We start from the raw sequence: 195,344 nt of genomic DNA, 5'->3' as shown, positions 1-195,344 counted from the left end.
TGAGTTTCTGTGAATGTGTTTCGTTTCATAGCAGATTAAAATTAGAAAATTTGTCTAATTCATCACCACTCTGTTTTTAGGGAAGCTTACAATCATTGCTAACTTTCCGATCAACTATCTTTGCGTAAATTTGTGTAGTCTTCAAATCTTTATGCCCAAGCATCTTGGAAACAGTCTCGATCGGCACATCGTTTGATAGAGTGATTGTCGTCGCGAAAGTATGCCTGGCCAAATGGAAAGTTATGGGCCGATTAATTTGACAGACGTCTCCAATTTCTTTCAAGTAGGAATTCATCTTCTGGTTAGTAAGTACAGGAAGGAGGCGCGCCTCGTTTACAAACGCAGGATCGTCTTTGTACCTTTCTATTATGTTTGCTGGAACAGCCAAGAGCGGAATTCACGAGGGCGTCCCAGTTTTCTGCCTTTTGATGGACAGCCATTTTTTGCCATCAAAGCCAACGATTATATCCGACTGCCGAAGTTTTTGCACATCCATATATGCCAAACCTGTGTAGCAGCAAAAAAGAAAGATATCCCGTACTCGTTGAAGTCGGAAGTTATCAAAGTTCTTGCTAGAAATACGCGAGAGCTCGTCTTCATCTAGGGGCGATGGTCTACATCCTTAAAGGAAATTTTGTACGCAAAAAAAGGATCTCTACTTAGCCAGCCGAACTTTACGCATAGCAGCACGACCTTCTTTATCTACTTGAGATACCTCATCGCAGTGTTGTGCGAAATATGCCTAGTCACTTTCAGATAAATCGCATAATGGGAAATAAATCCGTAGTCAAGGCGCTCGATCGGCAAATCCTTCACTTTCAACTTATGTAGCAAAAACTTCATCACATTCCCTCGCGCAGCCTCATAGCGATTAAATGTAGTTATAGAGTAATCTTTTCCTACAAGGGCAAGCATCTGGTCATTGTGCTCCCTGAAAACATCCAGAATCATGACAGGTTTTTCTTCAATTCCTAAGAACCTGTCTTTAACCAGCTGCACGGTCGCGACTTTACCACCGTCTAGAAGGGCACATTGAATCTCAAAAATTTTAATCTGGAGGCTATCAAGGTAAGCATTTAGGCTTCTCACTTCCTCCTTTTGGCCAATCTTTCCCGCAAATAGATTGGACAATTACCTGACTTATAACCCTATGGCTTTTTAAGATAGAATAATAAATTAAAACTCTTATTTACCATGACAAATCCTGTTTTAGTGAATAAATATAGGATTTGCAGGCCATCCATGTCAAGATGTTTACCTAGTGAACAAGTTGGCACTCAAAATTTTGAAGCATTTCTGGTGAGTACTTTCATCAAAATAGACTGACTCTCGCTTTACTCACCAAGATTATGCGGAAAATTGAATAATTTCGGTTGATTTTTAAAATGACAAAACCCCACAAATAACTGATTTGCAGGGTTTGTCATTTTTTGATTATCTTACTTGTGCACCCTACGGTACAAAAGTCGAACCTTTTGATCGAAGATTTGAGGAAATTGGCGGCGCTGTTTGAACATAGAAATTGAGGCTAATAATAAAACACTCCTAACAGCCTGTATTTTGAAACAAATTCCACATATTCCTTGCCAAGTTATAACTGTTGGCAAGTGTCTTGAATTGGTTGAAACTTCCCGTTGGGAACGAATAGTTGTAGTTCCTACTGTCATCCGACTGAGAGGAAACACACCACATAGTCGCGCAAGGTGCGTACATAATATCATCTACTTAGCTACAATCGAAAACTTCAAAAGATAATAATACTATTGAGGTTCAGTTTTCGAAATTCCAGCAATACCGCCAAGTCGTAAATGCATTCACTGCACATCTCTCTGTATACTAGCTAAAGATTTCACTGTCCATAGGTACAGCAATCGACGAAATTCAGTTTTTCCACTCACTTCTAACTTGCGGATAATATTCTTCCGGTGCCGTTTAACAGTTTCGAAAGCAATATTTAACGAATCAGCGATTTCCTTACAAGAGTAATCATTGAGAGTCATTAATAGTATCTTGCGTTCTTGCGAAGTTAATTGCGCAAGAGCAGGAACATCGTTGGGTGAAGGTAAATTAAATCGGGGCATTAATGAACTCATAATCATACTCTTAAATATTGAATATCTGTTAATAAAGTGGGACAATACACCTGGATTCGTTCGCTTGAGTGCTATAAAAGAATATTATTTTAAACTTAATGTGTTCTAACGCATATCATTAAAAATAGTTCTACAAAGCAAATTTACAGATGTGCAAATGGCAATTACCCCTAAGGGGCAATTTAGGAGCAGTTTGGGGGCAGCAAAAACCTAAAAATGAATAGTCTGTTCTTTTGTAAAATAGTTAAATACTGCCTTGTTCTATTTTGAAACAACAATTTTCGATTATTCCATCGATACAAATGGGGCCTTTTCCAGGCGCAGCAGACTTGTTACCATTGCTCATTTTAGAGTTTTATCCTTTGTTAATAAGCTGACACATCTCCTGGCAAGTTAAGGCGTTACTTTGCTTCTTATCACTACCCCTAAAACACCCCCAACTTGCCCCTTCCGGGTGATTGAAACCCGACGCGGAGAACCTCAATTTTGTCCTCCATATAGTGCCTGCCAAAGCTTGCACTGAAGACATTTTCCAATTTTTTCCGCGAAGCCTTGAGTATGAATTATCTTTATCGATGGCTGGCCCTGGGTTGGCTAGCTACTACCTCCTATTTTGGCCTGGCACAGACTCCCACGGCCAATTACATCATCAGCCGCACCTATAAGCAGGCTGGCATTACCGAAAACCTGGCTGGTACCAACTTTACTGCTACGGCCAATCAGGCTGCAAGCCAGCTCTCCTACTTCGATGGGCTAGGCAAGCCGACCCAACAAGTAGCTGCCTTTGGAGCCGGCTCCAAGGCCGACATCGTCACACTAATCGAGTATGACGCACTGCAGCGGCCCGTCCGGACATTTTTACCCACAGCGATGAATTCCAACGGTGGACAGCTTCGCGAAAGCAGTGATATTAAAGCCAGAGCCAAAACCTACTACACCGACACTGAAAAGGTGTCAGCTCCAATTGCAGCTAGTGCTGTCCCAGAAACATTTTCAACCCAAACTTTTTACGAAAGTGCGCCGCTCAACCGGATTACCGGCAGTAAAGCACCAGGGGCCACTAACAATTCTACGCAGTTCCATGGTGTAAACGTAGCCAATGAAGTCAAATACTACCGGGCCAATGGCACAGGTCTGGTCGATATTCTGTCGAACAGCACATACGCGGCTGGCGAGTTGACTTACACGCGCACTGTTGACGAGGCAGGTGGCAGGGTGACCCAGTACCTGGACCGGCTTGGCCGGGTCGTTCTCAAGCGGACACTTACCAGCAAAATTGTTCAGGGACTCCCTCAGGATGTTAATCTGGACACATACTACGCCTACGATGAGAAAAATCAGCTTCGGGCAGTACTCCAACCGGGCTATCAAAACGAAGCGGATCTGAGCCGGCATGCATTCCTGTACCGCTACGATGAGTACGGACGGGTGGTTGAAAAAAAACTACCTGGCAGCAATGCCAATCAAATTGATTACATCGGTACCACGGACCTGCCTAAAAGCAGCACCGATGGCCGCGGGCAGAAGTTTTATTATATCTACGACAACCTTAATCGTCAGATCGAGATGGGTCTGTGTAAGACGGGCAATTGCGACACCCCGGAACCGCTGCTGAAGACCTACTACGACAACTATGCATTCACTCCTTTTCGAGCCTATGCCGCCGAGCCTGGCATGACCGGCGTTGCCTTTGCGCAAACCCCGACGGCCAACCGTATAGGTTTGAATACCGGCCAGGATGCCAGGGTATTGCTTCCCAATGGCGGCTATGGAGCGTGGTTGCAGACCGTGATCTATTACGATGACAAGCAGCGGGTTATCCAGACACTACGCCAGTTGTACGGATTTAGCAGTAGTGCTTTTGAGCGTGTGAGCTATAAACTGGCCTTCGATGGCAAGCCCGAGCAGGAATGGACTACACAGGAGACCGGCAGTGTAACCTACAAGGTGGCCAAGACGTTTACTTACGATCATGGCGACCGGCTAAGCAAGACCGATGTGATACTTTATGAAGGAGGTGTTCAGAAAAAAACCTACACCCAGGCGGAACAGCTTTATAATGAAGTGGGTCAGGTGGGGACCAAATCCCTGCACGCAGGAGTGCAAATTCTGGGCTACAAGTACACACCGCGAGGCTGGCTAGGCAATGAGCAAACCAGCACGGGACAGCCTTTTACGTTGGGCTTGAATTACCAGGACAACGGTAATATCAATAGCCTGTCGTGGGCAACCAAAAGCAATAGTGGCGGAATGAGTTTAAGCTACGACAAATCCAGCCGACTGACAGGCGCTACGGGTACCGGCAATTTTGCGAACTACGACGAATCGCCTATCAGCTACGATGCTAACGGAAACCTGGAAAGCCTGACGCGCAAGTACAATACTGCTACCATCGACCAATTAAGCTATTTGTATCGCGGCAACCAATTACACCGTGTGAACGACGCGCAGGATAATCAGAACCAAGCTGTTAAAGGGTTTCTCAATGGAGCCAACGCGGATGACGAGTTTGTCTACGACGGCAATGGAAACCTGGTCCGGGATTTAAACCGGGGCATAGGAACTAATACGACCGACGGGATCAATTATAACTTACTGAACCTGCCCCGGCTTGTCGTGCGTAACGGCCGCACGGTACAGTATACGTATGATGCCAGTGGAGTAAAAATTAAGAGTGAAGCGCCGGATAACGTCAATACATATTATGCGGGAACGTTCGAGTATCGCGCGGAGAACAGCTTGCTGCGCATTGGTGTAGAGGAAGGGCAGATTGTCAAAGACGGGACAAACTTCCTGCCTCAATACTATCTGCGGGATCATCTTGGAAACGTGCGCTCGGTGATGGATGAGACCGGCAATGTGATCCAGGAGACGGAATACTACGCGTTTGGTTTACCGATACAGCGAACAGGGGTTGATAAAAACAAGTATCTTTACAACGGGAAGGAGAAACAGCCTGAGACGGAATGGCTAGATTATGGTGCGAGGATGTATGATCCAAGCATTGGTAGGTGGATGGCGGTCGATCCTCTGAGCGAGCTCGATGAGAATGTGTCACCGTATACTTATGTGTTAAATAACCCGGCAATAATGGTTGATCCATTGGGCATGCACCCTGATTCAGGAGCTAACTACGCGCCGGGCACGAATGTCGAAACCCAATATGGATCATATACGTGGACTGGGGAGAAATGGATAACTCACTGGGAGAAGTCAGAGGATTCAGGTACAACACCTACCCTTTATGTTCCAAAATTTGGCAAAAGTAGCGGGAATAGTCAGCTACGTCCAAATTTTGATTCTGAAGTAATGAAAAGTGCCGCTCCCCTGTCCTGGTCAAATTTGGGAGATGCAAATACAGTGTTTGGAACAGCGGTTGGTTATGCGACAGATATAAAAGGGGTGAAGGCGTATCGCCTTTTGAAAAATATGAAACCAAAATTTTACCTTACAGAATGGAAAACTATAAATGGGATGAAAGTTAGTAGTTTAGCAACACTCGGAAAATGGTCGACAGTCGCTAGTGTAGGGTTTGACGCAATGGCTTGGAGCAACGGTGAACAAAGTGACCTCAAAACTATGACCAATATCGGTGTTACAGCGGCAGCAGTCTTAATTGGCTCAGTGGAAGGCTTTGTTCTGGGTGCCGGCTACACTATTATTGACAAAACTATTGGATGGGAAAATGCGATGGAGCAAGGAGCTAATTATCAAAAACAAGAAAGAGCATTAGGGTTACCCACAAGACCTTACTGACACAAATCTCTATGGAACCTTTCAGATATTTATACTATCAAACTTATCGATTGTTGGTTAGTACAAAGATCAATCCCGATCCCAAGGATAATGCAATATATTTTCTGTTAATTTTTCAGATACTTAACGGGGTTACTGTATACGTTTTCATTCGAGAGCTTTTCGATATTGAAGCACTTAGAAATAGCGTATTCGAAAAGATATTCCCTTTGATACTGGCAGGATTGTTATGGCGTGCAAATGTGACATTGATAAATTTTGAGGAGGTTCATAATAAATACAAGCGAGCTGGAATCGTCGGTTTACTAGTTTTATTTTTGTATTTGACCTTATCCTGCGTGTTGCTCTTTTATGTAAAAAGATTTTAGACACCATTTCAAAAACTGGTAAATAAACAAAAACAGTCTATATCGCGTAAGAGCCTTTCAACTCTTGCCAATATAGACTGTTTTTTATATACAGTCCCCTCCCATTACATTACACTCCCTATCCCCAGGAAGACTATCCCCCCTAAAATACACCCAAACTAACCCCAAGGGAGCATTTTATCCCAGGTCTTGAAGCACCAATTTTGTTGGAGTAGAATCCCTTTTTTCCAACAAACTGCTTTTCCATAATCTTTCTCTAAGTATTTCCGTCTTTTTTATGAAACAGCTGTATTTATTAATCCTGGTTAACCTTTGTCTTGCTACTCAGAATCCTCTGTTTAGCCAAGTGTCAGGCTATGTCCATCGGTATTCATCTCCTCAACTTTCAAGAGACCGACCCATTGGGGGTTTTACGAAAGTGAGTGTCAGAGCCTATGATGCTCAAGGTAAATTTCTTACCTCCGCTTCCTCCGATGCGATGGGGTATTACCAACTCGACGTGCCTGACGGTCAGCGCGTTCGGCTTGAATTCGACCAACTACCACAAGGATTTAGCCCAGCTCCCGGCCAAAGCAGGGTAAAGTTTCTCACAAGTCCTGCGTCGGCCAATCTGGACTTATGGCAACCTGGTCAATTTGTTGGCGGCCATCCCCGGGCCGTCCAATCGCTCTATACAACGAGCAATCCAAAAAAGACTGGGGAACCGCAGGCTGCTTTGGTAAGTTACCAGGCCGGCGATTCGACAACCGGAAAAGCAATAACACTGGCCAATTCCGCCCAGGTAGGTTCTTTATGGGGCATAGCTTACGATCGCACCAGCAGACGACTCTTTGCCACCGCGTTTGCAAAGCGCCACAGCCCGGCAGGTCCCCTGGGGCTTGGCGGCATCTACGTAATTAATCCTGAAAAACAGGATGTAAAGCCATTTGTTGATTTATCAGCGTTAGGAATTCCAGCGGCACCCGCTAATTACCTGCGCGATGTATCCAGCAAAGAAAGCGTGTTCAGTCACGACTCTCTGATGTTTTCGTTCGTCGGTAAAACCGGATTGGGCGGCATTGATGTTTCCGACGATGGGCGGGATCTTTGGGTGATTAATCTATTCGACCGTAAGCTCTATAAAATCGCCCTTTCGTCCACTGAACGAGCACCTACGGCAGCCGACATTGCAGGTTACGCCGTTCCCTCAGTCGGACGTAACGGAGTAACCAGGCCTTTTGCCGTGAAATTTTATGGGGGCAAAGTTTACGTAGGAATTGTCAGCGACGCTACTGGTGAAAAAGCAAAAGATGCCGACCTGAGTGCAACCGTATTGGCTTTCGATCCTGTTCGCCAGAAATTTGAGACGGTCTTCAGTATGCCCCTTAATTACACGAGAGGCACGCTTGACTACGGTGTATCCGGATGGCGTCCCTGGACTGATGATTATCAAAAAGCCGTTTTGGCAAACAACAGCGGGTGGATGATTTATCCTCAACCAATTCTGGCCGACATTGAATTTGATACGGATGGATCTATGATTTTAGGCCTGATGGATCGCTTGGGTCATCAGACGGGTGAGGGGCAACTATACCGGCCCAAAGGTATGCGCCAACTTCAACAGGTCCGTGGCCTGGCGGGCGGCGATGTGCTCCGCGTTGCCTACCGTGGCAACGAGCGGGCAACAAACCGGTATGAATTAGAGCATAATGGTCAGGCTGGCGACCGGATATCTGCCGGCCAGGGTAATGGAGAAGGCCCCCAAGGCGGTGAATTTTACTTCGGCGACGCCTTTAAAGCCAGTGGGATAACCTGGCACCAGGAAACCGCGGCGGGTGGATTGGCACTTCTGCCGGATCAGGACCAACTGCTGGTAGCGGCCAGGGAGCCTGAGCAGGGAGGATATTTGGGTGGAGGAGTCAAATGGTTTGACAATAGTACCGGCGCAGCCGTAAAGGGCCTCTCGCTGCTACCTAAAAACCAAACTAATCCGTTTGGTAAATCCAATAATGTCGGGGACATAGAATTAATCACCGAAGTACCTCCTACCGAAATAGGTGATCGCATCTGGCAGGATTGCGATGAAGATGGCATTCAGGACGCAGATGAAACCGCTTTGGCAAATATAAATGTAGGTTTGTTTCAAGGCGATGCGTTGCTGGCTACTGTCAGGACGGATAGCCTCGGACATTACGCCTTCAACGATACGCTGGTGTTAGGAGGTATTAAACCCAGGACGGCATACGAGCTTCGGGTCGCCATCAGGCAGGCTGCATACGCCGAACTAAAACCAACTAATAGCCTGCAAGGTAGCAATCGCGAGATCGACAGTGACGCCATGTTAATTAACCAATATGCCGTTATCAAATTCACGACAAATGCTCCGGGTGAGAATATTCATGACTTAGACTTTGGTTTTCGCTGCTTAGATAAACCTCAGGTAACCGCCAGATTAACTGCCGAAGAACAGGCTGACACGCTGGATTTGGAGAATCGGGGTCTGGTTGTGTCACCAAATCCTGCATCAGATTACGTACTTATTCGTTACCGCAGTAAAAACAATCAGGGAAGTATTCAACTCGTGCTGACGGACATTAACGGCCGCCCTTTGATGACTCAGCGCGCCGACTTGAATGAAGGGCGCTACCAAAGTAAATTTAACCTGACTCATCAGCCACCCGGCAGTTACATTATCGCGATTCAAGACGGTAACATGAAAGTCTCCGAAACGATTATCAAGCAGTAAACCAATCCCATTCTTATTTAGTCCTCACCGTCTTTTATTTTATCATTATGAAAGCCTTCATTGTGCCTTCTAGGGATTCCTATGTTTTTTCAAAAACCAGGATAAGGCAATTTGTTATTTATCTGAGTATTTTCCTCCTTCTCTGGGTGGGATCCGGCAGCATTTCATTGGCGCAATTTCAAAGACCAGATGTATCACTCCCTAGTCCAAATGCGGCGAGTTTAGGCTTGTATGGGGAAGTACCCGTTTCTTTATACACGGGCATGCCGAATGTGACCATTCCCCTGTACACGCTGCAAGAAGGAAAAATTAATGTTCCCATTACATTAAGTTATCATGCCTCGGGTGTGCGGGTCAATCAACACCCGGGATGGGTGGGATCGAACTGGAATCTAAACGCCGGTGGAGCTATCACCCGCAAGATGAAAGGGATACTGGATGAATTTAATGATAAAGGCGTTTCAGGTTATTATCATAGCCATGGCGTTCTGAATCAGCTAAATTGGGAGACACCTGAATATACAAAACAAATTGTCGCGGCTGCGACAGACACCGACCCGGATGAGTTCAATTTTAACTTCATGGGCATATCGGGAAGCTTTTATCAAAATGCAAAAGGAGATTGGGTTGCTAGGTCGAATTCAAAAATTAAGATTACCGTCGACCCTAATTTTATGGATGTGCCTAATAGTCTTCAAGCAACTTGTGACGGCTCTGTTGGCGTTCTCATCTCAACCACAACAACAGGCAATAATCCAAAAACATTTGGCAAATTCACACTAACTACTGTTGATGGAACCAGGTACGTCTTTGGCGGAACAACTGACGCCATAGAATATTCAACAAGTTTCTTTAACGGGCCGGGCTTTGCACAAAATTACAAGGTAAAGGACATTTGGGTAGCCAATACATGGTATTTAACACAAATAATAACCCCGCAAGGGCAACAGGTTACGTTTAATTACAGTGCAAATGCTTGCAGCGATGGAAAGTTTGTTGCTTCTTTTTATAATTCGCATACTGCGGGATCTTATAACAGTAGTTCAGGTACGTCAGGCGTGATATCCATGGAAATTAAATGCGGTGGTTCTTCAATCGGCTCAACCAGTGGATACGTTGCCGGTGTTCTAACGAGGCCGGTTTATCTTGATGGAATTACCGGTGATCAGCACTCTATCACTTTTACGCGATCCAGCACCAATGAGCTTAAATATGAAACAAGGATATTAAAGCCTTATTTTGATCAACCGGGAGGTAATTTACAAAATGTGCCCACTGACATTTTTCCTTACTTAAATTATAACGGAGTACTGGGGAGTGTTAGTAGCGGGCCTGATCAACGGATAGGGGCACTATTAAACAAACTGGTGTGGAAGCAATTAGATCAGATCAAGGTTGCAAACAAAGACGGTTCAATTGTTAACAATATTAAATTCGGATACAGTAGCGATACCACTAAAAGGCTCACACTTAATAATGTAAAATATCTGTCTAACAGTGACGAAAATTGTCTAAGCAAATATGACTTTGAATATTACACAGATTATGCGCTACCAAAATATCTGGATGCCTTAGATAAAACAGATCACTGGGGTTTCTTCAACGGACTTGAATACGATATCAGTACGCTACCCGCTACCGGATTTTCTACTTATGAAGCTAAAAAAGCTTCTTCCACCAATATTCAAATATTGCGAAGCGGTAGTTTGAAGAAAGTAACGTATCCAACTGGCGGGTATACGGAATTCGACTTTGAGAAACATACTTCCAAAAAGTATCAATCTATAAACAAGGATGCAAGCATCACCCTGGTTACAGATGCTACTCAGGCACTTGGCGGGCTTCGGATTAAAACAATTACCAGTAAGGAAACAAGCAATGCTGTTTTGTCGACCAAGCAGTATGAATACCTGCTTGCAGATGGATCATCGAGCGGTATTTCGTCCGGCAAACCCGTTTATGGGTCAGGTGCATATAAAATATCTGTTTGTAATGCAGAAGGCTCTATTACTCAGGACATTTATTCACTACAAAATCTTTTACCGACCAGTACCAACTCGCATGGCACTCACATTGGATATAGTAGAGTCGTAGAAAAAAATAGCGACAACAGCTACAAAGTATACACCTACACAAACTACGAGTCACCAGACGGTTCATTTCACATGGATCTGCCGGTTCCCAATACACTACGTATTCAGGGCAGCGATGCAAGCAGATATGAGCCTTTTTATGACAAATCCTTCGAGCGCGGCCTGCTTTTGAGTGAAGAATCATATGATGCTTCGAACAAACCGGTGTTAAAGAAAATAAATACATACAAAGCACTATCCAACGACTTTGTCGAAGGCATGTACAGAAATAGTGTTGCAGTATGCCCGGGATCAGGGCGGTACGGATGCTCAGGCTTTCCTTATCGTATTTACACTTATCAATACAAACTAGATAAAGAACAGGTTTTCAATTACACGCAAGGCCAAACCGAAAGTACCGAGGATAAAACAGAATACATATCCTACAACTCGATTGGACTTCCCGTTGAAACAAAAACAACAAGAAATTCAAAAACAACTGTAACAAAGGACCGGTATTCAATTGACTATGTAGTTGTGCCAGGCAGTGTTCTTCTTGACGAACCAAGCAAGGCTATTCGCATAATGCAGGCGAACAATATGGGCGGCCTGTTGGTTGAGCGGCAGATTTGGAATAATGATAATGGAACGCTGGGTATAGCTGATGGTTTCCTGAACCTGTACCGATCATACCCCGCAGCAAGCGGCTTCATCAATATTCAGCCGGAAAAAACATTACAATATTCAGTTACAGCAGCGAAGACTATTGTAGTCAATTCATCAATTCGTGCGAATGGTTCATCCTTTTCTTTTAATTATGATTCTGACTACAAAAAGGTTGTCGTCAAATTTGATGACCCTGCCAATGCTTATACGCTTCGTGGTGAACCGGTCAAATTCACTGATAACGACAATCTCACTACTACTCTGACCTACTATGGAGGATCCAAAACAGGGCTACTGGCTTCTAAAACAATTGGTAACCAGACCACAACTTACGACTACAAGCCTTTGGTAGGGATTACCTCCATTAAGGATCCCGCCAGCTTTAACACGTTCTATGCATATGATGGCTTTAACCGGTTAGTTACGGTAAAAGATCATTGGAACAACTTACTTCAATCCAACTCGTATAACCTGATTAACAGTTCGGGGTGCAGTACACCCAAGTTGGTATCTGAACCGATCGTTACTCCGACACTCTCCGGGTCGGGCAAATATAGCCGGGTAGTTATTATAGGTAACAGCATTACCAAACTAGTAGCTCAGACTGGTTCCGATGGCTGGCAATCGCCTGCGTTGACCGCAGCCGGGGGCTGGGGACGCGCATCATCCACACAGGCAAAAGATTTTGCGCATATCCTGGAAGCCCGTTTCAAACAACTCGATGCCAACGCACAGGTGCTACCCTTGTGGGAGGCACCTTTTGAGCGGGATTATATCAGCAGCCCTGCGGGTTGGGTTACCTACGATTTCACGGCTCTTCAAAACCGTATTAAGAATAGCTTCGGGTCGTCATCATGGAAACCTGACCTGGTCATTATCCGATTGGGGGAAAACGTGCTGAACTCTGAGGTCGAGCTTAACAATTTCAAAGGAGCATATAACACGTTGATCGATAAAGTACTGGCAGTAAGTGCGCCCGGCGCAAAAGTAATCCTGACCAATTCAATGTGGCCGGACCAACCGCTCGCTGATGCCAAAATTCAGCAAGTGGCTACTGAACGTGGATTGCCCTTCGTAAGTCTGAGCGATATGATATCGAACCCTGTTTATCTGGCTGGAAACGACCCGGTATCAATGGCTGCGTTCCCTAACAATACGGGCGACCGGCATCCGGGCGACGCCGGGATGTTGGAGATCGCGGACCGCATCTGGAGTAAAGTCAAAAATGTCGATTTGCCATCGAACATCGGGGGTAATATCACCAAAGTCAGAATATATCCCCGTTCCGAAACTTGCTGTATTGCCCGTATTGCCGGTAGTGTTATTCAAGGATCAAACGATATGTCCAATCCTAATGGCTGGACTACCCTGGCTACTATTACTGAAACTCCGGTTGCAGGATGGAATGAATACACAATCCGGACTACTACGGCCTGGCGGTATGTACGGTTCCTGGCAGGAGCTAATTGCTATGGAGACATAAAAGAACTAGAGTTTTATAATGGAAATGTAAAACTAAACGGATCAAGATTTGGCTCTTCAACCGCTTACAACAACGATCCCGCCACTTACGGCTATAATATGGTTTTTGATGGTCAACTGACAAATGTCTGGAGTGGAAATGCTGCCGGTCCGCAAAACTATGCGGGACTTGATTTGGGTGCAGGCTGCTCTGCCCTGACGGCCAGTGTGACCTCGCCTGCCAATAACGCCAGTGTGGTAGGCACGGCTAGCACCACAACCACCGGACGGGTAACCACTGCCATTAGCGTCACCACATGCGTCCCCACAGGCACCACTATCAGCAGCGTAGAAATCTGGGCGACAACAAGCAGCGGCGGATTCCCTAACCGGATGGGTTATGCGATCGCCGATGCCAGCCAACCAGGTGTTTACAAGCTGTCGTCTGACGAAGGTAGTGCTGCCGGAAAATGGCCAACGCCTTTTCTGGACCCGGGTACCTATCGCTTTTACGCCAAGATAAACACTGCGGGCACAACGCTCACCACCGATTACATTACGGTAACGTTGACAGCTCCTCCTATTACAGGTTGCCCCTCGCTCACAGCCAGTATGCTCTCGCCTGCCAACAATGCCAGCGTAGTGGGTACGGCCAGCACTGTCACCGCCGGCAGGGTAATCACCGCCATTAGTGTCAACACTTGTGTACCCACAGGGACCACGATCACTGGTGTAGAGATCTGGGCATCGACAACTTCCGATACATTCCATAACCTGATGGGCAAGGCAATAGCTGATGGCAGCCAACCAGGTGTTTACAAGCTATCTGCTCAGGAGGGCAGTGCCGATGGGAAGTGGTCCGCAGCCTTACTCGACCCGGGTACCTACCGCTTTTATGCCAAAGTAAAAACTGCGACCACTACGGTCACTACTAATTACAATACCATTACGCTCACGGCCCCGCCTACCACAGGCAATATCACGAAGGTTCGATTATACAACCGTTCCGAAACTTGCTGCATTAGCCGTATTGCCGGCAGTGTTATCCAGGGATCAAATGATATGTCTAATGCCAATGGCTGGACGACACTGGTCACGATTGGTGGAACACCGGTTGCCGGATGGAACGAGTATGCCATTCAAACAACTACGAACTGGCGGTATGTGCGGTTTTTAGCAGATTCCGATTGTTATGGGGACATAAAAGAATTGGAGTTTTATAATGGAAGTGTAAAACTAAACGGATCAAGATTTGGCTCTTCAACTGCCTATAACAACGATCCGACCAACTACGGCTATAATGTAGTTTTTGATGGCCTATTGACAAATACATGGAGTGGGACTGCTGCCGGTCCGCAAAACTATGCAGGACTTGATTTGGGTGCAGGCTGCTCTACCCTGACGGCCAGTATGCTTTCGCCAGCTAACAATGCCAGTGTAGTAGGTACTGCCAGCACAGTCACCGCCGGCAGGGTGATCACCGCTATCAGCGTCACCACTTGTGTCCCCACAGGTACCACGATCACCAGTGTCGAGATTTGGGCGTCAACCACTTCGGATACATTCCATAACCTGATGGGCTATGCAGTTGCCGATGCCAGCCAACCAGGTGTTTACAAGCTGTCGGCCGAGGAGGGCAGCGCCAACGGGAAGTGGCCCGCAGCTTTGCTTGATCCGGGTACCTATCGCTTTTATGCCAAAGTAAAAACTGCGACGGCTACGGTCACAACTAATTACAATACCATTACGCTCACGGCTCCGCCTGTAACAGGTTGCCCCTCGCTGACAGGCAGTGTGATTTCGCCAGCCAACAACGCCAGCGTGGTGGGCACGGCTAGTACGACTACCGCCGGCAGGGTGATCACTGCGATCAGCGTCACCGCTTGCGCACCCACAGGGTCTACCATCACTAGCGTAGAGGTCTGGGCGACAACCAGTACCGGAACCTTCCCCAACCGAATGGGCTATGCAATAGCTGACGCCAGTCAACCGGGTATTTACAAGCTGGCGGCCGAGGAGGGCAGCGCCAATGGTAAATGGCCTGCCGCTTTGCTCGATCCGGGCACTTACCGCTTTTATGCCAAAGTAAACACGGCCACCAATACGTTCACGACCAATTACATTACGGTGACTCTCACTGCTCCGCCTGTCACAGGTTGCCCTACCCTGACGGGCAATGTGATCTCGCCAGCCAACAATGCCAGTGTAGTGGGTACGCCCAGCACGACTACCGCTGGCCGGGTGATTACTGCGATCAGCGTCAGTACTTGTGCCCCAACAGGCTCGACCATCACCGGCGTTGAGATCTGGGCGACAACCAGTACGGGTGGATTCCCCAACCGGATGGGCTATGCAATAGCTGATGGCAGTCAACCAGGTGTTTACAAGCTGTCGGCTGAGGAGGGCAGCGCCAACGGGAAATGGCCCACAGCTTTGCTCGATCCGGGCACTTACCGTTTTTACGCCAAAGTAAACACCGCAACGACTACGTTCGAGACCAATTACATTACCGTTACACTGACCGCGCCTGTCACGGGTTGTGCTGCCCTGACGGCCAGTGTACTATCGCCAGCGAATAACGCAAGTGTGGTGGGTACTGCCAGCACCATTACCGCCGGCAGGGTGATCACCGCCATCAGCGTCACGGCCTGCGTCCCGACAGGCTCTGCTATAACCAGTGTAGAGATATGGGCATCAACCACTTCCGACACATTTCATAACATGATGGGCTATGCGATAGCTGACGGCAGTCAACCAGGTGTTTACAAGCTATCCGCTCAGGAGGGTAGCGCAGCCGGAAAGTGGCCAACCCCTTTTCTCAATCCGGGCACCTATCGCTTTTACGCCAAAGTGAAAACTGCGAGCACTACGTTCACCACGGCCTACAACACCATTACGTTGACGGCCCCTTAGAAGATTATTTAAATAAAGCTGGAAATGAAAAATTATTTTCACTTCCAGCTTTATTTAAATATCGAATTCAGTGATATCTAATGCTTTGAACAAATGAGGAGGTTTCTACTGTTTTAAGAAGGAGATGATATTACCGTTAGGTACAGCAGTATTGGGCACTGGCCTTCCGACCATTTCGAGTAGTGTCGTCTCGATCATTCTGCATAATGCGTTCAATGCAAGATGCGAAGCAAGTATTTCAGGGACTATAATAAAACTCGTAGATTTCTTTACTGTCATAATACAGCTGTTATAAAGGCGGTTCTTTGGTCGGCTAACGAATCGCGCCTCCAATCAGCACACTACCGTCAGTCGCAGGTCGATTCGTTAAAGTAGCGCTATCTGCGGATCGTAACCAGCTGCAATGGTACTTACCAAAGAATGTGGGGTCAATACGTCTACATAGGTATCCAAAAAAAGACTTGCAGGTTCGTAACCAAAGGGCGTCCACAAATGAAGCTTTTCGGCCATTTTTAGATAGGGCTGGCTGCCGTGGCTGATGAACACACCGTCCGGCAACTTATCGAACTCTGCCTGGAACGTTACTTTGGTTTTACCGTTTATCCTCTCTTGATGCAAGACTTGGTCTATTTGGGCAATAGGTGTTTTTAGGTCAAAACCATGCTGCGGATTTCCTTCCGTCCAACATCGTTTAAACCGGTTGAAATCTTCTCTTCGACACTCGGCGCATGGCCGATGCCCGGCGGAAAATGCGGTAGCTTCATCCAAGAAGAACAGTTCTGTCCAGCGGTTTGGAGTCATAACGACACGGTGACGCCCCTTAAACCGAAGCAGACAGGTGATCCACGGCCTTAACCTAAATGCTCGTATTATTTCTTTGCGGTCATTATGAATTACGCCACGATTCCCCGTCCAATGTCCCCGCGCAGCGGTAAAAATTAGTTGTCCGTAAGGGTTCACGCGATTTTGAAGCATATCGCAGTAAGTTTAATGTTTATAAAGGGAACTTCGCTGAATCATCATGACGTAGCAATTCTTCGGATGCAGCAAGCTCGAAGCCACCATTCCAACGAATTCGCCCGCGGAGTCTGAATGCTTTTACCCGATCTTGGTCGCCCTCCCAAAAAGGTGTGGCTAACAAGAAAACTCCTGTGAGCGCTGTGTCTATTTCAAATTCGGAGAGGCAGGCCAGCATGTTAGTCTCCCAGATAATGCGCCAGGTTTGCTAAGATTGAATTTATGCCTTCAAGATCGTCCGTTGGGCTAATTTCTTTCGGTACATTCTCGGCGGTGATCGTCACCAATGTAGCTCCGGAATACACCGGAAAACCGCGTGGCAGAAAGCCTCGAAGTTCTATTTTTTCTCGCTCGCTCTGCAAAAGACGTTCGTATAATTCAATCACCTTGTCCAGTGGATTAAAATTGCATACATTGTATGAGCCTATCGGCCCCTGGTTTATACTGTTGTCGCTGAAATTGTTAAAGTAATTGAAGACTGCTTCTTCACTAAAATTCTTAATTCCTTCTGGGGTCACTCCAAGAATTTTTGCAATCTGCTCCAGTATCTGATCTTCCACCGTTTCGCTCTGCTCGATTTTCGATACGGTTTGCTGGCTGACGTTCAGTTCGTGCGCGACATACTCCTGCTTAAGACCGCGTAATTCACGGATACGTGAGATCTTGTGATCGATATGGTCGGGTTTTGTTGCTGTGCTCCACCTGCAAGTTGTTCCAAGATCAGGATCGTGCCAGCGGTCGCTTTGGGAAGCGTTTTTTTCTTAGGCCTTTTGAACGGTATTCCCAGCGCCAGTGTCAGAAAAAACTGACTGGCCGAAAGCCCGCTTTTCTCGATGAGCCCACTAACCTGTCGTTTCTGATCCATTCCTGCCCAGCTTATTGTGTCACACAATGGAAAAGCCGCCATTATGCCGTAAGCTTTGGGCGGCTTTCAATAGTCATCCATAAGTCGGGCCACTTATTTAGCTGCTGTTATGAACGCACGAGGCGGTGTCTGTTTTCTGTCGTTTTATAGTAATCCAACGACTATTGTCCGTTCCTACTATTACTTCTCTTCGTTTGAGCTTGTGGACATCCGCATATGAAAGACCCGTGTAGCAACAAAACACAAAAATGTCCCGAACCTGATCTAAACGACTGGTCGGCATCTTTTTCACAACTACTTTGTTTAACGCTGCCTCCGTCAGCACCTCGCGATCAACCTCATGCTTGCCCATTTTAAACGACTCAAATGAGTCTTTAAGTAGCCACCCTCGTTTCTCACAGGACAAAACAATCTTCTTGAAATTGGCTAGGTATTTCATGGTCGTGTTGTGGTTGCATTTTCGTTGACTTTTTAGCCAAGACTCATAATCTTCGATAAACTGGAAATCTAGGCGGGTGATTTCAATGTCCTCAAGTTAGTATCTCCAGCGAATAGAATTGCTCACCAGAACTTTGAGATTTTTTGAAAGTTCTGACGAGGCCATAAACGAAAAAAGTCTGCAAATCAATGATTTACAGACTTTTGATAGCTTTTAGGATCGCTTTTCGTGGAGATGCGGGGAGTCGAACCCCGGTCCAGAACAGGGAAACCCTGCGCCTTCTACATGCTTATCCGTGATTAGATTGTCGGGCTTGACAAGGTGCACGGCGGACCCGCGTCAAAGCCTTAGATACTAGGGTCTTGTTGGTTTTACGCATCAATATACCAACCAGCGCTGCGGTTCGACACCCCTGGATCCACCCGGCAGCACGTGGGGTGGAGAGATGATGGCATTTGGTTAATCCTCCGGATTAAGCAGCCATGGCGTAAGTAGATTCGCCAGTTATTGTTTGAGAATATTATTTCCGGGAGGTACTCTCAACTCCCGACATGCTTACACACAGAACCTCAGCCCGCTGTCAATTCCAGTCACCCCCATTTTAGCTTTCAGCTCTAACCCGTTGGCCGTATGCGTTTATAGATTACAAACAGCAACAGCCCCAAATTAAAGTCCAATCGCATTGCTATTTACACATATTAACCCACGAAAGTTCGCCCACCAAGCATTTTTTTGATCTAGAAACCTCTAACTAACTGACTCTAAACTCACTCACTCATTAAAATCTAAAACTCCCACCGACAACCCACCACCGGAATCAGCCCCAGCTGATATTGCGTCACCACATCATCCTTCCGCTTGTCAAAATACCGGTATGCCTCGTTCTTCGTGCCCGACACATTCTGTAAATCAATCGACAGCGTCCTGCTGTAATGCGCCCTGCTCTTCTTCCAGTAGATGCGCAGATCGGGGCGGAAGTAGTCTTTCATCTTTACAAAATAGGCACTATGCTGCTCATAAATGGTGGTTTGCAATGTCCGGGAATATTCCAGATCGATCGGCTTGTCCCTGAACCCGCCCAGCCACAGCACTTTTGTATTAATGCACCACAAGCTCTGGTTACCCGATTTTATTTCCTCCCCTGCCGTGAAACTGAATGTATGCCCGCCGTCAAAACGGCCGTCAGCGCGCTCTTCGACGAGATTGACGGCCGAATAATTGTCGCGCATGTCCCCTCCTACCGGTACATGGAACTGGCGCTGCAAATATGCCTCGATTTCAGGCTGCTCTTTTTATTGAAAAACTGCTGGAAGCCCAACACGAAATGGTGTGCACGCGTTGGCTTTAAATCGAAATTCTGGGCCACATCTGTTATCCCGTAAAGCGACGAATAGACATTGGGCGATTGCATCTGACTGTGCAAACCATAGGAAAAGCTCACTTGCTTGTCGCCAGCGGGCTGCCATTTCAACGCCGCTCTCGAGTCCACACCACAATGCTCCCGGGCTTTATACCTTCCTCCACCTTGCTGATCATCCCGTGCAGGCCAATCTCGCTGGTAAGCGAAGGGGCAAATTGCAAGGACCAGCTGACAAATGGCTGCACCAGCCAGGATTTCACATCGCCACCCGGCCCAACCGGCGGTGTTCGGTATTTCTGGGTCGTCAGGAATACTCCGCTTTTGAACCGCTCCCGGGCGCTCACCCTGTGTGTCAGTGTCGTGTTCAACGAAATTTTACCGGCGACCAGTACCGTCCGGATCGAAGCCTTGCGGCCCAGCGGCTGGTCATATGTGGCTCCCACAGCCCCCATTTTGTTTTTGTAAATGATATTATAGCCCTCTTTTTCAAATTCCCAGGCGGTGGTGTCTTTACCGGGATCCAAAGTATTGCGGCTAATGCCGCCCATTCCAAAAACAGTGAGCCTGGCACCTTTCGATGTCGGAAAATTAAGGTTGAAGGACAGATTCGGGGTACCAAGGAGCTGCGTGCTCAAAATATTGTTGCGGTACTGCGTTCGGGTGCATGTCAGCCCTCCAACGCCTATTTATTTATAATTTTTTTCACAAATGTTTTTACAAATCAAATTTCATTCTACATTTGTAGAGTACATTACCTATTTGTAGAAGAAGCCATGCAACTAAGCAAAACAGAAGAACAGTTAATGGAGTATTTGTGGCAAAAGGAAAAGGTCTTTTTGAAGGATCTCATTGAATGCTTTCCAGACCCTAAGCCGGCGACTACAACCATCGCCACATTGCTGAAACGGATGCAGGACAAGGGTTTTGTAGCGTACAAGCTTTACGGAAATTCGCGGGAATACTATCCGCTGATTAGGAAGTCCCAATACTTTTCAAAACAGGTTAACGGGATCATCAAGACCTTCTTTAACGATTCCGCCTCTCAGTTCGGGTCGTTTTTTGCGAGAGAAACAAGCCTGACCGCACAGGAGTTGGAAGCGCTGCGGGACATTATCGACGAGGAAATTAAACGCAAACAAAATGATTAGCTACCTTATTAAATGCATCATTTGCTCCGGTATTCTGATCGCGATGTACCATTTGGTCCTCGAACGGGAGAAAATGTTCCGGTTCAACCGCGCTTACCTGCTGCTTTCGCTGGCATTTGCATTGACAGTCCCGTTTGTAAGCTTTGAAATACCAGTCGAGCCTGTTAGGGAAGTCTTTCAGGATAATCTGCCCGTATTATCAGGTCAAAATATCCCTGTCACCGAAACAACGCGCAGTTTCACACCACAGCCGCAAAATCAATGGCTCACGCTGTTTCCCTGGCTCTGTTATACGGCGGTCAGCCTGGTACTGCTGCTGCGATTTATGTGGAATATAAGGTCTATTTTAAAATTGAAATCCAAATGCAGGACGGTTCTTATGGGCGAAGCAAATCTGGTGCTCGTCCCAGGCGACATCGTGTCGTACACCTTTTTGAACAATATTTTCATTGCTGAAACTTCATTCGACCGTCGGGATACTCAAAACGAAATCATCGCCCACGAGCTCGCCCATGCCCGGCAAATGCATTCGCTGGATGTTATCGGTATCGAACTGCTCACCGTATTCTTTTGGTTTAACCCGTTCCTCTATTTCTATCAAAGGGCAATCCGGCTGAACCATGAATTCCTGGCCGATGAAACCGTGCTGTCTCAATATGATAATGTAAAAAATTACCAGCTAATGCTATTGAACACAGCCATTAGGGGGAAAGAGGTCAGTCTGTCGAGCAGCTTCAATTATTCTATCACCAAAAAACGACTAGCCATGATGACCAAAATTCAAGATCAGAACAGACAGTATTTCAAACAAGCTGCCGTGGTAGTACTCGCGTTGGGATTAACATTTGTTTTTTCAGAGAAAATCTATTCCCAAGTTCAACCCGAAATCAAAAAAACGCCTAAAACAGCAGCGAACAAGCCAATTGCCAGCAAGAAGCTCACGAACCGTGGCCCCGGCAACGGAATATCCGCTGCCGAATTAGACGAATTTAACACCGCCATTCAAAGCCACACCAGGTACGTGAAGAACAAAAGGGGCCGCACAGACCCGATGGTAACCATGGAGCCGAAACTCGAAGACCGGATGTACGAGCTGTTCGTTAAAATGAGCGCCGAACAACAGAAAGTGCTGATTGACTCCGGTATTACGCTATTCCAAATGGATATTCCCGTGAAACAGGCACCAACGCCGGAACTGTTTGAAAACTGGAAAAAACCAACATTATACGGTGTCTGGATCAACGGTAAACACGTCCCCAACACCGAGCTGAACAAATACAAATACTCGGATATTGCCGAATACTGGCACAGCAAATTATGGGGCGCAGCGAAAAAAGGGCGCATTTACAAATATCAGCTGGAACTGATGACCAACGACTATTTTGATAAAACCTACGAACAACGGATCAATAACCGCGTCATTATCACCCGGGTAGGCTGGGTCGGCACGAAACCGGCAACCTTTAGAAGATAATCGTTGGCACTGTCAGAATTCAAAAAGCAGGAGCCGCGTTCTGGTTTTTTTATGCCTCCTTACTCCATATTGTCGTACTTTTGGGCGTTGGAATAAGCGTTCAAATATGAAAGTTGAAGATATAGAATCGTTTTTTAAAGATTTGCAGGACCGGATCTGCCAGGATATTGAAAAGGAAGATGGTGCCGCGAAGTTCCACGAAGACCTGTGGCAGCACCACTCCGGTGGCGGCGGCAGAACCAGGCTGATCCAAAACGGCAATGTGATCGAAAAAGGCGGGGTCAACTTTTCCAGTGTTACGGGGGAACTTCATCCGAGGCTCCGGCAGCAAATGAACCTGAACGACGACGAAGAGTTTCGCTTCACCGCCACAGGCGTGTCGATCGTCATGCACCCGCGTAACCCGCACGTACCCATTATACACATGAACGTGCGCTACTTTGAGCTCGATAATGGCACCTGCTGGTTCGGCGGCGGCATCGATCTTACCCCGCATTATGTGGTAGAAGAAGATGCCCGTGCATTTCACCAGACGCTCAAAACAGCCTGTGATAAGCACCATACCAATTTTTATCCCAAATTCAAAACGTGGGCGGACGACTATTTTTTCATCCAGCACCGGAACGAAACGCGCGGCGTCGGTGGTATTTTCTTTGATTATCTCAAACCCGATGAACCCGGAAATGGCCAGGGTCTCTCAAAAGAGCAGCTTTTCGAGTTTGTAAAAGATGTAGGTGAAAACTTTGCGCCCGTTTACACGGCCCTGATGCAGAAATATGGCGATAAGCCATTTACCGAGCAGCAAAAACAATGGCAATACCTGCGCCGGGGACGATATGTGGAGTTTAATCTCGTATGGGACCGGGGAACCAAGTTTGGCCTGGAAACCAACGGCCGCACCGAATCCATTCTGATGAGCCTGCCGCCTCAGGCCAACTGGGAATATAACTTTGTTCCGGAGCCCGGTTCTTCGGAAGCCGAAACCTTAGGCTGGCTCCGCAAGGGCGTGGCTTGGTAATGCCCAGGCTATTTCTTTCCGGTAGTATAAATGCCCGTTTTCGACCGTAAGCGGAGAATCAAAGTTATTGGTATAAAGCTGGCCGGTGCCAAGCCCTTGCGGCAGCGGGTTGTTGAACCTGGCCGTATATTGCGCAATAGCATTAAGTCCGATATTAGATTCCAATGCAGAAGTGACCCACCAGCCGATATGCAACCGGTTGGCGATCTCGATCCATTCGCTGGTAGCCGTGAAACCGCCAAGTAACGTAGGTTTCAGGATAATGAAACGAGGCATCAATTTTTTGAGCAATGCAAATTTATCCCGGTAAGCAACAATGCCGATGAGCTCTTCATCCAGGGCAACCGGGACAGGCGACGACGCACAAAGCTCCGCCATTAATTTATATTGCCCCGCTTTTATCGGCTGCTCAATCGAATGCAGGTCAAAGGCGCTCAGGCGTGCCAGCCGCTCTTTTACATGCTCCGCTGCAAATGCCCCATTAGCGTCTACACGAAGGGTGATGGCATCTTTATCAAACCGATTTCGTACGGCTTCCAATATCCGGCATTCCTGATCAAAATCGATCGCACCGACTTTCATTTTCAAGGTCGTAAACCCCTGAGAAAGCTTGTCTTCCACTTGTCCCAGCATGTTATCGTAAGAACCCATCCAGATCAGCCCGTTCATCAGGAGGCCCTCACCATGGTTGGAGAAGCCATTTTTGAAAAGAATGCGTTCACCTCCGTTCATGATATCAAGCAAAGCCATCTCCACGCCCGCACGGACGGAGGGCAGGTTTTCCGGAATAAGCTGTTCGAGGATAATGCCTAGATTGAATGGAAAGACATCAAGGTCGAGGTCGTTAAAAATGCTACAAACGTCCGCTAGTTGGGCCTCGAAATCCGGAATATCGTCGACGCTCAATCCTGGTAACGGCCCGCATTCGCCATATCCGACAACACCTGGCTTTTCGGAGTCGGTAATGATGACGATCCAGGATGTCTTTTGTGTAAGTACCCCGCGAGAGGTGCCTGCTTCCTTGCGAAAATGAAGCGTATGTGGCTTATACACAATTTTTAACGGCATGATTTTGTGGTGTCAGATTTTAAAAGGGGCACAATATTAGACAAAATTTACGTAATTATGCACCAGGATGAAAGAACTGCGCCTGATAAAAAAAGCATTACTGCCCCTCTCATGGATTTACGGTTTTATCACCGATGTGCGCAATATCCTTTTTGACAACGGCATCCTGAGTTCCCAAAAAGTACCGCAAAAAGTCATCGCGGTTGGAAACCTTACCATCGGCGGAACGGGCAAAACGCCGGTCATCGAGTACCTCACGAATTTATATTCAAAGCAAATACCCACGGCAATCCTGAGCCGGGGCTATGGCCGCCAGACCCAAGGATTTGTGGAGGCCGACGCCACCGCCTCCGCCAGTTCGATCGGCGACGAGCCTTTTCAGTTTTATACCAAATTCGGCACGGATGTAAATGTATCGGTTTGTGAAAAACGGGTGGAGGGCGCTTTGCAAATTAACAGACGGCACCCGGACGTGGAACTGCTGCTGCTCGACGACGCATTTCAGCACCGCGCCATTCGCCGCGACGTCAATATCTTGCTGAACGATTATAACCGGCCGTTTTACGAGGACCACCCCTTCCCTGCCGGTCGGCTACGGGAGCGGCGGCATGGCGCATGGCGCGCGGATGCGGTGATCGTTACCAAATGCCCGGCATTTCGCGACGTTTCCGAAAAACAAAATATTTGTAACCATATAAGCCGCTACACGCGGGAGGGTGTTCCGGTTTTCTTTGCCACTACCCGTTATGAAGCACCTTTGTCCTATGAAAGCACGCCTGTTCAGTTAAAGAATGTTAAAATGGTCGCGGGCATCGCAAATCCGACGCCATTCGCCGCATATTTGACCACCCGGTTCATCGTTAGAGACCGACGCGTCTTTGTAGATCATCACAATTACACCGCCAACGACGTCGAAGACCTTATTAAGAACTTAAAAAGCGATACTTTTGTGGTTACGACTGAAAAGGATATGGTCAAATTAAAGCCGTTGGTTGCTTCGAAAGGCTACGCAGCACGATTTGCGTACATTCCCGTTTCCGTGGATTTCGGGGACGACGAGCCAGCCTTTGTCCAATGGATCACTTCACAAATCGGCAACCGGTTTGAAAACGGCAGAATGTAGTTTCCTCTATGAGAATTGTTTTATATAGCATACTGTGTATTTTATGCAGCTTCCTCGTCTCCATACCCATTGCCTATGGACAGGTGAAGCTTCCGGGAAATATACGGATGCCGGGTGGCGGTGGTAGCGGCGGAGGCGGCTCGAAAGGAGGGGGAGGTCAGTCTATTCTGGACGACAGTACTAAGACCATCTATGGCCCGCAAACCACGCTTCATTTTTACGAAAACGATATTTTCAATAACCGCGACTCGGTGCGTTACCGGGTGGACACGGGCCTGACCAACTTCCATCGCTGGATGCCTATAGATAGATCCTGGGGCAAAATAGCCGACCTTGGTAACCACGTTACGGCATCGAGGAACCTGTTTTTCCAGCCTCGCGAAGATATTGGGACACAACTGGGTCTCCGCGCATACGACGCCTATGCGATTAAACAGGAAGATGTGGCTTACATCGATACCAAATCGCAGCATACCGAACTCGACTTTATGTCGGGGCCTAAAAAAGCGTCGCTCGGGACATTTGCCTATACCCAAAATGTGCATCAGCGCCTCAACTTCGGCATGCGCGCTACGCGTTTGACTTCGAATAAAGTTTACGGTTTTGCCAACACCGTTAATTCCGGCGCATTGCTGGGCCAGAACTGGACGTTTCTCGCGCACACCAGCTTTTTCTCTAAAAACAAAAAATACCTGGTACTCGCGCATTACCGGCATATGAACATGAAGGTGCGCGAACAGGGCGGCGTGATCCCGAATGTCGAAGATGGCGTGATCGACCCGTATTCTTATGACGGAGCGGCCAGTATCAGCGACAATGCCAACTCCTGGGAGCGGCGCCATGTGTTCCATGTTTACCAGCAATACCGGCTTGCCAATGGCTTCCAGGTTTTTCAGCAGGTCGATTATCAGGGTGTGATCGACCGCTATACGGATCAGGACATTTCAAGAGGAGTTGAAAAGGACGTCTATCCTACTCCAAAATTTGATACAAAGCTAACGCGGCAGGATCTTTACTATAAGCTTTTTGATAACAAGTTCGGTATCAAAGGATTTTATGAAGGATTCAATTATCGTGCTTATGTCCGGCAGCGGTTCTACGGATTGCGCTCGATCGGCCAGCCTACCAATGAAACCGGAAATCCGTATGTGACATATCGTACCGGCCTTAAATTCGACAATATCATCGGTGCTTGGCTGGGCTATTATTTAAAAGATTCCGTCCAGTATGTCACTGCCGAGGCCGATCTGAACCTGGCTAAAAATGTCGAGTACCGGCTGAAAGGTGAATTAAATACCCGTTGGGGCAAAGCAGGCTTTCAGAGTATTCAAACGGCCCCCGATCTGCTTACGCAGCGTTACCTTGGCAACCATTTCGACTGGCGTACCAATTTTGATCCCACCAAGGTCCAGACCATTTACGCGTCGCTTGCCCTTAAAACGAAAAAGATCGAGTTCGTACCGGAGGCGCAGATCCATCAGATCAACGATTACATTTATTATGATACCGTGGCGGTTCCCCGCCAGCTCAATACCGGGTTCCGGTTGCTTCGGGTGGGTTTCAACTCGGGCATTCATCTGAACCGGTGGAATTTCACAACCATGGCTTACCTCACACTGAACGACAACAAGGACGTGATACGGATTCCCACGGTCTTCGCGAGCGGCGAGGTTACATTCGATTTTGTGTATGCCAAAGTGTTATTCATTCAGCTCGGTCTGGCGGCCCGGTACCGATCCGCATATCTGGCTGACGCCTACATGCCGATCACACAGCAATTTCATTTACAAAACAATACCACCTTAAACCAGAGCACGGTAGTCGACGGCTTTGCCAATGTCCGCATTACACGCGTACGGTTATTCTTTAAAATGTCTTATCTTAACCAGGGCGGTAACTTCGGCCTTTTCCCGAAGGGTTATTACGTCACACCCGGCTACCTGGGCCTTGCGAGAGCATTTTCGTTCGGGATCAACTGGCCGCTTTTCGACTAGCCGACCAAATTCTTTTTCGATGCCATCATTCCTGAACCTCGTCGCCAAACGCATTTTGGCCAACCATACCTCGCTCGACCGCGTGCAAATAGTGGTACCGACGCGACGTGCGGCCTTTTTCCTGATGCAGGAGCTGGCCGGCCAAACGACCGAGGCGATAATGAGTCCTGGCATTATGGCGATCGACGATTTTGTCGAAAGCATTTGCAGCCTCGAAATAGAGGATCCGGTCCATTTGCTTTTCGATCTGTACGAAACTTTCAAGGAAATCGACCCGGATGTCCAATTCGACCGCTTTATGGGTTGGGCTTCGGTATTACTGAGTGATTTGGATAAAATCGATCAGTACCTGGTCAAGACTGATTTTCTTTTTGAATACCTCTCGGAATCTCATGCGCTCTCACGCTGGCAGGGAAGCCTTCCCGAGGGTAAAACCTTGCAAAGTGAAGGCGGATCGAAGCAATATTTCTCCCTTTTTGAGAATATCAATAAGGTTTACCGCTCATTCAGGGAGCGGCTGCTGGCCAAAGGGAAAGCCTATCGCGGAATGGCTTATCGCGAGCTGGCAGAGGACATTGCCGGGCTCACAGATACGCGAACAGAAGCCGAGCGGATCTATTTTGCGGGTTTCAATGCATTTACAACGTCGGAGCGGGTGATCGTATCGGCATTGGTCAAGGCCAAAAAAGCAGAGGTGCTGTGGGATTCGGACCAGTATTACATGTCCGAAAATACCATGGTGGAAGCCGGGAAAAGTCTTCGCGAATACCAGCGCGGCAAGGAGTTCGGAGATTGGAACTGGACAGGCGACGATCTGCTTTCAACTGAAAAACACATTACGATCTACGGCGTACCTAATGCCACCCTGCAAACCAAAGTCGCAGGCGAACTTTACCAGCGCATGAAGCGGTTCGATCCGGACGATGCGCCCATACCCACCGCCATTGTCCTGGCCGACGAAAATTTGCTGTTACCGATGCTCTATTCGCTCGATGAGGCCGTCCGCGACCTGAACGTGACCATGGGGCTTTCGATGCGCAATTCATTGCTATACACGCTTATCGACGGCATTTTCGAACTGCAGCAAAACGTGGTGGAGTTCCGGACCAAAAGCGGCAAAATGATCCGTATCCCAAAATTCGGACACAAATCCATTGACAAAATCCTCAACCACCCATTTATCCGGCATTATGAATACGTAGCGCTAACGCCGCTGGAAGACGGCCAGACTATTATCCAGCGAACTCTGCGCGAGATCACCGAAAGAAACCAGGTATTCCTGAGCTCCGAGGAACTGATCGCATTAGGCGACAACCATCCTTTGTTTCAAATCCTGTTTACCCATTGGCAAAAAAACAATGCACAGCAGGTGATCCGCTCTTTCTATCAGCTAATCGAGTTGCTTCGGGAGGTTTATAAGGATTATAAAAATGCGCTGGAAACCGAGTATCTCTATCTTTTTTACACACTACTCAAACAATTCGAGCAGACGATCGAGGAGCGCGCCGAACTAATAACGCTGCGGACGCTGCGGTCATTTATGTTTGAGCTCATCCGGCAGACGCGCATTCCATTCAGCGGGGAGCCGATCAGCAACCTGCAAATCATGGGAATGCTCGAAACCCGTGCGCTGGATTTTGAGCGCATCATTATTTTGTCCGTCAATGAAGGCATTATCCCGACAGCTAAAAGACAAAATTCACTGATCCCATTTGATGCCGCGCAAGCCGCGGGGCTGCCGACGCATCAGCATCAGGAAGCAGTCATGTCCTATCATTTCTACCGGTTGCTCCAACGCGCTTCGGAAATCCATATACTTTACACGAGCACCAACGATGCACCCGGCGGGGGTGAAAAAAGCAGATTTCTGCGCCAGATCGAATACGAGCTGGCCGGTTATAATCCGCAGATCCATATCGGGAATAAAACGATCATTTTTGAACCGCAGCAACAGCAGGAACTGGAAGAGGTGGTCCATAAAGACGACGCGCTCATTGCTGCCATCCGTGCTTATCTCGATGGAAAGGGCATTTATCCTACCCACCTTAATGAGTTCATCCGCTGCTCCATGCAGTTTTATCTCAAACATATTGCCGGTGTAAAAGAAAAGGAAGAGGTGGAGGAAGAACTCGGGATGGACAAGATCGGTACCTGGCTGCACGCCTCGCTGGAACGCCTGGACCTCGAATTTTTCCTGGTCGACAACGATCCTTCGGAGGGGCAAATTACCACGATCCTTCGCGAGGAATTCGACCGGCTTTTCAAAGGCTACGTGACCGACCTTGGCCTCAACCGCATTTATTACCAAATCGGCGAGCAGCAGATCCTGACCTTCCTGCGCCATCAAATGGCCCAGAAACCGCGTAGAAAGATCCTCGCTGCCGAACAGCCGCTTAACACACGCATACAGCTGGTGTTGCAGGGTGCTTACACGCCCGTGCGCATCGGCGGAAAGATCGACCGTATCGAACTCGCCGAGGAGGGTACTTTGTATGTGATGGATTACAAAACGGGAAGCGTGGAGCTGACCGGCAAACAAAAACTTACCGATCCGGTAAGCCGGGAGGAAGTGATCCGCTTCGATCCCGACCGCAAAATGGGGTATGTGCGGCAACTGTGGGTGTACGAATACCTGATGTACCGCCGGATGAAGGAGGAGAACGGGCTGAAATTGCGCGGCAACAACTATAATTTCGGTGAATATGCGGTAAAATCCGGCTTCTACTCTTTCCGCGATCCTAAAAACCTGATCGCCAATCCACTGGAAATTACAGACCAGCTCGCCCCCGACGAATTCATTGAAAAATCGGAAGTGATCCTGGCAGACATCCTGAACGTAATGCTCGACCCGGATATTCCTTTCCGCAAAACCGACGACCTTACAACCTGCAAATTCTGCGATTTTAAGGGAATCTGTGGTCGGTAATTTGCCGCTTGAAAAATAACAGGGTAAGCTTGCAACCATTACGTAAACAATGCGATCTTTTCTAAAAAAATCGTTTACGGTATGATCGTTATAGCAAAATTGTCCTTCTTCATCATATGGCTGTTGGCCTTTATAATAACTTGCCTCGTCGTAGGTATTACGTTCCCGTTTATTGTCCTTGCGGACAAGTCTCAAATGCTTTTTAAGGAATTGTCCCTTTAATATCAAAAAATCAAAAATGCCTCTTAAGAATAAAGGCGGGTGAGTGATCTCATCCGCGTTTTTTGATGCATTCCAGTACGTTATTTCTTCTTTAATTCCAGGTACACTTCCTCGTCCGGCAAATTGGTGCTGGCTTCGGAGGATTTCAGCGTGATGTTGATTTGCTGCACACCGCTCGTATTCACGATCCTACTCCCTATACCACTGAGGCGCACATTTAATGCGGCCCCTGTACTTTGGGTAACATCCACTTTTTCATTGACTTCGAAGTTATCCTGCGCCGTAGTTTTCACCGCCACCATCGGATATTCCTGGGTTAAAGTAACCTTTGTACCAGATACAATGATTTCGGTGTTCTTGGTATATTTGACGCTTAGCTGGTTCTTCGCTTCCGTAGCAACTTCCCATTTGTAATGACTGGTAAATCCGCCGTCCACTGTAGTGGTTTCATAAGTTCCTACAAAGCTCCCCGCATAATCCACTTCCGGTTCAGGATCCTTTTTGTCGTCCTTGCAAGCGCCCATTAAAACCACCAGACAGCAAAAAATCAACTTTTTCATACTTCAACTTTAAGTGTAAACAATTTTCAAATATAAACACGCATCCTAAATTTCCTACTATAACGGCACCGCCCCGGAATGCGCATATCGGAACGGAAAAATCTTCATTTCAATGCGTTATCAGAATGGCAGCCTCCCCAGGTCTACATTACCGCCGGAAATGATAATACCTACTTTCCTTCCTTCAAAAACAGCCTTATTTTTCAAAACCGCAGCTGTCGAAACGGCTCCTGAGGGCTCCACCACGATTTTCATACGCTCCCACAAATAGCGCATAGCCTGGATGATCTCCTCGTCGGAAACCGTGAATATGTCCGTCACCTCGGATTTGATGATCGGGAACGTCTTATCGCCCAAGTGGGTCAGCAGGCCGTCGGCAATGGTGTTGATGTAAGGCGCTTTTTCGATTTTATCACTTCGGAAAGACAACACCGCATCTGCCGCCCCTTCCGGTTCACCCGCATACACCTTTGTTTCGGGTGAAAAATATTTGGCAGATAACGCCGTTCCGCTGAGCAAACCACCACCACCTACCGGCGCAACGATCGCATCCAATTTGATGCCTGCGTCTTCGATCAATTCCTTGGCAGCGGTTGCCTGGCCTGCGATTACCTCATAATTATTGAATGGGTGCAGAAATGTTGCTCCCGTGCGAGCGACGATCTCGTCAACTGTCCGCTGACGTTCCTCGGGTGTATTCTTGCAAAAGGTGATTTCGGCTCCGTAGCCTTCTACTGCAGCGATTTTGACTTTCGGTGAGTTCTCGGGCATCACGATATAACATTTTGCACCGATCTTCTGCGCCGAAAATGCGATTGACTGTGCATGATTGCCGGAAGAATGCGTGATAACTCCATTTGCCAGCAGCTCAGCCGACAGCGAAAGCACAGCATTGAGACCTCCCCTTGCCTTAAATGCACCGATCTTTTGCAGGTTTTCGCATTTGAAATATAACTCCGCGCCGGACAGGTTATCGAGGAATTGCGATCTCAACACCGGTGTGTGATGAATATAGGGCCTAACGAGCTCATGGGCCGTTTCTATGGTCTCTCTGGTCGGTACAGTTCCTGTCATGTCAATGTGCATTATGAAAATTGTTCCTGCTTAAAAGAAAGGGGTCCGTCATTTGCAGACGGACCCCTTAAATTGTGAAGATTTTTTCAGTTAACCTTATTTACCAGCATTTGGCGTGTAAAGGTTAAAGAACTGATCCAATTTCGGTGTTATGATGATCTCTGTGCGGCGGTTCAGGCTGCGGTTAGGCGCCGAATCGTTTGCCACTTTGGGGAGATATTCGCCACGACCGCCAGCGATCATCCGAACCGGCTCAACACCGTATTTCTTTTGGAGCGTACGTGCCACAGAAGTTGCACGCAGTACCGAAAGGTCCCAGTTATCAGCTACTTTGTCTGTTGCGATAGGTACATTATCCGTGTGACCTTCGATCAGGATTTCGATCTCTTTATAGTCGTTCAGGATTTTCGCCACTTTGGAAAGTACGGTTTCAGCTGCTGTGTTGATGACCGAGCTTCCTGAGCGGAAAAGCATTTTGTCAGATAGTGAAACGTAAACCACGCCTTTTTTCACCTCGATCTGTACGTCCTCGTCGCTTACGTCAGCCAATGAACGTTTCAAGTTCAGTACCAGCGCCATATTCAAAGAATCCTTGTGCTGGATACTTTTGTTCAGGTCGCGGATCTGGCTTCCTTGCTGGTCCATCATCGCAAGTGATTTTTTGATGCTTTCTGAACCTTCTTTCGAGATCACTGAAAGGTCCGACATGCGGTCCAAAAGGTTGTTGTTGTTCTTTTTAAGGAATTCAACCTGTTCTTCCAGCTCCTTCATTTTAGCGTTTTTACTGGTCAACTCGTCATTCTTAGCCTTCAAATCATTATTCAAGCTAGCAGTTCTGCTATCACAATCATTCAGGTCGGCTCTTGCTTTGTCCAGTTGGATTTGGATCTCGTTGGCTTGCTTCTGTGCAGAAAGCAATTTTTTCTTACTAGCACATGAGCCAAGTATAAAGAGCATGGCAACGGCTAAAAGCGTTTGTTTCATAATCGTTTTAGGGTTGTTAAAAATAGATAAACACTGTTAAGTAAAACATTTGATAAACCACACTAAATGCTATCAATAATCGAGCCAACTGACCCGGGGTGCGTTTCAAAAACGCAAAAGTACAAAAAAAAGGGAACAATGTCGCTAAGACACTTTCCCTTTTTCCTTGAAAACAAGCTACTTTAATATCTAATGTTCCAATATGGGTTCCGATGTGACTTCATGCTGTCATTTATGTAGGTTTTCAGCGTTTTGTCGTAGTCCGCAGTTGTAATTTTCTTGCCCTTCATTTTCTTCGGCAGTTTCACTTCTTCGGTGAGTGGCTTCTTCTCAACTTTGATGGCCGTAAAAATCACCTCGCCATCATTCACGTCCAGCTCCATGATCAGGCCGGGAAGGCCGAAGTAGCGTTCCGGGCCGGTATTATAGGCGAGATCATTGGCAAACCAGGCGGTCAGCTTGGCGTCACGCACGGTGTCTTCCGCTACGGCCATCATACACATGTAGCCATTGATCTCCTTGATCTTGTTGAGCACCTTCCAGGACGGCGCTTTCAGGGAATCGTCGATGACGAGCGTTTTGCCTGCAAATTCTTCGATTTCTGTTTTACGCTCCGTGTCCAGATTGCGGTACACCATAAACTCGCTGGTGCGGCCGCGCCATCCTCCGTCGGCCTCCGGCTCCATGTCGTTGTACTTACTTTCTGCGGCGGTCGCAAAAAGCTGACCTTTGGTTTTATACCCTTCATCGTGGCTGCCCCAGGTCGTTTTAATCCGGCTGCGTTCTTCTTCCGAAAGGAAAGTCAGCCGGTCATAGATCTTCGACCAAAAGTGCTCTTTTTCATAAATGACCACAACACCTTCCTGCTGCGCGAATACGGGTAAATTACCCAGCAGCAAACATATCATCCAAATTTTTTTCATATATACCAATCTGATTTTCTGACTATTGATCAATAAAAACCTTTGCGGCGAACCGAGTGCGACATACCACGCATATTATACGCGAAGCTAAGCATAAAGTACCTTGCAAGCGTGCGTACCTGCTCCTGTGAAACAAAGTTCTGGTAAGCCGACTGCGAAATGCCCCTGTTCCGGTTGAAAAGGTCAAATGCCGACAAACGTATCTCCCCTTTTTTGCTTTTCAGCATCGTTTTGTAGATCGACACATTCAGGATCGGCATTTGCTGGTCGAACCCGAAACGATCGTTTACATACCTGTTGTAATTGAACCGGCTGTTGAAATAGATATCCTTCGGCAATTTGACATTCATTTCTGCGCCGTACGACGAATTTACAATTTTCTGGTTCTGAGCGCTCATGAGCGAATAACGGGTATCGTTAATATTCCAGTTGGCATTGGTATAAATCGTGAATTTGTCACTTGGCGTGAAATCTAGTCGCAAGCCTCCATTGTAGCCATTCCCTTTTGTATCATTGAGTTCGCCGTTAATATAGGTGAGGTTTTTGTTGTTGGAATAATTCGCGTTGATACTCAGGTTGCTTTTCGTTTTGACGAGCGGGAATCCATATTGACCATAGACATTAAAGCTGCGGCCGCCGCTGATGTTCGTTGGCATGGTGGTAGTCACCAGGTTTTCGTCGACTGTCTGGCTGTAAATGATCTGATCGCGGTACAAGTTATAATAAGCACCGATAAACATCTGCGTGAACTTAGTGGCATTGAAGTGATTGTAACCAATGTTCAGAGAGTGGTTCCGCGTGGGCGACAGATTGGGGTTACCCATCGTAATGTATAGCGGATTGCTGTTGTCCACAATCGGCTGCAGGTCACGAATGTTAGGTTCCTCTACCGAAAAGTTGTAGCCACCATAGAGGTAGCGGTTGTTTTTCAAGTCGTAGTTCAGCGACACGCTCGGAACCCAGTTCGAAAAACGGCGATCTATACGCGTTCGGATTGGGTCATCCTGATTCACTGCAAACTTTCCGTCCAGGTGGATTTGCTGCCAGCCGATACCGCCAAGGAGATTCAGCCCGTTATAGGAATAGCGAAGTGATGTTCCTGCTCGGTGGAATGTCGTGTTGTTGGTGTAATAGCGGCTCAAATTGAGATTCCTGACCTGGCCACCCTCTTTATTGTCGAATACGTCGCGATCCACCTCGTCGCTTTTCAGACTGAAATTATAGAACGTTTCCAGTACAAACTTTTTGGACAACGGCTCCGTAAAAAGCACGCTGCTCTTCACCTGGTTGCGTAAACTTTTCGTATGGTTCGTCTGATTGATATTCAAGACGCTGTCAGGCAAAGTTTGCGAGGTGCGGTAAAACTGATTGAAAGACTTCTGCCGCACATCCCCCTCCGAATTATTGACATTATACCCTCCACTTATAGCAAAATTCCGTCCCTTCTTCTTGAACTTGTGCCTGAAAATGGCCGTATTGGCGATCGCGAAAGAATTGAAATCCGAAAAGTTGGTAATGTCGCTCATATTCGAAAGCTGCGTCGAATCCTGCACACCACGATAATATTCCTGATGGCTGCGGTAGTCGGCGGTGCCATTTCCAAAACGGAAATTGGAGAGGACAACCAGCGTATTGAGCGAATCCAGGGTCTTCTCGAACCGAACGCTTCCCCGGTGGTTCTGGTTTGCGTTCAACCGACCGTTGGTATCCAGCTTGGTAAATGCCGAATTGGTAAGGAAGTTGGTTTGCCGAGCGGTCGCGTCGAGATCCTGGGTGTTCTTGTTATAATAGTAGCTGGTGTTGAACTTCGTTTTCTTGGTGTCGAAATTGTAGTTCGCCCCGCCAGCCCAGTTTTTGTTGAAACCGCGGTTCTGAGCGCCACTACCTGCCTGGATCGTGAGGCTTTCGTCGTCGCCACCGCCAAAGGAAATGTAACGCCCGCCGTTGAACCCGAAATCGCCGTCGTCGCCCCAGTTGAACGACTGGCTTCCTTTAAAATCCTGGTAATCATCCCAGGACATGCCGCCCTGGTTGGTATTGTTCCCAAGCCCGATCACCGAAAACTGGTTCTTTTCATTGAAACGGTTATAGTTGATTTTCCCTTCCAATCGCTTTTCGGTACCAACGCCCGCCGCTACTTTCCCAAAGCCGCCTTTCTTATGGCTGTCTTTCAATTGCAAGTTCAGCGTTTTCTCATGCTTGCCGTCATCGACACCCGTCAGCCGCGACTGTTCTGTCTTTTCATTAAATACCTGAACTTTTGAAATTGCCTCGGCGGGTAAGTTCTTGGTCGCGGCCTTGGTGTCATCACCAAAAAACCGCTTACCGTCTACCGTTACACGTTTGACGGTTTCGCCCTGCGCTTTAATACTCCCGTCCTGATCGACCTGTAAACCTGGCAGCCGGCGGATCAGGTCCTCCACGGAAGCGCCCGGCGGCACTTTGAACGCCTTGGGATCGTATTCGATCGTATCGCCCCGGATACTCAGCGGAGCCCTGAACGTTTTAATCACCACCTCGTAGAGGTTCTGATCCATAAAAGTCATTTTGATGTTTCCCATGTCGGTCACATCGCCATCATTCGGAACTACGTTGTTCTGGTAAGGCAAATAGCCTACATAGGTGATTTTCAGTAGGTAATTACCTCTTTTAACCCCTTTAAACTCAAAAGTGCCCGCCTTATTGGTCCGCATGAAATTGACAAGGGTGGAATCTTTCGGGGTAAGAAGCATTACTGTCGCTTCGGGAAGGCCTGTGCCGACCGTGTCGGCCACAACTCCTTTCAACGTAAAACGCCCTCCGGTCTGCGCTTGCGCGGCCAGGATAGGAAGGCATAAACATAACAGAAGTAGGATTTTTTTCAAGGCTAGTTGGTGGTTATGTGAATAGAGGTTGTAACTGTTGAATTACATTTTGCAATAATAGATAAAGCCTGACAAGTTTACAACTAAAAATTTAGTTTGAACATGTTTTTATACACATATAAGAAATATTTAACTTTTATTAAGAACAACAACTGTGAAATTACTCAGTTTGGTATATATAAGTTACTTGAATTCAATAAAATTTTCGTTAAATTATTCTTCCACGGATTTCATTAACCATATTTGCCCTTTAGTTGTTATTGTTTTAGTGTTAAAATGAAAAGTATCGGATTATTATCGGACACACACGGATACCTAGATGAACGCGTCTTCGATCATTTTGCCAACTGTGACGAGATATGGCACGCAGGCGACATTGGTTCAGCGGAGATCATCGGGCAATTACAGGCATTTAAGCCCACCCGTATTGTTTTTGGGAATATAGATACCCCCGAGGTACGCGCGTTGACGCACGAGAACCTGTATTTCGAAGTGGAAGGGTTTCGGGTCTGGATTACCCACATCGGCGGAGCCCCGCCGCGCTACAACCCACAGGTAATGCCCGAACTGCGATCGAAAACACCCGACATTTTTGTCTGCGGCCACTCCCACATCCTCCGGGTGATCCGCGACAAGTCGTTAAATAATATGCTATATATCAACCCCGGGGCAGCGGGCCGTGAAGGTTTCCACAAATTCCGAACACTCCTGCGCTTCAATCTCCACGAAGGGCTGATCAGCCAGATGGAAGCCATCGAGCTAGGCAAGCGTGGGGCTATGCTTTAGGAGTTCAGAAGTTTATGAGTTTAGAAGTTTATGAGTCAACAAATTTAAGAATTTACAATCAGTGAGGGCAACTCATTGACTCATTGACTCATTGACTCATTGACTCATTGACTCAAAACGTCACCTTAACCCTCTTCGTTTCCGACCCACGCTGCAATTCGGCTTCCACAGTCTGGCCTTTTTCGTGCTTCCCGAGGATTTCCATATAATCGTATATCGTCCCGATAGGCTCTCCAGCGAGCTTGGTAATGACATCGCCAGCCAGAATTCCGGCCTTTTCAGCCGGACGCGCTTTTGAAACGCCGTCTATTTTTAAGCCTTTTCCCGTGTAGCTGTAATCGGGCATAACACCCAGGGTTACTTTGAAATTGCTGGTCGTGTTCACCGAATGAGGATTACCGGCGGTCAGGAACTCCGGTTCGGCCGTTTCTTTGTCCAGATTTTCCAATAACTCAGCAATCAATGTCAGTATCCGGGCTTCTCCTTCATAGTTGATCTTGTCGGGATCGTCGGATATTTTGTGATAATCGCCATGGCCACCTGTGAAGAATTGTACGACCGGGACATTTTTTAAATAAAACGAAGTGTGATCCGATGCTCCCACCCCTGATGAATCAACGGTGTATTTCAGGTTCTGCTTTTTGGCCAGATCCGGGATCAATTTCCCCCAAACCTTGCTAGTACCCCATCCCGAAACAATAATGCCTTTTTGCTCGTCGAGCCGCCCGATCATGTCCATATTGATCATCGCGGCGAAGCTGTTCAGTGGCAAAGTAGGTTTTTCCACATAATGCTTGGATCCGATAAGCCCCAGCTCTTCGCCGGAGAAAGTGATGAACAAAAAGTTGTGCTTTTCTTTCACATTATTCCCGGCGAGATAGCGCGCCAGTTCCAGGACACCGGTGGTTCCGGAAGCATTGTCATCGGCACCATTGTGGATTTTATTCTTGCTGTCGGGTGAAAGTGAACTTCCCTGGAAACCCTTGCCCAAATGGTCGTAATGGGCACCGATTACTATGGTTTTCGGAGCCCCGTTATCCAGAAAACCCACGACGTTCCGCCCGATCAGATCATGTCCTTCTCCATCAATAGCAAATGAGACCTCGAAAGGCTGAAAATACCCCTTCGTACCGGCTGGCTTCAACCCTATTTCCTTGAATTTAGAAGCAATATAATTGGCGGCCCTCAATTCTCCCAGGCTCGCAGTGCCACGGCCTTCGAGATCGTCGGAAGCCAAAAATTCTATATGTTTACGAATTGACGCCGTTTGAAAACGCTGCGCGAACGTCTGCGAAACAACCACCAGCGCGAGCATTGCCGAAAAGATGTATTTCATTGGATTTGGAATTGAAAATGCCTGGCGTGAAAAAGTAGACCATAGACTGCGGACCATGGACGATGTTTTTGGTTCGAAAAAAAGAAATTGAGCTGCATTGCAAAGGCGATCCATGGTTCATCGTCGATCGTCAGCGGTCAGCCGTCACTAAAGAACCTCCTGAATATCCGTCAAAAATTTTCTGACGCGCATCAGGCGCTGGATCAGCAGCTGCGCTTCTTCCTTGCGGCGCAGTTGTTCGCGAGTCCCTTTAATGGTACGCCCCTGTTTATCACGCTGATGCATGATTTTGCGGATGATCTCGATGTCGCGTTCGGTGTAGCGCCTGCGGTTGCGCGAGTCGCGCTTGGGCGTGAGTTGCGGAAATTTTTTCTCCCAAAAGCGGAGAGCAGACGGCTCACAACCGACCATTTCGGCAACCTCGTTGGTGTCGTAGTATAGTTTTGTGTTGGGTTCCATATCTTCGAAGCGGTTATTACAAAGATAATCGCCCCTGCCGTTAAACCCTGTTTTCCGACAAATTTTTGATTTTCTCGAGTGCCGCTTTTGCAAATTCCTCGGACGATGCGTAGTAATCCCGACCGTCGGGCAGCACCGAAAAATCACCTATTTCCACTTGTAAAAGAGTTCCACCCTGCTGCTCTGCCAGACGATAGCGATAGGCAATATCATAATGCGAGGGCGATTGCTCCCATTTGGAAACATAAAACGAAAAAATCAGTAGTTCGTTGGGCTCGTAACCACTAACCGTTAGCCGGGTCATGCCCGACCAGTCGATGACCTTTCCATATTCCAGGTAATAATCCTCGAAATCCTGCGGGAGGTCATCCCATTGCCTGATATATTTGGGCGCGATCAGTACCTCCCACACCTTCGTCACAGGTGCCTCAATGAATATTTCTTTGCTAACGGTTAACTCCTGTGCCATAAATTTTCGATTGACTTTGTAATATTAATACCTAAAAACTGTGCCGAAATTTGTACTAATTCCTCATTTCAGTTTGTGACCGCCAAACTCTTTTGTTAATTTACGTTTACAATTGCATGCAACTACATGTAATGTTATGACAAAACTCTTACTCAACGTTATGAAAATGAACATCCTACACGCAATCTTCTTACCTGAGCACCCGATATTTTATTCTCTCTGACACGGTTCGACAACTATTTGTGTCAATGTATTAAGTAACGGATAGTCAACTTATCAACTTGATCGGTATGGTACAGGAACATGGCTTGGGTAGTGCCATTCATGAATCCAAACTAAACAGCATACAAGTCCTGAGAGGTATCGCGGCGTTGTACGTGACGATCTACCATTTAAAGGACGTAATCAGGGAGGATGATCCCTTCCGTGCGGAAATCGACTTCCTTTTCGCGTCGGGTCCCGCCGGAGTGAGCCTGTTTTTTGTGATCAGCGGCTTCATTATGGTGTATATAACCCGAAACACCAAGCCATCGTTGCGGAACACCGCGCGGTTTATCGGTAAACGACTTATCCGGATTTGGCCCGCTTACACCGTCATTACATTACTCTACTGCTTCTTGCAGAGCAGGCTAACACTGAATGCAACATGGTTCTCTGATCTTTTTCAGAGCCTGCTCTTTATACCTCTGGCCAACGAGCCGTCCCCATTTTTCGGTTATGCAACGCTCAATGTGGGATGGAGCCTTAACTACGAGGTCTATTTCTACCTCATGATAGCCTTTTCAATGCTGTTCGCCCGCCTCCGCTGGTATGTATTCTTTTTAACCATCGCTGTCACCCTGATCGGTATCCCTTATTACCATGGTGTTTTTACGCTAAAGGCCGACAAGGTGGCCAACCTGGGCACCCCGTACCTCAACATGCTTACCAACCCGATCATCTGGAACTTTGTATTTGGTGTGATTGCCGGTTTGATATACGATTATCGTCCATTGAAAGAGCGCCTGAGCAACTTTCTGTCAATACCAATGATCGCCCCTACCATCCTATGTCTTGCAGTGTGGCAATTTATCTCAGGTTTCCTGGGTGGTTTCGGGCCGTTGGAATGGGGAATGGGCTCGGCAGCGATTTTTACGGTGTTTATATTCTACTATCAGAAACGAATTCAGAAATTCCCTCCCTGGCTGGTAAAGCTTGGTGACATTTCGTTTTCGATATATCTCCTGCACGTACCTGTCGTGGTAGGGCTCGCGTTTGCATTTCGCAAGCTGGGCCTGCCTGTTTTTGGTGAAGGTGTCGCAATGTTCCTGCTATCTCTCGTATTGACATTCGTTGCGTCGAACCTGTCGTATGAATACCTCGAGATAAAATTGTCGTCCTATCTCAGACAATGGTTCCATGCCGGAAAGAGCATGAAACTGGGAGAGGGTATCGGCCAGGAAGCTACCGGAGCTCAATATCCTCAACGGTATCATAAGCATCGTTAGTGACCTGCCGCAGATTTTGCGACCAAAGCCGTTTCATAAACTGGGAATACCGGCCGACCACATATTCTTCCGGATAGCTCAGGTGATGACCCTCCTGATTCTCATAGTTTAGTTCAAAAGGTGTCTCGAATTTCTTCAACTGGTCGGAAGCCAATTTTGCCCCTTCCATGGGCAGGTACGTGGGGCACGACAGGAATGTTCCCTTTTGGTAAGCCAGAACATTGTCTCCCGTCCGCTGGAAAAACACCGTCGGCATGGCATTGGAGGCATTGATATATTCATTTTTAAAAATGCCGTAACCCATTTGCGTGAGCAGTGCACGAATGCGGAACGGACTGTCGTCGGCCTTTGGATCGAGCCGCCCAAGCGCTTGTGTAATCCCCGGCTGTAGCGCTTCAAAGTCGGCTTCGTTCATGTATGCCAGCGCTGTCACGGTAATGGCCCCGGCACTGCTCCCCGCCAGCATAATCTGTCGGCTGTCGATACCAAACTCCTCCGCATGATCGACAAAATAATGGATGGCAGCATAGATATCCTGTACAGCCCGGTAAACGGCCCGCACGACCTCCTGACTATTGCCGCCACACGCATTCTGCTCGCTCGCGCCATCAAATCCCAGCCGGTAGCCGATCGAGGCGGCTGCATAACCCCGTCGCGCCAGCCAGCGAGCTTTCCCCATTTCATTGCCCAGATCACCAAAAAGGAACGCCCCTTCATGCACCATCAGCACAAACGGACGATGCTTCATCGTGTCTGCCGCAGGCGCGATAAACTCATAACGCAAATCCACACCCTGACCACGGTAATTGGCGGCATTGGCGAAAATTCCTTTGGTCAAATTCAAATCAGCATCGTCAAAAAGCTGGTCGGTACCAAATCGGGCTGTCTTGGCTAGCAGGGAATCGGGATTTTTGGCGGGGATCGTGTCGATGATCACCGTATCCGGTTTGTTGGGTACCGTGGTATCGCCCCCGACATCAATCGGATCCGGTTCAGTGGCGGGAAAACGGCAACTGACAGACCACCCGATCAGTACAATAAAACTAAATATCCGGTAAAATTGCTTTAACATGTGTGAGGATTAATAGTGCTATTAATTTTCATACCGACACAGTAAAGCCGGACGTTGATGGCCCGGCTTTACTGTGTCTTTGCGGGGGCTGACTGCGCGAAATTAACCTCTTTTCGCAATACATCTTAGCAAGCGCTTTGCCCGTTGGCTCAATTATCCACCTTTTTTTTGATCTTACTCGAATCGGTACCGGTGCCTTGCTCTGGTTGATGGTAAAAATATCCCTCGGTTTTATTCTTTTGGGCAACGTCTGCACTGTCTGACTTGCGATCCTTCTGATCGCCGGTTTGCGTGCGTTGGCCGCAGGAGATGACAAACACGAACATGACGATGCCTGTTATGATGCCGATAGCTATGCTCTTTTTCATGATGATATCCGTTTGGTCTGTCGATTTCGAAAAAACGATTTATCACAAAAAGAATACCAGCACGGGATCATCCAATGTAAACCGGTAGCTCTGGTACGGTTTTTAAGAAAAATGGTCAGTCACCCACTATTATAAAGTCATGGATATCATCATATTTCTGAAAGCAATCGGCAACCTTTTATTCGCGGCGATACTCTTGCTGGCGGTTGCGTTTTCTACGGCATTTTCGTTATTGACCTACATGTTTCGTGGCTTACGGCCATCGTTTACAGGGATCAAAAGCCTGGTTAGAAGAAACCATCGCCACGTCAGCAGATAGCTACGAGAGCAGGTTTTGACGGAGAAGGAATTCCAATTGCCCGTTCACATCGATCAACTTTTCGATCAGCTCTTTGTTCTCTTCCCGGAGGTGGAAGATTTCGTAGGCATTCTTGATAATAATGCGCAGCTGCTGCTCATCCCAGGGTTTGTTGAGATAGTAATAGATGTGCCCTTTATTTACCGCATCGATCACCGCGGTAATATCTGTGTAACCCGTCAATAGAATGCGGACCGGATCGGAGTAATCCTTCAACACTTCTATCAAAAAATCCACACCGGTCATTTCGGGCATTCGCTGGTCGGTGATAATGACATGCACGACATTATGCTTCAGCAGTTCGAGGCCTTCGCGCCCCGACGTCGCAATTAAGATATTGAAGTCTCTTCTGAAAGCCGCCTTGAATGAGTTAAGGTTGTTGATTTCATCATCGACATACAATACGCTTATTTTTCCTTTTTCCATCCTGGATTCTGGTGCTGGCGGAGCAGCAAAATGCTCCGCTCCGAACTAATTGATAATATTATAATATTAATTCTATATTCGCATCAATAGCAAAGGCACTTTCGGCCAAATTTCACACGATACATCGGCACGGGCTTCTGCTTAGAAAGAGAATTTCGGCACGAACGTCCAAATATTTTATCCCCCATTCAACAGAGGTTAGTTTTACAAAAATAAATTCAGCAATTTGTGTACTTATTGAAGCAAGTAAAAATGCCTGAATATACAAGATTCAGGGGATGAGATAGCCTGTCGGGCAAATTTAATATGAATTTCGGCACAATTTTGTGATTTGTTAAATCAGGCCATAGCCCGTTGATGGACAGGCTTCACAATTATTCTAAAATGCATCATAACACAGAGGTCAACTATATCTACAAACCGGTTTTCATCTCCAAAGAGCGCTACGCAGATAAAGAAAAGTTCCTTTCCTTCATTGAAGATTATCGCGGCAAAACCATCCTGGACCTATTTGCTTCCCAAAAACAAGAACTTGTCAGAATCAGACATCCCAGAAAGCGCCTCACTACACCGGAAATAGAACAAAAATATTTAGAATGGGCGCAGGGAAAGGATGTAGAAACCGAAGGCGTGTGGGTATTCTATCCATGGTCGGGGCGGCTTCTGCACCTGGTTGACGAAGAGGAATTCATCGAACTTCGGACCAGCCGGAACCAATATAAGATCACGCCGGACGAACAACGAAACCTCTCCCGCCGGACCATCGGGATCATTGGCTTGTCGGTCGGGCACTCGGTTGCTTTGAGCATTGCTACTGAACGAACCTGCGGTAAACTGAAACTGGCTGATTTCGACACGATTGAGCTTAATAATCTGAATCGTATACGTACAGGCCTGCACAACATTGGTATCAACAAATGCGTCGTCACAGCCCGCGAAATTGCAGAAATTGACCCTTTCCTAGACATTGAATGCTTCGCGGAAGGTATTACCAAAGATAACCTGGATGATTTTCTTTTGAATGGCGGCAAACTGGACATACTTGTTGATGAATGTGATGACATTGCCCTCAAAATACGCAGCCGGATCCGGGCGGCGCAGTTAGGCATTCCCGTGGTAATGGAAACGAGTGATCGGGGAATGCTGGACGTCGAAAGGTTTGATCATGAGCCGGAACGCCCCATCTTCCATGGTTTCCTTCAAGGCCTGCCGCTGGAAAAATTCGATCAGATTTCCGAAGAAGACCGGCTGCCGCTGGTGCTCCGGATCGTGAATGCGATCAACGGGTCGAAAAGAGGTAAAGTTTCACTCGTGGAAATAGGCCAGAGCATTAGCACCTGGCCACAGCTTGCCAGCGCCGTAACGCTCGGGGGCGGTGTGGTGACAGACGTCTGCCGCCGCATACTGCTCGACCAGTTCCACGAGTCGGGCAGGTATTACATAGATCTGGAAGAGCTGGTGGGAGACAAATCTGTCAAAACAACGACCCCTTCCCGACACAATCCTTATGAGCCATTCAATCTTGCCGAGGCCGTTCGTATAGCCGAGTCGTTACCTGAGCGAAAAAGCCAGGGCATACCAGAGACTGTTCTGTCAGAGAAGATTCTTTCTGAGATTGTCAGAGCTGCTTGCCAGGCCCCGTCAACCGGCAACGATCAGCCCTGGAAATGGCTCTTTCATCAGGGAAGACTGTTCCTTTTTCACGATCGGTTCCGGTCGTTCTCCTTTGGCGATTTCGATCAGATCGCCTCGAATATCTCATTTGGGGCTTCCTATGAGAATATATTGTTGAAAAGCAATGAGGCAGGCCTGGCCGTGAAGATGGACTTGTTCCCATTGGGTGAAGAGGCTACTCTTATTGCTGTGATAGACTTTTACAAACAAGCTTCCGAACACGGCGAGACGGTGTACGCGCCTGAGGCGGTCAAATTCATTTACGACCGTTGCACCAACCGCAACCCATCGACAGCCATACCAATTTCCGACGCTGACTTTCAACAATTGAAAGAAGCCGCCGAAAGCGTTTCCGGTGCAGCATTCCATTATTTTTCCGAAAAGCAGGAAATCATTGCCATCGGCGAAATCATCGGTGAATGCGACCGGGTACGTTTACTTAATCAGGACGGGCACTACGACTTTGTACACAGGGAGATGAAATGGTCTCCTGCAGATGCCGAGCTATCCATGGATGGCATCGACGTCAGGACCCTGGGACTCAACAACGCACAGATAGCAGCGCTTTCGATTATCCGTGACCGTGAAATTTCGCAAACTTTAAAAGGAATACAAGGCGGCGGCGCATTGGTGGATGCAGCACTTAAATCCGTCAGTACAGCCTCTGCGCTAGGGATGATCACCATGCCGCAGTACAGTTATAAGGACTTTTTCATGGGCGGAATGGCCATGCAACGGCTCTGGCTTTGTGCCGAACAATTGCAATTTGCGATTCATCCATTAATTTCCCCGTTTTATTTGTTCCCCCGGATTACGAAAGGGGACAATGCAGGCCTCGACAAGGCCGAAGCTTTGAAGTTGCTCACTTTGAGAAAAAGATTCATGGAACTGGTTCCGTATGAAGAGGATGTAGCAGAGGTGTTTTTATTCAAAATAGCAAAAGCGGAGACGCCCGGGATTAAAAGTTACCGATTGCCGTTAAACGAAACACTTTTTATAGTAAATCCATAACAGTACATGGTAGCACACATTAAAGCATACCGTGCGCCGGATGACGTGGAAACCAGCCTGAGATATGTCGAAGGGCACCGCAAGGTTCTGGAAGCATATGGAGTAAAGCAGGTTACATCCTCCAACCACACATGGCTGGATGACCCGAACACTTACGTGATCATCGTGGAGTCGGAGGACGGGAAGTCCATTTATGGCGGCACACGGGTGCAAGTCCGCTCCCCGAACCTGAAAATGCCCATGGAAGATGCGATCGCGAAAATTGACAAAAGCATTTACGGTTATGTTGATAAAATCGGGGATTACAATGTGGCGGAATTTTGCGGGCTATTCAATTCCAAAGAAGTAGCCGGTTACGGAATTGGCAGCGTATACCTGGGGAGAACGGCGATGGCCATCTCATCCATGGTTGGCATAAAAAACCTGATGGGGCTATGCTCGCCGATCACCCTGGTTATCAGCCAGCGGATCGGCTTTGAAGTATTAACCGATCTGGGTAACAACGGTACTTTTTACTATCCGAAAGAAGGATTGATTGCGACTTCACTCATTGCCAGGGACCTCCATAACCTGCCTTTTGCAACTGACGAAGAGCGTGAGAAAATATTCAGCCTGAGAGCAAATCCTACCCAAACCGTCGTTGAAACCGGCCGTCGAGGGGACTTAACGATAATTTACGATATTAATAAATGGATGTAAAGATTTACCGCGGGATTATTGGAAGCCTTCTGTTGCTCATAAGCACGCTGCCTGTCGTTTATGCAGGAAACGTTGTGTTCAGGGGGGACGACATTACGATCGGCAAGCAAGTCGAGATCATGGAGGATACTACCGCGGCAATGACCATAGAAGAAGTCAAAGCGAAAGGAAAGTTCTTACCCAGCGCCGAAGAAACGCCCAATTTCGGCGTCAGCGCGTCCACATTCTGGGTCCGCCTCAATATTAAGAACAATAGCCCTGAGGACAACCTTTTTCTGGAACTCGCCTATCCCAGGATTGAATCGGCGACATTGTATTCCACGGATCACGGTAAGCCTTCCCACGAAACCATTTCCTGGAACGACGCATTCGACAAGCGGCGGGTCAAGCATCAGAACATTGTTTTCAAACTCAATATTCCCCGGCAAACGGCACAAACCTATTACCTGCGAATCCACGGTAGCGAGCAGATCGTCGTTCCGCTCATTGTCCGCAGTGAAATGGGCTTTATCCAGTTTGAACTAACCAACGAAATCATTTCCGGTATCCACATCGGCGTGCTTTTCGTGATGATGTTGTATAATTTCTTCGTCTACTTTTCGATTCGGGAAAAGAGTTACCTGTATTATGTCCTGTACATTCTGTTTATCGGCCTCACCCAGACTACGATAACAGGCTACACCTTCAAATTTCTGTGGCCCGAAACCCCCGCATTCAACGAGTATTCCATTATTTTGTTCCCTGCGTTGGCGGGAAGCTTTGCGCTGATGTTCTTTCAGAACTTCCTCCATATCCGCGAAAGGTCTACGGTCACATATCGCATTATCACAGTCCTTATCGTCACCTACGGCGTAGCGGTACTTTTCAACCTGATCGGTCTGAACATGGTCAGCTACCGGATCATCGACGTTCTGGCACCGTCTGCTGCACTTTTCGCACTCATTGTGTCATTGATGCTCTCCATGGAAGGTTATCGCCCGGCGAAATTCTTCCTGGTAGCATGGTCGATGTTCCTGATCGGAATCGTGCTTTACTCGTTGCGAAACCTGAACATTCTGCCTTACAATACATTCACTAATTATACCATGCAGGCAGGCACGGCTATAGAAGTCATTTTGCTTTCGTTTGCATTGGCGGATAAGATCAACATCTTCAAAAAAGAAAAGGAAGTTTCGCAGGCACAAGCACTACGGATTTCGATGGAAAACGAGAAAATTATCCTAGAACAAAACGCCTTCCTCGAAAAGAGTGTCAACGAACGCACCGCCGAGTTGCAGTTTGCCAACACCGAGCTGAACCTGACGGTTACGAAACTGAAAGACGCCCAAACCCAATTGATCGATTCCGAAAAAATGGCATCATTGGGTCAGCTGACTGCGGGAATCGCGCACGAGATCAACAACCCGATCAACTTTGTGAGCTCGAACATCCGGCCATTGAGAAGGGATATCGATGACGTGCTGGAAATCCTCGACTCGTACGACGAGATCCGGGGCGTGGATTCAATAGAAGGCCTGCGAAGCAAGGTAAAAGAGATCGAACAGTTGAAAAATGACCTCGACCTCGATTACCTCAAAACCGAGCTAGGTACCTTGCTGAAAGGGATGGAAGACGGTGCGCACCGGACGGTTGAAATCGTCAAAGGATTGAAAATATTCTCACGGGTGGACGAATCCGACCTTAACCTGGTCAATATCAATGAAGGAGTAGAATCGACACTCATTATTCTCAATTACCAGATGGGGAACTCGATCACGCTGGTGAAAGAGCTGGGCAACATTCCAAGTATCGAATGCTACGCTGGTAAGCTCAATCAGGTGTTCATGAACATTCTGACCAACTCGATTTATGCCCTACAAAAAGATAAGCATGAAGGCAAAAGCCCGACTATCTGGGTAAAATCCTGGCTGAAAGACCCCGATAACGTGGCAATCTCGATCCGTGACAATGGCCCCGGGATGACGCCGGAGGTCCGCGCCAAGATTTTTGAGCCTTTCTTTACGACTAAGCAGGTCGGCGACGGCACAGGTCTGGGCCTTTCAATTGTCTTTAAAATTATCGAAGTTCACAGCGGTAATATCCAAGTAAACACGGAGGTGGGAGAAGGAACAGAGTTTCTGATCACGCTCCCTGTCAAAAGAAAAATACGGCCAATCCCTGATTTTCAATGAGCGAAAAAGCGATAACCATTCTGTACATCGACGACGAGGAGCATAATCTGCATTCGTTCAAGGCTTCGTTCCGCAAGCAGTACGATATCACGATTACGTCCTCCGTGGTAGAAGCCGAGCAAATGCTGGAAGAAAAGGATTTCTGCATTATCCTGGCCGACCAACGGATGCCGGTGATGACAGGCGTTCAGTTCTTTGAAAAAATCAGGGTCAACTTTCCCAAACCAATCCGTATCCTCATTACCGGCCATACCGACATTGGCGCGGCAATCGACGCCATTAACAAAGGGGAAGTTTTCAGGTTTATCGACAAACCCTGGGACTATCAATATGTCGAAAATGCCATTTCGAATGCTTACGATATCTATAAGACGCGCGAAGATCTGAAACAACGGAATATCGAACTACAAAAGGCCAATGAAGAACTCGACAAATTCGTATACAGCGCCTCACATGACTTGCGCGCGCCATTGATGTCGGTCCTCGGGATTGTGAACCTGGCATTGCTGGAAGAAGACGTCAAGTCGCAAAACGAATACCTGGAACTGATACGGCAGTCGGTAAAAAAGCTGGACACGTTCATTATCAACATCATAGATTATTATAAGAACGCCCGCGGCGTACCGGTCGTGACCGATATCAGCTTCGAAGAACTGGTGACGGAGGTACAAGCTACTATTCAATACTTACCCGAATATGGCAACCTTGTGATGACCACCGACATCCAGCAGAACGAAGTATTCCGTTCTGACGTGATGAAATTGCGGATCATTTTCAATAACCTGATCAACAACGCGATCAAATTTCAGGACAAGTTCAAGCCAAAACCATTCGTACACCTTACGGTGAAATCAACTGCTTCCGAGGCTAAAATCATCGTAGAGGACAATGGAACGGGCATCAAGGAGTCGGATCAGGACAAAATTTTCAAAATGTTTTACAGGGCAGGCGCCACCAACAGCGGCTCAGGAATAGGGCTTTACATCGTCCACGAGGCAATCTCGAAATTAGGGGGGGAAATCAACGTAACTTCAAAAATCGGCGAAGGTAGTATTTTTGAAATCAATATTCCTTCTATTAACAAATAAACCCGTCATGGAGCCATTGCTTAACTTCTTTTTGATAGATGACAGCGCGTTTGATTTGTTCATCTACGAAAAGCTATTGATCAAAAGCGGGATTACAAATTCGGTTAAAACTTTTAATTCAGCGCGCGACGCTCTGAAACATCTCACCGGCCAGGCCGACAGCCTGCCCGACATCATCATTCTACTCGACCTTCAAATGCCTGATATGAATGGCTTCGAATTCATTGACGAATTCGACCAGCTATCGGAAGACCTTCGGCAGAAGGTCAGAATTTTCATGCTTTCCTCGACGATCGACACCCGTGACATCGAGAAGGCCAAGGCGAGTCCGCACATCATCGACCTGCTGCCCAAGCCGCTCGAAATCCCTTTCCTGAAAAAGAAACTGGCCATCTAAAAGCATTGTAGTATAATTTTTGTACTACATCGTAGTAACTGGACGCTATGGTGAGGATCTTGTTTCGCGTTTGCACCTTCCTGTGACAAGAAACAGTATTTTGTGTACTATTTTAAGAAATCGAGCAGGCGACCTCCCATCTAACTATTGATTGTCAAGTAAATAAGTTTAGGGCGATCGTTAGCACACCTCCACAAAGTGTCCTATAATGTAACAATCCAGACGGACGTCGCGTTAATAATGCGACGGGGGAACTGTATTACCCACCCATTATCTATAATGTTTTAAATCAAAAATATAATTTTTTAAATATTAAAAGAATTTATGAACTGTTGGGTACGTCTTTAATGCAAAATGCCCGACAACCAGTGTAAACCTTAACAACAATATTTAATGAAAACTGATAGCAAAACCCTGGCCGAAATCCTGAAATTGCACGCACAGTATGTTAAAGAGGTAGAATTCAGCGGCATTAAGCCGTTGTCCATGGAAATTTACAAAACCAATTCCCACAATTTTGTACGCTGGATCAAGGACGAATTTCACCCAGGCAAGAAGTTGCGCAAAGAAGTACTTTCGTAGTCAACAAAAAAAGCACTCATTATACTCGACGTTTTAACGTATGCTGCCGGTGAATGGGAACACTGGCAGCTTTTTTTATACGCCGTTCTTTGGTAAGTTTGAATATAAATGGCCGGTTGGCCAAGCTAAGAAAGAACATTATGATTTTCACGATTTTCAACCTGCTGAAAGGCCGTTTTTCCAAAGACGCTATTGAAGAAGCCAAGTCGAACGAAAAGGCAATGACCCGCCAGGAAGCATTACAGCAAATGCGCAATATCGCCAGCCGCCGCTCTTCGAAAAAGAACTGACCAGCAGCCCTGCCTAGCAGCCCTGCCCGTAATAGGCATCCTTGCCGTGCTTGCGAAAATAGTGCTTGTCGATCAGGCTTTGCTTGATGGTCGCAGCCGAAGGATTGATCTGCAAGGTAAGGTACGCCATCTTCGCGATCTCTTCCAGCACAATCGAATTATAGATCGCCTTCGCTGGGTCTTTACCCCATGTAAATGGCCCGTGGCAAGCCACCAGTACCATTTCTACTTCTTCGTAACTCAGCTCTTCCTTTAAAAACAGATCAAGGATCTGGTTACCCGTTTCCAGCTCGTAATCCCGCTGGATCATTTCATCGGACATCACCTCTGTTACTGGTATCGAGGCGGTCAAATGGTCAGCGTGGGTCGTCCCCAGATTCGGAATAGGCCGGATAGCCTGCGCCCACGCCACCGCATAAGTAGAATGCGTATGGCATACGCCGCCGATCGAAGGAAAGTGTTTGTAAAGCAATGTGTGCGTCTTGGTATCGGATGAAGGACGCATATTTCCTTCCACTACTACATTATCCAAATCCAAAACCACTATGTCCTCTACCTTCAACCGGTGATAAGGCACGCCGCTCGGCTTGATCGCAACGACGCCTTCCGCCCTGTCGATTCCGCTCACATTACCAAAAGTCACGATTGCCAGCTCCTCCCGGGGGATTTCCATATTGGCCTCGTAGACCGATTCTTTGAGATATTGATATTTTGACATGCCAGATTATCTGTAATATGCTTCACTCCACCGCAGCTCGTTTTTAAGCTGTCGCAACGTAGTATTTGTATCGATTACCACCAATTCCACACCTACCATCTCCGCAAAGGTTTCGATATGTTCGGTTGTGAGATTCTGGCTGAAAACCGTGTGATGTGCGCCACCGGCGTAAATCCAGGCCGCGCAGCCGGTTTGCATATCAGGCTGGGGCTTCCACAGAACGCGCGCGACGGGTAATTTCGGAAGGCCCTGCGTCACCTCCGTCGCTTCCACTTCATTCACAAGCAGCCGGAAACGGTTGCCCATATCCACGAGTGATACATTGAGCGCCGGACCACCAGAGGCATTGAAAACGAGTCGCACAGGGTCCTCCTTACCTCCTATCCCCAATGCATGTACCTCCGCAGAAGGCTTACCTTTCGCGATGCTGGGACAGATTTCGAGCATGTGCGAGCCCAGCACCAGATTATTGGCCGGATTGAAATGATAAGTATAATCCTCCATAAACGAATTACCACCATTCAGGCCGGAGCCCATCACTTTCAATGCGCGCACCATCGCAGAAGTCTTCCAGTCGCCTTCGCCCGCATAACCGTAACCTGCGGCCATCATCCGTTGCGAACCGATTCCGGGCAGTTGTTTCATGCCGTGCAGGTCCTCGAAAGTATTAGTATAACCCTTAAAATTTCCGTCTTTAAGAAAGTATTTCAAACCCAGCTCTATTCTCGCAGCGTCGCGCAGTGCCTGGTGCCGTTGCCCACCCTGTTCAAGGCCCGAAGCCAGTTGATAAGCATCCTTGTATTCTTCGATTAAACCAGAAATATCCGCGTCGGACACCTGATTGATGACTGCCACCAAATCGCCCACGGCGTAAGTATTGACGGAAAATCCAAAAGTCATCTCAGCAGCAACCTTATCGCCATCGGTAACCGCCACTTCGCGCATATTGTCCCCGAATCGGACGAACTTTGCCCCCTTAAGGTCATGACGCCCGGCTGCTACCCTTGTCCATTGGCCTACCCCCTCTGCTACATGCTCTTGCTGCCAGTGACCAACAATCACCTTTCGGTTCAAACGCATCCGGGTCATCATAAAACCGAACTCCCGGTCGCCATGCGCCGACTGGTTCAGGTTCATGAAGTCCATATCGATCTCAGCCCACGGGATATCGCGGTTGTATTGGGTATGCAAATGCAGCAAGGGTTTTTGCAGGATTTGTAACCCGCGGATCCACATTTTGGCGGGGGAAAAAGTATGCATCCAGGCTACAATGCCGATACAGTTGGGAGCCGTGTTAGCTTCCTGAATAATATTATAAATCTCGTCCGGCGTTTTCACAACCGGTTTAAAAATCACCCGCACGGGAATCTGTGGGGCCTGGTCGAGGTGGCGGCTGATGATCTCGGAATGTTCATCAACCTGGCGGAGTGTTTCCTCGCCGTACAAATGCTGACTTCCGGTGATAAACCAGACTTCAAACTGTTTTAAATCAAGCATCAGGTGAGTTGTAAATATGCTTTTTGTAAAAATTCATTTTCAATAAAGGCACCTGCTTCAAGGTATTTCTGATAAAGCCCCTGATACACTGCCGACTGTGCCTCGCGCGGCTGATACACCGCATCAAAACCGGAATTCATCGCTTCCTGCGCTTCCTGCAAAGTCGGGTATACGCCCGCCGCTACGGCCGCAAACATCGCCGCACCTAATGCACAAGCCTGCTCGGACGCGGCCACTTTAATGGGCATATTCAGCACGTCGGCCAACGTCTGCATCACAAATGCGGACTTCTTGGCCACACCGCCGATCGCGATGACCTGATGAATAGGTACTCCTTCATTTCGGAACCGCTCCACTATCGCTTTGGAACCATAGGCTGTCGCCTCCACCAATGCTTTGAAAATACGGGCGCTGTCGCTGGCCAGGTTCAGGCCCAGCAGCCCGCCTTTGAGCGTATGCTTGGCGTCGGGTGTACGACGGCCATTGAGCCAGTCGATGGCGATGATATCGGATGTGGTAACAGGAAGTTTGGCGGCTTGCTCGGCTAAATGCGGAATCAGCTTTTGTGCAAGTTTTGAAGCTTCCTCTTCTCCAAGCAATGTCCGAACCGGTTCTACGATCAGTTTAGAGAACCACGCATAAATGTCCCCGAACGCGGATTGCCCCGCTTCCATCCCCAGCATACCCGGCACAATGGAGCCGTCTACCTGGCCGCAGATACCCTTGATCAGTAAATGCCCAACCTCCTCATTCGGTGCCACCAGCATATCGCAGGTAGAAGTTCCGATCACCTTACATAACGAATATGGCTCGATCAACGCCCCTACCGCGCCCATGTGCGCATCAAATGCACCCACGCCGATCACGACATCCTCGGGAATACCCAGCTTTGCGGCCCATTCTTTCGAAATGGTACCCATGGGTTGGTCGGAAGTTTCGGTATCTGCGAACAGGCGGTCGCGCAGGCCGTCGAGCAAAGGATCCAGTTCTTTGAAAAATGTATTGGATGGCAAACCGTCGAAATCCTGATGCCAGAGTGCCTTATGTCCTGCCGCGCAGCGGGAGCGTTTCAGGAGCAGCGGATCGGTAACGCCGGTCAACTCTGCTGAAATCCAGTCGCAATGCTCCACCCAGGAGAATGCCTTTTCACGCACCGATTCGTCCACGCGTAATGTGCGCAATATTTTAGCCCAAAACCATTCGGAGGAATAAATACCGCCTACATATTTGGTAAAATCGATATCGTATTGGTGTGCCAGCCGGTTAATTTCTTCGGCTTCCGCATTGGCGGTATGGTCCTTCCAGAGGATGAACATTCCGTTTGGATTTTCGGCGAATTCAGGAAGCAGCGCCAGCGGCGTACCGTTCCTGTCCACCGCCACTGGCGTCGAACCCGTCGTATCCACCGAAATGCCGCGCACCAGCATCCTCACATTCGCAGGCACCTGATCCAAAGCACGTTTCACAGCACTTTCCAGACCTTCCAGATAATCGAGCGGATGCTGTCGGAATTGCGAAACACCGGCATCGCAATACTTACCCCGCTTCCACCGCTGATACTCCTGCACAGCCGTCCCCACCTGCTCGCCTGTGTTCGCATTCACCACCAATGCCCTCACAGAATCGGTACCAAAGTCGATACCAATGACGTAGTTCTCTTTCATAAAATATCGGTTTAGGATGTCCTCAGACCAATTTGACGCATTTATTTAACTTATCACCTAACAAATATAAATAAATTTGTTTTTAGTGTTGAAATGACACAATTTAATTTTGACTGATTGAATGATTGAATGACTGAATTTCGAATGAGTGAATGAGCAGAGCTCGGGGAGGAGAGGAACGAAGGAGGAAGGAAAAGTTCGTCTCATTCACTCATTCACTCATTCACTCCTTGACTCATTGACTCTTCATCGAATCCGGCATGAAATTCCAGAATGAATGGAATTTTGCTTTATAACGCTCGGCGTCCAGCTTGTAGAGCGTTGCCTTTTTCGTAGTACTATTATTATTCTTATAACCCGTATCGATTAAAAGGCCAGTGGAAAGCAGTTTGCGGCTGAAATTCCTTCTATCGATAGGAATATTATAAATGGCTTCATAAAGCTTTTGGAGCTGCGGGATGGTGAAGCGTTCGGGTACGAGCTCGAAGCCGATCGGGTGCAGGGCGGCGTTGTATTTGAGGTGTTCGATGGCCCGCAGTACCATTTGCTCGTGGTCGAATATGAGCTTGGGACGCGAATCGAGTGTGATCCAGGATGCGTTATGGCTTTTTACAGCTTCGGAATCGTGGTCATCAATTTTAATCAATGCGAAGAAAACGACGGAAACTGTCCGTTCGCCTGGGTCGCGGCCGGCTTTGCCAAACGTTTCGAGTTGCTCGACATAAATGTCTTTCAGGCCAGTGAGATTGTTCAAAATGCGGACCGCACCGTCATTCAAGTCCTCGTTGGCATCCAGAAAGCCGCCCATGAGTGACCATTTGCCTTTTTCAGGGTCGAAATTCCTTTTGATAAGCAACAGTTTGATGTCCTTGCCATCAAAGCCGAAAATAATGCAGTCGATGGCCACGAGGATCCGCGCGGCCTGAGGATAGTTGTTCATTTATTGTGGCGTCGTGTCATCCTTCCAATTCACTTAACTTCTGGTTATAAAACATTTCTCCGGCACTTCCCGGAAAATGTTAAATTTATGTTAACAAAGTAAAAAAAAGAATGAGATTACTTAATCAGTTTAAAGAGTCAAGTCACAAATTTAAGTACGAATTTTGTACCGCTCCTCAGCGAAAATAATCAGATTATTAAAAGGCTATCTTCATGATGAACAACTTTTACGCAACCTGTTCCGATGAAAATATCCTTGCGCTGATCAGCGAACAGGACGATGAGCTGGCCTTTGCGGAGTTGTACAATCGCTATTTCAAAACGCTGTTCAACTACGCCTACTCGAAGGTCAACGACCGGTTCACCGCGCAGGAGATCGTCCAGGAACTCTTTGTGAATGTATGGCAAAACCGCCGCCAAAACCATGTCGAATGTGGCCGGCCATTTCTTTTTACAATTGCCAAACGGCTCATTATCTCTTTCTTCCGTAAAGAATACACCCGCCAGCACCATTACGGGCAATGGGAGATCCATCGTAGCGACAGTAGCGACGCTGCGGACCAGCCAACCCTCGCCTCCGATCTGCAAAACCGCTACGAGGAGGGCCTGCATTTGCTTTCTTCCAAATGCCACGACGTTTTTGTGCTGAGCCGCAAGGGATTTTCTAACAAACAAATCGGTGAACAGCTCGGCATTTCCGAAAAGACCGTCGAGCAGCACATTACCAAGGCATTGCGTATTCTTAAAGCGCATTTGAAAGAGCATATGATCTGCGCCCTGCTCCTTTTTCCCCTCTTTTAATTTTTTTTCAAAAACGACTAAGGGTTACCCTTCCGACGTGCGACTTCTGGGTTGATAACATCCCCGATCTCATGAAGCCAAACGGTATTCCGCCCGCATTACTCGAAAAATACCTGTCTGGTGAATGCACCGATGCGGAGAAAGAACTTGTCGAAAACTGGTACGCGTCGCTCAAAGGCGAGCCGCGCTATCTCGATCATCTGCCCGATGTAGAGCTGGACGAAGTAAGGCAAGAGACATTCGGGAATATCCGCCGGGAACTGAACATGGCGGATGAGCGGCCGGTACGCAGGCTACCCTGGCACTGGCTCGCGGGAATAGCGGCCTCTGTGCTCGTTGCGCTGGGTATTTACCTCGCCGGCAATCTGAAAACAGTGAAACTACCAGAGGTTACCGTCAAAGGGCAGAAACCAGATCCGTCGAAGGCATTACCCGTAACCACTTTCAAAAACACCGGCACGCAGATCGTCCGGCACGAGCTTCCCGATGGCAGCGTCGTGACCATGCATCCGAAAGCCGAAATTATGTATCGCGCCGCATTTGCCAACAACAAGCGGTTCGTGGTGTTTTCCGGCGAAGGTTTTTTTGATGTGAAGAAGGACAAGACACGCCCATTCAATATCAAAAGCGGCGATATGGTCATCCGCGTGCTGGGAACCAGTTTCAATGTAAAGGCGATCGAAAGCCAGAAAAAATTCCAGGTGGATGTGGTTACCGGCAGCGTGCAGGTGACTGCGTTTAATGAAAAGCTCAATAAGCAGGAAGTGATCCTTAAACCGCAGCAACAGGCATTATTCGAACTGGATTCCAAGCGGTTGACCTACAAAACATTGCCACCTCAGTCCAAAAAGGAGCTCTACGAACCGGTTACCATTGTGTTTGAGGAAACGCCATTGAACAAGGTGATCGAACAACTCGAAAAACGCTTCAATGTATCGCTCACCCTAGCTAACCCAGGCCTCGCCAAATGCGGTCTGACGGCCAATTTCGAGTCGCAAAGCTTTCCGAACATTTTAGAAATCCTTTGCACTTCACTGGATGTAACTTACACTATTTCAAACAATAACATCACAATTAGCGGCGAACCATGTGAATAATCCCTTATACCACCCATGAACTTATGAACCCGTCCGTACCACCGTAAAAAGGGCCGGAAGTGTACCACCACTACCCGGCCCGAAATGTCATCCTTTTTCTTCGTACCACCGTTTCAAAAGGATGTTTTATCCAACAGTGCCTAACCATCAGACAATCAAAATTATGCAAAAAACAGTACGTAACAAGCCGGTCGACTGGCGAAAAATTATGCGCATTGGACTGCTTCAATGGATTCTTGCCGTCTCGCTCGCAGTCGGCAGTTATGCGAAGGAAACCGCGGCCCAGTCTGTGCTAAGCAGAGACATGACGCTCACACTCCGCAATGTTTCGCTCAAACAGGCCCTGAATGAGATCCAGGCCCGTGCCAACACCCGCTTTGTGTATAGCAGCAGGGTTTCCGTGAAGGAAAATGTGACCATCGATGTTAAAAACCAGAAACTGTCCAGGGTGTTGGACCAGTTGCTGGCGCCTCGCGGGATCAATTATAAGCTGATCAATAATCAGATCGTACTCGCGAAGACGCGCGTAAGCCGGGAGGAATCGGTGATCCCAGAGCTGGAAGAAAAACTACACCAATATGTACTGCCTACCGAGATACAGGTACGCGGGACTGTTTCGTCGTCGGACGGGCAGGGTACGCTACCGGGAGTGAGCATTGTCGTGAAAGGCACCTCACAGGGAACGACTACCGATGGTGACGGAAAGTTCGAGCTTACCGTCCCTAATGTAGAATCGGCGCTGGTTTTCAGCTTTGTGGGGTATGTTTCGCAAGAAATCGTGGTAGGCAACCGTACCGAAATCAATGTGACGCTGCAAGCCGACAACAAAGCATTGTCGGAACTGGTTGTGGTGGGTTATGGAACGCAAAAACGCGTGAACCTTACCGGGGCGGTTTCGCAGGTACAATCCAAAGACCTCGAAAACAGGCCATTGAACAATATGTCGCAGATCCTGCAAGGCATGGTGCCCAACCTGAACATTTCGTTCAGCACAGGTCAGCCTGGTAAAGGAGGTTCATTGAACGTGCGTGGGGAAACATCCGTGAACGGTGGAGCACCGCTGGTATTGATCGATGGTATCCCCGGCGATATCAACCGCATCAACCCCGGTGACGTGGAGTCGGTATCGGTATTGAAAGATGCCGCGGCTTCCGCAATTTACGGTGCCCGCGGGGCATTCGGAGTAATTTTGGTTACTACTAAAACGGCGAAAAACGGTAAGACCACCATTTCTTACACCAACAACTTCGGCTGGTCGAAACCCACGATCAACACCGATTTCATGACCAATGGTTATGATTATGTGAAGATTAATGATGAAGCATTCGTCCGCGCGACGGGTAACAGCTACACCCGCTATTCGGAGGAAGATTACAAGGAAATCGAGGCGCGCCGCTATGACAAAACCGAAAATCCGGCCCGCCCGTGGGTAGTGGTGAAGAATGTGAATGGCAAGGACATTTACAATTATTATGGTAACTACGACTGGTGGAATACGATCTTCAATATGAGTCAGCCATCGCGCCAGCATAACCTGAACCTCTCGGGTGGAACAGACAAGATCAACTACTTCCTGTCGGGCTCGGTGTATGAGAAGGATGGGATCATGCGGATCAACACCGACAAATTCACTTCCTACACGCTGCGCAGCAAGATCAATGCACAGCTTACGCCTTGGCTGAAAGTGAGCAACAACACCCAGTATTTTGATTCGAAATACAAATATCCGGGTCTCGAAGGCGGTGCCAATGCCAACTTCGCAGCCATTACCGTCCACGCGTTGCCCATTTACGCACCGCGCAACCCGGACGGTACGCCTACTTACAATACTTTGAAAAACAACTACTCGATCGGTGATGGTTTGTTTGCCAACCTGTTGAAAGGCGTTGCAGGCGGCGAACAGAAAGTACACGAGCTCACGACCATTAACACCGTGGAAATGAACCTGGCCAAAAACTGGAACCTCACGGCGAACCACTCCTACTCGTTCTACATTACCGACGACTGGTACCGCTCAGCCGTGGCCACCTATTCGATCCAGCCGGGTATTCTCACCACCGTTCCGAACTATAACACCGACCAGTTGAAGAAGACCTTCTGGTTCGACCCTCAGAATGTCGTAAACGTGTTCTCTGCATTCAACCACACCTTCGGAAAGCATTTTTTCAGTGCTACTGCGGGTATTAACTACGAATCGAGAAAACACCAGGTACTGGCTGGCTCGCGTAAGAACCTGCTTTCGGAAGAGCTTAACGACCTGAGCCTTGGTACAGGCGAGCAGCTTATCAGCGGCGGTGCATACCAATACGAGCTTTTCGGCGCATTCTTCCGCGCGAATTACGATTATCAAGGAAAATACCTGCTCGAAGTAAATGGCCGCTATGACGGTACGTCGCGCTTCGGGAGCGGCAAGCGCTATGGCTTCTTCCCATCGGTGTCTGCAGGGTGGCGTTTGAGCGAGGAGAACTTCTTCGAACCCGTTCGTAATGTGGTGAATAACCTGAAAATACGTGCTTCTTACGGAACATTGGGCAATCAGCTGCCTCCGAAGTTCAACGACAATCCAAGTTCAGCCAGCTTCTATCCTTACGTTCCGATGATGCCTACGGCGCAGTCGACCTGGATCACCAATGGCCAGAAACTGCAATATGTAAGCAATCCGGCTCCTATTTCAGCAGGCCTAACCTGGGAATCGGCCACGACATCCAACATCGGTATCGATGCAACATTGCTAAAAAACCGCTTGAACCTTTCCTTCGACGGCTATATTCGTAATACCACCGACATGCTGATCCCCGGACAAGTACTTCCGTCGGTTTACGGCGCGACGGTACCAACTCAGAATGCGGGAGATTTGCAAACCAAAGGCTTTGAATTGTCTATTGCCTGGGCTGATATGTTTAAAGTGGCCGGCAAACCGCTCACTTACAATGTGTCCTTCATTGTTTCAGATTCAAAATCCAAAATCACCAGATACGACAACCCCAATAAAGTACTTTCAAGCCCTTATGTAGGTCAAACGATCGGTGAAATGTGGGGTTACTCGATCGACGGGATGTTCCAGAGCGATGAAGAGGCGCAGGCTTTCAAGATCGATCAATCGTTCGTCAACAAGCAACGCCTGAGCGCGCCGGGTGAATGGAGCAAACTGCAAGCGGGTGACCTCCGGTTTGTTGACCTGAATGGCGACGGTAAGATCAACAACGGGTCAAACACGCTCGCCGATCCGGGCGATATGAAGATAGTCGGTAACAACCGCGTACGTTTCCGTTATGGTATCAACCTCGGCGCATCCTGGAATGGCTTCGACATTTCGGCTTTGGCGCAGGGTATCCTTCGCAGGAACTGGTATCCGGGTAATAATGCAGATAAGTTCTGGGGACCTTATTCACGTCCGTACTACTCGTTCATTCCAAAAGATTTCGGCAACGATATCTGGACGCCGGAAAACCGGGATGCCTATTTCCCTGTACTGCGTGGCTACACAGCGCTCAACGACGGCGGCGACCTTCGTTCCACCAATGACCGCTACATTCAGAACATCGGTTACCTGCGTCTGAAAAACGTCGTGATCGGCTACACCGTTCCGGAGCGCATCAGCAAGATGATCCGCATTCCAAGGGCGCGCATTTATGTCAGCGGCGAAAACCTGCTGACCTACACGCCGCTCCGCTCGAAATACATTGATCCCGAGCAATTCGACGGTGATGGCACCAATGGCCGTACTTATCCATTGTCGAAAACCATTTCAGCCGGTCTTAACCTCACATTCTAATCTCCGATGAAAAAAATACTTAGCATTATCGCCATTTCCATAGGTCTGGTGGCCTGCGATCTGGACCAGCTCCCGCAAGACGCGATCTCGCCGGAGACGTTCTTCAATACCGAAAACGACCTTTTGCTTTATACCAACTCATTTTACAACGCATTGCCCACGGCGGAGGATGTGTACAATGAGGATATCGACAATGTGGTCAAGACCAGCTTGCGCGACGAGTTGCAGGGAACCCGTGTGGTGCCTACGAGCGGCGGCGGATGGGCCTGGGGTAATTTGCGGAATATCAACTATTTCCTCGCCAATTCAGGCAAATGCCCCGACAAGAAAGCGGTTGCGAAATACAATGGCCTCGCCCGCTTCTTCCGTGCCTATTTCTATTTTGGGATGGTTAAACGCTTCGGTGATGTGCCCTGGTACTCGACCACCATCGAGCTCGAAGACCAGGAATTGCTCACTAAGGCCCGCGACCCGCGTGCACTTGTGATGGACTCGGTCATGGCCGATATCGATTACGCGATCGCCAATCTCGACGCCAGCCGTCAGGTCACTACCATCACGAAATATACCGCGCTTGCATTAAAATCACGCATTGGTTTGTTCGAAGGCACTTTCCGCAAATACCACCCGGAATACAACCTTCCCGATGCCGACAAGTTCCTCGACGCCTGTGTCTCGGCTTCGGAGGATTTGATGAAAAATAGCGGTTACACCATTTACAAAGCCACGCCTTCCACCGCCTACCTGAAACTTTTCTCGTCCGATAATGCCATTCCCGACGAAGTGATCCTGGCCCGCGATTTCAGTGACGAATTGCAGGTTTATCACAACCTGAACTACTACACGATGACGGCATCTTACGGCCGTCCGGGTCTGGAAAAAAGGCTTGTGAACAGCTACCTCATGGCCGACGGCTCCCGGTTTACCGACAAGAAAGGCTACGAAACGTTGCAGTTCTTCGATGAAGTCCAAAACCGCGACCCGCGCCTGGCGCAGACGATCCGCACGCCGGGCTATACGCGTATCGGCGAAACCGCGCAATTGGTGCCTGAATTCGGTGCGACCGTTACCGGTTACCAGCTGATCAAGTTCGTTTCAACGCCGAAATGGGATACTTTTAATAAAGACATTACCGATATGCCGATCTTCCGCTATGCCGAAGTATTATTGAATTACGCCGAAGCAAAAGCCGAAAAAGGTACATTAACCCAGGCCGATCTCGACATTTCCACCAAACTCACCCGCGAACGCGTGGGCATGCCCAACATCGATATGGCGCAGGCCAATGCCAAACCGGACCCCTACCAGGCGGAACAATACACGCAGATCAGCGGCAAAAACCTTGGCGTGATCCTCGAAATCCGCCGTGAGCGCCGCATTGAGCTCGTCATGGAGAATTTTTTCCGCTGGGACGACATTATCCGCTGGAAAGAAGGCCAGGCTCTGACCAAACAGTTCAAAGGCATGTATTTCCCAGGCCCGGGCCAGTACGACCTCGATCGTAACGGAACTATGGATGTGGTTATTTACGAGGGCACAAAACCAGACATCAAAGGTGCGCAGCTCCTGAAACTGGGCAGCGACGTATCGCTGGAAAATGGCGCGAAGGGTGGCAACATTGTGATCAATGGCCATATTACCAAGAAGTTCCTCGAAAACCGGGATTATCTTTATCCGATCCCCAAGCAGGAACGCTTGCTGAATACCAACCTGACGCAAAACCCTAACTGGGAATAATGCATTATCCGACTGTTCCTAACCCTTAATATTATGCTTTCAGACAGAAGGTCGTTTCTTGAAAAAATGTCGCAGATCGGGGCGTTGAGCCTGTTGCCCCTGGCTGGATCGCAGGTTGCCCACGCAGCCGAAGCGTCACCCGTCGAAGAAAAGAACCATTTTGTGGCTGGCCCCTATTTGCAGAATATGAGTGCGAATGAGGTCACTATCATGTGGATCACTCATAAGAACTGTTTCAGCTGGGTCGAATACGGCGCGGGCACTTACACGAGCAAGCGCGAGTTTGGCTATAACAACGGGCTTATCGAGGCGAATAACCGGATCAATAAAGTTACTTTGACGAACCTCACGCCTGGTACCGAGCACAAATACAAGATCGTATCCACGGAAGTGACCGGTTATAAAGGTTCAAAAGTGGAATTTGGCGAGACAATCGCCAGTCCGTTATACGGTTTCAAAACCTGGGGACAGAATGAGGATGAGTTCAAAATGGTCATATTCAACGACATTCACGACCGCCCACAGATCATCCCGCAACTTTTGTACCGCCACGGCTACACCGGAAATACCAAAGACTACGATTTCGTGGTATTCAATGGCGACTGTTTTGACTGGGTGACCGAGGAGCAACAGATGGTAGACCATTTGATTAAACCGTCGGTAGACATTTTCGCGACCGAGTTCCCGTTCCTGCTCACCCAGGGCAACCACGAATGCCGGGGCAGCTTCTCGCGGCACATTCCCGAGTACTATGCCTATCCCGACAACAAATACTACTTCGCATTCACCCGCGGCCCAGTGCGGTTTGTCGTGCTGGATTCGGGCGAGGACAAAACCGACGATAGCGTCGAGTACGGTGGGCTGTCGGCATTTGATCGTTACCGCGAGGTGCAGAAGAAATGGCTGGAAAAGGAAATCGAATCGCCGGAATTCAAAAAAGCCGATTTCCGCGTGGTACTGATCCATATTTCGCCCTATCACTCGGGCGACTGGCATGGTACGCTGCATTGCCGGGCGTTGTTCGGGCCGGTTTTGAATACAGCTAAAATCGACCTGCAAATCTCCGGGCACACGCACCGGTACATGACGCACGAGCCGGACGCCGACCATAACTGGCCAATCGTTATCGGAGGCGGGCCTTTAGAAGGAAAACGCACGCTGATTAAGCTTCATGTGACCCGCAAACAGCTCGACCTGAAAATGATCCGGGACGACGGCGAGCTCGTCGGCAAGTTTTTAATCCCGAAGAAAAACAAATAGTGCATTCCCCGACGAGGTTGTATCAAAAAGAGCGAAACAATCCTTGCTGTCATGTTTCGACTTCGCTCAACATGACAGCAAGGATTGTTTCGACTTCGCTGACAGCTTAACCACCTTTGAGATATCTTCGTCTCTTTTTCAAGCATTTGGTTACTTAAAATATTAACCCAACATTAAATAATCGTCCCCGCGCGCGCCGGATTTTTGCCAATAGAGAAAAGTGGTACATTTGCTTTTGCACGTAACCCATTTTTCGTGGAACAGGATTCGGTACTTTGGCAAAAGTTCAGGGAAGGCGATCCGCTGGCCTTTGAGCAACTTTTGCGCAATTACTACCGGCCCTTATTCGATTACGGCAGACGCTTCATTACCGACCGCGATCAACTGAAAGACATCGTGCATGACCTCTTCCTGCATTTGTGGGAAAGAAGGGAGTATCTGGGCAAGACAGATCAAATCAAACCATACCTGCTCACCAGTCTGCGCAACCGCATTTTCAAAAACGCCAACCGGCTGGAAGCCCGCCCGGATTTATTCCTGGCCATTGAGCACACCCCGGAAGATTTCCACGAGACGGCTATCTCCATCGAGAGCGAACTGATCCTGACCGAATTCGCCGCGGAAAAGCTTTCGCGTATTCAGCATATCATCCAGTCGCTCACACCGCGGCAGCAGGAGATTATCCATTTGAAATTTTACCAGGACCTCTCCAACGAGCGTATCGCCGAAATCCTCAACATTTCGCGCCCGGCTACGGCCAATCTTCTTTACGAGAGCCTCAAAATGTTCCGCGAAAAATGGCTGTTACTGGCCGGCTTGCTCCTGCTTTTTCTTGTCAAAGGACATTGATTCAAACTTTTCAAATTTTTTCCCCATTCTTCCATGATCCTGGCGGTTATGGCGGATTATACTTACAGAACTCATTCCATTTAAACCAATGCATCCCTTTTACCACTACAATCTGGAAGATTTTCTGACTGACGACGATTTCAGGTTGTGGGTGAAAAACGGCCAGCCCCGGAATGATTTCTTCTGGGCCAAACTCCGCTCCGAATACCCGGAAAAAGCATTGCTGATGGACCAGGCTACGGAGCTCATTCTCACTTGGGAAAAACAACCTAGCGACCTCACCCATGAGGAGCTCGATCACGAAGTGAACCGCATCCTGAACGAATCCGTGCGGACGATGCCTGTACGAAAAACCGGCATTATCCAGCTCCGCTGGTGGTATGCGGCGGCTTCGGTACTCGTGCTGGTGGGAATTGGCTGGCTCATTTCTCGCGGCGGACTGTTCCACAAAAACGATTTTACGTATAAACGTTACGTTTCGGCCTCGGCTGTTCCATTGAAGGAAATTGTCAATCAGAGCGAAAAGCCGATGGTGGTTAATTTGCCTGATGGGAGTGAAATCCGGTTAATGCCGGATGCGGCGGTCAGCTATGCCCCGGTTTTTATTCAAAATCATAAAAGAGAGGTCTATCTCTCGGGCGAAGCATTCTTTGATGTCAAAAAAGACAAGGCCAATCCATTTTTTGTGTATGCCAATGATCTTGTTACGCGGGTTGTCGGAACAAGCTTTACGATTAAATCTTCATCCGAAAGGGTCGAAGTGATTGTACGCACGGGAAAGGTGGCGGTTATGCAAGCGAAAGACCTGGTCGGCAACGAGCCTGCTCACGAGATGCCAGGCACCGCTGTGCTGCTGACACCCAACCAGCAAATTGTGTTTACGGCCCAACGGCCCGTTATGGCCCGGAGCATCACCGAAAATCCGGTGGCGATCGCGCGGCCGGTTGTAAAACCCGATTTTACATTTGATAATCAGCCGGTTGGCGAAGCATTCAAACTATTGCAGGAAACTTACGGGATTCCGATTTTGTATGACTCCGCACGGCTTGAAAACTGCTACCTGCGCGTAGCGTTGCGCGACGAGCCATTCTTCGACAAGCTAGGAATAATCTGCTCTACCATCGAAGCAAGCTACCAAATAACTGACGGACAGGTCGTTATCAAGGGGCAAGGCTGCGAATAAACCAAGTATTTCCTTTCAACTAAAACCCAACCCCTCTACTTTATGGCTAAACCTTGACCCCAGATTCATAAAAAAAGCCGGCAATGATTGCAGCATTACCGGCCTGATTCTCCCGGTTCATTTCAAACAGAAGGACAGTTCCGCCAAAATCGGAACACGGGAGGGCTTTGTCCAGAATTCATCAAAACCATTCCAATTTATGAAAAAATGTAGTCGACCACTAACGTACCTGGTGACTGTGATGAAAATTACATGCATACCATTCTTACTGACCCTGGTGTTCAGCACCCTGTCGCTTGCCAGTAATGGCCTTGCCCAGGAACTGCTGCAACGCTCCGTAACCCTGAAAGCCGAGCGGCAGGAGTTGCGCCACGTGCTTAACAGCCTCGAAAAATCGACAGGCGTACGGTTTTCATATGTGCCTTCGCTGGTACGTAACCAAAAAGTGACCCTAACCGCCGAAAACCAGCGCCTGTCCGCCGTGCTCGATCAACTGCTGGCTCCGCTCAACATCCGCTATTCGGTTTCAAAGGAATACATCATCCTGAACCGGAAACCGCAACCTAAGGCTGTGGGCGAAAACGATACCAGCTTGCTCGACATTTTCGGCGACGTAGATCAGGCCGACCGCGTGATCCGCGGAAAAGTGATGGCATCCGATACCAAAGAGCCGCTGCCGGGCGTGAGTGTGGTCGTTAAAGGCACCCAGCGCGGGACCTCAACGGAAGCGAACGGAGCTTTTGAAATCGAAATCCCAAACGGCGATGCCCAGCTTATTTTCAGTTTTGTAGGCTACATTGCTCAGGAAGTGAATGTTGGAAACCAGTCGGAACTCGACGTTACGCTCATGTCGGACACCAAGTCGCTGCAAGAAGTCGTCGTAATCGGCTATGGGACCGCGAAGAAAGCCGATCTCTCGGCGGCAGTTTCTACTGTTCCTGATATGGACCAGATCAAAAACCGGCCGGTGCTTAATGTCGGCAGCATGATCCAGGGAAAGGTGGCTGGTGTAACGGCGATCAGCAATGGCGGGCACCCGAACCAATCGCCGAACATTACCATCCGCGGAACGGGCTCGCGTGGGGGCGAAAGCGTGCTGTACGTAGTCGATGGTGTGCCCAATGCACCCTACAACCCCGCTGATATCGAATCGATTACCGTGCTGAAAGATGCCGCTTCGGCAGCAATTTATGGTGCATTTTCCGGTTCGGCAGGTGTAATCCTCATCACTACCCGCCAAGCCTCACAAGGCAAGCCGAGTATCGAGTACAGTGGCTTTATGGGTATGAAACAGGCCTGGAAACTCCCGCAATCGCTTACGGCCCAGGATGAAGCCAAAGTATCGAACCTTGCTTATACCAATGCAGGCCTCTCCCCACTCGATGGCTGGGACGCAACCAAAAACCCTTACGCACAGGTTACCCGCACCGACTGGGTCGACGAAATCTTTCGAACCGGCCTCATTCAGCGTCATAATCTAAGTTTCAACGCCGGTACCGACAAATTTTCGACCCTTTTGCAAGGCCGCTACGAGCGCGACGAAGGTACGCTCATCAATACGCATGCGCAAAACCTGTCTGTCCGTTTCAATGCGATGTACAAGTTCACGGACAAGATCAAACTGCGCCAGGAGCTTTTTTATAACAATAATGATAATCGTGGCACCGAAACTTCCAGCGGTTACAGCGGCACCGTGCTGTCGGCGATTTATATGCCGCGCTCGGCCGTTCCTTATTACGAAGATGGCAGCTTCGGTGGCGTAGGCCCGCGCGACTCGCAATATCTGGGTATCCATGGCGATGTGATCAGCCCCGTAGGTACATTGCTGCGCTACCGGCCGTACAATAAAAGCAATGATATGCAGTCGGTAACCGAGCTGGGTTATTCCGACATTATCCCTGGACTAAGCTTCGTGACCCGTTTCAGTTACCGCCAGAACAGCTCGCTTTGGAAAAATTTCGAACCCAAAAGGACTGAACCCGGCAAGCCGAACAACCAGAATACGCTATCCTATTCGACCAACCGCGGCTACCATTGGATTTGGGAAAATACTGCCAACTATTCCCGCGTTTTTGGCCGTCATAATGTAGGCGCCATGGCTTCGATGACCGCACAGGAGAATGGCAACCGCAGTTTCAGCATTGCCGCACGCGGCTTTGAAAACGAAGCCGACTGGGCGCAGTTCTTTGTCAATGCCTCTATTTTTGACCAGAACAGACCGGGAGATGACGAATGGAAAGACCGTAATGCTTCCTATGTAGGGCGTCTTTCATACAGCTGGGCCGACCGCTACTTCGTGACAGCCAGCTACCGTTACGACATTGCCGGCCGCCTCGCGGAAGGTTTCCGTGCCAAAGGTTACCCAGGTTTTACAGGTGCCTGGAAAGTAAGTTCCGAGCCATTTTTTAATGTAAAAGGGCTTGATTTGCTGAAACTCCGTGCCAGCTGGGGCCGCATTGGCAACATCGGTTCCATCGGCAGGTACTACGGCTATCCTAACCTTACACCCAACAACACTTACCAGATCGGTAATGGCGCGCCCATCAGTAATGGTTTGTATGTCAATTCAAGATTCAATCCGGAGTTGTCATGGGAAACGTCGCAGCAAACCGACTTTGGTTTGGACATCAGCCTCCTGAAAGAAAAGCTGACCATTACCGCTGATTATTTTAACAAACTGACCTTCGACCTGATCAAGCAACAGGACACAGAATGGACGAACACGAACGGCTACGGCGCACCTTACATCAACCAGGGAAAAATCAGAAATACCGGATTTGAATTCGCTGCCAGCTGGCGCGACCGCATCGGCGAGTTCGGTTACGAGATCGGTGGCAACTTTGCTACGCTCAAAAACCGGGTGGATTACATCGATGAAAACCCGAATTCGGTTTGGACGCACGGCGATGCATGGCGCGGCATCCTGGTGCCATTCCGCTCGACAGTGGGACAACCGTACTATTCCTACTGGTTGGTTAAAAATGCCGGTATTTTCCAAACCGACGAAGAAGCAGCAGCTTACGTGGGTCCTACCGGCGACCGCGTTCAGCCCAGCGCCAAAGCGGGCGACCTGAAATTCGTGGATGAGAACAAGGATGGCAAAATAGACGACAGCGACCGCGTATACATGGGCAATGCATTCCCGAAAGTCACTTACGGCATTACTGCCAATGCGAATTGGAAAAACTTCGATTTGAGCGTATTCTTCCAGGGCGTTGGTGGCGTAAAACTTTTCAATGCATTCAAACAATCGACATTGAACGGTGCTGAACAGGGCTACAACCGTTGGGACAAAATCCTGGATGCATGGTCGGAAACGAACCGTGGCTCGGACATCCCGAAAATCCGCGCGAACGACCCGAACAAGAACTTCGCCACCAACTCCGATTGGTATCTGGAAAACGGCAACTACCTGCGTCTGAAAAACCTTATCATTGGCTACACATTCCCAACCAAGCCAGGCAAACCCAGCTTGCGCGTGTACCTGAGCGGGGATAACCTGTTGACATTCACCAAATATTCCGGCATGGACCCGGAAGTCGGCAGTCAACTCGTGAATGGCGTTTATACTGCGCCCGGCCTCGATGGCGGCCAGTATCCGGTGGCGAGAGTGTATTCAGCCGGTGTAAAACTCAAATTCTAACAGCCAGATCTGACCAAACAAAGACTTTGACTCATGAAACATATCATTAAAAATGCGGGTCTTGCCATTGTAATGGCCATAGGGGCATCCGCTTGTACCGAAAGCTGGGTGGATACCAAACCCAACGGCTCCCCTACTACCGCCTTCTTCTGGAAAAGTGACGAGGACGTCAATAAGGCCGTGGCCGCCATGTATGCGCCGATGGGCTACGAAAATACCTGGGGCCGTAACCTGTTCTGGATGCAGAATGCAAGCGACGATATCGTGACAGGCCGGGTGCGTGCGGAAAGCGACAATATCAAGAATTTCAACATTACCGGCCGCGAAGGATCTATCGCCAACTGCTGGAATGATGTGTATTGGATGCTGAACAAGGCGAATCAGGTTATCCAGGGGGTTCCGACGGCCACGGGCGTGTCGGATGCGGTTAAAAACCGGGCTTTGGGCGAGGCCTACTTCATCCGTGGGTTCTCCCATTTCTGGATCGCTTACTCCTGGGGGCACAAAGACCTGGGCGTTCCATTCGACGGACCTGAGAATGCGGAATTTGGGAAACGCATTCCGCCGCAACTTCCTTCCGTAACCGACAACTACGCGCAGATCATCAGCGATTTGCAAAAAGCCGCTGACCTGCTGCCGTTGTTCCAGACTTACGCCGCTGCCGACCAGGGGCGTGCACACAAGGCTGCGGCGTGGGGTTATATGGTGAAAGCCTATGCTTATTGGGCGCAATACGATGCTTCCAAATGGGCACTGATCCCCGAGCTGGCTGATAAGATCAAAAATGAAGGGGCCCGTGCGCTGATCACCGGCAAAGGCAACTCCGCCGCGAATTACCAGGCCGTGTTCACGATCGAAAACAACTGGACGAGCGAATACATTTGGTCAGTAAACTCCGGTATTCAGGGCGGTTCGATCTTCCCGGGTGTGGCATTGGAAAACAAGGGCTGGGGGATTTTCAATGGCTGGGGTTACTTCCAGCCTACCGAAGAGTTATATGAAGAGTATGAAGCCAAAGACCCTCGCCGCGAGATTACGATCCTGAAATTCGGTGATAAATTCACCTATTTCGGCAAGGAACGCTCCTACTTCTCGACTAACAGCCTCTCGGGCTTCCAGATCCGCAAATACATGGAGCCTTACAGCTACGGCAGCAACGAGGACCCCGGCAGCAACACGATGATCAACCAGAGCGGCGACGGTCCTTCGACCCGCCTGAACCTGCCTTTGATGCGCTATGCCGAAGTATTGCTTTTTAAAGCGGAGGCATTGATCAAGCAAGGTAAAAACGCGGAAGCCGCTGCGCCATTGAATGAGATACGTGCAAGGGTTGGCTTGCCACCCATTGCCGCTCCTACACTCGCCGACCTCAAACACGAACGCCGTGTGGAACTCGCCTGCGAATGGACCGACCGCCTCGCCGACCTGAAACGCTGGGGGGATTATGATATGATCAACAAGCCGCTTCACGGCCGCATCCACGACAACAAGACTGATCCGAACTCGGCTTACAAAATCCAGGAAATATGGCCGGCCCGGAAATTCGATGCCGCAAAGCATATGGCCTGGCCGATGAATCCGGACGAAATTTCACGCAGCAACGGTGCCTATAAGCAAACCCCGGGCTGGTAATCGCCGATAAACCTGTGAATATTCATCATGGGTTAATATGAAAAGTATATTTTTGGAATTGAAACAGGAGACCCTACGGGGTCTTTTGTTTTATAGTATATTAACAATCATCCATACCTAATGAAAAACATTGCCCTTTACCTGCTGGCGTTCCTGATGCTTTCCACGGTGTCGTTCGGCCAGAAAACCGCAACCATTAATGTTGGCTCCTACAACCTTCGTTACAACACGCCCAACGACGGCGTTAATGCCTGGCCTAACCGCAAAGAGAACGTAAAAGGCCTCGTCCGTTTCCACGAATTCGACATTTTCGGCGTGCAGGAAGCACTTGTCGGCCAACTAAAAGATGTTGCCGAACTGCCGGAATTCACCTATTACGGCAAAGGCCGCGACGACGGCAAGGAAGGTGGCGAGCATTCGGCTATTTTTTATAAAAAAGATCGTTTCAAACTCCTCAAATCGGGCGATTTCTGGCTAAGCGAAACACCCGACAAACCGGGCCTAGGCTGGGACGCGAAATGCTGTAACCGCATTTGTTCATGGGCACAGTTCGAAGATTTGAATACCAAAAAGAAATTCTTCTTCTTCAACGTCCATTTCGACCACCAGGGTGTGGAAGCACGCAGGCAATCAGGCCATTTGATGGTGAAAAAGATGAACGAAATCGCAGGAAACGCTACCACCATTCTCACCGGCGATTTTAACTCTACACCTGATACTGAGCAGATCAAAACGATAAGTGGTGTGCTCAACGATACACACGATGTGACGAAACAGGCCCCTTACGGCCCGGAAGGTACATTCAACAGCTTCAAATTCGACGCTGCGATGAAAACACGCATCGACTATATTTTTGTAAGCAAGAATATCGACGTGCTGAAATACGGCGTGCTGACGGACTCCAAAGAGCAGCGGTACCCGTCAGATCACCAGCCAGTACTTGTGAAAGTGGAGCTGAAATAACGCGAACGGCGGTCAGCGCTTGAATATTTCTAGCCTCTGACCGCCGTTTTCGCAAAAATCGATTTGTGGCAATTCTTAATGTATCGAGATACATTAAGAATTGCCACGATTAAAAATATCAGTATCCCAACCACGAAATTCGTAATATCTCCGCTTTGGTTCCCCAGTCCATCCATTGATCCCTTTCTTTTTAGGCAAATAGTAACCATGTACGTATAGCAGCGGAACAATCATCAAAGCCAACAAAGACATACTTGCCCACCTTCCAAAATAGATCGACAAAGTAAGCACAATGAAAAGCGTGAGCACGTATTTTCCGATCCGTCGCCATTTAGGCGTTCGTTCCTCAAATTGACCAAAAAATATGTTCCCCGCAGCATAAATGATGCTGACAATGGCAACCTCGAACCAAAGCGTATCTGTTGACCACATCTTCCGTTTGTTGAAATCGCAAATCTTATTTATATCACTTCACTGCGAACTTGATGCATTACAATAAAAATAAGCATTAAATTGTAATGCTATTCTTTACCTGCCTACTCGCTGCTAATGCATATAATCCGTTTGATCATCATTGCTACGGTGAGCCTTTCCATGACGTCGACACAAAGTGTCAAAATCAAAATCGTTGCTCCCAGGGCCTGGAACGATAGAAAAGCGCTGTTGTTGACACGTGAAAAAGGATTTGCTGCGGTGGTACACTCCATCAAACTGGGTTTCGACACCACCCACCTGACTATGGATGCAGACCTGCTTCCTGACCTCTACCAGTTCCAGGTATCTCAAAAGAAAGGTTCATTAACGTTCTTCTTTGACCCTGGCACCGAAATCCGTCTGGATACTTCCAACCTTGCCAGATCGGTAGTCAGTCATTCGAAAAGCAATGAGGAATGGCAGGAATATCAAACACTGATCCAAAATCCTTCCGACCAGCGCCTGAATGCGTTTGTTCTCGAAGAAGCCAAAGCGAAAAAGCGAAATCTGCCCGACAGCGTCCGTTACTGGATTGGTGAACAGGCATCGGAACGCGAAAAACTTTGGGATGCGACCGCCGGTTTTATCAGCGCCCACCGGAAATCTTATGTGAGCTTATATTTATTGAAAGTCGATTGGTTTGCACTAAAAGGCAAGGGTTTGTTCGAAAAACTGGACCCTTCGCTGGGACATCATCGAAACTATCGGTTTTTGAAAGAGCGGAATAAGGGGAATGTTAGGAAATGACATTTACAGGTTAGTCAATGCTGCGGAAATGCCCCGGTGAAGACTTCATCTGTAACAATAAAAAAGTGCGGCCGTTTTGATGCTCTCGAAACGGCCGCCCTTTTGAATATATCTGAAAATCACTACAAAGTTATTGCCGGCAGCTTCCTAACCATTGCGGTTAACTACCGTCAATTAGTTATCAACGTTGTTATAGTCTGGTTGTTACTTAGATTAGTCTCTCCACCACCGCCCGGCTGGGGAATCGTAATCGACAGATTTTGCTTTGAGGCTGCCGGCGTATTGTCATTCCGCGTGATTTTGAAGCCAACAACAGAATAATCGCTCGCGGTAATCCCGTGTTTGGATGTCACAGTAATGTAATTATTATCTTCCGCAAACGTCCAAAAATCATTATTGGTAGCCATCCCACCATTTACATTGGACTGCCCGGCCTGGGTACTGTACGTGATAGTGAAACCGGGAATTTTCGAAACTTTAAAATAAACGGAGCAGTTGCTGTTTTCTGCTTTGATGTTCTGCACTTTAACCACAAAGTCCTTGCTCCCGTTGGCTGGAAAGATCAGCGAGTTGATAGTCATTAAGGGGCCAAGGTCGGGGATGCCAGGTGTGATCGGGTTTTCAACCTTCACGTGTTTAGTTGAAACCTCATTGGCAGGTAAAGAATACCCTCCTTTGTAATAAAATGCATAATAGTCTCCGGGATCAACCTGCGAAGCATTGTATACGACCTCACCCTGGTGGTTGTTTGTTTTAAACCATACCACCCGCACATCATCATCGGGATATTCGAGTGCCGTGGTCAGATTTCCTTTCGGTTCTGCACATGACACTACGATGTATGTTTTCTTGAGTGGGACTTGCATGGGCACATAATTGAACTTCAATTCAGCCTGCGATACCGGCACACTATAACAGTTGAAGTCCTTGGCATAATAAAATGCATAATAAGGCTTTACATTCGCCGGATTCTGATTTGAAATAGACACACTTGCTGCCTGTTGCGGTGTCAAAGTCGCATCAGTTGAATTGGGTCCTGCTTTCCATACCAGTTCAGTAGTTGGTGGCGTAACACTTTTAATTCCGACCGTGGACAAATCCAGTTTGTCGTTTGGGAATGGGGTTTCGATAAGCGATCTGGACAATTCTACCTGCGTGCTCGGAAGCTGACAATCAAATGGATATTTGTCGATACTGAAATGGACATAGCCAGGCGTTTGGCCAGGTGTTTTACCTGAAAGTCTGAACCGAAGAGTTGAGGCTGTGGGTTTGAAAGTGATAACCCTCTTTGTCCAATGCTGCTGGGCGGCAGGATCAACAAAATCAGTTGTTTGTGACGCAATTATGAAATTAGGGTTTTGCCCTACGGTAGCAATTTCCATAGTTGCGGAAGCTGCCAATGGAGATACAGGATCATTAAGGTAGTAAAGGCCAACTCCGCAAACGCTGTACCTGAATGTATAAGTTTTGTTAACATCAAATCCGCTCACATCCAGGTAGAGTTTGTCATTCACCGCCCCTTCTGAAGTTTTGAGGGAAACAAAGGAATCCTTGCCTGCTCCAACCGGCAATCCTTGCGAATAGGTAGATGGCGGATTGTCGAGTATACCGAGATAAATGTACCACTGGTAATCTGTTTTCGATACATCAATCCCAGGTTGTGATATATCTGATATGAACGGCGTACCAATAGCGTTATAATTTGCCGGTACACAGTTTGGGCATGGCACGCCCGTCGTCGGAGAAAACTGCTGCGCGCGTACAAGCAGCGAACAAAGAAGAAGGCATGAAAATAAAATGGCTTTCATATAATAGATCTAATGGTGCGATATGATCATTGGGTGCGCGTCCGCAATACGATAGTAACTACGGACGCCATTTATCAATGGAAGTTAATTGGTAGTCAACCCGGTGATAGTTTGGTTATTACTAAGGTTAGTCTCTCCCCCCCCACCCGGTTGCGGAATTGTTATCGAAAGATTTTGTTTCGATTCGGCCGGCGTATTTGCATTTCGCGTAATCTTGAAACCGACATACGAGTAGCCACTTGCGGCAATCCCGGTTTTTGATGTCACGGTGATGTAATTGTTGCTCTCCGAGAATGTCCAAAAATCATTGTTGGTCGATACGCCATTGGATTGCCCCGCTGCGGTGCTGTATGTAATGTCGAAACCCGGCAATTTCGAAATTTTGAAATAGACAGAGCAGTTGCTATTTTCTGCTTTGGCATTCTGGATTTTGACTACAAAGTCTTTGCTACCGTTCGAGGGAAAAATCAACGAATTGATAGTCATTAAGGGGCCGAGGTCAGGAATTCCGGCAGGAACAGCATTCTCAACGTGCACATGAGCGTTGGATATCTGGCCCGATTTCAAAGAATAAGTACCTGTCTGCCATTGGTAATAAAATGCATAGTAATCTCCCGGCGGAACTGCTTTGGGGTCAACGACTGGTAAACCCGAATGCGTGTTATTATTAAACCATCGAACCTGAGCGACGGGATTTTCTTCGACCGCTGTCAAATCGGCTGTAACCGCAGGGCAGGAAAGAGAAATATTGGTTTGTAATTTCAAAGGGACTTGCTGGGGCATATACATAAACTTAATTTCGGCTTGCGACACTGGCACATTGTAACAATTAAAATCCTTAGCATAAAAAAAAGCGTAATAGGGCTTCACATTGGCAGGATCCTGGTTTGAGATGGGCACGTTTGAAGCCTCTGCGGGTGTTAAGGTTACATCTGTCGAATTTGGACCCACTTTCCACACTAATTCGCCCGTTGGCGGTACTGCGCCGATAATATTTAAGCTTGTCAGATCAAGTTTGTCACTTGGGAATGGTGTGTAGATAGTGGAAGCATTGATAAGGGGTACCTGCGTTGTAGGTAGTATGCAATCGAATGGATATTTGTCAATGCAGAAGTTCACGTAGCCTGCAGATAAACCAGATGTTTTGCCAGTTAACTTAAATTGGAGCGTCGACGCTGTCGGTTTAAAAGTTATCACTCTAACTATCCACTTATTTTGATTACTTGCATCGAAGGTCGTCGTTTGCTCGGCTTCAATGGAAGGATTTATTCCAGTCGTAAGGATCTCCATTTTAGCTGATTCTCCAAACGGTGAGTTGTTTCCAGCTTCGTAATGAACGCTCCCAGAGAGTACACTGTACCGAAATGTATAGATCTGACCAACAACGAAACCGGCAATATTTATAAACAGCCTGTCGTCATATGCCCCTTCCGAGGTTTCCAAGGTTACAAAGGAATTCTTTCCTAATGCCGAAGATAATCCCTGTGAATATGTTGACGGGGGAATTGGCAAAAGAAAACCTGGAATATTCCATTTATCATTCAAATTTCCGTTCGGATTCCAAACATCCGAAATGGCAGGCGAATGTACCTTCGAATAATTAGCTGGGCTGCAATTATTACATGGCTTGCCTGCTGTTGGAGAAAACTCCTGAGCATTACCCACATGCGTAAACAGAACAAAAGTGCAGAAAAGTAAAAATAGAGTAGCTCTCATTTTGTTATTGGATATATATAAAACATAAATTACTTAGCCACCGCAATGCGATAACTGTTTTCCAAACCATCTGCATTTTTAATCCTGACATTGTAAATGCCGGAAGCGAGCGATCTTACATCAATTTTGGATTCAGGGTTTTTCCCGGAAACATACACCTGGCGACCGTTCTTATCAAGAATTGTTACTTGTGAGACGTTCGCCCAATTATCATCGTTCAAATGCAGATAGTCACCTACCGGGTTGGGATATACGAATGCCAATGTGCCATCGAATTTTACGCTCCTTACGCGGCTAAATGCGGTACTACTGTCGTTATCAACCATTTTTAGACGATAGAGATTTTCGCCTTTCAAAGGAGTCCGGTCAATGGCTTCATACGAGCGGGTAATGGTGCTCTCCCCAGCCGATTGTACCGACTCGATCGTGGTCCATTCTTTTCCTTTCACGCTTCGCTGAACTTCGAAGCGATCACTGTTAGTCTCTTCGGTGGTGTGCCAGGTTAACTTTGCGCTGCCTTCAACTTTTTCCGCATTAAAATCCCGAAGTGTGACTGGTAAATTGACCATGACGGGAATACTGGATTCGCTATTATCGTCATCAGTGTCATTCGATGCAAGGAGTTGCTCGAATTGCAATGTTCCCAGGATTAATCCGTTCCCCACCGCATTTCCCTGTACGAGAACACGAAATTCGGCACAATCATCGAATGCGACAAGTGGCTTTTTATAGCGCACTTTCACATCATGACTTCCCTCACTGTCGTTGTTACTAATAAAGATAATGTCAAAATCAGCGGCCGCCAGGGCTGTCCCGTCTAATTTCGTTACGCCCAGTATCGTCAAATTAATCGGAAAACTAACCAGCGCTGCAACGGCATTGGGGGGAGTAGAAAGCCCGCCGGGATCATTGTTACACATGTAGACATCCAAAGTTCCCTGATTCCCATTCAGAATGGAAAGCTGATTGGCATTGATGTTGATTCCGACATTTTGCGCACGTAAGAATTGCGGCGCAAGTAGAGTGGCCAGCACAAAGAGCCTGAGCCACATTTTTCTTGTTTTCATAGTATGCTTGTTAAATAATTGATATAGTAGAAATCAAATTTCCGAGCTTTGATCCAGAGCAAGTTGATTTGTTGAGCCTGAGGCTGGGAGGGATGACCGATCGGTATTTAACCTCTTAAATCCGAAGGAGATGATAAACGGCATTTGGGTTAATTAAGTGAAGTGCTTACATCGCCATAAATTTGAGATCATGAAAAATCGCCTTCTGATTATCCTTGTTGCACTCATATGCTGGCCAGGAAGCCAGGCCTTCGCCCAATCCGAAGAAGAAAAACTCGACCTTCCCGGCGATAACCTTAATTTATATGCCGTTTTGAAATTGTTTCAGCAATCCGAAACGCTGGAAGGTTTTGAGCGTAAACTGAATGAGGAAGACTCGGAAATCAACAACCTCGACCTCGATGGCGACAATCAGACCGATTATATCCGCGTGGAAGATAATGTGGATGGAAACCTGCATACCATCACGTTGAAGGTGGCTGTCAGCGATAGGGAAGATCAGGATGTGGCGGCATTTTATGTGGAGAAAAAAAACGACGGTGAAGTATGGATTCAGCTTGTCGGTGATGAAGATTTATATGGGAAGGATTACATTATCGAACCAAATTCCCAATCCGGCACCGTTACCGAGACGCCCAATCCTGGTTATTCCGGCGATCGTGAAGTCCAGTCCGCAGCAGTTCAGAATGTCACCTATGTTTCCGCCTGGCCGGTGATCCGTTTCATTTTCGTACCGCAGTATGTGATCTGGCACTCCCCTTGGCGCTGGCACTACTACCCCTCCTACTGGCGACCATGGCGGCCACGTTTCTGGCACTACTATTACGGCTACCACTATCACTGGCATTATTATTACAACGGGCATTTCCGGCGTTGGCCCAGCTATCGCAATCCCGCCTGGCATAACCATTATTACGGCGGCAATTTCCGTTCGCGCTCAGTGATCGTGCATACACGGTACACGCGCGGGGACTACCGCGCAACCTACTCCCGACCGTCGTCCGCACGGCAGGGTTCTGCATTATTTGTCAAACGAAACCCCAGAGCGCCGACTTCACGGGAACGACTTCCAAACTTCGACAAATCCGGCCGACCAGTTGTGTCCCGCCCGTCGACAGGCCGTCCAGGAACTACAAGACCGGTTACCAGTCCAGACATTTCACGTCCTTCTGTGGAACGTCCGGGACGCGATCGTCCGGGGCGCGACCGTCCGGGACGTGGCAACGACGATCGTCCGGATAATGGTCGTCCCACTGTTACGCGACCGGGCACATCGCGACCATCCAATCCGGGATTATCCAATCCGGGATTATCCAATCCGGGATCATCCAATCCGGGATCAGAAGTGACGCGTCCTGATATTGAAAGACCGACACGACCAAGTAGACCGGATGTTTCCCAGCCAACGCCCTCCCGTCCGGAGGTAACGCGACCTGCACCATCAAGACCGGAAGTAACACGTCCTGCGGTCGAACGACCTGCGCAGACCCGGCCAGAAGTAACACGACCCGCGATCGAACGGCCTGTAAGAACAGCGCCTGCTGAACGCACTACGCCAGCACAAAGACCGGAAACGTCCCGACCTGCGGCTTCGCCACGACAGTCAACGCCGTCGCCGAGTCGGGAACAAAGTACGCCTCGGTCATCGCGGGAGACGGAACGGTCACGACCGTAAATGCGGTCGAAGGTTAAATGAAAAGAGGTTCTTGATCATTTATTAGATCAGACGATCCATGTTTTGGCAGATTTATGAAAATCAAACTCCCAATATCATGCAATACGGGCTGATAAATTTTATTAGCTACAAATCAGCTAAATACTTCTGCCCGCCTAAATACCGCATTTGGCGGACGATCTGATTGGTACGGCGGTTTACATAACCGGACGGATTTCTAATCGAAAAACGGATGGGGTTCGGCAGAACAGCGGCAATGCGGGCGGATTCATACCGCGTGAGGCGTTTGGCTGATTTATTATAGTAACGCAGCGACGCCGCTTCAACGCCGAAAGTCATTTTGCCCATTTCAGCTACATTCAGATACACTTCCAGGATACGCTCTTTACTCCACAAGACTTCGATTAGTACCGTAAAATAGGCTTCTAGTCCTTTCCGGATGTAGCTACGGCCATGCCACAGGAATACGTTCTTGGCAACCTGCTGAGAAATCGTACTGGCCCCGCGTGCGCGCTTACGCTCTTCTGTCATCGCGTTGTAGATCTGGTCGAAGTCAAAGCCCCAGTGATTGGGAAAATTCTGGTCTTCGGAGGCTACGACAGCCAGGGCTACTTCTTTAGAGATGTTTTCGTAAGGCTCCCAGTCATGGTAAATTTCGGTATCTTCATCGGCTTTAAACGCGTCGATCTTCCGGGAAATCATATAGGGTGTCACCCAAACAGGTAAAAACCTCAAAATAACCACCCAAAGTATTGAGAGTACTAAAAAGGCAAGGAAGATTCTGAGCGCAATAAATTGCAAACGGCGGAGCATAAAACTTTTTACTTCTACAAATAGAAACCAAGTAACGAAAACAGCGTACAAAGAACAGAAACTAATCAGGTTTAGGCAAAGAAATACACGCCTTAATCGTCAATTTTTTCAATACGCTGTATATGAATGAAGATTTACTGAGTTTCATCTGGCGCTTTCAGTACTTCGAGAAGAAGGATTTGCAGACCGAAGAAAAACTACCGCTTTCCATTATCCGTCCAGGACATAGGAATACCAATGCCGGCCCGGATTTCTCTGAAGCGCGGCTAATGATTGACGATGTGTTGTGGGTAGGAAGCATTGAAATCCATATCAGAGCTTCCGACTGGTACCTCCACGAACATGAGCGGAACGACGCATACGACGGCGTAATACTTCATGTGGTTTGGGAAAATGACTTGCCCGCCATACGAAAAGACGGAACGCTTGTCCCTACACTGGCATTGAGCGGCCTTGTCAAAGCGAGCGTGCTTGAAAGATATCGGAGCCTGCTCGATGAAAAGGAAATGGTACCTTGTCATAGCCAGTTTCTCGGCATGGATCCGATCCGAAAATTTGCCATGCTCGACAGGGTGTTACTTGAAAGGCTGGAACGCAAAGCGGAGGAAGTTCATCAGCTGCTCCAAATTAATCAACAGGATTGGGAACAAACGGCATATCAGTGGCTGGGCCGACATTTCGGCTTTAAACTAAACGACACACCGTTCCAGCGGCTTACCGGCATCGTCCCATGGAAGATCATCCGAAAGCATGCCGACCGCCTCGTACAGGTCGAAGCGCTGTTATTTGGATGTGCGGGGTTTCTTTCAGGAAGTTCTGAGGATATTTACGTACGACAATTGCAACAGGAGTTCCGGTTTCTCAGTGCTAAGTATAAGTTGCAGGAGAATGTCATGCAGCTGCGCGAATGGAAATATGCCCGACTGCGCCCTGCCGGCTTCCCGACCGTACGGCTGGCACAATTCGCCCGTTTGTTATGCAATTCAGGCGGCTTTTTGAACCGCTTCATCATGTCGGAGCATTTTAGCGATGTGCGCGGGCTTTTTAAGATCGAGCAATCGACCTATTGGCGGGAGCACTACATTTTTGAAAAAAAAGCGCGAGGCCAGGTACCTGCTATGGGAGCGGATGCCACTAATCTACTCATTATCAATGCAGCGGTACCATTATTGGTTGCGTGGTCCAAACATAGACAGCAACCGGAATTGCTCGACAAAGCGATATACTGGCTTTCTGAAATACCGGCGGAAGACAATAGGATCATCCGCGAATGGGCGTCGCTTGGCATGCGTGTAAGAACCACCGCCGACTCGCAGGCATTAATTGAATGGTTCAATAACTACTGCACGCCCAGGCAATGTCTCGAATGCACCATAGGCGCCGCCCTCGTACGTGGTGGTTAACCTTTTACCAGGTTCACGCCCGTCAGCAGAAATACGGTGCCCACCAGGAATGGCACGATGGACTCCCATTTGGTAACAGTGAGGCCTAATACAGGCTTGTCGGACAAAAATGCAACACAGGCAAAGAGCAGCACTGCAATGCCTAAAATTGTAAGCAGCGATCCGAAGAAACGTTTGAACTGGGCGTTTTCCATGAAATGTGACTATGAGGAGATAAAAAGTTCGCAAAAATATTAAATAAGTAACGGCATCGGCGACAATGTATCAAAAAATGTACCCTAAACCCGTTTTAGGCCCATTTTCTCTCCTTCCTCAATCATAAACGCGAAAGCAGGTCCGTACTCATTAGGGACGATGCCTTCTAAAATCGCCTCTCGCACGGCCTCTTTGATAATTCCCACTTCCTTAGCCGGTTTCAAACTGAAAGCTTCCATGATCATTTCACCGGTGATGACCGGCTGAAAATTACGGAGCTTGTCGCGTTCTTCCAGGTCTTTGAGCTTTTGTTCTACCAGGTTGAAATTGCTGATGAAACGCCTCACTTTCTCCGGATTTTTAGAAGTGATATCTGCCCGGCACAGATTCATCAATGCCTCGATATCCTCCCCAGCCTCTACCAGCAAGCGTCGCATCGCGGAGTCGGTAATATCCTCTTTCGATAGCACAATGGGACGTAAATGCAACCTTACCAGTTTTTTGACAAACCGCATTTTCTCATTCAACGGCAGTTTCATCCGGCGAAAAATAACCGGTACCATGCGTGCGCCTATTTCCTCGTGGTTATGGAACGACCATCCGTTGCGCTTGTCAAACTTTTTAGTGGCAGGTTTGGCAATGTCGTGCAGGATCGCCGCCCAACGCAGCCAAAGGTCATCTGTGACCTGAGACACATTATCCAGGACCTGCAGCGTATGATAGAAATTATCCTTGTGCCCCTTGCCTTCGACAGGCTCCACACCTTGTAACTCCACCATTTCCGGAAAAATAATGGCCAACAAGCCTGCGTGGTAAAGTAATTTGAACCCGTATGAAGGGGTTTTAGAAAGTATAATTTTATTCAGTTCGTCCGAAATACGCTCCATCGACACGATCGAAATACGGTCCTTCATTTTGACAATCGCATCAAAAGTATCGGGCTCAATATCAAAATTAAGCTGACTCGCGAACCGGATCGCGCGCATCATGCGCAGGGGGTCGTCCGAGAATGTAATTTCAGGGCCGAGCGGAGTGCGGATGATCTTTTTGCGAAGATCGCTTATCCCTTCGAACGGATCCACAAGCTCGCCGAATGTGCCTGCATTCAGGCTGATGCCCATGGCATTGATGGTGAAGTCGCGACGGTTCTGATCGTCGGCCAATGTCCCATCTTCCACGGCAGGTTTACGCGAATCGGAGCGGTAGGATTCTTTTCGCGCACCTACAAACTCTATTTCCAGATCGCCCTGGCGGATCTGTGCGGTGCCAAAGTTTTTAAAGACACTCACAAAAACGTCTGGCCCCAGCCTGTTAGCCACCATTTCGGCCAGCTCGATTCCACTTCCGATGGAGACGATGTCGATATCCTTGCTATTCCTTCTGAGAATCAGGTCCCTGACGAACCCACCGATAATATATGCCTCCACACCCAGCTCCTTCGCAGCTGAGGCAACTATTTCCAGAACCGGATAGGGTGTCAATTGCTCTTTGAAATTCATGCCGCAAAGGTAAAGAAATCTTGTTCGACATGAAGCGGGCTGTTGGATTACTGTGCCAGCTGGTAATCCTGCGTCAACACGTTAAGAGACAGATTCAGTCGTTTTGAAAGATTCCGGATCATTTCGATGCTGAGCTTTCTTTTTTTATTCAAAACTTCCGAAACCCTGTTTTTACCGCCCGTTTCTTCGATCAAATCAACCTGCCTGAGCTGTAATTGCTCCATTCTGATCTTAATCGCTTCAATCGGGCCCGGCGGCTCTATGGGGTAATGTTCATCTTCATATGCTCCGACCAGCAATGCCAGTACGTCGCACTCGTCGCTTTCCGAGGTGCCTGTTGGCGCACCAAAAATCTGTCCGAGTCGCTTCAATGCAACATTATATTGCTCCTCTGTCTTAATCAATTTCAGCATGGTCAAATCGAGTTAGCGTCAATTTTGTCATATTCTTTATGCGAGCCTATGAAGCGGATGTAAACCATTTGTTTATCAAAGTCGAAATGAGCAACTAACCTGAACGTATTACCAAGGATATTGAATATAATCCGGCACATCTGCGGGCGATTTCCAGGTCGCCGCTAAAACATCCTCGTACCAAACTTTCAGCTGCTGCTCGACTTTGGGGTGTTTTTCCCAGAATTCCCGCAACGTTCCTCTCGAAAAGATTCTTTTCATCTTAAATGGGCATAAAAAATACAATGTTCCCAAATATGGAACACGGTATTTAGACGAAAGAAAATCAAAAAGGTAACGCGACGTAGAAGTGCTTTTTCAACTATTTACCATAAAAAACGCCGTCCGCGGAAACCGATCGAACAATTCGTTTTTCAACTCCTCAGGAAGCGAAAGCGATTCAACCGCAGAAGCCATACATTGCAGCCAGGCAACGGCATCTTCCTCGGTAATGGTGTGGGGCATGTGGCGGGCCCGCATCATAGGGTGGCCGTAAACCTCCGCATAGAGCTGCGGGCCACCGAGAAACTGGGTCAAAAATAGGCGCTGCTTTTCCTTGATGAGGTCCTTATCACTTTGGAATAACCTGGAAATGAGCTCGTGCTCAAAAACCAGGTCGTAAAATTTATCGGTGAGTTGCCGTAGCGCGGCGTCGCCGCCAATGCGCTCGTATAAGGTTTGATGCTCCATAAAAAATCGGCCGAATATTGGCCTTACTAAGCTTACAACTCCTAAGCCACTGCAACAGGTTCCCGCCGCAATATGACTATTGTCAGCTCTCGAACCGCATATGCTTGACCGATTCTCCTGAACGCGCCAGGTCTGTTAATGCTTCGATGCCTATTTCAAGGTGCTGCTTCACGTAGCTCGATGTCACTTTCTTATCACTTTCCTCGGTTTTGACACCTTCGGGCACGAGCGGGTTGTCGGACACGAGCAGCAATGCGCCGTGCGGAATGGAATTGGCAAATCCTACGATGAAAATGGTGGCGGTTTCCATGTCGATAGCCATGGCGCGCACAGCCTGCAAGTATTCCTTGAAGCTGGCGTCGTGTTCCCAAATACGGCGGTTGGTGGTGTAAACAGTACCGGTCCAGTAATCGAGTTTTTGTTTTTTGATAGCGGCTGAAACGGTGCTCTGCAAACGAAAAGATGGTAATGCAGGAATCTCCGGAGGCATATAGTCATCGCTTGTACCTTCACCGCGGATTGCGGCAATCGGAAGGATGAGATCGCCGACCTGGGTCTTTTTTAATCCTCCGCATTTACCCAAAAACAACACCGCCTTCGGATTAATGGCTGATAACAGGTCCATTACAGTAGCCGCCATCGGACTCCCCATGCCGAAATTGACGATGGTAATGTCTTTGGCTGTCGCCGTTTGCATGGCCCGGCCCTGGCCCCGCACTTCCACCCCGAATTTCTCGGCAAACATGGTCACGTAATTTCCAAAGTTGGTTAGCAGGATATAGTTTCCAAACTCCTCCACAGGCGTGCCCGTGTAGCGTGGCAGCCAGTTTTCGACGATTTGTTCCTTGGTGATCATGAATTCAGCAGGTTTGTTGGCGAGGCATCCCGGGGTTGATTATCTTCGTTGATGGAATCATTGAACCTTCCCGGATTCGCCCATAAAGTTAAGCAGGTAAACGGGAAACCGCATATTTTCGACATTATCCGAAGGAAATTCGTAACGCTGACGCCCGAGGAATGGGTCCGCCAGCATTTCATTCATTTGCTCATCGCAAATTACGGTTATCCTAAATCGCTCTTCGCGGTAGAGACTGGCTTACAATACAATACACTTGCAAAGCGTACTGATATTATGGTGCTGTCTAACCACGCATTGCCATTTTTGTTAGTCGAATGCAAAGCGCCGTTCATAGCGGTGACCGACGCCACTTTCGCACAGATTAGTCGCTACAACTTCACATTACGACCTCAATACCTGGCAGTTACTAACGGAATGACCCACTATTGCTTCCAGGCAGTAAACGGACAGATCCACTTCATGGACGACTTCCCCCAATACCGCGACTTCAATAATTAGCACAAAAAAACCTGCCCAAAACGGACAGGTTCTTTTGACATTCAGGTCATACAATGCAGACGGCTGATACCAGGCAACCGTCCGAGGGTAATTATTTTGCAGCAACCAATTTCACGTCGATAGAGAAATCGTCGTTGATAATTTTGTCGCCCAGGTTATCGAAGAATGATTTCGAGTTGTATTTAATGTCGTATTTCGAACGGTCAACAACCAGTGTACCAGTTGCTTCTGCCCCAGCAGCAGTAGTTTTAACAGTTACAGGGAAAGTAACAGGTTTTGTAATGCCTTTGATAGTCAGGTCACCGGTTACATCATAAACGCCGGTCGCTTTTGGGGTAGCTTTGGTTACAACGAAAGTTGCTGTAGGGTGTTTTTCAACGCTGAAGAAATCGTCTGATTTCAAGTGGCCGATCAGTTTACCATTGTATTCTTTGTCCGTAAGGTCAGTACAAGTGATGCTGTTCAGGTCGGCAACGAACTTACCGCCGGTCAGTTTAGCACCGTCCAAAACGATCGTTCCTTCTTTCAGCGTGATTTTGCCAGTATGCTCGCCAGTCATTTTCTTACCCAACCAGGTCAGTTCACTTTTGGCGGTATTTACTTTCAGATTAGTGGCTTTTTTACCATTGTCTGCTGAAACAGAAGAAGATACAAAGAATGCTACTGTAAGAGATGCAACAAAAAATTTAAGTGATTTCATTGTAGTTTTGATTAAAAAATTAAATTGAATTATGGATTTTTGTTAATTGTGTTCATGTTTAAAAACCGGATGCCCGCAGCTTGTCGAGCAATGCGCTGATCTGATCGGCTTCCTCTTCGGTAATAATGGCGAAGCGATTTTCCCAATCCTCGATAAAAGGATCGAGCACTTTCAGCAACTCCAGGCCTTCCTCGGTAATCACGACATCCACCGCGCGGCGGTCACTTTCACAGGAAGACCGCTTTGCCAGGTTTTTTGCCAGCAATTTATCTACAAGCCGGGAGGTATTGGAACTCTTGTCAAGCATACGCTCAGTAATGTCGCTCACCTTTATAGGATTGCCCTGTTGCCCCCTCAATATCCTCAGTACGTTGTATTGCTGCGGCGTAATGTCGTATTCCTTGAAAGATTCAAGCTGCTTGTATTCGAGCCACTTAGTGGTAAACATGAGGTTTAGCGCCAGTTTTTGGTACGGGCTGCGAAATTTTTTCTGCTTGATATCAGTTTCAATAGACATAGCGAACAATGTTTAATACAACAATGATGTATATACATTTAATGTAGAAACATCTATTGGCAAAGAAATGGTTCAGTTGGGTAAAAAATATTTGGAAAAAGTTTGTGAACAAACTAATAAACCCACACAACTACCTCAAACACAACAACATCCCCTAAATACCAATGACAACCACCTGACATGATTGAACTTAAGAAAAGCCTTATCCTCGCCTCCAATTCGCCAAGGAGAAAACAATTACTCCGAGATGCAGGCTTTGAATTCACCGTGGAAGTACTCCCAACCGATGAAAGTTACCCGCCAAACCTCGCTGCGGAAGCGGTAGCAGCCTACATTGCCCGCGAAAAGGCCGAAATGTTCCGCGGTATCCGACCCGAATCGCTCGTGCTTACAGCAGACACCGTCGTTATCGCCGAACACCACATTCTCGGCAAACCAACTGACCATGCCGATGCCTTCCGGATGATCCGAATACTCTCGGGAAAAAGCCATAAAGTTATTACCGCCGTGAGTTTGCTCTCGGGTAATAATATCGAAACCATCTCGGACGTCGCAGAAGTTTATTTCCGGGACTTGGAAGATTGGGAAATCAACTATTATATTCAGCAGTACAAACCTTTCGACAAAGCGGGCTCCTACGGCATTCAGGAATGGATCGGAATGGTGGGGATCGGAAAAATCGAAGGTTCGTTTTACACGATCATGGGATTGCCCGTCCAGGTGGTGTATCAGTTACTCAAACCGTATTTCAGCTAGCCCAGTTATGCCTGCAGACAAGCCAGCCAATATCCCAGGGATCTGTTATGAGATATTCGTTCGTTCCTTCTGCGACTCGAATGGCGACGGCATTGGCGACCTGAACGGCATTATTTCCAAACTCGATTACCTGTCCGACCTGGGCATCGAGGCGATCTGGCTCACGCCCATCCATCCCTCGCCAAGCTATCACAAATACGACGTAATCGATTACTACGACATTGAGCCTGAATATGGCACAATGGACGATTTCCGAAGGCTTCTCGCGGGCGCTCACAAGCGTGGGATAGCCATTTACCTCGATCTGATCGTCAACCACACCAGCACGCTGCACCCGTGGTTTGAAGAAGCGCGAAAAAGCAAAGATAACCCCTATCGCCATTACTACTGGTGGATGAACCAGGATCAGATCGATCATCTGGGCATTTCCGAACGCGAGACTTCCCACGATTCTCAGATTGTATATCCGTGGCACGAAAACCCCGGCGATGATGAGAAATATTATGGGCTTTTTTACAAAGGAATGCCCGATCTCAATTATCATTCGGAGGCACTGCGTGAGGAGATCGCGAAAATTGTGCATTTCTGGCTAAGTGACGTTGGTGTGGACGGTTTTCGCCTCGACGCCGCACGCCACGTCTTCCCGGAGTGGGATTCCGAACAGAGCTTGACCTTCTGGGAATTTTTTTCAAAAATAGTTGGGGATGCAAATCCTGACGCCTTCACGGTCGGCGAAGTGTGGGCCGAAACCGAGGAGGTCGCACCCTATTTCCGCAATCTGAACGCCACTTTCCATTTCGACCTGAGTTTTGCTTTGCAACGTATGCTCATAGCCGGGCGTGATGAGCAGATTATCGATAAATTAATCGCCAGTTTTAATCTTTTCCAGAAATACAACGCGCTGTTTGTCAACGCCATCATGCTCACCAACCATGACCAGGAACGGATAGGGAGCGTCGTCGGCGGCCAAATCGCAAAGATCAAACTCGCTGCCAGCATTTTGCTTACCTTGCCCGGCCAGCCGTATTTATATTACGGTGAAGAAATCGGAATGCTTGGCCTGAAACCCGACCCTTATATCCGCGAACCGTTCCTGTGGACTGCCGACCCGGAAGACCCGCAACGCCCGAGTTGGATCAAACCGGAATTCACTACCTTGAAAACGGTGACACCGCTGTCTGCGCAGAGGAACGACGAGTCTTCTGTTTACCATCACTATAAAAACCTCATACACCTGCACAAGACCGAGCCCGCCCTCAGCCAGATATTCGCGCCTAACCTGCATCCCGTGCGCCTGGGCAACGACCAGCTGCTTGCCTATTTCCGCCCGCATGCGGACCGGTCGCTGGTGGTTGTCCATAACCTCGGAGACTCCGAAGTGGAATTTACGGTGCCGGAGGATAAATCCATTTTTACCGAAATATGCTTTTCAACCGATCCGCTTCATAGCACCACGCTGACTTCTAATCGGTTATCGCCGCATTCCAGCATTATCCTGGCTCCGGGACGGATGGCTACTGATGGTCAAAAACAGTAGGGAAACACGTCCCCGGTACTTTATTGCTAAATCCCAGTCGGTACTGCAAATGCTTTCCCTATGAAATCCGGTATGATCTCCGTTTGTCTGATTTTCTTTGTGACCTGTACTGCTATGGCGCAAAAATCCTACCCTACCATGGGCAAGATCATTTATGAGGACGCTTCATTCGACAAACTTTTGCCCAAAGATGCCAAAATAGAAGTACTCGCTTCGGGTTTCGAATGGTCGGAAGGGCCGGTGTGGATGAAAGATGGTAATTACTTACTCTTTTCGGATGTGCCGAAGAATAAGGTTTACAAATGGGATGAGAAAGAGGGGTTGTCTGTATTCCTCGAACCTTCCGGCTACACTGGTCGGGGTGTTTACAGTGATGAGCCGGGCAGCAATGGGCTAATCATCGACAACCAAGGACGGCTTGTTTCCTGCGAGCATGGCGACCGGCGCATCTCGGCGATGCCATTGAATGTGGGTGGCAAAATTACGCTGGCAGACCATTTTGAAGGCAAACGTTTCAATAGCCCCAACGACGTGGTTCAGCACGGCAATGGCGACTACTATTTTACAGATCCACCATATGGTATGGCCAAAAAACACGAAGATCCGACCCGTGAAATCCCCCAATTCGGGGTATATCGCATTCACAAGGACGGCAAAGTGACAATGCAGATAAACGACCTGAGCCGACCGAACGGCCTCGCTTTCTCGCCTGATGGTAAGACATTATACATAGCACAATCCGATCCCGAAAAGGCGATCTGGATGTCCTACCCACTTGATGCAAGTGGCAACGCAGGCAAAGGCAAAGTCATTTACGACGCCACAGCAATGAGTAAGCGCGGTGTTCCCGGCTTACCCGACGGGCTCAAAATTGACAAGGACGGCAATTTATGGTCGTCGGGCCCGGGCGGAATGTTCATTATCAGCCCTGCGGGAAAGTTGCTCGGCCGCATTGAAATGGGCGAACTTACTTCCAACTGCGCGTGGGGTAACGACGGTTCAACATTATATATGACGGTCGATGGCTACGTTTGCCGCATCAAAACCAATACAAAGGGGGCAGGCTGGTAACTAATTCTTCTTTCTGATCTCCCGAAGCACACTATCAACCTCCCGTCTCACATTTGGCCAGTCAGATTTTCCGTTGCGATAAATATTGGTGTAAGCTTTGTAAAGAACAAGCCTGTCGTCGCTAATTTTATCCAATTCCATTGCCATTGCCTGCCGTGATGAGGATTTGGCATTTTTATATTCATTAAGCAGATCGTTGTAGCGATTTTCAAGATTATCCAACTCATACAGAACGACTTCCGCGAGCTTGTCCATTTCTGCGTATTGGTTGAGCGACTGCTGATTATAACCCGCATTACCACTTCCGGACGTGCTCACTCTTCCGCTCGAATTACCTCCGTCCACCACGCGGTCGTAATCCTTTCTGTAATTGGGGTCAGCCGTTTGATCGTTTCTGTCGTCATCTGCAGCACGTGATGAACGATCGGACGAGGAAGTACCATGTCGCTGATCGTAGCGCCGCTGCAAAGTTGCGGAGCAAGAGAGGTTGAGGGCGGCTATTGCTGCAATCGCTGCCCATATGTAAAGTTTTTTCACAGTAAATCCCGTTAGAAGTTGTGCCTCAGGCCAATGCTGAGATTAGGATTAAAGTAAAAGAATTTAGGTATAAATTCAAGATAACCGCCGCCTTCAACGAAAAATGAGGCGGGACGTTGTGAAAAGAAGAATTCCAGCCCGGCCGTAGCGGATGGACCAGTGGATATATTGGTGGTATAAACTGACCTCACATTGCGATCGGGATAATAGCGCCGCGAATTCACCTGCACACCCGGGCCAATGTAGGCGATCATCCGCTCATTGAACATCGGTGCATACCATAAATAGGTCACGTTGAACATCACCCCCAGCCCACCCAGGTCGTCATTGCTCACCTTGTAATTGTCTTTTCCTTTGAACATTCCCAGGTAAGTACCAAAACTGACGTCGAGTGCATTCCTGTCACCATATTTCCTCAAACTGACCGCAATTGGCTCACCTGCTTCAAACCCGATAGCCCATTTCTGCGCTTGGCCAAAGCATGCGAACACCGAAAAAAACAGGGGGAGCAATACACACAACTTCTTCATAATGATACCGATTAGGATTAAAAGAGGCGTTTCTTACGAAGCGTTACAAAGCGCGGTATTAACCCCTCACCTGCAAAAACGATACCATTCCAGCCGCCAGTCTGCTTTGCCCATTTACTCAAAATAGAAGGCCCTGCTTTGCTTCCAGACCATTTTCTTTCTAATATTGGGGCCTTAATCAGGTTCGCCGTTCCAATCAAACTAACACACCAGTGACCCAAATCAAGCAGAACAAGATCTTCAATCCCAAAGATATCATTGCCTATTTTCTTGTCGCGGGTACCGGTGCTTTGATCCAGTTAGTTTCCAGCAGTCTTATCCAGGATTGGTTCAACATTTCGTGGAGCGATTCAATTGTCCCTTCCTACATTATCGGATTTTTCTGGGGCTTTACGTTGACCAAACTTTTCGCGTTCGATGCCCGCAAAAGCAACCAGACACGCCGCGAAATGGTGAAATTCCTGATGGTATCAATGGTTTCCCTGTTTATAACCTGGGCATTCACTATCGGCTCGTCCAAATTACTGGTCGATTACCTGGGAATGGAGGTTTACAAAGTAAAATTCCCCTTCGCCAAAAAGGAGGTAAATGTGACCGAAATGGTTTGTTATGTGATCGGGATGTGTTTCAGCTTTGTCAGTAACTACATTTTGCACAAAACCTTCACTTTCAAAAGCACTGGCTTCTACAATCGGCTAAAAATACTGATCCGCTGACCCTCACAACCGTTCCACAATCATTGCGGAAGCACCACCTCCGCCGTTACAGATCGCTGCAAGGCCGTATTTGCCGTTATTTTTCTCTAAAACCGAAAGCAAGGTGGTGATAATGCGCGCACCGGAAGCACCGAGCGGATGTCCGAGCGACACCGCGCCACCAAAGACATTTACTTTGTCGACATCAAGGCTAAAGGCCTGAATGTAGGCCAATGCCACAACGGCAAATGCCTCATTGACTTCGAAATAATCGATATCGGCGATTTTCAAACCTGCCTTTTTCAAAACCTTTTCCGTCGCAAGAACTGGCGTGGTCGTAAACCAGGCAGGTTCTTGCTCGGCGTCTGCATAGGCCACAATGCGTGCAATGGGTTTCAGGTTATTTGCATTAACGGCGTCACTTCCCGCCAACACTAATGCCGCCCCACCGTCGTTGATCGTCGACGCATTAGCCGCGGTAACGGTACCGTCTTTTGAGAAGACAGGTTTTAAAAATGGTATTTTTTCAAATTTGACCCGCTTATACTCCTCGTCCTCGGTTACCAACGAAACATCGCCTTTGCCGGATGTAACCTCCACTGGCACAAGCTCATTTACGAAATAACCATTAGCAGTTGCGTCGGCCGATCGCTGGTAGGAGCGGATCGCATATTCGTCCTGCGCTTCCCGCGAAATGTTGTATTTCGAAGCTGTGCGGTCGCCGCAAACGCCCATTCCTATCTGATCGTAAACGTCCGTGAGGCCATCTTTCAACAAACCATCAATAATTTCGCCGTGACCGTAACCATAGCCATTGCGTGCTTTGGGCAAATAATAAGGGATTTGTGACATATTTTCCATCCCGCCAGCCACCACGATTCCAGCATCCCCCAACTGGATGGCCTGCGCGCCCAGGGCCGTTGCCTTCATTCCGGAAGCACAAACCTTGTTCACGGTGGTAGCAATCACCGAAGCCGGTAACCCCGCATAAATGGCAGCCTGCCGTGCCGGAGCCTGGCCCACATTGGCCGAAACCACATTGCCCATCAGCACCTCATCCACTAATGCCGGATCGACGCCCGATTTTGAAATCGCCCCCTGAATAGCTGCAGCGCCCAATTTAGGAGCTGAAACAGAAGAAAGGCTACCGCCAAAACTACCGATGGGGGTACGGGAGGCGGAGAGAATGAAGATGTCGGTTTGCATGATGAATGAGTGAATTTCGAATGAGCGAATGAGTGAATGTTTTTATAGATAAACTGTCCATTCAAGCTCAATATTAACAATAACAAACAAACTATTCGGTGATTCAGTCAGTCATTCATTGAAAATTCACTCATTCACTCATTCACTCATTCACAATTCCCGCGAACTCTCCGGCAAATGATCATACTCGCCCTTCCAGGCGTAGTAGCCGAAAATCACGAGCCCGGTGCAGATTGGAATGAAAATCAGGATAATGATCGCCCATTGCAGGGTTGTGTTCGTGCGGGCGATGCCTTCGGATGCGGCGGCGATTTTGTCGGCTGCCTGGAAGAAGAGGAACACAATGATAACCGGACCCAGTACGATCCAGAGAAGACCTAATATTTTCTTTAAACCACTCATTTTTATATTGGTTATTAAAATGTCAAATGCTGTTTTCAAATACTCAATCCATCACATGCTCGTCGCGCCGGTTATCGATATACACGGCTCCGATTACGAATGACAGGGCAGCAATGCCGATCGGGTACCAAAGCCCCGAAAGTGGCGTCGACCCCTGGAATGAAGCGATCAGCGTTGCGATGAAAGGCACCAACCCGCCGAAAACCCCATTTCCAATGTGATAAGGCAACGACATTGAGGTGTAGCGGATCTGTGTGGGAAAGAGCTCAACGAGAAATGCCGCGATAGGGCCATAGACCATGGTGACAAGCAGCACCTGGAAAAATACGAGTGCGATGATCATGATATACGATCCATTCGAAAGTGTCACGTCTTTAATCACCGTTTCGACTGCAGGCACTTCGGCCAGAACGTCTTCCGGAATGATTTCGACCCTCGATTCTTTGAATGTCATGCCGTTGGTAAGCACTTTGGAAACGGTGATTGTGATAAGCGAGTCCGCTTTACCTGCGACGAGGCCGCGCTCAATAACCGGCTCCGACTCGCTGAGCAGCATTGTTTTCTGCATTTCCTTTACATTCGTGGCATCGAGAAAATACTGGTAAATCGGCCGGTAGCAAATCACACCCAGCAGCATGCCCGCCAGCATGATCCATTTTCGGCCCACTTTATCACTCCACGAACCGAAGATCACAAAGAACGGTGTCGCGAAGACAATCGCCCAGAGTAATATATATCTCGATTCGTTGAAGTCGAGCTTACAGGTGTTTTCCAGAAAAGACTGCGCGTAGAACTGCCCGGTATACCACACCACGCCCTGGCCCATTGTCGCTCCAAATAATGCCAGAAGGACCATTTTAAAATTCGCCCTCTTTTGAAAACTTTCTTTTAAGGGGTTAGTGGAGACTTTCCCTTCAGCTTTCAGTTTGGAAAAAACCGGCGACTCGTGCATTTTCATCCGGATGTAAATCGACACTACGACCAGCAGGATCGAAACCAGGAACGGGATACGCCAGCCCCAGTCGGCGAAGCTTTTTGCACCGAGCAGGTTTTTGGTTAATACAATCACACCTAATGAAAGAAATAGGCCCAAGGTAGCGGTTGTCTGGATCCAGCTTGTGAAAAAGCCACGCTTGCCCACAGGCGCATGCTCAGCTACATACGTGGCCGCCCCTCCGTACTCGCCTCCGAGTGCTAGCCCTTGCACCAGTCGCAGGATCAGTACCAGAATAGGCGCTGCATATCCAATGCTCGAATAAGAAGGTATGAGGCCGATCAGGAATGTGGAACCTCCCATCAGCACTAATGTGAGCAAAAATGTGTATTTCCGACCGATCAAGTCACCCAGGCGACCAAACACAAGCGCCCCAAACGGCCGCACGATGAATCCTGCGGCGAAAATCGCCAGCGTGTTGATTAATGCCGAGGCGCCAGCGTCACTCGGGAAGAGCTGCTGACCGATAATGACAGCCAAGCTCCCAAAAATGTAGAAATCATACCATTCGATTAATGTACCTAAGGAAGAAGCCGCGATTACCTGCGTAATGCTTTGTGTAACATTGGATTCGGTGGAACGCATGGGTTTAGGAAAGGTGAGGAATTGAACAATTTAGGTGAATAAGTCACAAGCCTCCCGTCATTACTCATAGCGTTGACATAAAAAAGCCCCCGGAAATGTTCCAGAGGCGGCTCTTAATCCTTAAAGAATTATCAAAAATCGTCGTCGTCATCGTCGAAAGTTTCGAGCCTCCTAAGCAACTCATCTCCATCTTCGATTACTATTTCGCGATCGTCTATATCTGCATCGAACTCATCGAGTACTTTTTCGTCTTCAACGAGGTCGTCATCTACTTCCTCTTCGTCGTCATCATCTCCGGACGGATCTTGCGCTACCGGACGGGTGTTCTTCGTGCTCCCTAGGTAGTCAGGGAAAACAGCTGGTTCTAAAATCGCCTCACTGATGTCAGTAAAGGCCAGTTCTCCACTTTCGCGTATCATGACATTATTTTGTTAAATGGTTTCAATTGCAAACGTACGACCTAAATTATTAAAATATTTCGCTACCGTATCTTCTTTCCTGCCGAAAGATTTCATCAATAATTGACACTACAAAAATAATGATTTGGTAAAATGTAAAAACCTCTTGAAATTGCCAGAGAGAAAAGAATCGGCACCCAATGCGCCTGAATGCCCGTAAAGCCCCGCGGCTGCCCGCACATCTGATTGCAAATGAACACACTCGGCAACACCTGAACCAGTTTTCCAATCCTAACCCTTTTTGATAATGTTAAAAAAAGTTTTGCTCGTGGGACTGCTTGTATGCGGTTTCATGAATCGGGGCCGCGCTGCCAACCCGATTCCCGACTCCTCCCTGACCGTCAAAAAAACGACCGACTTTAAGGTAAATGGCGAAGGCACCGCATCCAACTGGTCGGCCGCACAATGGTTCAACATCACTGTACAGAAAGGCCCGAACCAACCCACGCCTGGCAAGCAGTTCCCGACCCGCGTCAAAATTCTTTACTCCGACAAGGGCATGTATTTCCTTTTCGAATGCACCGACCAAAAATTGACATCGACGATCCTCGAAGATTTTGGCGCATTGTTCAAGGAAGATGTGGTAGAAGTATTTCTCTGGCCCGACACTGCTCTGCCCATTTACCTCGAATACGAAGTTTCGCCGCTGAACTACGAGCTGGCCATTCTCGTCCCGAATATCAAAGGCCGTGCACAAGGCTGGAAGCCATGGAATTATACGGAGCGCAACCGTGTACAGCACGAAACCAGCGCACAAGGCGGACAAAAGAAAAGCATGGCGTCTGTCGAAGGATGGAAGGCTGAATTCTTCATTCCATTCGCATTGATGAACCCCATTGCCAATGCGGCACCCAAGCCGGGCGAAAAGTGGCGTGGCAACTTCTACCGCATCGATTACGACTCCGAGCCGACCTACTACTCGTGGCAAAAAACCGGCGGAAGCTTCCACGAATTCAATAAATTCGGCACGTTAGTGTTTGAATAACAACGTATTACAATTTATCTCAATCTTTTCCAGCATCATGAAACGGACCATTCTTTCATTCATCCTTTTATTGTCGGCTATGACCGCTTTTGCACAAAAACCCAAAAAGGAAATACTGTACCTGGGCACCTATACGCAGAAGGGCGAGGGCATTTACGTCTATGAATTCGACCGCAGCGACTATTCTTTCAAAGAATTGCAGGTATTGACGAGCAAAACGAGCCCGTCTTTCCTCGAATTTCATCCCAACAAAAAATATCTCTACGCAGCGAATGAGGGCAACAGCACGGTATCGGCATTTGCAATCGACCAGACCAACGGAAAGCTTACGGCGTTGAACAACCAGCCTTCGCAAGGCCGCGGCCCCTGCCACGTCAGCGTTGATCCAAAAGGTCGTTTTATTTATGTGTCGAATTATGGAAGCGGTGACCTGGCGGTGTATAAACTGAATCAGGACGGTAGTATCGGCGCGTTGGCGGATACCATTCAGGACAAAGGCCGTCCGGATCAGAAGCCTCATATGCACTCGATCATCCCTTCTGCCGACGGCAAATACATTTACGCCTCCGACCTGGGCATCGATAAGATCATGGTATATTCTGTTGATCCTCAAACAGGTAAACTTACACCTGGCTCGGTTCCTTATGCCGAAGTAAAAGCTGGCGATGGCCCGCGCCATTTCGCGATCCATCCGAATGGCAATTTCGGTTATTCGGCTTGCGAACTGGCTTCCGTGGTGAACTCGTTCAAAATTGTGAAGGGAAGCGGCGCATTGGTGCCATTTGAGCGCGTCACCATGCTTCCGGCCGATTTCACCGGCAAAAGCTTCGCGGCTGACATACACTTTTCACCGGACGGCAAGTTCCTGTATGCCTCCAACCGTGGCCACGAAAGCCTGGCCATTTACGCCGTAGATGCCAAAACCGGTAAACTTACCGTGGCCGGCCATGCCGATACGCACGGTAAGCACCCGCGTAACTTCCTGATCGACGCCAAAGGCGAATTCGCGATTGTGACCAACCGCGACAACGACAATGCGGTATTCTTCAAACGCGATGCTGCTACCGGCCAATTGACTTATACCGGGAAAGAGATCAGCGCACCTACACCTGTGTGCGTCAAGCAACTCTTCCTGAATTGATTACTACCCCGACATTGTCACTGATGGAAATGGGTGCCAAGTGCCGAAAACACAATATGAAAGAATATTTTCAGCGATTGGCGCTTATTTCCATCAACTTTTTTAATTTTAGAAATCTTAAAGCTATTCTTCTATAATATTTAAAATAGACCAAATAAAATATTACTATTTTGATGTACGGCACAAAAATCAACTTGTACACATTCCAAATATGTAATATGGGCCTATCACTCCGGGTGCTCGACGAGATCATTGAATAAAGTTTTGGAATTACCTGATACCCAAATTAGCCACAGTTTATGATGAATGGCCAGGATGATTTGCTTCTTATTTCCCTGATCAAGCAAGGAGATAACCGGGCGCTCGATTGCCTTTTCCGGAAATACTATCACGCATTATGCCGCTTTGCCACCTACCTCAATAACCGCAAGGACCTGGCCGAGGAAATCGTAGCCGACGTATTTTTCAGGATTTGGGAAAAACGCGAGAGCATTACGGTCGAAAAAAATGTCCGCTCCTACCTTTTCACGGCCACCCGGCACACCTGTATCAATTATATGAAGCAGGAGAAACACATCATGGAAGAGCTCAGTGACGACATTATCGAAGAAACGCCCGGCCCGGACGACGAACTGATGTATCACGAGCTCGAAAACCGCATTGCAGACCTTATCAATTATCTCCCCCAAAAAAGAAAAGCGATATTTCAACTAAACCGCTTCGAAGGTTTTACGTACAACGAAATCGCCGACATCCTCTCCCTTTCCGCCAAAACAGTAGAAAATCAAATGGGTAAAGCCATTAAGCAATTGAAAGTTCTGCAAAAAACTTACCAGATTTAAAAAATATTCTGAAAGGATGGGGGTATGCCCATTTTTAATTTGTCCTAACGTTAGAAAGCTCCGAATTTGATGTCCGATCACACACCATGGCCCCTTATCGCCAAGTATTTAGCTGGCGAATGCAGCCCGGAAGAAAAACTGGCTATGGAATGGTGGCTTGAAGAATATGACAACCTGCTCTTGTTCCGACAGATAGAGGCAGCGTGGAAGCAGGAAAAAGAAGCGGAGAACGATGCGGCATTCAATATGGAAAGCGGGCTGTCGAGACTGCATGCAAAGATTGCTGAGCAGGAAGACGCCGCCGAAGAAGAAACTCCGGAGCGGCCGCGTTACATTAAAATAGGCTCTTGGCTGGCCGCAGCAAGCATTTTGCTGGCAACCGGACTCGGCTATTTTCTGGTGAACAAACAGCATGAGGGCGGCAACGAGACCCACGTAGCGATGGAAACCAGGACCAGCGGCGCCAAAGAAGTAGTGAGCATTGAACTGTCCGACGGGACGCAGGTTTGGCTCAACAAAAACAGTAAAATCGAGTTTCCCAAAGTGTTCAGCGGGGATGAAAGACAGGTTTTCTTGCAAGGAGAGGCTTTTTTTGAGGTTGTACCCAATCCGGACAAGCCGTTTATTGTGAGAAGCGACAAACTGTCGACGAGGGTTTTGGGAACGTCGTTCGATGTTAAAGCCTATAATGGGGACGAGACTGCGTCGGTGTCGGTTGCGACCGGAAAAGTGGAGGTGAGCAAGGAGATCGAGGAAGGCGAACCGGTCCGGATAACGCAACTGACTCCTCAGCAGGAACTGGTGATTAACACAGAAAAGGACGAAACGTATATTAATATCGTTAGCGTCGTCAACATTGCACCCTGGCATTTTGGCCAGCTTGTTTTCAGGGACAATACTTATGACGAAGTAATGAAAGCATTGCAGGAACGCTTCGGAAAAAGGATTGTGTTTAAAAGCAGCATTGGCAAATGCCGGGTAATGGCCAGTTTCAATTCCACTGCATCATTGAATGATGTGTTAAAACTATTGAGTATGTCCAATTCTTTCGGTTATGTGATCGGTAAAGACATCGTTACCATCACCGGAGGAACGTGCCACTAGGCATTCATTTCCATCCTTTTCACATACATTCCGAACCAATCCTTGAACCGGTAGCCGCGCCGCACCAAGGTGTTTTGACTATGAATTATTATGAAGTTTTGATAATAATTGAATCCCTCAAATCCATTTAACCTCAATCTACTCAAAACAGTATGCGAAAAAAATTACCCGACACCCGACTGAAAACACAGACGGCGCCCAGGCGAGGCCTGGCGGTGATCCTGGCATGTTTGATGTTCGTCCAACCGCTCTTTGCCGCCCGGTCCGTCCAGGGTATCGAAGAAGTGAAAATCTCGCTTGACCTGAAAGATGTGACACTACAGAATGCGTTCCTGGCCATCGAAAAAAGAAGCGATTTCAAGTTTATCACCAGCATCGAGCGTATCGACAAGAAAAGAAAGGTATCGATCCACGCTGAGAAAAAACCGGTGAAAGAAGTACTGGAAACGATCCTGAGTGGTACGGGCCTGGATTACACGCAGGTAGAGAACAACATTGTGATCAGCACCAGGTTGGAAAAAACAACCGGACGGGTTACGCAGCCTGCGGCGGCGGTTAACCTTGCCAAAGAAATCAACGGAACTGTGAAAGATCATGCGGGAGCAGGCATTCCGGGAACAAACATCCTTATAAAAGGCACCAATCAGGGCACCACCACTGGTGCCGACGGAACCTATTCAATCAACGTTTCGGACGAAAACACTGTATTGGTGTTTTCGTCTATCGGCTATGTGTCGCAGGAGATCACTGTTGGTGGTAAAACTACGATTGATGTTACGCTTCTGGAAGACGTAAAGCAACTCGGTGAAGTGGTGGTAACCGCATTAGGTATCGAGCGTAATGCTAAAACGCTGACCTATGCGACACAGCAGATCGACGGTAAAAAGCTGACAGACGTGCGCGATGCCAACTTTGTAAATACCCTTTCCGGTAAAGTGGCTGGCGCGGTGATCACACAAGGGTCATCCGGTCCTGGTTCGGCAACACGCGTGGTACTTCGAGGTAACCGATCTATTGCGGGTAACAACAATGCATTGTTTGTGGTGGACGGTGTCCCCATCGACAACACGGCCCGAGGCCAGGTGACCAGCGATTTTGGTGGTATTAACGGCAGCGATGGCGCGGCCAACATCAACCCGGACGACATCGAATCGATGAACATTCTGAAAGGTGCGGCGGCCTCGGCATTGTACGGTAGCCGCGCGGCCAACGGGGTAATCATGATCACAACGAAAAAAGGGAAAGCAGGTAAAGTAACCGCCGACATCAATTCTGGTGTTGTTGTGGAAACACCATTTTTGCTTCCACAACTTCAAAATACCTACGGACAAGGAAGCGGCGGCGTGGAAAGTACCAATTCGAGCCAGAGCTGGGGACCCGCTACCAAAACCTTTCCAAACAACGTCAAGGATTTCTACCGCGATGCGATTTCAACCAACAACTCCATCGGTGTTTCGGCAGGTTCTGAAAAAATCCAGACTTATCTGTCGTATACCAATAACTACAACCAGGGTATCCTGCCCAACAACAAGCTGATGCGCCATACTTTTAACCTGCGCCTGAACACGCAGATCACAAAGCGTCTTTCTGCCGATGCCAAAATCACCTATATCAACTCCGACATCCAGAACAAACCACGTTCCGGTGAAGAGAGCTCTGTAACCATGAACTTGTATAAAATCCCGCGCAGCGTGGATTTAAACCAATACAAAACTTTCGAAGACGCAGCTGGCAAGCCTACTTACTGGGCCAGTTCGGGTATTTATATGAACCCTTACTGGACGATCAACCGCACGTTCGAATCCGAAAAACGTAATCGAGTAATTTCATTGGGTTCTGTAAAATACGACCTCACCGACTGGTTGAACATTCAGGGCCGGATCAGCTACGACTGGTATGCTGACCGCGTTAACCGTGGTTTCTATAACAACACGCTCCTTTTCGCTGGCTCAGGCGGTTCGTATGCCGACTGGACCGCGGAAACAACCGAGCGTAACATGGACGTAATCGTTTCGGGTAACAACAACTTTGGTAAAGATTTCCATCTGACCTACAACTTCGGTGCCGGCCAGACTTACCAGAAATACTCGCAAGTGGGTGGAACAACGACTGGCCTCACAGTTCCAAACTTTTTCGACTTGTCGTTTGCTGCTGCATTGACCCAATTGACCGCATTCAGCCAAAAAGAGCTGCAATATGTGTTCGGAACGGCATCATTGTCATTCCGCGACTTTATCACCATCGACGGTTCGGTTCGTAACGACTGGTCTTCGACGTTACCTAAACCCTATTCTTACGCTTATTACTCGTTCGGTGGTAACGTGATCCTCTCGGAAGCATTCAAACTGCCGGAAGTGATCAGCTTTGCGAAACTACGCGGATCGTGGGCACAGGTAGGTAACGATGCTGATCCTTACCGTTTGCTGCAAACCTACACCTTTACGCAAGGTGGTCGTGGAGGCGGTTATATTTCGCGTAACACGACCCGTCCTGCCGAGAACCTGAAACCGGAGATTTCTTCCTCAACCGAATTCGGTCTCGACCTGCGTTTGTTCTCCGGAAAACTGGGATTAGACTTCACTTACTACAATACCAACACTGTAAACCAGTTACTAACGTTGCCCCAAGCAACCCCAACCGGCTTCCAGAATCAGTTTATCAATGCAGGGAAAATCAACAACAAAGGTTTCGAAATCTCGCTGACCGCATCTCCATTGAAAGGAAAAGCACTCACCTGGGACGCAACCCTGAACTTCGCGCGAAACGTGAACAAGATCATCGAGCTTCACCCGAGCGTGAAGACCGCGACCCTTGGCGGAAATACCCGTACTACCACCGCAATCGTCCGTGAAGGCGGGTCATATGGGGATTTGCAGGCATTCGGCTGGAAAAAAGATGCAAACGGAAGCTATGTCGTGAATGCGAAAGGACTTCCGGTGGCTACCGCGTTTGACAATATCATAGGCAACTTCAACCCTAAATTCACAGTGGGTCTGAACAACTCGTTCTCATACAAAAACTTTGTCCTGAGCTTTCTGGTAGATGGCCGCGTAGGTGGAGTGATGACTTCCGGAACCGATGGTAACCTTGCTTACGATGGTACGGCAGATTATACCGAAGAGCACCGTCAGGGTGGCTGGGTATTGCCGGCGGTAACCGAAAAAGGCGAACAGAACACGGTGGCGACTGATGCGCAGACATTTTGGCAAACGGTTTCACAAGGTCGCTATACCTGGGGCGAGTTCTTTACGTACTCCACCACGAACTTCCGTTTGAGAGAGGCCACTTTGGGCTACAACATCCCAACCCCTCCCGGCATGTTCTTCAAGTCGCTGCGCCTTTCGCTTACCGCCCGCAACCTGTTCTTTATCTACCGCGGTTATGCCAAAATGGATATTCCGGGTCTAGGCAAACGTAAACTTCCATTCGATCCGGACGTAAACCTGGGCGCAGGCAACTACCAGGGATCGGAATACGGAGCCCTCCCTTCAACACGTACTGTTGGTTTGAATTTGAAAGTTGGATTCTAATTAAACAGACAATCAAAAATACTGGAACATGAAATTATCATTCAATAAATATATCAAAGCAACCACATTTGGTGTCCTTACCGGCTCGGCACTGGCATTAGCAAGCTGCACCGGTGATTTCGACGAACTGAACACCAGCCGTACGGCATTGACGGACATTTCTGATGCCGAGTTGCCCTACATATTCTCGCGCGCACAACAGCAGGCGTCATACGCAGCCGGTACTTACCAGACGGCCCAAAACCTTTTCGCAGATTTATACGCTCAATATTTCGCAACCACCACGCCGAACTTCCAGTCGGACCGCTTCTTTATGCACCCGACTTGGATCGACAACCACTGGAACCCCGTTTACGTGCAGGTGGTACCTCAGCTCAAAACGTTGTTCGAGCGCGTGGCTCCCGGCACGTCGCAATATGCACTGGCGAACATCTGGTGGGTGTATTCATTCCATCGGGTAACCGACTATTACGGCCCGATCCCTTACTCGGCAGCAGGTAATCCCGGCACAACGGTTAAATATGATTCGCAGGAAGAGATTTACAATGATTTTTTCAAACGTCTCGCCGAAGCAACCGACGCATTGAAATCTAAAACTACGGAGAAGCCCTACGGTAACTACGACATCATTTATGCCGGTGATGTAAATAAATGGATCAAGTTTGCCAACACATTGCGCCTGCGCCTGGCACTCCGCATTTCGAAGGTTAATCCTGCCAAAGCAAAAACGGAAGCAGAGGCCGCGATTGCCGGCGGATTGCTGACTGACGTGGCGGATAATGCTTACATGGTCAAAAGCTTGCTTGGCGGTGATAACAATGGTCTCGCGACGATCTCGGGCTGGGGCGAGTTCCGGATGAGCGCAGCCATGGAGTCGGTGCTAAAAGGTTATGAAGATCCCCGTATTGGCATATTCTTCCAGCCGGCATTCAATACAAAGTCTTATGAAGGTATCCGAAATGGCCTGGGCCCGACAGAACTTGCCGTAGCTGCCAATAGCAACGACAATAACTCCAACATCGGCGAGCGCTGGATTCGCAACACAGGCGGCGGATCGGCCTGGGACCGTCAGTTGGCCGTTCAGCAAGACATAATGCATACTGCCGAAGCCTACTTCCTGCTGGCCGAAGCCGCGGTGAATGGCTGGAATGTAGGTAGTGGCACTGCGCAATCGTTCTACGAAAAAGGTATCCAGGCATCCATGGAAGGCTGGGGCATTACCGGAGCGGCTGTTACTACGTATATCAACAGTACAAAAACACCCGCTGCACCCGGCGACCAGCAGCAATCACCTGCCCTTTCCAGCATCCCTGTCAGATGGGGGGCTACCGAGGCTGTTCAGAGAGAGCAGATTGCAACACAGAAATGGCTTGCATTGTATCCCGACGGCATCGAGGCTTGGGCAGAATTCCGTCGTACCCGGCTTCCGAAGCTCTATCCGGTGGTGAACTCGGTGAATACCGACGTTCCTACGACAGCGGTAGTAAGAAGGATTCCATTCCTGCTGCAGGAGAAACAAAACAACGGCGCGGCCGTAGAAGCAGCGGTGACCCTTCTGGGCGGACCCGACAATGCCGCTACACCGCTTTGGTGGGATAAGAACTGATAATTCTGATAGACGAAAAAGTGCCTTCCGGTGAATTATTCCGGAAGGCACTTTTAAAAATCGATCACTCGGAATAAAAAGGCATCAAAACTAGCATTGACCAAACTTTATTTTTCAAATTTCTAATTATTAAAAAAATAATCTTACTAAACAGAGTATCGACGCATATAAAGAGCATCCTTCCTCTGCATACTGTCAAAACCGTTTTGTAAAGCCTTAATCCAATCTATCCAGTCCTTAACCATTATGATAAACCGAAGAGATTTAATCAAGCATCTGTCCACATTTCCCCTCCTGGGCGGATTGATAGGACAAAGCAGCACTGCCGAAGCAGCAGGACTGTTGGCCAAAGCACCAGTGCGCAACCTTGCTAAAGAACTGGGTATCCGTACGTTCATCAATGCCGCAGGAACCTATACAATGATGACCGGCTCGCTCATGCAGGACGACGTGGTGGCAACGATCCAAGGCGCTGCCAAGGAATTCATGATGCTCGATGAAGTCCAAACCAAAGTAGGCGAGAAAATCGCCGCCATTACGCACGCGGAATCGGCTGTCGTGACGGCGGGCTGCTTCTCGGCATTGACCCTTGGCCTCGCGGGCGTGCTCACGGGAATGGACACGAAGAAAGTCGAGGCCCTTCCGCATTTGGAAGGCACGGGTATGAAATCAGAGGTGATCATTCAGAAAGGTCACAACATCGGTTATTCGCATGCATTGACCAACACAGGTTGCAAGATCATAGTGGTTGAAACGGTAGAGCAACTGCAAAAGGCCATTAATGAAAAAACAGCATTGATGTGGTTCCTTCATATCCAGTCGGACAAAGGGCAGATCATGCATGAACAATGGATCGAAATCGCCAAAAAGAATGGCATTCCGACCATGATAGATATGGCTGCCGACGTGCCGCCGGTCGAAAACTTGTGGCGTTTCAACGACCTGGGCTTCGACCTTGTGTGCGTGTCTGGCGGGAAAGCAATGCGTGGGCCGCAAAGCGCGGGTATACTTATGGGCAAAAAGCAGTATATCGATGCTGCCCGCCTGAGCATGCCACCACGCGGATCGACCATCGGTCGCGGTATGAAAGTGAATAAAGAAGAGATCCTCGGCATGTATGTCGCGCTTGACAACTTTGTCAAAATGGATCATAAAAAAGAGTGGAAAGTGTGGGAAGACCGCGTGGCAACGATCGAGAATGCTGCGAAAAGCGTGAAGGGTGTAATGACAGAAGTAACTGTTCCTGAGCTCGGTAACCACACACCCACCCTGAAAATATCGTGGGATGCAGCGAAGATCAGCCTGCCTGTGAAGACATTGCAGGAAAATCTTCGCAGAGGCAACCCGTCGATTGAGATAATGCCAGCCGAAAATAATTCGCTGACCATTACTACCTGGATGCTCAAAGCGGGCGAGGAGAAAATCGTAGCGTCCAGATTGAAAGAAGAACTGTCTAAAGCAGTTGTTTAAATATGTACAGTACCATTTAACTCTTCCTAAACCCAAACCTTTTCAAAAAGTAAAATGCAGCACAGGTCTATCCTTATCATTTTTCTGGCGTGTCTGTTCGGCGTGGCTTCTCATGCACAGACGTACAGCATACTGATCAAAGGCGGCACGGTGATCGACCCGAAGAACAATATCAATCAGGTGATGGATGTCGGTATTTTCGAAGGGAAGATCAAAAAAGTTGCCCGGGATATCGATCCCAAGGAGGCCCGCCAGGTGGTGGATGCCAAAGGGATGTATGTCACACCCGGATTGATCGATATCCATGGACACGTGTTTTTTGGTACCGAGCCAAACCATTATCTCAGTAATGGTTTGGTGGCGTTACCACCCGACGGCTTCACCTTCCGCGTTGGCGTGACTACGGTCGTCGACGCGGGCGGTGCCGGCTGGGATTCGTTTTCAGAATTTAAAAAAAATGTGATTTTCAATTCCAAAACCCGCGTGCTATCGCTGCTGAACATTGTAGGCCAGGGCATGCGCGGCGGCAATTGGGAGCAGGATACGGCAGATATGGACCCGACCCTGGCTGCTGGTGTGGCCATTAAAAACCGTAACGATGTGGTGGGTTTCAAAGTAGCGCATTTCATGGGCAAGGACTGGAAACCCGTTGACAATGCAGTAAAAGCCGGACAACTGGCCAATATGCCGGTTATGATCGATTTTGGTGGCAGTACACCTCCTCTTCCGCTCGAAGAGCTGTTTATGAAACATCTACGCCCGGGCGACATTTATACACACGCCTACACATTGCTGGAAGGCAATGTAAGAGAAACCATTGTGGATGAAGCCACGCAAAAAGTAAAGCCCTTCGCCATTGAAGCACGCAAGAAAGGCATCATATTTGATGTAGGTTACGGTGGTGCGAGCTTCAATTACTCGCAGGCAATTCCGGCGATGAAAGCGGGGTTTTACCCTAATACCATTAGTACCGACCTGCATACCGGCAGTATGAATGGCTCGATGAAAGACATGCTGAGCATTATGTCGAAGTTTTATAATATCGGGATGGACTTGCCGGCCATTATCAAAGCAAGCACCTGGGAACCCGCCAAAGTGATCCACCGCGAGCAGCTCGGCCATATTTCTGAAGGTGCCATTGCCGACGTAGCCGTGTTCTCAATGCGCAAAGGTAACTTTGGGTTTTATGACAAAACCGGCTACAAAGTAGAAGGCAAAGAAAAACTCGAATGCGAATTGACCGTCATGGGCGGAAAAATTGTCTATGATTTGAATGGCATTACGACACCGATATATTTGACGAAATAATGCATCGGCTGTCAGCGGTCAGTCGGCGGCGGTCAAACCGACCGCCGGCCGCCGACCATGAATCCCTAAACACCTGAACCCCTCGTAAATTATCTTATGTTTAAAAATCGTTTCAAATGGTCTGCTTCGCTCCTTCTTCTGGTGGGGCTGGGGTTTACGCAGCATTCCGACCAGGATTTGCCGGTCGTTAATACTAAAAATGGCGGTTTGTTTTTGCCGGATGGATTCGAAGCTGTCGTCGTAGTCGACAGCCTACCGGGCCGTGCGCGGCACATTGCGGTGAATGACAATGGCGATATTTACGTAAAAGCCCGTTTCGCCGATAAAGGCGCATCGGTCATTGCGTTGCGCGATACTAATAAGGATGGTCGCGCAGATATTATTAAAACTTTTGGCGGAGCTGCCAAAGAACGCGCTTACGGTACTGCCATGCGCATTTACAAGGGCTATTTGTATTTCAGCTCCGAATTGGTCGTTTATCGCTACAAACTGACGCCCGGCAAACTGGTACCGGACAGTCCAGAAGAAGTGATCCTGACCGACGACCACCCTCACGGGATGCACGAGCACATTGCAAAACCCATTACATTCGACGACAAAGGCTTTATGTATGTACCTTTCGGTGCTAATTCCAATGCCTGCCAGGAACAAAACCGTACGCCCGGTTCCAAAGGAATGGATCCATGCCCGATCCTGGAAGATCACGGCGGGATCTGGAAATTCGATGCGAACAAGGTTGGTCAGTTGCAAAAAGACGGTACCAAGTTTGCCACCGGCCTTCGCAGCGTAGTCGCTTTGGACTGGAATTTCGCGGATAACAATTTGTATGCCGTACAACATGGCCGCGACGACCTTTTGCGCCTCTGGCCGCAGCTTTTCAATGGTTGGCAAAGCGCAATGCTGCCTTCCGAGGAGTTTTTGAGAATAAAAGAAGGTACACATGCCGGCTGGCCCTATTGCTATTGGGACCAAATGCAATCTAAAAAATTATTGAATCCGGAATATGGTGGTGATGGTAAAATTGTAGGTCAATGTGACCAGTACGAAAAGCCACTAATCGGTTTTCCTGGCCACTGGGCACCGAACGACATCCTGTTTTACCAGGGCAACCAGCTTCCCGAGCATTACAAAAATGGTTCGTTCATCGCATTCCACGGCTCAACTAATCGCGCGCCTTACCCACAGTCAAGCTATTTCATTGGATTTGTACCATTCAAAAATGGTCAAGTAGCAGGCGAATACGAGGTATTTGCAGATGGTTTCGCGGGTCTCGATCCGATCGTAAATGTGAGCGACGCAGTTTATCGCCCGATGGGTATCGCCATGGGACCTGATGGTTCGATTTACATAGCTGAAACTGAGAAAGGCAAGATCTGGAAGGTGACTTACAAGGGCAATAAGAAGAAATTCAGTAAAACAGCGATGGCGAAAATGGAGCAACGTAAAACCATGTCGCATATCCGCACGCCCGACTTCGTGAATGATAATCTGGATAAAGACAAACCCATAGCCGGCGGGAAAGTGTATAGCGTATATTGCACAGCCTGCCACCAACGCAACGGCATGGGCGATTCCCAACGCTTCCCGCCCTTGGGAGGGGCCGAATGGGTTACCGGCGACAAAGAAAGGCTGATTAAGGTGTTGCTAAACGGATTGGAAGGGCCGATTGAGGTAAAAGGACAATCCTACAATAATGTGATGCCCCAGCACAGCTTCTTGAAAGACGAAGAAATTTCAGAGGTACTGACCCACATCCGAAGCAATTTTGGAAACAGTGCAGGCCCAGTAACCACAGAGGAAGTAGCCAAAGTGAGGGCCTTGCTCAAATAGTAAGACATTACGCCATTCATCTTCCAACCCCGTTTAAGCGGATATTACTCTCCGGCAATTGAGTGTTCCTTTAAAGGGGTTGGAGGAAGAATGGCAAAGTACTAATTCACCATCCTGTATATTCATGCTGAAAAATAATTTTTCCGCCGCAAGCTTTATCATTCTTTCAGGAATTGGCCTCGCCGGGTTTTCTTCCGAAAAGAATGCTTTTTCACATAATAACCAGGATCCCTGGAAGGCGCCGGCCTGGGCCGATACGCTTAAAAGTCCTTATCACGAAGAACCGCTTACCCTCGCACAGGGCGAAGAACTCTTCACATTGTACTGCTCTTCCTGCCACGGAGAAACCGGTTATGGCGATGGTGCCGCAGGAGGTGCTTTGGGCCAGAAGCCTGCCAACTTCCACGATACGCTCGTGAAAGCACAGAGCGATGGCTCGTTGTACTGGAAAATGTCGAACGGCAGGGGCAATATGCCGCCATTCCAGGATGTGTTTACGCCCGAGCAGCGCTGGCAGCTTGTGGCGTACATCCGGCATTTGGGTAAAACCGAATAACATAATTGAAATATCCTAGACCCCTTAATCACTATGTTACATTACAGCCGCATTATGAAGTCCGGACTCACGTCGGTGCTCGCCCTGGGCATGACGTTCCATGTTTTCGGACAACAACGGGAAGTGTCTACTTCCGTCCCCAAAGTACTTCGCGACGACATTACCATTGAAGAGTACATGAAGGTGGAGCCGGAAGCGGTCCGCCTCATTCAGCACCCTGTTTCGGGTGAAATGTATTACACCACGTTTTTTGGAGATGTAGTGAAAATTGTCGTAGAAAACGGCAAGCCTGTGAGCAAAAAATTGCTTTCGGTGGAAGATCACGGCATACCACGCCTGCAGGGTGCCGCATTTCATGGCAATACGTTGTTCCTTGCGGGCAACGTGAGCGTGAACAACAACAAAGGCAACAAAGGCCGGATGGTCCGCTATGAAATGACGCCGGGCGTTCCCACGCAGGGCGTTCCCACGCAGGGCGTCGAAAAGCCGGAAATGACAGTTGTTTTCAATACTGTTGAATACGGTGCAAATAAAACAACTTTCGACCACGGCTGGAATGCGCTGGAAATCAGTCCGGATGGTAAATACATTTATGTAAACACCGGCGCACGTACCGACCACGGTGAGGTACAGGACAATGGGGGAGAGTATCCTAATGCGCGTGATAATGCCCTCACTGCTAACATTTTCCGCTTTCCGATCAACTCCAAGGACCTCCTGCTATCCACCGACCTGGCGAAGCTAAAAGCCGAAGGCTACATTTTCGCGGAAGGTATCCGCAATGCCTATGATATGGCTTTCGATGCAAAAGGTAACCTTTTCGCAGTATCCAACTCCGGTGATTACGACCACCCCGAGGACATGTTCTGGGTACGCAAAGGCCATCATTACGGCTTCCCCTGGGTAATGGGCGGCATCGATAACCCGCAGCAATACCCCGACTTCCAGGCAGATCCTGAAAAAGACCCATTCCTGAGCAAGTTTGCATTTGCCTTTCTCATGAAGTACTTCCACAACGACCCAGAATTCCCGAAAAGACCGGCCGGCGTGACATTTTCCCCGTCCGTACAGAACCTGGGTCCGGACGCGAACGAGTACCGCGATCGTAAAACCGGCGTTGTGATGGACGGCGATACCACAGGCGTTACCGTTGGTACTTTCAATGCGCACTCGTCTCCGCTCGGGATTTTCTTCGATACGCACAATGCATTGGGTAAAGAATTCACCGGCGATGGCTTCGTGATCCGCTACACCGGCGGCCCGCGTAATGGCGTCGTCAACCCGAACCCTTTGCGCAGGTACGGCAAGGATCTGCTGCACCTGGAAATGGTTTACGATAAGAAAACCGACAACTACAAAACCAAGACGACCAGCATTATCAACAATTTCACCGCTCCTACTGACGCGTTGCTCGTAGGCAATACGCTTTACATTATCGAGTATGGCGGAAAGCAAGGCGGCAACAAGGGGGGAGGAAGCCTTTGGAAAATCACCCTGCCAGCCAACGACAAGCTTGCCAAAAAGACCAAGAAAAAAACCTCATAATTACATCTCGTTCTACATATCACTTTAATTAATCTGTTATGAAATCTGAAAGAAGATCTCTTATTAAAAAGTTGTTCGCATCCGTCGCTGGCATCGCAGGTATCGGCGCTGTCTCCAAGGTTCAAGCAGGAATTACTGCACCGGCCCCACAGAAAGAAGTGGGTGACGTGGAAATGTACCAGGACGTACCCCTATTTTCCGGCCATACCAAATTCAACAATCTTGTATTTGTAGCAGGCAAAGGCGCACACTTCGATGGCGACATCACCGCCCACACCAAGCACGTGCTCGACGAACTCGAGAAAGAATTGATCAAAGCTGGTTCCTCCATGGAAAAAGTCCTTAAATGCTCCGTGTTCCTCCATGACCTGAACGACTACAAAGCGATGAATGAAGCCTATAAAGGCCGTTTCGGCAGCAAACCCCCATGCCGTACCACAGTAGCCGTGTACGGCGGCGTACCAGGCGACTCTTTGGTCGAGATCGACTGTATTGCTTACGTATAGCGGATCGAGGGAGGAAAGGGAGGAAGGAAACGAGGCAAGGACAGTCATACATTGTTCTTGCTGCTTATTTTCCTCCCTCCTGCTCCCCTTCTACCTCGCCTTCATTCCCCTGCTAGCGTTCCTGATTCATTCTTCTTTCCATTCCTCCTTCCTCCCTCAATCCTATTTCTAAAAGTAACCAAGTCAACCTGCCCAGCCACTTATCCGACTTTTCTCAAATTTTTATTTTGAAATAGTACAATTTACCAGCATTTAATTCGCTCACTAAAAATAAAGTCGGACTTAAATTTTAGATTCACGTGATTTAACAGTTAATTTGTTCAACTGACCCGATTAGATTTGAACAAGAAACAACGTATCGCTGAAGAGAATGAAGTTCTTATAAATCTCTGGCACCAAAGCCAGGCAGGGGATAGTCTGGCATTTTGCCAATTAGCCGACAAACAGTACCGCACGCTTTTCAACTACGCCTGCAACTTCACATCCGATCGCGAGTTCATCAAAGACGCTATTCAAGACCTGATGATCCACATTTGGGAAAAGCGGCAAAATATTCAGATCCAGTTCGTTACTATCTATTTCCTGCGCGCATTACGCAACCAGCTCATGCAGGAATTCCGCCGCAATAATGGCACGCATCCGTTCCTGGATATCGACGAAGCAGGACAGGTTTCCGATTATCAGACCGTTGAAACACAAATCGAGCAAACGGAGCTTCTTACCGAAAACCAGTTCAAAGTACGTAGCGCCATCGAAGAGCTGCCCCGCCGTCAGAAGGAAGCCGTTTTCCTCAAATTCTTTGAAGGAATGGACAACGAGCAGATCGCCGACTTGATGCAGGTAAACCGGCAATCGGTAGCCAACTTGCTTTTCAAGGCAATTACCACGCTCAAACAACACATCTACGCGGTCAGCAATCTTCTGTTGCTTTGTTTTGCACTACAAGCTTGATACCAGGTAAATTGACTCCATCCAGCCTTGCACCATACGCCTCGGGCTATGCGCTGACGTGGCCCGCCTGACAAAAATCTACCGAGCCCCCAGTCAATTTTTCCGCAAAATTTCGGCTTCATGCAACCGGAAGTGTACATTACACATCCTTTGGGTAACAAACTATAAACTATGCCCTCAACGCCAAGCCGAACCCTCTGGATCGATTACCTCCGTTCATTTCTGACTGTACTAGTGGTTGCCCACCATTCATCGCTCGCCTACACCACGTTCGCCAGTTTCGACAAGGTGGCCTATGTCCGCTCCACCAATCCCATCGTCGACAGCCACCGTTGGGTCGGTCTGGACATTTTCGAAAACTTCAATGACGTATTCTTCATGTCGCTGATGTTCCTCATTGCCGGACTGTTTGTAATCAAAAGCATTCAACGGAAGGGCACGGCTGCATTCATCCGCGACCGGTTTTACCGATTATTCTTGCCATTTCTGATTGGCGGAACTTTGCTCAACCTGATCGCACACTATCCGGCTTACCTCATCGCTCACGGCAATGGGAGCATTCGAGACTATGTTATCGATTTCTTTGCAATCGAACAGTGGCCTGTCGGGCCACCATGGTTTATCTGGGTGCTCTTTGTTTTCAATCTGGCATTTGCACTGATCTACTTTTTCAAAAAATCGCTTTTCGACACACCCGCACATGTGCATACATCTGTGGCCCACAGGCCTGCTCTTGCGGCCCTGTACTTACTACTTATCACATTCCTCTTATATGTCCCGTTCGCTTTCTGGCTAGGCCCCGGCACTTGGACTGGCTTCGGCCCATTCGATTTTCAAGTGACACGCGCTCCATGGTATTTCGGCTATTTTATGCTGGGTATATGGCTGGGGAAGATTCATTTCAACGAAGGCCTTTTCAATGAATCATCGCCGCTCGTGCGTCGCTGGCCGCAGTGGCTACTGCTGTGCGCTATTGCATATACGTCACTTACACTCTTTCCGAATTTCCTGACGGATCTGGTCAAGAGTGGCGCACTGTCCGAATTTACTGGATATCTGATTTACTTCACCATTTATGTCGCGTCCTGTACATTCAGCTGCTTAGCCTTCATGACCAGCTTCCGCGCATTGGTCAAAAACCCAAGTGCTACCTGGGATTCGTTATCGGAGCATGCTTATCTGATCTATTTGCTGCATTATCCGTTTGTGATTTGGATGCAATATACCCTGCTTAATGTTGAGTTACCTGCACCCGCGAAATTTTGCGTCACATTCGTCACCGCCCTAATCGGCAGTTGGTGCGTTGCTTTGCAATTGCGGAAGATCAGCATAATAAAAAAATACTTTTAACTCTGATCAGACATCTCATCCTGAAAGGAGACTTCCCAAACACAACTCATTTTCTACCGTTACTGGCTCTGCCAAAAAGATACCCGAGGGATGTGCCGGCAAATGCCAGCGCTTTCAAACCTGCGTCTGACCAGAAATGAGCTTCCGCTGGTTTCCCGTATGCAGCAACCAGACAAGTACCGAAAATTACCAATCCCAGGAATACAGCTATCAATGCAACAAATGTCTGGGTGTTCTGTCCGTCACCGAAGAACCTGCCTAAAAATCCTAGCTCGGTGCTTCGCATGTCTTTTTCATGCCGATTCAGCTCCCTCGTGATTTCGAGCTCCATGTGATGCGCCGCGAGTTGCTTTTCTGTTAATGGTGTGTCCGTCTGGTCCTTTTTAACAATCCCCTTTTTGGCCTGAGTCCTGCTAAGCTCCATATTCAAAAGAAATCCGATTTTTGATTACAGGAACAGACACTACGAACAGCTCCGAAAGCTGGCTTGCGGACAACCCCTGCCAATACTTGTCGAGCATAAACCGCGGAACCAGCAGGTTCGCCGCGAACGCATTCGCTTCGGCTTCTTTGGGATCGTTCGTCGCCGTATCCTCCCGCATGAGCACCTTGTAATCAGAAGATCTAGCCCACTCGGCATGTAATATCCGATGCCCGAGCTCATGTGCGATCGTAAAAGTCTGCCTAAGCGGATACTCATTCATATTAACGAAGATCGTGTCCTCCTCGAAATCATAAAATCCTGATATGCTGTTGAGCTTCTTTTCGAACTCTACAAATGAGACCGCCACCCCCAGACGCTTTGCGATGTCCATTGGATTAACAGGAGGCTTTTCCAATCCAAACTCTTGTAGCAGGCAATACGCTTCACTTTTCGCTCTTTGGTAATCCGGATTCATGTAGTATCTCATATCAGTTCCTTATGAAATTAACAATTTACTTCCCAGAGGTGCCCCTCTCTCCAATAAAAATACAAAAATGATATTCAAAAAATCAACTCTCTGATCCCCAGAAAATCAAATAATGATCCACAGGTGATTACTGGCATACGAACGGTCAAGCACCAAGGCGGCAACAGACACTTCACCGCATTTTATTCGCCCATTCAGGAATCTCCGAAAAATAATTTCCAAAAAAAGAGTATCGGCACAATCATCTCGCATCCTTATTAAAATTAGCCATATTATTATTTGCCCAATATGCTGCATTACCGCAATTTTCTTCCGGAGGAACTGGCCGCCGATCCATCATTCAGACGCTGGGTGTTATTCAACGACCCCGCCGATGAAGCCGAATGGACCGAATGGCTGGAACATAACCCGGACAAGCAGGATCTCGTCAATCGCGCCCAGAATTTTCTGGCGATGACAGAAGCGGCATTCGACCAGATCTCGGATGAGGAGGTGGCTAACGAAATTTACAGACTGTCGCATTCGATCGGCGAAAACAGGGCTAAAAAATCGTCTGTATGGCTGCGTTTCAGGCCGAATAGATACCAGATGGCAGCTTCCGTATTAATCCTGATGTTCGCCGGGTGGTGGTATAATAAGCAAACGCTCTCGCAGCAACAGTCGGATCAGTACAAAGTAATCCTGAGCCAAATTAAGGAGCCACTGGTCGAAGCCTTCAATTCGGGCAACGAAGCAAAACTGGTTACACTCGAAGACGGCAGTTCGGTACTATTGCAACCACATAGCCGCATTACCTACCCGCGCCGGTTCGAGGGCCGCAAGCGCGAGGTGTTCCTGAAAGGCGAGGCGTTCTTTGAAGTGGCCAAAAATCCCGACAAGCCTTTTTACGTGTATGCACATACGCTGGCTACGAAGGTGCTCGGTACGAGCTTCAAAGTGAGCGCATTCGACGATCAGGAGGTGAAAGTGGTGGTAAAAACAGGCAAAGTATCGGTTTTCCCGATGACGAAAGAGGCCATTGCAAGTCAGCGTGCGGATGACCGGCTCGGCGGAATGGTGCTTACGCCTAACCAGCAGATAACCTTCGCACCCAATGAATTACGACTTACAAGAAGCCTTATTCCAGACCCGAAACTGCTGGAATTGCCGATACAAAGACAGTCATTTGAATTCAAGGGAACGCCCATCAACGAAGTGTTCGCGGCATTGGAAAAATCATATGGTATAAAGATCGTGTTTGATGCGGAGGTGATGCAAAACTGCTATCTCACCGCCTCGCTCTCCGACGAGCCGCTTTTCGAGAAGATCAACCTGATTTGCAAAACGATCGGCGCACAGTATGAACAGCTCGATGCCAATATCATCATCAACAGTAAAGGATGCTAACGAAAATAACTCTCTCTCAATAGCTTATGACTAATTCGCCCGTGCCTATGACCAGAAACCGCTACTAATTACCAGTTCCAAAAAAGGTCGATGATGCTGCAACACCACCGACCCGATTAATCCCCTTGCTTGTGTACGCTTAACAGCATCTGAATGAAGCTGCTGTGGGAATCATTATGCCGAATTTTAACCCGACAAAAATCAAAATTATGTCAAAAAGAGTACAATTTCACCATGCTTTACAGAAAATCATGCGCATTACTCTGTATCAAGCCCTGCTCTCTCTTGCGTTCAGCACCTTCGTTCACGCGAACGATGTGCGCGGACAAAGAGTGTTAGAACAAAAAGTGACTTTGCGTTTGCCCAATACCGAAATAGATAAGGCATTGGAGAAAATTGAGAATGTGACGAAAGTTAAGTTCATGTACAACCCTCAGATTTTCAACAACCAGAAAACATCTTACAAGTTCCAGGACGAATCTTTGTCCGAGGTACTTAATAAAATTCTGACCCCGCATAAAGTAACTTACGAAGTGGTCCAGGATCGTATTATCCTGCGCCGCGAACAAGCACCTGTTGAAGAAAATGCGCCTAAGACGGCTCCCAAACGCAATGTAACAGGAAACGTGAAGGATGAAACCGGCGCGGCCCTGCCCGGCGTAAGTGTGCTTATAAAAGGCACACAAAGAGGTACTTCCAGCGACGCGGATGGCAAGTTTGCGCTGGATATCCCCGACGGCGAAGTTACGGCTGCCGTTCTGGTATTCAGTTTTGTAGGTTACACCACGCAGGAAGTTTCAATTGGCAGTCAAACCAATATTGATGTGCAACTGGCACCTGAAGCAAAGGCTTTGAACGAGGTGGTGGTAACCGCTTTGGGTATTTCCAAAGAGAAAAAGGCATTGGCATACGCAGTGACAGAAGTAAAAGGCAGCGAGTTTACGCAAGCACGCGAGAACAACATCGCGAATGCGTTAACAGGTAAAATTGCAGGGGTTAATGCGACAGGTATGTCGACCGGCCCTGGCGGATCAAGCCGTATTATCATCCGTGGTAACGGTTCTTTGAGCGGTAACAACCAGCCATTGTATGTGATCAATGGTATGCCAATGGACAACAGCGTTCCCGGCGGTGGCAATGCCTCGGATGGTAACGGTAACAACACCGACCGTGGTGACGGTATCGGTGGTATCAACCCGGACGATATCGAATCGATCAGTGTTTTGAAAGGTGGCCCGGCAGCTGCGCTCTATGGTGCCCGCGCTTCCAATGGTGTGATTTTGATTACCACTAAAAAAGGCCGTGCACAAAAAGGCATCGGTGTTGAGTACAATGGTAACTTCTCGGTAGATAACCTTTCCATTATTCCTGACTGGCAATATGAGTACGGACAAGGTGTGGACGGAGTAAAACCAACTACACAGACACAGGCAAAAAGCTCCGGACGTTTGTCATACGGTGCAAAAATGGATGGTACGCCTGTCGTGCAGTTCGACGGTGTGGAACGCCCTTATTCTCCTCAGAAAAACAATCTTAAAAATTTCTACCGCGCAGGAACTAACTACATCAACTCCATCTCATTCACAGGTGGTAATGAGTCGGTTAATTTCCGTTTTGGCTTGAACAACACCAGCTCAAACAGCATTGTGCCTAACTCTTCTTTCACCAGAAGAATCGCCAACCTTAACCTGAATGCTTTTTTGGGTAAAAAGCTGAGCATCGAAACAGTCGTTCAGTATAACATTGAAAACGGCCACAACCGTCCGAAAGTAGGTTATGCAGATTACAACCCTCACTGGGCTACTTACCTGGTTGCAAACACAGTTGATATCAGAAGCCTTTCGCCGGGATACGACGCTGTTACCGGTAAAGAAGTGGAATGGAACCCTGTACCTGCCGCTCCGAACCCATATTTCGTGATCAACAAATTTATCAATGAAGATCAGAAGAACCGTTTCCTGGGTCAAGCCAACATTAAGTATGACATTCTGGACAACCTTTTTATCAAAGGAAGCGTAAGCCGCGATTACTACAACTTCAATTATGAGTTCGTGGTGCCTACTGCGAACGCTTACCAGCCCCTGGGTACTTACGAAGCCAAGAAAGTTACTTCTTCGGAAACCAATGGAATGCTAACCTTGAACTACCAGAAGGATTTTTCAGAAGATTTCAACTTCTCGGCACTGGCAGGTGGCAACATGCAAAAAAGCATTTACGACCAGACTGCATTCAACGGTACAGAATTTACCATCCCAGGCTTTTACAGCTTTACCAACCTGGCTACCTCTGCGGTAGTGCCTACTTATAACAAAAGCGCGATCAACTCATTGTTCGGATCTGCTGATTTGGGTTACAAAGGATTCGCATACCTGACCGTGTCAGGCCGTCAGGACTGGTTCTCAGTACTGAACAGCAAAAGCAACAGCATCTTCTATCCTGCTGTCGGTGGTTCGTTGATCCTGTCGGAAGCATTCAATTTACCAACAGTAGTAAGCTTTGCCAAACTACGCGGTTCATGGGCGCAAGTGGGTGGCGCTAACGTGCTTCCTTACCAGATCTACCAAAGCTATGCAATGGCGGTAGGTGGCCACAACGGACGTCCTGTTCAACAATTGTCTTCGTCAGTTGTACCAAACCCTGATCTGAAACCGCTTACATCTACCACTTATGAAGCGGGTATCGAAGCCAAATTCCTGCAAAACCGATTGGGTCTTGATGTAACGCTTTATAATCGTAAAACGACCAACGACATCGTTCAAAGCAACATCGCCTCGTCTTCGGGTTACACTGCTGCATTGTTGAACGTGGGTGAATTGAGCAACAAGGGTATCGAACTCTTGCTAACCGGCACTGCGATTAAAAACAACAGCTTCATGTGGGATGTGAGCTATAACATGGCCTACAACAAAAGCGAGATCGTGAAGCTGGCCGATAACCTGCCTTCTTTGAGCATTGGGACAGGCGTAGGTGGTGGCTTGATCAACAACGTGGTTGGCGGCACTTATGGTGAGGTTTGGGGTTACAATAAGCTTAAAGATGCCAATGGCAACACTGTATTCAACACAGCCAGCGGTTATGCAGTAAGAGGTAACCTGGAAAGACTGGGCAATGGTACGCCTCCATTGACAATGGGCATCACCAACAATTTCAAATACAAAAACTTCTCTCTGAACATCCTGATCGATGGTAAATTCGGAAGCGTCGTGTATTCGAACATGTACCAGTATGCTTATCGTTTCGGTTTGCCGAAAGAAACATTGCCAGGTCGTGACAACGGTCTGACGGTGACGGGTGTAACGCCGGAAGGTGCTCCGTTCTCGAAAACATGGGAAAAGAAAGACATTGATACTTACTATGACAATGACAAGAACTACACAGGCATTTTCACATTCAACAACGATTTCGTGAAGCTGCGCCAGGTAATCCTGAGCTATAACCTGCCGGTCGGTAAGTTCTCTATTCTCGGTACCAAGTTGCAGTCTGCCTCCCTGTCAATTGTCGGACGTAACCTTGCTTTACTTTACAAAGACAAGAGAAACAAGTACTTCGATCCAGAATCGAGCTACACCAACGGCAACGCACAAGGTCTGGAAGCGTTCGGTGTACCCAGAACCCGCAACATCGGTGTGAACCTGACAGTGAAGTTTTAATCATTCAAAAATTTTGTGACGATGAACAAATTCCTGAAACTATCATATATGGCCGCGATGGCCGCCTTCATCTCCTCCTGCGACAACAATTTCGAGGAAATGAATGTGAACCCAAACGCGTCGACGGAGGTTGTGCCGGGCTTTCTCTTCACCAGAACCCAGCTTTCAACCGTAAGCAACAACTTTACCGGTGCCGCTTACCTGACCATCGGCGGTTCAATGCAGCATTTCGCGACCTACAAAGAGGTACCTGCGGCTGGTGACAAGTATTTCAATTACAGCTATTCAACCGGTAGCTGGGCACTTTTTGGCGGCGATCCTGCTACGGCGGGCGCGGTGATCGATATCGCGCAGGTGATCGAGGCCGTGAAGGTTTCACCCGATGACATTAACAAGCTGTCGGCAGCACGCATCTGGAAGGCCTATCTGTACCATCGCCTGACCGACTTGTACGGTGATATCCCTTATTCGGAAGCAGGTCGCGCGCTTACAGACAAGAACTTCACGCCGAAGTACGATACACAGGCTTCGATTTACGCCGACTTGTTGAAGGAACTTGACGAGTCGATCGCGGCATTCGATGCTGCCAAGGCCACCTTCGCCAACTCCGACCTGATGTACGGCGGCGATATTATCAAATGGAAGAAATTTGGCTATTCGCTCATGCTTCGCCTGGGTATGCGTCTTACAGAAGTAGATCCGGCCATGGCTGAAACCTGGGTCAAAAAAGCGATCGCGGGCGGTGTTATTACTGCCGATGCGGATCTCGCCAAGATCGACTACGTGGATGGTTCTATCACCGCCAGCCGTAACTTCATCTCGGCCGGTTTGATGAGCACCGATTATGTGAATCCAGGAGGCGACAATGTGGAAGGCGGTAAGTTTGCCAAAACGTTGATCGACCATTTGAAAACCTCGAATGATCCCCGTCTGAATGTGATCTCTATCGTGTGGGTACCTTCGGCAGATGGCAAAAGCTTCACAGCCGATACCACTACCGCATTGCAGAAAGGTATGCCTAATGCGGCATTCAACAGCTTGCCAGGCGATTTCAACAGCTATTCAGAGCCCAACCCCGCTACCATCCTGAAATACAGCGCTCCATTGCTGGTATTAACGCCAGCCGAAATGCACTTGCTGCTAGCAGAGGCTAATCTGCGGGGCTGGTACAGCGGTGCTACGGCAGAAGCTTCCTACAACACGGCGGTAACATCCGGCATGAAACAATGGACATTGTTTGGAACAGCTGGCGTGATATCCGATGCAAGAATTGCGGCTTACCTGAAAGCAAACCCATTCAATGCGGCTGGTACGCTGGCCCAGAAAATGGAACAGATCGGCACACAGAAATGGGTTACCCTTTTCCTGGAAGACGAATACGAAATCTTCTCGAACTGGCGTCGTACCGGTTATCCAAAGCTTACTCCGACGAATTATCCGGGTAACCTCACAGGTGGACAGATCCCAACCCGTTTTGTGATCCCCGATTCAGAAGAACAATATAATCAGGTGAATTTTTACGAAGCGCGTACACGCCAGGGCGGTACAAATACGCTGTCGAGTGTAGTTTGGTGGGATAAATAAGCGGTATCATTGAGCCGCCTGTTGATGAAGTAGATAACCGATACGGATTGCTGACCAAAATCGGCAATCCGTATCGGTTTTTACGACCCAAAAAAGTTTTCGCTGTATGAATGAGGAATTTATGCCCGTTTTTTGTCTTACCTATATAATGTTTTCCTAACCCCAAATCCATGATCAAAAAAGTATTAATTGCCGCAGCCCTATTCTGTTCTGTTGGCATCGTGCAGGCACAGAAATATTCTGTCGTCATTAAGGGTGGTCACGTTATCGACCCTAAAAACAACGTCAACAGCATTATGGACGTCGCGTTGAAGGGCGATACGGTGATGCTCGTTGCCAAAAACATCGACGCCAAGGAAGGCGTGCAGGTGGTGAATGCCAAAGGTCTATTCGTAACGCCCGGCCTGATCGACATCCACTCCCACAATTTCTACGGCACCAAAATGGACCAGACTTACAGTAACGGCCCCAATGCCCTCCCTCCCGACGGCTTCACATTCCGCACCGGCGTAACAACCGTAGTCGACGCCGGCTGTGCAGGCTGGAAGTCCTTCCCCGATTTCAAGAAACAAACCATTGATATTTCGAGGACCCGCGTGCTCTCGTTCCTGAACATTGTAGGTGAAGGCATGCGCGGCGGCACTTACGAGCAGAACGTCGAAGATATGGACGCTGCCGCTACCGCCAAAGTCGCGAAGGAATATCCCGAATACATTGTGGGTATCAAACTCGCGCACTTTAATGGCTACAACTGGACGCCCACTGACCGTGCCGTGGAAGCCGGCAAGCTCGCCAACATTCCGGTCATGATCGACTTCGGCGGCAGCCAACCTGTATTGCCCATCGAAGAGCTTTTCACGAAACACCTCCGCCCCGGTGACATTTTCACCCATTGTTTCGGCCAGCTCAGCAGCCGCGAACCGATCGTGGACGTGGCAGCAGGGAAAGTGAAGCCATTTGTGTATGAAGCGCGCAAAAAAGGCATCCTTTTCGATGTAGGCTATGGCGGTATCAGCTTCGCATTCTCGCAGGCGGTACCAGCGGTGAAAACCGGTTTTTACCCCAACACCATCAGCACCGACATTCATACGGGCAGTATGAACAATGCGATGAAAGATATGCTGAATGTAATGTCCAAATTCCTTGCCATGGGTATGGACCTGCCAGCGGTTATCAAAGCCAGCACCTGGGCTCCGGCACAAGCCATTCACCGCGAAGAACTGGGGAACCTCTCCGTAGGTTCGCGTGCGGACGTATCGGTATTACGCGTGCTCGACGGCAAGTTTCAGATGAACGACACCGGTACATTTGGCTTCTTTGATTACACTGGAACCAAAGTGCAGGGCAAGCAAAAACTGGAAGCGGAAGTGACGATCCGTGCGGGTAAAGTGGTGTATGACCTCAATGGTCTGACCAACCCGATCGTCGTTTCGAGAAGATAGTTCTCCCGAAAAACCTCTAAAAGTGTGATGTAATGATGCTGAAATCCCTTCGTGGCTTAATGCTGGCGGTCATGGCCGTTCTTTCGTCCGCTATTTCCCTCATTGCGGCTTATCCGCCAAACGAGATCCGCATCGAGCGCCACAAGGCTGTGCGTATGCGCGACGGTGTGGTGTTGTATGCAGATGTGTACATGCCCGCAACACCCGGTCGCTACCCTACGATCGTGACGCGCACGCCTTACGGCTCGCAGCGCGATGGGGTGCACCAAACCATGATCAAGTTTGCGCAGCACGGTTATGCGGTGGTAGTACAGGATGTGCGCGGTCGCTACGAGAGCGACGGCAAATGGGAACCGTTCCGCGACGAAGCGAAGGATGGCTACGACACCATCGAATGGGCTGCCTCACAGCCATTTTCGAATGGCAAAGTAGCTACGCAGGGAGGAAGCTATCTCGGACACAACCAGTGGCAGGCCGCGAGCCTGAATCCGCCGCACCTCGTGGCCGCATTCCCCTCGCTGGCCTCCACGAATATTTATGCCAACTGGATCACCATGGGTGGCGCATTCCGCCTCAGTTTCAACTACGGTTGGGGCGTGGTGCGCATGCCCAACCGCATTATGTTGCCGCAATATTGGCACACCGAGGCATTCACTCCCGAAGAGCTCAAATATGCCAATATCCTCATGCATTTGCCTTTGCAGGATGGCGACCTTCAAAGTGCGGGAGCAATTGTACCCCATTACCGCGACTGGATCAAGCACGAAAGCTACGACGACTACTGGAAGGGCATCAGCGACGAAGAGCGTTTTGATAAAATCAAAGTCCCGACTTACGTTTCCGGTGGCTGGTTCGACATTTTCGTGATGGGTACCATCAATGGGTATGTCGGTATGAAAAACAAAGGAGCCACACCCGAAGCCCGCAATGGGGCACGGATGATCATCGGTCCGTGGGGCCATGGTCCCTCGCAGAAATTCGGGGATGTGGATTTCACACCTGCCGCGTATGTAGACCAGTTTGAGACCGAGCTGTCGTTTTATGATTACCATTTGAAAGGTGTCAAAAACGCTATCGGAACCGACAAACCGGTGCGTCTTTTTTATATGGGTGTAAACCAATGGCGAGCCGAAACCGACTGGCCTATTCCGGGCACACAGTTTAAAGAGCTGTACCTAGGTGGTGATAATGCCAATTCCGTTCGCGGAAAGGGCACATTGTCATTTGAAAAGCCCTCGAAAACCAACACCGATACTTACCGCTACGACCCGCAAAGCCCGGTGCCTACTACCGGCGGCAACAACTGCTGCGGCACGCCTACCCCCTCCGGTCCGCGCGACCAGCGCCCGCTTGAACAACGTGAGGACGTACTGGTTTACACAAGCAACTTCCTGGATAAAGCCGTAACGATCGCGGGCCCGGTCAAAATGAAGCTCCATGCCGCCACCGACGGCCGCGATACCGACTGGATGGTAAAACTTGTAGATCTATATCCCGACGGTTTTGCCATGCCTGTTTCCGAAGGCATTATCCGCGCCAAGTTCCGCGAGGGGCTCGATAAAGTGAAGCTGCTAACGCCTAACCAGGTTTATGAATACGAAATCGAAATGACAGGAACCGCTAATGTGTTCCAGCCCGGCCACCGCATCCGGGTCGATATTACATCAAGCAACTTTCCGCAATTTGACAGAAACCCCAATACCGGCGAGCCGCTGGGGACGAGCACCAAAACAAGAGTGGCCCAGCAGACGATCCACCACGGCGGTACGAAGCTGAGCCACATTGTGCTGCCTGTTGTCACCGATCTTAGTCAACATTGATATTTTGCCTAATTTTATCCACTCAATTTCAGCTGAACTCTTTTTTCTTATCTCATGAAATTACCGATTCTCTCTTTAACCACGATCCTGACCCTCACCATCGGAGGCCTGCAGACCGTAAAGTCGCAGACCATCCCGAAAGAAGAACTCATTTTCCTGACATCCGAATGGAAAGGCGAACGCTTCCCCGACGGTCGTCCCAAAATCTCCGACGAGCTCGTCCGTCGCGCGAAGGAAATCAACACAGAGGAAGCTTGGGTTGTACTCAAAAATGATGGATACAACTGCCAGTTTGAAGGCAACTGGAAAATTGTGCATGACGACGTCGTAATTGCCGGACGCGCAGTAACGGCGCAGTTCATGCCTTCACGGCCCGATATCGAAAAGAATATTAAAGAACGCGGTACCAAAAACGGCCGCATCGGGAACACCAATTCCTGGCCGATTGATGTGCTCACAAAAGGCGACGTATATGTAGCCGACGGAATGGGCAAGATCGTGGAAGGAACGCTGATTGGCGATAACCTGGCTAATTCTATTTTTGCCAAAACAGGAAACGGTGTTATTTTCGACGCTTCGGCGCGCGACCTGGATGGCTTATCTAAAATACCCGGTTTCAATGCATTTGTACGCGATTTCGACCCGTCCTACCTGAAAGATGAAGTACTTACCGGCCTGAACACTCCCATCCGCATTGGCCGCGCGATTGTCCTTCCCGGCGACCTCGTACTGGCGAAAAAAGAGGGTGTGATCTTCATTCCCGCACATATGGTCGAGAAAGTGGTGCAAACGGCCGAATTCATCGCACTGCGTGACAAATTCGGTATTCAGATGCTGAAAGAAGGCAAATACACCCCCGGCCAGATCGACAGCCAGTGGAGCGATACTTTGAAAACCGACTTTCTGAAATGGCTCGATAAAAACCCGAACGAAATCCCCATGAAGCGTTCGGAATTAGACGAATACATGAAAAAAAGAACCTGGTAAGCGAGTAATCCTGCCAGTTTTTCAACATTTCCTGTTTGGTAACACAGACAGGAATTTTCTTTCGCATTTTTAAAATTGCATTTTAAATACATTTATATGAATATTTACAAGCTCATGTCAGGTGTCGCTGTGGTTTGTCTGCTGGTAGCGCTCTACCTGGCCTTCACCGGCAACCTTCCCTCGGCCGGTCCGTTTTTTATCGCGTTCTTTTTGTCGCTTGCCGTTAGCTTTCGCGGTTATGAAAAACTGAAAGGTTTTACCTATACTACCGTCATTTTCTCAGCAGTAACAACCGCACTGTACTATCCGCAGCATTTCCTGACTGTCGGCGATTTTAAACTGGCCGCGCTCATTACCCCCTTGATCCAGATCATCATGTTCGGGATGGGTACTTCCATGAGCTTCGGGGATTTTGTAGGTGTAGTTAAAATGCCGAAAGGCGTACTTATTGGCGTTGTAAGCCACTTTATCATTATGCCAACCATTGGCTACACGCTCGCAAACCTCAGCGGTTTCCCACCTGAAATCGCGGCAGGTATCATCCTCATCGGCTGCTCACCAAACGGTATGGCATCCAATGTGATCTCCTACCTCGCGAAAGCGAACCTTGCATTGTCGATCACCATTACCGCCATTTCTACCATGCTAGCCCCTATCGTAACACCGATCCTGATGAGCATGCTAGCAGGTGCGTTCGTGAAAATCGATACGCTGCATATGATGTGGGATATTATTAAAATGGTGATCATCCCGATCGGAGCTGGTTTGGTTTTCAATAAACTCTTCAGCGGCAAGGTGAAATGGCTCGATGCCGCTATGCCATTAGTTTCAATGGGCGGGATCGCATTCATTATCGTGATCATCACCGCTGCCGGTCGTGATAGTTTGCTTACCATCGGACCTGCATTGCTTTTATTGGTATTGATCCACAACTTGTCGGGTTACACGCTCGGTTACTGGTCGGGCCGTTTGTTCAAAATGAGCGAGCGCGACTGCCGCACGATTGCTATTGAAGTAGGGATGCAAAATGGAGGTCTGGCTTCCGGTATCGCGAAGGAAATGGGGAAAATGGCTACCGTCGGATTAGCCCCCGCAATTTTTGGCCCATTGATGAATATTACCGGCTCTATCCTCGCGTCGTGGTGGCAAAGCAAGCCAACCGGCGATGAAGAGACTTACGTGGAAACGGGAAGAGCCCATTAAACAAACAAGGCGCAGCTAAACACTGCGCCTTGTTTTTGTTATGTTATCGTGTATTGTAATGAATGTCATGCGCTCAAACTGACATCTCTTACTTCTTCCATCCTCCCTTTAATCTTCTTCCAACAACAACTGCATATAAACCAAATCCAGCCATTGATCGAATTTATAGGCTACTTCTTTGAGATAACCTTTTTCTACAAAACCATATTTTTTATGAAATTCGATGCTCGCGCGGTTCGAAGCGTCAATGCAGCCGATCATCGTGTGCAGGCCCGATTCCTTCGCGCGTTGGATAAGGCTACCAAGCAACTTGCCTCCGACACCCATCCCGCGTGACTTCTCATCAAGATAAATCGAATGCTCCACACTGAATTTGTACCCGATTTTGGGACGGAATATATTGTAGGAACCATAACCGATCACTTCCCCTTCCAGCTCGGCAACGATTACAGGCATACCATCATAGAACATTTGTTCAAACCAGGCCTTTTGTTCTTCCACGGTCCGGGGTTCGTAGTCATATATAGCCGTGGTGTTCAGAATAGCGTGGTTGATAATTTCCAACAGCGAAGGCAGATCCTTAGGGGCGGCACTTCTGATGATCAAATCCATCAAAATAAAGCAGGTCGTTATGTAGGTTTATTATTTAGGGTCAAAAATACCTTATAATTTAAAAATTTTCACGTCCTAACCGCGTTTGACCTTACGTTTTTTTCTAATTCTTTTGAAAATCGTGAATTTCGAATAGCTTTGCTTCAACTTTAGGGGTGTCCCGACATGCGGACTGAGATCATACCCTTTGAACCTGATGCAGCTAGTACTGCCGAAGGGAAAAGCAGGAGTTACCGTGCACGTAGCTCCGTCTATTCTTTTCTTCATAGGTCCATTCCTAAGGTTTTTATTTTCTAAAACTCAATTGGAATGGAAATCACCATCAACGGTAAACCAAGTCAAATCGCCGCCTCTTACACGGTAGGGCAACTTGTGTCCGAGCTTTTTTCGGCTTGCGGGGGCGGGCCTGCCAACAGTATCCCTGGCCAAGCCACTTCCGGCAAAGGCATTGCCGTGGCCATCAATCAATCCGTAGTCCCGAAATCCGACTGGCACACCCGCCAGCTCTCCCCCAACGACCAGATCACCCTCATTACTGCCACGCAAGGCGGCTAGGTAACGCATTGTTCATATTCCCACCATTTAACCAGGAACTTTATGAAAACCGAGAAAACACCCGAAACCATTACCCGTGCCCCCTTTCCCAATTCCAGGAAAATATATGTAAAAGGACAAATCCACGACATTTCCGTGGCTATGCGGGAGATTTCCCTAAGCGACACCCGCATTCACGGAAGCCTGCCCTCAGACCGCCCCCGTCCAGGCCGACTCGGCACAAGCGAACCTAATGAGCCGGTGACAGTTTACGACACCAGCGGCCCCTACACCGATCCAAATATTGATATAGACGTCAAAAAAGGGCTTCCCGCGTTACGTGATAAATGGATACGCGAGCGCGGAGATGTGGAGGAAATGGAAACTATTACATCGGAATATGGCCAAATACGCCTCGCCGACAGCAGGTTGGATCACTTGCGTTTCGCCCACAATACCAAACCGCTTCGTGCAAAAGCAGGCCAGAACGTATCCCAGCTGCATTATGCCAAAAAGGGCATTATCACGCCTGAAATGGAATACATCGCCATCCGCGAAAACCAGCGCATCGACGCGCGTTTGGCTTCCGTGAATGGAAAAGCGGGCGCATTGGCGCAACAGCACGCAGGGCACAGCTTTGGTGCAAATACCCCGAAAAACCACATTACCGCCGAATTTGTGCGGGAAGAAGTTGCATCAGGCCGCGCCGTAATCCCTTCAAATATCAACCACCCAGAAAGTGAGCCGATGATCATCGGACGTAATTTTCTGGTGAAGATCAATGCCAATATCGGCAACTCTGCCGTGTCGTCGAGCATCGAAGAGGAAGTCGAAAAGGCCGTTTGGGCGTGCCGCTGGGGTGCGGATACCATTATGGACCTATCGACAGGCAAGAACATCCACGAAACCCGCGAATGGATCATCCGCAACACACCGGTTCCCATTGGTACCGTGCCTATTTACCAAGCATTGGAAAAAGTGAATGGTAAGGCCGAAGATCTCACCTGGGAGCTTTTCCGCGACACGCTTATCGAACAGGCCGAGCAGGGTGTCGATTACTTCACTATCCACGCTGGCGTGTTGCTGCGCTACATTCCTCTGACGGCTAAACGCATTACCGGTATTGTGTCACGCGGCGGTTCGATCATGGCGAAATGGTGTTTGGCGCATCATAAAGAGAATTTCTTATACACGCATTTCGAGGAGATCTGCGAGATTATGAAGGCCTATGATGTTGCATTCTCGCTCGGCGACGGCCTCCGTCCAGGCAGCATTGCCGATGCCAACGACGCGGCACAGTTCTCAGAACTGGAAACGCTCGGTGAACTGACCAAAATCGCATGGAAGCACGACGTCCAAACCATTATCGAAGGCCCGGGTCACGTGCCGATGCATTTGATCAAGGAGAATATGGAGAAACAGTTGAAGCACTGCCACGAAGCGCCGTTCTACACGCTCGGGCCGCTGACGACTGATATTGCGCCTGGCTATGACCACATTACCTCAGCCATCGGTGCGGCAATGATCGGCTGGTTCGGAACGGCCATGCTCTGCTACGTGACACCGAAGGAGCATTTAGGATTACCCAATAAAAAGGATGTGAAAGACGGGGTAATCACCTACAAAATCGCCGCCCATGCAGCCGACCTCGCCAAAGGCCACCCCGGCGCACAGTATCGGGATAATGCATTGAGCAAAGCCCGCTTCGAATTTCGCTGGGAGGATCAATTCAATCTCGCCCTCGACCCGGACACGGCCCGTGAATTCCACGATGAGACCCTACCTGCCGAGGGTGCTAAGGTGGCGCATTTCTGCTCGATGTGCGGTCCTAATTTTTGCTCGATGAAGATTACGCAGGATGTCCGCGATTATGCTGAAGAGAATGGATTAGCTACGGAAGCGGCACTTAGCGAAGGAATGCAGCAGAAGGCTCGGGAGTTTACGGAGAGGGGAAGTGAAATTTATTTGTGATGAAAGAACTGATTGTTATAACCCATCCCGAAATGCTATCCGGGGAAGCTGTTATGATCAATGACCTCTTCGTCTCCGGGCTTGCACGCTTACACGTACGCAAGCCCGAGGCATCAGAGAACGAGCTACTTGCATTGCTTGAAAACATTGATCCACAGTTCCGCGACCGTATTGCATTGCATCAGCATCACGAATTGACGGGTGCATTTGGTATTACCGGGCTGCATTTTACTGAAAGGAACAGGCTTTTGCAGGATCACGAGACATTGGAAGCATTGAAAAGCAAAGGTTTCACGCTAAGCACTTCTCTGCACGATCCTGCCGACCTGAAAGCACTCTCCACTTGTTTTGATTATGCGTTTGTAGGGCCTGTTTTTCATAGTATTTCAAAGGAAAATTACAAGGCTGCACTTCCTGGAGGTTTCAAATTAGACCGATTGGGCTTTCCTGGTAAAGTGATTGCGCTGGGGGGAATTGATGCACAAAACCTGGAATCCTCAACGAACATGGGCTTTGATGGTGCAGCAGTACTTGGCTGCATCTGGCAAAGTCCAGAAAATGCCCTTAAACAATTCCAGCATCTTGCTTTATTGCAATCATCTGCCATCCCCGGGTTAAAACCCGGGGCATTGGATTTGGCTGCTGCTTCTGAGCGCAGCTCTGGAGAAAATCAATCGAATGCAAAAGCAATCCATTGCCCCCGGTTTCAACCGGGGGATTTCGAAAGTCTGCATAAATCTTCTTTTATCGATAGATTTCATTTTATATCCAATGAAACAGTTGAGATCTCCCATATCGAGAGCATCCGCCTCGCTTTGGAGGCTGGCTGCCGCTGGATACAGCTTCGGGTAAAGAACAAGCCCGAAGTGGAAGTGCTGCCTATCGCCTGGGAAGCCACGCGCCTCTGTGACAGCTATGGTGCCAAACTCATTATCAATGACTTCCCCCGGGTTGCATTGGCCGTACAAGCTTATGGGTTGCATCTGGGCCTTACGGATATGCCGGTACCCGATGCCCGTTCCCTTGTGGGCGAAAAGATGGTGGTTGGCGGTACAGCCAACACATTCGAGGATATGGTGCGCAGGATCAAAGAAGGCGCCGATTATATCGGGCTGGGCCCTTTCCGGTTTACAACGACAAAGCAAAATCTCAGCCCCATTCTTGGATTGCAGGGCTATCGTATTTTGATGCAGCGCATGGCTGAGGCGGGTTATATTACACCGGTCATTGCCATCGGAGGCATTGGAGCGGACGACATTAAACCACTTCGCGAGGCAGGTGTTTACGGTGTCGCCATGTCCTCATCGCTCATCGCCGCACTCAATCCGCAGAAATTTTTTTACCAAATTCAACAAGCATTATGCTGACCATTGCTGATAAAACATTCTCATCGCGCCTTTTCACCGGCACCGGCAAGTTCAGTTCGGCGAAGGTGATGGAGGAAGCCTTGCTTGCTTCCGGCTCCGAACTGGTGACGGTGGCACTGCGGCGCGTGGATATACACCACGCGAGTGACGATATCCTCCGCCATCTTGCGCATACCCACATCAACCTGCTACCCAACACCTCAGGCGTACGCACGGCCAAAGAGGCCGTTTTTGCCGCACAGCTTGCACGGGAAGCACTGGAAACCAACTGGCTTAAACTGGAAATCCACCCTGATCCCAAGTACCTCCTCCCCGATCCTATCGAGACATTGAAAGCGACTGAGGAACTGGCAAAAATGGGCTTTGTGATACTGCCCTATATCCACGCCGATCCGGTATTATGTAAACGGCTGGAAGAAGCCGGTGCAGCGGCGGTTATGCCACTAGGTTCACCCATTGGCAGCAATAAGGGCTTAAAAACCATCGATTTCCTTGAAATTATTATTGAACAAAGCAATATACCCGTGGTAGTCGACGCCGGCATCGGAGCGCCCTCGGACGCGGCAAAAGCGATGGAGATCGGAGCAGATGCAGTGCTGGTGAATACCGCTATCGCAGTCGCCGGTGATCCGGTGGCTATGGCGGAGGCATTCAGGCTGGCAGTTCAGGCGGGGAGAATGGCATTCGAAGCAAGATTAGGATTACAGGGAAATCTGGCAACAGCCAGCAGCCCACTAACCGCATTTCTGGATGAGCTTTAAGGAAGAATTTGCACGATATGAGTGGGATGACGTCAGGGAAAGCATTTATTCCAAGACGGCGGCGGATGTGCAAAGGGCATTAATATCGCCTAAAAGAACGTTGGAAGATTTTAAGGCACTCATTTCTCCGTCCGCTGAGGCGTTTCTGGAACCAATGGCAAAGCTGAGCCACCAGCTCACACAAAAACGTTTTGGCAAAACCATTCAAATGTATGTGCCGTTGTACCTTTCCAACGAGTGCACCAATATCTGCACTTATTGTGGATTCAGTCTGGACAACAAAGTGCGTCGGCGCACTTTGACGGATACCGAAATACTGCAAGAAATGGAAGTGATCAAATCCATGGGTTATGAACATGTGCTCCTCGTAACCGGTGAGGCAAACCAAACGGTACATGTGGCCTATTTCAAAAAAGTATTGGAAATGATCCGCCCTCATTTCGCGCAGGTTTCGATGGAAGTGCAGCCGCTGGATCAGCACGAATACGAAGAACTGATTCCGCTGGGTCTCCATTCTGTCCTGGTTTACCAGGAAACTTACCATCAGGATGACTACCGCAAGCACCACCCCAAAGGCAAAAAAGCCAATTTCAATTACCGCCTCGAAACACCCGACAGACTGGGAAAAGCAGGTATTCACAAAATGGGGCTAGGCGTATTGATCGGTCTGGAAGATTGGCGCACCGACAGCTTTTTCACCGCCTTGCATTTGCATTATCTCGAAAAAAAGTATTGGCAGACACGTTACAGTCTCTCTTTCCCGAGACTGCGACCGTTTTCGGGCGGATTGGAACCGAAAGTCGAGATGAACGACCGCGAACTGGTGCAACTAATCTGTGCTTATAGGATCTTCAACGAGGAAGTGGAACTGTCGCTGTCCACACGCGAATCCGAGAAATTCAGGAACCATTGCATTCAATTGGGTGTAACATCCATCAGCGCCGGTTCTAAAACCAACCCGGGTGGCTACGCTGTCGAACCGGAATCACTGGAACAGTTTGAGATTTCCGACGATAGAAGCCCCGCCGAAATTGCACAGATGATCCGCGGAGCAGGCTATGAGGCCGTTTGGAAGGATTGGGACGCGGGTTTAATTTTGAATGAGTGAATGACTGAATATCTTAGTTATTATTCAGGTATTCACTCATTCACTCATTCAATCATTCAATCATTCAATCATTCAAAACCCCCATGTTCACCCCCATCGAGCGCAAACGATATGCCAGGCAGATTATCATGCCGGAAATGGGCCTTGCAGGCCAGGAAAGGTTGGCGGCGGGCAAAGTTGCAGTTGTGGGCGCGGGCGGTCTTGGCTGCCCGGTGCTGCAATACCTGGTGGCGGCTGGCGTGGGCGAAATCGGGATTATTGACGATGATATTGTCGACCTGACAAACCTACACCGGCAAATACTGTATTCGGCCGATGATATAGGGAAAAATAAGGCCATTACGGCTGTCGAAAAGCTTTCATTGCTCAATCCGTTCGTACGGCTCACAGCTTATCCCGACAGGCTGAATGCTGAAAACGCAGCCGATTTATTGGGCGCTTACGACCTGGTAATCGACGGTTCCGACAACTTTGAAACGCGTTACCTGGTCAATGATTTTTGTGTAGAATTGGGGAAACCATTTGTTTTTGGGTCCATTCTGCGTTTCGAAGGGCAGGTTTCTGTATTTAATTATAATGAAGGCCCAACCTACCGGTGCCTTTTCCCGGACGCAGAAGAAGGCGACAATTGCGCCGAAGCCGGAGTTATGGGCGTGTTACCCGGCATTATCGGGACTTATATGGCCAATGAAGCGATCAAAATCATTGCCGGTATTGGCGAGCCATTGTCAGGGAAGTTATTGGTAATCAACACACTTTCTAATAACCATACCATTTTTCAGTTTTCCCGTTCAGAAGCTGCAATTCCTGCCAGATCTCGTAATGTATCGGCATCGAACAAGCCGGTTGCAGAAGCCATACACGAAATGTCGTACGAGGAATTCGAAGTTTTGCAGGAATCGGTTCCCGACCAGATTTTGCTTGTGGATGTGAGAGAATACAATGAATTTGAAGCTGATAATTTTGGTGGCGAAAACATCCCGTTATCCGAAATCCCGGAAAGTATCTGTAACTTTCCTTCCGGTAAAACGGTTGTTTTTTACTGCAACAGTGGCAAACGCAGCCTGCAAGCCGCCAAATTACTAGCTCAAAGCGGCTACGAAGGTCGAAGTTTCTGGGCGCAGCATTGGTAACCATGCAAATCAAACCAACACCTTTGCTTTCCGGCATCGTCCGGCATTTTTTGGTCATTGAAACCGACCGAAATGCGGTGATGCGCATCTTTTCAGACGGAAATACAGGCGTTGTCTTTAACTATGGCGACCCGCTATCCTACGAGTCCACGATTTCGCAGGGTAATACCCGGCTTCCTGCAAGCTTTCTGTATGGACAACTAGACACCTTCCGTAATGTGCATGCCAGCGGAAAGATTCGGTTGCTGATTGCGGTGCTTCATCCTTTCGGGGCGGCTGCACTATTCAGGGTTCCTGCATCGGAACTGAGAAACCAGATCATTGGCTGCGATGAGCTGTACGTACGCAATGCAGAGCCTCTTGCCGACAAAGTCGCTGTTGCAACCACTGTTTCCGACAAGATTCGGACAGTCGAAACATTTCTGATATCCCAATTGCAAGACAGTACTTCCGGTGGTAAATTGGTCGCTAATACCATTTCCTTCATCCATGCAGAAAATGGTCTGGTCCCTGTTTCCAGGCTCATAGCACTCGCCGGCGTTACAGAAAGACAGCTGCAACGCAAGTTTGAAGAATACATCGGGATTTCACCCAAACGTTACGCGGGCATTACCCGCATGCAATATGCGCTGAAAATGCTGCGTCGTAAACCAGGAGACCTTTCGCTGGCCGGCGTTGCCTGCGAATCGGGCTTTTTCGATCAGGCGCACCTGATCAGGGAGATGAAGAACCTTTCAGGACTGACACCCGGGCAATATCTCAGTCCACAGAATTTACTGGCTGCCAATTTGATACAGATTAGCCGGTAATTTTTCCCCTTGTCGGGTTTGTACAATACAACTTATATTTTGGGAACTAGCTTTGAGTAAAAAACTTGGCTATGGAACCAATCAAAATTGCTACTGCTCAATTTGAAAACAAAAGCGGCGACAAGGACTATAATCTTGCTGTCATCCGCCAGATAGCCGGTGAAGCCGCCCGGGAAGGCGCTCAGGTTATCGCATTCCATGAATGCTCGATCACCGGCTACACTTTTGCCAGGCATTTATCGAAAGAGCAACTGCTTGAAGTAGCAGAACTCATTCCCGACGGGCCCAGCATCCGCACATTACAGGACATCGCTGCTGAGCACAACATCGTCGTGCTGGCCGGACTATTCGAAAAAGATGCGGATGACAAAATGTACAAAGCATATGTATGCGTCGACAAAAACGGCCTGGTTGCCAAATACCGTAAACTGCACCCTTTCATCAATCCGCATCTGACACCGGGCGATCAGTATGTGGTTTTTGATTTGTTTGGCTGGAAATGCGGCATCCTGATCTGCTACGACAACAACATTGTTGAAAACGTAAGGGCCACAAAACTGCTGGGGGCCGACATTGTCTTTATGCCCCACGTAACGATGTGCACGCCTTCCACGCGTCCGGGAGCCGGTTTTGTCGATCCGCAACTTTGGCAAAACCGCGAAGCCGACCCCACCACGCTACGCCAGGAATTCGACGGTCTCAAAGGCAGAGCCTGGCTTATGAAGTGGCTTCCGGCCCGCGCCTACGACAATGCCATTTACGCGATTTTCTCCAATCCGATTGGTATGGACGACGACCAGTTGAAAAACGGCTGCTCTATGATTATCGATCCTTTTGGCGACATCATCGCTGAATGCCGGAAGCTGGATAATGGTTTTACCATTGCCACGCTCACCCCCGAAAAGCTTCAACTTGCCGGAGGCCATCGTTACATTCAGGCCCGTAGGCCGGAACTCTACGGGGAGATTATCGGGCGAAAGCATGTTTCGGAGCAAAAGGTAGTCTGGCTGTAAAACCGTAATTGGTTGCATCAAATTACTGAATTTAGCTAAATTCGTTGCGTTAATTCAACGAATTTAGCTAAATTCGTTGAATAGGTTCAACCAATTACGAAAAAATGGATTTTTCGAGGCTCATTATTTCCCAGATATTAGATAAAATAAATTCCAATAAGGTATTAATTCTTTATGGTGCGCGCCGTGTTGGAAAAACATACTTACTGAGGACAATAGAACAACAATTTGACGGAAAATCACTGTTCCTGAATGCAGAAGACATCGATTCTGCCGCGCTGCTTTCAGATAGACGCGTCGCTTCGTTTCAGCGATGGGTCAGTGATATCGACCTGCTCATTATCGATGAAGCACAGGTAGTGCAGGAAATCGGCAAGTCGCTGAAACTGCTGATCGACTCGTTCCCCAAATTGACTATCCTGGCGAGTGGTTCATCTGCTTTTGAATTGTCTAACAAGACGGGCGAGCCGCTTGTGGGCCGCCAAATTCGATATCAACTCTTTCCAATGGCCCAAATGGAATTGTCAGAGCAGGAGAACTATCTTGAGACTAAACAGCAACTGGAAACGCGTCTTATTTATGGTAGCTATCCCGAAGTTTTAAAACTGGAAACTTCCGACGCCAAGGCAGATTACCTCAAGGAACTTGTCAGTAGCTATTTGCTGAAAGATATTTTGATGTTTGAACAAGTTCGCTATTCGCACAAAATGTTGCAACTGCTTCAACTAGTTGCCTACCAAACCGGTCAGGAAGTGTCATATGACGAACTTGCAAAAACTCTCCAGATTGACAGAAACACCATCGAAAGATATCTGGATCTGTTCTCGAAGATTTTTATCATTATCCGTATGGGAGGATATAGTAAAAACTTGCGCAAGGAAGTTACCAAATCATCCAAATGGTATTTTTTGGACAATGGCATACGCAACGCTTTGATCAACAATTTTCTTCCGATAAACCAGCGTACCGACATTGGCAGCCTGTGGGAGAACTATCTTGTTGCAGAAAGGCTGAAATTCAATTTCTACTCCCGAAAAACACCACTCACCTATTTCTGGCGAACTTACGACCAACAGGAACTGGATTGGCTCGAAGTTGCCAATGAGAAACTAAGTGGCTATGAGTTCAAATGGAAGGACTCAAAAATCAAGTTTCCCAAGGCTTTTCGTGAAGCTTATCCCGACGCCACGACCCACTGGATCAATCAGGACAACTTCATCGATTTTGTCACAGGCCTAATCTGAAAAGGAATTGCAAGCATGCACTTTAAGTAAAATTTAATAATCTATCAATTACGTAGATTAAATAGTTTTGCTATTTTTGTAATCTTAATATTCCAAAATTCTAAAATTGAAGGTAATGCTCGCCAAAGTCCTCTCGCTCAAACTGCCCTCGTCTCCGACCTGGTATATTGTTCCGGCCGCGGCCATTCTTCTGCTTCTTGGCTTGTTGATCACCAATGGTGTCATTGCGATTAATACGGAAGAAGTGACAGGTTTTCTCACAGGCGAGTTCGCGCTGTACGTGTTGGTAGGTTTGGCGGCACAATTGGTGGACGGCGCATTGGGAATGGCGTATGGGGTTACCTCCAACTCATTTTTGCTAAGTCTTGGTGTCACACCGGCAGTAAGCAGTGCCAGCGTGCATTTTGCTGAAATGTTCACAACCGGTGCGTCGGCAATCTCGCATTTCCGTTTCAAGAATATCAATAAAAAACTTTTCAAAAGCCTGCTGATTCCGGGGGTGTTAGGCGCTATAACCGGTGCATATCTGCTTGCAGACGTAATCGATGGCAATTTTATCAAGCCATTTATAGCGTTCTACATGCTGGTACTTGGCGTGATCATCATCCGCAAGGCATTGCAAAAAACCTTCATTAAGAATAAAACAAAACGCATCAGCGTATTGGCGGCGACGGGTGGTTTTCTTGATTCCATTGGCGGAGGCGGCTGGGGGCCAATCGTCACTTCTACCTTGCTCGGACAGGGCCGGGATCCGCGCTATACAATCGGATCAGTGAATGCGGCTGAATTTGCCGTAGCCTTTGCGAGCGGTATCACTTTCATGCTTTTTACGGGTGTCGACAACTGGAAAGTTGTTTTGGGCCTGATCGTCGGCGGCGTAATGGCAGCTCCATTCGGCGCGATGCTGGTAGGTAAGATCAAACGCAAACCACTGATGCTGCTCGTGGGCGTGCTGGTAATCGGGTTGAGCATCCGGACAATCCTGTTGAGCTTTTAATAGTTGATCTACTCGGTTTCCGACGCATTTTGCCTAGTTTTGCACAAAACAGGCACAAGACCATGCTTTCCGATTTCGGTTATATTCTTCTTTTCATCATCGCAGCGTTGATACTGCTCGGCCTGATGCTGACCATTGCGAAGTTCCTGCGCCCGCATAAACCCAATGAAGAGAAATTAGCGACTTACGAATCGGGCGAAGAGCCGCTGGGTAATGCGAACATTCAGTTCAACGTACGGTTTTATGTCGTTGCGTTGATTTTCGTGCTTTTCGAAGTAGAATTGCTCTTTCTTTTTCCGTGGTCGGTAGTATTCGGTAGCAAGGAACTCATCGAGCAGACGAACGGCCAATGGGGCTGGTTCGCTATGGCAGAAATGACCGTATTCATTGGCATTCTCATTTTGGGCCTCGCCTACGCCTGGGCCAAAGGTTACCTCGACTGGGTTTTACCCAAACCACAAATCCCCGAAGTCAAATCACCCGTCCCCGCGGATCTGTACGCGAAGGTAAATGAGCGTTATAAGAAGTAGCCACACCGACAACTCAATACCCTCCAATTACTTGCCATTAACCTGGATATATAACATTCTGATAACCAGAGTTATAATTTATCAAAAGGTAGATTTGTTTTATTGAATTATATTGACAGTTACTAAAAAAATGCCGACTTTACAGGCTTATTACCTATTCTGTCATCATCAACAAAACATTATGGAGGCTTTCGCAAGAAACTTGCGCGCCAAACGGGAAGGCAAAGGATATTCCGTTACTTCTGTGGCATCGTCACTCGGCATCAATGAAGAACAATACAATGAACTGGAAACCGGGCGCACCGATCCGAGCGTCAATACTTTGAAACGACTGTCCGAAATTCTGCACACAACTGTACCCGATCTTATTTCGGATCGCCCCGTTCAGGAGCTTATCAGCCACAAAGCCGCCGGACAGTTTTCCGCTGAATCGCTTAACGACATAGACAAGGATACCTACATTAAAATCCTGGAAAATCAGTTACGTCTGCTGTTAGCCGAAAAAAAGGGGGTGTAACTTAATGCATCCCGGTCCATTTTTTCATGTGCGGCCGGGGAAAGAATACCAGCCCGATCTGCGTATATAACTGATTAACTTTCAATCGCGACAGGTCGTCGACGGTTACGTTATCGCCTTTCCATTTGCGTCGTCCGAGGACGGGCTGGTGGTAAGTTAGCTTCGCGCTCAGGTATACCTTTTCATGGATTTTGGGTAAAAAATTCATTTTGTAATCAACGCCGATACCGCCATGCAGGTTGATATTGGCCGTGTAAAGCTTCACAGCCTGGTACGCCGACGGGTTATTGAGCAATTGCTGCGCCGTAACCGAGTTGTTGCTTTTGATATTCAATCTGTAAAGCATGAAATCGGCACCGAGCGGAATCGTTACGTTCCAACGCGCATTATTCACAAGTTTCGGGCCGCCATCCGTGCCTATACCTAATCCATTCAGATAAGCTTTCCTTACATCACGGTCTGTCGTGTAATTGGTGCTGTTCATGATAACGATCCTGGCTTCCGAGATCCATCTTTCCGATTCTGTACGCCGTGCGAGCACGAGATTTCCCATAAATGAAGTGAATGGCTTGACCTGCAAACGGGAAAGCTGATCGCGTAAAGTCTTATTATTAGGAAGCAAACCAAACTCGGCGTAAACGGCCATGCCGGTTTTGAAGATCCGGACGGTGGAATCGGCCTGGGCGAATGCCTTTCCGATGCAAAAGGCCGAAAACAGAAAACTGATGAGTAATTTGTGTTTCATATAGTTGATGTGTTGTGTTTGTTTTGTAACGTGGCCTGAAACGGTTTCTTGCCAAATATGGTTAGTTTTGCATGGGAAGCGTGTATTATAGAGCAATATCCGTACCAAATTTGAGGCATCCTGAAAAATATTCATGAGTGAACGTAGCAAAACCGGCGACGGTGGCATTATCCTGACCAATGCGGAAGACCTGATGAACTGGGCCCGGCTGTCGTCGCTATGGCCCATGGGCTTCGGCCTGGCTTGTTGTGCCATTGAAATGATGGCGACCTACGCTGCCAATTATGACCTCGAACGCTTCGGGATCATGCCCCGGCCTTCACCCCGGCAGTCTGACGTGATGATCGTGGCCGGGACCGTGACCTTTAAGATGGCCGACAGGATCCGCCGTCTTTACGAACAAATGCCGGAACCGCGCTATGTGATTTCAATGGGCAGTTGCTCTAATTGCGGAGGCCCTTATTGGGAGCATGGCTACCATGTCGTAAAAGGTGTCGACCGAATTATTCCGGTTGACGTATATGTACCTGGTTGCCCGCCAAGACCCGAAGCCCTTATTGGCGGGTTTATGAAATTACAGGAAAAAATTCGTGGCAAACAGGAGGCCGTTCCCGGACTCTTCCTCGAAATGGAAGCCGCAGACCAGAAAGCCGTTTTATCCTAGTTGCTTATGACTTTTCAGGAGATTACCGATATTATTACCAGCCGGTTCCCCGAGTATTCTATCCAGGCCGACACCAAAAACCCGCAACCTGCATTGATTGTCCCTCCGCAGGGAATTGCCACCATTTGCCAGTTTTTACAGCAGGATGAAAGGCTTTATTTCGATTACCTCGCCTGCATTACGGCAATCGATAACGGCGTTGCAGCCGACACAATGGAATTGATTTACAATCTGACATCCATTCCCTATGGCGTCGACATTATTTTGAAAACCATTTTTTCAAGAAATACATCCGAAGGTATATTGCCGGTTGTACCGACTGTCAGCCACATTTGGCGCACGGCCGATTGGCATGAAAGGGAAGCCTTTGACCTCATGGGCATTACCTTCGAAGGGCACCCCGATCTCCGTCGCATTTTGTTGCCGGAGGATTGGGAAGGCCACCCACTCAGGAAAGATTACGATGCGCAGGAAAGATACCACGGCATTTACGTCCGTTATGCGGACGGCAAGGCCGCGGAACCCACCAATGATCCGGATAGGGCTTAGTTACGGTTCATTGCATTCGGTAAATAGGCCTACATATTTGGTAGCATGAAAAAGCCTCATTATTTTTCGTTACTAAATTTAATGATCACCCGCATGCGCTTCATCATACTGACCGCCTTCCTTCTTGGTTCAATGCTTCCGGCATTCGCCGACACCGATTCACTTATCGTCAAAGGCCGGATTAACAATCTCAATGGAAGACTTTATCGCCAGGCTCCGTTTATTACTTTTTCGCGCAATAATGTCCTGCAACCACAGTCCGAACTGACCAAGCAGGCCGATTTACAGCCCGATGGCAGCTTCCGTGTATCGCTGCCGATACTTTTTCCACAAGAAGAGGTCTACCTTGATTATGGCGGCAAAGCATTTACCACATTCCTCGGATCACCCGGGACTGTTGAGATCACCTTCGATGGCGATTCCATTGGCAGGGCCAAAAAGCTGTTCTATTTCGCAGGAGTGAATGCAGATGCCAACAACCAATACCCTTTATATCTGGCCGCGGAAAACCAACGGCTAGCCACTAGCAGAACTTTCGGTACGGATTTTTTCAGATCATTCTGGGAAAAGAGCCCATCGGACGCACGTTTCAGCGCCGAAGGCCGGGGAGAATTAAGGTTAGGGTCAGTCAAAGCCGCGACACAGAACACGGTTGCATCACCGGTCCTGTATCAATGGGCGAAGGCAATTACCGATGAAGAGCAGTTACAGCTTTTATATGAACACGCATTGAGCAACCAATATCAAGTCAGCAGAAGCCTGTTGGACAGCCTGAAACGGCTCGAAAAAGCACCTCTCACCGGACAGCGCGTGATTTGGGCGAACCGCTTTGGTAATTATGCCGACTTGATGGTGGAAGGCAAAAAATTCGATAACCCAAGCCGGACCAACTCCCTGCCAGTAAAACTGATGGCGTCACTGATCCGCGACAATGCAAAAAACCTGTCCGCAGAAGACCGTCACCATCTCGACCAGATCAATGCGAACGGACTTGCTGAAAAAGGTGAACTTGATTTCATGAACAAGCTTTTCGCCCGTAACGAAATGGTACTCAACCTGCTGTTTAACTTCGAGCGCGAAAGTCGCATTTACGGCGATTTGTTTGACAGCACCGCCACGGAGTTCCTCAAAGTGCGCTATCTCGCGAAAAACCTTTACAAATATACCTATCCGCAACAGCTTCAGTTGAACAGCCATATTCAATCCCGGGCGGGTATTCCGCAGTTCAAACAGTCGCTTGACGAAATTGTGAAGCTGGAAGTAAAGGACAGCACCGACATCCGCAAGCTCGTCGAATTCAAAAACGCCAGGACGGAGCCTGTGGAAGCTTTGCCCGGCTACTTCCTTACTGCTTCGAACGACCGGGGTAATACTTGGTTCAATGGTGTTTTGGACGGTTTGAAAGGGAAAACCGTATATATCGCAAAATGGAACATCGAAGACGCGAAAAGCCGTGAAGAGCTGGATTTCCTTCCCGCATTGCAGGCGCGGTTGCCCGAAGACATCGTCTTTTTGTTTCTGCATCTTTCAACTGACGATTATACCGTTCCGGACGCGTTGCTGAGGCAATATATCGTGAGACATAGGTTGAAAGGTATTCATATGTCCGTCAATGAGAACCAGGCGATGGACTTGCTGTTCCGGCTTAACCCGCTGGACCTGGCCACATTCTCCATCGTCCGGCCTAATGGCAAGTTCGCGGCGAAAAATGCTACTTCACCAAGGGAAACGGAAAAAACAGCCCAGGCACTCATCGAGGCTAGCCGACAGTGAACTCTGTTGAGCATAGCATACCTGGCGTGGGCGCCTGTGCGTTAAGAGACAGTTGATTTGGATTCCTGGTAAACCCATGTGTAGATACTTACTGTTGTTTCTGATGCTTTCCTTTGCTGCTTCGGCCCAAAACCCCGACAGCCTGGAAACCCACAGCCGCGATAGTATACGCTACACCAATCTCAAAGCCCGGATGTCCAAAACCAAGTTTTCACGGGCAGTGTACCGGCTGTTGTTCAGGGACGTATACAACCAGGGAAAGGTTACGGAGGTAAAAGAAATCGAAACTAACCCCTTTACACCCTACGAGGGAATGGTGATCCGGAAAATCTACGTCCGGCAGCTGAATATCCTTGGCGAATCGGTTTACGACACCACCCGAAAGGGAAACCAGTTGGAAAGGTTTTTAAGTAAAAGTGTGCATACCAACACCCGGGAGGGCATTATCCGGCGCTCATTTCTACTCTTTTCGGAAGGTGACGACATTCAGGCGCATGTTTTGAAGGATACCGAACGTCTGCTGCGTTCTAACAGGATGTTCGTCGATGCGCGTATCGTTGTTATCCCCAGAAAAGATGTAACCTGGATGGCCGATGTGATGGTGCTGATCCAGGATGCATGGTCGCTCAATTTCTCCGGAGGGTTCAGTTCCCTTAACAAATTCAGGGTCGGACTGGAAAACATCAATGTCCGGGGAACCACCCATTCGCAGCGAACGGCCATCCGCTGGGATTCGAAAGACTCCGTCCGGAAATTTCAGTTTCGGGCCATTTACACCGTTCCGTATATCGGCAAAACCTTTATCACGGCACAAGCCAGTCTGATTTTCGAGCGCGAGCTGAGAGAACAGTCCGTCCGCTTTTACAGGCGATTCATAACGACAGAGACAAAATATGCGGGTGCATTTGAAATCGGGCATTACAACACTATGCAAAACAGGCGTGTGGTAGAAACCAAAGACTCGTTGGCTCTGCTACTAACCGACTACAAGTACTACGATTTCTGGATTGGGCGCTCTTTCAAATTCCCGTTTACCAATACCAAGCTGGCCCAAAACTCCCGGATCGTCACTGCATTCAGGCATAATAAATACAATTATGACAAGCGACCGGATGTTGCAGCTGATCTTAACAAGAACTACTGGAACCGTACGGCGACGCTCGTCAGCCTGGGTTTCTCCAACCGGAACTATAAACGGGACGTTTTGATCTATGGCTTTGGCCGTACGGAGGACGTACCGGTCGGTAGCCTTTTTGCACTTACGATCGGGAGGGAAAATACTGAATTTGGCGCACGCGGTTACGGGGGCATTCAGTTTGCGACAGGCAAGTACCTTCCTCATAACCTCGGATATATGTATGGTCTGGCTAATCTCGGTTCCTATTCAAAAAATGGAAAGGCACAACAGGGCGTGATCAATGGAGAGATCAACTACATCAGCAATCTGATCCCCTTCCGCCACAGCTTCTTCCGCCAGTTCGTCAATATCAGGTTTGCCAAAGGTATCAACCGGGACCCACTCGATTATCTCAACATCAGCGGCGACCGTGGGATACGAGGTATTAATAATGATAGATTGATCGGAACAAAGAAGCTTACCGTCGGCACTGAAACTGTTTTCTTCTCTGACAAAAGCCTTTTAGGTTTCCGGATCGCCTATTTTGTTTTTGCGGATTTAGGGCTGGTCAATGGCGTACCGCGTCTCTGGAAAAGCCCGCTATACCAGGGCTATGGGCTCGGATTACGTTTAAGAAATGAAAATCTGACATTCAATACGCTCCAATTGCGCTTCGGTTACTACCTCAATATCCCTGAACTTTCATCCCCTACCCGTTTTGCCACTTCCGGCAATGTTCCCCTGCGCCTGCGCGACTTTGATATTTCCGCCCCAGCCATTGCCCCTTTCCAATAACTCGAAAACCAACCTTTCAAGGAGCTGGTTTTCAATACGTTAACCATAGTCTTTTAAAAATTTATACTTATTTCAACCATCAATCCCTCCATTTTCCGATATGAGGATTAACTTTGTGGAATTTTTGGACGTACCCCTGCTCAAAATCGTCAGGCAACTGCCAAAAGTTGTTTAAGTATTTCCTTCATTTCTACAAATTACCATTCACTGTGCCCAAAAATACGAGTATCAAATCCGTTCTGATTATCGGTTCAGGTCCCATCGTTATCGGTCAGGCGTGCGAGTTTGACTATTCCGGCTCTCAGGCAGCCCGTTCACTACGCGAAGAGGGGATTGAGGTAGTTCTGATCAACTCCAATCCTGCAACAATCATGACTGATCCTATCAGTGCAGATCATGTGTACCTGTTGCCGCTGGAAAAGAAGTACATCGCTGAAATTCTGGAAAAACACAAGGAGATGGGCAGGCCCATCGACGCGGTACTCCCCACGATGGGAGGCCAAACGGCGCTGAACCTGGCAATTGATTGCGACAAGGCAGGTATCTGGAAAAAGTATAATGTCGAGATCATCGGGGTGGATATCAAAGCGATCGAAACCACCGAAGATCGGGAGAAATTCCGTCTGAAAATGCTCGAACTAGGCGTTAATGTGTGTAAGGGCCGCACAGCCCGCTCTTTCCTCGAAGGAAAAGAGATCGCACAGGAAATCGGCTTCCCATTGGTAATTCGTCCTTCATTTACCCTTGGTGGTACCGGAGGTGGATTTGTGGAAAAAGAAGAAGATTTTGACAAAGCGCTTAACTATGGCTTGCACGCGTCGCCTGTACACGAGGTACTCGTTGAGCAAAGCGTAATGGGCTGGAAAGAATACGAGCTCGAATTGCTCCGCGACAGCAAAGGCAACTTCATCATCATTTGTTCGATCGAGAACTTTGACCCGATGGGTGTGCACACCGGCGACAGTATCACAGTTGCGCCAGCGATGACACTCCCTGATACATTGTACCAGCAAATGCGCGACCTTTCTATCAAAATGATGGACGGGATCGGCAAGTTTGCGGGCGGATGTAACGTACAATTCTCGGTGAACCCAGCAGATGACAAGATCATCGCAATCGAGATCAACCCACGGGTTTCTCGCTCATCTGCATTAGCATCGAAAGCAACTGGTTACCCTATCGCGAAAATTGCTGCAAAAATGGCGATCGGTTATGATCTCGACGAGCTCATTAACCCGATCACGGGCAGCACATCGGCGTTCTTCGAACCGTCGATCGACTATGTGATCGTCAAAGTTCCTCGTTGGAACTTTGATAAATTCAAAGGCGCCGACCGCTCTTTGGGCCTCCAAATGAAATCCGTTGGTGAAGCAATGGGTATCGGACGTAATTTCCAGGAAGCATTGCAAAAAGCATGTCAATCGCTGGAAATCCGCAGAAATGGTCTCGGTGCCGACGGTCGCGAACTACGTGACCAGGAGGCTATCAAATACAGCCTGCAACATCCTAGCTGGGACCGCCTGTTCCATATTTACGACGCATTCAAGATCGGTCTATCGTTCAAAACGATCCAGAACCTGACTAAAATAGATGCCTGGTTCCTCCGTCAGATCGAAGAGCTGATCGAGCTGGAACACGAAATTGAAAAATATGACCTCGAAGACTTGCCGAAAGATTTGCTTTTGACGGCAAAACAAAAAGGTTATGCTGACCGTCAGATCGCACATTTGATCAATACCAAAGAAAGTAAGGTATACGATCGCCGGAAAGAACTGGGTATTAAGCGTGTGTACAAATGCGTCGACACTTGTGCGGCGGAATTCGAAGCCAAAACACCTTACTACTACTCTACTTTCAATACATCGCAGGAATTCCCCGACAACGAGTCGATCGTAAGCGACCGCAAGAAGGTTGTCGTACTGGGCTCGGGCCCTAACCGGATCGGCCAGGGTATCGAATTCGACTACTCTTGTGTGCACGGTGTATTGGCGGCAAAAGAGGCTGGATACGAAACAATTATGATTAACTGTAATCCTGAAACTGTTTCTACCGACCCTGATATTGCAGACAAACTGTACTTCGAGCCCGTTTTCTGGGAGCACGTTTTCGACATTATCGAGCACGAAAAACCCGAAGGTGTGATCGTTCAGCTCGGAGGTCAGACGGCATTGAAAATGGCCGAGAAACTGGAAAAATACGGTGTAAAAATCATCGGTACCGACTTCCACTCGCTCGACTGGGCTGAGGACCGCGGACGCTTTTCATCATTGCTCGAAGAACTTGGTATTCCTTACCCGAAATTCGGGACTGTAAGAACTTCCGATGCAGCGGTAGAACTGTCGCGCACGCTGGGCTTCCCGCTGCTGGTTCGTCCAAGCTACGTTTTGGGTGGCCAGAGCATGAAGATTGTGATCAACGAAAAGGAAATGGAACAGCACGTGGTGAAAATCCTGCAAGACATTCCTGATAACAACATTCTTCTCGACCACTTCCTCGAAGGCGCACTGGAAGCCGAAGCGGATGCGATTTGCGACGGCGAAGACGCTTACATTATCGGTGTCATGGAGCATATCGAGCCGGCGGGAATCCACTCGGGTGACTCGCACGCCGCATTGCCGCCATTCGATCTGACAGCCGACGAGATTCGTCAAATCGAAGAGCATACCCGCAAAATCGCGCTGGCGATGAATGTAAAAGGGCTTATCAACGTGCAGTTCGCGATAAAAGACGGTGTGGTGTACGTGATCGAGGCTAACCCACGTGCTTCCCGTACCGTTCCGTTCATTTGCAAGGCTTACAAAGAGCCGTATGTGAATTACGCTACGAAACTGATGCTGGGCGACAAGAAAGTAAAGGATTTCAACTTCAATCCGCAGAAAGACGGCTGGGCGATCAAAATTCCTGTGTTCTCGTTCAACAAATTCCCGAATGTAAACAAGGAACTCGGCCCCGAAATGAAATCGACCGGTGAAGCTATTTACTTCATTAAGGATCTTCAGGATGAATTCTTCCAAAAGATCTACGGCGAGAGAAACCTTTATCTAAGCCGGTAGGATTAGCATATAAAACAGAACGAGCCCGGAGATAATCCGGGCTCGTTCTGTTTTATAGCAATCAATTTTTTTATTTTACTTCCTCATAATCAACATAATCACCGCCTTTGAACCGGGAGGAATCATTGGCATTTGGAGGTGTTGTATCCACCCGCATTCCACCCGGCTTGGTACGGGCTTTCTCCTGTTGTTGCTGTGCACGATATGCTCTTTCCTGCTGCTTGACTAACTGCCTGCCCACCAGCAGGTGAAAAAGAAATCGCCGAAAAAACGGCACAAATGCAATCAGGAGCAGGAGTATGAAGAATATATTAAATAACAGTTTCATCTTAACAATGTTTTTTACCTCTATCAATAACGTAAACCTAACATAATTAGCACACGAAGATAAGTAAAACCGCATGAAAGACGAAACCGGAAATTGAGCGGCACTATCGGTTTACCGGCGGTTCCCTACGCCAGATCTACCGCTTTGCTATTTTCCACCACCCGCTCGTAATAAGCCTCATAATGTGGTAAAATCCTTGCTACCTCGAAATCCTTTGCCCTTGCCAATGCGTTCGCTTTGAAAGTGGGTAGATTAGCATCGTCGAGTATATACGCGGCATGTTTCACCATATCTTCAACATCGCCTACATCACTCAGGAATCCTGTAACGCCATGCACGTTCAGTTCGGGCAGTCCGCCTGCATTGGAAGTAATAATAGGCACTTCACAAGCCAATGCTTCCAAAGCGGCCAATCCAAAGCTTTCCGTTTCTGAGGGCATCAGGAAGAGGTCGGCGACGGAAAGCACTTCTTCAATGGCGTCGAGCTTGCCAAGGAAACGCACGTCCGAAAGCATATCCAAATCCTTGCACAGGCGCTCGATCCTCAAACGTTCGGGGCCGTCGCCTACGAGGAGTAATTTAGTTGGTAAGAGCCTGCGCAGTTTGTCGAAAATCATGATCACATCGTCGATCCTTTTAACCTTTCGGAAATTGGAAGTATGGACGATCAATTTCTCATCATTCGGGCAAATAGCCAGCTTAAAGTGATCTTTTTTCTGGCGATTGAAACGTTCAAGATCGATGAAGTTAGGAATCACTTCAATCTCTTTGGTGATCTTGAAATGGTCGTAAGTATCTCTCTTCAATGATTCCGAAACGGTGGTAACGCCGTCCGACTGGTTGATACTGAATGTGACTACCGGCTCGTAGGAAGGATCCTTGCCCACCAGCGTGATGTCCGTACCATGCAAAGTCGTGATTACCGGTATGTGAATGCCCTGAGCCGCGAGGATCTGCTTTGCGAGATACGCAGATGATGCGTGCGGGATTGCATAATGCACGTGTAGTAAATCAAGGCCTGCATTAGCTACCACATGGACCATTTCGCTCGATAACGCAGACTCGTAAGGCGGGTACTGGAACAATGGATAGGCAGGTATATTTACTTCATGATAATAAAGGTTTTCATTAAAAAAATCCAACCGTTGGGGTTGGGAATAGGTAATGAAATGAACCTGGTGGCCCGCCTTCGCAAGCGCCTTTCCAAGTTCGGTAGCTACCACACCACTTCCTCCGAAGGTAGGATAGCATACGATACCAATTTTCATAATAGGTCAGCAAATGGTTGAATGTCCGGTACGAACAACCGCCCGGACGGCGGCTTTCAATACCTAACAACAAATGCGTGTTTTTTATCCCACAAATGGATAAAGAAGTTCAGAATTGTCGTTAATGGGATAAAATGAATAATTTTATTGCCTAAACCTTCTATTTCCAGCGTCAAACTTCATGAATGTGTCGGCCAGACCCAAGATTACAACATGGGATTATGTAACCGGTAGTGCGCGGCTTGTGCGCATGACCAACCTTGTCATTGTGGCCCTGACTCAGTATCTCACACGAATCCTGCTCATCGGTCCGCGTCACGAATGGAAAGCGATCATCGCCGACTTCGATATGTTTGTGCTATCATTGTCAACAGTGTGCATCGCGGCGGCCGGTTACATTATCAACGATTATTTCGACATCAAGATCGACATTGTCAATAAACCTGAGCGCGTTGTGGTGGGCCGTTACCTGAAACGCCGCTGGGCAATGGGTGCACACCAGGTCCTAAATGTGTTCGGAGCGGCACTAGGCCTTATCGTCAGTCCTTACATCTTCATTATCAATGTGTTTTCAATCACACTGCTCTGGTTTTACTCCGAACGTTATAAGCGGCTGCCTTTCATCGGCAACTTCATTGTGTCGCTGCTTACCGGCCTCACATTGCTGATACTCACTGTGCATTATCCTGCCAACCGGCATTTGGTATTCATTTATGCGGTTTTTTCATTCTTCATTTCCCTCATCCGCGAGGTGGTGAAAGACATGGAAGATATCCGCGGGGACGAAGCCCACGGCTGCCGCACCTTACCAATCATCTGGGGAATCCGCCGGACCAAAACGTTTTTATACTCAGTTATTGTCACGTTTGTTTTTACTCTCTTCATTATGGCGCGCGCACTGCAAAACGACTTGCTTACGCTCCTTTTCCTGTTGCTGCTGATACCGATTGGCCTGCTTCTCCTGCGGCTTTACCAGGCCGACACCCGCCGCGATTTCAGGCAGATCAGCAGTCTCTGTAAATTGATTATGCTAATGGGACTGATTACGATGATTTGGACTTAAAACGCGGAATTAACAGAGGCACAGCCTAATTAACCGTTCGAAAAGTTATATTTGATTACCCCAAAACTAAATCGATGTTACGAATATGAAAAAGCTGCTTTTATGGAGCATCACCTGCATAATGATGCTCGGTCTGAGGGTTAACGCCCAAGAATGCGCCGGTTTTGCCTTTAAAGAAGGGGCTGGTTTTGAAATGAACAACTTCGACGGCAAGGGCAAGCCAACCGGTAAGCTAACTTACAAAATCGCCAAAGTGTCAAAAGAAGGCAGCAATACGGTGGTGACGATCGATATGGAATCCTTCAACAACAAAGGAAAATCCGAGTTGAAAAACACTTACCAAATGAAATGCGATGGGAACGTGCTCACCCTCGACGCGTCCTCACTGATTAATGAGGAACAAATGAAATCATTCCGGAACATGGAAATGAAATTCACATATGACAATATCGAAATTCCTTCCAGGCTGAATGTGGGCGACAAATTGAAAGATGCATCGGTGAAAGGCGAAGGCAAATCCGGCCCTATGGGTGTAACCTTCAATATGTTTATCAAAAACCGGACAGTTGCTGGCCAGGAAAAACTAACCATTCCCGCCGGGAGCTATGATGTGTACAAGATCAGTTCTGACCTGAATATGGAAATGGTGATGGGCTTTCCGGTCAAAATGGAAATGCAAAGTGTTTCTTACCGCGCCCCTGGCATCATTTGGGACCTGAAAACAGAGACTTACCGGAAAGGCAAACTCATGGCATATAGTGAGCTGGCCAAAATTTATTGATTTCTCGAAGTCCTGATATTAATATTTAAGCAAGAACGGCTTCCGGTTCGTCGGCAAGCCGTTCTTTTTCTAGCTTTGTTCGGGTATCTTCTCGACGATGCTCCTTATCTATCATAAATCAACTGCGCTTAATAATGAAAAGAATTGCCATTTTTGCCTCCGGCTCGGGGACCAATGCGGAAAACATTTGCGAATACTTTGCCGATCGCAACGATGTGGATGTTTCGCTGATATTCACCAATAATCCCATGGCCGGAGTAATCAAAAGGGCGCTCAAATTGCAGATACCAGTCGTCTTCTTCGACAAAAAAACCTTTTACCATACCGGCAAGATTCCTCAGATCCTGCAAAACGAAGGCATTGACCTGGTGGTCCTGGCGGGTTTCATGATGCTGGTACCGCCAATGCTGGTCGAAGTATTTCCTACCAAAATGATCAACATCCACCCGGCATTGCTACCCAAGTATGGAGGAAAAGGCATGTACGGGCATTTTGTTCATGAGGCCGTTGTGAATGCACGCGAAACACAGTCAGGCATTACAATCCATTATGTGAATGAGCATTACGACGAAGGCGACATCATTTTCCAGGCCACTTGTAATATAAATCCTGCCGACACACCGGAAGATGTGGCACGGAAGGTCCATAGGCTGGAATACGAGCATTATCCGCGCGTAATCGATGAAATCCTTATGCGACGGTAGCTTATGCTGTTTTTCTCCCTGGCTGTTATTTTCACCGTATTACTTTACCTGATCATGCGCGCCTACCCGCGTTACCAGGTAAACTCTTTTGATGCAGTTGTTTTTAATTATTATTCGTGCGTTATCACAGGGCTTGTTTTAACGCCCGAACTGACCGTTTTCCGGCATGTACAATGGTCTTCCGAAGGAACCATTCTCACCATGGCACTCGGCGCAATGTTCGTAACGGCATTCATGCTCATCGGACTTACTGCCCAAAAGGTGAGCGTCACCGCGACGTCGCTGGCAGGAAATATGTCGCTGGTGATACCGGTGCTGTTCGGATTATTTGTTTTCAGGAATAACAATAAAGACTTTACCGCGCTCAATTACCTGGGACTTGCACTAGCATTGGTAGCGCTGGCATTAGGTGCGATTCAGCGTTCACCAAAAGAGGCAAATGCCGCTAAGACCACAGATAGTGCGCAAATCGCGGGTCAATCTTTGTGGATTTTCCCGGTTCTCACATTCTTCGCATCGGGCACGAACAATACCTTAATCAATTATCTTTCCTCCACGTACTACCCTTCCGGCCAAATCACCGTTTTCATGATCATCGCCTGTTTCGGAGCTGTATTAATCGGCAGTTCGATACTGATTTACAGGATTATAGTACAGGGCCATAAGCTAAAAATCAGAAGCGTACTAGGCGGGCTATTGCTGGGTGTACCAAACTTCCTGTCGCTGTACTTCTTGCTGCTTGCATTAGCGGCGTTCGGCAACAGCGCGGCCTATGTGTTCCCTATTTACAATATCCTTACAATGCTGGTTTCGGCCTTTGCGGCCTGGATTTTGTATAAAGAGCGGCTAAATACCCTGAATAAATGGGGTCTAGTGCTAGCGGTCGTGGCAATTATATTGATTTCCTATCAAGAATTGAACTTGTGATCCTTTGAGGCTGGTTACAATATTATGACTGACACTGCCATCCTGCATATCCCAGAAAGCGAGAAACCGCTCAACAAAAAACAAAAGGAGTTCAACCTACTTTCGGAAACTATTGAGGCGCTCGACCGCCAGATCGCTGAACTGCAAGAGGCCTATGAGGAAATGGCGCGACGAATGCCTACCGAGCTCGATCCGCTCATCCGCGAATACCAGGGTTACCGGGCCGACATTGTCAACCTCTGGGACCGCGCTTACGAGGCTGAGCATTTCAGGAAGGCCTATCAAACAAAACTCGCCTATCTGATTACCGAAAATGCCTATGATCTTATCAAAAATCATGATCTAACGGATCTCAAACCGGTTTTCAACAAATACAGTTCTGTTAATATCGATGTGCTGCTGGAAGAAGAGCAGGCCGCGGAAACGACACGGATCAAAGACCCTACATTTCTGTTGGAAATCGTGAATGAAACGGAGCCGGAAAAAGCATTTCATGAACTTTCCGCGTCTGAACAGCACCGCATCAAAGCCGAAAGACGAGAACAGCGCATGGACGAACGTATAAGGGAAACGCAACAGGCAAAAACGACCAAATCCGTGCGTAGCGTGTATATGGAACTCGTAAAAACCTTCCATCCCGACCGCGAAGCAGACGAAGCTGAAAAGCTGCGCAAAACAGAAACCATGCAGCGCATTATCAGGGCTTACCAGGACAATAATCTTCTGGACTTGCTGAAACTGCAAATGGAGTTGCAGCAAATCGACAGCGCGAGTCTTGAAAATCTCAATAAAAATCAGTTAAGCTATTATAACAAAATCCTTCGTCAGCAGATTGAAGAACTGGGTTCACAAAAGGAAACATTGCAAAAACGCATTTCCGATGTTTGCGGATTGCCCTACCAGCATGCCAATTCACTGGTCACGGTCATTGCGCAGTTTAATGCAAACATTAATGAAATGAAAGTCGAGATTAAGAACATCAAAAATCTATTCAGACATTGGCTGGTACCGTCACAGCTCAAAGCCTATCTGAAACCCTTTCAGATTCCGAACCAGCCGGAAGATACCGAATAAACGGGTAGCGTTATTTTTGCGGGAAACGTATACAATACGTAGAGGTTTTTCCACGAAATTCATCAGCTATCAAATATGAATATATAAATACGGAAGCCCATGCGCCTAGCGCAAAGCCCGTTAAAGGATATGGCGCATTGGATGCTCTATTGGCACATAATTTATGATTATATGCCGCAACGCACCCAAACTCATATTCAAATGAAAAATTGTATTTTTTTACTGCTCGCAATGGTCATAAGTGGCTCGTGGGCACAAGCACAGGAAAACGTTTCCATCGGGCCGGTCGTCGGAGTATCGATTGCCAACTTTCGGGGCGATATTTCGGACACGGACTGGAAACCCGGATTGACTATCGGTGGTTTTTATAATTATAGTTCTAAATCGGGCTTTGGTTTTAGCGGGCAATTGCTTTTCACACAACTTGGTGCTCAAATCAATAATAAAACCAATGAAATCAATCTGAATTACATCCAGGCACCGCTTTTAGCAACGTTTTATTTTGGACGCTATGGTAGTCCGCTGCGCCCTAAAATTTTTCTCGGCCCCAACCTCAACTTTCTGGTTGGTGCGCGCGACAAGAACGGAAACAATATCAACGGCGATTCAAATAACCGCGTTTATAGCCCGTTCGACCTCGGCCTGACTTTCGGTGCGGGACTCAATTATGAACTAACGCATAAGATCTGGCTGAATTTCGATGCCCGATATGGCTTGGGCTTGCTCGATGTAACACGACTTGACAATTCCAACATTAAAAATAATAATTGGGGTATCAATGTCGGGCTGAGCTTCCCGCTTGGTACTTATGATAAAGATACCGGAAGATTACGTACGCGCTGACACATTATGGTTCGCGACTAGAAGGGCATCCAATTTTGAATGCCCTTCTTTATTTTTAGATTCCGGAAGATTTAAATGCATGCGGTCTATGCTTCAAAAGGATTTGTTAAAAGTTGCCAAATGGGGCTTTGCGGCGGCCATATTGATCTGGATGATGGGATGGCTAATGCTTATTCCGGAAAATTTCTCGGCCCAGGTCGCCGCCATTGCCGCCGAAACGGTCAAAAGCGGGCGGTTGATCGAGCAAACTGACATATCGGTGCCGATCATTTCCCTTTCGGTTGCGGCAATGCGGTTATTCGGGATTAACCAGCTCTCGCTGCACATTCCGGGTTTTGCCGCAATCCTTTTCACCTTATTTTGTACGTATCGGCTCGCCAAGAGTTACGCTGGCAGTGAATCTGCTATACTTTCGATATTAATCCTGGCTACCGCACAAGCGACTTTCCTGGTCAACAACGAGCTCGGCGATGCCAGTTATTTGGCAGCTTGCTTCATTTTCATGTTGTGGCAAATCAATGCTTATCTGGAAAGCAACAAAGTCATTCATCTGCTTCTTGCATTGTCGGGCGTAGTGGGGTTGATATTCGTCAAGAATACCTTTCCAAATAGCCCTGATCAATGGCCCACGGACCCGTTGCTAACGCTGCTGATTACCTTTTCTCCATGGACGATCTTTCTGATCCTGGCTCTCATAGAACTCGTTCAGCGACTCATTTTTCCCGAACGCGACCAAACCGAGAAATACGAACTGACTTGCCTCATCGCGATCGTCATGCCCTTTATTTTCACCTATCTCAACCCCTTCCGGGCTACATTCGACGTCTATATGGCATATCCGGTGGCAGCTGTGATTACTTCGGCCTATGTGATCCGCCGCCTCGAAAGCGACCCGGGGTCCTTTTCCGGCTTACTCGCGTATGTACACGGTGTGGCCGCCTACGGAGTGCTGGCATTACTGTTTTGCCTGGTCTGGTTCACATTTCCAGCCGACAATTATTATGGATTAATCCATTTTATGGCGCTTCTGAGTGTGCTTACATGGCTAATTTTCTTTTCGCATATCCGTAACAAGCTGATCGTCGGATGTGTCGTATTCGCGATAGGTGCCAATGTCGTATTGACAACCTATTTTTACCCCAATATTTACGAATACCAGGCGGCCGCGAAACTGGGTATCATTGCCAGGTCTAATGGAGTAAAACCCGACAGGCTGTTCAGTTATCAGGCCGGTACCCCTTACAGCCTTCGCTTTTACTCGGGGGTGCAAGTTACCGAAGTAGATGACTTCGGAAGCCTTGTCGGCATGAAGAACTGCCTTGTTTACACACACCAAAGCCTTTTAGGAGAATTCAGGGCAATACGTCCCGATCTAAAAATCCTGGGTAGCTCCGAGGAATACCCACGCCGGATCCTCGATTTTCGTTTTCTGGATCCTGCTACGAGGGCTTCCTTTACCACTTCCAAAGTTTTGATCAAGCTATAAACAGCTACTGATAAATATTTTATAAATAAGCGCGCTCATTTACTTTGAATTTCAAAGTACTTTCTTATTTTTACACTATCAGTTAAATCACTATTCATTAATCCTATGGAAAATATCAGAACGGGATTGTCGGCGTGGACTGTCGCTGCTATCGCAGTGCTTACACCATTATTTCTAACGCTACTTGCCATTTGGGCATGGAAACCGGGCGCAGGTGTTCTAGCCTTTTTGCTCTTACTTGGCGGAGCAGGCCTTGTGTACGAATTATTTACAAAAAAAGGGCTGGTTACCAGGGCTTACGGATTCGGAGTTTTTACGGCGGTTGCTGCAGCGGCGGTTCTGATGTGGATGAATATTGCTGTTGGCGGTATTCTAGGCGATAATCCGGCAAACATGATGTATTTCGGTGTCTTGCTGGTTGGATTAACCGGCGCTCTTATTGCCCGCTTGGAACCACATGGTATGTCGCACGCATTATTCGCGGCCGCATTTGCCATTATGCTGGTCCCGGCGATTGCATTGGTTATCGGAACACCCGCATTTGCCAATGGTGTAATGGCTGTTTTTGGCCTCCATGCTTTTTTTGCAATCTTATTTGTTGGCTCCGCATTGCTTTTCCGGCAGGCAGCACGGGATAGATAAAACCAACTTACATAATACGTTCAAGGGGATTAGCCGTACCTTTGTAGTCCTTTTAAGAAATGCATTATGACTTTTGAAGATTTAAATCTCACCAAACCGCTTTTGAAAGCGCTTTCGGAAGCGGGATATACGACGCCAACTACCATCCAGCACAAGGTTTTTTCGGTAATGATGTCCGGAAAGGATGTTTGCGGCATTGCCCAAACCGGCACCGGAAAGACGTTCGCCTATTTATTGCCAACATTGCGTCAGATAGAATACGCTAAGGATCGCTTGCCTCAGTTGCTGGTCCTTGTACCTACACGCGAGTTGGTGGTGCAGGTGGTGGAAGAAGTCCGCAAGCTTGCTGCCTATACGGCGCTGGAGGTTGTTGGGGTTTATGGCGGAGGAAATATTAAAGTACAAATGGCAGAGCTCCACGAAGGAGCCGATGTTGTTGTGGCGACGCCCGGAAGGCTGTTTGACCTGGCGATGAATGGCTCTCTAAAAACCAAATCGATCAGGAAACTGGTGATTGACGAGGTGGATGAAATGCTGAACCTCGGCTTTCGCACCCAGTTGAAAAACATCCTGGACTTGCTACCCCAAAGACGTCAGAACCTGCTTTTTTCGGCTACGATTACGCAGGAAGTTGAGGCGCTGATGAAAAGTTACTTCAACGATCCGGTGCGGATCGAGGCGGCACCTGTGGGAACACCCTTGGAAAACATCGAGCAGCAGGCCTATTATGTTCCGAATTTTTATACAAAAGTAAACTTGCTGGATCACCTTCTCGACGCACACGAGGAAATGAGCAAAGTCTTGATTTTTGCGGCTACCAAAAAGCTGGCAGATCAATTGTATGGCCAGTTGGAGCTGGGTTACCTGAACAAAATAGGTGTAATCCATTCCAATAAAGACCAGAATCACCGGTTCAACACCATCCGGCAGTTCCACGCAGGCAACTATCGCATCCTGATTGCCACGGACATTATCGCGCGCGGGCTCGATGTAGCGGAAGTTTCCCATGTATTCAATTTCGACATTCCCGAGGTGCCTGAGAACTACATTCATCGCATTGGACGCACTGGGCGGGCGGATCAGAGGGGCATTGCGATCTCTTTCATTACAGAGCGCGAAAAGCCGTTTCAGCAACAGATCGAGGAGTTGATGGACTTCGAAATACCGATCCTACCATTGCCGGAGAATTTGAAAATTTCGGACGTGCTCTTGCCGGATGAGGAGCCTAAAATCTTCATGAAAAATATCGAGCTGAAACGTCCCAAACTGGATGAGACAGGTCTTGCTTTTCATGAAAAAAAGGCTAAAAATCAAAAGGTTAATGTGCGCCGGGACCATGCGAAAGAGAAAATGGCCAAGTACGGGCGGCCCATCAAACGTTCCGGAAAGAAAAAGTAATGCAATCGTTAAAAGCCAGATATTCAAATCATTTTGCAGCATTTCTTGTTGAACCTGCATGAATATCTGGCAAATCTTCCAAAGGCTCCGGCCGTTCGTCAAGCCGTATCGTCGGCAAATCATATTCGCACTATTCCTTACCTTACTTGGTGCCGTTACAGCGCAGGTAAACCCCTGGGTACTCCGTTACACAGTCGATACCGTCCAGTCGATGCTCGACAAGCATTGGAGCACGTTGCAAGGCAAGGAGCTTCTACTAACTATCACGGTGATACTCTTCACGAAAGAGATCGTCAATAGTTTCATTATTTTCGGACAGCGGTATTTTGGTGAAAAGATCCGGATCAAAGTATCCAGCGACCTGGCGCAAGATGCGATCAATCGGCTTCTTACCTATAATCTTTCCTTTTACAGCGACAATGAGAACCAAAAAGGCAAGTTGCAAACCCGCATTGACCGCGGCGTTGAAAGCCTAACCAAGCTGATCCAGAATTTTTTTATTGATATTCTTCCGCTATTCGCCAATGCGGTTGTCGCATTGGGCATTATGTTCTCAGCGAACGTTTACGTGGGCGGCATCGCATTGGCCACTTTACCGATCTATTTCTGGGTCAGTTACAAGCAGGCCGGTGAGCTGCAAGGCGTGCGGCGGAAGCTAAAACGGCAGCGTGAAAACAAAAGCAACGGACTCATTAACCTGATCGAATCCGTGATTGTCATCAAATCGTTCGTGCGTGAAAAACAGGAAGGCGAAAAGCAATACGGCCTGCAAATGGAGCTGATGGATTCACAGCTTAAAACACGAAAAACCAACTTCCTCTATGATGGCTTCAAAAGTTTTATCGAGCAAATCGGCGTCGTACTGATCATCATTCTCACGGCCTATCTCGTGCTCGACCAGCAAATGTCCATCGGTGCGATCATGTTCCATATTTTGCTTTTTAACAATGTATCGGCACCAATCCGCCAGCTGCACCGCATTTACGACGAGATGAACGACGCCCTCACGTATTCCGAAGGTTTCTTCGATATTCTGGATGCGAATGAGTCGGTAGAAACCAGCGGTACGACCGCGTTGGCGCAATTTAGCGGCGACTATCATTTAAGAGACGTCTCATTTACATATCCCAATGGCACCAAGGCGCTTTCCGGGATTAATATGGATATCAAATCCGGGCAAACGACTGCCCTGGTTGGACTGTCGGGTGCGGGAAAAAGTACGCTCATTAATCTGCTCGTTGGCTTTTATACGCAGGATTCGGGGAATATTATGCTTGATGGTCGCCCGCTTAATTCCTACGACTTGTCTTCACTGCGCAATGCGATTGGAATGGTGCTTCAAAAGAACCACATCTTTAAGGGGTCGATCGTAGAGAATATCCGCTACGGAAAGCCCGAGGCGAGCTGGGAAGAACTTGTGGAAGCGGCCAAAAGCGCCTATTTGCACGAGCAAATCCTCGAACTGCCAAACGGATACGAAACAGACGCCCAGTTACTCTCCGGCGGACAGCAGCAGCGGATCGCGATCGCGCGGCTATTCCTTAAAAATCCTCCTATTATCTTCCTTGATGAACCTACCGCTAGTTTGGATGCTATCGCTACCGAGCAGATCAAAAACAGCCTGGACGCGATCAAAAAAAACCGTACGGTGGTGATTATTTCTCACAGTCTAGCACAAATTCTCGACTCGGATCGGATTTATGTGATGAAAAAAGGACAAATCGTCGAATCCGGCCAGCATGAAGAATTATACGAGCAAAACGGCGTTTACAGACAAATTTTCGATGCTTCGGCCCGAAGCCTGAACCTCGGTAAGATGCTCGAGCTGATGAACCGTGACCAGGACTAAAAAAAATGACTTTTTTTCTGGGTCACTGATCTAAAGAGATTCATCTATCGTAAGTCGTTGCGAGACGACGAACGACTAATCCGGCGCAGCGTGGGCGGCACACGGCGTAAGTCCCCTGCTACTCGGATTTCAAGATACAATTAATTATTGTGGAGGGTAAGGTAATACATAGAGAGGGTGGCATATGTCACCCTCTCTTTTTTATGCATAAAAAAACTCCCGAAAATGATCTCGGGAGTAGGATAATGGAAGAGGTCTATACGATTTAATGTCTTTCTTTTTCTTTTTCCAGATTGAACAAATCGTTCAGGACATCGATCAGCGTTTCCGCTTCGCCCCTTTTACAAGCGGCTTTCAATTGAAGTACTGGCAGTTTAAGAATCTTCTGCATCATGCTGCTGGTGATGCGCTCTACTTTTTCCAGTTCCGATTCGGTCAGGCTTTTCGTAAAACGGGTCAATTCTTCCTTGCGGATGGTCTCCAGAGCACCTTTCAGTTTTTGGATCGTAGGCGAAACGATCATCTCGCGTGACCAGTCGTTAAACTCTACCACCGCCTCGGCAATGATCTCCTCTACGTGAGGAACAGCGTCCAAACGACGTTGCAATGCTTCATCGGCTTTCGAGCGAATAGAATCGATCGTGTACAGCATTACGCCTGGCACTTCTTCCACTTCGGGTGATACGCTACGAGGTACCGATAGGTCGATAAAATATTTGAATGACATACCGCGCAGACGTACCATCATTTCCTTGGTGAAGAAAGGCTCTTCTCGCTGAATAGACGATATGATCACGTCGGCACGTGATATTTCAGATTCAATGTCTGCAAAATCCGCAACGCGGAATCCAAGCTCGGCGCTCAGTGCTTCTGCTTTGCTGCGAGTCCTGTTCACCAGCGTTACATCCGCCGTTGTATTTTGTGAAAGGTTGCGGCATACATCCGTTCCAATTTCGCCCAAACCTACCACCAGGATTTTCGGGTTTGGCATCAAGCCTTCGAGCAACTCTACGGCCGCATAGGAAACCGATGCCGCGCCGTCGCGAAAAAATGTTTCCTGCGCTACTCGTTTATTTGCAAAAAATATCGTGTGTAGCAGACGGTGCAAAAACGGCCCCGCCATATTCAGGTCGGCCGACCACTGGTAGGCATGCTTGATCTGGTTCGGAATTTGCATATCCCCCACTACTTGCGACTGCAAGCCGGTGGCTACATGGAACAGGTGCTGAACCGCCGCATTGCCTTCGGAGAACTGTTCGAAATATGCTTTGAAATTTTCAACGTCTTCAACCCCTTTTTCGATCAGCAAAAGCTTGATAATGTCTTCATTAAGATCGCTGGGGGCAGAATAGTATATTTCGGTACGGTTGCAGGTAGAAACGGCAAGAACGTCGGAGATATCGAAAAAATCTTTCAGACGAAGCATCATGCTCTTTGCTTCCGCCTCATTCAATGCAAGCTGTTCCCTGATAGCAAGAGGAGCATTCCGATGTGATAAACTGACTGATTTGAACTGGTTATACATCACTTTGTCTAATTCGATCCACAAAAATACGGCACAAAAAACGATAATGGAAAGCGGAACAATGACCGTTCACTTATTTAGAAAGCATTTAAATAAAACTGTCATAAGTCATACAAATTTCGCCCTGTCAAAAGCCTTAAAACATGATATTTATCATATCCGGAACTGATCGGCGCGAGTTATGAAAAAAGGTTGCAAATCCACTAAGGTTAAATTATTTACGTTATTTGTAGACTATAACATTAACATCGGGGATAATGTGCCCGGCCCGCAATGATTAGCGAAAGCCAAAAAGAAAAACCGCGTTTCAAGCTGCAACCTGTAGCCATCTTAAACAGCCAGCGATTACGCCGGTCACTGATGGATACTTATGATCAAAAAAGCTTCTATAAATATGTGATCGGGATCATCCTGCTCATTCTAAGCATCGGCTCCCTGTTTTACACCGATAAGCTGGTAGAAGAACTGGAGGAAAGGGAGGAAAGGGAGGTTCAACTTTACGCCGAGGGCTTGCGATATGTGGTAAACAGCCCGCTGGATGAGAACTTTAACGTAATCTACCAGGTCATCGAGGATGCGGTGAATTTTTATCAGATTCCCGCTATTTATGTCGACGAAAACAATCTTCCCAATCCGAACAAAAACATCAAATTTCCCGTCAAAGCGAGCCGTCAAGAGCGGGAACGCATTATTCAGGACGAATTGGAGGAGATGAAACTGGAACATCCGCCTATCCCTGTGGAACTCGGGAAGGGACGTGCCGGTAAAATTTATTATAGCAACTCATTTCTGCTTACACAGCTTCGCTATTACCCGTTTTTACAACTTTCTGTAATGCTTTTGATAGGTTATCTGGCCTATCTCGCGTTCAGCTCGGCACGGAAGGCGGAGCAAAACCGCGTATGGGTTGGCTTGGCGAAGGAGACAGCCCACCAACTCGGCACCCCCCTATCGTCGTTGATGGCCTGGGTGGAATACTTCCGCAGCGACTCGTCTATTGATCCGTCGATTGCAGAGGAAATTGAAAAGGATGTGATCCGGCTGGAAATGATCACAACGCGATTCTCGAATATCGGGTCTGTGCCAACGCTCCGGCAAGAACCGGTTGCGACGATCATGGCAAACTTTGTGAACTATCTGGAAAAACGGGTCTCGTCCAAGGTCAAATTTGAAGTGCATAACCAACTCGCGGAGGCGCAGACAGCATTGCTGAATAAGAACCTATTCGAATGGGTCATCGAGAATATCTGCAAAAATGCCGTTGACGCCATGAGCGGCATCGGACAAATCCATGTGACATTGCAAGCCCCACCCCGCACAAAAGAAATCTGGATCGACATAGCCGATACCGGCAAGGGAATGAACAAGGCGCAGATGAACAAAATCTTTAACCCCGGTTTCAGTACAAAAAAACGTGGTTGGGGACTAGGCCTTACGCTCGCTAAACGAATTATCGAAAACTATCACTCCGGGAAGCTCTTTGTTAAAAGTTCGGAGGTAGGAAAAGGAACGACATTCAGGATAGTCCTGAATGCCGATATTGTAGATGCATCTTAAAGAATTTATTGCCAAAGTCGCACGGTTACCGGATCGGTTTCGATCTGATTGCTGATCCGGAACGCACGGTCGATGATGCGGACCTTAAATTTGATCTTGGTCGGAACTGCGGTTCCCAATTTCCGGAAACGGGCATTCATATCTAGTTTACCCTTGATCGGCCCCGCTTTCCCGTCCGTTTTGAGAATTGGAAAGAACTTAAATCTGTCACCGATCAAAACAGACTCCGACCATGTGCTGTCCTTTTGCTGAATCATGGTCACCAGTTCATAGTTTGCTTCCAGATTCCAGTTCGGCACATTCAGATATTTACCTGTAAAATTCAGGGTATCCTGCGTTTCTGCTACGGATGCTCCAAGATCTCCGTCACCATCTTCGAAGTTAATCGTCACGGTCACAATCTCCGTTTCCTGAATAGTGCCCTGAACGGTGTCGATCCTTGTATCCTGCGAAATGCCGTTGTAAAAAATCACCGGGGTATCGCTAAAATCAGGAATATCGACGCAAGCGGCCAACGCCGCCGCCACCAAAAATATGAGAAGGGAAACTTTCAGCTTCATATAACTTCTATTTTTAACTTTGCTTTTTTAGTATTTACGAAAGTAAGAGGATTGGAACTTCAAAACAATAAATCCGTTGCAGAACTACGGGCGGTGCTGCGGCAACAGGTCGTTACACTCGAGCCTGCCGATTTCGAACCGCTTGCGCTTGGGATTTTCCGCTTCCAGGCGGAATACAATCACATTTATAGGGACTATATCCGGCACCTGGGTATCGATCCTCTGCGCATTAACGCATTGACCGAAATTCCTTTCCTTCCAATCCAGTTTTTTAAGAATCATCGCGTCACTACGGGGCATTCATCGGACGCGTCTGTTGTTTTTCAAAGCAGCGGGACTACCGGACAATCGACCAGCAGCCATCACCTTTACGACGAACCACTTTACAAAGCCATTTCCAACCGCATTTTTCAGCAAAACTACGGTGGCCCGGACCGCTTTCATATCCTGGCCCTGCTACCGTCATACCTTGAACGAAACAACTCTTCGCTCGTGTATATGATGCAACATTTTATTGAGGAGAGCGGATCTGAATACTCGGGATTTTATCTGAATGACACAGTCGAAATGTTACGTCAACTCCGCCAGCTTGCCGCCGATCCGGATGGAAAAGGCGTGTTGTTGCTAGGTGTGACCTTCGCGCTGCTGGACCTGGCGGAAAGTAATTTTGACCTCAATTTTCTGAAAAACATCGAACATTTCACCGTGATGGACACCGGCGGCATGAAAGGCCGACGCAAAGAACTGCTGCGGGAAGAAGTACACGACATCTTAACGGGCAGCCTGGGCGTCCCGGTTATCCATTCCGAATACGGTATGACTGAGCTTCTCTCCCAGGGATATTCCCAAGGCAACGGGCTGTTCACGCCCGGGTACTCGATGCGCATTCTTCTCCGCGATATTAACGACCCCTTCGCGATCAGCGACCACAACCTGAGTTCGTCCAAAACCGGTGGCATCAATGTTATCGACCTCGCCAATCTCGACACTTGCTCTTTCATAGAAACCCAGGATCTCGGTCGGTTTGGCGAGAAGCCCGGCACTTTTTATGTCATGGGCCGGTTCGACAACTCTGATATCCGTGGTTGCAATTTAATGGTTCTATAAATCGTTTGACAGCCTGTGGTGCACCAGTTCGGCTACATTAATTGCCTGTCTTTTAATGTAAATTTAATTTCAGAAAGCGCCCTCTGACATAGCCTGATAGGCCCAGAATTCCTATATAGAATCATTCTAACCAATTAGTTACTAAGAATATTTCATAAATTAGCAGGCTATTCAAAATTGCATTAATCAAATTTTGAATTACACTTTGGATTGTTAACCTATATTAAGTATATCAGATGAAAAGACGTGATGCCCTTGGTCGTGTGGCACTGTTAATGGGTGGCACACTCTCCGCACCCACCATGCTGGCTTTTCTGGAAGGTTGTAAATCTTCTACCGAAAGTTCGTCAGCAATCACTTTCCCGTTTTCCGCGGATCGCAAGGCACTGGTTTCGGAAGTGGCTGAAATTATTATTCCAAAAACAGACACACCTGGTGCGAAAGACGCCAAAGTGGGCGAGTTTATTGAAAAGATACTGAAAGACTGCTACGAAGCGAAAGATCAGGAGAGCTTCAATAAGGGTTTGTCGGAACTGGAAAAAAAGGATTTCCTGAAAGCAAGTCCCGAAGAACAGACAAAAGTCTTGAAGGAAATGGAGGCTGCTGCGAAAGATGAACTCGCGAAAGCCGGCGAAGAAAAGAAAAAATACACGGAAGCCGGTAAGGAGTATTCAGACGCCGGTGTGCCATTCTTCCGCCTGATGAAGGAATTGACACTGCTGGGCTACTTTACCTCCGAACCTGGTGCCACCCAGGCGTTGGAATACGTGGCCGTTCCCGGCCGCTACGATGGCTGTATCGACTTGAAACCCGGTCAGAAAAACTGGGCAATGTAACCCTAAGAAACTCAATTAACAGGCCGGTGAACGGCCATATTGTCAAAATTTTTGAAGCATTCATCATGAATCTGAACTTAAAAGCAACAAAACAAGCCACTTATGACGCGATAGTGGTTGGTTCGGGAATAAGCGGCGGATGGGCCGCAAAAGAGCTGACGGAAAAGGGATTGAAAGTCCTGATGCTGGAAAGAGGAAGAGACATCAAGCATATTGTCGATTATAAAACAGCTACACTTGCCCCCTGGGAACTAGAACATCGCGGGCGGGTAACTACACAGGCGAAAGAAGAATACTGGGCAGGGATCCGTACAGGTTACACCGCCAACGAAGAGCACCGTTATCTCTTCGAAAACGACAAGCAAAATCCTTACCTGGAAACCCGGAAGTTCGACTGGATCCGCGCATATCACGTGGGTGGCCGTTCCTTGCTATGGGGACGCCAGAGCTACCGGCTGAATGCAGCTGATTTTGAAGCGAATGGCAAAGAAGGTATCGGCATCGACTGGCCGGTACGCTATGCGGACGTTGCTCCGTGGTACGACTACGTGGAGAGATTCGCAGGCATCAGCGGCGCTAAGGATGGTCTTGATGTACTTCCAGATGGCAATTACTTGCCTCCTATGCAAATGAACTGCGTGGAGAAACACGTAAAAGGTGAAGTAGAGAAGAAATTCGCCGGTCGCCACATGATCATGGGCCGCGCGGCGCACCTTACCCAACCACAGCCATTTCACACCGAACTTGGACGCGCCGCGTGCCAGTTCCGTAACATGTGTATGCGCGGTTGTCCGTACGGCGGCTATTTCAGCACACAGGCAGCGACGCTGCCAGCAGCACAAAAAACCGGTAACCTGACGCTCATTACTGACTCGATCGTGTCCGAGGTGATCTTCAATGATAAATTGAACAAGGCAACCGGCGTCCGCGTGATTGACCAGAATAATCCCGCTGAGACGAAGGAATATTTTGCCAAAATCATATTCGTGAACGCGTCGGCAATTGCTTCCGCTTCAATTTTGATGAACTCTAAGTCGAAGCGGTTCCCAAACGGATTGGGCAATGACAGCGATCAGCTTGGGCGTAACATTATGGATCACCACCTCGCCGTAGGGGCAAGAGGTGAAATGCCGGGCTTTGAAGATAAATACTACTTTGGACGTCGTGCCAACGGTATTTACATTCCACGTTACCGCAACTGGGGCGACGACAAGCGCGATTACGTCCGCGGATTTGGCTACCAAGGCGGCGCGAGCCGTGAAAGCTGGGGCCGTGGCGTAGACACCGAAGGCTTTGGAGCTGATTTCAAAAAGTCACTCTCTGAGCCAGGCGGTTGGAATATGAACATCGGTGGCTTCGGCGAAATGATCCCCGACGAGAAAAACCGTTTCACATTGCATGCAACTGAAAAAGACAAATGGGGATTACCCGTGGTCGTTTTCGATGCGGCTTACGGTGAAAATGAAAAGAAAATGCGCCAGGATATGATGAACGACGCTGCTGAAATGCTGGAAGCAGCCGGCTTGAAAAACGTGACGCCTTACAACGACGAGTCGAAACACCCGGGTATCGGTATCCACGAAATGGGTACGGCGCGTATGGGCAATGATCCTAAAACGTCTGTCCTGAACAAGCATAACCAGATTTGGGGTGCCGAGAACGTGTATGTTACCGACGGAGCATTCATGACTTCGGCCTCGTGCGTGAACCCTTCACTGACTTATATGGCAATGACAGCCCGCGCAGCAGACCACGCAGTGAAAGAGTTGAAAAAGATGAATGTATAAAAGGATATTCAATCCCGACAACGAAAAAAACCTCGCAGGTAAATCCTGTGAGGTTTTTTCTTTTTGGATGTAACCCATTACCGCCATTTATCAGTATTCCATTAAACCTTTACCTAAACAACCTGACCTTGAAAGATACTGCTACGCTGCCTCAACGTGTTTCTTCTGTGGACGCCTACCGCGGATTTGTAATGTTCCTGATGATGGCCGAGGTGCTACGGTTTGGCAGAGTGGCCGAAGCATTTCCCGAAAGCGCCTTTTGGGCATTTATGGATTTCCACCAAAGTCATGTGGAGTGGGTAGGATGTTCGTTACATGATCTCATTCAGCCTTCGTTTTCGTTTCTGGTGGGCGTAGCACTGCCGTATTCGATGGCCAGTCGCACAAGCAAGAACCAAAATGTAGGCGTGATGTGGTTGCACACGATCCGTCGTTCGCTGATCTTGATTTTGCTGGGTATTTTTCTTCGCTCCATGCATTCGGAGCAGACCAATTTCACATTTGAAGACACATTAACGCAAATCGGTCTCGGTTATCCGATTCTTTTTGCATTGGGATTTGCTACCGAGAAAATCCAGTGGGCTGCACTAAGTGCCATTCTGATTAGCTATGCGGCTTTGTTTGCCATGTACCCGCTTCCCGGCTCCGATTTTGACTGGTCGCAAACCGGCACCACGGCCGACTGGGAACATCACCTCAAAGGCTTTGCCGCACATTGGAACAAAAACACCAATGCTGCCTGGGCCTTCGATCGGTGGTTCATGAACCTGTTTCCGCGTGAAAAACCATTCCAGTACAATGGAGGCGGTTACAGCACATTAAGCTTCATTCCAACACTCGGGACTATGACATTAGGACTAATTGCCGGTAAGTGGCTGAAATCAGCAATGTCGCCGGAATGGCTATTAAAACGGTACGCAGTGACAGCCGCAATTCTTTTCGTACTCGCATTATTGTTTCATTTTATGGGCCTTAACCCAATTGTTAAACGCATCTGGACACCTGCCTGGACACTTTTTAGCGGCGGATGCGCGTTTCTGCTGCTGTCTGCATTTTATTTTATTGTTGACGTTAATGGCCGAAAATCTTGGTTTTTCTGGCTCATCGTGATTGGAACCAATTCTATCGCGGCATACGTCATCGCCGATGGTTTCGGGAGTTTCATAAGGGAATCCTTCAAAATACACCTTGGGCAGCATTACGATGCCGTTTTTGGGGAAAGTTATGCCCCGTTGGTCAGCGGCGCACTGATCCTGCTCATTGAATGGCTGATTCTGCACTGGATGTACAAAAAGAAGATTTTCATTAAGATCTGACCGCCTCGCCTATCTTTGCCGACACATTCAAATGCTTAAACATGCTGCAACTTCAGGCCTTACACCATATTGCAATCATTTCCTCAAACTACAAGAAATCAAAACGGTTTTATACGGAAATTCTGGGATTTCAAATCGATCGTGAAGTTTACCGAGAGGCGCGGGATTCATATAAGCTGGACCTGTCGTTGAATGGGCAATATATCATTGAGCTGTTTTCCTTTCCCTCCCCACCTCCTCGCGTATCACGCCCGGAGGCTTGCGGGCTGAGGCATATTGCCTTTAAAGTAGCAAATGTGGAAGAGGCGATCGCTAATTTAAATGCGAAAGGCATCTTTCCCGAACCGATCCGGGTAGACGAATTCACCGGCAAAAAATTTACATTCTTCGCCGATCCAGACGATCTGCCAATTGAATTATATGAAATCTAATGAAGAAAGTAATTAGGCCGCAGCGGTAAGATCGTAACTACGTCGCGCGCCAGATTCGTATTTGCACAACATTTCGTAGAACTCCGAAGTGCGGACGAGGTGTTCGTCCATCAGACGCTGTGCTTCAGGCTCCATCTCAAGATAGCGCCCAAGGGATTTGTAGAGTTGAATAACGGCCGCTTCTATTTTTTTCAGACAAGAGGCAACCTCTTCCTTGCCATTCACATTTTCGAGCATTTGAACCGATGTCCGCGCCGCGATCTGGTTATGATCCACTAACTCCTTATCGTTCAGGAAGCATTTGAAATAATCGTAAACTCCTCTAATCTCTTTTTGAAAAAGAATTGCGCTCACGTGGCCCTGGCTTAGCAACCTCCTGAATGGCCCCATACCATCCATTTTTAATGCTTCCAGGTACAGGATTTCCCTCTTTTTCTGCTCATTCCATAACGCCCGGATCATCAGAATAAACTCTTTTCCCTTGCTCTCTTCCATATGCTGTAATTGTTAAAGCGTTGTAGAATAAATTCTTCAAAAACTATACCAACCTTTCGCTAATTGGCTGTTTTACGGGTATTTAAATACTTAATCCTCTTTAAGTCATAAAAAACACTTAATCACCCTTTTTTAAAATATCGGGCACAAAATATGGTGCAATTTTTGGGTAAAATTCACCATAGCTATGCAACCGAAAATGGGGAAATGTAGAATGAGGGATTTACATAGCAGATCGCATTTTTTTGTACTGACCAGAAAGCGGCTAACTTTGCTGGCTTAACAATATTTGAGCGCTCCCGCGGTTTAAACTAAGCAAGCTGCGATAGCCTAATAATACAATTTCTGAATATGTCCAAAATCCAGTTCCATATTGGTCTCGTTACGATTTCCCTTGTCAGTGCATGCAAAACTTCGGCCCCACCCCAGCAAACGGCGACCGAGACCCAGCCCCTGCTCGAAATAGGCAGTGAGCGATTCTCCCTCGATGACTACCAGGATTCTTACAATAAAAACAAATTCGCATCCGATTCAACGAAAGCGTTGACGCCGGAGGAATACCTATCGCTTTATACCGACCTGAAAATCAAAGTACTGCAAGCCAAATCCGAAGGGAAAGATACGACACTCGATTATCGGGAGGAAATCACTTCTTACCGCGATCAGCTCGCGAAAAACCAGTTAGTCGATAAAGAACTTGTAGAGAAATTAACTAATGAAGCCTATAACCGGCTGAAACAGGAAGTACGCGCATCGCATATCCTTGTCGGCGTTTCGGAAGATGCTTCACCCGCTGACACGCTGGAAGCGCACCGCGCGGCGATAGCGCTCCGTGGCAGGCTGGAAGAGGGCACTGATTTTGGCGATATGGCTGCCCGGTTCTCAAAAGATCCCGCGGCGAAGACTACGAAAGGTGATTTGGGCTATTTCACAGCATTCCAAACACTATATCCCATTGAAACGGCCGCCTACGCATTGCCGGTAGGCAAAATATCACAACCCGTCAGAACCAAGGCCGGTTATCATCTTATTAAAGTCAACGACCGTCGCTCCAACCGGGGCATGGTGCGCATTGCGCACATCATGGTGAAAGTTGATACGGCGGGAACGTCGGCCCAAAAAGAATCGGCCAAGGTGCGGATCGACGAGGCCTATTCGCAGTTGCAGAATGGCGCAGACTGGAATATGGTGGCTGATAAATATTCCGATGACCGCGAGTCCAGGAAAAACGGCGGACTGCTGCCCATTTTCGGCATTGGTCAAATGGTACCAGAGATCGAAGAGGCGGCATTCGCCTTAACACGCGCGCAATCCTATTCGAAACCGGTGCTTACGATATACGGCTGGCACATTATTCGCCTGGTAGAAAAACGCCCGATCGAAACATTTGCAAACATGGCGCCCATGCTACGAAAGAAAGTCGTGACCGACTCACGTGGCAAAGTAATAGAACAAGCCAATGCAAAACGCCTGCGCGAGAAATATGCCGTTCAAGAAGGAGCCGACCAATGGAAACTGGTAGCAGTATTGGCTGACAGCACGCTTCGTACCGGCAAATGGGACTATCAACGCGCCGTCTCCGCGGATTGGTCAACGGTAACACTTTTCCATATCGGGCAGCGGCCTTATGAGGCATTGTCGTTCCTAAATTATGTAAAACGTAAGCAGGCACCCCGCCCAAAAGATGCGTCACCCGAAGTCATTTTCAGACGTTTCTACAACGATTACATGGCCGACGCGCTGACTGAATATGAAAAGGAGCACTTAGAAGAAACAAATCCCGAGTTCCGCAGCCTGATGAACGAAATCCGCGAAGGCGTTTTGCTGTCGCAGATCATGGAAGAGCAGGTGTGGCAGCGCTCACTTTCGGATTCGACTGGTCAGCGGAACTTCTACGAAAAAAATAAAGAGCGTTACAATTATCCTGCGCGCGCACTTGCTACCGTGGTGGCGGCGAAAGACACGCAGACTTTGAACAACGTGAAGAAAACACTGGCAACGAGTCCTTACAAGCTTGAAAGGAAATCAAAAGAACTGTTATTCCCCGCCAACTCGGCCGAGATCGGCAACGAGCAGCTCGACGCCTTAAATGATCTTTACATAATCATGGAAAAAAATGCGGATTATGTGGTCGAGATAGCCGGATACCGCTCCGCCGACGAACCGGAGATCACTTCATCGACACGTGTCCGCAATGTGGTGAAATATTTAAATGCACGAAACATCCCAATTCTGCGTATCATAGAAAAAGACTACGGTTCTTTCCGGCAATCGGCCGAACCGGAGCGTAACCGCAGGGTTGCATTCCAGTTTTACAGCCAGTCGAAAAATGATGTGGAGAAGGTTTATAACACAGATACTCCGGGAGCGGTGACAATCCGGGAGGGTTATTTCCCAAAAAACGATCCATTGTTTTCCTCATTTAAATGGCAGGCGGGCGAGCAGACGGCGAATACCAGTGGAGCATTCTTATGGGCTAATGTGGCGAAAATCGATCCTCCACGCCCAAAAACATTTTTAGAGGCGCGTGGAAGTGTGATCAACGACTACCAGAAAGAGCTCGAAAAGCAATGGGTGGGCCGCTTGCAGGAAAAATTCCCGGTGAAAGTCAATGCACAGGAATTAGAAAAAATTAAGCGATAGCCGTATTTTAGCATTTGTAAACCGAATTCAATTCATTTTTAAGCGTTTAGTAGATTAAGACCCGCAATAATCCAAATCAGCATACAAGGAAGAATATGAAAGTAAATAAATGGATCGGGGCTCACTTAGTAGCCATTTTCATGCTCGTTTTCAGCGTGATAAGCTACGGACAAGGTCAGCAGGGAGTGAGCCTGGACAAGATCATCGCCAGGGTGGATAACCATTACATCCTGAATTCGGAGTTGGAAGAAATGTATAACCAGTACAAGGCCGAAGGAAGAGGTGCCCCCGAGAAATGCCAGCTCCTCGAGTCCCTCATCATTAATAAAATGCTGCTCGCGAAAGCTGAGATCGACTCCGTGACGGTGGAAGACAAGGAGGTCGATGGTGAACTGAACGCGAAGATGAATTATATGATCCAGCGTTTCGGTTCGGAGAAAAATATTGTGGAAGCCTATGGTAAAAGCATTGAAAATCTCAAGAACGAACTTCGTCAGCAGGTAAAAGACCAGAAGATTGTCGAGAAGATGCAGCGCACTATTTCGGGGAACGTCAAAATCACTCCATCCGAAGTCCGTAAATTCTTCAATTCCATTCCCAAAGACAGCTTGCCATACATCCCATCTGAAGTGGAAGTAGGGCATATTGTGAAGAAAGGAATGGTTACCCGCGAGCAAAAGGAAAAGCTGAGGCAGCAACTGCAGGATTTGAAGGCACGTGCTGAAAAAGGGGAAGACTTTGCAATGCTCGCTCAGATTTACTCCGAAGACCTTGGTTCAGCCAAAGTAGGAGGCGACTTGGGCTTTGCGAAGCGTGGTCAGATGGTACCTGAGTTTGAAGGAACAGCATTAGCGCTCAAACCCGGTGAAATGTCAAACGTAATAGAATCGCAATTCGGATTTCACCTGATCAAACTCGTTGAAACCCGCGGCGCTGAATATCATGCGCGGCACATTCTCCTTCGCCCGGATTATAATAAGGGAACGGATATGACACAGGCCACCCGGGCGCTCGACAGCCTGCGCGTGCTCATTAAATCCGATACATTGAAATTCGCAAAAGCAGCTTTGGATAATTCTGACGACAAGGAAACCTCCGAATCAGGCGGATTGATCCAGGACAGAAGTACCGGGCTCTCAAAACTGACGCTCGACGCTTCCATGGACCCGGCCTTGTATTTTGCGATCGACACCATGAAAGTGGGAGACCTCAGCTTGCCGGTATCCTATCGTTTGGAAGATGGTAGTAGCGCTATGCGTATTCTTTGGTATAAGAGTAAATCAGAACCTCATACTGCAAATTTGCACGACGATTATGAAAAAATGGCTCAGATTGTACTGAGCAACAAGCGGAACAATGCGCTCGAAGAATGGTTCAAGAAAGCGCAGGGCGATGTATTTATCAGCATCGAGCCCGAATACCGAAATTGTAAAGTATTGGGGCTGGCCGCCAACGGAGACGACTTATAGCAGCGCACGTCGGTAATCATTGCTTTTAAACGAGTTGAAAATCTAACCAAACATAACGTGAAGTATTCATCGGACGTAGAAGCTGCCGAAGCTATGAAAATAGCTTATGAGAAAATCCGGAGTGAAATCGGGAATGTGATTATCGGACAGGATGAAGTTGTAAAACGATTACTCACCGCCATTTTTTGCCAGGGGCACTGCCTGCTGGTAGGCGTTCCGGGACTGGCGAAAACACTTCTCATCCAAACCATCGCATCTTCGCTAGACTTGAATTTCAACCGGATCCAGTTCACGCCCGATTTGATGCCTTCCGATATTCTCGGCTCGGAAACGCTCGATCAAAACCGCAATTTCAAATTTATCAGAGGCCCGATCTTCGCGAACATTATCCTCGCCGATGAGATCAACCGGACGCCGCCTAAAACGCAATCGGCATTGCTCGAAGCGATGCAGGAATATTCGGTTACCATTGCCGGTGCAAAGCATCCGCTCGACCGCCCATTCTTCGTACTCGCTACTCAGAACCCCATTGAGCAGGAAGGCACCTATCCCCTGCCCGAGGCACAGCTCGACCGTTTCATGTTCATGATCCAGCTCGATTATCCGTCTTATGCGGAGGAAGTGAATATTGTTAAAAGCACGACCACCGATAGCCGCTATGATGTAAGAAAAGTCATTAGCGCGGAAGAAATCACCGATTTCCAACATCTCGTCCGCCGCGTTCCCGTGACTGACCATGTAATTGAGTATGCTGTAAAACTGGTTCATAAAACACGTCCGAACGGCAGTTTGGCTATTAAAGATACCAACGATTATCTCGAATGGGGAGCCGGTCCGCGCGCCTCTCAGGCATTGATCCTGGCATCGAAATGTAATGCATTACTGTCGGGCAAATATTCCCCTGATATTGAGGATGTGAAAGCGGTTGCATTGCCTGTATTGCGTCATCGCATTATCCGTAACTTCAAAGCAGAGGCCGAAGGCATTTCAGTGGACGATATTGTCGGACGACTGTTGTAAAACCGGTTTTCGGATCAGTAGAATTTACTATTTCAACATATTAGGTTTGTGTTATCTGAGGATGGCACAAACTTTTGTTTTTTAAGCTAATCACTATTCCACATCATCAAAATGGCGACCATTCAAGGTAAAAATTTCATAGGATACGCGCTATCGTCAGAGGGCGAGCGCGAGTTCCAGGCATATGCCCCTGCGACCGACTCATTTCTTCCGGAAGCATTTCATTGTGCTACCATCGGCGAAGTAAATCGCACCATGGAACTGGCCAAAGAGGCATTTGATGCTTACGCCCAAGTCCCGGCTGCGAAACGTGCCGATTTTCTTATCGCCATTACCGAAGAAATACTGGCTCTGGGTGATCAATTGCTCGAACGTGCCACCCTTGAAACCGGGTTGCCTATTGCACGTCTGCAAGGCGAACGTGCCCGGACGATCAGTCAGCTTACCCAATTTGCTGACTTGCTTCGTGAAGGTTCGTGGATAGATGCCTCCATCGATACGGCTCAGCCTCAACGGACTCCGGTTCCAAAGCCGGATATTCGTAAAATGCTCGTCCCGATCGGCCCAGTGATCGTATTTGGATCGAGCAATTTCCCATTCGCCTACTCCGTCGCCGGCGTGGATACCGGACCAGCGTTGGCGGCTGGCAACCCGGTTATTGTGAAAGCTCACGCCGCGCATCCGGGCGTGAGCGATCTGACCGCGCAAGCTATCTTAAGCGCTGCCCGTCGTACTGGCATGCCTGAGGGAACCTTTTCGATGCTATATGATGATGGTTTTGAAGTCGGGGCAGCATTGGTCAAACATCTGGTGAGCAAGGCTGTCGGATTTACGGGCTCGTACAAAGGCGGGATGGCGCTTTACCGGCTAGCCCAGGAGCGCGAAGAACCTATTGCTGTGTTCGCGGAGATGGGCAGTGTGAATCCCATCGTGGTTTTGCCAGAATATTTGAAAAACAATGCAGAAAATCTCGGAAAAATACTGGCAGCCTCGGTAAGCCTGGGTGCGGGGCAGTTTTGCACTAATCCCGGATTGGTATTTATTACAAAAACAGAGGGATTAGATTTATTTCAAAATTCATATAAAGCGGAAATTTTGAACACTCCTTCCGCCACCATGCTGACGGCTGGTATTTGCAAAAACTACAACAAGCTACGTGGGGAAGCATTGGAACAGGCTAATGTGTCGGTATTAGCCATTTCGGATAAACATGCGGAGGGTGATAACCAGGCGGAAGCGTCCATTGCAATGGTTTCCGGAAAAGATTTCATTGCCAATCCCAAATTGCACGAAGAAGTTTTCGGGCCTTTTTCTTTATTGATCGTTTGTGAAAATACTGAGGAACTTTATGAAGCGGTTTCACATTTGAAAGGGCAGCTTACAGCAACACTGATTGCTGAAGAGTCGGAGATTGAAGCATATCCGAAGATCGTGCGGCAACTAGCCAGGATTTCCGGCCGCTTTATTATGAATGGCGTCCCTACCGGCGTCGAAGTTTGCCCCTCCATTCATCACGGTGGGCCATTCCCGGCGACTGCGGATTCGAAATTTACTTCGGTTGGCAGGCATTCGATATTGCGTTTCGTCCGGCCGCAATCGTTCCAGAACTGGCCGGATTCGCTCTTGCCGGACGAATTAAAGAACGATAATCCGTTGGGAATTCTCAGATTGGTGGATAATGCGCAAACCAGGGATAGCATTTAGATAATCCTAAAACAGCGAGTCTGGATAACCGACTTCCACCAGAAACAAACCTTCTGCCGGGGCTTGCGCTCCGGCATTTTTCCTGTTTCGGGAAAGGATTATCTGTTCAAAATCATCGACCGTGATCTTGCGCCGCCCCACTTCAAGCATTGTGCCCACTAACGCCCGCACCATACCCCGCAAAAAACGATTAGCCCTGACATGAAATACCAGCATTACCCCCGTTTCGACCCAGCGGGCCTCATTGATGGTACAACGGAAATTATTGACGTTCGTGTGGATCTTGCTAAAACTCTCGAAATCGTTATGAACGAGCAGCAATGCAGCCGCCTGGTTCATTAGCGCTACATCAAGATTTGGCCTCATCTGACATGCCAGGTCAGTCAGAAATGGACTCTTTTGATACGTAATGCGGTATTCATATTTGCGGTGCGTCGCCGCAAACCTTGAATGTACTTCATCTCCGACGAGGATCAGCCGTTGGACGGCGATATCCCTTGGAATCAGTGCATTGAGTTTATATACAAACAAATCGGTGTCGGCAACCGCTTCTGGCAAATCAAAATGGGCAAATTGTTGTTCTGCATGGACACCCGTATCTGTACGGCTGCTACCGGTGAGCTCAACGGGCATTCTCAGGATTTTCGCCAGGGCCGTTTCCAGGACTTCCTGGACGCCCAATGCGTTGTTCTGTTTCTGCCAGCCGTTATAAGCCGTACCCCGATAACTGAATTCTAGAAAATAGCGCATGTCGCAAAATTAAGCCAAACCTCCGGATTTACGATTTCGCGGAGCCGATTGCGGAATTTGCAGGAAGAAGGTTAACTTTGAAAATTGGAAAATTTCATTTTAGTATGATTACGGAAGAGAAAAAAGAAGAGAAAAGCCTGAATTTTATCGAGGAGATTATTGACACTGACCTGCAATCAGGAAAATATACCCGGATTATCACACGCTTTCCACCCGAACCTAATGGCTATCTGCACATTGGGCATGCTACCAGCATTTGCCTGAATTTCGGGCTGACCAAGAAATTTCCGGGTTATACCAATCTGCGATTTGACGACACGAATCCGGTGACAGAAGACACCGAATTTGTTGAAAATATCAAGAATGACATCCGTTGGCTGGGTTTCGAATGGGAGAACGAGCACTACGCTTCAGACTATTTCGATGTGCTTTACGGGTACGCGATCAAGCTGATCAACGAAGGCCTGGCCTATGTCGACGACTCCACTTCGGAAGAGATTGCCACGTTGAAAGGTACGCCCACGGAACCGGGAAAAGACAGCCCGTACCGGAACCGCAGCGTAGAGGAAAATCTTGCACTTTTCGAACAAATGAAAAACGGTGCATTCCCCGACGGCAGCCGTACATTACGCGCCAGAATCGACATGGCACACATCAATATGCTTATGCGTGATCCCATCCTGTACCGCATTAAGCATGCGCACCACCACCGCACGGGCGACAAATGGTGCATTTACCCAATGTACGACTTTGCGCACGGTCAAAGCGATGCCATCGAAACGGTCACGCATTCGATCTGTACTTTGGAATTTGCCCCGCATCGTGAGCTGTACGATTGGCTGATCGAAAAACTGGGCATTTACACTTCACATCAATACGAATTTGCACGCCGTAACCTGAATTACACCGTGACCAGCAAGCGCAAGTTGCTCCAACTGGTGCAGGAAGGACACGTAAGCGGCTGGGACGACCCGCGTATGCCGACGATCAGCGGGATGCGTCGAAGAGGTTACACGGCATTCAGTATCCGCGATTTCTGCGACCGCATCGGCATTGCAAAACGCGAAAATATAGTCGATGTCGGACTGTTGGAATTCTGCGTGCGTGAAGACCTTAATAAGCAGGCATTGCGCAGAATGGTTGTGCTCGATCCTTTGAAAGTGGTCATTACCAATTTTCCGGAGGGCGTCACCGAAATGTGCCACAGCGAAAATAACCCCGAAGACATTTCGACAGGTAATCGGGATATTCCATTTTCACGCGAGATTTTCATCGAAAAGGAAGACTTCATGGAAACGCCATCGAAGAAATACTTCCGACTTGCCCCTGGAAAAATGGTCCGGTTGAAAGGCGCTTACATTATCCAATGCGATGATTTCGTGAAAGATGAAAACGGTGAAATCACCGAAGTTCGCTGTACCTACATCGAAAACAGCAAAAGCGGACAGGATACCACAGGCATTAATGTAAAAGGAACCTTACATTGGGTTTCTGTTGCGCATGCTTTGGAAGTGGAGGTACGTTTATATGATCGCTTGTTTTCCGTTGAAGACCCGTCTTCCGAAGATGGCGATTTCAAGGATTACCTGAACGCCGATTCATTGCATATCATTACCGGCTACGCCGAACCTGCATTGCTCGAAGCAAGTGAAGGTGAATCCTTCCAGTTCCTACGTAAAGGTTATTTCGCGAAAGATCCGGATAGCACTGCGGAAAAGCTTGTATTTAACCGGACGGCGACGTTGCGGGATAACTGGGCGAAGACCGCAAATTGAAAATAGAAATCAATCTTTTCCGTCGGCTTAGGCCGACGGCAGAGGGTGCAGATTGGTTGGTTTGAATTCTTTTAATTAGATCGTTTACAAATAACTTGCTTGGCAAAAAGTTTGAATCTATCTTTGTGCAACAATTTCCACGATTCAAATTCCTTGCTGTCAGTGAATACCCAGAATGAATTGTTCAGTACCGCGAAAGGTCACAGCGTACAGTGTGATTTAACTTCCCGAATTATTCTTCACTTTGGTGAAATTCAAGCCTCTTTCAAAATTCTGGATTTTCTAAGTTTTCGCCGGTTTATTAACAGCATCGATATCCACAGCAAAATTTTTGATCTCTCCGACGAGTCTGACTATGAGTTCGTTGAAGCCCCTAGATTGAACATTGCGCACAAAATGACTTTGTGCGAAGTGATTCAGTTGCGCGAACTTGTAAACGGTACACACTTCGCGATCGAACTCAACTCCATGCTACACCAAGTTCTCTTTTCCGAACGAGAATTAGTCTAAATAACTCATTAAGACTACATTAGACCGTTTCCAAATATCTAAAATGATTTGGAATCATGAACTTTCGCATGATATTTGCACTTGTTAAGACACGAATAAACAAGCAACATCATGAAAGACTTACTTAGAGCACGTACTTCCCTCAAAGAGGAAATAGAGATACTTTTGAACAACCAGGTGAAGATGGAAGCCGAAGCTTCTGCCAAATACCTTGCAATGGCATCGTGGTGTGACCGCAATGGTTTTAAACGCAGCGCCAACTATTTCCTCAAACAATCCGACGAAGAACGCGGCCATATGCTGAAAATCTTCAACTACCTGATGACAGTTGGCGGTACAGCGATCTCTCCCGAAGTTTCAGGCGTGAAGCAAGAATATCCTACTTTCAGAAGCGTGTTTGAAACAGCACTTCAAAGCGAGATTGCAGTAACGCAATCGATCAACCGCATTGTAACAGCAGCCCGCAGAGAAGAAGATTATGGCACCGAAAATTTCCTGCAATGGTTCGTAAGCGAGCAAATCGAGGAAGAAGACAACGCGCGCCGCGCAATTGAGCTGTTCGATGTAATCGGCGAAGAAGGGACAGGCCTGTATGAAATAGATAAAGCCGTTGCCAAAATCGGTCACGACGAATAATATAGATTCTTTATAATGCAAAAATAGCTGCCCGAAAGAGCAGCTATTTTTGTTTCAAACCCTTGTGAAATACTTTCGCTCCCACACTTTATACCAGTTTTTGTTAGCAGGATATTTGCGATGCGCCGCGAACCGGTTGACCGCCACAGCGACGAAAAGCAGGATCAGGACACCACTCAGCACAGGGCTTAGGACATACATATAACCCAACGCTTTGATTTTCTCCGATCCGATATTAGCGATTAGGGCCGTGGCGCCGCCTGGTGGGTGCAAAGTTTTGGTCACTTGCATTAATACAATTGAAATAGAGACGGCGAAGGCAGACGAAAGCCAGATCTGATCGGGAATGATCTTATGGACCGTCACGCCAACGAGCGCACATAATACGTGTCCGCCAATGAGGTTACGCGGCTGTGCGAGCGGGCTGTTCACAATGCCATAAATCAGTACCGACGATGCGCCAAAGGAACCTATCAGGAATAATGAGTCGGAATCGGTGAATTTCTGATCGTTAAGCAAGCCGACTAGGCCAATGCCTAAAAATGACCCTACAAAAGTCCAGAAATGATCTTTGAAGTCTATTAATGTTTCCTTGTAAACTACGTAACGGACCAATCTTGCGTTACGTCTGATCCTTTTTCTCAAAATTTGAAAACTTTTGGTTGAAGTCGTGTAAAATAGAACTATAACGGGATAGCAATGGTTCGAAAATTAACGGAACTGTCAGAAGTACCTACCGATAGCCTCTCCTATTCCCTCTCAAAGATACTAAAAACAGCCTGGGTTCGCCCCTCGCTCCGGCGGATAGACGTCCAAAATTTGGTACACCTTTTGTTGGTTGTGAGATTTAAAATAGTAGTATTGCAATAGTACACCGTGACCTGACTCATGAATTACCTCGACGAGTTCAAAAAATTTATTTCCAGCCATTACCTGTCGACCGGTGTACGTCTAACGCTCGGGACGGTTATTCCAAGTCTCATTTTCAATCATTATGGTGTTCTGAGTGAGATGATTGCATTTCCGCTCGGCACTTTGCTCATCGGTGGAACAGACAATCCCGGTCCTTATCACAGAAGAAGAAATGCGTTACTCGCGGCGATCGGAACCTGTTTTGTCGTTGCTTTTATAACCGGCTATCTCCGGCATTTCCATTTGATCATTTTCCTGGAGATCATCGTCTTCGGCATGTTCTTCTCGCTGGTAGGCGTTTATGGCAACCGCGTGAACAGTATCGGGCTAATCGCGCTGCTGGTTTTTGTATTTAACATTGACGATCATCTGAGCGGCGATATGGTGTTCCGGACCGCGGCCATATTTTCTGCGGGTGGAATCTGGTATTTTATATTGTTTATGGTTTTACAAAAGCTGCTGCCTTACAAACTCATCCAGCAGCTATTGGGCGAGAATTTTGTTGAGCTGGGCAAACTGCTCTCTATCAAAGCCGGCTATTATTTTGCCAATCCAAACTATGACGAGCTATTTAACCGGATGGTCCATCAGCAGGTCATACTTCGTGAAAATCATGAAAACCTTCGCGAAATCCTCTTCAAAACGCGGGAGATCGTAACCGAATCGACGACTAAAAGCCGCATTCTGATGCTGATGTTCCTGGATAGCATCGACCTGTTCGAGCGCATTCTCAACTCACAGCAGAATTATTCCAACCTGCACCGCGCATTCGACCATACCAAGGTATTGCGGCTATTCGGAACTTACATTACCTGGCTTGCTGCTGAAATCCAGCAAATCGGTCTGGCTATTCAAAGTGGTTATGCGTCCCATCCGCGCCACGATCTCGACGAGGCATTCAACAAGTGCCAGCGTGCTTTCGAGCGTATGCGCGAACATAAGATGAACCATGACAACATGGAGGATTTTATCATGTTGCGCCAGATTCTGAACAGCTTACAGGACGTTACCGAACGCGTCAAAAAACTGCATAGAGCCACAAAATATGAAGCCGATGTCAGCAAAGATTATAAGCTGACCGTTGAAGCCGCAGATTTCACGCCTAAGCAAGACTATCATCCGCGTATTCTGCTCGACAATCTTTCATTAAAATCCAGCCATTTCCGGCACGCAGTGCGGGTTACGCTCGGTTTGCTAGCCGGGTATATTGCCTCATTGTTCTTTGCTGTCGGACATGGATACTGGATATTGCTGACGATTGCGGTGATCCTCAAACCGGCATTCAGCATTACCAAGCAGCGGAACATTCACCGGATCGGCGGAACCATTGTGGGCGTAACCCTCGGGTTCCTTTTTCTTTACCTTATTAATGAAAGCACGCCGTTGTTCATCCTGATGATGATTGCGATGATCCTTGCTTACAGTTTCCTGAAAATCAATTATTTCATCGCGTCTATCAGCATTACCTTATATGTGATCCTGTCGTTCCATTTCCTCAATCCGCAACATGTGACGGCCGTTTTGCAAGACCGGGTAGTCGATACGGTGATCGGGTCGGCAATCGCCTTTATCATTTCTTCCTATGTGCTGCCGGTTTGGGAACATTCGCAGATCAAGCAGTATATGAAAGAGGCTGTGAATGCCAACCGGAATTATTTCGATCTGGTTGCAGCCAAATTCACAGGCAAGGAACTGGATATTAACGAATTGAAGATATTGAGAAAAAATGCGATCATCGCGATGGCCAACCTTTCCGATAATTTCCAGAAAATGCTTTCCGAACCGAAGCGGCAGCAAATGAATATGGAGGAATACCACCAGTTCGTCGCGACGAGCCATATGCTCACTTCCTACATCGCGTCACTTTCCACTTATGCGCAGACGTTGGAATACTCCGAATTTTCAGTGGAATTTGAAATGATGATCCGGCAGATCGACCGGCAATTACAGGCTGCTATGGACATTATTGATGGGAAAACCGGTAATAGCCTCGAAATTGCAAGGGAATCGCTACCTCAAAACCAGCGACTGGTCGAATTGCTCGCCAAACGTAAAAAAGAAATCAAGGAGTTAGGCATTGAAAAGGCCGACCAGTCGCCGGCGCGCAAAATGCTTTCAGACTTAAAAACGATTAATGGTCTTTTCGAATTGATCAGCACCATTTCAATCGACGAAATCAAAATTGTTCAAAAAATAAAACCTGCGAAAGTAGCGTAAACATGGCTTTATTGTCAGGCACCGAAAGAAAAAATATTGCACCGGGACTTGCTGTTTCGATCGTGCTCAAAAAAGACCAGCGCAGTGGAAAACTGACCCAGGGGATTGTGAAAGATATTCTCACAAAAGCACCTGTGCATACGCATGGCATTAAGGTACGGCTGGAGTCGGGAGAGATCGGGCGCGTGAAAACTATTGAAGCCGAAGATTAGCCGCAGCTTGCTCCAATATTTCACGAATCGTTTCGAGCGGCAGGTCCTTGGCCGGATCAATCAGCAATATTTTCATCCTGGAACGCTTTTCAGCTACGAGCAACGGATGTCGTAACAGGAATCCGTCTACAATGCCCAAATATGGCCGACCGGTTTTCTTGTCATCCCATAAATAGCAAAGCCGCTTGGTACCGAGTTTGTAAAAAGGCATTTTGTATTGCCAAACTTCCTGAATTTGCGAATCAAAGTTCAATACAAGATGCCGCAGCGCCAGCAGGCAACTCCGCGTCGGTTCCGGCTTTTCCATGAAATAGCGATCGATTTCCCGCAATAGTTTTCCGGTTTAGGTGATTCCCTATCTTTGCCCTGAATTTATCCGATTTATGTCAAATCCCCGCATTAACCTGATTATAGGGATCATCAGCATCAGCATTTTCCCAGTACTGGTCAAATGGGCGCCGGTTTCAGGTATTACTTCGGCATTTTACCGGATGTTTCTCGGGCTGCTGTTTTTACTTCCTTACGTAGTTTTCCGCAAAAAATTTACGGTACCTTCGGCCACTCTCTGGCTGCCCATCGGGCTTTGCGGTATCATTTTTGCCACCGACATCGCGGTTTGGAATCTCTCTATTCAGTATTCCAATGCCACACAGGCCACATTGCTGACCAACCTATCGCCTGTCTGGGTAGGCGTCGGAACATTCCTTTTCCTACCCGATAAACCAGGTTCCCGTTTTTGGCTAGGCACACTAGTGGCACTTTTCGGAATGGTTATACTCATTGGAATAGAGACATTTACAAGCATGCGTCTCGACCTGGGTTTCGCGCTGGCCGTACTTTCAGGCATACTTTACGCATCGTACATGCTCATTAGTAAAACCGTATTGAACCGCATCGATATCGTCAGCTTCATGACTATTAGTATGGCCGTTTCAAGCATTTATCTTTTCGCGATCTGCCTTATTTTCGACCAGCCGGTCTGGCATTTCAAGCCGGTTATCTGGGGCGTTTTCGCCGTGCAGGGATTGATTTGTCAACTCTTAGGATGGCTGACGATCAGTTCGGCCGTGAAGCAAATGGATGCGAAAAGTGTTTCGCTCAGCCTTTTGAGCCAGGCGGTCGTGACGGGATTTTTTGCCTGGATTTTTATTGGGGAAAAAATTACTTTGCAAATGATCGTGGGCGGTGTGATCATTCTGCTCGGGATCGCGATAACCTACACCGGCCGAACTAAAACAGCCCGGAAAAACAGCTGATTACTTTTCGATGGGCAGGTAAACGATAAATGTTGACCCAAAGCCCGGTTTTCCCACTGCGTCGATCAGGCCCCTGTGGTTTTCTACAATTTTCTTGCAAATGGCCAATCCAATGCCCGTCCCCTCGTAAGCCGAGCGGTTGTGAAGCCTTTGAAATACCTGAAAAATCCGGTCTTTATATTGAGGATCAAAACCAATACCATTATCGGCAAAGGAAATATATTGGTATTTCCGCGTAGGATCTACTTCGGCCAATGGAATGGCTGCTCCCTCTACTTCACCCGCACGAACATCGATCATCGGTGCCCTGTTCGGACTGACGAATTTGAGCGCGTTTGCGATCAGGTTCATGAACAACTGTTCGAACTGGTAAACGATTACATCCCTCACCGGCAGCACATTGCTGGTTATCACCGCATTCTCCGATTGAATAATGTCGCTCAGCTGCTCTTTCACATTCTGCAAAACCAGATTGAGATCAGCGCTTTCGAGGTGTTTTTCAGCTGCATTGGCACGTGAAAAAGCCAGTAAATCCACGATCAGTTGCTGCATCCGGGTGGACGATGCCTGCATGCGCTGGAAATAATCCTTACCCCGCTCCGAAAGATGCTGGATTTCCGTTTCCAAAATGCGAGTCGCAAACGTCTGGATCTTGCGCAAAGGCTCCTGCAAATCGTGGCTGGCTACATACGCAAATTGTGCAAGTTCCATATTGGTACGGACAAGCTCAGTGTTTGCCACCGAAAGTTGCTGAGTTCTTTCCTGCACTTTTGTTTCGAGCTGGTCGATAAACAGACGGTTGTCGTGCACGTCGGAACTGGTTCCGACCCACATTTCGATGGTGCCATCGGTGTTGCTTTGAGGAGTGGCCCTACATTTGTACCATCTATATTCACCATCAGCCCGTTTTAGCCGATGCTCGAACTGGAAATCAGTCCCATCCTTTACCGACTGCATCCATAACCGCATATTTTCCTCACGGTCGTCCGGATGCACCGTTTGAATCCACCCATTCATTTCCAGTTCCTCGGGAGCGAGACCAAAATAGTCGATCATCGATCGGTTGAAGTAGTTTAGGATACCTTGATTGTCGCTTGTCCATACAAACTGCGGCATCGAATCAGCTAACGTCCGGAATTTCCCTTCGCTGGTTTTTAACGCAAGCTCAGCTTCTTTCCTGTCGGTAATGTCCATCATCGTGCCCAGCATCCGTTGTGGAATGTGGTCATCGTCGAAAAGCACCTTTCCCTGCGTCCGGATCCAGTGTACGGATTGATCCCTGTGTATAATTCTGGCTTCATAATAGTATACACCCGTTTTCAGCGCTGCCTCAAAAGCCGGTTCAACGATCGTGTGACGATCTTCGGGATGTAACTGATCGCGCATTTGCTGGTGACCCAGCCTTTCTGTTTCGTCATATCCGAAAATCACCGCCAGCCTGCCTGAATGGATAACGTTCCTGGTTTGAATATTCAAGTCCCAGGTCGCAAGCCGCGTTCCGTCCGTGGCCAGGGAGAGGCGGTCCGCAGTCTCCGCAAACTGCTGACGCAACGTGACCTTATCGGTCACGTCGTTTACGGACGCCATAATCCCGGACACGCTGCCGTCCACTTCGAAAATTGGTGCATATTGAAAATCGAGATAATGCCTTTTCAGACCTCCCGGGCCGTCCACAAATGCTACGGCTTCATTTTCGCGATAAATTTCCGCATGGTGGTAAACGTCGTTCAAAAGCGCTATGAACTTTTGGTCACTAAGCTCCGGGAATACGTCGACAAGCCTTTTGCCAACCACTTCATCCAGGCTGCGCCGCCAGATGTTTAGCATACTTTCGTTCGCAATACTGATAACAAGGTCCGGGCCTTTGAAAATGGCTTTCGCAAACTGCGACTGGGTAACAAGGTTACGGAACTGGTTTTCACTGCGCTGCAAGGCCTGCTTGGATAGAACTTGCTGAGTAACCTCGGTAGCAACCACCATCACGCCGGAAGCAGTGTCGGAATCATCAAAAAGCGGTTGGTAGACAAAATTGAAATAGCATTGCTGGGCTTCTCCGAAGCGGCGGAGTGTCACCTCGAATTCGTTGCCATGGTACGCAACGCCGGTATGTAACACATCGAGCAGTATCGGCTCTACGTAGCTTCGCACCTCGGGTAGGCCAATGAAAAGGGATTTCCCGACGAGTTCTTCTTCGGTCCGATCGACAATATTCAGATAGGTATCGTTGGCCATTTCAACGAAAAAGTCCTCTCCCCGCAGGATTGCCATCCCCACAGGGGCCTGCTTGACGGTATCACGGAATTTACTTTCGGAATCCTGCGCATGGTCTACACTATTGTCGTGTAATGCGCTGCTTTGGGAGGTATGCTGATGCAGATTTTTCAACTTGTCCACTTGTTTCAAGAAGAAGATACTTTCAAAAATAAGCGGACAAGTCGGAAGAAATCAATATTGATAATAAAAGTTTTCGGGAGCCGGCGTCCAGCTATGCTTAGTCCAATCGATATCCAGGATCTGTTTGATAGCCTGTTTCAACTTGGGGAACGACCCTGGTTTGCGAATAAAGAAGTTAGCCCCTTTTTCATGCACTTTCCGAACCATTTCTTCCTGGCCGGTGGTCGAGAAAATCACTACCGGTATATCCTCCCAGGCTTTTGTTTTACGAATCTGGTCGAGGCATTCGAAACCATTTTTACGAGGCATGTTCAAATCCAGAAAAATAACATCCGGAGGTGGCGGTACCGTTTTTTCCATCAGGTGCATCAGCTCCACCCCGTCATTAGCGGTGACCAATTCCACAGAATTACTTACCTCCCTAAGCGCATCTTTGAAGAGCATGCAATCATCCTCATCGTCGTCGGCCAGGTAAACAGATTTATTTGGTTTTATGCTCATAACCTAAATTAAGTACTCTCGGTGTAACATAAACGTTGCTCAATACATTCACCCTAATCGCGGTACAGTAGCAGTCAATCCCTATGCCAAGAATATACAAGTTAGATAATAAAAACCGTATACTAAATTTATTGATATTAAAATTCACCTTCCAAACTCTCTTTCGGTTTCTTCTTAGCCTGGTGCAAGCGGTAGTTCAGCGTCAGGTTAATTTGCCTTAAACGGCCCTGTGAGGTGTTGCGCGCATAGAAGTTGGCACCCTCGGTAATAGAGCGGAATTTTCTCGAATTAAAAACGTCCACCACGGTGAGTGTCAGTGTGCCATTACCTCTCAGGATGTCGCGTGTCGCAGCCAGGTCTAGCGTTGCCAATGCCTTTCTGCGGCCCTGAGGCGTTTGCTGAGGTGCCTCATAATTGCCTCTCAACTGCACGTCGGTGTTTTTCCAAAGGGTAAATCGCGACATCGCCCGTACAAACCAGCTGTAAGTATCACTTTGAAATTCTTCGTCCAGGCCAGTACCATCGATAATCGCGCGGAAGAAGTTGGCGCTACCGTCGAGCTTCCACCATGGGTAAGGATTGAACGAACTGGTAAATTCAGCTCCATAGGCATCCTCCGTTCCGAGGTTCTCAGGGCGTGTGTAGGAACTTCCGTCGTCCTGCACCGTGCGGATGCTGATGATCTTGCCATTGGTATGGCGATAATAAATGGAAGAGCTCAACGAACCTTTGTTCATATATTTGATATGCCCTAGTTCAAATGCATTGGTAAACTCCGGATTCAGGTCGGGGTTACCGCTCCAATAATTGCGGTTATCGCTGTAAGTTGCGAACGGGCTCAGGTCGTTGTATTGTGGCCTGCGCACGCGGCGGCTGTAACTGAGCTGCAATGCATTCTGTTTCGCGAGATCGTAAGTCATATGCACACTCGGGAACAAGTTGGCATAATTCCGGTCGTTTACTTCGTTGGTCTGTCTCAATGTAGTGGTTACGCCTGTCCATTCGGCACGCACGCCCCCCTGATAGGAAAACTTACCGGTTTTGTTACCGATCATTCCGTACAATGCATTGATATTCTCTTCGTACAAAAACTCATTCGTTAGCCCCGGCAATGTCACCCAGCCGCCATCGCTCGTCTGCTGCGTTACGGTATAATCGTTGGTCATATCCCGGGAGCTGCTCCTTCCGCCGGCTTCGATTTTACCATCTTTTCCGAATGGGTGCACGTAATCGGCCTGGAAAAGCAACTGCTTCTCCGTTTCATAATTAACCGCACGCTGTAACAACGGCGGAATTCCGGAGGGGCTACCATCCGGTTTGTAAACGTTCTCGTGGTAATATTGGTCCGAATCTTCCCAGTTATCCAGATAGCGCACATCGGCGGTGAACTCCTGCCCTTTCCTGTTGAATGTCTTTTTGTAGGTTAATGCATATTCCGAATTGGGTTCCGTCTCGGTTTCATCCTGGGTGCGGTGCGTGTAGCTCGTCATGTTGCCCAGGTTGGTCAGGTAATCCCGGTAATCCAGCGTGGAAAAGCGTTTGCCTTTACTTGTACGCCACGTATATGCTGCTGTGAGGACATTTTTAGTATTAAAAAAATAATCCAAACCGCCCCGTGCGCTATTAGCCATTCCTTTCAGGTTGCTCTTCATATCGCGTTCCATGATGAATGTGGAATCGTTACGGTAAAGCTCCTGGTACAAGTAGTTTTTGCCCGGCGTATTCCGGTACGACATCGTATAATTGACGAAGAAATTGAGGTTTTTCTTCCTGTAATTCACATTGGCAGCCCCACCAAAGTTGGTCGGGTGACCGGTGATGATATCGAAAGAACCATTAATTCCCTCCTTACGCTCTTTTTTCAACACGATGTTGATCACACCGCCCATCCCCTCGGCTTCATATCTGGCCGATGGATTGGTTATGATCTCGACGCGTTCGATCATGCTGCCCTGCAATTGTGCCAGCCCGCTAGCACCCTTAATGCTGACAAGCCCGGACGGCTTTCCGTCAATCAAAATCCGCACATTGCCGCTTCCTCTCAAACTTACATTACCCTCGACGTCAACAGCCACAGAAGGCACATTAGTGAGGATATCGACGGCCGTTCCGCCTGCGTTTGCAAGGTCCTTTCCTACATTAAAAACTTTTTTGTCCAGCGACAGCTCCATCGAACTTTTCTCCGCTTGTACCGTCACCTCGTCGAGCGTCTTGGCCGAAGCAGCTATTTTAATGGTACCCAGGCTGAGCGGAGAGTTGGCTGCACTCACTTTAATATTAGTTGTGTATTGGGGTTTATAACCGATAAATTCTGACAATGCGTAATAAGTGCCCGCCGAAATATCTACAATAAAACCGCCGGTTTCATCGGTAATAGCGCCTGAAACGAAAGAGCTGTCGGCCGTTTTAAAGAGCCGGATACTTGCGTACCCCAGTGGCGCATTGCTCGCCCCGTCGGTAATCTTACCTGTTACCTTTAATTTGCCTCCATTTTGCGCGAAAGCGGGCGCTATTGCGAGCGTCCCGAAAATCAATGCGAACCACACATATCCATGCGCCTTCCGCTCACGAAGGCCCTGCTTCAAACTGCTTCTGATAGCCATTATTATTTTGTAATGTTTACTCAAATCCTTTTAAAAGTTGCTACCCTTACAAACCCTTATACCTTCTCGTTTTACTCTACCGTAATGATATATTAAAATGAAGATTCCCGCGCTGAGCCGGATTTCCGTACCTTTGCCTTCTTTTTGCAGATTAGCACAGCGCCATGAAAAACGAAGCATCACAAACTTTAAAACTTGCTTTCCCTATTATCATCGGAGAACTGGCCCAAATGGCCCTCCACCTTATTGACAGCGCTATGGTGGGCGCTATCAGCTACAAGCAACTAGCCGCGGCAGCGTTGGTTATCAATGCGATGAACATCCCGTTCGTGATCGGCATCGGTATGACGATCTCCGTCTCGCAAATGGTTTCCCTCGCCAACGGCCGCCGCGATGCTCAACAGGTCTCGCATTATTTGTTCAACGGATTTTGCCTTTGCACCCTTACCGCGCTCGCGATTGCCATCACATTGCTTTTTGGGAAAGATTATCTCCGCAATCTCGGTCAGGATCCCGAAGTTGTCGAGCTGGCGATCCCGTTTATGCGGCTCATGGGACTGTCCATTATTCCCATGTTGCTTTTTATGACTTTGAAACAATTCGCCGATGGACTGGAACACACACGCACAGCGATGATCTTCTCGCTGGCGGGGATGCCTATTAATATTATGCTCAACTGGCTGCTCATTTACGGCAACTGGGGGTTTCCGCGCCTGGAACTCGAAGGCGCAGGCTGGGCGACGCTCATCACGCGGAGTATGATGTTCGTGGCATTGCTTTACGTCATTTTAAGACACAAAACTTTTGAAAAATACATCGCCGTCAGCCGCAACCAATGGTATTTCAAATGGCAGACCTGGCGCGAGCTGCTGCATATTGGGGTACCCAGCAGCCTGCAGATCGGCATGGAAGCCGGGGCATTTGCCGTATCGGGCATCATAATAGGCACCCTTGGTGCGGTGGCGCAGGCGGCACACCAGATCGCATTGAGCAGTGCCTCATTCACATTTATGGTATCGATGGGCCTCGCGCAGGCAGGCTCGATTCGCGTGAGCAACGCCCTCGGCCGCAGTGACTGGAAGAAGATTTTTGTAATTGGCAAAAGCACGCTGGTAACTGCATTGATCTACGGAACCATCTGCGCAATAACCTTTGGCCTCCTCCGCAATGTGCTGCCCAAAGCATTCAATGACAATGCGGAAGTGCTGACGCTGGCTTCATTGCTAATCCTTTTCGCCGCAGTTTTTCAGATTTCCGACAGTACACAAGCCATCGGCGCTGGCTTATTACGGGGAATTAAAGATGTTAAAACGCCCACGGTCCTGATCGGAATTGCTTACTGGGTCATTGGTATTCCGGTAGGTTACACGCTCGCGTTCCATTTTGGCATGGGTGCGTCGGGCATGTGGCTTGGGTTGATTCTGGGATTAACGATGGCGTCGATCTTTCTGATGACGCGCTTCTTCAAAATGACGGCAAGAAATCAGATTTAGGCAAAAGGTTATCAAATTTGGACTTGTTGATAAGGATAAAAATGCGAAACTTCGTCATTATGCCAGTGCGCTTTTTAAAATCAATTCTTATCCACAAAAATTTGGTTCAATGGATTTCAATTCCACGTTAAGGAACATCTTTGTTGAAGAAAAGGACATCCCTGCGGAGTTCAGCCTACCATCGCTGATACACCAGCGGGAGTACCTTAGCAACGGCGAAATGAAGCCCTGGGACGGTCCCGTCCACGAAGTGTTTTCACCGATTTGTATTAAAACTGAAAATGGCCTCGAACGCAAGCTCATCGGCAGCTATCCGCTGGGCACCGCTACCGAAGCTACGGAGGCATTGAACGCCGCCGTCGCCGCCTACAACAACGGCCGTGGCGAATGGCCTACGATGGGCGTTGCCGAGCGCATTCACTGCGTAGAGCAGTTTACGGGCAAAATGATCGAGCAAAAGGACATTATTGTTAAGCTCATCATGTGGGAAATAGGCAAGTCATTTGCCGACTCTGTGAAGGAATTCGATCGAACCGTTGAATACATTTATGCAACCATCGATTCGTTGAAAAACCTGGATCGCGACTCTTCCGGCTTCGATATCGTAGACGGCATCGCTGCGCAGGTACGCCGTTCGCCCCTCGGTGTGGTGCTCTGCATGGGGCCGTTTAACTACCCGCTCAACGAGACTTTCACAACCCTGATCCCCGCACTGATCATGGGTAATACCTTGCTGTTCAAGCCACCGAAATTCGGGACATTGCTGCATTATCCATTGCAGGAAGCTTTCCGCGATTGTTTTCCCAAAGGCGTGGTGAACGTGATTTACGGCCGCGGCAACACCG

General features: G+C 48.2%; 161 protein-coding genes, 1 other RNA gene, 1 pseudogene and 1 riboswitch (1 of these 164 cut by a window edge). Of the genes and pseudogenes, 101 read left to right on the top strand and 62 right to left on the bottom strand.

Annotation, left to right across the window (positions count from 1 at the left end):
* Window positions 1–76: 76 nt before the first annotated feature.
* From LZD49_RS09920 to LZD49_RS36030, 3 genes are all read right to left on the bottom strand, one after another.
* Entirely contained in the window at window positions 77–295 is a 219-nt protein-coding gene (locus LZD49_RS09920) for a tyrosine-type recombinase/integrase (RefSeq protein WP_234667197.1), read from the bottom strand.
* Between the two features lie 407 nt (window positions 296–702).
* On the bottom strand, window positions 703–1,131 hold the full coding sequence (locus LZD49_RS09915; protein WP_234667181.1) for a phage integrase SAM-like domain-containing protein: 429 nt from the start codon (window positions 1,129–1,131) through the stop codon (window positions 703–705).
* A gap of 683 nt (window positions 1,132–1,814) precedes the next feature.
* The gene (locus tag LZD49_RS36030) at window positions 1,815–2,081 is read right to left on the bottom strand and encodes a helix-turn-helix transcriptional regulator (RefSeq protein WP_409021310.1); all 267 of its coding nucleotides are present in this window, start codon (window positions 2,079–2,081) and stop codon (window positions 1,815–1,817) included.
* Window positions 2,082–2,651: 570 nt separating this feature from the next.
* Between LZD49_RS36030 and LZD49_RS09910 the strand changes: the two genes are divergently transcribed.
* The 3 genes from LZD49_RS09910 to LZD49_RS09900 all read left to right on the top strand — a co-directional run bounded on the left by LZD49_RS09910 (window position 2,652) and on the right by LZD49_RS09900 (window position 16,054).
* Window positions 2,652–5,849: an RHS repeat domain-containing protein gene (locus LZD49_RS09910; protein WP_234667180.1), complete on the top strand. Its 3,198-nt coding sequence runs from the start codon at window positions 2,652–2,654 to the stop codon at window positions 5,847–5,849.
* Window positions 5,850–6,494: 645 nt separating this feature from the next.
* Complete coding sequence (locus LZD49_RS09905; protein ID WP_234667179.1) at window positions 6,495–8,942, top strand: SdrD B-like domain-containing protein; 2,448 nt, start codon at window positions 6,495–6,497, stop codon at window positions 8,940–8,942.
* Window positions 8,943–8,989: 47 nt separating this feature from the next.
* Complete coding sequence (locus LZD49_RS09900) at window positions 8,990–16,054, top strand: SGNH/GDSL hydrolase family protein (RefSeq protein ID WP_234667178.1); 7,065 nt, start codon at window positions 8,990–8,992, stop codon at window positions 16,052–16,054.
* Between the two features lie 366 nt (window positions 16,055–16,420).
* Here LZD49_RS09900 and LZD49_RS09895 read toward each other — a convergent pair whose 3' ends face one another.
* From LZD49_RS09895 to LZD49_RS09855, 9 genes and pseudogenes are all read right to left on the bottom strand, one after another.
* Window positions 16,421–17,029 (bottom strand): hypothetical protein, encoded by a 609-nt coding sequence (locus tag LZD49_RS09895; protein ID WP_234667177.1) that lies wholly within the window; start codon window positions 17,027–17,029, stop codon window positions 16,421–16,423.
* Between the two features lie 221 nt (window positions 17,030–17,250).
* Window positions 17,251–17,631, bottom strand: a complete 381-nt coding sequence (locus LZD49_RS09890) for a hypothetical protein (RefSeq protein WP_234667176.1) — start codon at window positions 17,629–17,631, stop codon at window positions 17,251–17,253.
* A gap of 3 nt (window positions 17,632–17,634) precedes the next feature.
* A pseudogene (locus LZD49_RS36025) lies at window positions 17,635–17,679 on the bottom strand (hypothetical protein); the annotation flags it as partial.
* On the bottom strand, window positions 17,676–17,936 hold the full coding sequence (locus LZD49_RS09880) for a hypothetical protein (protein WP_234667175.1): 261 nt from the start codon (window positions 17,934–17,936) through the stop codon (window positions 17,676–17,678). The pseudogene LZD49_RS36025 and the gene LZD49_RS09880, both read right to left, overlap by 4 nt.
* A gap of 97 nt (window positions 17,937–18,033) precedes the next feature.
* A complete protein-coding gene (locus tag LZD49_RS09875; RefSeq protein WP_310590483.1) occupies window positions 18,034–18,456 on the bottom strand; it encodes a site-specific integrase in 423 nt (140 codons plus the stop codon).
* Window positions 18,457–18,601: 145 nt separating this feature from the next.
* Window positions 18,602–18,973, bottom strand: a transfer-messenger RNA (tmRNA) gene (ssrA, locus tag LZD49_RS09870).
* 187 nt (window positions 18,974–19,160) lie between these two features.
* Entirely contained in the window at window positions 19,161–19,640 is a 480-nt protein-coding gene (locus LZD49_RS09865) for a hypothetical protein (RefSeq protein WP_234667174.1), read from the bottom strand.
* Window positions 19,613–19,864, bottom strand: coding sequence for a hypothetical protein (locus tag LZD49_RS09860; protein WP_234667173.1), 252 nt, complete (start codon window positions 19,862–19,864; stop codon window positions 19,613–19,615). The genes LZD49_RS09865 and LZD49_RS09860 overlap by 28 nt, the downstream gene beginning before the upstream one ends.
* Window positions 19,843–20,370 (bottom strand): hypothetical protein, encoded by a 528-nt coding sequence (locus tag LZD49_RS09855; RefSeq protein ID WP_234667172.1) that lies wholly within the window; start codon window positions 20,368–20,370, stop codon window positions 19,843–19,845. The genes LZD49_RS09860 and LZD49_RS09855 overlap by 22 nt, the downstream gene beginning before the upstream one ends.
* 138 nt (window positions 20,371–20,508) lie before the next feature.
* Here LZD49_RS09855 and LZD49_RS09850 point away from each other — a divergent pair, with 138 nt between their 5' ends.
* From LZD49_RS09850 to hemF, 3 genes are all read left to right on the top strand, one after another.
* Entirely contained in the window at window positions 20,509–20,883 is a 375-nt protein-coding gene (locus LZD49_RS09850; RefSeq protein ID WP_234667171.1) for a BlaI/MecI/CopY family transcriptional regulator, read from the top strand.
* The gene (locus tag LZD49_RS09845) at window positions 20,876–22,357 is read left to right on the top strand and encodes a M56 family metallopeptidase (RefSeq protein WP_234667170.1); all 1,482 of its coding nucleotides are present in this window, start codon (window positions 20,876–20,878) and stop codon (window positions 22,355–22,357) included. Before LZD49_RS09850 ends, LZD49_RS09845 begins: the two co-directional genes overlap by 8 nt.
* A gap of 106 nt (window positions 22,358–22,463) precedes the next feature.
* A complete protein-coding gene (gene hemF / locus LZD49_RS09840; RefSeq protein ID WP_234667169.1) occupies window positions 22,464–23,375 on the top strand; it encodes an oxygen-dependent coproporphyrinogen oxidase in 912 nt (303 codons plus the stop codon).
* On the opposite strand, the gene LZD49_RS09835 is transcribed toward hemF, so the two are convergent.
* A complete protein-coding gene (locus LZD49_RS09835; RefSeq protein ID WP_234667168.1) occupies window positions 23,343–24,443 on the bottom strand; it encodes an o-succinylbenzoate synthase in 1,101 nt (366 codons plus the stop codon). The two genes, hemF and LZD49_RS09835, sit on opposite strands and share 33 nt — an antisense overlap.
* A 67-nt stretch (window positions 24,444–24,510) precedes the next feature.
* Here LZD49_RS09835 and lpxK point away from each other — a divergent pair, with 67 nt between their 5' ends.
* The 3 genes from lpxK to LZD49_RS09820 are packed head-to-tail and all read left to right on the top strand — an operon-like array spanning window position 24,511 to window position 30,486.
* Window positions 24,511–25,566, top strand: coding sequence for a tetraacyldisaccharide 4'-kinase (gene lpxK / locus LZD49_RS09830; RefSeq protein WP_234667167.1), 1,056 nt, complete (start codon window positions 24,511–24,513; stop codon window positions 25,564–25,566).
* An 8-nt stretch (window positions 25,567–25,574) separates the two neighbouring features.
* On the top strand, window positions 25,575–27,560 hold the full coding sequence (locus LZD49_RS09825) for a putative porin (RefSeq protein ID WP_234667166.1): 1,986 nt from the start codon (window positions 25,575–25,577) through the stop codon (window positions 27,558–27,560).
* Between the two features lie 19 nt (window positions 27,561–27,579).
* On the top strand, window positions 27,580–30,486 hold the full coding sequence (locus tag LZD49_RS09820; RefSeq protein WP_234667165.1) for a PD-(D/E)XK nuclease family protein: 2,907 nt from the start codon (window positions 27,580–27,582) through the stop codon (window positions 30,484–30,486).
* Window positions 30,487–30,788: 302 nt separating this feature from the next.
* On the opposite strand, the gene LZD49_RS09815 is transcribed toward LZD49_RS09820, so the two are convergent.
* The 5 genes from LZD49_RS09815 to LZD49_RS09795 all read right to left on the bottom strand — a co-directional run bounded on the left by LZD49_RS09815 (window position 30,789) and on the right by LZD49_RS09795 (window position 37,113).
* Window positions 30,789–31,268 (bottom strand): hypothetical protein, encoded by a 480-nt coding sequence (locus LZD49_RS09815; RefSeq protein ID WP_234667164.1) that lies wholly within the window; start codon window positions 31,266–31,268, stop codon window positions 30,789–30,791.
* 120 nt (window positions 31,269–31,388) lie between these two features.
* Window positions 31,389–32,342 carry a threonine/serine dehydratase gene (locus LZD49_RS09810; protein WP_234667163.1) on the bottom strand — a complete coding sequence of 318 codons (954 nt, stop codon included), beginning with the start codon at window positions 32,340–32,342 and terminating at the stop codon, window positions 31,389–31,391.
* A gap of 96 nt (window positions 32,343–32,438) precedes the next feature.
* Entirely contained in the window at window positions 32,439–33,326 is an 888-nt protein-coding gene (locus LZD49_RS09805) for an OmpA family protein (protein WP_234667162.1), read from the bottom strand.
* A gap of 182 nt (window positions 33,327–33,508) precedes the next feature.
* Window positions 33,509–34,249 carry a GLPGLI family protein gene (locus LZD49_RS09800; protein WP_234667161.1) on the bottom strand — a complete coding sequence of 247 codons (741 nt, stop codon included), beginning with the start codon at window positions 34,247–34,249 and terminating at the stop codon, window positions 33,509–33,511.
* Between the two features lie 29 nt (window positions 34,250–34,278).
* Window positions 34,279–37,113, bottom strand: a complete 2,835-nt coding sequence (locus LZD49_RS09795; protein ID WP_234667160.1) for an outer membrane beta-barrel family protein — start codon at window positions 37,111–37,113, stop codon at window positions 34,279–34,281.
* A 276-nt stretch (window positions 37,114–37,389) separates the two neighbouring features.
* On the opposite strand from LZD49_RS09795, the gene LZD49_RS09790 reads away from it, so the two are divergent.
* On the top strand, window positions 37,390–37,899 hold the full coding sequence (locus LZD49_RS09790; RefSeq protein WP_234667159.1) for a metallophosphoesterase: 510 nt from the start codon (window positions 37,390–37,392) through the stop codon (window positions 37,897–37,899).
* Between the two features lie 112 nt (window positions 37,900–38,011).
* On the opposite strand, the gene LZD49_RS09785 is transcribed toward LZD49_RS09790, so the two are convergent.
* The 3 genes from LZD49_RS09785 to LZD49_RS09775 form a co-directional block, all read right to left on the bottom strand.
* Complete coding sequence (locus LZD49_RS09785; RefSeq protein WP_234667158.1) at window positions 38,012–39,235, bottom strand: M20/M25/M40 family metallo-hydrolase; 1,224 nt, start codon at window positions 39,233–39,235, stop codon at window positions 38,012–38,014.
* Between the two features lie 147 nt (window positions 39,236–39,382).
* A complete protein-coding gene (locus LZD49_RS09780; protein WP_234667157.1) occupies window positions 39,383–39,694 on the bottom strand; it encodes a MerR family transcriptional regulator in 312 nt (103 codons plus the stop codon).
* A 40-nt stretch (window positions 39,695–39,734) separates the two neighbouring features.
* Window positions 39,735–40,163 (bottom strand): SRPBCC domain-containing protein, encoded by a 429-nt coding sequence (locus tag LZD49_RS09775; RefSeq protein WP_234667156.1) that lies wholly within the window; start codon window positions 40,161–40,163, stop codon window positions 39,735–39,737.
* Between the two features lie 290 nt (window positions 40,164–40,453).
* Here LZD49_RS09775 and LZD49_RS09770 point away from each other — a divergent pair, with 290 nt between their 5' ends.
* Entirely contained in the window at window positions 40,454–41,650 is a 1,197-nt protein-coding gene (locus LZD49_RS09770) for an acyltransferase (protein WP_234667155.1), read from the top strand.
* Here the strand turns inward: LZD49_RS09770 and LZD49_RS09765 are convergent.
* The 3 genes from LZD49_RS09765 to LZD49_RS09755 form a co-directional block, all read right to left on the bottom strand.
* Entirely contained in the window at window positions 41,607–42,722 is a 1,116-nt protein-coding gene (locus LZD49_RS09765; RefSeq protein WP_234667154.1) for an alpha/beta hydrolase, read from the bottom strand. The genes LZD49_RS09770 and LZD49_RS09765 overlap by 44 nt on opposite strands.
* Before the next feature lie 149 nt (window positions 42,723–42,871).
* On the bottom strand, window positions 42,872–43,090 hold the full coding sequence (locus LZD49_RS09760; protein WP_234667153.1) for a hypothetical protein: 219 nt from the start codon (window positions 43,088–43,090) through the stop codon (window positions 42,872–42,874).
* Between the two features lie 319 nt (window positions 43,091–43,409).
* Complete coding sequence (locus LZD49_RS09755; protein WP_019940883.1) at window positions 43,410–43,874, bottom strand: response regulator; 465 nt, start codon at window positions 43,872–43,874, stop codon at window positions 43,410–43,412.
* Between the two features lie 384 nt (window positions 43,875–44,258).
* On the opposite strand from LZD49_RS09755, the gene LZD49_RS09750 reads away from it, so the two are divergent.
* The 7 genes from LZD49_RS09750 (at window position 44,259) to LZD49_RS09720 (ending at window position 51,786) form a co-directional block, all read left to right on the top strand.
* Entirely contained in the window at window positions 44,259–46,559 is a 2,301-nt protein-coding gene (locus tag LZD49_RS09750; RefSeq protein ID WP_234667152.1) for an Rv1355c family protein, read from the top strand.
* 6 nt (window positions 46,560–46,565) lie between these two features.
* Window positions 46,566–47,258: a hypothetical protein gene (locus tag LZD49_RS09745; RefSeq protein WP_234667151.1), complete on the top strand. Its 693-nt coding sequence runs from the start codon at window positions 46,566–46,568 to the stop codon at window positions 47,256–47,258.
* A complete protein-coding gene (locus LZD49_RS09740; RefSeq protein ID WP_234667150.1) occupies window positions 47,249–49,429 on the top strand; it encodes a 7TM diverse intracellular signaling domain-containing protein in 2,181 nt (726 codons plus the stop codon). Before LZD49_RS09745 ends, LZD49_RS09740 begins: the two co-directional genes overlap by 10 nt.
* On the top strand, window positions 49,426–50,517 hold the full coding sequence (locus LZD49_RS09735; RefSeq protein WP_234667149.1) for an ATP-binding protein: 1,092 nt from the start codon (window positions 49,426–49,428) through the stop codon (window positions 50,515–50,517). Before LZD49_RS09740 ends, LZD49_RS09735 begins: the two co-directional genes overlap by 4 nt.
* A 7-nt stretch (window positions 50,518–50,524) precedes the next feature.
* A complete protein-coding gene (locus tag LZD49_RS09730; protein ID WP_234667148.1) occupies window positions 50,525–50,914 on the top strand; it encodes a response regulator in 390 nt (129 codons plus the stop codon).
* Between the two features lie 393 nt (window positions 50,915–51,307).
* Window positions 51,308–51,496 carry a hypothetical protein gene (locus LZD49_RS09725; protein ID WP_234667147.1) on the top strand — a complete coding sequence of 63 codons (189 nt, stop codon included), beginning with the start codon at window positions 51,308–51,310 and terminating at the stop codon, window positions 51,494–51,496.
* A 53-nt stretch (window positions 51,497–51,549) separates the two neighbouring features.
* Window positions 51,550–51,786, top strand: a complete 237-nt coding sequence (locus tag LZD49_RS09720; RefSeq protein ID WP_234667146.1) for a hypothetical protein — start codon at window positions 51,550–51,552, stop codon at window positions 51,784–51,786.
* Between the two features lie 13 nt (window positions 51,787–51,799).
* Here the strand turns inward: LZD49_RS09720 and araD are convergent, their stop codons facing one another.
* The 4 genes from araD to LZD49_RS09700 form a co-directional block, all read right to left on the bottom strand.
* Window positions 51,800–52,504: an L-ribulose-5-phosphate 4-epimerase AraD gene (gene araD, locus LZD49_RS09715; protein WP_234667145.1), complete on the bottom strand. Its 705-nt coding sequence runs from the start codon at window positions 52,502–52,504 to the stop codon at window positions 51,800–51,802.
* A gap of 6 nt (window positions 52,505–52,510) precedes the next feature.
* On the bottom strand, window positions 52,511–54,001 hold the full coding sequence (araA, locus tag LZD49_RS09710) for an L-arabinose isomerase (RefSeq protein WP_234667144.1): 1,491 nt from the start codon (window positions 53,999–54,001) through the stop codon (window positions 52,511–52,513).
* Window positions 54,001–55,665, bottom strand: a complete 1,665-nt coding sequence (locus LZD49_RS09705; RefSeq protein WP_234667143.1) for a ribulokinase — start codon at window positions 55,663–55,665, stop codon at window positions 54,001–54,003. Before LZD49_RS09705 ends, araA begins: the two co-directional genes overlap by 1 nt.
* 235 nt (window positions 55,666–55,900) lie before the next feature.
* Complete coding sequence (locus tag LZD49_RS09700; protein ID WP_234667142.1) at window positions 55,901–56,605, bottom strand: NrtR DNA-binding winged helix domain-containing protein; 705 nt, start codon at window positions 56,603–56,605, stop codon at window positions 55,901–55,903.
* A 212-nt stretch (window positions 56,606–56,817) separates the two neighbouring features.
* On the opposite strand from LZD49_RS09700, the gene LZD49_RS09695 reads away from it, so the two are divergent.
* From LZD49_RS09695 to LZD49_RS09645, 11 genes are all read left to right on the top strand, one after another.
* The gene (locus tag LZD49_RS09695; protein ID WP_234667141.1) at window positions 56,818–57,405 is read left to right on the top strand and encodes an RNA polymerase sigma factor; all 588 of its coding nucleotides are present in this window, start codon (window positions 56,818–56,820) and stop codon (window positions 57,403–57,405) included.
* A 71-nt stretch (window positions 57,406–57,476) separates the two neighbouring features.
* Window positions 57,477–58,502 (top strand): FecR family protein, encoded by a 1,026-nt coding sequence (locus LZD49_RS09690; RefSeq protein WP_234667140.1) that lies wholly within the window; start codon window positions 57,477–57,479, stop codon window positions 58,500–58,502.
* 163 nt (window positions 58,503–58,665) lie between these two features.
* Complete coding sequence (locus tag LZD49_RS09685; RefSeq protein ID WP_234667139.1) at window positions 58,666–62,277, top strand: TonB-dependent receptor; 3,612 nt, start codon at window positions 58,666–58,668, stop codon at window positions 62,275–62,277.
* Window positions 62,278–62,283: 6 nt separating this feature from the next.
* Entirely contained in the window at window positions 62,284–64,014 is a 1,731-nt protein-coding gene (locus LZD49_RS09680; RefSeq protein ID WP_234667138.1) for a RagB/SusD family nutrient uptake outer membrane protein, read from the top strand.
* A 33-nt stretch (window positions 64,015–64,047) separates the two neighbouring features.
* On the top strand, window positions 64,048–65,274 hold the full coding sequence (locus LZD49_RS09675) for a metallophosphoesterase family protein (protein ID WP_234667137.1): 1,227 nt from the start codon (window positions 64,048–64,050) through the stop codon (window positions 65,272–65,274).
* A 255-nt stretch (window positions 65,275–65,529) separates the two neighbouring features.
* Window positions 65,530–66,123 (top strand): RNA polymerase sigma factor, encoded by a 594-nt coding sequence (locus LZD49_RS09670; protein WP_234667136.1) that lies wholly within the window; start codon window positions 65,530–65,532, stop codon window positions 66,121–66,123.
* An 88-nt stretch (window positions 66,124–66,211) separates the two neighbouring features.
* Window positions 66,212–67,306 carry a FecR family protein gene (locus LZD49_RS09665; RefSeq protein ID WP_234667135.1) on the top strand — a complete coding sequence of 365 codons (1,095 nt, stop codon included), beginning with the start codon at window positions 66,212–66,214 and terminating at the stop codon, window positions 67,304–67,306.
* Between the two features lie 199 nt (window positions 67,307–67,505).
* Entirely contained in the window at window positions 67,506–70,949 is a 3,444-nt protein-coding gene (locus LZD49_RS09660) for a TonB-dependent receptor (RefSeq protein ID WP_234667134.1), read from the top strand.
* 33 nt (window positions 70,950–70,982) lie between these two features.
* The gene (locus tag LZD49_RS09655) at window positions 70,983–72,581 is read left to right on the top strand and encodes a RagB/SusD family nutrient uptake outer membrane protein (RefSeq protein ID WP_234667133.1); all 1,599 of its coding nucleotides are present in this window, start codon (window positions 70,983–70,985) and stop codon (window positions 72,579–72,581) included.
* 120 nt (window positions 72,582–72,701) lie between these two features.
* On the top strand, window positions 72,702–73,544 hold the full coding sequence (locus LZD49_RS09650) for an endonuclease/exonuclease/phosphatase family protein (RefSeq protein ID WP_234667132.1): 843 nt from the start codon (window positions 72,702–72,704) through the stop codon (window positions 73,542–73,544).
* Window positions 73,545–74,093: 549 nt separating this feature from the next.
* Window positions 74,094–74,765 (top strand): DUF4369 domain-containing protein, encoded by a 672-nt coding sequence (locus LZD49_RS09645; protein WP_234667131.1) that lies wholly within the window; start codon window positions 74,094–74,096, stop codon window positions 74,763–74,765.
* 170 nt (window positions 74,766–74,935) lie between these two features.
* On the opposite strand, the gene LZD49_RS09640 is transcribed toward LZD49_RS09645, so the two are convergent.
* The 3 genes from LZD49_RS09640 to LZD49_RS09630 all read right to left on the bottom strand — a co-directional run bounded on the left by LZD49_RS09640 (window position 74,936) and on the right by LZD49_RS09630 (window position 79,356).
* The gene (locus LZD49_RS09640) at window positions 74,936–76,573 is read right to left on the bottom strand and encodes a hypothetical protein (protein WP_234667130.1); all 1,638 of its coding nucleotides are present in this window, start codon (window positions 76,571–76,573) and stop codon (window positions 74,936–74,938) included.
* Window positions 76,574–76,657: 84 nt separating this feature from the next.
* Window positions 76,658–78,289, bottom strand: coding sequence for a hypothetical protein (locus LZD49_RS09635; RefSeq protein WP_234667129.1), 1,632 nt, complete (start codon window positions 78,287–78,289; stop codon window positions 76,658–76,660).
* A 29-nt stretch (window positions 78,290–78,318) separates the two neighbouring features.
* Window positions 78,319–79,356 carry a T9SS type A sorting domain-containing protein gene (locus LZD49_RS09630; protein ID WP_234667128.1) on the bottom strand — a complete coding sequence of 346 codons (1,038 nt, stop codon included), beginning with the start codon at window positions 79,354–79,356 and terminating at the stop codon, window positions 78,319–78,321.
* A 190-nt stretch (window positions 79,357–79,546) separates the two neighbouring features.
* Between LZD49_RS09630 and LZD49_RS09625 the strand changes: the two genes are divergently transcribed.
* The gene (locus tag LZD49_RS09625) at window positions 79,547–81,031 is read left to right on the top strand and encodes a hypothetical protein (protein ID WP_234667127.1); all 1,485 of its coding nucleotides are present in this window, start codon (window positions 79,547–79,549) and stop codon (window positions 81,029–81,031) included.
* A gap of 126 nt (window positions 81,032–81,157) precedes the next feature.
* Here LZD49_RS09625 and mtgA read toward each other — a convergent pair whose 3' ends face one another.
* Complete coding sequence (gene mtgA / locus LZD49_RS09620; protein WP_234667126.1) at window positions 81,158–81,844, bottom strand: monofunctional biosynthetic peptidoglycan transglycosylase; 687 nt, start codon at window positions 81,842–81,844, stop codon at window positions 81,158–81,160.
* 122 nt (window positions 81,845–81,966) lie between these two features.
* Between mtgA and LZD49_RS09615 the strand changes: the two genes are divergently transcribed.
* Window positions 81,967–83,247: a DUF2851 family protein gene (locus tag LZD49_RS09615; RefSeq protein WP_234667125.1), complete on the top strand. Its 1,281-nt coding sequence runs from the start codon at window positions 81,967–81,969 to the stop codon at window positions 83,245–83,247.
* Here the strand turns inward: LZD49_RS09615 and LZD49_RS09610 are convergent.
* The 7 genes from LZD49_RS09610 to LZD49_RS09585 form a co-directional block, all read right to left on the bottom strand.
* Window positions 83,244–83,441 (bottom strand): hypothetical protein, encoded by a 198-nt coding sequence (locus LZD49_RS09610; RefSeq protein ID WP_188935508.1) that lies wholly within the window; start codon window positions 83,439–83,441, stop codon window positions 83,244–83,246. The two genes, LZD49_RS09615 and LZD49_RS09610, sit on opposite strands and share 4 nt — an antisense overlap.
* A gap of 84 nt (window positions 83,442–83,525) precedes the next feature.
* On the bottom strand, window positions 83,526–84,941 hold the full coding sequence (locus LZD49_RS09605; protein WP_234667124.1) for a CCA tRNA nucleotidyltransferase: 1,416 nt from the start codon (window positions 84,939–84,941) through the stop codon (window positions 83,526–83,528).
* A 47-nt stretch (window positions 84,942–84,988) separates the two neighbouring features.
* Complete coding sequence (locus tag LZD49_RS09600) at window positions 84,989–85,354, bottom strand: type II toxin-antitoxin system HigA family antitoxin (RefSeq protein ID WP_234667123.1); 366 nt, start codon at window positions 85,352–85,354, stop codon at window positions 84,989–84,991.
* 2 nt (window positions 85,355–85,356) lie between these two features.
* Window positions 85,357–85,494 carry a type II toxin-antitoxin system HigB family toxin gene (locus LZD49_RS35810; protein WP_310590481.1) on the bottom strand — a complete coding sequence of 46 codons (138 nt, stop codon included), beginning with the start codon at window positions 85,492–85,494 and terminating at the stop codon, window positions 85,357–85,359.
* On the bottom strand, window positions 85,463–85,615 hold the full coding sequence (locus LZD49_RS35805; RefSeq protein ID WP_310590480.1) for a hypothetical protein: 153 nt from the start codon (window positions 85,613–85,615) through the stop codon (window positions 85,463–85,465). Before LZD49_RS35805 ends, LZD49_RS35810 begins: the two co-directional genes overlap by 32 nt.
* A gap of 96 nt (window positions 85,616–85,711) precedes the next feature.
* The gene (locus LZD49_RS09590; RefSeq protein ID WP_234667122.1) at window positions 85,712–86,083 is read right to left on the bottom strand and encodes a globin; all 372 of its coding nucleotides are present in this window, start codon (window positions 86,081–86,083) and stop codon (window positions 85,712–85,714) included.
* An 82-nt stretch (window positions 86,084–86,165) separates the two neighbouring features.
* Window positions 86,166–86,939, bottom strand: coding sequence for an AMP nucleosidase (locus LZD49_RS09585; RefSeq protein WP_234667121.1), 774 nt, complete (start codon window positions 86,937–86,939; stop codon window positions 86,166–86,168).
* Window positions 86,940–86,990: 51 nt separating this feature from the next.
* On the opposite strand from LZD49_RS09585, the gene LZD49_RS09580 reads away from it, so the two are divergent.
* A complete protein-coding gene (locus tag LZD49_RS09580; protein ID WP_234667120.1) occupies window positions 86,991–87,440 on the top strand; it encodes a type I restriction enzyme HsdR N-terminal domain-containing protein in 450 nt (149 codons plus the stop codon).
* A 91-nt stretch (window positions 87,441–87,531) separates the two neighbouring features.
* Here LZD49_RS09580 and LZD49_RS09575 read toward each other — a convergent pair whose 3' ends face one another.
* The gene (locus tag LZD49_RS09575; protein WP_234667119.1) at window positions 87,532–88,140 is read right to left on the bottom strand and encodes a YceI family protein; all 609 of its coding nucleotides are present in this window, start codon (window positions 88,138–88,140) and stop codon (window positions 87,532–87,534) included.
* A gap of 58 nt (window positions 88,141–88,198) precedes the next feature.
* On the bottom strand, window positions 88,199–88,657 hold the full coding sequence (locus tag LZD49_RS09570) for a MarR family winged helix-turn-helix transcriptional regulator (RefSeq protein ID WP_234667118.1): 459 nt from the start codon (window positions 88,655–88,657) through the stop codon (window positions 88,199–88,201).
* Between the two features lie 180 nt (window positions 88,658–88,837).
* Here LZD49_RS09570 and LZD49_RS09565 point away from each other — a divergent pair, with 180 nt between their 5' ends.
* From LZD49_RS09565 to LZD49_RS09555, 3 genes are read left to right on the top strand one after another with little or no spacing between them, the layout of a single operon-like run.
* Window positions 88,838–89,413 (top strand): Maf family nucleotide pyrophosphatase, encoded by a 576-nt coding sequence (locus tag LZD49_RS09565; RefSeq protein ID WP_234667117.1) that lies wholly within the window; start codon window positions 88,838–88,840, stop codon window positions 89,411–89,413.
* 7 nt (window positions 89,414–89,420) lie between these two features.
* On the top strand, window positions 89,421–90,950 hold the full coding sequence (locus tag LZD49_RS09560; RefSeq protein WP_234667116.1) for an alpha-amylase family glycosyl hydrolase: 1,530 nt from the start codon (window positions 89,421–89,423) through the stop codon (window positions 90,948–90,950).
* Between the two features lie 60 nt (window positions 90,951–91,010).
* The gene (locus LZD49_RS09555; protein ID WP_234667115.1) at window positions 91,011–92,021 is read left to right on the top strand and encodes an SMP-30/gluconolactonase/LRE family protein; all 1,011 of its coding nucleotides are present in this window, start codon (window positions 91,011–91,013) and stop codon (window positions 92,019–92,021) included.
* On the opposite strand, the gene LZD49_RS09550 is transcribed toward LZD49_RS09555, so the two are convergent.
* Together LZD49_RS09550 and LZD49_RS09545 are read right to left on the bottom strand one after the other, a co-directional pair.
* Entirely contained in the window at window positions 92,022–92,558 is a 537-nt protein-coding gene (locus LZD49_RS09550; RefSeq protein WP_234667114.1) for a hypothetical protein, read from the bottom strand.
* Window positions 92,559–92,569: 11 nt separating this feature from the next.
* Window positions 92,570–93,088, bottom strand: coding sequence for a hypothetical protein (locus tag LZD49_RS09545; RefSeq protein ID WP_234667113.1), 519 nt, complete (start codon window positions 93,086–93,088; stop codon window positions 92,570–92,572).
* 212 nt (window positions 93,089–93,300) lie between these two features.
* Between LZD49_RS09545 and LZD49_RS09540 the strand changes: the two genes are divergently transcribed.
* Window positions 93,301–93,804 (top strand): GtrA family protein, encoded by a 504-nt coding sequence (locus LZD49_RS09540; protein ID WP_234667112.1) that lies wholly within the window; start codon window positions 93,301–93,303, stop codon window positions 93,802–93,804.
* A gap of 3 nt (window positions 93,805–93,807) precedes the next feature.
* Here LZD49_RS09540 and LZD49_RS09535 read toward each other — a convergent pair whose 3' ends face one another.
* From LZD49_RS09535 to LZD49_RS09520, 4 genes are all read right to left on the bottom strand, one after another.
* A complete protein-coding gene (locus tag LZD49_RS09535) occupies window positions 93,808–94,989 on the bottom strand; it encodes an acetyl-CoA C-acyltransferase (protein WP_234667111.1) in 1,182 nt (393 codons plus the stop codon).
* 150 nt (window positions 94,990–95,139) lie between these two features.
* On the bottom strand, window positions 95,140–95,391 hold the full coding sequence (locus LZD49_RS09530; protein ID WP_234667110.1) for a DUF6814 family protein: 252 nt from the start codon (window positions 95,389–95,391) through the stop codon (window positions 95,140–95,142).
* Window positions 95,392–95,434: 43 nt separating this feature from the next.
* Window positions 95,435–96,970, bottom strand: coding sequence for an MFS transporter (locus LZD49_RS09525; protein ID WP_234667109.1), 1,536 nt, complete (start codon window positions 96,968–96,970; stop codon window positions 95,435–95,437).
* Between the two features lie 131 nt (window positions 96,971–97,101).
* Window positions 97,102–97,389, bottom strand: coding sequence for a hypothetical protein (locus tag LZD49_RS09520; RefSeq protein WP_234667108.1), 288 nt, complete (start codon window positions 97,387–97,389; stop codon window positions 97,102–97,104).
* 286 nt (window positions 97,390–97,675) lie between these two features.
* Here LZD49_RS09520 and LZD49_RS09515 point away from each other — a divergent pair, with 286 nt between their 5' ends.
* The 14 genes from LZD49_RS09515 (at window position 97,676) to LZD49_RS09450 (ending at window position 116,152) form a co-directional block, all read left to right on the top strand.
* Window positions 97,676–98,413: a carbohydrate-binding family 9-like protein gene (locus LZD49_RS09515; protein ID WP_234667107.1), complete on the top strand. Its 738-nt coding sequence runs from the start codon at window positions 97,676–97,678 to the stop codon at window positions 98,411–98,413.
* A gap of 37 nt (window positions 98,414–98,450) precedes the next feature.
* Window positions 98,451–99,554 (top strand): lactonase family protein, encoded by a 1,104-nt coding sequence (locus tag LZD49_RS09510; RefSeq protein WP_234667106.1) that lies wholly within the window; start codon window positions 98,451–98,453, stop codon window positions 99,552–99,554.
* Window positions 99,555–99,853: 299 nt separating this feature from the next.
* Window positions 99,854–100,396, top strand: a complete 543-nt coding sequence (locus LZD49_RS09505) for an RNA polymerase sigma factor (RefSeq protein ID WP_234667105.1) — start codon at window positions 99,854–99,856, stop codon at window positions 100,394–100,396.
* 69 nt (window positions 100,397–100,465) lie between these two features.
* A complete protein-coding gene (locus LZD49_RS09500; protein ID WP_234667104.1) occupies window positions 100,466–101,500 on the top strand; it encodes a FecR family protein in 1,035 nt (344 codons plus the stop codon).
* A 152-nt stretch (window positions 101,501–101,652) separates the two neighbouring features.
* Window positions 101,653–105,030, top strand: a complete 3,378-nt coding sequence (locus tag LZD49_RS09495; RefSeq protein ID WP_234667103.1) for a SusC/RagA family TonB-linked outer membrane protein — start codon at window positions 101,653–101,655, stop codon at window positions 105,028–105,030.
* A gap of 28 nt (window positions 105,031–105,058) precedes the next feature.
* Entirely contained in the window at window positions 105,059–106,636 is a 1,578-nt protein-coding gene (locus LZD49_RS09490; RefSeq protein ID WP_234667102.1) for a SusD/RagB family nutrient-binding outer membrane lipoprotein, read from the top strand.
* Between the two features lie 246 nt (window positions 106,637–106,882).
* Entirely contained in the window at window positions 106,883–108,106 is a 1,224-nt protein-coding gene (locus LZD49_RS09485; RefSeq protein WP_234667101.1) for an aminotransferase class V-fold PLP-dependent enzyme, read from the top strand.
* A gap of 54 nt (window positions 108,107–108,160) precedes the next feature.
* Window positions 108,161–109,414 carry an amidohydrolase/deacetylase family metallohydrolase gene (locus tag LZD49_RS09480; protein WP_234667100.1) on the top strand — a complete coding sequence of 418 codons (1,254 nt, stop codon included), beginning with the start codon at window positions 108,161–108,163 and terminating at the stop codon, window positions 109,412–109,414.
* Between the two features lie 96 nt (window positions 109,415–109,510).
* Entirely contained in the window at window positions 109,511–111,244 is a 1,734-nt protein-coding gene (locus LZD49_RS09475) for a c-type cytochrome (RefSeq protein WP_234667099.1), read from the top strand.
* Window positions 111,245–111,368: 124 nt separating this feature from the next.
* Window positions 111,369–111,800: a cytochrome c gene (locus LZD49_RS09470; RefSeq protein WP_234667098.1), complete on the top strand. Its 432-nt coding sequence runs from the start codon at window positions 111,369–111,371 to the stop codon at window positions 111,798–111,800.
* Between the two features lie 33 nt (window positions 111,801–111,833).
* On the top strand, window positions 111,834–113,345 hold the full coding sequence (locus LZD49_RS09465; RefSeq protein WP_234667097.1) for a sorbosone dehydrogenase family protein: 1,512 nt from the start codon (window positions 111,834–111,836) through the stop codon (window positions 113,343–113,345).
* Window positions 113,346–113,383: 38 nt separating this feature from the next.
* The gene (locus LZD49_RS09460) at window positions 113,384–113,851 is read left to right on the top strand and encodes a RidA family protein (RefSeq protein WP_234667096.1); all 468 of its coding nucleotides are present in this window, start codon (window positions 113,384–113,386) and stop codon (window positions 113,849–113,851) included.
* A 339-nt stretch (window positions 113,852–114,190) separates the two neighbouring features.
* Window positions 114,191–114,802, top strand: a complete 612-nt coding sequence (locus tag LZD49_RS09455; RefSeq protein ID WP_234667095.1) for an RNA polymerase sigma factor — start codon at window positions 114,191–114,193, stop codon at window positions 114,800–114,802.
* A 171-nt stretch (window positions 114,803–114,973) separates the two neighbouring features.
* Window positions 114,974–116,152, top strand: coding sequence for an acyltransferase (locus tag LZD49_RS09450; RefSeq protein ID WP_234667094.1), 1,179 nt, complete (start codon window positions 114,974–114,976; stop codon window positions 116,150–116,152).
* Between the two features lie 46 nt (window positions 116,153–116,198).
* Here LZD49_RS09450 and LZD49_RS09445 read toward each other — a convergent pair whose 3' ends face one another.
* Both LZD49_RS09445 and LZD49_RS09440 read right to left on the bottom strand, forming a co-directional pair.
* The gene (locus tag LZD49_RS09445; protein WP_234667093.1) at window positions 116,199–116,576 is read right to left on the bottom strand and encodes a hypothetical protein; all 378 of its coding nucleotides are present in this window, start codon (window positions 116,574–116,576) and stop codon (window positions 116,199–116,201) included.
* Complete coding sequence (locus LZD49_RS09440) at window positions 116,566–117,063, bottom strand: ImmA/IrrE family metallo-endopeptidase (protein WP_234667092.1); 498 nt, start codon at window positions 117,061–117,063, stop codon at window positions 116,566–116,568. Before LZD49_RS09440 ends, LZD49_RS09445 begins: the two co-directional genes overlap by 11 nt.
* Before the next feature lie 288 nt (window positions 117,064–117,351).
* Here LZD49_RS09440 and LZD49_RS09435 point away from each other — a divergent pair, with 288 nt between their 5' ends.
* The 7 genes from LZD49_RS09435 (at window position 117,352) to LZD49_RS09405 (ending at window position 129,135) form a co-directional block, all read left to right on the top strand.
* Window positions 117,352–118,449 carry a FecR family protein gene (locus LZD49_RS09435; protein ID WP_234667091.1) on the top strand — a complete coding sequence of 366 codons (1,098 nt, stop codon included), beginning with the start codon at window positions 117,352–117,354 and terminating at the stop codon, window positions 118,447–118,449.
* Window positions 118,450–118,658: 209 nt separating this feature from the next.
* On the top strand, window positions 118,659–122,099 hold the full coding sequence (locus tag LZD49_RS09430; protein WP_234667090.1) for a SusC/RagA family TonB-linked outer membrane protein: 3,441 nt from the start codon (window positions 118,659–118,661) through the stop codon (window positions 122,097–122,099).
* A 21-nt stretch (window positions 122,100–122,120) separates the two neighbouring features.
* Complete coding sequence (locus LZD49_RS09425) at window positions 122,121–123,683, top strand: SusD/RagB family nutrient-binding outer membrane lipoprotein (protein WP_234667089.1); 1,563 nt, start codon at window positions 122,121–122,123, stop codon at window positions 123,681–123,683.
* Window positions 123,684–123,853: 170 nt separating this feature from the next.
* The gene (locus LZD49_RS09420) at window positions 123,854–125,125 is read left to right on the top strand and encodes an amidohydrolase/deacetylase family metallohydrolase (RefSeq protein ID WP_234667088.1); all 1,272 of its coding nucleotides are present in this window, start codon (window positions 123,854–123,856) and stop codon (window positions 125,123–125,125) included.
* A gap of 32 nt (window positions 125,126–125,157) precedes the next feature.
* The gene (locus LZD49_RS09415; RefSeq protein WP_234667087.1) at window positions 125,158–126,945 is read left to right on the top strand and encodes a CocE/NonD family hydrolase; all 1,788 of its coding nucleotides are present in this window, start codon (window positions 125,158–125,160) and stop codon (window positions 126,943–126,945) included.
* Between the two features lie 54 nt (window positions 126,946–126,999).
* Window positions 127,000–127,932, top strand: coding sequence for an RraA family protein (locus LZD49_RS09410; protein WP_234667086.1), 933 nt, complete (start codon window positions 127,000–127,002; stop codon window positions 127,930–127,932).
* 96 nt (window positions 127,933–128,028) lie between these two features.
* Complete coding sequence (locus tag LZD49_RS09405; protein WP_234667085.1) at window positions 128,029–129,135, top strand: bile acid:sodium symporter family protein; 1,107 nt, start codon at window positions 128,029–128,031, stop codon at window positions 129,133–129,135.
* 108 nt (window positions 129,136–129,243) lie between these two features.
* Here the strand turns inward: LZD49_RS09405 and LZD49_RS09400 are convergent, their stop codons facing one another.
* Window positions 129,244–129,747, bottom strand: a complete 504-nt coding sequence (locus LZD49_RS09400) for a GNAT family N-acetyltransferase (protein WP_234667084.1) — start codon at window positions 129,745–129,747, stop codon at window positions 129,244–129,246.
* 141 nt (window positions 129,748–129,888) lie between these two features.
* Window positions 129,889–129,984: riboswitch (TPP riboswitch) on the top strand.
* 72 nt (window positions 129,985–130,056) lie between these two features.
* Between LZD49_RS09400 and thiS the strand changes: the two genes are divergently transcribed.
* The 12 genes from thiS to LZD49_RS09340 all read left to right on the top strand — a co-directional run bounded on the left by thiS (window position 130,057) and on the right by LZD49_RS09340 (window position 141,731).
* On the top strand, window positions 130,057–130,302 hold the full coding sequence (thiS, locus tag LZD49_RS09395; RefSeq protein WP_234667083.1) for a sulfur carrier protein ThiS: 246 nt from the start codon (window positions 130,057–130,059) through the stop codon (window positions 130,300–130,302).
* Between the two features lie 42 nt (window positions 130,303–130,344).
* Complete coding sequence (gene thiC / locus LZD49_RS09390; RefSeq protein ID WP_234667082.1) at window positions 130,345–132,252, top strand: phosphomethylpyrimidine synthase ThiC; 1,908 nt, start codon at window positions 130,345–130,347, stop codon at window positions 132,250–132,252.
* The gene (locus LZD49_RS09385; RefSeq protein ID WP_234667081.1) at window positions 132,252–133,619 is read left to right on the top strand and encodes a thiamine phosphate synthase; all 1,368 of its coding nucleotides are present in this window, start codon (window positions 132,252–132,254) and stop codon (window positions 133,617–133,619) included. Before thiC ends, LZD49_RS09385 begins: the two co-directional genes overlap by 1 nt.
* Window positions 133,613–134,380: a thiazole synthase gene (locus tag LZD49_RS09380; protein ID WP_234667080.1), complete on the top strand. Its 768-nt coding sequence runs from the start codon at window positions 133,613–133,615 to the stop codon at window positions 134,378–134,380. The genes LZD49_RS09385 and LZD49_RS09380 overlap by 7 nt, the downstream gene beginning before the upstream one ends.
* A complete protein-coding gene (gene thiH, locus LZD49_RS09375; RefSeq protein ID WP_234667079.1) occupies window positions 134,370–135,488 on the top strand; it encodes a 2-iminoacetate synthase ThiH in 1,119 nt (372 codons plus the stop codon). Before LZD49_RS09380 ends, thiH begins: the two co-directional genes overlap by 11 nt.
* A gap of 83 nt (window positions 135,489–135,571) precedes the next feature.
* Window positions 135,572–136,621, top strand: coding sequence for a HesA/MoeB/ThiF family protein (gene moeB / locus LZD49_RS09370; RefSeq protein WP_234667078.1), 1,050 nt, complete (start codon window positions 135,572–135,574; stop codon window positions 136,619–136,621).
* A 2-nt stretch (window positions 136,622–136,623) separates the two neighbouring features.
* Complete coding sequence (locus tag LZD49_RS09365; RefSeq protein WP_234667077.1) at window positions 136,624–137,430, top strand: helix-turn-helix transcriptional regulator; 807 nt, start codon at window positions 136,624–136,626, stop codon at window positions 137,428–137,430.
* A 71-nt stretch (window positions 137,431–137,501) separates the two neighbouring features.
* Complete coding sequence (locus tag LZD49_RS09360) at window positions 137,502–138,443, top strand: nitrilase family protein (protein WP_234667076.1); 942 nt, start codon at window positions 137,502–137,504, stop codon at window positions 138,441–138,443.
* A gap of 104 nt (window positions 138,444–138,547) precedes the next feature.
* Complete coding sequence (locus tag LZD49_RS09355; RefSeq protein ID WP_234667075.1) at window positions 138,548–139,687, top strand: ATP-binding protein; 1,140 nt, start codon at window positions 138,548–138,550, stop codon at window positions 139,685–139,687.
* Between the two features lie 115 nt (window positions 139,688–139,802).
* Entirely contained in the window at window positions 139,803–140,684 is an 882-nt protein-coding gene (locus tag LZD49_RS09350; protein ID WP_234667074.1) for a sulfite exporter TauE/SafE family protein, read from the top strand.
* A gap of 62 nt (window positions 140,685–140,746) precedes the next feature.
* Window positions 140,747–141,214: an NADH-quinone oxidoreductase subunit A gene (locus LZD49_RS09345; protein ID WP_234667073.1), complete on the top strand. Its 468-nt coding sequence runs from the start codon at window positions 140,747–140,749 to the stop codon at window positions 141,212–141,214.
* Window positions 141,215–141,395: 181 nt separating this feature from the next.
* Window positions 141,396–141,731 carry a helix-turn-helix domain-containing protein gene (locus tag LZD49_RS09340; protein WP_234667072.1) on the top strand — a complete coding sequence of 112 codons (336 nt, stop codon included), beginning with the start codon at window positions 141,396–141,398 and terminating at the stop codon, window positions 141,729–141,731.
* A gap of 1 nt (window position 141,732) precedes the next feature.
* On the opposite strand, the gene LZD49_RS09335 is transcribed toward LZD49_RS09340, so the two are convergent.
* The gene (locus LZD49_RS09335; RefSeq protein ID WP_234667071.1) at window positions 141,733–142,476 is read right to left on the bottom strand and encodes a hypothetical protein; all 744 of its coding nucleotides are present in this window, start codon (window positions 142,474–142,476) and stop codon (window positions 141,733–141,735) included.
* Between the two features lie 133 nt (window positions 142,477–142,609).
* Between LZD49_RS09335 and nuoB the strand changes: the two genes are divergently transcribed.
* From nuoB to carB, 5 genes are all read left to right on the top strand, one after another.
* Window positions 142,610–143,140: an NADH-quinone oxidoreductase subunit NuoB gene (gene nuoB, locus LZD49_RS09330; protein ID WP_255720977.1), complete on the top strand. Its 531-nt coding sequence runs from the start codon at window positions 142,610–142,612 to the stop codon at window positions 143,138–143,140.
* 6 nt (window positions 143,141–143,146) lie between these two features.
* The gene (locus tag LZD49_RS09325; RefSeq protein WP_234667070.1) at window positions 143,147–143,689 is read left to right on the top strand and encodes an NADH-quinone oxidoreductase subunit C; all 543 of its coding nucleotides are present in this window, start codon (window positions 143,147–143,149) and stop codon (window positions 143,687–143,689) included.
* Window positions 143,690–143,782: 93 nt separating this feature from the next.
* Window positions 143,783–145,462 carry a hypothetical protein gene (locus LZD49_RS09320; RefSeq protein ID WP_234667069.1) on the top strand — a complete coding sequence of 560 codons (1,680 nt, stop codon included), beginning with the start codon at window positions 143,783–143,785 and terminating at the stop codon, window positions 145,460–145,462.
* A gap of 76 nt (window positions 145,463–145,538) precedes the next feature.
* Window positions 145,539–147,374, top strand: coding sequence for a hypothetical protein (locus tag LZD49_RS09315; RefSeq protein WP_234667068.1), 1,836 nt, complete (start codon window positions 145,539–145,541; stop codon window positions 147,372–147,374).
* Between the two features lie 209 nt (window positions 147,375–147,583).
* The gene (gene carB / locus LZD49_RS09310) at window positions 147,584–150,427 is read left to right on the top strand and encodes a carbamoyl-phosphate synthase large subunit (protein WP_234667067.1); all 2,844 of its coding nucleotides are present in this window, start codon (window positions 147,584–147,586) and stop codon (window positions 150,425–150,427) included.
* A gap of 70 nt (window positions 150,428–150,497) precedes the next feature.
* On the opposite strand, the gene LZD49_RS09305 is transcribed toward carB, so the two are convergent.
* Both LZD49_RS09305 and bshA read right to left on the bottom strand, forming a co-directional pair.
* Entirely contained in the window at window positions 150,498–150,755 is a 258-nt protein-coding gene (locus LZD49_RS09305) for a DUF4834 family protein (protein ID WP_234667066.1), read from the bottom strand.
* 125 nt (window positions 150,756–150,880) lie between these two features.
* Entirely contained in the window at window positions 150,881–152,023 is a 1,143-nt protein-coding gene (gene bshA / locus LZD49_RS09300) for an N-acetyl-alpha-D-glucosaminyl L-malate synthase BshA (RefSeq protein WP_234667065.1), read from the bottom strand.
* A 181-nt stretch (window positions 152,024–152,204) separates the two neighbouring features.
* On the opposite strand from bshA, the gene LZD49_RS09295 reads away from it, so the two are divergent.
* The 10 genes from LZD49_RS09295 to LZD49_RS09250 all read left to right on the top strand — a co-directional run bounded on the left by LZD49_RS09295 (window position 152,205) and on the right by LZD49_RS09250 (window position 162,790).
* Window positions 152,205–153,086, top strand: coding sequence for a geranylgeranylglycerol-phosphate geranylgeranyltransferase (locus tag LZD49_RS09295; protein WP_234667064.1), 882 nt, complete (start codon window positions 152,205–152,207; stop codon window positions 153,084–153,086).
* A gap of 85 nt (window positions 153,087–153,171) precedes the next feature.
* Complete coding sequence (locus LZD49_RS09290) at window positions 153,172–153,867, top strand: hypothetical protein (RefSeq protein WP_234667063.1); 696 nt, start codon at window positions 153,172–153,174, stop codon at window positions 153,865–153,867.
* 134 nt (window positions 153,868–154,001) lie between these two features.
* Window positions 154,002–154,571, top strand: a complete 570-nt coding sequence (locus tag LZD49_RS09285) for a phosphoribosylglycinamide formyltransferase (RefSeq protein WP_234667062.1) — start codon at window positions 154,002–154,004, stop codon at window positions 154,569–154,571.
* A 3-nt stretch (window positions 154,572–154,574) separates the two neighbouring features.
* Window positions 154,575–155,498: a hypothetical protein gene (locus LZD49_RS09280; protein WP_234667061.1), complete on the top strand. Its 924-nt coding sequence runs from the start codon at window positions 154,575–154,577 to the stop codon at window positions 155,496–155,498.
* Between the two features lie 24 nt (window positions 155,499–155,522).
* Window positions 155,523–156,572 carry a hypothetical protein gene (locus LZD49_RS09275; protein ID WP_234667060.1) on the top strand — a complete coding sequence of 350 codons (1,050 nt, stop codon included), beginning with the start codon at window positions 155,523–155,525 and terminating at the stop codon, window positions 156,570–156,572.
* Window positions 156,573–156,773: 201 nt separating this feature from the next.
* The gene (locus tag LZD49_RS09270; RefSeq protein WP_234667059.1) at window positions 156,774–157,415 is read left to right on the top strand and encodes a porin family protein; all 642 of its coding nucleotides are present in this window, start codon (window positions 156,774–156,776) and stop codon (window positions 157,413–157,415) included.
* Window positions 157,416–157,503: 88 nt separating this feature from the next.
* The gene (locus tag LZD49_RS09265; protein ID WP_234667058.1) at window positions 157,504–158,901 is read left to right on the top strand and encodes a glycosyltransferase family 39 protein; all 1,398 of its coding nucleotides are present in this window, start codon (window positions 157,504–157,506) and stop codon (window positions 158,899–158,901) included.
* 105 nt (window positions 158,902–159,006) lie between these two features.
* Entirely contained in the window at window positions 159,007–159,543 is a 537-nt protein-coding gene (locus tag LZD49_RS09260) for a hypothetical protein (RefSeq protein ID WP_234667057.1), read from the top strand.
* Between the two features lie 66 nt (window positions 159,544–159,609).
* Window positions 159,610–160,941 carry a DEAD/DEAH box helicase gene (locus tag LZD49_RS09255; RefSeq protein ID WP_234667056.1) on the top strand — a complete coding sequence of 444 codons (1,332 nt, stop codon included), beginning with the start codon at window positions 159,610–159,612 and terminating at the stop codon, window positions 160,939–160,941.
* Window positions 160,942–160,999: 58 nt separating this feature from the next.
* Window positions 161,000–162,790: an ABC transporter ATP-binding protein gene (locus LZD49_RS09250; protein WP_234667055.1), complete on the top strand. Its 1,791-nt coding sequence runs from the start codon at window positions 161,000–161,002 to the stop codon at window positions 162,788–162,790.
* Window positions 162,791–163,055: 265 nt separating this feature from the next.
* On the opposite strand, the gene hemA is transcribed toward LZD49_RS09250, so the two are convergent.
* Window positions 163,056–164,315 carry a glutamyl-tRNA reductase gene (gene hemA, locus LZD49_RS09245; protein ID WP_234667194.1) on the bottom strand — a complete coding sequence of 420 codons (1,260 nt, stop codon included), beginning with the start codon at window positions 164,313–164,315 and terminating at the stop codon, window positions 163,056–163,058.
* Window positions 164,316–164,588: 273 nt separating this feature from the next.
* On the opposite strand from hemA, the gene LZD49_RS09240 reads away from it, so the two are divergent.
* Complete coding sequence (locus LZD49_RS09240) at window positions 164,589–165,872, top strand: PAS domain-containing sensor histidine kinase (RefSeq protein WP_234667054.1); 1,284 nt, start codon at window positions 164,589–164,591, stop codon at window positions 165,870–165,872.
* Window positions 165,873–165,877: 5 nt separating this feature from the next.
* Here the strand turns inward: LZD49_RS09240 and LZD49_RS09235 are convergent, their stop codons facing one another.
* A complete protein-coding gene (locus LZD49_RS09235) occupies window positions 165,878–166,432 on the bottom strand; it encodes a hypothetical protein (RefSeq protein ID WP_234667053.1) in 555 nt (184 codons plus the stop codon).
* Between the two features lie 51 nt (window positions 166,433–166,483).
* Here LZD49_RS09235 and LZD49_RS09230 point away from each other — a divergent pair, with 51 nt between their 5' ends.
* The 5 genes from LZD49_RS09230 to LZD49_RS09210 all read left to right on the top strand — a co-directional run bounded on the left by LZD49_RS09230 (window position 166,484) and on the right by LZD49_RS09210 (window position 171,909).
* On the top strand, window positions 166,484–167,539 hold the full coding sequence (locus tag LZD49_RS09230; protein ID WP_234667052.1) for an acyl transferase: 1,056 nt from the start codon (window positions 166,484–166,486) through the stop codon (window positions 167,537–167,539).
* A gap of 236 nt (window positions 167,540–167,775) precedes the next feature.
* Window positions 167,776–168,375 (top strand): gluconate 2-dehydrogenase subunit 3 family protein, encoded by a 600-nt coding sequence (locus LZD49_RS09225; protein ID WP_234667051.1) that lies wholly within the window; start codon window positions 167,776–167,778, stop codon window positions 168,373–168,375.
* Window positions 168,376–168,440: 65 nt separating this feature from the next.
* A complete protein-coding gene (locus LZD49_RS09220) occupies window positions 168,441–170,162 on the top strand; it encodes a GMC family oxidoreductase (protein WP_234667050.1) in 1,722 nt (573 codons plus the stop codon).
* Window positions 170,163–170,290: 128 nt separating this feature from the next.
* The gene (locus LZD49_RS09215; RefSeq protein WP_409021306.1) at window positions 170,291–171,478 is read left to right on the top strand and encodes an acyltransferase family protein; all 1,188 of its coding nucleotides are present in this window, start codon (window positions 170,291–170,293) and stop codon (window positions 171,476–171,478) included.
* Between the two features lie 41 nt (window positions 171,479–171,519).
* Complete coding sequence (locus tag LZD49_RS09210; RefSeq protein ID WP_234667049.1) at window positions 171,520–171,909, top strand: VOC family protein; 390 nt, start codon at window positions 171,520–171,522, stop codon at window positions 171,907–171,909.
* 12 nt (window positions 171,910–171,921) lie between these two features.
* Here LZD49_RS09210 and LZD49_RS09205 read toward each other — a convergent pair whose 3' ends face one another.
* Window positions 171,922–172,404 carry a hypothetical protein gene (locus LZD49_RS09205; RefSeq protein ID WP_234667048.1) on the bottom strand — a complete coding sequence of 161 codons (483 nt, stop codon included), beginning with the start codon at window positions 172,402–172,404 and terminating at the stop codon, window positions 171,922–171,924.
* 351 nt (window positions 172,405–172,755) lie between these two features.
* Here LZD49_RS09205 and LZD49_RS09200 point away from each other — a divergent pair, with 351 nt between their 5' ends.
* The 4 genes from LZD49_RS09200 (at window position 172,756) to LZD49_RS09185 (ending at window position 179,240) form a co-directional block, all read left to right on the top strand.
* A complete protein-coding gene (locus tag LZD49_RS09200; protein ID WP_234667047.1) occupies window positions 172,756–175,047 on the top strand; it encodes a peptidylprolyl isomerase in 2,292 nt (763 codons plus the stop codon).
* A 95-nt stretch (window positions 175,048–175,142) separates the two neighbouring features.
* Window positions 175,143–176,516, top strand: coding sequence for a peptidylprolyl isomerase (locus tag LZD49_RS09195; protein WP_234667046.1), 1,374 nt, complete (start codon window positions 175,143–175,145; stop codon window positions 176,514–176,516).
* 57 nt (window positions 176,517–176,573) lie between these two features.
* Window positions 176,574–177,536 (top strand): MoxR family ATPase, encoded by a 963-nt coding sequence (locus LZD49_RS09190; RefSeq protein ID WP_234667045.1) that lies wholly within the window; start codon window positions 176,574–176,576, stop codon window positions 177,534–177,536.
* Between the two features lie 111 nt (window positions 177,537–177,647).
* Complete coding sequence (locus LZD49_RS09185) at window positions 177,648–179,240, top strand: aldehyde dehydrogenase (NADP(+)) (RefSeq protein WP_234667044.1); 1,593 nt, start codon at window positions 177,648–177,650, stop codon at window positions 179,238–179,240.
* A gap of 6 nt (window positions 179,241–179,246) precedes the next feature.
* On the opposite strand, the gene truA is transcribed toward LZD49_RS09185, so the two are convergent.
* Window positions 179,247–179,990, bottom strand: coding sequence for a tRNA pseudouridine(38-40) synthase TruA (gene truA, locus LZD49_RS09180; protein ID WP_234667043.1), 744 nt, complete (start codon window positions 179,988–179,990; stop codon window positions 179,247–179,249).
* 104 nt (window positions 179,991–180,094) lie between these two features.
* On the opposite strand from truA, the gene LZD49_RS09175 reads away from it, so the two are divergent.
* Window positions 180,095–181,765 (top strand): glutamine--tRNA ligase/YqeY domain fusion protein, encoded by a 1,671-nt coding sequence (locus tag LZD49_RS09175; RefSeq protein ID WP_234667042.1) that lies wholly within the window; start codon window positions 180,095–180,097, stop codon window positions 181,763–181,765.
* Between the two features lie 621 nt (window positions 181,766–182,386).
* Window positions 182,387–182,911 carry a ferritin gene (locus tag LZD49_RS09170; protein ID WP_234667041.1) on the top strand — a complete coding sequence of 175 codons (525 nt, stop codon included), beginning with the start codon at window positions 182,387–182,389 and terminating at the stop codon, window positions 182,909–182,911.
* A 54-nt stretch (window positions 182,912–182,965) separates the two neighbouring features.
* Here the strand turns inward: LZD49_RS09170 and LZD49_RS09165 are convergent, their stop codons facing one another.
* Window positions 182,966–183,559 (bottom strand): HPP family protein, encoded by a 594-nt coding sequence (locus LZD49_RS09165; protein ID WP_234667192.1) that lies wholly within the window; start codon window positions 183,557–183,559, stop codon window positions 182,966–182,968.
* Window positions 183,560–183,799: 240 nt separating this feature from the next.
* Between LZD49_RS09165 and LZD49_RS09160 the strand changes: the two genes are divergently transcribed.
* On the top strand, window positions 183,800–186,040 hold the full coding sequence (locus tag LZD49_RS09160) for an FUSC family membrane protein (protein WP_234667040.1): 2,241 nt from the start codon (window positions 183,800–183,802) through the stop codon (window positions 186,038–186,040).
* Window positions 186,041–186,051: 11 nt separating this feature from the next.
* The gene (locus tag LZD49_RS09155; protein ID WP_234667191.1) at window positions 186,052–186,252 is read left to right on the top strand and encodes a YwbE family protein; all 201 of its coding nucleotides are present in this window, start codon (window positions 186,052–186,054) and stop codon (window positions 186,250–186,252) included.
* On the opposite strand, the gene LZD49_RS09150 is transcribed toward LZD49_RS09155, so the two are convergent.
* A complete protein-coding gene (locus LZD49_RS09150) occupies window positions 186,233–186,559 on the bottom strand; it encodes a DUF1801 domain-containing protein (protein WP_234667039.1) in 327 nt (108 codons plus the stop codon). The genes LZD49_RS09155 and LZD49_RS09150 overlap by 20 nt on opposite strands.
* Window positions 186,560–186,635: 76 nt before the next feature.
* Between LZD49_RS09150 and LZD49_RS09145 the strand changes: the two genes are divergently transcribed.
* Entirely contained in the window at window positions 186,636–187,508 is an 873-nt protein-coding gene (locus tag LZD49_RS09145) for a DMT family transporter (protein WP_234667038.1), read from the top strand.
* Here LZD49_RS09145 and LZD49_RS09140 read toward each other — a convergent pair whose 3' ends face one another.
* From LZD49_RS09140 to LZD49_RS09130, 3 genes are all read right to left on the bottom strand, one after another.
* Window positions 187,509–189,902, bottom strand: coding sequence for a PAS domain-containing sensor histidine kinase (locus LZD49_RS09140; protein ID WP_234667190.1), 2,394 nt, complete (start codon window positions 189,900–189,902; stop codon window positions 187,509–187,511).
* A gap of 51 nt (window positions 189,903–189,953) precedes the next feature.
* Window positions 189,954–190,403 (bottom strand): response regulator, encoded by a 450-nt coding sequence (locus LZD49_RS09135; RefSeq protein WP_234667037.1) that lies wholly within the window; start codon window positions 190,401–190,403, stop codon window positions 189,954–189,956.
* A gap of 137 nt (window positions 190,404–190,540) precedes the next feature.
* Entirely contained in the window at window positions 190,541–193,006 is a 2,466-nt protein-coding gene (locus tag LZD49_RS09130) for a TonB-dependent receptor (protein ID WP_234667036.1), read from the bottom strand.
* A gap of 164 nt (window positions 193,007–193,170) precedes the next feature.
* Here LZD49_RS09130 and LZD49_RS09125 point away from each other — a divergent pair, with 164 nt between their 5' ends.
* On the top strand, window positions 193,171–194,499 hold the full coding sequence (locus LZD49_RS09125; RefSeq protein ID WP_234667035.1) for an MATE family efflux transporter: 1,329 nt from the start codon (window positions 193,171–193,173) through the stop codon (window positions 194,497–194,499).
* A gap of 109 nt (window positions 194,500–194,608) precedes the next feature.
* Window positions 194,609–195,344 carry the 5' portion of an NADP-dependent glyceraldehyde-3-phosphate dehydrogenase gene (locus LZD49_RS09120; RefSeq protein WP_234667034.1) on the top strand. The gene runs 890 nt beyond the window's last position, so only the first 736 of its 1,626 coding nucleotides appear in the window; the start codon lies at window positions 194,609–194,611; its stop codon lies off the right edge, out of view.

This window comes from Dyadobacter sp. CY261 (genome assembly GCF_021440085.1).
Lineage (GTDB): Bacteria > Bacteroidota > Bacteroidia > Cytophagales > Spirosomataceae > Dyadobacter.
This window is presented reverse-complemented; position numbering and strand designations above follow the sequence as displayed.

Coding starts and splice junctions, on each gene's coding strand:
- LZD49_RS09920 (WP_234667197.1), bottom strand. CDS start 295: ATGAATTCCTACTTGAAAGAAATTGGAGACGTCTGTCAAATTAATCGG.
- LZD49_RS36030 (WP_409021310.1), bottom strand. CDS start 2,081: ATGCCCCGATTTAATTTACCTTCACCCAACGATGTTCCTGCTCTTGCG.
- LZD49_RS09910 (WP_234667180.1), top strand. CDS start 2,652: ATGAATTATCTTTATCGATGGCTGGCCCTGGGTTGGCTAGCTACTACC.
- LZD49_RS09905 (WP_234667179.1), top strand. CDS start 6,495: ATGAAACAGCTGTATTTATTAATCCTGGTTAACCTTTGTCTTGCTACT.
- LZD49_RS09900 (WP_234667178.1), top strand. CDS start 8,990: ATGAAAGCCTTCATTGTGCCTTCTAGGGATTCCTATGTTTTTTCAAAA.
- LZD49_RS09895 (WP_234667177.1), bottom strand. CDS start 17,029: ATGCTTCAAAATCGCGTGAACCCTTACGGACAACTAATTTTTACCGCT.
- LZD49_RS09880 (WP_234667175.1), bottom strand. CDS start 17,936: ATGGATCAGAAACGACAGGTTAGTGGGCTCATCGAGAAAAGCGGGCTT.
- LZD49_RS09850 (WP_234667171.1), top strand. CDS start 20,509: ATGCAACTAAGCAAAACAGAAGAACAGTTAATGGAGTATTTGTGGCAA.
- LZD49_RS09845 (WP_234667170.1), top strand. CDS start 20,876: ATGATTAGCTACCTTATTAAATGCATCATTTGCTCCGGTATTCTGATC.
- hemF (WP_234667169.1), top strand. CDS start 22,464: ATGAAAGTTGAAGATATAGAATCGTTTTTTAAAGATTTGCAGGACCGG.
- LZD49_RS09835 (WP_234667168.1), bottom strand. CDS start 24,443: ATGCCGTTAAAAATTGTGTATAAGCCACATACGCTTCATTTTCGCAAG.
- lpxK (WP_234667167.1), top strand. CDS start 24,511: ATGAAAGAACTGCGCCTGATAAAAAAAGCATTACTGCCCCTCTCATGG.
- LZD49_RS09825 (WP_234667166.1), top strand. CDS start 25,575: ATGAGAATTGTTTTATATAGCATACTGTGTATTTTATGCAGCTTCCTC.
- LZD49_RS09820 (WP_234667165.1), top strand. CDS start 27,580: ATGCCATCATTCCTGAACCTCGTCGCCAAACGCATTTTGGCCAACCAT.
- LZD49_RS09815 (WP_234667164.1), bottom strand. CDS start 31,268: ATGAAAAAGTTGATTTTTTGCTGTCTGGTGGTTTTAATGGGCGCTTGC.
- LZD49_RS09810 (WP_234667163.1), bottom strand. CDS start 32,342: ATGACAGGAACTGTACCGACCAGAGAGACCATAGAAACGGCCCATGAG.
- LZD49_RS09805 (WP_234667162.1), bottom strand. CDS start 33,326: ATGAAACAAACGCTTTTAGCCGTTGCCATGCTCTTTATACTTGGCTCA.
- LZD49_RS09800 (WP_234667161.1), bottom strand. CDS start 34,249: ATGAAAAAAATTTGGATGATATGTTTGCTGCTGGGTAATTTACCCGTA.
- LZD49_RS09790 (WP_234667159.1), top strand. CDS start 37,390: ATGAAAAGTATCGGATTATTATCGGACACACACGGATACCTAGATGAA.
- LZD49_RS09785 (WP_234667158.1), bottom strand. CDS start 39,235: ATGAAATACATCTTTTCGGCAATGCTCGCGCTGGTGGTTGTTTCGCAG.
- LZD49_RS09780 (WP_234667157.1), bottom strand. CDS start 39,694: ATGGAACCCAACACAAAACTATACTACGACACCAACGAGGTTGCCGAA.
- LZD49_RS09775 (WP_234667156.1), bottom strand. CDS start 40,163: ATGGCACAGGAGTTAACCGTTAGCAAAGAAATATTCATTGAGGCACCT.
- LZD49_RS09770 (WP_234667155.1), top strand. CDS start 40,454: ATGGTACAGGAACATGGCTTGGGTAGTGCCATTCATGAATCCAAACTA.
- LZD49_RS09765 (WP_234667154.1), bottom strand. CDS start 42,722: ATGTTAAAGCAATTTTACCGGATATTTAGTTTTATTGTACTGATCGGG.
- LZD49_RS09760 (WP_234667153.1), bottom strand. CDS start 43,090: ATGAAAAAGAGCATAGCTATCGGCATCATAACAGGCATCGTCATGTTC.
- LZD49_RS09755 (WP_019940883.1), bottom strand. CDS start 43,874: ATGGAAAAAGGAAAAATAAGCGTATTGTATGTCGATGATGAAATCAAC.
- LZD49_RS09750 (WP_234667152.1), top strand. CDS start 44,259: ATGCATCATAACACAGAGGTCAACTATATCTACAAACCGGTTTTCATC.
- LZD49_RS09745 (WP_234667151.1), top strand. CDS start 46,566: ATGGTAGCACACATTAAAGCATACCGTGCGCCGGATGACGTGGAAACC.
- LZD49_RS09740 (WP_234667150.1), top strand. CDS start 47,249: ATGGATGTAAAGATTTACCGCGGGATTATTGGAAGCCTTCTGTTGCTC.
- LZD49_RS09735 (WP_234667149.1), top strand. CDS start 49,426: ATGAGCGAAAAAGCGATAACCATTCTGTACATCGACGACGAGGAGCAT.
- LZD49_RS09730 (WP_234667148.1), top strand. CDS start 50,525: ATGGAGCCATTGCTTAACTTCTTTTTGATAGATGACAGCGCGTTTGAT.
- LZD49_RS09725 (WP_234667147.1), top strand. CDS start 51,308: ATGAAAACTGATAGCAAAACCCTGGCCGAAATCCTGAAATTGCACGCA.
- LZD49_RS09720 (WP_234667146.1), top strand. CDS start 51,550: ATGGGAACACTGGCAGCTTTTTTTATACGCCGTTCTTTGGTAAGTTTG.
- araD (WP_234667145.1), bottom strand. CDS start 52,504: ATGTCAAAATATCAATATCTCAAAGAATCGGTCTACGAGGCCAATATG.
- araA (WP_234667144.1), bottom strand. CDS start 54,001: ATGCTTGATTTAAAACAGTTTGAAGTCTGGTTTATCACCGGAAGTCAG.
- LZD49_RS09705 (WP_234667143.1), bottom strand. CDS start 55,665: ATGAAAGAGAACTACGTCATTGGTATCGACTTTGGTACCGATTCTGTG.
- LZD49_RS09700 (WP_234667142.1), bottom strand. CDS start 56,605: ATGAACAACTATCCTCAGGCCGCGCGGATCCTCGTGGCCATCGACTGC.
- LZD49_RS09695 (WP_234667141.1), top strand. CDS start 56,818: ATGATGAACAACTTTTACGCAACCTGTTCCGATGAAAATATCCTTGCG.
- LZD49_RS09690 (WP_234667140.1), top strand. CDS start 57,477: ATGAAGCCAAACGGTATTCCGCCCGCATTACTCGAAAAATACCTGTCT.
- LZD49_RS09685 (WP_234667139.1), top strand. CDS start 58,666: ATGCAAAAAACAGTACGTAACAAGCCGGTCGACTGGCGAAAAATTATG.
- LZD49_RS09680 (WP_234667138.1), top strand. CDS start 62,284: ATGAAAAAAATACTTAGCATTATCGCCATTTCCATAGGTCTGGTGGCC.
- LZD49_RS09675 (WP_234667137.1), top strand. CDS start 64,048: ATGCTTTCAGACAGAAGGTCGTTTCTTGAAAAAATGTCGCAGATCGGG.
- LZD49_RS09665 (WP_234667135.1), top strand. CDS start 66,212: ATGCATCCCTTTTACCACTACAATCTGGAAGATTTTCTGACTGACGAC.
- LZD49_RS09660 (WP_234667134.1), top strand. CDS start 67,506: ATGAAAAAATGTAGTCGACCACTAACGTACCTGGTGACTGTGATGAAA.
- LZD49_RS09655 (WP_234667133.1), top strand. CDS start 70,983: ATGAAACATATCATTAAAAATGCGGGTCTTGCCATTGTAATGGCCATA.
- LZD49_RS09650 (WP_234667132.1), top strand. CDS start 72,702: ATGAAAAACATTGCCCTTTACCTGCTGGCGTTCCTGATGCTTTCCACG.
- LZD49_RS09645 (WP_234667131.1), top strand. CDS start 74,094: ATGCATATAATCCGTTTGATCATCATTGCTACGGTGAGCCTTTCCATG.
- LZD49_RS09640 (WP_234667130.1), bottom strand. CDS start 76,573: ATGAAAGCCATTTTATTTTCATGCCTTCTTCTTTGTTCGCTGCTTGTA.
- LZD49_RS09635 (WP_234667129.1), bottom strand. CDS start 78,289: ATGAGAGCTACTCTATTTTTACTTTTCTGCACTTTTGTTCTGTTTACG.
- LZD49_RS09630 (WP_234667128.1), bottom strand. CDS start 79,356: ATGAAAACAAGAAAAATGTGGCTCAGGCTCTTTGTGCTGGCCACTCTA.
- LZD49_RS09625 (WP_234667127.1), top strand. CDS start 79,547: ATGAAAAATCGCCTTCTGATTATCCTTGTTGCACTCATATGCTGGCCA.
- mtgA (WP_234667126.1), bottom strand. CDS start 81,844: ATGCTCCGCCGTTTGCAATTTATTGCGCTCAGAATCTTCCTTGCCTTT.
- LZD49_RS09615 (WP_234667125.1), top strand. CDS start 81,967: ATGAATGAAGATTTACTGAGTTTCATCTGGCGCTTTCAGTACTTCGAG.
- LZD49_RS09610 (WP_188935508.1), bottom strand. CDS start 83,441: ATGGAAAACGCCCAGTTCAAACGTTTCTTCGGATCGCTGCTTACAATT.
- LZD49_RS09605 (WP_234667124.1), bottom strand. CDS start 84,941: ATGAATTTCAAAGAGCAATTGACACCCTATCCGGTTCTGGAAATAGTT.
- LZD49_RS09600 (WP_234667123.1), bottom strand. CDS start 85,354: ATGCTGAAATTGATTAAGACAGAGGAGCAATATAATGTTGCATTGAAG.
- LZD49_RS35810 (WP_310590481.1), bottom strand. CDS start 85,494: ATGTGCCGGATTATATTCAATATCCTTGGTAATACGTTCAGGTTAGTT.
- LZD49_RS35805 (WP_310590480.1), bottom strand. CDS start 85,615: ATGAAAAGAATCTTTTCGAGAGGAACGTTGCGGGAATTCTGGGAAAAA.
- LZD49_RS09590 (WP_234667122.1), bottom strand. CDS start 86,083: ATGGAGCATCAAACCTTATACGAGCGCATTGGCGGCGACGCCGCGCTA.
- LZD49_RS09585 (WP_234667121.1), bottom strand. CDS start 86,939: ATGATCACCAAGGAACAAATCGTCGAAAACTGGCTGCCACGCTACACG.
- LZD49_RS09580 (WP_234667120.1), top strand. CDS start 86,991: ATGGAATCATTGAACCTTCCCGGATTCGCCCATAAAGTTAAGCAGGTA.
- LZD49_RS09575 (WP_234667119.1), bottom strand. CDS start 88,140: ATGAAATCACTTAAATTTTTTGTTGCATCTCTTACAGTAGCATTCTTT.
- LZD49_RS09570 (WP_234667118.1), bottom strand. CDS start 88,657: ATGTCTATTGAAACTGATATCAAGCAGAAAAAATTTCGCAGCCCGTAC.
- LZD49_RS09565 (WP_234667117.1), top strand. CDS start 88,838: ATGATTGAACTTAAGAAAAGCCTTATCCTCGCCTCCAATTCGCCAAGG.
- LZD49_RS09560 (WP_234667116.1), top strand. CDS start 89,421: ATGCCTGCAGACAAGCCAGCCAATATCCCAGGGATCTGTTATGAGATA.
- LZD49_RS09555 (WP_234667115.1), top strand. CDS start 91,011: ATGAAATCCGGTATGATCTCCGTTTGTCTGATTTTCTTTGTGACCTGT.
- LZD49_RS09545 (WP_234667113.1), bottom strand. CDS start 93,088: ATGAAGAAGTTGTGTGTATTGCTCCCCCTGTTTTTTTCGGTGTTCGCA.
- LZD49_RS09535 (WP_234667111.1), bottom strand. CDS start 94,989: ATGCAAACCGACATCTTCATTCTCTCCGCCTCCCGTACCCCCATCGGT.
- LZD49_RS09530 (WP_234667110.1), bottom strand. CDS start 95,391: ATGAGTGGTTTAAAGAAAATATTAGGTCTTCTCTGGATCGTACTGGGT.
- LZD49_RS09525 (WP_234667109.1), bottom strand. CDS start 96,970: ATGCGTTCCACCGAATCCAATGTTACACAAAGCATTACGCAGGTAATC.
- LZD49_RS09520 (WP_234667108.1), bottom strand. CDS start 97,389: ATGATACGCGAAAGTGGAGAACTGGCCTTTACTGACATCAGTGAGGCG.
- LZD49_RS09515 (WP_234667107.1), top strand. CDS start 97,676: ATGTTAAAAAAAGTTTTGCTCGTGGGACTGCTTGTATGCGGTTTCATG.
- LZD49_RS09510 (WP_234667106.1), top strand. CDS start 98,451: ATGAAACGGACCATTCTTTCATTCATCCTTTTATTGTCGGCTATGACC.
- LZD49_RS09505 (WP_234667105.1), top strand. CDS start 99,854: ATGATGAATGGCCAGGATGATTTGCTTCTTATTTCCCTGATCAAGCAA.
- LZD49_RS09500 (WP_234667104.1), top strand. CDS start 100,466: ATGTCCGATCACACACCATGGCCCCTTATCGCCAAGTATTTAGCTGGC.
- LZD49_RS09495 (WP_234667103.1), top strand. CDS start 101,653: ATGCGAAAAAAATTACCCGACACCCGACTGAAAACACAGACGGCGCCC.
- LZD49_RS09490 (WP_234667102.1), top strand. CDS start 105,059: ATGAAATTATCATTCAATAAATATATCAAAGCAACCACATTTGGTGTC.
- LZD49_RS09485 (WP_234667101.1), top strand. CDS start 106,883: ATGATAAACCGAAGAGATTTAATCAAGCATCTGTCCACATTTCCCCTC.
- LZD49_RS09480 (WP_234667100.1), top strand. CDS start 108,161: ATGCAGCACAGGTCTATCCTTATCATTTTTCTGGCGTGTCTGTTCGGC.
- LZD49_RS09475 (WP_234667099.1), top strand. CDS start 109,511: ATGTTTAAAAATCGTTTCAAATGGTCTGCTTCGCTCCTTCTTCTGGTG.
- LZD49_RS09470 (WP_234667098.1), top strand. CDS start 111,369: ATGCTGAAAAATAATTTTTCCGCCGCAAGCTTTATCATTCTTTCAGGA.
- LZD49_RS09465 (WP_234667097.1), top strand. CDS start 111,834: ATGTTACATTACAGCCGCATTATGAAGTCCGGACTCACGTCGGTGCTC.
- LZD49_RS09460 (WP_234667096.1), top strand. CDS start 113,384: ATGAAATCTGAAAGAAGATCTCTTATTAAAAAGTTGTTCGCATCCGTC.
- LZD49_RS09450 (WP_234667094.1), top strand. CDS start 114,974: ATGCCCTCAACGCCAAGCCGAACCCTCTGGATCGATTACCTCCGTTCA.
- LZD49_RS09445 (WP_234667093.1), bottom strand. CDS start 116,576: ATGGAGCTTAGCAGGACTCAGGCCAAAAAGGGGATTGTTAAAAAGGAC.
- LZD49_RS09440 (WP_234667092.1), bottom strand. CDS start 117,063: ATGAGATACTACATGAATCCGGATTACCAAAGAGCGAAAAGTGAAGCG.
- LZD49_RS09435 (WP_234667091.1), top strand. CDS start 117,352: ATGCTGCATTACCGCAATTTTCTTCCGGAGGAACTGGCCGCCGATCCA.
- LZD49_RS09430 (WP_234667090.1), top strand. CDS start 118,659: ATGTCAAAAAGAGTACAATTTCACCATGCTTTACAGAAAATCATGCGC.
- LZD49_RS09425 (WP_234667089.1), top strand. CDS start 122,121: ATGAACAAATTCCTGAAACTATCATATATGGCCGCGATGGCCGCCTTC.
- LZD49_RS09420 (WP_234667088.1), top strand. CDS start 123,854: ATGATCAAAAAAGTATTAATTGCCGCAGCCCTATTCTGTTCTGTTGGC.
- LZD49_RS09415 (WP_234667087.1), top strand. CDS start 125,158: ATGATGCTGAAATCCCTTCGTGGCTTAATGCTGGCGGTCATGGCCGTT.
- LZD49_RS09410 (WP_234667086.1), top strand. CDS start 127,000: ATGAAATTACCGATTCTCTCTTTAACCACGATCCTGACCCTCACCATC.
- LZD49_RS09405 (WP_234667085.1), top strand. CDS start 128,029: ATGAATATTTACAAGCTCATGTCAGGTGTCGCTGTGGTTTGTCTGCTG.
- LZD49_RS09400 (WP_234667084.1), bottom strand. CDS start 129,747: ATGGATTTGATCATCAGAAGTGCCGCCCCTAAGGATCTGCCTTCGCTG.
- thiS (WP_234667083.1), top strand. CDS start 130,057: ATGGAAATCACCATCAACGGTAAACCAAGTCAAATCGCCGCCTCTTAC.
- thiC (WP_234667082.1), top strand. CDS start 130,345: ATGAAAACCGAGAAAACACCCGAAACCATTACCCGTGCCCCCTTTCCC.
- LZD49_RS09385 (WP_234667081.1), top strand. CDS start 132,252: ATGAAAGAACTGATTGTTATAACCCATCCCGAAATGCTATCCGGGGAA.
- LZD49_RS09380 (WP_234667080.1), top strand. CDS start 133,613: ATGCTGACCATTGCTGATAAAACATTCTCATCGCGCCTTTTCACCGGC.
- thiH (WP_234667079.1), top strand. CDS start 134,370: ATGAGCTTTAAGGAAGAATTTGCACGATATGAGTGGGATGACGTCAGG.
- moeB (WP_234667078.1), top strand. CDS start 135,572: ATGTTCACCCCCATCGAGCGCAAACGATATGCCAGGCAGATTATCATG.
- LZD49_RS09365 (WP_234667077.1), top strand. CDS start 136,624: ATGCAAATCAAACCAACACCTTTGCTTTCCGGCATCGTCCGGCATTTT.
- LZD49_RS09360 (WP_234667076.1), top strand. CDS start 137,502: ATGGAACCAATCAAAATTGCTACTGCTCAATTTGAAAACAAAAGCGGC.
- LZD49_RS09355 (WP_234667075.1), top strand. CDS start 138,548: ATGGATTTTTCGAGGCTCATTATTTCCCAGATATTAGATAAAATAAAT.
- LZD49_RS09350 (WP_234667074.1), top strand. CDS start 139,803: ATGCTCGCCAAAGTCCTCTCGCTCAAACTGCCCTCGTCTCCGACCTGG.
- LZD49_RS09345 (WP_234667073.1), top strand. CDS start 140,747: ATGCTTTCCGATTTCGGTTATATTCTTCTTTTCATCATCGCAGCGTTG.
- LZD49_RS09340 (WP_234667072.1), top strand. CDS start 141,396: ATGGAGGCTTTCGCAAGAAACTTGCGCGCCAAACGGGAAGGCAAAGGA.
- LZD49_RS09335 (WP_234667071.1), bottom strand. CDS start 142,476: ATGAAACACAAATTACTCATCAGTTTTCTGTTTTCGGCCTTTTGCATC.
- nuoB (WP_255720977.1), top strand. CDS start 142,610: ATGAGTGAACGTAGCAAAACCGGCGACGGTGGCATTATCCTGACCAAT.
- LZD49_RS09325 (WP_234667070.1), top strand. CDS start 143,147: ATGACTTTTCAGGAGATTACCGATATTATTACCAGCCGGTTCCCCGAG.
- LZD49_RS09320 (WP_234667069.1), top strand. CDS start 143,783: ATGCGCTTCATCATACTGACCGCCTTCCTTCTTGGTTCAATGCTTCCG.
- LZD49_RS09315 (WP_234667068.1), top strand. CDS start 145,539: ATGTGTAGATACTTACTGTTGTTTCTGATGCTTTCCTTTGCTGCTTCG.
- LZD49_RS09305 (WP_234667066.1), bottom strand. CDS start 150,755: ATGAAACTGTTATTTAATATATTCTTCATACTCCTGCTCCTGATTGCA.
- bshA (WP_234667065.1), bottom strand. CDS start 152,023: ATGAAAATTGGTATCGTATGCTATCCTACCTTCGGAGGAAGTGGTGTG.
- LZD49_RS09295 (WP_234667064.1), top strand. CDS start 152,205: ATGAATGTGTCGGCCAGACCCAAGATTACAACATGGGATTATGTAACC.
- LZD49_RS09290 (WP_234667063.1), top strand. CDS start 153,172: ATGAAAAAGCTGCTTTTATGGAGCATCACCTGCATAATGATGCTCGGT.
- LZD49_RS09285 (WP_234667062.1), top strand. CDS start 154,002: ATGAAAAGAATTGCCATTTTTGCCTCCGGCTCGGGGACCAATGCGGAA.
- LZD49_RS09280 (WP_234667061.1), top strand. CDS start 154,575: ATGCTGTTTTTCTCCCTGGCTGTTATTTTCACCGTATTACTTTACCTG.
- LZD49_RS09275 (WP_234667060.1), top strand. CDS start 155,523: ATGACTGACACTGCCATCCTGCATATCCCAGAAAGCGAGAAACCGCTC.
- LZD49_RS09270 (WP_234667059.1), top strand. CDS start 156,774: ATGAAAAATTGTATTTTTTTACTGCTCGCAATGGTCATAAGTGGCTCG.
- LZD49_RS09265 (WP_234667058.1), top strand. CDS start 157,504: ATGCTTCAAAAGGATTTGTTAAAAGTTGCCAAATGGGGCTTTGCGGCG.
- LZD49_RS09260 (WP_234667057.1), top strand. CDS start 159,007: ATGGAAAATATCAGAACGGGATTGTCGGCGTGGACTGTCGCTGCTATC.
- LZD49_RS09255 (WP_234667056.1), top strand. CDS start 159,610: ATGACTTTTGAAGATTTAAATCTCACCAAACCGCTTTTGAAAGCGCTT.
- LZD49_RS09250 (WP_234667055.1), top strand. CDS start 161,000: ATGAATATCTGGCAAATCTTCCAAAGGCTCCGGCCGTTCGTCAAGCCG.
- hemA (WP_234667194.1), bottom strand. CDS start 164,315: ATGTATAACCAGTTCAAATCAGTCAGTTTATCACATCGGAATGCTCCT.
- LZD49_RS09240 (WP_234667054.1), top strand. CDS start 164,589: ATGATTAGCGAAAGCCAAAAAGAAAAACCGCGTTTCAAGCTGCAACCT.
- LZD49_RS09235 (WP_234667053.1), bottom strand. CDS start 166,432: ATGAAGCTGAAAGTTTCCCTTCTCATATTTTTGGTGGCGGCGGCGTTG.
- LZD49_RS09225 (WP_234667051.1), top strand. CDS start 167,776: ATGAAAAGACGTGATGCCCTTGGTCGTGTGGCACTGTTAATGGGTGGC.
- LZD49_RS09220 (WP_234667050.1), top strand. CDS start 168,441: ATGAATCTGAACTTAAAAGCAACAAAACAAGCCACTTATGACGCGATA.
- LZD49_RS09210 (WP_234667049.1), top strand. CDS start 171,520: ATGCTGCAACTTCAGGCCTTACACCATATTGCAATCATTTCCTCAAAC.
- LZD49_RS09205 (WP_234667048.1), bottom strand. CDS start 172,404: ATGGAAGAGAGCAAGGGAAAAGAGTTTATTCTGATGATCCGGGCGTTA.
- LZD49_RS09200 (WP_234667047.1), top strand. CDS start 172,756: ATGTCCAAAATCCAGTTCCATATTGGTCTCGTTACGATTTCCCTTGTC.
- LZD49_RS09195 (WP_234667046.1), top strand. CDS start 175,143: ATGAAAGTAAATAAATGGATCGGGGCTCACTTAGTAGCCATTTTCATG.
- LZD49_RS09185 (WP_234667044.1), top strand. CDS start 177,648: ATGGCGACCATTCAAGGTAAAAATTTCATAGGATACGCGCTATCGTCA.
- truA (WP_234667043.1), bottom strand. CDS start 179,990: ATGCGCTATTTTCTAGAATTCAGTTATCGGGGTACGGCTTATAACGGC.
- LZD49_RS09175 (WP_234667042.1), top strand. CDS start 180,095: ATGATTACGGAAGAGAAAAAAGAAGAGAAAAGCCTGAATTTTATCGAG.
- LZD49_RS09170 (WP_234667041.1), top strand. CDS start 182,387: ATGAAAGACTTACTTAGAGCACGTACTTCCCTCAAAGAGGAAATAGAG.
- LZD49_RS09160 (WP_234667040.1), top strand. CDS start 183,800: ATGAATTACCTCGACGAGTTCAAAAAATTTATTTCCAGCCATTACCTG.
- LZD49_RS09150 (WP_234667039.1), bottom strand. CDS start 186,559: ATGGAAAAGCCGGAACCGACGCGGAGTTGCCTGCTGGCGCTGCGGCAT.
- LZD49_RS09145 (WP_234667038.1), top strand. CDS start 186,636: ATGTCAAATCCCCGCATTAACCTGATTATAGGGATCATCAGCATCAGC.
- LZD49_RS09135 (WP_234667037.1), bottom strand. CDS start 190,403: ATGAGCATAAAACCAAATAAATCTGTTTACCTGGCCGACGACGATGAG.
- LZD49_RS09130 (WP_234667036.1), bottom strand. CDS start 193,006: ATGGCTATCAGAAGCAGTTTGAAGCAGGGCCTTCGTGAGCGGAAGGCG.
- LZD49_RS09125 (WP_234667035.1), top strand. CDS start 193,171: ATGAAAAACGAAGCATCACAAACTTTAAAACTTGCTTTCCCTATTATC.